222 protein-coding genes, 1 tRNA gene, 1 pseudogene and 1 riboswitch (2 of these 225 only partly in view) are annotated in these 224,889 nt (G+C 63.3%); of the genes and pseudogenes, 137 read left to right on the top strand and 87 right to left on the bottom strand.

The genetic code is table 11. The annotated features are described in order from the left end of the window. From EHO51_RS13635 to dgcA, 5 genes are all read right to left on the bottom strand, one after another. Nucleotides 1-473 carry the 5' portion of a polyphosphate kinase 2 family protein gene (locus EHO51_RS13635; protein ID WP_124739340.1) on the bottom strand. Its footprint begins 382 nt before the window's first position, so the window shows 473 of its 855 coding nt (coding positions 1-473); it begins with the start codon at nt 471-473; the stop codon falls past the left edge of the window. A gap of 32 nt (nt 474-505) precedes the next feature. Beyond that, nucleotides 506-3,067 carry a plasma-membrane proton-efflux P-type ATPase gene (locus EHO51_RS13630; RefSeq protein WP_124739339.1) on the bottom strand — a complete coding sequence of 854 codons (2,562 nt, stop codon included), beginning with the start codon at nt 3,065-3,067 and terminating at the stop codon, nt 506-508. Nucleotides 3,068-3,185: 118 nt separating this feature from the next. Continuing rightward, nucleotides 3,186-4,376 (bottom strand): HlyD family efflux transporter periplasmic adaptor subunit, encoded by a 1,191-nt coding sequence (locus tag EHO51_RS13625; RefSeq protein WP_124739338.1) that lies wholly within the window; start codon nt 4,374-4,376, stop codon nt 3,186-3,188. Nucleotides 4,377-4,415: 39 nt separating this feature from the next. After that, a complete protein-coding gene (locus tag EHO51_RS13620; RefSeq protein ID WP_124739337.1) occupies nt 4,416-5,948 on the bottom strand; it encodes an efflux transporter outer membrane subunit in 1,533 nt (510 codons plus the stop codon). A 168-nt stretch (nt 5,949-6,116) separates the two neighbouring features. Continuing rightward, nucleotides 6,117-6,178, bottom strand: a riboswitch (Fluoride riboswitch). A 55-nt stretch (nt 6,179-6,233) separates the two neighbouring features. Next, nucleotides 6,234-7,217, bottom strand: a complete 984-nt coding sequence (gene dgcA / locus EHO51_RS13615) for an N-acetyl-D-Glu racemase DgcA (RefSeq protein WP_124739336.1) — start codon at nt 7,215-7,217, stop codon at nt 6,234-6,236. 229 nt (nt 7,218-7,446) lie between these two features. Between dgcA and EHO51_RS13610 the strand changes: the two genes are divergently transcribed. From EHO51_RS13610 to EHO51_RS13595, 4 genes are all read left to right on the top strand, one after another. Continuing rightward, on the top strand, nt 7,447-8,595 hold the full coding sequence (locus tag EHO51_RS13610; protein WP_245434603.1) for an ABC transporter permease: 1,149 nt from the start codon (nt 7,447-7,449) through the stop codon (nt 8,593-8,595). An 8-nt stretch (nt 8,596-8,603) separates the two neighbouring features. After that, nucleotides 8,604-9,452: an ABC transporter ATP-binding protein gene (locus EHO51_RS13605; protein ID WP_124739335.1), complete on the top strand. Its 849-nt coding sequence runs from the start codon at nt 8,604-8,606 to the stop codon at nt 9,450-9,452. Next, nucleotides 9,425-10,327: an MlaD family protein gene (locus tag EHO51_RS13600; protein WP_124739334.1), complete on the top strand. Its 903-nt coding sequence runs from the start codon at nt 9,425-9,427 to the stop codon at nt 10,325-10,327. Before EHO51_RS13605 ends, EHO51_RS13600 begins: the two co-directional genes overlap by 28 nt. Before the next feature lie 96 nt (nt 10,328-10,423). Next, nucleotides 10,424-11,020: an ABC-type transport auxiliary lipoprotein family protein gene (locus tag EHO51_RS13595; RefSeq protein WP_124739333.1), complete on the top strand. Its 597-nt coding sequence runs from the start codon at nt 10,424-10,426 to the stop codon at nt 11,018-11,020. Between the two features lie 23 nt (nt 11,021-11,043). Here the strand turns inward: EHO51_RS13595 and EHO51_RS13590 are convergent, their stop codons facing one another. Next, nucleotides 11,044-11,850, bottom strand: a complete 807-nt coding sequence (locus EHO51_RS13590) for a methyltransferase domain-containing protein (RefSeq protein ID WP_164479402.1) — start codon at nt 11,848-11,850, stop codon at nt 11,044-11,046. 236 nt (nt 11,851-12,086) lie between these two features. Here EHO51_RS13590 and EHO51_RS13585 point away from each other — a divergent pair, with 236 nt between their 5' ends. The 5 genes from EHO51_RS13585 (at nt 12,087) to EHO51_RS13565 (ending at nt 15,890) form a co-directional block, all read left to right on the top strand. Then, complete coding sequence (locus tag EHO51_RS13585; protein WP_210330768.1) at nt 12,087-12,476, top strand: 2Fe-2S iron-sulfur cluster-binding protein; 390 nt, start codon at nt 12,087-12,089, stop codon at nt 12,474-12,476. A 188-nt stretch (nt 12,477-12,664) separates the two neighbouring features. Continuing rightward, nucleotides 12,665-13,714, top strand: a complete 1,050-nt coding sequence (locus tag EHO51_RS13580; protein ID WP_124739332.1) for an NAD(P)/FAD-dependent oxidoreductase — start codon at nt 12,665-12,667, stop codon at nt 13,712-13,714. Between the two features lie 38 nt (nt 13,715-13,752). After that, nucleotides 13,753-14,442: a 4'-phosphopantetheinyl transferase family protein gene (locus tag EHO51_RS13575; RefSeq protein WP_124739331.1), complete on the top strand. Its 690-nt coding sequence runs from the start codon at nt 13,753-13,755 to the stop codon at nt 14,440-14,442. A gap of 53 nt (nt 14,443-14,495) precedes the next feature. After that, entirely contained in the window at nt 14,496-15,083 is a 588-nt protein-coding gene (locus tag EHO51_RS13570; protein ID WP_124739330.1) for an SRPBCC family protein, read from the top strand. A 102-nt stretch (nt 15,084-15,185) separates the two neighbouring features. Continuing rightward, nucleotides 15,186-15,890, top strand: coding sequence for a sulfate transporter family protein (locus EHO51_RS13565; protein WP_124739329.1), 705 nt, complete (start codon nt 15,186-15,188; stop codon nt 15,888-15,890). A 17-nt stretch (nt 15,891-15,907) separates the two neighbouring features. Here the strand turns inward: EHO51_RS13565 and EHO51_RS13560 are convergent, their stop codons facing one another. Further along, nucleotides 15,908-16,939, bottom strand: a complete 1,032-nt coding sequence (locus EHO51_RS13560) for a complex I NDUFA9 subunit family protein (RefSeq protein ID WP_124739328.1) — start codon at nt 16,937-16,939, stop codon at nt 15,908-15,910. Nucleotides 16,940-17,122: 183 nt separating this feature from the next. Between EHO51_RS13560 and EHO51_RS13555 the strand changes: the two genes are divergently transcribed. Continuing rightward, nucleotides 17,123-17,207 (top strand) — tRNA-Leu (locus tag EHO51_RS13555). A 154-nt stretch (nt 17,208-17,361) separates the two neighbouring features. Here EHO51_RS13555 and EHO51_RS13550 read toward each other — a convergent pair. The 5 genes from EHO51_RS13550 to kdpA are packed head-to-tail and all read right to left on the bottom strand — an operon-like array spanning nt 17,362 to nt 25,159. Next, nucleotides 17,362-18,054 (bottom strand): response regulator, encoded by a 693-nt coding sequence (locus tag EHO51_RS13550; RefSeq protein WP_124739327.1) that lies wholly within the window; start codon nt 18,052-18,054, stop codon nt 17,362-17,364. Further along, on the bottom strand, nt 18,051-20,750 hold the full coding sequence (locus EHO51_RS13545) for a sensor histidine kinase (RefSeq protein ID WP_124739326.1): 2,700 nt from the start codon (nt 20,748-20,750) through the stop codon (nt 18,051-18,053). Before EHO51_RS13545 ends, EHO51_RS13550 begins: the two co-directional genes overlap by 4 nt. Nucleotides 20,751-20,777: 27 nt before the next feature. Further along, a complete protein-coding gene (gene kdpC / locus EHO51_RS13540) occupies nt 20,778-21,377 on the bottom strand; it encodes a potassium-transporting ATPase subunit KdpC (protein ID WP_124739325.1) in 600 nt (199 codons plus the stop codon). Between the two features lie 11 nt (nt 21,378-21,388). Further along, nucleotides 21,389-23,437 carry a potassium-transporting ATPase subunit KdpB gene (gene kdpB, locus EHO51_RS13535; protein WP_124739324.1) on the bottom strand — a complete coding sequence of 683 codons (2,049 nt, stop codon included), beginning with the start codon at nt 23,435-23,437 and terminating at the stop codon, nt 21,389-21,391. A 12-nt stretch (nt 23,438-23,449) separates the two neighbouring features. Further along, nucleotides 23,450-25,159, bottom strand: a complete 1,710-nt coding sequence (gene kdpA / locus EHO51_RS13530; RefSeq protein WP_124739323.1) for a potassium-transporting ATPase subunit KdpA — start codon at nt 25,157-25,159, stop codon at nt 23,450-23,452. Between kdpA and EHO51_RS20895 the strand changes: the two genes are divergently transcribed. The 11 genes from EHO51_RS20895 (at nt 25,149) to EHO51_RS21255 (ending at nt 40,413) form a co-directional block, all read left to right on the top strand. Then, nucleotides 25,149-25,463, top strand: a complete 315-nt coding sequence (locus EHO51_RS20895) for a hypothetical protein (RefSeq protein ID WP_245434602.1) — start codon at nt 25,149-25,151, stop codon at nt 25,461-25,463. The two genes, kdpA and EHO51_RS20895, sit on opposite strands and share 11 nt — an antisense overlap. Nucleotides 25,464-26,524: 1,061 nt before the next feature. Then, on the top strand, nt 26,525-27,694 hold the full coding sequence (locus EHO51_RS13520; protein WP_348629940.1) for an alpha-amylase: 1,170 nt from the start codon (nt 26,525-26,527) through the stop codon (nt 27,692-27,694). 97 nt (nt 27,695-27,791) lie between these two features. Beyond that, entirely contained in the window at nt 27,792-28,364 is a 573-nt protein-coding gene (locus EHO51_RS13515) for an ANTAR domain-containing response regulator (protein ID WP_029651121.1), read from the top strand. Continuing rightward, nucleotides 28,361-29,509, top strand: a complete 1,149-nt coding sequence (locus tag EHO51_RS13510) for a CmpA/NrtA family ABC transporter substrate-binding protein (RefSeq protein WP_124739322.1) — start codon at nt 28,361-28,363, stop codon at nt 29,507-29,509. The genes EHO51_RS13515 and EHO51_RS13510 overlap by 4 nt, the downstream gene beginning before the upstream one ends. Nucleotides 29,510-29,836: 327 nt before the next feature. Then, a complete protein-coding gene (locus EHO51_RS13505; RefSeq protein WP_124739321.1) occupies nt 29,837-31,069 on the top strand; it encodes an NAD(P)/FAD-dependent oxidoreductase in 1,233 nt (410 codons plus the stop codon). A gap of 1 nt (nt 31,070) precedes the next feature. Then, nucleotides 31,071-32,825, top strand: coding sequence for a NirA family protein (locus EHO51_RS13500; RefSeq protein ID WP_124739320.1), 1,755 nt, complete (start codon nt 31,071-31,073; stop codon nt 32,823-32,825). Then, nucleotides 32,822-34,411: a sulfite reductase subunit alpha gene (locus tag EHO51_RS13495; protein ID WP_124739319.1), complete on the top strand. Its 1,590-nt coding sequence runs from the start codon at nt 32,822-32,824 to the stop codon at nt 34,409-34,411. Before EHO51_RS13500 ends, EHO51_RS13495 begins: the two co-directional genes overlap by 4 nt. A gap of 8 nt (nt 34,412-34,419) precedes the next feature. Then, nucleotides 34,420-37,200, top strand: coding sequence for a nitrate reductase (locus EHO51_RS13490; RefSeq protein WP_124739318.1), 2,781 nt, complete (start codon nt 34,420-34,422; stop codon nt 37,198-37,200). Further along, on the top strand, nt 37,181-38,443 hold the full coding sequence (locus EHO51_RS13485) for an MFS transporter (RefSeq protein ID WP_124739317.1): 1,263 nt from the start codon (nt 37,181-37,183) through the stop codon (nt 38,441-38,443). Before EHO51_RS13490 ends, EHO51_RS13485 begins: the two co-directional genes overlap by 20 nt. A 14-nt stretch (nt 38,444-38,457) precedes the next feature. Continuing rightward, nucleotides 38,458-40,164 carry a bifunctional protein-serine/threonine kinase/phosphatase gene (locus tag EHO51_RS13480; protein WP_124739316.1) on the top strand — a complete coding sequence of 569 codons (1,707 nt, stop codon included), beginning with the start codon at nt 38,458-38,460 and terminating at the stop codon, nt 40,162-40,164. Between the two features lie 120 nt (nt 40,165-40,284). Next, a complete protein-coding gene (locus EHO51_RS21255; RefSeq protein ID WP_281024484.1) occupies nt 40,285-40,413 on the top strand; it encodes a hypothetical protein in 129 nt (42 codons plus the stop codon). Nucleotides 40,414-40,468: 55 nt separating this feature from the next. Here EHO51_RS21255 and EHO51_RS13475 read toward each other — a convergent pair whose 3' ends face one another. The 5 genes from EHO51_RS13475 to EHO51_RS13455 all read right to left on the bottom strand — a co-directional run bounded on the left by EHO51_RS13475 (nt 40,469) and on the right by EHO51_RS13455 (nt 44,614). Next, entirely contained in the window at nt 40,469-41,317 is an 849-nt protein-coding gene (locus tag EHO51_RS13475) for a hypothetical protein (RefSeq protein ID WP_245434601.1), read from the bottom strand. A 166-nt stretch (nt 41,318-41,483) separates the two neighbouring features. Next, complete coding sequence (locus EHO51_RS13470; RefSeq protein WP_124739314.1) at nt 41,484-43,034, bottom strand: CHAD domain-containing protein; 1,551 nt, start codon at nt 43,032-43,034, stop codon at nt 41,484-41,486. 73 nt (nt 43,035-43,107) lie between these two features. Continuing rightward, on the bottom strand, nt 43,108-43,290 hold the full coding sequence (locus EHO51_RS13465) for a hypothetical protein (protein WP_124739313.1): 183 nt from the start codon (nt 43,288-43,290) through the stop codon (nt 43,108-43,110). 26 nt (nt 43,291-43,316) lie between these two features. Further along, entirely contained in the window at nt 43,317-43,553 is a 237-nt protein-coding gene (locus EHO51_RS13460) for a hypothetical protein (protein ID WP_018406186.1), read from the bottom strand. A gap of 446 nt (nt 43,554-43,999) precedes the next feature. Next, nucleotides 44,000-44,614, bottom strand: a complete 615-nt coding sequence (locus tag EHO51_RS13455) for a diguanylate cyclase (RefSeq protein ID WP_245434600.1) — start codon at nt 44,612-44,614, stop codon at nt 44,000-44,002. Between the two features lie 9 nt (nt 44,615-44,623). On the opposite strand from EHO51_RS13455, the gene EHO51_RS21400 reads away from it, so the two are divergent. Next, nucleotides 44,624-44,971 carry a hypothetical protein gene (locus tag EHO51_RS21400; protein ID WP_245434599.1) on the top strand — a complete coding sequence of 116 codons (348 nt, stop codon included), beginning with the start codon at nt 44,624-44,626 and terminating at the stop codon, nt 44,969-44,971. A gap of 128 nt (nt 44,972-45,099) precedes the next feature. Here the strand turns inward: EHO51_RS21400 and EHO51_RS13450 are convergent, their stop codons facing one another. Then, a complete protein-coding gene (locus EHO51_RS13450) occupies nt 45,100-47,262 on the bottom strand; it encodes a hypothetical protein (protein WP_164479401.1) in 2,163 nt (720 codons plus the stop codon). 113 nt (nt 47,263-47,375) lie between these two features. Here EHO51_RS13450 and rfbB point away from each other — a divergent pair, with 113 nt between their 5' ends. Genes rfbB through rfbA form a run of 4 tightly spaced genes read left to right on the top strand, consistent with a single transcriptional unit; the run spans nt 47,376 to nt 50,815 of the window. Further along, entirely contained in the window at nt 47,376-48,452 is a 1,077-nt protein-coding gene (rfbB, locus tag EHO51_RS13445; RefSeq protein ID WP_124739310.1) for a dTDP-glucose 4,6-dehydratase, read from the top strand. Nucleotides 48,453-48,472: 20 nt separating this feature from the next. Continuing rightward, entirely contained in the window at nt 48,473-49,024 is a 552-nt protein-coding gene (gene rfbC / locus EHO51_RS13440) for a dTDP-4-dehydrorhamnose 3,5-epimerase (RefSeq protein WP_124739309.1), read from the top strand. Between the two features lie 10 nt (nt 49,025-49,034). Continuing rightward, nucleotides 49,035-49,916 carry a dTDP-4-dehydrorhamnose reductase gene (gene rfbD / locus EHO51_RS13435; protein ID WP_124739308.1) on the top strand — a complete coding sequence of 294 codons (882 nt, stop codon included), beginning with the start codon at nt 49,035-49,037 and terminating at the stop codon, nt 49,914-49,916. 11 nt (nt 49,917-49,927) lie between these two features. Beyond that, nucleotides 49,928-50,815 carry a glucose-1-phosphate thymidylyltransferase RfbA gene (rfbA, locus tag EHO51_RS13430; RefSeq protein ID WP_124739307.1) on the top strand — a complete coding sequence of 296 codons (888 nt, stop codon included), beginning with the start codon at nt 49,928-49,930 and terminating at the stop codon, nt 50,813-50,815. Here rfbA and EHO51_RS13425 read toward each other — a convergent pair. Beyond that, the gene (locus EHO51_RS13425; protein ID WP_124739306.1) at nt 50,758-53,265 is read right to left on the bottom strand and encodes a rhamnan synthesis F family protein; all 2,508 of its coding nucleotides are present in this window, start codon (nt 53,263-53,265) and stop codon (nt 50,758-50,760) included. The two genes, rfbA and EHO51_RS13425, sit on opposite strands and share 58 nt — an antisense overlap. Nucleotides 53,266-53,460: 195 nt before the next feature. Here EHO51_RS13425 and EHO51_RS13420 point away from each other — a divergent pair, with 195 nt between their 5' ends. The 3 genes from EHO51_RS13420 (at nt 53,461) to EHO51_RS13410 (ending at nt 56,549) form a co-directional block, all read left to right on the top strand. Continuing rightward, the gene (locus EHO51_RS13420; RefSeq protein WP_018406178.1) at nt 53,461-54,114 is read left to right on the top strand and encodes an ABC transporter ATP-binding protein; all 654 of its coding nucleotides are present in this window, start codon (nt 53,461-53,463) and stop codon (nt 54,112-54,114) included. Further along, the gene (locus EHO51_RS13415) at nt 54,107-55,408 is read left to right on the top strand and encodes a hypothetical protein (protein ID WP_124739305.1); all 1,302 of its coding nucleotides are present in this window, start codon (nt 54,107-54,109) and stop codon (nt 55,406-55,408) included. Before EHO51_RS13420 ends, EHO51_RS13415 begins: the two co-directional genes overlap by 8 nt. Nucleotides 55,409-55,469: 61 nt before the next feature. Continuing rightward, nucleotides 55,470-56,549 (top strand): hypothetical protein, encoded by a 1,080-nt coding sequence (locus EHO51_RS13410; RefSeq protein ID WP_124739304.1) that lies wholly within the window; start codon nt 55,470-55,472, stop codon nt 56,547-56,549. Here the strand turns inward: EHO51_RS13410 and EHO51_RS13405 are convergent. Beyond that, the gene (locus EHO51_RS13405; protein WP_245434598.1) at nt 56,537-57,841 is read right to left on the bottom strand and encodes a hypothetical protein; all 1,305 of its coding nucleotides are present in this window, start codon (nt 57,839-57,841) and stop codon (nt 56,537-56,539) included. The two genes, EHO51_RS13410 and EHO51_RS13405, sit on opposite strands and share 13 nt — an antisense overlap. A gap of 171 nt (nt 57,842-58,012) precedes the next feature. Continuing rightward, nucleotides 58,013-59,944, bottom strand: coding sequence for a glycosyltransferase family 2 protein (locus EHO51_RS13400; protein WP_164479400.1), 1,932 nt, complete (start codon nt 59,942-59,944; stop codon nt 58,013-58,015). A gap of 625 nt (nt 59,945-60,569) precedes the next feature. On the opposite strand from EHO51_RS13400, the gene rimP reads away from it, so the two are divergent. The 7 genes from rimP to murI all read left to right on the top strand — a co-directional run bounded on the left by rimP (nt 60,570) and on the right by murI (nt 68,970). Then, a complete protein-coding gene (gene rimP, locus EHO51_RS13395) occupies nt 60,570-61,325 on the top strand; it encodes a ribosome maturation factor RimP (protein ID WP_124739302.1) in 756 nt (251 codons plus the stop codon). A 2-nt stretch (nt 61,326-61,327) separates the two neighbouring features. Then, nucleotides 61,328-62,923: a transcription termination factor NusA gene (gene nusA / locus EHO51_RS13390; protein ID WP_124739301.1), complete on the top strand. Its 1,596-nt coding sequence runs from the start codon at nt 61,328-61,330 to the stop codon at nt 62,921-62,923. A gap of 16 nt (nt 62,924-62,939) precedes the next feature. Then, nucleotides 62,940-63,593 (top strand): RNA-binding protein, encoded by a 654-nt coding sequence (locus tag EHO51_RS13385; protein WP_245434597.1) that lies wholly within the window; start codon nt 62,940-62,942, stop codon nt 63,591-63,593. Nucleotides 63,594-63,630: 37 nt separating this feature from the next. Further along, nucleotides 63,631-66,249 carry a translation initiation factor IF-2 gene (infB, locus tag EHO51_RS13380; RefSeq protein ID WP_124739299.1) on the top strand — a complete coding sequence of 873 codons (2,619 nt, stop codon included), beginning with the start codon at nt 63,631-63,633 and terminating at the stop codon, nt 66,247-66,249. 195 nt (nt 66,250-66,444) lie between these two features. Next, nucleotides 66,445-66,828, top strand: coding sequence for a 30S ribosome-binding factor RbfA (gene rbfA / locus EHO51_RS13375; protein WP_029651475.1), 384 nt, complete (start codon nt 66,445-66,447; stop codon nt 66,826-66,828). Next, nucleotides 66,825-67,727 (top strand): tRNA pseudouridine(55) synthase TruB, encoded by a 903-nt coding sequence (gene truB / locus EHO51_RS13370; RefSeq protein WP_124739298.1) that lies wholly within the window; start codon nt 66,825-66,827, stop codon nt 67,725-67,727. Before rbfA ends, truB begins: the two co-directional genes overlap by 4 nt. Before the next feature lie 421 nt (nt 67,728-68,148). Beyond that, nucleotides 68,149-68,970: a glutamate racemase gene (gene murI / locus EHO51_RS13365; protein ID WP_124739297.1), complete on the top strand. Its 822-nt coding sequence runs from the start codon at nt 68,149-68,151 to the stop codon at nt 68,968-68,970. Nucleotides 68,971-69,018: 48 nt separating this feature from the next. On the opposite strand, the gene EHO51_RS13360 is transcribed toward murI, so the two are convergent. Beyond that, nucleotides 69,019-70,347, bottom strand: a complete 1,329-nt coding sequence (locus tag EHO51_RS13360) for a cytochrome-c peroxidase (RefSeq protein WP_245434596.1) — start codon at nt 70,345-70,347, stop codon at nt 69,019-69,021. Nucleotides 70,348-70,590: 243 nt separating this feature from the next. Between EHO51_RS13360 and EHO51_RS13355 the strand changes: the two genes are divergently transcribed. Then, complete coding sequence (locus EHO51_RS13355; RefSeq protein WP_245434595.1) at nt 70,591-71,694, top strand: hypothetical protein; 1,104 nt, start codon at nt 70,591-70,593, stop codon at nt 71,692-71,694. Between the two features lie 157 nt (nt 71,695-71,851). Beyond that, a complete protein-coding gene (gene folE / locus EHO51_RS13350) occupies nt 71,852-72,424 on the top strand; it encodes a GTP cyclohydrolase I FolE (protein ID WP_029651417.1) in 573 nt (190 codons plus the stop codon). A 17-nt stretch (nt 72,425-72,441) separates the two neighbouring features. On the opposite strand, the gene leuB is transcribed toward folE, so the two are convergent. Continuing rightward, nucleotides 72,442-73,551: a 3-isopropylmalate dehydrogenase gene (leuB, locus tag EHO51_RS13345; protein WP_124739296.1), complete on the bottom strand. Its 1,110-nt coding sequence runs from the start codon at nt 73,549-73,551 to the stop codon at nt 72,442-72,444. A 246-nt stretch (nt 73,552-73,797) separates the two neighbouring features. Here leuB and EHO51_RS13340 point away from each other — a divergent pair, with 246 nt between their 5' ends. The 3 genes from EHO51_RS13340 to EHO51_RS13330 all read left to right on the top strand — a co-directional run bounded on the left by EHO51_RS13340 (nt 73,798) and on the right by EHO51_RS13330 (nt 77,186). Continuing rightward, nucleotides 73,798-74,274: a hypothetical protein gene (locus EHO51_RS13340; protein WP_124739295.1), complete on the top strand. Its 477-nt coding sequence runs from the start codon at nt 73,798-73,800 to the stop codon at nt 74,272-74,274. 164 nt (nt 74,275-74,438) lie between these two features. After that, entirely contained in the window at nt 74,439-75,452 is a 1,014-nt protein-coding gene (secG, locus tag EHO51_RS13335; RefSeq protein ID WP_124739294.1) for a preprotein translocase subunit SecG, read from the top strand. A gap of 105 nt (nt 75,453-75,557) precedes the next feature. Then, nucleotides 75,558-77,186 (top strand): CTP synthase, encoded by a 1,629-nt coding sequence (locus EHO51_RS13330; protein ID WP_124739293.1) that lies wholly within the window; start codon nt 75,558-75,560, stop codon nt 77,184-77,186. Between the two features lie 190 nt (nt 77,187-77,376). Here the strand turns inward: EHO51_RS13330 and EHO51_RS13325 are convergent, their stop codons facing one another. Continuing rightward, nucleotides 77,377-77,667 carry a GIY-YIG nuclease family protein gene (locus EHO51_RS13325; protein WP_124739292.1) on the bottom strand — a complete coding sequence of 97 codons (291 nt, stop codon included), beginning with the start codon at nt 77,665-77,667 and terminating at the stop codon, nt 77,377-77,379. A 212-nt stretch (nt 77,668-77,879) separates the two neighbouring features. Further along, entirely contained in the window at nt 77,880-78,278 is a 399-nt protein-coding gene (locus EHO51_RS13320) for a carboxymuconolactone decarboxylase family protein (RefSeq protein ID WP_124739291.1), read from the bottom strand. Nucleotides 78,279-78,775: 497 nt separating this feature from the next. On the opposite strand from EHO51_RS13320, the gene EHO51_RS13315 reads away from it, so the two are divergent. The 5 genes from EHO51_RS13315 (at nt 78,776) to EHO51_RS13295 (ending at nt 82,795) form a co-directional block, all read left to right on the top strand. Next, a complete protein-coding gene (locus tag EHO51_RS13315) occupies nt 78,776-79,078 on the top strand; it encodes a hypothetical protein (RefSeq protein ID WP_124739290.1) in 303 nt (100 codons plus the stop codon). A gap of 211 nt (nt 79,079-79,289) precedes the next feature. After that, nucleotides 79,290-79,739, top strand: coding sequence for a host attachment protein (locus EHO51_RS13310; protein ID WP_124739289.1), 450 nt, complete (start codon nt 79,290-79,292; stop codon nt 79,737-79,739). 242 nt (nt 79,740-79,981) lie between these two features. Next, nucleotides 79,982-81,202: an alpha/beta hydrolase gene (locus tag EHO51_RS13305; protein ID WP_124739288.1), complete on the top strand. Its 1,221-nt coding sequence runs from the start codon at nt 79,982-79,984 to the stop codon at nt 81,200-81,202. Between the two features lie 134 nt (nt 81,203-81,336). Beyond that, a complete protein-coding gene (locus tag EHO51_RS13300; protein ID WP_124739287.1) occupies nt 81,337-82,233 on the top strand; it encodes a hypothetical protein in 897 nt (298 codons plus the stop codon). Nucleotides 82,234-82,291: 58 nt separating this feature from the next. Further along, nucleotides 82,292-82,795, top strand: coding sequence for a TspO/MBR family protein (locus EHO51_RS13295; RefSeq protein ID WP_124739286.1), 504 nt, complete (start codon nt 82,292-82,294; stop codon nt 82,793-82,795). Here the strand turns inward: EHO51_RS13295 and EHO51_RS13290 are convergent. From EHO51_RS13290 to EHO51_RS13270, 4 genes are all read right to left on the bottom strand, one after another. Next, a complete protein-coding gene (locus tag EHO51_RS13290) occupies nt 82,792-83,994 on the bottom strand; it encodes an alpha/beta hydrolase domain-containing protein (protein WP_124739285.1) in 1,203 nt (400 codons plus the stop codon). The genes EHO51_RS13295 and EHO51_RS13290 overlap by 4 nt on opposite strands. A 242-nt stretch (nt 83,995-84,236) precedes the next feature. Next, on the bottom strand, nt 84,237-85,994 hold the full coding sequence (locus tag EHO51_RS13280) for a di-heme-cytochrome C peroxidase (RefSeq protein ID WP_124739284.1): 1,758 nt from the start codon (nt 85,992-85,994) through the stop codon (nt 84,237-84,239). A gap of 133 nt (nt 85,995-86,127) precedes the next feature. Then, nucleotides 86,128-86,676 carry an RBBP9/YdeN family alpha/beta hydrolase gene (locus tag EHO51_RS13275; RefSeq protein WP_124739283.1) on the bottom strand — a complete coding sequence of 183 codons (549 nt, stop codon included), beginning with the start codon at nt 86,674-86,676 and terminating at the stop codon, nt 86,128-86,130. Next, entirely contained in the window at nt 86,676-88,361 is a 1,686-nt protein-coding gene (locus tag EHO51_RS13270; protein WP_124739282.1) for a lysine--tRNA ligase, read from the bottom strand. The genes EHO51_RS13275 and EHO51_RS13270 overlap by 1 nt, the downstream gene beginning before the upstream one ends. Nucleotides 88,362-88,819: 458 nt before the next feature. On the opposite strand from EHO51_RS13270, the gene EHO51_RS13265 reads away from it, so the two are divergent. Next, nucleotides 88,820-90,067, top strand: coding sequence for a carbohydrate porin (locus tag EHO51_RS13265; protein ID WP_124739281.1), 1,248 nt, complete (start codon nt 88,820-88,822; stop codon nt 90,065-90,067). 103 nt (nt 90,068-90,170) lie between these two features. On the opposite strand, the gene EHO51_RS13260 is transcribed toward EHO51_RS13265, so the two are convergent. The 9 genes from EHO51_RS13260 to EHO51_RS13220 all read right to left on the bottom strand — a co-directional run bounded on the left by EHO51_RS13260 (nt 90,171) and on the right by EHO51_RS13220 (nt 99,027). Beyond that, nucleotides 90,171-90,488: a hypothetical protein gene (locus tag EHO51_RS13260; protein ID WP_124739280.1), complete on the bottom strand. Its 318-nt coding sequence runs from the start codon at nt 90,486-90,488 to the stop codon at nt 90,171-90,173. Nucleotides 90,489-90,645: 157 nt separating this feature from the next. Further along, the gene (locus EHO51_RS13255) at nt 90,646-91,521 is read right to left on the bottom strand and encodes an NAD(P)-dependent oxidoreductase (protein WP_124739279.1); all 876 of its coding nucleotides are present in this window, start codon (nt 91,519-91,521) and stop codon (nt 90,646-90,648) included. Nucleotides 91,522-91,524: 3 nt separating this feature from the next. Next, nucleotides 91,525-92,577, bottom strand: coding sequence for a GTP 3',8-cyclase MoaA (moaA, locus tag EHO51_RS13250; protein WP_124739278.1), 1,053 nt, complete (start codon nt 92,575-92,577; stop codon nt 91,525-91,527). 144 nt (nt 92,578-92,721) lie between these two features. Then, nucleotides 92,722-93,732 (bottom strand): sulfotransferase family protein, encoded by a 1,011-nt coding sequence (locus EHO51_RS13245; RefSeq protein WP_124739277.1) that lies wholly within the window; start codon nt 93,730-93,732, stop codon nt 92,722-92,724. A gap of 51 nt (nt 93,733-93,783) precedes the next feature. After that, the gene (gene mbnF, locus EHO51_RS13240) at nt 93,784-95,430 is read right to left on the bottom strand and encodes a methanobactin biosynthesis FAD monooxygenase MbnF (protein ID WP_124739276.1); all 1,647 of its coding nucleotides are present in this window, start codon (nt 95,428-95,430) and stop codon (nt 93,784-93,786) included. Then, nucleotides 95,427-96,728 (bottom strand): multi antimicrobial extrusion protein MatE, encoded by a 1,302-nt coding sequence (gene mbnM / locus EHO51_RS13235; RefSeq protein WP_124739275.1) that lies wholly within the window; start codon nt 96,726-96,728, stop codon nt 95,427-95,429. Before mbnM ends, mbnF begins: the two co-directional genes overlap by 4 nt. Beyond that, nucleotides 96,725-97,309 (bottom strand): methanobactin biosynthesis protein MbnC, encoded by a 585-nt coding sequence (mbnC, locus tag EHO51_RS13230; protein WP_124739274.1) that lies wholly within the window; start codon nt 97,307-97,309, stop codon nt 96,725-96,727. Before mbnC ends, mbnM begins: the two co-directional genes overlap by 4 nt. Next, complete coding sequence (gene mbnB, locus EHO51_RS13225) at nt 97,287-98,114, bottom strand: methanobactin biosynthesis protein MbnB (protein WP_124739273.1); 828 nt, start codon at nt 98,112-98,114, stop codon at nt 97,287-97,289. The genes mbnC and mbnB overlap by 23 nt, the downstream gene beginning before the upstream one ends. A 79-nt stretch (nt 98,115-98,193) precedes the next feature. Next, nucleotides 98,194-99,027, bottom strand: coding sequence for a methanobactin precursor domain-containing sigma factor (locus EHO51_RS13220; RefSeq protein ID WP_124739272.1), 834 nt, complete (start codon nt 99,025-99,027; stop codon nt 98,194-98,196). Between the two features lie 907 nt (nt 99,028-99,934). Here EHO51_RS13220 and EHO51_RS13210 point away from each other — a divergent pair. The 6 genes from EHO51_RS13210 to EHO51_RS13185 all read left to right on the top strand — a co-directional run bounded on the left by EHO51_RS13210 (nt 99,935) and on the right by EHO51_RS13185 (nt 107,659). After that, nucleotides 99,935-100,315, top strand: a complete 381-nt coding sequence (locus tag EHO51_RS13210; protein ID WP_245434594.1) for a DUF2946 family protein — start codon at nt 99,935-99,937, stop codon at nt 100,313-100,315. A 160-nt stretch (nt 100,316-100,475) separates the two neighbouring features. Further along, entirely contained in the window at nt 100,476-101,546 is a 1,071-nt protein-coding gene (locus EHO51_RS13205; protein WP_124739269.1) for an MbnP family copper-binding protein, read from the top strand. Then, on the top strand, nt 101,543-102,721 hold the full coding sequence (locus tag EHO51_RS13200) for a methanobactin export MATE transporter MbnM (RefSeq protein ID WP_124739268.1): 1,179 nt from the start codon (nt 101,543-101,545) through the stop codon (nt 102,719-102,721). Before EHO51_RS13205 ends, EHO51_RS13200 begins: the two co-directional genes overlap by 4 nt. A 28-nt stretch (nt 102,722-102,749) precedes the next feature. Beyond that, entirely contained in the window at nt 102,750-105,164 is a 2,415-nt protein-coding gene (locus EHO51_RS13195) for a TonB-dependent receptor family protein (RefSeq protein ID WP_164479399.1), read from the top strand. Between the two features lie 149 nt (nt 105,165-105,313). Then, nucleotides 105,314-107,179: an extracellular solute-binding protein gene (locus EHO51_RS13190; protein ID WP_124739267.1), complete on the top strand. Its 1,866-nt coding sequence runs from the start codon at nt 105,314-105,316 to the stop codon at nt 107,177-107,179. Between the two features lie 105 nt (nt 107,180-107,284). Beyond that, entirely contained in the window at nt 107,285-107,659 is a 375-nt protein-coding gene (locus tag EHO51_RS13185) for a gamma-butyrobetaine hydroxylase-like domain-containing protein (RefSeq protein WP_124739266.1), read from the top strand. Nucleotides 107,660-107,735: 76 nt separating this feature from the next. On the opposite strand, the gene EHO51_RS13180 is transcribed toward EHO51_RS13185, so the two are convergent. Both EHO51_RS13180 and serA read right to left on the bottom strand, forming a co-directional pair. Beyond that, a complete protein-coding gene (locus EHO51_RS13180; RefSeq protein ID WP_124739265.1) occupies nt 107,736-108,359 on the bottom strand; it encodes a L,D-transpeptidase in 624 nt (207 codons plus the stop codon). A gap of 178 nt (nt 108,360-108,537) precedes the next feature. After that, entirely contained in the window at nt 108,538-110,124 is a 1,587-nt protein-coding gene (serA, locus tag EHO51_RS13175; protein ID WP_124739264.1) for a phosphoglycerate dehydrogenase, read from the bottom strand. Between the two features lie 168 nt (nt 110,125-110,292). Between serA and EHO51_RS13170 the strand changes: the two genes are divergently transcribed. Further along, nucleotides 110,293-110,544, top strand: coding sequence for an antitoxin (locus EHO51_RS13170; protein ID WP_124739263.1), 252 nt, complete (start codon nt 110,293-110,295; stop codon nt 110,542-110,544). Nucleotides 110,545-110,552: 8 nt separating this feature from the next. Next, a complete protein-coding gene (locus tag EHO51_RS13165; RefSeq protein WP_124739262.1) occupies nt 110,553-110,963 on the top strand; it encodes a type II toxin-antitoxin system VapC family toxin in 411 nt (136 codons plus the stop codon). Between the two features lie 22 nt (nt 110,964-110,985). Here the strand turns inward: EHO51_RS13165 and EHO51_RS13160 are convergent, their stop codons facing one another. Then, nucleotides 110,986-112,167: a phosphoserine transaminase gene (locus tag EHO51_RS13160; RefSeq protein ID WP_124739261.1), complete on the bottom strand. Its 1,182-nt coding sequence runs from the start codon at nt 112,165-112,167 to the stop codon at nt 110,986-110,988. A 191-nt stretch (nt 112,168-112,358) separates the two neighbouring features. Here EHO51_RS13160 and EHO51_RS13155 point away from each other — a divergent pair, with 191 nt between their 5' ends. Further along, nucleotides 112,359-112,676, top strand: coding sequence for a DUF6156 family protein (locus EHO51_RS13155; RefSeq protein WP_018406120.1), 318 nt, complete (start codon nt 112,359-112,361; stop codon nt 112,674-112,676). Nucleotides 112,677-112,681: 5 nt separating this feature from the next. Here EHO51_RS13155 and EHO51_RS13150 read toward each other — a convergent pair whose 3' ends face one another. After that, nucleotides 112,682-112,978 (bottom strand): BolA family protein, encoded by a 297-nt coding sequence (locus EHO51_RS13150; protein WP_026222596.1) that lies wholly within the window; start codon nt 112,976-112,978, stop codon nt 112,682-112,684. 86 nt (nt 112,979-113,064) lie between these two features. Between EHO51_RS13150 and EHO51_RS13145 the strand changes: the two genes are divergently transcribed. The 7 genes from EHO51_RS13145 (at nt 113,065) to EHO51_RS13120 (ending at nt 119,030) form a co-directional block, all read left to right on the top strand. Next, complete coding sequence (locus tag EHO51_RS13145) at nt 113,065-113,664, top strand: J domain-containing protein (RefSeq protein ID WP_124739260.1); 600 nt, start codon at nt 113,065-113,067, stop codon at nt 113,662-113,664. A 142-nt stretch (nt 113,665-113,806) separates the two neighbouring features. Beyond that, nucleotides 113,807-114,757 carry a cobaltochelatase subunit CobS gene (gene cobS, locus EHO51_RS13140; RefSeq protein ID WP_192879556.1) on the top strand — a complete coding sequence of 317 codons (951 nt, stop codon included), beginning with the start codon at nt 113,807-113,809 and terminating at the stop codon, nt 114,755-114,757. Nucleotides 114,758-114,971: 214 nt separating this feature from the next. After that, the gene (locus EHO51_RS13135; protein ID WP_018406116.1) at nt 114,972-115,199 is read left to right on the top strand and encodes an FmdB family zinc ribbon protein; all 228 of its coding nucleotides are present in this window, start codon (nt 114,972-114,974) and stop codon (nt 115,197-115,199) included. 63 nt (nt 115,200-115,262) lie between these two features. Then, nucleotides 115,263-117,185 carry a cobaltochelatase subunit CobT gene (gene cobT / locus EHO51_RS13130; protein ID WP_124739259.1) on the top strand — a complete coding sequence of 641 codons (1,923 nt, stop codon included), beginning with the start codon at nt 115,263-115,265 and terminating at the stop codon, nt 117,183-117,185. Nucleotides 117,186-117,310: 125 nt separating this feature from the next. Continuing rightward, nucleotides 117,311-117,451, top strand: coding sequence for a hypothetical protein (locus EHO51_RS20550; RefSeq protein ID WP_164479398.1), 141 nt, complete (start codon nt 117,311-117,313; stop codon nt 117,449-117,451). A 39-nt stretch (nt 117,452-117,490) separates the two neighbouring features. Further along, nucleotides 117,491-118,711, top strand: coding sequence for a molybdopterin-dependent oxidoreductase (locus tag EHO51_RS13125; RefSeq protein ID WP_124739258.1), 1,221 nt, complete (start codon nt 117,491-117,493; stop codon nt 118,709-118,711). Between the two features lie 7 nt (nt 118,712-118,718). Then, complete coding sequence (locus EHO51_RS13120; protein WP_124739257.1) at nt 118,719-119,030, top strand: cytochrome c; 312 nt, start codon at nt 118,719-118,721, stop codon at nt 119,028-119,030. Between the two features lie 93 nt (nt 119,031-119,123). On the opposite strand, the gene EHO51_RS13115 is transcribed toward EHO51_RS13120, so the two are convergent. Then, nucleotides 119,124-119,918 carry a quinoprotein dehydrogenase-associated SoxYZ-like carrier gene (locus EHO51_RS13115; RefSeq protein ID WP_124739256.1) on the bottom strand — a complete coding sequence of 265 codons (795 nt, stop codon included), beginning with the start codon at nt 119,916-119,918 and terminating at the stop codon, nt 119,124-119,126. A 198-nt stretch (nt 119,919-120,116) separates the two neighbouring features. Then, on the bottom strand, nt 120,117-121,040 hold the full coding sequence (locus EHO51_RS13110; protein WP_124739255.1) for a quinoprotein relay system zinc metallohydrolase 2: 924 nt from the start codon (nt 121,038-121,040) through the stop codon (nt 120,117-120,119). Nucleotides 121,041-121,331: 291 nt separating this feature from the next. On the opposite strand from EHO51_RS13110, the gene xoxF5 reads away from it, so the two are divergent. The 4 genes from xoxF5 to EHO51_RS13090 all read left to right on the top strand — a co-directional run bounded on the left by xoxF5 (nt 121,332) and on the right by EHO51_RS13090 (nt 125,240). Continuing rightward, nucleotides 121,332-123,140 carry a lanthanide-dependent methanol dehydrogenase XoxF5 gene (gene xoxF5 / locus EHO51_RS13105; protein WP_124739254.1) on the top strand — a complete coding sequence of 603 codons (1,809 nt, stop codon included), beginning with the start codon at nt 121,332-121,334 and terminating at the stop codon, nt 123,138-123,140. 148 nt (nt 123,141-123,288) lie between these two features. After that, a complete protein-coding gene (locus tag EHO51_RS13100) occupies nt 123,289-123,756 on the top strand; it encodes a c-type cytochrome, methanol metabolism-related (protein ID WP_029652131.1) in 468 nt (155 codons plus the stop codon). 18 nt (nt 123,757-123,774) lie between these two features. Beyond that, nucleotides 123,775-124,674: a substrate-binding domain-containing protein gene (locus EHO51_RS13095; protein WP_124739253.1), complete on the top strand. Its 900-nt coding sequence runs from the start codon at nt 123,775-123,777 to the stop codon at nt 124,672-124,674. Continuing rightward, nucleotides 124,674-125,240, top strand: a complete 567-nt coding sequence (locus tag EHO51_RS13090; RefSeq protein ID WP_124739252.1) for a PQQ-dependent catabolism-associated CXXCW motif protein — start codon at nt 124,674-124,676, stop codon at nt 125,238-125,240. Before EHO51_RS13095 ends, EHO51_RS13090 begins: the two co-directional genes overlap by 1 nt. Before the next feature lie 167 nt (nt 125,241-125,407). On the opposite strand, the gene EHO51_RS13085 is transcribed toward EHO51_RS13090, so the two are convergent. Further along, nucleotides 125,408-126,028 (bottom strand): hypothetical protein, encoded by a 621-nt coding sequence (locus EHO51_RS13085; RefSeq protein ID WP_124739251.1) that lies wholly within the window; start codon nt 126,026-126,028, stop codon nt 125,408-125,410. 45 nt (nt 126,029-126,073) lie between these two features. Between EHO51_RS13085 and EHO51_RS13080 the strand changes: the two genes are divergently transcribed. Next, entirely contained in the window at nt 126,074-126,844 is a 771-nt protein-coding gene (locus EHO51_RS13080) for a HisA/HisF-related TIM barrel protein (protein ID WP_124739250.1), read from the top strand. Here the strand turns inward: EHO51_RS13080 and fae (EHO51_RS13075) are convergent. From fae (EHO51_RS13075) to mch, 5 genes are all read right to left on the bottom strand, one after another. Then, nucleotides 126,813-127,382, bottom strand: a complete 570-nt coding sequence (fae, locus tag EHO51_RS13075; RefSeq protein ID WP_124739249.1) for a formaldehyde-activating enzyme — start codon at nt 127,380-127,382, stop codon at nt 126,813-126,815. The two genes, EHO51_RS13080 and fae (EHO51_RS13075), sit on opposite strands and share 32 nt — an antisense overlap. A gap of 258 nt (nt 127,383-127,640) precedes the next feature. Then, the gene (gene fae / locus EHO51_RS13070; protein ID WP_018406101.1) at nt 127,641-128,150 is read right to left on the bottom strand and encodes a formaldehyde-activating enzyme; all 510 of its coding nucleotides are present in this window, start codon (nt 128,148-128,150) and stop codon (nt 127,641-127,643) included. Nucleotides 128,151-128,287: 137 nt separating this feature from the next. Continuing rightward, nucleotides 128,288-129,163 carry a triphosphoribosyl-dephospho-CoA synthase gene (locus EHO51_RS13065; RefSeq protein WP_124739248.1) on the bottom strand — a complete coding sequence of 292 codons (876 nt, stop codon included), beginning with the start codon at nt 129,161-129,163 and terminating at the stop codon, nt 128,288-128,290. Nucleotide 129,164: 1 nt separating this feature from the next. Further along, complete coding sequence (locus EHO51_RS13060) at nt 129,165-130,121, bottom strand: ATP-grasp domain-containing protein (protein ID WP_245434593.1); 957 nt, start codon at nt 130,119-130,121, stop codon at nt 129,165-129,167. Nucleotides 130,122-130,136: 15 nt separating this feature from the next. Beyond that, nucleotides 130,137-131,117: a methenyltetrahydromethanopterin cyclohydrolase gene (mch, locus tag EHO51_RS13055; RefSeq protein ID WP_124739247.1), complete on the bottom strand. Its 981-nt coding sequence runs from the start codon at nt 131,115-131,117 to the stop codon at nt 130,137-130,139. Nucleotides 131,118-131,447: 330 nt separating this feature from the next. On the opposite strand from mch, the gene EHO51_RS20545 reads away from it, so the two are divergent. Then, nucleotides 131,448-131,609 carry a hypothetical protein gene (locus EHO51_RS20545; RefSeq protein WP_164479397.1) on the top strand — a complete coding sequence of 54 codons (162 nt, stop codon included), beginning with the start codon at nt 131,448-131,450 and terminating at the stop codon, nt 131,607-131,609. Between the two features lie 122 nt (nt 131,610-131,731). On the opposite strand, the gene EHO51_RS13050 is transcribed toward EHO51_RS20545, so the two are convergent. After that, nucleotides 131,732-132,562 carry a YgfZ/GcvT domain-containing protein gene (locus EHO51_RS13050; protein ID WP_124739246.1) on the bottom strand — a complete coding sequence of 277 codons (831 nt, stop codon included), beginning with the start codon at nt 132,560-132,562 and terminating at the stop codon, nt 131,732-131,734. Nucleotides 132,563-132,666: 104 nt separating this feature from the next. Here EHO51_RS13050 and EHO51_RS13045 point away from each other — a divergent pair, with 104 nt between their 5' ends. The 4 genes from EHO51_RS13045 to EHO51_RS13030 all read left to right on the top strand — a co-directional run bounded on the left by EHO51_RS13045 (nt 132,667) and on the right by EHO51_RS13030 (nt 135,814). Beyond that, nucleotides 132,667-134,001, top strand: coding sequence for a dihydroorotase (locus EHO51_RS13045; protein ID WP_124739245.1), 1,335 nt, complete (start codon nt 132,667-132,669; stop codon nt 133,999-134,001). A 55-nt stretch (nt 134,002-134,056) separates the two neighbouring features. Continuing rightward, a complete protein-coding gene (locus EHO51_RS13040) occupies nt 134,057-134,971 on the top strand; it encodes a hypothetical protein (RefSeq protein ID WP_124739244.1) in 915 nt (304 codons plus the stop codon). 267 nt (nt 134,972-135,238) lie between these two features. Next, on the top strand, nt 135,239-135,550 hold the full coding sequence (locus EHO51_RS13035; protein WP_124739243.1) for a plasmid stabilization protein: 312 nt from the start codon (nt 135,239-135,241) through the stop codon (nt 135,548-135,550). 36 nt (nt 135,551-135,586) lie between these two features. Then, on the top strand, nt 135,587-135,814 hold the full coding sequence (locus EHO51_RS13030; protein WP_124739242.1) for a hypothetical protein: 228 nt from the start codon (nt 135,587-135,589) through the stop codon (nt 135,812-135,814). A 105-nt stretch (nt 135,815-135,919) separates the two neighbouring features. Here EHO51_RS13030 and EHO51_RS13025 read toward each other — a convergent pair whose 3' ends face one another. Further along, complete coding sequence (locus EHO51_RS13025; RefSeq protein ID WP_124739241.1) at nt 135,920-136,432, bottom strand: hypothetical protein; 513 nt, start codon at nt 136,430-136,432, stop codon at nt 135,920-135,922. 123 nt (nt 136,433-136,555) lie between these two features. On the opposite strand from EHO51_RS13025, the gene EHO51_RS13020 reads away from it, so the two are divergent. Together EHO51_RS13020 and EHO51_RS13015 are read left to right on the top strand one after the other, a co-directional pair. After that, a complete protein-coding gene (locus EHO51_RS13020) occupies nt 136,556-139,024 on the top strand; it encodes a TIGR02302 family protein (RefSeq protein WP_124739240.1) in 2,469 nt (822 codons plus the stop codon). Between the two features lie 60 nt (nt 139,025-139,084). After that, the gene (locus EHO51_RS13015; protein WP_124739239.1) at nt 139,085-139,285 is read left to right on the top strand and encodes a twin transmembrane helix small protein; all 201 of its coding nucleotides are present in this window, start codon (nt 139,085-139,087) and stop codon (nt 139,283-139,285) included. 9 nt (nt 139,286-139,294) lie between these two features. Here the strand turns inward: EHO51_RS13015 and EHO51_RS13010 are convergent, their stop codons facing one another. The 9 genes from EHO51_RS13010 to EHO51_RS12970 form a co-directional block, all read right to left on the bottom strand. Continuing rightward, nucleotides 139,295-139,918 (bottom strand): TlpA family protein disulfide reductase, encoded by a 624-nt coding sequence (locus tag EHO51_RS13010; protein ID WP_245434592.1) that lies wholly within the window; start codon nt 139,916-139,918, stop codon nt 139,295-139,297. 23 nt (nt 139,919-139,941) lie between these two features. Next, nucleotides 139,942-141,231, bottom strand: a complete 1,290-nt coding sequence (locus tag EHO51_RS13005) for a sialidase family protein (protein ID WP_124739238.1) — start codon at nt 141,229-141,231, stop codon at nt 139,942-139,944. Between the two features lie 34 nt (nt 141,232-141,265). Further along, nucleotides 141,266-141,643 carry a hypothetical protein gene (locus EHO51_RS13000; RefSeq protein WP_164479396.1) on the bottom strand — a complete coding sequence of 126 codons (378 nt, stop codon included), beginning with the start codon at nt 141,641-141,643 and terminating at the stop codon, nt 141,266-141,268. Nucleotides 141,644-141,710: 67 nt separating this feature from the next. Continuing rightward, entirely contained in the window at nt 141,711-142,232 is a 522-nt protein-coding gene (locus EHO51_RS12995; protein ID WP_124739236.1) for a hypothetical protein, read from the bottom strand. Nucleotides 142,233-142,320: 88 nt separating this feature from the next. Next, a complete protein-coding gene (locus EHO51_RS12990) occupies nt 142,321-142,782 on the bottom strand; it encodes an energy transducer TonB family protein (protein WP_124739235.1) in 462 nt (153 codons plus the stop codon). Nucleotides 142,783-142,843: 61 nt separating this feature from the next. Further along, nucleotides 142,844-143,560: an energy transducer TonB gene (locus EHO51_RS12985; RefSeq protein WP_124739234.1), complete on the bottom strand. Its 717-nt coding sequence runs from the start codon at nt 143,558-143,560 to the stop codon at nt 142,844-142,846. Then, nucleotides 143,557-144,087: an ExbD/TolR family protein gene (locus EHO51_RS12980; protein WP_124739233.1), complete on the bottom strand. Its 531-nt coding sequence runs from the start codon at nt 144,085-144,087 to the stop codon at nt 143,557-143,559. The genes EHO51_RS12985 and EHO51_RS12980 overlap by 4 nt, the downstream gene beginning before the upstream one ends. Next, nucleotides 144,087-144,731, bottom strand: a complete 645-nt coding sequence (locus EHO51_RS12975; protein ID WP_124739232.1) for a MotA/TolQ/ExbB proton channel family protein — start codon at nt 144,729-144,731, stop codon at nt 144,087-144,089. The genes EHO51_RS12980 and EHO51_RS12975 overlap by 1 nt, the downstream gene beginning before the upstream one ends. A 154-nt stretch (nt 144,732-144,885) precedes the next feature. Beyond that, nucleotides 144,886-145,314, bottom strand: coding sequence for a hypothetical protein (locus tag EHO51_RS12970; RefSeq protein WP_245434591.1), 429 nt, complete (start codon nt 145,312-145,314; stop codon nt 144,886-144,888). Nucleotides 145,315-145,437: 123 nt separating this feature from the next. Here EHO51_RS12970 and EHO51_RS12965 point away from each other — a divergent pair, with 123 nt between their 5' ends. Beyond that, nucleotides 145,438-145,812, top strand: a complete 375-nt coding sequence (locus EHO51_RS12965; protein ID WP_245434590.1) for a hypothetical protein — start codon at nt 145,438-145,440, stop codon at nt 145,810-145,812. 76 nt (nt 145,813-145,888) lie between these two features. Then, complete coding sequence (locus EHO51_RS12960; RefSeq protein WP_124739230.1) at nt 145,889-148,519, top strand: TonB-dependent receptor; 2,631 nt, start codon at nt 145,889-145,891, stop codon at nt 148,517-148,519. A gap of 121 nt (nt 148,520-148,640) precedes the next feature. Here EHO51_RS12960 and EHO51_RS12955 read toward each other — a convergent pair whose 3' ends face one another. The 4 genes from EHO51_RS12955 to EHO51_RS12940 all read right to left on the bottom strand — a co-directional run bounded on the left by EHO51_RS12955 (nt 148,641) and on the right by EHO51_RS12940 (nt 151,878). After that, nucleotides 148,641-150,038: an NAD(P)(+) transhydrogenase (Re/Si-specific) subunit beta gene (locus EHO51_RS12955; RefSeq protein ID WP_124739229.1), complete on the bottom strand. Its 1,398-nt coding sequence runs from the start codon at nt 150,036-150,038 to the stop codon at nt 148,641-148,643. A 4-nt stretch (nt 150,039-150,042) separates the two neighbouring features. After that, nucleotides 150,043-150,495: an NAD(P) transhydrogenase subunit alpha gene (locus EHO51_RS12950; RefSeq protein ID WP_018406076.1), complete on the bottom strand. Its 453-nt coding sequence runs from the start codon at nt 150,493-150,495 to the stop codon at nt 150,043-150,045. Between the two features lie 37 nt (nt 150,496-150,532). Beyond that, nucleotides 150,533-151,660, bottom strand: a complete 1,128-nt coding sequence (locus EHO51_RS12945; RefSeq protein ID WP_124739228.1) for a Re/Si-specific NAD(P)(+) transhydrogenase subunit alpha — start codon at nt 151,658-151,660, stop codon at nt 150,533-150,535. A 71-nt stretch (nt 151,661-151,731) separates the two neighbouring features. After that, nucleotides 151,732-151,878, bottom strand: coding sequence for an aa3-type cytochrome c oxidase subunit IV (locus EHO51_RS12940; RefSeq protein WP_124739227.1), 147 nt, complete (start codon nt 151,876-151,878; stop codon nt 151,732-151,734). A 266-nt stretch (nt 151,879-152,144) separates the two neighbouring features. Between EHO51_RS12940 and EHO51_RS12935 the strand changes: the two genes are divergently transcribed. Beyond that, nucleotides 152,145-152,648, top strand: coding sequence for a ferritin-like domain-containing protein (locus EHO51_RS12935; protein ID WP_124739226.1), 504 nt, complete (start codon nt 152,145-152,147; stop codon nt 152,646-152,648). 57 nt (nt 152,649-152,705) lie between these two features. Next, nucleotides 152,706-153,496, top strand: a pseudogene (locus EHO51_RS12930) (SDR family NAD(P)-dependent oxidoreductase). A 47-nt stretch (nt 153,497-153,543) separates the two neighbouring features. Here EHO51_RS12930 and EHO51_RS12925 read toward each other — a convergent pair. Further along, nucleotides 153,544-154,332 (bottom strand): haloacid dehalogenase type II, encoded by a 789-nt coding sequence (locus EHO51_RS12925; RefSeq protein WP_245434589.1) that lies wholly within the window; start codon nt 154,330-154,332, stop codon nt 153,544-153,546. A gap of 125 nt (nt 154,333-154,457) precedes the next feature. On the opposite strand from EHO51_RS12925, the gene EHO51_RS12920 reads away from it, so the two are divergent. Then, nucleotides 154,458-155,333, top strand: a complete 876-nt coding sequence (locus EHO51_RS12920; RefSeq protein WP_124739224.1) for a LysR family transcriptional regulator — start codon at nt 154,458-154,460, stop codon at nt 155,331-155,333. A 107-nt stretch (nt 155,334-155,440) separates the two neighbouring features. Here the strand turns inward: EHO51_RS12920 and groL are convergent, their stop codons facing one another. Beyond that, nucleotides 155,441-157,078, bottom strand: coding sequence for a chaperonin GroEL (gene groL, locus EHO51_RS12915; protein ID WP_124739223.1), 1,638 nt, complete (start codon nt 157,076-157,078; stop codon nt 155,441-155,443). 42 nt (nt 157,079-157,120) lie between these two features. Further along, nucleotides 157,121-157,408, bottom strand: a complete 288-nt coding sequence (gene groES / locus EHO51_RS12910; protein WP_014890807.1) for a co-chaperone GroES — start codon at nt 157,406-157,408, stop codon at nt 157,121-157,123. 436 nt (nt 157,409-157,844) lie between these two features. On the opposite strand from groES, the gene EHO51_RS12905 reads away from it, so the two are divergent. The 7 genes from EHO51_RS12905 to EHO51_RS12875 all read left to right on the top strand — a co-directional run bounded on the left by EHO51_RS12905 (nt 157,845) and on the right by EHO51_RS12875 (nt 167,371). Continuing rightward, nucleotides 157,845-159,602: an outer membrane protein gene (locus tag EHO51_RS12905; protein ID WP_164479395.1), complete on the top strand. Its 1,758-nt coding sequence runs from the start codon at nt 157,845-157,847 to the stop codon at nt 159,600-159,602. 85 nt (nt 159,603-159,687) lie between these two features. Next, the gene (gene lspA, locus EHO51_RS12900; protein ID WP_245434588.1) at nt 159,688-160,197 is read left to right on the top strand and encodes a signal peptidase II; all 510 of its coding nucleotides are present in this window, start codon (nt 159,688-159,690) and stop codon (nt 160,195-160,197) included. Nucleotides 160,198-160,297: 100 nt separating this feature from the next. Next, complete coding sequence (locus EHO51_RS12895) at nt 160,298-161,002, top strand: hypothetical protein (protein ID WP_124739220.1); 705 nt, start codon at nt 160,298-160,300, stop codon at nt 161,000-161,002. 63 nt (nt 161,003-161,065) lie between these two features. Next, complete coding sequence (locus EHO51_RS12890; protein WP_124739219.1) at nt 161,066-162,391, top strand: M16 family metallopeptidase; 1,326 nt, start codon at nt 161,066-161,068, stop codon at nt 162,389-162,391. Between the two features lie 86 nt (nt 162,392-162,477). Next, nucleotides 162,478-163,761 (top strand): M16 family metallopeptidase, encoded by a 1,284-nt coding sequence (locus tag EHO51_RS12885; RefSeq protein ID WP_124739218.1) that lies wholly within the window; start codon nt 162,478-162,480, stop codon nt 163,759-163,761. Between the two features lie 46 nt (nt 163,762-163,807). Further along, complete coding sequence (locus EHO51_RS12880; protein ID WP_124739217.1) at nt 163,808-165,853, top strand: M3 family metallopeptidase; 2,046 nt, start codon at nt 163,808-163,810, stop codon at nt 165,851-165,853. A gap of 861 nt (nt 165,854-166,714) precedes the next feature. Continuing rightward, nucleotides 166,715-167,371: a hypothetical protein gene (locus tag EHO51_RS12875; RefSeq protein ID WP_124739216.1), complete on the top strand. Its 657-nt coding sequence runs from the start codon at nt 166,715-166,717 to the stop codon at nt 167,369-167,371. Between the two features lie 265 nt (nt 167,372-167,636). Here the strand turns inward: EHO51_RS12875 and fabI are convergent, their stop codons facing one another. Beyond that, nucleotides 167,637-168,497: an enoyl-ACP reductase FabI gene (gene fabI / locus EHO51_RS12870; protein ID WP_018406062.1), complete on the bottom strand. Its 861-nt coding sequence runs from the start codon at nt 168,495-168,497 to the stop codon at nt 167,637-167,639. A 217-nt stretch (nt 168,498-168,714) separates the two neighbouring features. Between fabI and EHO51_RS12865 the strand changes: the two genes are divergently transcribed. Then, complete coding sequence (locus EHO51_RS12865; RefSeq protein ID WP_124739215.1) at nt 168,715-169,215, top strand: RNA polymerase subunit sigma-70; 501 nt, start codon at nt 168,715-168,717, stop codon at nt 169,213-169,215. A 5-nt stretch (nt 169,216-169,220) separates the two neighbouring features. Further along, on the top strand, nt 169,221-170,114 hold the full coding sequence (locus EHO51_RS12860) for an anti-sigma factor family protein (protein WP_124739214.1): 894 nt from the start codon (nt 169,221-169,223) through the stop codon (nt 170,112-170,114). A gap of 10 nt (nt 170,115-170,124) precedes the next feature. Here the strand turns inward: EHO51_RS12860 and EHO51_RS12855 are convergent, their stop codons facing one another. Together EHO51_RS12855 and EHO51_RS12850 are read right to left on the bottom strand one after the other, a co-directional pair. After that, the gene (locus EHO51_RS12855) at nt 170,125-171,123 is read right to left on the bottom strand and encodes a DnaJ C-terminal domain-containing protein (protein WP_124739213.1); all 999 of its coding nucleotides are present in this window, start codon (nt 171,121-171,123) and stop codon (nt 170,125-170,127) included. A gap of 120 nt (nt 171,124-171,243) precedes the next feature. Beyond that, the gene (locus tag EHO51_RS12850; protein ID WP_124739212.1) at nt 171,244-171,993 is read right to left on the bottom strand and encodes an enoyl-CoA hydratase-related protein; all 750 of its coding nucleotides are present in this window, start codon (nt 171,991-171,993) and stop codon (nt 171,244-171,246) included. A gap of 190 nt (nt 171,994-172,183) precedes the next feature. Here EHO51_RS12850 and EHO51_RS12845 point away from each other — a divergent pair, with 190 nt between their 5' ends. From EHO51_RS12845 to EHO51_RS12810, 8 genes are all read left to right on the top strand, one after another. Next, nucleotides 172,184-172,888: a hypothetical protein gene (locus EHO51_RS12845; RefSeq protein ID WP_124739211.1), complete on the top strand. Its 705-nt coding sequence runs from the start codon at nt 172,184-172,186 to the stop codon at nt 172,886-172,888. 49 nt (nt 172,889-172,937) lie between these two features. Beyond that, nucleotides 172,938-173,366: a hypothetical protein gene (locus tag EHO51_RS12840; protein ID WP_124739210.1), complete on the top strand. Its 429-nt coding sequence runs from the start codon at nt 172,938-172,940 to the stop codon at nt 173,364-173,366. A gap of 196 nt (nt 173,367-173,562) precedes the next feature. Then, complete coding sequence (locus tag EHO51_RS12835) at nt 173,563-174,744, top strand: polysaccharide biosynthesis/export family protein (RefSeq protein ID WP_245434587.1); 1,182 nt, start codon at nt 173,563-173,565, stop codon at nt 174,742-174,744. A gap of 205 nt (nt 174,745-174,949) precedes the next feature. Beyond that, nucleotides 174,950-175,699, top strand: coding sequence for a CDP-alcohol phosphatidyltransferase family protein (locus EHO51_RS12830; protein WP_124739209.1), 750 nt, complete (start codon nt 174,950-174,952; stop codon nt 175,697-175,699). A gap of 150 nt (nt 175,700-175,849) precedes the next feature. Further along, a complete protein-coding gene (gene hpnA / locus EHO51_RS12825; RefSeq protein WP_124739208.1) occupies nt 175,850-176,836 on the top strand; it encodes a hopanoid-associated sugar epimerase in 987 nt (328 codons plus the stop codon). 128 nt (nt 176,837-176,964) lie between these two features. Next, the gene (locus EHO51_RS12820) at nt 176,965-177,282 is read left to right on the top strand and encodes a hypothetical protein (RefSeq protein ID WP_245434586.1); all 318 of its coding nucleotides are present in this window, start codon (nt 176,965-176,967) and stop codon (nt 177,280-177,282) included. After that, nucleotides 177,249-178,589: a glycosyltransferase family 4 protein gene (locus tag EHO51_RS12815; RefSeq protein ID WP_245434585.1), complete on the top strand. Its 1,341-nt coding sequence runs from the start codon at nt 177,249-177,251 to the stop codon at nt 178,587-178,589. The genes EHO51_RS12820 and EHO51_RS12815 overlap by 34 nt, the downstream gene beginning before the upstream one ends. A gap of 207 nt (nt 178,590-178,796) precedes the next feature. After that, nucleotides 178,797-179,144, top strand: coding sequence for a MarR family winged helix-turn-helix transcriptional regulator (locus EHO51_RS12810; protein WP_245434584.1), 348 nt, complete (start codon nt 178,797-178,799; stop codon nt 179,142-179,144). Here the strand turns inward: EHO51_RS12810 and EHO51_RS12805 are convergent. From EHO51_RS12805 to EHO51_RS12780, 5 genes are all read right to left on the bottom strand, one after another. Beyond that, nucleotides 179,138-180,241, bottom strand: coding sequence for a lipocalin-like domain-containing protein (locus tag EHO51_RS12805; protein WP_124739206.1), 1,104 nt, complete (start codon nt 180,239-180,241; stop codon nt 179,138-179,140). The genes EHO51_RS12810 and EHO51_RS12805 overlap by 7 nt on opposite strands. Further along, on the bottom strand, nt 180,231-182,699 hold the full coding sequence (locus EHO51_RS12800) for an ABC transporter permease (RefSeq protein WP_124739205.1): 2,469 nt from the start codon (nt 182,697-182,699) through the stop codon (nt 180,231-180,233). Before EHO51_RS12800 ends, EHO51_RS12805 begins: the two co-directional genes overlap by 11 nt. A 169-nt stretch (nt 182,700-182,868) precedes the next feature. After that, nucleotides 182,869-183,528, bottom strand: coding sequence for an ABC transporter ATP-binding protein (locus tag EHO51_RS12795; RefSeq protein WP_124740148.1), 660 nt, complete (start codon nt 183,526-183,528; stop codon nt 182,869-182,871). Between the two features lie 142 nt (nt 183,529-183,670). Beyond that, nucleotides 183,671-186,028, bottom strand: coding sequence for a TonB-dependent receptor family protein (locus EHO51_RS12790; protein WP_124739204.1), 2,358 nt, complete (start codon nt 186,026-186,028; stop codon nt 183,671-183,673). A gap of 601 nt (nt 186,029-186,629) precedes the next feature. Further along, a complete protein-coding gene (locus EHO51_RS12780; RefSeq protein WP_124739202.1) occupies nt 186,630-187,079 on the bottom strand; it encodes a copper uptake system-associated protein in 450 nt (149 codons plus the stop codon). A gap of 140 nt (nt 187,080-187,219) precedes the next feature. Between EHO51_RS12780 and EHO51_RS12775 the strand changes: the two genes are divergently transcribed. Continuing rightward, on the top strand, nt 187,220-187,765 hold the full coding sequence (locus EHO51_RS12775; protein ID WP_164479394.1) for a TetR family transcriptional regulator: 546 nt from the start codon (nt 187,220-187,222) through the stop codon (nt 187,763-187,765). A gap of 31 nt (nt 187,766-187,796) precedes the next feature. Next, a complete protein-coding gene (locus EHO51_RS12770; RefSeq protein WP_124739200.1) occupies nt 187,797-190,076 on the top strand; it encodes a hypothetical protein in 2,280 nt (759 codons plus the stop codon). A 189-nt stretch (nt 190,077-190,265) separates the two neighbouring features. Here EHO51_RS12770 and hemH read toward each other — a convergent pair whose 3' ends face one another. Next, complete coding sequence (gene hemH / locus EHO51_RS12765; RefSeq protein ID WP_124739199.1) at nt 190,266-191,273, bottom strand: ferrochelatase; 1,008 nt, start codon at nt 191,271-191,273, stop codon at nt 190,266-190,268. Nucleotides 191,274-191,445: 172 nt separating this feature from the next. Between hemH and EHO51_RS12760 the strand changes: the two genes are divergently transcribed. Then, nucleotides 191,446-192,801, top strand: a complete 1,356-nt coding sequence (locus tag EHO51_RS12760) for a UDP-N-acetylglucosamine-peptide N-acetylglucosaminyltransferase (protein WP_124739198.1) — start codon at nt 191,446-191,448, stop codon at nt 192,799-192,801. On the opposite strand, the gene panB is transcribed toward EHO51_RS12760, so the two are convergent. Together panB and EHO51_RS20540 are read right to left on the bottom strand one after the other, a co-directional pair. Further along, nucleotides 192,798-193,592 carry a 3-methyl-2-oxobutanoate hydroxymethyltransferase gene (gene panB, locus EHO51_RS12755; protein ID WP_245434884.1) on the bottom strand — a complete coding sequence of 265 codons (795 nt, stop codon included), beginning with the start codon at nt 193,590-193,592 and terminating at the stop codon, nt 192,798-192,800. The genes EHO51_RS12760 and panB overlap by 4 nt on opposite strands. A gap of 98 nt (nt 193,593-193,690) precedes the next feature. Then, complete coding sequence (locus tag EHO51_RS20540; RefSeq protein WP_164479393.1) at nt 193,691-193,828, bottom strand: hypothetical protein; 138 nt, start codon at nt 193,826-193,828, stop codon at nt 193,691-193,693. Nucleotides 193,829-194,174: 346 nt separating this feature from the next. On the opposite strand from EHO51_RS20540, the gene rpsF reads away from it, so the two are divergent. The 5 genes from rpsF to EHO51_RS12735 all read left to right on the top strand — a co-directional run bounded on the left by rpsF (nt 194,175) and on the right by EHO51_RS12735 (nt 197,911). Next, nucleotides 194,175-194,630, top strand: coding sequence for a 30S ribosomal protein S6 (gene rpsF / locus EHO51_RS12750; RefSeq protein ID WP_124739196.1), 456 nt, complete (start codon nt 194,175-194,177; stop codon nt 194,628-194,630). After that, entirely contained in the window at nt 194,627-194,863 is a 237-nt protein-coding gene (rpsR, locus tag EHO51_RS12745) for a 30S ribosomal protein S18 (protein WP_014890780.1), read from the top strand. The genes rpsF and rpsR overlap by 4 nt, the downstream gene beginning before the upstream one ends. 230 nt (nt 194,864-195,093) lie before the next feature. After that, entirely contained in the window at nt 195,094-195,573 is a 480-nt protein-coding gene (locus EHO51_RS12740; protein WP_124739195.1) for a hypothetical protein, read from the top strand. Nucleotides 195,574-195,600: 27 nt separating this feature from the next. Continuing rightward, the gene (locus tag EHO51_RS21395) at nt 195,601-196,203 is read left to right on the top strand and encodes a hypothetical protein (RefSeq protein ID WP_164479392.1); all 603 of its coding nucleotides are present in this window, start codon (nt 195,601-195,603) and stop codon (nt 196,201-196,203) included. A 46-nt stretch (nt 196,204-196,249) separates the two neighbouring features. Next, a complete protein-coding gene (locus EHO51_RS12735; RefSeq protein WP_124739194.1) occupies nt 196,250-197,911 on the top strand; it encodes a MazG nucleotide pyrophosphohydrolase domain-containing protein in 1,662 nt (553 codons plus the stop codon). A 14-nt stretch (nt 197,912-197,925) separates the two neighbouring features. On the opposite strand, the gene EHO51_RS12730 is transcribed toward EHO51_RS12735, so the two are convergent. From EHO51_RS12730 to EHO51_RS12700, 7 genes are all read right to left on the bottom strand, one after another. Continuing rightward, entirely contained in the window at nt 197,926-198,942 is a 1,017-nt protein-coding gene (locus tag EHO51_RS12730; protein ID WP_124739193.1) for a nucleotide kinase domain-containing protein, read from the bottom strand. 160 nt (nt 198,943-199,102) lie between these two features. Further along, nucleotides 199,103-200,917: a glucan ABC transporter ATP-binding protein/ permease gene (locus EHO51_RS12725; protein ID WP_124739192.1), complete on the bottom strand. Its 1,815-nt coding sequence runs from the start codon at nt 200,915-200,917 to the stop codon at nt 199,103-199,105. 170 nt (nt 200,918-201,087) lie between these two features. Next, nucleotides 201,088-201,405, bottom strand: a complete 318-nt coding sequence (locus EHO51_RS12720; protein ID WP_124739191.1) for an HPr family phosphocarrier protein — start codon at nt 201,403-201,405, stop codon at nt 201,088-201,090. Next, nucleotides 201,402-201,803, bottom strand: coding sequence for a PTS sugar transporter subunit IIA (locus tag EHO51_RS12715; RefSeq protein WP_018406034.1), 402 nt, complete (start codon nt 201,801-201,803; stop codon nt 201,402-201,404). The genes EHO51_RS12720 and EHO51_RS12715 overlap by 4 nt, the downstream gene beginning before the upstream one ends. A 189-nt stretch (nt 201,804-201,992) precedes the next feature. Continuing rightward, on the bottom strand, nt 201,993-202,457 hold the full coding sequence (locus tag EHO51_RS12710; RefSeq protein WP_124739190.1) for an HPr kinase/phosphorylase: 465 nt from the start codon (nt 202,455-202,457) through the stop codon (nt 201,993-201,995). Then, on the bottom strand, nt 202,454-204,373 hold the full coding sequence (locus EHO51_RS12705; protein WP_124739189.1) for a sensor histidine kinase: 1,920 nt from the start codon (nt 204,371-204,373) through the stop codon (nt 202,454-202,456). Before EHO51_RS12705 ends, EHO51_RS12710 begins: the two co-directional genes overlap by 4 nt. 22 nt (nt 204,374-204,395) lie before the next feature. Next, nucleotides 204,396-205,094 carry a response regulator transcription factor gene (locus EHO51_RS12700; RefSeq protein WP_124739188.1) on the bottom strand — a complete coding sequence of 233 codons (699 nt, stop codon included), beginning with the start codon at nt 205,092-205,094 and terminating at the stop codon, nt 204,396-204,398. A gap of 488 nt (nt 205,095-205,582) precedes the next feature. Here EHO51_RS12700 and EHO51_RS12695 point away from each other — a divergent pair, with 488 nt between their 5' ends. Beyond that, the gene (locus tag EHO51_RS12695) at nt 205,583-206,008 is read left to right on the top strand and encodes a hypothetical protein (protein ID WP_124739187.1); all 426 of its coding nucleotides are present in this window, start codon (nt 205,583-205,585) and stop codon (nt 206,006-206,008) included. A gap of 57 nt (nt 206,009-206,065) precedes the next feature. Here the strand turns inward: EHO51_RS12695 and EHO51_RS12690 are convergent, their stop codons facing one another. Then, a complete protein-coding gene (locus EHO51_RS12690) occupies nt 206,066-206,305 on the bottom strand; it encodes a YdcH family protein (protein WP_124739186.1) in 240 nt (79 codons plus the stop codon). A 305-nt stretch (nt 206,306-206,610) separates the two neighbouring features. Here EHO51_RS12690 and EHO51_RS12685 point away from each other — a divergent pair, with 305 nt between their 5' ends. From EHO51_RS12685 to EHO51_RS12535, 31 genes are all read left to right on the top strand, one after another. Beyond that, on the top strand, nt 206,611-206,826 hold the full coding sequence (locus EHO51_RS12685; protein ID WP_124739185.1) for a hypothetical protein: 216 nt from the start codon (nt 206,611-206,613) through the stop codon (nt 206,824-206,826). Nucleotides 206,827-207,231: 405 nt separating this feature from the next. Next, the gene (gene rpsL, locus EHO51_RS12680) at nt 207,232-207,603 is read left to right on the top strand and encodes a 30S ribosomal protein S12 (protein WP_014890767.1); all 372 of its coding nucleotides are present in this window, start codon (nt 207,232-207,234) and stop codon (nt 207,601-207,603) included. A gap of 11 nt (nt 207,604-207,614) precedes the next feature. Further along, nucleotides 207,615-208,085, top strand: a complete 471-nt coding sequence (rpsG, locus tag EHO51_RS12675; RefSeq protein ID WP_018406024.1) for a 30S ribosomal protein S7 — start codon at nt 207,615-207,617, stop codon at nt 208,083-208,085. Nucleotides 208,086-208,096: 11 nt separating this feature from the next. Beyond that, nucleotides 208,097-210,172 carry an elongation factor G gene (fusA, locus tag EHO51_RS12670; RefSeq protein WP_124739184.1) on the top strand — a complete coding sequence of 692 codons (2,076 nt, stop codon included), beginning with the start codon at nt 208,097-208,099 and terminating at the stop codon, nt 210,170-210,172. Between the two features lie 46 nt (nt 210,173-210,218). Beyond that, complete coding sequence (tuf, locus tag EHO51_RS12665) at nt 210,219-211,409, top strand: elongation factor Tu (RefSeq protein ID WP_018406022.1); 1,191 nt, start codon at nt 210,219-210,221, stop codon at nt 211,407-211,409. A 112-nt stretch (nt 211,410-211,521) separates the two neighbouring features. Continuing rightward, a complete protein-coding gene (rpsJ, locus tag EHO51_RS12660) occupies nt 211,522-211,830 on the top strand; it encodes a 30S ribosomal protein S10 (RefSeq protein WP_014890764.1) in 309 nt (102 codons plus the stop codon). A 58-nt stretch (nt 211,831-211,888) separates the two neighbouring features. Then, nucleotides 211,889-212,626, top strand: coding sequence for a 50S ribosomal protein L3 (gene rplC / locus EHO51_RS12655; protein WP_029651573.1), 738 nt, complete (start codon nt 211,889-211,891; stop codon nt 212,624-212,626). A gap of 3 nt (nt 212,627-212,629) precedes the next feature. Continuing rightward, nucleotides 212,630-213,250: a 50S ribosomal protein L4 gene (gene rplD, locus EHO51_RS12650; RefSeq protein WP_018406020.1), complete on the top strand. Its 621-nt coding sequence runs from the start codon at nt 212,630-212,632 to the stop codon at nt 213,248-213,250. Continuing rightward, on the top strand, nt 213,247-213,543 hold the full coding sequence (locus EHO51_RS12645) for a 50S ribosomal protein L23 (RefSeq protein WP_124739183.1): 297 nt from the start codon (nt 213,247-213,249) through the stop codon (nt 213,541-213,543). The genes rplD and EHO51_RS12645 overlap by 4 nt, the downstream gene beginning before the upstream one ends. 21 nt (nt 213,544-213,564) lie before the next feature. Further along, nucleotides 213,565-214,404 carry a 50S ribosomal protein L2 gene (gene rplB / locus EHO51_RS12640; RefSeq protein WP_123176885.1) on the top strand — a complete coding sequence of 280 codons (840 nt, stop codon included), beginning with the start codon at nt 213,565-213,567 and terminating at the stop codon, nt 214,402-214,404. A 3-nt stretch (nt 214,405-214,407) separates the two neighbouring features. Beyond that, the gene (gene rpsS, locus EHO51_RS12635) at nt 214,408-214,686 is read left to right on the top strand and encodes a 30S ribosomal protein S19 (RefSeq protein WP_018406017.1); all 279 of its coding nucleotides are present in this window, start codon (nt 214,408-214,410) and stop codon (nt 214,684-214,686) included. Nucleotides 214,687-214,708: 22 nt separating this feature from the next. Continuing rightward, nucleotides 214,709-215,095 (top strand): 50S ribosomal protein L22, encoded by a 387-nt coding sequence (gene rplV / locus EHO51_RS12630; RefSeq protein WP_018406016.1) that lies wholly within the window; start codon nt 214,709-214,711, stop codon nt 215,093-215,095. A 13-nt stretch (nt 215,096-215,108) separates the two neighbouring features. Continuing rightward, nucleotides 215,109-215,858, top strand: coding sequence for a 30S ribosomal protein S3 (gene rpsC / locus EHO51_RS12625; protein WP_018406015.1), 750 nt, complete (start codon nt 215,109-215,111; stop codon nt 215,856-215,858). Nucleotides 215,859-215,882: 24 nt separating this feature from the next. After that, nucleotides 215,883-216,296: a 50S ribosomal protein L16 gene (gene rplP, locus EHO51_RS12620; RefSeq protein WP_029651571.1), complete on the top strand. Its 414-nt coding sequence runs from the start codon at nt 215,883-215,885 to the stop codon at nt 216,294-216,296. Nucleotides 216,297-216,306: 10 nt separating this feature from the next. Further along, entirely contained in the window at nt 216,307-216,519 is a 213-nt protein-coding gene (gene rpmC, locus EHO51_RS12615) for a 50S ribosomal protein L29 (protein WP_018406013.1), read from the top strand. A gap of 6 nt (nt 216,520-216,525) precedes the next feature. Further along, nucleotides 216,526-216,768: a 30S ribosomal protein S17 gene (gene rpsQ / locus EHO51_RS12610; RefSeq protein ID WP_018406012.1), complete on the top strand. Its 243-nt coding sequence runs from the start codon at nt 216,526-216,528 to the stop codon at nt 216,766-216,768. Nucleotides 216,769-216,840: 72 nt separating this feature from the next. Beyond that, nucleotides 216,841-217,209, top strand: a complete 369-nt coding sequence (rplN, locus tag EHO51_RS12605) for a 50S ribosomal protein L14 (RefSeq protein WP_018266630.1) — start codon at nt 216,841-216,843, stop codon at nt 217,207-217,209. Continuing rightward, nucleotides 217,209-217,526 (top strand): 50S ribosomal protein L24, encoded by a 318-nt coding sequence (rplX, locus tag EHO51_RS12600; protein WP_018406011.1) that lies wholly within the window; start codon nt 217,209-217,211, stop codon nt 217,524-217,526. The genes rplN and rplX overlap by 1 nt, the downstream gene beginning before the upstream one ends. Next, nucleotides 217,519-218,241: a 50S ribosomal protein L5 gene (gene rplE / locus EHO51_RS12595; protein ID WP_124739182.1), complete on the top strand. Its 723-nt coding sequence runs from the start codon at nt 217,519-217,521 to the stop codon at nt 218,239-218,241. Before rplX ends, rplE begins: the two co-directional genes overlap by 8 nt. 47 nt (nt 218,242-218,288) lie before the next feature. Then, nucleotides 218,289-218,594 (top strand): 30S ribosomal protein S14, encoded by a 306-nt coding sequence (gene rpsN, locus EHO51_RS12590; protein ID WP_014890750.1) that lies wholly within the window; start codon nt 218,289-218,291, stop codon nt 218,592-218,594. A 10-nt stretch (nt 218,595-218,604) separates the two neighbouring features. Next, nucleotides 218,605-219,003: a 30S ribosomal protein S8 gene (gene rpsH, locus EHO51_RS12585; RefSeq protein ID WP_014890749.1), complete on the top strand. Its 399-nt coding sequence runs from the start codon at nt 218,605-218,607 to the stop codon at nt 219,001-219,003. A gap of 32 nt (nt 219,004-219,035) precedes the next feature. Beyond that, nucleotides 219,036-219,569, top strand: coding sequence for a 50S ribosomal protein L6 (rplF, locus tag EHO51_RS12580; RefSeq protein ID WP_029651569.1), 534 nt, complete (start codon nt 219,036-219,038; stop codon nt 219,567-219,569). 9 nt (nt 219,570-219,578) lie between these two features. Continuing rightward, nucleotides 219,579-219,941 (top strand): 50S ribosomal protein L18, encoded by a 363-nt coding sequence (rplR, locus tag EHO51_RS12575; RefSeq protein ID WP_018406008.1) that lies wholly within the window; start codon nt 219,579-219,581, stop codon nt 219,939-219,941. Between the two features lie 138 nt (nt 219,942-220,079). Continuing rightward, on the top strand, nt 220,080-220,652 hold the full coding sequence (gene rpsE, locus EHO51_RS12570) for a 30S ribosomal protein S5 (protein ID WP_014890746.1): 573 nt from the start codon (nt 220,080-220,082) through the stop codon (nt 220,650-220,652). Nucleotides 220,653-220,663: 11 nt separating this feature from the next. Continuing rightward, a complete protein-coding gene (gene rpmD / locus EHO51_RS12565) occupies nt 220,664-220,873 on the top strand; it encodes a 50S ribosomal protein L30 (protein WP_014890745.1) in 210 nt (69 codons plus the stop codon). A 10-nt stretch (nt 220,874-220,883) separates the two neighbouring features. Beyond that, the gene (rplO, locus tag EHO51_RS12560) at nt 220,884-221,360 is read left to right on the top strand and encodes a 50S ribosomal protein L15 (RefSeq protein ID WP_124739181.1); all 477 of its coding nucleotides are present in this window, start codon (nt 220,884-220,886) and stop codon (nt 221,358-221,360) included. A gap of 154 nt (nt 221,361-221,514) precedes the next feature. After that, the gene (secY, locus tag EHO51_RS12555) at nt 221,515-222,855 is read left to right on the top strand and encodes a preprotein translocase subunit SecY (protein ID WP_124739180.1); all 1,341 of its coding nucleotides are present in this window, start codon (nt 221,515-221,517) and stop codon (nt 222,853-222,855) included. Beyond that, nucleotides 222,852-223,439 carry an adenylate kinase gene (locus tag EHO51_RS12550; RefSeq protein ID WP_124739179.1) on the top strand — a complete coding sequence of 196 codons (588 nt, stop codon included), beginning with the start codon at nt 222,852-222,854 and terminating at the stop codon, nt 223,437-223,439. Before secY ends, EHO51_RS12550 begins: the two co-directional genes overlap by 4 nt. Nucleotides 223,440-223,647: 208 nt before the next feature. Then, nucleotides 223,648-224,016, top strand: coding sequence for a 30S ribosomal protein S13 (gene rpsM, locus EHO51_RS12545; protein WP_018406003.1), 369 nt, complete (start codon nt 223,648-223,650; stop codon nt 224,014-224,016). 103 nt (nt 224,017-224,119) lie between these two features. Beyond that, nucleotides 224,120-224,509: a 30S ribosomal protein S11 gene (gene rpsK, locus EHO51_RS12540; protein WP_014890740.1), complete on the top strand. Its 390-nt coding sequence runs from the start codon at nt 224,120-224,122 to the stop codon at nt 224,507-224,509. 79 nt (nt 224,510-224,588) lie between these two features. Further along, nucleotides 224,589-224,889: the start of a DNA-directed RNA polymerase subunit alpha gene (locus EHO51_RS12535; RefSeq protein ID WP_124739178.1), read on the top strand. Its footprint extends 719 nt past the window's final position; 301 of the gene's 1,020 nt are visible here — the first part of the coding sequence; its start codon is at nt 224,589-224,591; the stop codon falls past the right edge of the window.

Genomic DNA, 224,889 nt, shown 5'->3' with positions numbered 1-224,889 from the left:
AGCAGCTTTTCCCATTCGTTGATGAAATCATAGCGCGGCTTCCACACCTCCTTTGGCGCGAGCTTGTGTACGCGCACGACGAGCACGTCTTCGTAATGCGAGCGATTGAAGATCGAAACGTAGCCGCGCTGCGGCGCATGCGGGTGAATGCGCCACAGGAAATCGTGCTCGTGTTCCTCGGGCGTGGGCTGCTTGAAGCCCGTCACCTGCACGCCCTGCGGGTCCATGGCGCTGATGACATGCCAGCAGGTGCCGTCCTTGCCGGCGCTGTCGATGCCCTGCAAGACGATCAGCAGAGAATGCGTGCGGTCGGCGTAGAGTTTGCGCTGCAGCTCGGTGATGCGCGTGAGATTGCGCTGCAACTCCTGCGCCGTCTGGGCGTCATTGGCAAAGTCGCCATGAAAACCCGGATCAATCGATCCGAGATCGACGTGCGAACCGGGCTCGACGCGGAACTTTTTGACGAATTTCATGTGCTCCGCCTCCTTCGACCTGTCGTTCTTGTTCAACTGGCGAGAGCGGCGCGGCGGGCGGTCAGGTGCTTGTCGCGCCGCCCCGCCAGACGCCAGTAGATAAACTTCACAATCTCAGCCACGACGACCCAGAGCAGGCAGTAAAGCCACACGCCGACGATCGCCGCGCCGGGAACGGCGTCGACGCCGACTCCATAAAGGCAGAGCAGCACGGCGACGACCTGCGTCGCCGCGATCGCCCAGAAGAGTCTGGCGCTGGGATAAGGCGGCGCAAAAATCGCTTTTTTGGTGCGCACGCTGAACAGCAGCAGATGGCCGCCGACGGCGAGCTGGAGAAACAGCAGAGTCTGGAGCTGGCCGGGATCAATCGGGATCATCGTCTGCAGCGACTCGTCGAGCGTCCAGCGCATGCCGATCAGCAAAAACCCGAAAGTCTCGGCGACCGCGATCAGTCCCATCAGCGAAGCGAAAATGAAGATGCGGTGCATGTCCCATCTCACCGGCTGCGGCGCGACGGGGACATTGTCGTAGGCGATCGTCATGATCGGGATGTCGTCGAGGAGCGCGAGCGCGACGATCATGATGGCGGTGAGCGGTTGAAAATCGAAAAACACGATCGACGCGACGACGACGATCATGATGTCGAGCGTCATGGCGATCCGATAGTAGATGTAGCTCTCGATGCGCTGGAAGATCTGACGCGACACGCGGATCGCGTTGATGATGGTCGAAAGCCCGGGCGCCGTGAGGATCAATGCGGCGGCGCTTCGCGCCGCATCGGTCGCGCCGCTGACGGCGATGCCGCAATCCGCCTGTTTGAGCGCAGGCGCGTCGTTCACGCCGTCGCCGGTCATGGCGACGATATGGCCGACCGACTGAAGCGCCTTGACGATCTCATATTTGTGTTCGGGGAACACTCTGCCGAATCCGTCGGCCCGCTCCACCGCGTCGACGACGCTGCGCGGCAGAGCGCTCGCCTTGACGTCGCCTTTGAAGACATCGCTCGCGACGAGAAGATGCGAACCCATGCCGAGCTGCGCGGCGATCTCATCGCCGATGGCGACGTCATCGCCGGTCACCATCTTGACTTCTAGGCCGAGCCCGCGCGCCTCCGCGATTGTCGCCTTGGCGTCGGCGCGCGGTGGGTCCATCAGCGAGATGAGTCCAACCAGTTGCCACCGTGCGCCATCTTCCGACATGGCGACGCCCAGCGCGCGCTGGCCTTTGACGGCGAGCGCCGCCACCTCGTTCTGATAGCGCTGCAGAGTCTGCGAGTCGGGCCGCACGAGCGCGGATATCGCCTGCGGCGCGCCCTTGGCGTAATGGCGAACGCCGCCAGAGCCGTCCGCGACTGTCGAGATAGTGCGTTTGCTGACGGGATCGAACGGCGTGAACGCCTTCTGCTTGAAACTGTCGAGCGCATCATGCGCCGGCAGCGCCGCCATTACGGCGAGGTCGATCGCGTCTTCGCTGCTTTTCTGGGTCGCCAGCGCAGCGAAGAGCAACACGTCGTCGCTCGTGAACGCGCCATAGGAAATGGCGCTTTGCACCGTGAGCTTGTTCATCGTCAGCGTGCCGGTTTTGTCGCTGCACAGCACGTCGACTCCGGCAAGCTCCTCGATCGCGTTCAGACGCGAAACAATGGCCTTTTGCAAGGAGAGCGTATAGGCGCCGATCGCCATCGTCACCGACATGACGGCCGGCAGCGCGACGGGGATCGATGCGATCAGCAGCACAAGCACATATTGGGCGATGGAGCCGACGCGATCCCAGCTCCAGTCGTCCGGCGCGATGACTTCCCGATAGAGCTGCGCGCCGACGAGGATCAGCGCCAGAAAAAATGCAAGCACGAGGAGAAAATCGCCGACCTCCGTCACCGCGCGTTGCGAATGCGAAACGGCGCCGGCGGCGCCGACCAGCTTCGCGGTGCGGCCGAAGAAGGTGCGGCCGCCCGTCGCCGTGACCACGCCAGTCATGGCGCCTTGTTTGGCGATTGCGCCCGCATAGGCGTCGTCGCCGATTTTCTTTGAGACGGGCAGCGATTCGCCGGTGAGCGCCGCCTGATCGCAACTCAAATAATCGCCTTCAATGAGCAGGAGATCTGCGGGGATGATCTGGCCCGCGGCGACGCTGACAATATCGCCCGGCGTCAGTTCGGCGGCGGGAATCGTCGTCCAGGCGTCGTCGCGCATCACGCGCGCGCGGGGCGCGAGGTTTTTCTTTAGGGCCGCGAGCGCGTTCGCCGCCTTGTTGTCCTGCCAGAATCCGACCACGGCGTTATAGAGGAGAAGACCGGCGACGACGCCGAAGTCCGGCCAATCCCGCCGCACGGCGGAGATGACGGCCGCGGCTTCGATGAGGAATGGCAGCGGCCCCCAGAAATAGTTCAGCAGACGGCGCCACTTGCTTTCCGTCTTGTCCTCTAGCGCGTTTGGGCCGTATTCCGCGAGCCGCCGCGCCGCTTCGGCGGCAGTGAGACCGCTCTCTGTCGTCTTCAGCGTCTCAAGTCGCTGCGAGATTTTGATCTGCGCCGGATCGAGGGAAAGCGCTGGCGAAGATTGGCCCGCCGGCGGTTTCGCGCTGACGTCCGGCATGCTTGCTCTCCCCATCACATAGAAAAAATATCCGAACCGAATCTTACGGCGTGATCCGAGTCGCGCCAATAGATTCGCTCAAAAAGGCAAGCGCGAGTCTAAATTAACCGTGCACAGCCTATTCGGCGGCTGTGCAGGCGGCGCCGTCGTTCGACGCGCCTATGGCGTTGTCTTTGACGATCTTGTCGGCGCGCGCCTTCGCATCTGCGAGATCCTTGTCATAGACGTCGGTCAGATATTCATTCGTCGTCGTCTTGACGATCGAGTGATTGGGCGATTGCAGCGGGCCGGACACATTAATCGAGGCGACCGTCGACAGGCCTGGACGCAAGGGCTGTTTCTCGAGTTCGTCCGCCCGTAGAGCGATGCGCACCGGCACGCGCTGGACGATTCGGATGAAGTTGCCGGTCGCGTTATCGGGGGGCAGAGCCGCAAAGACGGCGCCGGAGCCCGGAACAAGTCCCGCGACTTCGCCATGGTAGATCTGCTCCGATCCATAGAGATCGACCTTGATGATCGCCGCCTGCCCGGGACGAACCCGAGACATCCTGTTTTCCCACAAATTCGCTTCGACCCAGAGATGGTCGAGCGGCACGATATTGAGAATGGCGTCGCCGGGGCGCACCCGCTTGCCGACCTGAACGCTGCGCTTGGCGACATAGCCGGTCGCCGGCGCCCGGATGTTCTGGCGCACGAACTCGACGTAAGCGTCATTGTATCGCGCCTTGGCGGCCTCGATGTCGGGATGGTTCATCCGCGTCACGCCCACGACGCGCGCCTCGACCGACTGGTACTCCGCCTGTGCTTCTCGCAGATCGGCTTCCAGCGCGGCGAGCTGGTCCTCGGTATTCTGCAGCACCTGTCGCGAAGCGGCGCCGCTCAGCGTCGCCTCGCGGTATCTTGCGAGATCGTGGCGCGTTCTGTCGCGAAGCGCGGCGCGGGAAATGACCTTCTGGCAGACTTGGCGGCGCTGCGCGTAAAGCGCGCCGACGGCGCGAACCGCGCGGCCGAGTTCGGCCTCCGCCTGCGCGAGCGCCGCTCTTGCGCGTTGGCCGTCGAGGCGAACGAGCACGTCGCCTTTCTTGACGAGCTGGGTTTCTTCAGCGAGCACGGCGGCCACGACTCCCGTCGCGTCCGCCTGAACCGGGATGATGTTGCCGGTAATGAAGGCGTTGTCCGTGGTCACCCAGTCGCGGTCGTAAAAATACCATCGCGAGAAAGCGATCAGCGCGCCGACAAGTATCGCCGCAATGACGATCTTGAGCAGAAATTCTCTGCGGAAGCGGATGCTTTTGCGGGACAGCGCCATCGATGGGGTTCGCGTTCTTCTGATAAAGGCGTGGCGCGTTCAGCCGCCGCCAAGGGACTGGATCGTCTCGACGGCCGGCGTCAAAGGGTCGGTTTCGGGCGCCGGCTTCGGCGCGGCCAGCGGCGGACCATCGGCATAGCCGCCGCCCAGCGCCTGATACAAGTCGACGGCGGCGATCAGCCTGTCGCCTTCAAGCGCGCGCTGCGCGAAGCCGGACTCAAGAAGATCAACGCGCTCGGCGACGGTTTCGCGGCGATCCTTCATGCCGTCGCGCAGCCGCGATTGCGCAAGGTCATACTGGGCGCGCGCAGCGCGCAGGTAGCGGCTCTGCGCCTCATATTCGGCGCGCGCGCGCTTGAGATTGGCGATGGCGTCGGCGACCTGCTGCGCCGCTTGCAGCAGCGTCTCATTATATGAGTCGACCGCCTGATCATAATCGGCGCGCTGAAACTCCAGATTTCCGCTGAGGCGGCCGCCCTGAAAAAGCGGCAGGCGTAGTCCGGGCGAGACCGCGTAGCCGATCGCCGAGGGCGTGAAGAGATAGCCCGCGAGTTTGCTGATCTTCGTCGAGGTCACCGAGCCTTCGAAGCCGCCGGCGATCGCAAGATCGATCGAGGGAAGAAACATCGTTTTGGCGACGTGAACCCGGGCCGCCGCCGCCTCTGCGCGGCGCAGCGCGGCGGCGAGATCGGGGCGGTGCGCGAGCAGTTCAAGCGGCAGGCTTCGCGGCAGCGGCGGCGACGCCGGCGCTGGCGCGTTCCGGCCGGCGTAAAGGTCGCGCGCGGCGTCGGGTCCTTCGCCCATGAGCCGAGCGAGCGCATCCTTCTGCAGCGTCACCAGCGCCTGCGCCGCCGCTTCGCGCCGGACGGCGTTTTCGAATTCGGCGCGGGCGATCTGCACCCCGTCCAAGGAGTCGAGTCCGGTGCGATAGCGGGTTTCAGCAAGCGCAACCAAATCGCGGCGCAGACGCGTCAAAGCTCTCGCGACCTCGAGCTGGCGCGCCGCCGCGTAGCCGCGCAGATAGGCGCGCGCGACCGAGGCGGTCAGCAGCAGGCGCGCCTGCTCCAATTCGGCCTCCTGCGCCGCCGACTCGCCGATCGCCGAGTCGAGCAGAGCCCGGTTTTTCTGCCAGAAGTCCAGCTCCCAGGTCAGCGCAAGCGGATTAATGAAGGCCATGGTCTTCTGCAATCCGCCCTGCGCCGGATTGTAGGAGGCTACGACGCCATGCAGCGGATTGCGGGATTGCCGCATGCCGAAGGTCGCCTGGACTTCCGGCAGGAGCCTCGCGCCGACGACCTGTACGATGGCGTCCGCGCCGCGGAGAGTGTCTTCCGCTTTCTTGAGGCTTTGATTGTCGCGCAGCGCCTTGTCGATGACGCCGTCAAGCTCCGCGCTGCGGAAAGCGCGCCACCATTTCTCGCGTGGCCAGGCCGTTTCGCCCGCGGCGGCGTTCAGCCCGGATCTGGCCAGCGTGCGCTCCATGGCCGGCGCGCCGAGAAATTGGGCGCGCTCTACGGGCGTCGTGGGCGCGCAGCCGGCGAGAAAAAGCGCGATTGGGGCTCCGCAGCACATCCATCGCCGCCGTGTCCCGAGCCGAATCACGCCGATGCCCGAGGCGGCCGTGGCTGCGCTGCGGCCAGGGCGCAGGCGGCAACGGCGGCGAGGCGCACGACGGGGTGCGGGTTCTCTAAGCAACAGGACACTCCTACCCTGCGCCGACGATCTTAAGAACGCGGCGGCGAGTTCGCAGGAGTCATCAGCCTTTCGGCGGTTATCGGGGGAACCCCATCCCCATCCGTTAAAACTTAGTTTACGACTTAGCTACCGGTCAATAAGTCCAGAGGGCGACCTCGCGGGCTATCCCCAGAGCTCCCGCGCCGGCGGCATGAGAGTCGATCCTTCGTAGCACAGCCCAGGAATGCGGTCGCGGGCCAGAAGCAGAGGCCCGTCGAGGTCGACGAAGGAGGCGATCTGCCCCACCAGGACAGCCGGCGCCATCGCGAGCGACGTTCCCACCATGCAGCCCGCCATGATGGAAAAGCCCATCTCCTGCGCCGCGCGCGCCAGCGCCAGCGCTTCGGTGAGGCCGCCAGTTTTGTCGAGCTTGATGTTGACCGCGTCGTAGCGGCCCTTGAGCGGCGCGAGCGAGGCGCGGTCATGCACGCTTTCGTCGGCGCAGATCGGCACCGGTCGGGGCATGGTCGCGAGAATGTCGTCCCTGCCCGCCGGCAGAGGCTGCTCAACAAGCGAGACGCCGTAATCGGCGCAGGCGGCGAGCTGACGGGGAAGGGTTTCCGCCGCCCATGATTCATTGGCGTCGACGATGAGGGCTGAGTTGGGGGCGCCTGCGCGCACCGCGGCGAGGCGCGCTTCGTCGCCTTCGCCGGCGAGTTTGATTTTCAAGAGCGGCCGACCGGCCGCCCTTTCCGCCGCAGCGCGCATCTGATCGGGCGCGCCGACCGAGATCGTGAATGCCGTCACAAGCGGCGAGAGCGCCTCGAAACCTGCCGAGATATGGGCTGGAACGCCTGAAAGCTTGGCTTCAAGGTCCCAGAGGGCGCAATCGAGCGCGTTGCGCGCCGCCCCCGGCGGCAGCAGGCGCTGCAGGGCGGCGCGATCGGCGCCAGCTTCAAGAGCGTCGCGCGCGCCTTCAATTATGGCGACAACGCTTTCGGCGCTTTCGCCATAACGGGCGTAGGGCACGCATTCGCCCCGCCCGACGCCGCCGCCTTGAACCAAGGTTGCGGTCACGACGACGGCTTCGGTCTTGGCGCCCCTTGAAATCACGAAGCTGCCGGCGATCGGGTAACTCTGTATGGCTACAGATAGTTTTCGCTTCAAATCGCTCTCCGGCGCCCGCGTCGCGCGTCTGTGGTTGGCGTTTGCGATGTGCGCCGACGCGCTTGCTGACGTCAATTCACGAAGTTATGACGTTTTTGCAAGAGGCTGCTTTGGAAGAGGCGGCTACAAGCGGCGGCGCGCCGGCCCGCGTCAGCGGCGCGCCACAATCGTCGGATAGGATGACGCCATCAATGAGCCGATTACTGTCTCCAGCGCGGAGCGAAGCCCGATGACCGTCGCGGCGATGCAGCGTCCGCCCAAAGTCGCGCGCCAATCCGCGGCGGAGGGCGCGCGCCTTGCGCTTTCGGGCGACTGGACGCTCGTCGCCTCTCAGCGCCTGGAGGAGGAGGGGCGTCGAATCGTCGAGGAGGCCCGCCTCGACCGCATGGTCTCGATAGATCTTTCGCAAGTCTCGCAACTCGATACGGCCGGCGCCTGGCTGATCAATCGCGCGCGGCATGATCTCGCGCGCCGCGACGTCGCTGTCACGCTCGAACATGTGCGGCCTGAATATTCGACCCTGCTCGAAGAAACGCGTTACCGCGACTTCGCTGCGCCATCGCGGCCGCGATCCAATGTCATCTTCGTTCTGCTTGCAGATTTTGGCGAATCCGTCGTGGACGCGCTTCGCGAATTTTACCGCGGCGTCGGCTTTCTCGGCGAATTCGTCTCCTCGATGATGTATGTGGCCGCCAATCCGCGGCGGTTCAGGCTCACGTCGCTCGTCGCGCAAATCGAGCTGGTCGGCTTTCGCAGCGTCCCGATCATCGTGTTGATCAACATTCTGGTCGGCGGCATCGTCGCGCAACAGGGCATCTTTCAATTGCTCAAATTCGGCGCGTCCAGCTACACGGTCAGCCTGATCGGCATTCTTGTCTTGCGCGAACTCGGCGTGCTGCTCACCTCGATCATGATCGCCGGCCGTTCAGGCTCGGCGATCACCGCCGAACTCGGCTCGATGAAAATGCGCGAGGAGGTCGACGCGCTGCTGGTGATGGGACTTTCGCCCTTCGAGGTGCTGATCGCGCCGCGCGTGCTCGGTCTGGTGATTTCCCTGCCGATTTTGACCTTCGTCGCCGACATGGCGGCGCTCTTTGGCGGCATGCTCGTGGCCTGGTGGTATGGGGGGATCAGCCCCGCGGCGTTCGCGTCATTGCTCAAAGAGGCGATCGCGCTGCATACGTTTCTCGTCGGCATCATCAAGGCGCCCTTCATGGCGCTGGTGATTGGCCTCATCGCATCGATGGACGGGCTCGCGACGCAGGGCTCCGCTGAATCGCTCGGCCGGCAGGTCACGTCCTCGGTCGTGAAATCAATCTTCATGGTCATTGTGATGGATGGGGTGTTCGCCGTATTCTTTGCGGCGATCGACTATTGAGCGCGGCGATGACCAACGCCTCGGCTCACGCCGCTCAACCGCGCCCGAATCGCGACGTCATTATCAGCGTGCGCGATCTCGTGGTCGGCTTTGGCGACAAAACCATCATGAAAGGGCTCAGCCTCGACGTCTACCGCGGCGAGGTGCTCGGCTTCGTCGGAGGATCTGGGCAGGGAAAATCGGTGCTCACCCGCGCGATTCTCGGACTCACGCCGACGCGAGGCGGCTCCATTCGGGTTTTTGGGCAAGATCGCGACGCGCTCGCGCCGCTTGAGCGGCGTGCGCTGGAACAGCGTTGGGGCGTGCTGTTTCAGAACGGCGCGCTGTTTTCGGGCCTCACGGTGAAGCAGAATATTCAGATGCCGATGCGCGAAATGCGCGACCTCTCTCAGCGACTGATGGACGAGCTGGCCCTGCTGAAGCTCGAGCTTGTTGGCCTCAATCCCGACGCCGCGGACAAATTTCCGTCAGAATTGTCGGGCGGCATGGTGAAGCGCGCGGCCCTGGCGCGCGCCTTGGCGCTTGATCCCGAGCTTGTGTTCCTGGACGAACCGACATCGGGACTCGATCCGATCAGCGCCGCCGAATTCGACGCGCTGATCGGCACGCTGCAGCAGACCCTCGGGCTGACCGTGTTTATGGTGACGCACGATCTCGACAGCCTGTATTCTATTTGCGACAGGGTGGCGGCGCTCGCTGAAGGTCGGGTCATCGCCGCAGGGCCGCTGGAAACCTTGCTCGCATCCGACCACCCGTGGCTGAAGGCCTATTTCCACGGCGTGCGTGGCGGCAGACTGACTGCGGCGCGCGTTGAGCAGAAGGACGAACAATGGAAACCCGCGCCAACTACGCCCTGATCGGCGCTTTCACGCTGGCGGTCGCCTTCGCCGCCTTTCTTTTCGTCTACTGGTTTTCCGGTCCGAGCCAGCTTGGCCGGCAGGATACATTCCAGATTGTCTTCACCGAGGTTTCAGGGCTGAGCCGCGGGTCCTCGGTGCTGTTCAATGGCGTGAAGGTCGGCGAGGTCACGCATCTTGGCATTTCCGAACAGGATCCGAGCAAGGTCGATGTGCTCGTCAGGATCGACAGCAGAACGCCGGTCAAGACCGACACGCGCGCGCGTCTCGAGACGCGGGGCTTTACGGGCGTTTCCGACGTCCTACTGGTCGGCGGCACGCCCGGCGCCCCGCCTCTGACGGCGCAAGTCGGCCAGAAGTATCCCCAAATTCAGGCCGAGCGCTCCGAAATCCAAAATTTGCTCGTCAATGTTCAGAGCCTGTCGAAAAAAGCCGCCGAAGTCCTCACGAAACTCGACAAGCTCATAGACGATAATGGTCCGGCCATCACCGCGACGCTTAAAAACGCTGCAACGGTCAGCAAGACTTTCGCCGATAACTCCGCTTCGATCACGACTTTCATCCACGACGCGTCGGACGTCGCACGCTCGCTTAAACCGGCGGCGGCGCGGCTCGATCAGCTGCTTGCGGCCGGCGAAAGGACCATCAAGGCGATTGACCCCAAGCAGATCAAGGCGATCGCCGGCAATATCGCCGGGGCCTCGGAACGCATCAATCGTTTCGCCGCGACGGGGCTGCGCGAATATGGACAGCTCGCTGTGGACGGTCGCAAGGCCGTCGACACATTCGATCGCACGCTGCGTTCGGTTGAGAAGAACCCGTCACAATTCATCTTCGGGCCGTCCCAGTCCGTGCCGGAGTATCAAGGCCGTTAAATCAATCCAAAGCGTGGCTTTGAGCCAATGCGGGGATCGGATAGAAGAACGACGCGCTCGACGGGGCGCGCGGGCGAAATGGGGCGACGGGTCGGCATGAAACTGAAGGCGTCCGCTTCGACGCAACGCAAGGTCGCGCAGGCGACGGCGATCGTGTCGGTCGCATTTCTCGTTTCCGCCTGCGCCCAGGCGACGCGCGAGACGTTCGATCTGACGACCGAAACGGGCGCTTTGCGAAGCGTCGCTTTGCGCAGCGGCCCCGCGGTCTTCGTGCCTGAACCCGCCGCGCTCGCGCCGACCTCCTCGGATCGGATTGTGGTTCGCGCCGGCGATGACAGCGTGGCCATTCTTCCCGGCGTGCAGTGGTCGGATCCGATGCCGCGTCTTTTCCAGCGCCGCTTGATTGAAGCGCTGCAGCAGTGCGGTCTTTCAGCCTCTTCCAACTTTGGCGCGCAAACAAAATTGCAGACGGACGTGCGGCGCTTCGAGATCGACCTCGCCCGCAATCTCGCGGTCATTGAAGTTTCCGTCCAACTCGTCGACTCGGGCAGCGGCCGGGCGAAGGCGGCGCGGATCTTTGTCGAAGAGACGCCGGCCCCGGAACACACCGGCTCGCCAGCCGTGCGGGCGCTCAGCGACGCGGCGGCGCGTATCGCGCTGCGCATCGGCCAATGGGCCCGCGCCCGCCTATAGCAACGCTGGCGGGGCGCAATCGCTCAGTCCGGTATCGAACCGTCCCACAGCATGAGGTTCAGGCACGCGAGAAACGCGCCGCTTTGGGACGCCGCTTTAGACGCGCTCGACCAGTCTTCCGCCTCGTCTCGCGTCAAGACGCCCGCGGACACGCAATTCTCCGTCACCCGCGTGAGGTCGAAGATGATCTCCGCCGCGTCGAGACTTCTGACGACGAGAGCATGCCCCCTGCAGCCGATGTTTTCGACGCCGCACTTTTGGAGCAGAACGCCGATCTCTCGGCCGATGTATGGATTGGCGAAAGACTTCTCCCATAGTCGCGCCATCTTAGCCCCGGTTTCGAGTTTCCCGTTGTAGACGAAATATGTTCCCCAATCGGGCTCGGCGACGACGATTCTGCCGCCCTTGCGCGTCACCCGGACCATTTCGCGCAGCGCCTCGATGGGGGCGCTGATGTGCTGCAAGGAGCGATCGATTCGAACGCCATCGAACACGCGATCGCCGAAGGGGAGGTTGCGGGAGTCGCCGCCGACGAAAAGCGCATTGGAAAGCCCCCGCGCCCGCTCTCGCGCCAGGCCGAGAAAGCCATGCGCCGAATCGAGACCGAAGACGTCGGCGCGCGGGAAGCGCCGCGCGAGTCCGATGACGTCGAAGCCGACGCCGCAGGCCACATCCAATATCTTACTGTTTCCGGATATTTGCAGCGCGTCCCAAGTCTCCTGCTTGTAGCGCTTGAAAAAAGGCGTTTCGTTCATGAAATCGAGGCATCCGGTCAGCTGAGACCGTAGCGCGCCATCGGCGTTCCGGAAGCCTAAAGCGATGTCCGTCATCTGCGCGTCTCTTTCGGCGGTCGCCGCTGAATTGCATCGAATGTGGCCTACGGTCGCGCGCGTCGGGAGGGGCTAGCGCCGTAAACGGACGGGTGCTAACTGAACGGCGACAATTTGGGCAGCGCTGGCGGCGCAACCGCACGACGCGCGGAAGAATAGCGGCCCGTGGCTTTCTGCTTCAAGCACAGTCGGGAGCGCCGCGAAAGTCGCGCATGCATGAGGAAGAGACAGGCGTCATGGCGAAGATGAGCTTTGAGGATGCTGCGACCCGCTATGGCGCGGAGCCGGGGGGCGGCGCGCCGACAAAGGTCAAGATCACCTTCGTCGATTCTCAGGGTCAAGCCCGATCCGTCGAGGGCGAGGTTGGCTCCACCGTGATGGAGACAGCAAGGCGCAATGATATTCCGGAGATCGCCGCGGAATGCGGCGGCGCCTGCGCTTGCGCCACCTGCCACGTCTATGTCGATGAAAAATGGGCCGAAAAAACCGGCAAAGCGTCGCAGATGGAGGAGGATATGCTCGACTTCGCCTTTGACGTGAAGCCGAATTCGCGGCTGTGCTGCCAGATCACCGTAAGGCCGGAACTCGACGGGCTGGTCTTAACGACCCCCGCCCAGCAGGGCTGACGCGCAATTTTTCCAGACTACGCCCCAGCGGGTTTGAATCTCTCGACAAATGCGATAGACGAACCGGCAGGGCGAAATTTGAAGCCGGCCGCCGCGCAAGACGCGCCCGCAGCGCCGCCGGCGACGCACACGCGACGCGAACGGCGTCTTCGATCTTCCGCGTTTGAGGAATTAGTCGGGAATTGACGATGAACCAGCTTAAAGAAGCCGCGATCGAAACCGATGTGGTCATTGTCGGCGCCGGCCCAGCGGGTCTTTTTTCGGTGTTCGAACTTGGCCTGTTGGACATCAAGGCGCATGTCATCGACATTCTTCCGCGCGCCGGCGGCCAGTGCTCGGAACTCTATCCCGAAAAGCCGATTTATGACATTCCCGGCCTGCCGGTCTGCACCGGCCAGGAGCTGACGGACAATCTCCTGAAGCAGATCGAGCCGTTTCACCCGACCTTTCACTTCAACGAAATGGTCGAGACGCTCGTGTCGCTCGGAACGGCCGAAAAGCCGGAATTTCGCCTCAGCACCGACGCGGGAAAAATTTTCCACGCCAAGGTCGTCTTCATCGCCGCCGGCGGGGGATCGTTCCAGCCCAAGAAGCCGCCGATCCCGAAGATCGAGTCCTATGAGGGGAAGTCGGTGTTTTACGCCGTGCGCCGCATGGAGGACTTCCGCGACAAGAACGTCGTCATCGTTGGCGGCGGCGACTCGGCGCTCGACTGGACCCTCAATCTGCAGCCGGTGGCGAAAAGCATCACGCTCGTTCATCGTCGTGACCAGTTCCGCGCCGCGCCGCATTCCGTCTCGGCGATGCAGGAGCTCATGGCGGCGGGCAAGATCGACTTCAGGCTTGGCCAGATTACCGCGGTCGAAGGCGAGGATGGCGAACTCGCGGGCGCGATCCTCAAGGGAAATGACGGCGTCGAAGAGAAGCTCGCCTGCGAGCGCCTGATGCCGTTCTTCGGCCTCACCATGAAGCTTGGCCCCGTCGCCGATTGGGGGCTTCAGCTCAATGAAAACCTCATTCCCGTCGACACCGAGAAATTCGAAACGAGTCATCCCGGCATTTTTGCCGTCGGCGACATCAACTCTTATCCCGGCAAATTGAAGCTCATCCTTTCAGGCTTCCACGAGGTCGCGCTCGCCGCGCAGAAGGCCCATCGTTACGTCTATCCCGAAAAGAAGCTTCTGTTCCAGTACACGACGTCCTCGACCAATCTGCAAAAGAAGCTCGGGGTCTCCTGACGTCGGCCGACGCCGAGACGTCCGCGGCCGCCGTCGACGTGTTCTTCATCGACGTCGCGAAGATCGCCGACGACGAATGGCCGAAGCTCGCTGCGCTTCTCGACGAAGGTGAGACCGCGCGGGCGGCGCGTTTTGCGTTCGAATCGGATCGCCTCGCCTATGTCGCCGCGCATGCGCTGTTGCGCGCAAGCCTTTCCGGGCGCGCGAAAGGGATTGCGCCCGCCGCGTGGCGATTCGGCGTGACGCTGCACGGCAAGCCGTTCCTGGCGTCGCCGCGCACCGGCCTTGACGTGAGCCTGTCGCATACCCGGGGCATGGCCGCCGTGGCGATCGCGTCGGGACGCGACGTTGGCGTCGACGTCGAGTCGTTTCTCAGGCCGCGAGACGCCCTGAAGGTGGCGGAGCGTTTTTTTGCGCCCGAAGAGGCGGCGATCGTGCGCAGAGAGCTTGATCCGGAGTCGCAGAGCGACGTTTTCTTTGCGATCTGGACTCTCAAGGAGGCTGTCCTGAAGGCCGACGGGCGGGGGTTGGCGGGCGGGCTCGACAGCTTTGTCGTCAACCTGTCGCCGCTCGCCGTTAGCAGCGATTCCGGCGACAGTTACGGCGTTGAGCAATGGCGCCGCGCAGGTTTCTTCATCGCTGCGGCGGCGCGCGGCGAGGTCAAATTCCGCCTCATGGAAACGTATGCGGCCGCGCTGATCGAGGCTGCCGATTCATTTGAAGCCTGAGCCCGGCGCGCTAGTTGTGTCGCGGGTTCCTGGCGCACGCATTGGAGGGGTTTATGACTGGCTTGTTGCTCATCGTCTTGTTCTACGGCGCCGCTTTGCTCGCACTGGCCGTTTACCTGCAGCCGAATAGTTTCGTGGTGCGGCGCGAGGCGGTCATCAATGCGCCGCCGCGCCGGGTTTTTGCCGCGATCAATAATCTGCGCAATTGGGAGTCTTGGTCACCCTGGGCGAAACTCGATCCAAACGCCGAAATCCAATATGAGGGACCCGCGGCGGGCCCCGGCGCCGCCTTCGAATGGTCGGGCGACAAGAATGTCGGCGCAGGGCGCATGACCATCGTCGACAGTCGACCGACCGAGCGCGTCGACCTCAGGCTCGATATGCGCAAGCCCTTTGCTGCGGCCAATGACGTGACCTTCTTTCTCGCTCCCGACGGCGAACTGACGAAAGGACGCTGGCTCGCGCGCACGCTGGGTTTGGGCGGCGACTCCGCGGCGCATAAGACTCATGTCGTTTGGAGCATGTCCGGCGACGCCAGCCTCGCGAGCAGGGCGATGAACATCTTCGTCAGCCGCGACAAGATGATCGGCGATCAGTTCGAGAAAGGCCTTCAAAATCTTAGCGCGCATCTCAGCAAATAGCTTCAGGCCTTTGACCGCGCCCGGCACTTGCGTCGCGCGCTGCGAAACGCCATCTGGATGGCGGCCGCGATTCGCCGCCATTGATGCAGGTGATTGACTCGCATGACCGAAATGTTCGAGGCCGCTTTGGCGGCGCTGCGCCAGATCGTGACGCCGCCGTTCCGCGCGGTGCTGCTCAAGAGCCTCGGCATGACCTTCCTGTTGCTGGCGCTCGCCTGGGTGGGTCTCGATAAGCTCGCCATGTCCTTCATGATGGTCGAGCATCCTTGGCTGCGGACGGCGCTGACCTATGCGACGGGCGCCGGACTGTTCTTCCTGATGGCGTTTCTCATCGCCCCCGTCTCCGTGCTGGTGTCCGGATTATTCCTCGACGATCTCGCCGATCACGTCGAAGCGGATCTCTATCCGCCGGGACAGCACGGTCGCGCCATTCCGGCGACCCAGGCGATTCTCATGGGCCTGCGCTTCGCTGGAATTTCCGCGATCGTCAATTTCTTTGCGCTGCTGCTGCTCTTCGTGCCGGGAATAAACGCCGCGGCCTTCCTCCTCGCCAACGCTTATCTTTTCGGGCGCGAATATTTTCTCTTCGCCGCGACGCGTTTTCGTTCGCTGCAGGAATCGGAGGCGTTGCGCCGTCGCCATGCGCTATGGCTCTTCGTCGCCGGACTGTTCATCGCCGTCTTCGTCGCGACGCCGGGGCTGAACGTGCTGACGCCGCTCTTTGCCGTCGCCTTCATGACCCGCATCCATCGGATGCTGCCGCCACACCCGCGGGGGGAAACGACGCCGTCCGCCCGCGGGCCCTAGTTCAGAACGCGACGTCGTCAACGCGACGCGGATTCGCCCAGCCGCTGCGTCTGATATTGCCCGACCTTGCGGAAGCGATAGAGATAGGTCGGCACGATCGACTCGATCGATTGCGGATCGGCGATTCCGAGACCTTGCAGCGTGCGCGCTTCCGCCTTCGCCGGGTCGCTGACCACATTGTCGTGCTTGAGCAATTCGACCTGATCACGCGTCATGCGCAAAAGCTTCGGGAAAAGGCCCAGCGACAGCTTGGTCGCCATTTGCGTCACGCTGGCCATAAGCTTGCCGGTTCCGAAGGAGAGTTTCAGGACGCGGCGCTGGCGCTGCGTGACCTTCAGAACATAGTCGACGATCTCCGCGAAGCTTTTGACCTCCGGACCGCCGAGTTCATAAGCGACGCCCGGCTTGGCGCGGCCGGCGAGCGCGATCGCCACCGCGTCGGCGACATCGCCGACATAGACCGGCTGGAATTTTGTCTCGGCGCCGACGATGGGCACGAACGGAAAGTAGCGCGCCATGGTGGCGAAGCGGTTGAAGAAATCATCTTCCGGCCCGAAAATCACTGAAGGGCGCAGGATGACCGTGGCAGGAACCTCCGCAAGCATGGCGGCTTCGCCTTCCGCCTTGCTTCGGCCATAGGCGGCACGCGACTGCGGATCGGCGCCGATGGCGGAAATATGCACGACATTGTGGATGCCGGCCGTCTTTGCCGCTTCGGCGATCGTGCGCGCGCCGCCCGCCTGAACGGTCGAGAATTTCTGCGCGCCGGTTTCAGCAAGGATGCCGACAAGATTAACCGCCGCCGAGGCGCCGCGCAGGGCCGCCGCAATCGACTCCGGACTGCGCACATTGGCCTGCACCGCCATCACCTGGCCGACGCGGCCGAGCGGCTGAAGAAAGAAGGCAAGGTCGGGCCGCCGGCAAGCGACGCGCACGCGCCAGCCGTCGCGCGCCAGCGCTCGGACGACGTAGCGGCCGACAAAGCCGGAGCCGCCGAACACTGTCACCACCCGTCCTTCGCCAATGGTCTGGTTATTGTCGCCGATCATTGCGATTTGCTCCGCTTGCGCCGCGCCGGCTCTCGCCGGAAAAATGGTCGCTATGGCTCTAGCGAAATTTGACGACGAAGGAAATGCGCGAGCTGGCGCCGCCGCAACCTGGGCGGCCATGTGGTTTTGCATAAAGCGCGCATTGACACGAGGCGTCCGCTGCCCCTATGAGACGCGCTCTAAGCCCAGGTGGCGGAATTGGTAGACGCGCTGGTTTCAGGTACCAGTGGTGAAAGCCGTGGAGGTTCGAGTCCTCTCCTGGGCACCAAATCAAAGGCTATCGTCGTCGAAAATTATCGAAACCAACGATAAATCAAAGAGTTTTATTGAAATAGCGGCCCGACGCCTTCGCAGGTATCCTGCCGATTGTTGGTTTATTCATTGGTATTGCGCTGATGCCCGCCGGTCAGACAAAAATCATCCTATTCGATCTCGATAAATCGGTAGCCGACGCCGGGCTCGGTCACGATGATTGTGGGCGTTGCGGGGTTTTCCTCTATCTTCGCCCGTAGCTGGCCGATGAATACGCGCAGATATTGGCTGTCGTTCTGATGCGCCGGCCCCCAAACCGCTTTCAAGATTTCTCGGTGCATCAAAGGCCGGCCGGCGTGTCGCGCGAGAAAGGCGAGGAGCTCGAATTCCTTCGGCGTCAGTTTTACCGGCGCGCCGTTTTTTGCGACGTTTCGCTTATTCAGATTTACGACGAGCCCGTTGGCGATGACGCGTTCGGATTCGGAGGTCGCCGTATCCTGCGAGTGACGTAAGGCCGTGCGCATGCGCGCCAGCAGCTCTCCCATCGCAAACGGCTTCTCGACATAGTCGTCGGCGCCAAGGTCGAGCGCTGCAATCTTCTCCGATTCACGATCGCGCGCCGAGAGAACAATCACCGGCGTTCGCGTGATGATTCGCAACTTTCGCAGCACTTCTTTGCCGTCCATGTCGGGAAGACCAAGATCGAGGATGATGAGATCGGGCGAATTGGCCGATACGGCGGCCAGCGCCTCGCGGCCTGTCGCCGCTTCTATGACCTCGTAGCCGCTCGCCGTCAGCGACGGCCGCAACACGCGCTGTATTTGAGGTTCATCGTCAACGACAAGAACGCTCTCGCCGCTCATGCCGCAACACCCTGCTTCGACAGGCTTGCGGCAGGGAAGCGCATGATGATCCTTGTCCCGCGTCGCCGAACGGCAGGGCTCTGAGCGACGATGGTTCCGCCCATGGCTTTGACGAGTCCGCGACAGATCGAGAGTCCGAGCCCGGTTCCAGCCTTGCGGCCATCCACGCGCCCGCTCCGATAGAATTTTTCGAAGATGCGTTCGAGGTCCGCCGCCTTCACGCCAGGCCCTTCGTCCGTCACGGTGATGACCACGTCAGCGCCCTCCCGCCGCGCATGAATAATCACGCCGGTCGGACCGCCATATTTATGCGCATTGTCGATCAAGTTGAACAAGACCTGACCCAGGAGATTGGCGTCGCCTCGGATAGGCGGCAAGTCCGGCGCGATGCTGATGGACGTGTCTTTTCCGGAGAACGTTTTTCGAGATCTTTCCAAGACGTTGCGGATGACGTCGGCCACATTGACGAGATCGCTGCGCGGCGACAGACCGCCGGACTCGATACGCGACATGTCCAGCAGATTGGCGATGAAGCGCGATAGACGTCCGGCCTCTTCCTCGATCGAGAGGAGAAGGTCTTTGCGATCTTCGGGCGAGAGCTTCTCGCCAAGCTCGCGCAGGCTCGTCACGGCGCCGGTGATCGAAGTGAGCGGCGTGCGGAGATCATGCGAGAGGGCGGACAGCAGAATCGTCCGCAGCTTTTCATTCTCTTCGAGAGCCGCCGCCTTGACCGAGTCGCCGACGAGCATCGATCGGTCGATCGCAATCGCCGTCTGTTCAATCAGCGCCGCAATCGTGCTTTCCGTGGCAGCCGAGAACGGTTCCTGAGGCGTCTTAGGCTCGATCCCGCAAACGGCGACGACGCCGCGCGCCGTCGTGAGAGGCCGGAATTGGAAACGCACATTCGGCAGCGTATCCGTCCGCCAGCCGGCGGGCTCGGCTTTCTCCAGCGCCCATCGCGCGGCGGCGAGTTCGCCGGCGTCCATTTGATCAACCGGCGGCCAGGCGGCAGCCAGTCTCAAACCGGTCTCTTCCGGCATCAGCAGCACAACGCAGGATACGCCGCCGGCTTTCTGAATTTGAGAAGCCGACACCCAGAGAATGTCGTCGAGCGTCGTTATCGTCGAAAGCTTGCGAGAAAATTCAAACAGCGACTGCATCGCCTGAGACCGCTGGCGCATGTTCTTTGCGTAGTTGCGCATCTTGCTCGCGAGCATTGCCGTTATGACGGCGACGACCAGCGCGACAAGGAGCGAAAGAAATTCCTGCGGTTGGGAAATGGTGAGTTCGTAGCGCGGATTGAAAAAGAAAAAGTCGCAGGCGAGAAAGGAAAGAACCGCGGCCATGATCGCGGACCACATCCCCAAGCCGACGGCGCAAAGCACGACCGGAAGGAGGAAGATCACCGAGGGATTGGCAAGACCGAGCCAGCGGTCGAGCACATATCCAACCATCACCGTAATCGTGACCGACACTGCGGCGCCGCCGACCCCAAGCCACGTCTCTGACAGGGTCGGCAATTTCGGCGCGCGTCTCGCTTGAAGCGCGCCATCCTCCTGGACGACGACGTGAACCGCGATATCCGTCGATTGCCGAAGAATTTCGTCGGTCAGGGAACGTCGCATGATTCGGGCGAAGGGCCGAGCTGGCGAACGGCCGAGCACAATCTGCGTAATATTTTCGCGTCTTGCAAATCGCAGCACTTCGCCGGCGAGGTCGTCTCCCGAGATGCGCGCGATCTCCGCTCCAAGCCGCTCCGCCAGCTGCAACGACCGATCGACATTTCTTACCACCTCCGCGGATTGTTCGTCCTGTCCGGCGCGCTCAACATAAAGCGCGATCCATGTCGCGTTAAGGCCTGTCGCCAGTCGTGCGCCAGCGCGAACCACCTCCTCGGACTTTGCATCACGACCAACGCAAACCAGTAAGCGTTCCGCCGTCGCCCAGGGGCCTTCGATCGCTCCTTGGCGAAGGAAATCGACCATTTGGTCGTCGACGCGTTCTGCCGTTCGCCGCAGCGCAAGTTCGCGCAAGGCCGTGAGATTGCGCGGCGTGAAAAAATTCTGCGTCGCGCGCTTCGCGGTCTCGGGAACATAGACCTTGCCGTCCTTCAGTCTCTGGAGCAGTTCGTCTGGCGTGACGTCGACGAGAATAACGTCCGCAGCTTTCTGCAGGACTCGATCCGGAACGGTCTCTCGCACCGCGACGCCGGTCACGCGGGAAACGACGTCGGCGAGGCTTTCAAGATGCTGGACATTGAGCGTCGACCAGACGTCGATGCCGGCGTCGAGCAGCTCTTCGACATCCTGCCAGCGTTTGGGGTGCCGGCTATCTGGCGCATTGGTGTGCGCGAGTTCGTCGATAAGGATGAGCTGAGGCTTTCGCGCCACCGCCGCGTCTATGTCGAATTCCTCGATGATCCGACCGCGGTATTCGCATTTGCGACGAGGCAGCGTCTCAAGACCGTTGAGGAGCGCTTGCGTCTCAGAGCGCCCATGCGTCTCCGCTACGCCTACGACAACATCGACGCCCTCAGCCTTGGCCGTTTGCGCGCGCGCCAGCATCGCGTAGGTTTTGCCGACGCCGGGCGCGGCGCCGAGGAACACGCAAAGCTTCCCTTTGCTCTCCTTGTCGCTCAGGGCAAGGAGGGCATCGGGGTCGGGTCGGCGGTCGAAGTCTCCGTCGTCGCGGGCCAAAGACGTCTACCTTCTTGGGCGTCACCTCTAGTGTAAGCGATCAAGAGCCAAATTCAGCAAGAGCACATTTACACGCGGCTCGCCGATCACGCCAAGAACGCGCCCTTCGAGATTCGCTTCGACAACGGCGCGCACTTGCGACTCACTGAGATTGCGCGCCTTGGCGACGGCCCCCGCCTGCGCCAGCGCGAACTGCGGCGAAATATGCGGATCGAGGCCGGAGGCGGATGTCGTCGCGGCGTCGGCGGCGACGACGTCGACGCGGCCGGCGGCGAATTCCGCCTCGATCGTCGCATTGACGCGGTCGACAAGCTTCTTCGACGTCGGCCCGAGATTGGAGCCCATCGAGTTTGATGCGTTGTAGGGCGCATCGACGGTCTTCGAAGGATCAGCTGGGTCGGGGCCTGTCGTCGCCGAGGGTCGGCCATGAAAATAGCGATCGGAGGCAAAGTTTTGTCCGATCAGCGCCGAGCCGACCACTGTTCCGTCGCGTTCGATCACGCTTCCATTCGCCTGCGTCGGCAGGGCGAGTTGCGCAACGCCGGTGATCGCCAGCGGATAGACGATTCCGGTCAGCGCGGTGAAAAGAACGATCATGACGATCGCCGGACGAATTTGGGAGAGCATCTGAGGGCTCCTTACGCGAGATGAACGGCCGAGACGGCGAGATCGATAAGCTTGATGCCGATGAAGGGCGCGATCAGACCGCCGAGCCCATAGATCAGCAGATTTCGTCGCAACAAAGCGGCGGCGCCCACGGGCCGGTACGGGACGCCCTTCAGCGCGAGCGGGATGAGCGCGATAATGATGAGCGCGTTGAAGATCACCGCCGAGAGGATGGCCGACTGCGGCGAGGCGAGCTTCATAATGTTGATCGCCTCCAGTTCGGGATAGGCGACGACAAACAGCGCCGGAATGATCGCGAAATATTTGGCGACGTCATTGGCGATCGAGAAGGTCGTCAGCGACCCGCGCGTCATCAGCAGCTGTTTGCCGATCGCGACGATCTCGATGAGTTTCGTCGGATCGCTGTCGAGGTCGACCATATTGCCGGCTTCGCGCGCCGCCTGGGTGCCCGTCTGCATGGCGACGCCAACGTCGGCCTGAGCGAGCGCCGGCGCGTCATTGGTGCCGTCGCCGCACATGGCGATCAGGCGGCCGCCCTGCTGCTCCTTACGGATATAGGCGAGTTTATCCTCGGGCTTGGCTTGCGCGATGAAATCGTCGACTCCCGCTTCTCCGGCGATCGCCGCGGCGGTGATCGGATTGTCGCCGGTGACCATCACCGTCTTGACGCCCATCGCGCGCAAGGCTGCAAAGCGTGACTTGATGTCGGGCTTGATGATGTCTTTGAGCTGAATGACCCCCAGCAGCCTGCCGTTTTCCGAAACGGCCAGAGGCGTGCCGCCGGCGCGCGAAATCCGTTCGACGGCGCGTTCGAAATCGACAGGAACGGACTTGACTTGTGCGGCCACGGCGTCGACGGCGCCCTTGCGCAGCATCCGTCCGGGAAGATCGACTCCGGAAATGCGCGTGTGCGCGGAAAAGGGAACGATCTGAGCTTCCTGGCCGAGATCGGGCGTCGAAAAGCCAAGCGTGCTTTTCGCAAAAGCGACGATCGAGCGCCCCTCCGGCGTTTCATCCGCCAGCGAGGCAAGCAGAGCGGCTTCTCCAAACGCGCGCTCGGAGACGCCCTCGACAGGAATGAACTCATCCGCCATGCGATTGCCGAAAGTGATCGTTCCGGTCTTGTCGAGAAGCAGCGTGTCGACGTCGCCCGCCGCCTCCACGGCGCGTCCGGAGGTGGCGATGACGTTGAAGCGGATCAGCCGGTCCATGCCGGCGATGCCGATCGCCGACAAGAGTCCGCCGATCGTCGTCGGGATCAGACAGACGAGCAGCGCGATCAGCACGGTGACCGAAATCGCCGCGCCGGAGTAGATCGCGAGCGGCCAAAGCGTCACGCAGACGATCAAGAAAATGATCGTCAGCCCGGACAGAAGAATCGACAGCGCGAGTTCGTTCGGCGTTTTTTGCCGCTGCGCGCCCTCGACGAGCGCGATCATCCGATCGATGAAGGTTGAACCCGGCGCGGCGGTGATCTTCACCTTGATCCAGTCGGAGAGAACCGTCGTGCCGCCGGTCACGGCTGACCGGTCGCCTCCCGCCTCGCGGATGACCGGCGCGGACTCGCCTGTGATCGCGGACTCGTTGACCGAGGCGACGCCTTCAATCACTTCGCCATCGCCGGGGATGAGGTCACCCGCTTCGACCAGCACCACGTCGCCGAGCTTGAGATCGAGCGCCGAAACGCCTTCATAGACGTCCTTCATCCCGCTCTTGTCTTGCGGATCGATCAGCCGCTTGGCGCGTGAATCGCTACGCGTCTTACGCAAAGCGTCCGCTTGCGCCTTGCCGCGTCCCTCCGCCACCGCTTCGGCGAAATTGGCGAAGAGCACCGTGAACCACAGCCAGGCGGCGATCTGGCCAGAGAAAAAGGCGGCGCCATTCTGCGCGAGGAGATCGCGCACAAAGAACGCCGTGACCACCGCCGACACGGCTTCTGTGACGAAGATCACTGGATTGCGCGCAAGGCGTCTCGGATCGAGCTTCCTGAAGGCGTCGACGGCGGCGCGCTTTGTGATCGCGGCGTCGAACAGACCGGGAGCGGCCACTTTATGCGACATCTGACATGCTCCTTAGAAGGTTTTTCCTGCAAGCAGCGCGAAATGCTCGACGATTGGGCCGAGCGCGAGCGCTGGGAAATATTGCAGCAGATAGAGGATGACGATGACGCCGAGCAGCAGGCCGATGAAGAGAGGCCCATGCGTCGGGAAGGTTCCCACCGAGGCGGCGCCCTTCTTTTTCGCCGCGAACGCGCCGGCGATCGCCAACACGGGAATGACGAAGGCGAAGCGTCCGAGCAGCATTGCGACGCCGAGCGTCGTGTTGTACCAAGGCGTATTGCCCGTCAGCCCTGCGAAGGCCGATCCGTTGTTATCCGTCGCCGAAGCGAATGCGTAAAGGATTTCGGAAAGCCCGTGCGGGCCGGCATTGTTGAGACTGGCGAGCCCCGTCTGAAGCATGACCGAAACGCCCGTGAAGGCAAGAACGCTGAGCGGATAGATCAGCACCGCCAGCATCGCGAGCTTCATCTCGCGTGTCTCAATCTTCTTGCCGAGATATTCCGGCGTGCGGCCGACCATAAGACCCGCGATGAAAACCGCGATGATCGCCAAGACGAGAAACCCGTAGAGCCCCGCGCCGACGCCGCCCGGCGCGATGCTGCCCATGAGCATGTTGAACAAGGGAACGAGACCGCCGAGCGGCATGAACGAGTCATGCATGGCGTTGACGGCGCCGCAGCTCGTGCCCGTGGTCGACGCGGCAAATAGCGCGCTCATCGCAGGGCCGAAGCGCACCTCCTTGCCTTCCATATTGCCAGACGAAGGATCGACGCCGATCTCCGTCAGCAACGGATTGCCGCCTGCCTCGGCCCAGTAAGCGACTGATACGCCCGCGACGAGCACGATCATCATCGTGATGGCGATCGCGCGACCTTGTCGATAGTCGAAGACCGCACGCCCAAAGGCGAAGGCCGTGGCGAAGGGGATGACAAGCAGAGCCCAGATTTCCAGCATGTTGGAAAGGGCGTTCGGGCTCTCGAAAGGATGCGCGGAATTGGCGTTGAAGAAGCCGCCGCCATTGGTGCCGAGCTCCTTGATCGCCTCCTGGCTGGCGACCGGGCCTATGGCGAGCATCTGCCTGGCGCCCTCCAGCGTCGTCGCTTCGACCGAACCCTGAAGCGTCTGCGGCACGCCGAGAGCGACGAGGGCGAGCGCGACGACGATCGAAAGCGGCAGGAGCACGTAAAGCGTCGAACGGGTGAGGTCGACCCAGAAATTGCCGACGGTCGGCGATTCGGCGCGCGAGAAACCGCGCACCAACGCGAACGCCATCGCAAGGCCGGTGGCGGCGGATGCGAAATTATGCACGGTGAGGCCGAGCATCTGCGTCAGGTGGCTCATCGTCGACTCGCCGCCGTAGTTTTGCCAATTGGTGTTGGTGACGAAGCTCATCGACGTGTTGAAGGCGAGGTCGGCGGGAACCCCGCTAAAGCCCTGAGGATTGAGCGGCAGATAGGCCTGGAGCCGCTGCAGGGCGTAGAGCGACGCAAATCCAACGACGCTGAAGGCCAGCATCGCCATCGCGTAGGCAAGCCAGTTTTGCTCCCGCGCTGGATCAACGCCGGAGAGTCTGTAGAAGACGCGCTCAAGGGGCGAGAGCACGGGAGAGAGCAGGCTGCGCTCGCCCGCTAAGACGGTGGCTATGTAATTGCCGAGCGGAATAGCGGCGACAATAACGGCAAGCAGGACGATGGCGATTTGCGCCAGCCCAATGGAAGTCATGGCGAACGCCCGGCATATGCCGAGCCTCCCTTTAGAATTTTTCGGGATGGAGCAGCGTATAGGCGAGATAGGCGCCGAGAAGAACGGCGACGATCAGTCCGATGACAGGTTCAAACATGCGGTTCTCCTAAAGGCGCCCGCAGGCCCGCGCATAGGCGCCAACGATCGCAAACAGGAAAAGACCGAGGCCAACGTACAGAAGATCGAGCATGTGTTCCTCTCCGCGCTTACCGGCGACGTGAATCAATGCGCGCACGCCGCGCGCGCATCTCGTGAACCAGATTGTTCGCGATCACAAAGATAAAGGCCGCGACGCCTAGGCCTATGAGAGATAGAGGCATGAGCGCATCTCACTTTAATGTCGCGTTCTCGCCTTGATGCTTTGTCAAACGAGAACCACGAACCGCAATTTGCGCGCGAATGATGTAAAGGCGCTATTAGGATTTTTAGGTCGTCGTTGGATGCGCTCACATCCGTGTCGTCGGAACGGGCGCAACTGCATCAGCAAACAGCTAAATGGCGCATAGCAGGTGAATATCCCACCGGCGCGCCGCTGCCGGCATCGACCATCAACTCCACGCTCGCGGCATTGAAGGGCGCGGGAGTTGAGCGTTCGGCGGCGCTATGGGAGGCAGCTACTTCTAGGACGGCGTCTGCGGCTTGCCGGCGGACTTCTCGACTGCGAGCGCACGGCTCCTTCTCCGTCGGCGGAAATCCGCCGGCCTCTTCGTCGGTCCCCGAAGGGGCGACGGCAGGATCGGCGCCCGCGCTGATCGGTCGTCGGCGCTTTCTTCTTGGTCTCGTTCATCGCGAGCCTTCTGAGGCGGCGGCCGCGAGACAAGTTTCACATCCTCTCATTGCGTCCTCCCTGTCCAAACACGGACGTCGGACGGAAGACATGTAGAAGGCCGCGTCATCACGGCAAACGCCTGCTACAAGGACGGAGCGGCTGTCGCTGTTGGCGGCAGAATGCGAATTTTTTCAGCGTTCGTTGCCGCCTCGCAAGCAAGCGCGCCACGCGAATAATTCCTCGTGAATGTTTCGCAAGCGCGCGCGTGCAAGCGCGAACCCCTGCAAAAGCCTGGCTTCCAGAGCGGCTCAGCGACGCGCGCCATACAGCTTCGCTGTAGGTGGCGCCGCGATTGCATCCGATAGCGCGAGGGCGTCGCTTGCGACGTCACGCGGTCCACAGAAGGGCCCCCCAGCATCGCCGCTGTCCTGAACGTCTGCTTCGCAGGCGTTCAGGCAGCGGCTTTTTTCGTTTCTGGGGCGCGCGCAGGCGAGATGCAGATGAGGTTCGCGATGAAGAGAGCACAGTCCCAGCGATCGATGCGCCGACAGCCGCCATGGCGCGGCGCCGCAAAATTGATAGTCGCAGCGGCCGCGCTCGTGGCGACCGGCGCGAACGCCGCGCCCCGCAAGAACGCGCCGTCCGAGGCGCCTTCGGTACAACTTCAAGCGCCGCCGCCATCCCTGGCGCCGGCCGCGCCGCCTCCGCCGGCGCCCATGGGGGTGTTCGGCGCCGATATGCCGGCCGCCGGCAAACTCGTTCTCTCCATTACGCCCGTCTTCGCTAATCTGTCGGGCATCAAAATGGGAACGCGCACGGTCTCCAACGAATATATCGTCACGACGGTGCCGTTCTTTCTCAATCCCCGCCAAACCGTGCGCATCATCCCGCAAAATATCGCGGTCGCGACGCAAATTGTCGGCCTGAACTACGGCGTGACCAAAGATTTCGCCGTGGTTCTCACGGCCGGCATGATCGAGAAAAATCTCAACGCCCTAACCTTCAAGGGCGCGTCGGGCATTCTGCCGCTCGGCAGGAGTTTGCCGGGAACGACGAGCCTTGCCGACGTCACTTTGTCGGGCGTCTATCGTATCTATCAGGACGACGTCCACCGCATCCAGCTCTCTCTCGGCATCTCCTTGCCCGCCGGCAGCTACACCGCCACGTTCAAGGACTTTCTCCTGCCCGACGGAACCCGCCGCAACATCCGAGGATTCTATGGCATGCAGCCCGGCACGGGCACATTCGATTTTCTACCGGGCATCGTCTATGCAGGCTATCTGGGACCGTGGTCGTGGGGCCTCGGCTATCGCGGGCGCTTCCCTCTGGCCCCAAATTCACTGGGCTATTCCTGGGACTACCTGCTCGAATATCGCCTGCGCTTTCCGTTCGGTCCCAATCCTTCCGGGGGCTATCGCTGGGGCGATCTGCATGAATTCAACGCCTGGGGTGGCTACACTTGGACGCCCGGACTCACCACCACCTTCCGCGTGAGCGGTTCGACGCAGGGACCGATTCGCGGCTTCGATCCGGAAATCCGCGGCCCGGCCGTGCCGGCCAATCCGGCCTTCTATGGCGGCCAGCGAGTCGAAGTCTTCGGCGGCGCGACGATCAGCGGCAAATTTATCGGCTATGACAATGCGACTGTCGCGGTAGAGGCCGGCATGCCCGTCTATCAGAATCTCAACGGTCCGCAGATCATGAAGAACTGGCAGGCGGGCATGTCGTTGCGCTTCAAGATATAACGTGCGTTGGTCGCGGCCCGGCGGGCGGATCGCGGAGACTGACGGCGATGCGCCGCCGCTGGCGCGACCCCTACATGCGCTCACTGGACGCCGTGAATTGAAGATCGTCATTGTCGACGAAAGTCCCATTCGCTCGCTGATCCTCGAGGAGGGACTGCGTGACGCCGGCTTCACAGAGGTCGAGCGCATCAGCGAAATGCACAATCTGCTGAAGCACATCTACGCCAGCGACCCTGACGTGATCCTGATTGATCTCGAGAATCCTTCGCGCGATACGCTTGAACAGATGTTTCAGGTCAGTCGCGCCGTGCGTCGGCCGATCGCCATGTTTGTCGATCAGAGCGATACGGCGTCGATTCAGGCCTCAGTCGACGCTGGGGTCTCGGCCTATATCGTCGACGGGTTGAAAAAGGAACGCATTAAATCGATCCTCGATCTGTGCGTGTCGCGGTTCAATGCCTTCTCGAAGCTTCAGGATGAACTCGAACAGGCCAAATCCGATCTTGAGGAGCGCAAGACGATCGAACGCGCCAAAGGCATATTGATGAAGGCGAAGAAGCTTTCCGAAGAGGACGCTTACAAATTGATGCGCGGCGCCGCCATGCGCGAAAACAAAAAGATTATCGAAATTGCACGCTCGGTCATCACTGCGGCGGAGATGTTTAAATGACCAGCGAAGCGCATGTGAAAATCGGGTTCATTCCGCTCGTCGACGCCGCCGCGCTGTTGATTGCCGCGCATAAGGGCTTCGCCAAGGCGGAAGGTCTCGACGTCGAACTGATCCGCGAAGCGTCTTGGGCGAATATTAGAGACAAGCTCGCCATCGGCCGTTTCGATGCGGCGCATCTTCTGGCGCCGATGGCGGTCGCCTCCACGCTCGGACTGGGCCATGTGCGAGTCCCGCTTGTCGCGCCGATGAATCTCGCGATGAACGGCAATGCGATCGCGGTGTCCACGTCGCTTTATGCCGAACTCGCCGCGGAAGGCGAGGTCGCGCATCCGGCACAAACCGCGCGCGCGCTCGCCAAGCTCGTCGCGCGACGAAGGGCCGAGGGACGTGAGCCTCTGACCTTCGGCATGACCTTTCCTTTTTCCATGCACAATTATCAGCTGCGCTACTGGATGGCGGAAGGCGGCGTCGATCCCGACGAAGACCTGCGGTTGATCGCTCTGCCGCCGCCTTACATGGTCGAAAATCTGGCGCGCGGCCAGCTCGACGGCTTTTGCGTCGGCGCGCCCTGGAGTTCTGTCGCGGTCGACGCTGGCGTTGGGGTCATTCTGCATTTCGGCTGCGAGATTTTCGCATGCGCGCCCGAGAAAGTGCTCGCTCTGCGCGAGAGCTTCGCCAACGACAATCCCGATCTTGTAGCGGCGCTGATCCGCGCGCTCGACCGGGGGGCCGCCTTCGTCGACGACCCGCATAACCACGACGAGGTTTCGCAAATTCTCTCGCGCCCGGAATATGTCGGCGTCGACGCCGAGATCATCCGCCGCGTGCTCACGGGCCATTTGCGTGTTAAGGCGCGCGACGAACGAAGCGACGCCAATTACCTCATCATTGGACGAGACGGCGCCATGCGGCCGGATCCACGGCAAGCCGAATGGATCTATGCGCAGATGCTGCGCTGGGGGCAGACCCGCCATTCACCAGAGATGGCCGATCGCGCGAAGAGCGTCCTGCGCCCAGATCTTTTCGACGCCGCGATCGATGGGCCGCATGTTCAGCGCGAAATCGGGGCCTTTGCGGGACCGTCGTTCGACGACCGCAGCTATGAAGATTATCTCGCCGGCTTCGATATCGGACAGCGTCTGTGAGCGCTGAACTGATGCTCAAAAGGGACAGCCGTTAGGCGCCTCGCGCCTAAGCATTCGGCGCCGCAAAATGCCGCCTGCTGCCGTTGGTCAGCGCCAAACGCCCGCATTCCTCAGGAAAAGCCACGCCGGCGCCTCTGGCCCGAAATGTGCAATCACCTCATCGGTCAACGACGACCGCCGGTCCGCCGGAACGAGCCCAAAGCTGGGCTCCGTCACAGAAGCGATTTCGCAATTCGCGGCGCGCTTCGGTCGTCTTGCCCGTTCTCATCACCTGTAAGGCAAAGCGACCTGTGACCGGACCGTTCGGCCGTTCAGCAGAGTCGACACATGACTGGATTGCAGGATTGTAAAAGTCGCGAGAAGCTTGTCGTCGTCGGCGCGGGCATGGCGGCCACGCGTTTCGTCGAGGAGCTGACGAACCGGGCGCCGGGTCGATACGACATTCTCGTGATCGGAGACGAACCGCGGCTTGCCTATAATCGCGTGCTGCTGTCTTCGGTGCTGGCCGGGGAATTGTCGGTCGACGACATCGAGCTCAAGCCCCGGCAATGGTGGCGCGCTGCTGGCGTCGAGGTCCTGAGCGGCCGCAAGGTCATCAAGATCGACGCCGCGGCGCGGCGCCTCCTTCTCGATAATGGCGAGAGCGTCGACTATTCGAAAGTCGCGCTCGCCACCGGGTCGCGCGCGGCAAGGCTGCCCATTGAAGGCGCTGATTTTCCGGGCGTTCACGTGTTTCGCGACGTAAGGGATGTCGAGGCGCTGTCCCGGCTGGAAGGCAAAGGCGCGCGCGCGCTCGTCATCGGCGGCGGTCTTCTCGGACTGGAGGCGGCCTATGGCCTTGCGCGACGCGGCGTCGACGTGACGCTCGCCCATGTCATGGATCGGCTGATGGAGCGCCAACTCGATGCGGTCGGCGCCGACATCTTGCGCTGCCTCGTCGAAGAGAAGGGCGTGCGTGTGCTTCTCAACGCTAACGCGACGCGCATCAACGGTTCGGGCCAAGTCGAGAATGTAGAGTTCGCCGACGGACAAACGATTCCAGCCGACGCCGTGATTTTCGCCGTCGGCATTCAGCCCAACGCCGACCTCGCGCGACAGGCCGCTCTTGACGTCGGGCGAGGCGTGAAAGTCGACGATGGCTTGGGGACAAGCGAAGCCGGCGTTTACGCCATCGGCGAATGCGCCGAACATCGCGGCGTCTGTTACGGCCTCGTCGAGCCAGCCTATGAGCAGGGACGCGTTCTCGCCATGCGGCTTGCCGGACAAGACGCCTCCTATGGCGGCAGCGTCGTCTCCACCAATCTGAAAGTCTCCGGCGTGCGCGTTTTCTCGGCCGGCGATTATCTCGGCGAAGGCGATGTGCGCCGCATCGTCTGCAAGGACCCGCGCATGGGCCTCTATCGCAAGCTTGTCGAGCGCGACGACAGGCTGGTGGGCGCGATCCTGGTGGGAGACACGCGCGGCGCCGCCGACATTCTCGATCTCATCCGCTCCGGCGCGGACATTTTATCTCACTGCGACGAATTGATGTTCGGCGCGCCGATGCAAGAGGCCGCCTGAGATGTCCGTCGATTTCACGCTCGACCAGAAGCGCTATCTTGAAGGCTTTGCGGCCGGTTTCTCGGCGCGCAGCGGACAAAAGGCGACGCCCGCACAAGCGCAGCCGATGGGGCCGGACGCCGCGCATTTCTCCGCGCAGGACCGCGTCACCGCCGCAGGCGGCAAGCTGACCGATCAGGAAAAATGGAAGCGCGAAGAGCATCCATTCGACGCCTGGCCGCGGCTTGCCGCTCAGGCGAAAGAGAACGCGCCGCCAAAGCCCGCAGACAATTTCCGCTGGCGCTATTACGGGCTCTTCTACGTCGCGCCGGCGCAGGATTCCTATATGTGCCGGCTGCGCATCCCCAATGGCGCGCTGACTCATTGGCAATTCGCGGGGCTTGCGGATCTCGCAGAAAAATTTGGCGGCGGCTATCTGCATGTGACGACGCGCGCCAATATCCAGATCCGCGAAATCGCGCCGAAAAACGCCACGAATATTTTGGAGGCGGTTCAGGATCTGGGACTCTGGAGCAAGGGCTCCGGCGCGGACAATATCCGCAACATCACCGGCACGCCGACCGCCGGCGTCGATCCGCAGGAACTGATCGACACGCGCCCCTATGCGCGCGCCATGCATCATCACATCCTCAACGATCGCTCGCTATATGGCTTGCCGCGCAAGTTCAACATCGCCTTTGACGGCGCCGGACTGATCGGCGCGCTGGAAGACACCAACGACATCGGCTTTCAGGCCGTTGTCGTGCACGACGAGCATGGCGTCGCGCCGGGCGTTTATTTCCGTCTCGCGCTCGGCGGAATCACCGGGCACAAGGATTTCGCCCGCGACACGGGCGTGATCGTTTCGCCGGACGAGGCGGTGGAGGTCGCTGACAAGATACTGCGAGTCTTCATCGAACATGGCGACCGCACCAATCGCGCCAAGGCGCGGCTCAAATATGTGCTCGACGCCTGGGGCTTCGACAAATTTCTTGCCGCCGTCGAAGACAAGCTCGGCCGCAAGCTGCTTCGCATAGGCGCTGCGGCGATCGCCATTCGCCCGCGTCAGGATCGCGCCGCGCATATCGGCGTGCATCCGCAAAAGCAGGCGGGCTTCAATTGGATCGGCGTTGCTCTGCCGGTCGGACGTTTTACCCCCGAGCAGGCGCGCAGTCTCGCCGAGATCGCGCGCCAATTCGGCGATGGCGGACTGCGTCTCACCGTGTGGCAGAATGTGCTGATCACGGGCGTTAGCGACGCACAGATTGCCGAAGCTGTCGCGATGATCGAGGCGCTGGGTCTTTCGACGCAAGCCTCGCCGATTCGCGCGGGGCTCATCGCCTGCACAGGTAATTCCGGCTGCCGTTTCGCCGCCGCGGACACCAAGCGGCATGCGGAAGAAATCGCGGCCTATTGCGAGACGACGGCGCCGATCGACACGCCGATCAACATACATCTCACTGGCTGCCATCACTCATGCGCGCAGCATTACATCGGCGACATCGGACTGATCGGCGCGCGCGTGCCGGTGAATGACGAGGGCGACACGGCCGAGGGCTATCACATTCTCGTCGGCGGCGGCTTTGCGGAAGACGCGCGCATTGCCTCGGAACTCTTTCAAAATGTGAAGGCGGAAGAGGCGCCCCAAATGGTGGCGAAAATTCTGAGCGCCTATCGAAAAAGCCGGGCGAACGCGGACGAAACCTTTGTCGGCTTCGCGCGCCGTCACGACATCGACGGGCTGCGTCGTCTCATCAACGAGGAGAGCATGGCGTGACTCATCAGTCCTCTCCGCCGTTTCTCATTCCGCCGAATGCGCCTTTCACGCCGGAGCAGCGCGCTTGGCTCAGCGGTTTCTTTGCCGGCTTCGCCGCGCCCGATGACAGCTCGATCACGCCGCTCTCGCCGGAAGCCAACGCCGCCGTCATGGCCGGCGCCGATAGCGACGATGGCGCGGCGCCGTGGCATGATCAGACGCTGGCGCTCGAATCGCGCATGCAGCTTGCCCAAGGCCGTCCGCTGCGTCGCCGCCTGATGGCGGCCATGGCGCAGCAAGACTGCGGCCAGTGCGGCTACATTTGCGAGACTTATGCGGACGCGCTGGCTACTAAGAAGGAAGCGCGCCTCAATCTCTGCGCGCCCGGCGGCAAGGATACGGCGCGCATGGTGAAGGCGCTTGCGGCGGAGCTGGATCAGCCGTCGCCGTCGCCGACCGCTGTCGCCCAGATTGAACCCACGATCGCTTCGGCGCCCGGCTGCTCGCGCGACAATCCGGCGCGCGCGACGTTCGCTTCTCGCCGTCGGCTGAACAAGGAAGGCTCTGAGAAAGACACCTGGTATATCGAGTTCGATCTCGGCGCCAGCGAACTCAGCTACAAGGTCGGCGACAGTTTCGGCGTGTTTCCCGAAAATGATCTCGGCCTCGTCGATCAGATCATCGCCATGCTCGGCGCCTCGCATGTAACGCCGGTGTGCGACAAAACTCTTCGCGACGCCTTGCTCAGTGACGTTTCGCTGTCTCCGGCGCCTGATGCGCTTTTCGAGTTGATCTCCTTCATTACCGGCGGTGCGCAGCGCGAGAAGGCGCGTTTGCTGGCGCAAGGCAAAGATCCTGACGGCGACGCGGCAACGCTCGACGTGCTCTCCGTGCTGCAGAAATTTCCAGGCGCGCGGCCACATCCGGAAGCCTTTGTCGAAGCGTTGGAGCCGCTGCAGCCGCGCCTCTATTCCATCTCCTCCTCGCCCAAGGCGACGCCGGGACGCCTGTCGTTGACGGTCGATGCTGTTCGCTACGTCGTCGGCAAGCGCAAGCGTCTTGGCGTCGCCTCAACCTTTCTGGCCGAGCGCATCGCGCCAGGCGACAGCCTTCGGGTCTATGTGCAGCCTGCGCATGGCTTCGCGCTGCCAGACGATTTCGCGACGCCGATCATCATGATCGGACCTGGCACCGGCGTTGCGCCGTTTCGCGCCTTTCTGCAGGAGCGCGCGGCGACTCGCGCGCCCGGCAGGAACTGGCTCTTTTTTGGACACCAGCGCTCGGCCTGCGATTTCTTCTACGCCGACGAATTCGAAACGATGAAGGCGACCGGTCTGCTCACACGCCTGTCGCTCGCCTGGTCGCGCGATGGCGCGGAAAAATTCTATGTGCAGGACCGCATGCGCCAGTCAGGCCGTGAATTATGGGCGTGGCTGGCGGAAGGCGCGCATTTTTACGTCTGCGGCGATGCGCAGCGCATGGCCAAGGATGTCGAACGCGCGCTTGTCGACGTCGTCGCGGAATTCGGCGCCCGCAACGCGGATGAAGCGGTCGCCTTTGTCGCCCAACTCAAGAAGAGCGGGCGCTATCAACAGGACGTCTATTGAGGCCGCTCATGCTCGATGAAGTCCTGGCGCCCGCGCGGCTTGAAAATCCGCACAACAGCCTAGTGCCTGATCAAGCGACGACGACGCGCTCGACCTGCCCCTATTGCGGCGTCGGTTGCGGCGTGCTCGCGTCGGCAAATAGCGCCGACGTGATTGGCGATCCGGCTCATCCCGCAAATTTTGGTAGGCTCTGCTCAAAGGGCTCAGCGCTCGGCGAAACGCTGGGGCTCGAGGGGCGCCTTCTCCATCCGATGCGCCGACAGGCCGACGGCGCCTTCGCGCGCGTGAGCTGGGGTGCCGCGCTGGACCAAGCCGCGGACGGATTTCGTCGCATCATCGATGAGCACGGTCCCGACGCCGTCGCGGTCTATCTCTCCGGTCAGCTGCTGACCGAGGACTATTATGTCGCCAACAAGCTGATGAAGGGCTTCATCGGCTCGGCCAACGTCGACACTAATTCGCGCCTATGCATGGCCTCCACGGTCGCGGGCCACAAGCGCGCCTTCGGCGCCGATGTCGTTCCGGGCTGTTATGAAGATCTGGACGAAGCCGACCTCATTGTGCTTGCCGGCTCGAACGCCGCCTGGTGTCACCCTGTTCTTTTCCAGCGCATCATGCGCAACAAGGAAGAGCGCGGCGCCAAGCTCGTCGTCATCGACACGCGCCGCACCCCGACAGCGGAGAGCGCCGACCTTTTTCTGCAGATTGCGCCGGGCGCGGATCAGGCGCTGTTTTGCGGCCTGCTTGTCTATCTCGCGAAGCTCGGCGCCTTCGACGATGATTACGTCCGCCGTCATACGACGGGGCTGGAGTGCGCCCTAAAGGCGGCGCGGAACATCGCGTCGTCGATTGAAGCGACTGCAGCGTCCACCGGACTGCGCGAGGTCGACATTGCGTCCTTCTTCGAATTATTCGCGCAAACGCCGCGCACGGTCACCGCATTCTCGCAGGGCGTCAATCAGTCGGCGCAGGGAACCGACAAGGTCAACGCCATCATTAATTGTCACCTCGCGACGGGCCGAGTCGGCAAACCTGGCGCGTCGCCCTTCTCCCTGACCGGCCAGCCCAACGCCATGGGCGGACGCGAAGTCGGCGGACTCGCGAACAGCCTCGCCGCCCATATGGGCTTTGACGCGGACAGCATCGACCGCGTTCGTCGATTCTGGAATGCGCCGCGCATGGCGACGCGCCAGGGGCTGAAGGCGGTGCAGATGTTCGACGCCATCGCGCGCGGCGACATCAAGGCGCTGTGGGTTGTCGGCACCAATCCGGCGGCGTCGCTTCCAAACGCCAATGCCGCGCGCGCTGCTCTCAGCAAGCTCAAACTCTTCATCGTCTCCGACAATGTGGCGTCGAACGACACGATCAACAGCGGCGCGCATTTGCTTCTGCCGGCGCAGGCGTGGGGCGAAAAAAGCGGCACGGTGACAAATTCGGAGCGCCGCCTCTCGCGTCAGCGCGCTTTTCTACCCTCGCCGGGCGAAACGCGCGCCGATTGGGCGATTTTCGCCGATGTCGCGCGGCGCCTGGGTTTTGCAGGCTTCGACTACGGAGCGGTCGCGGAAGTCTTTCGCGAACACGCCGCGCTTTCGGCATTCGAGAATAACGGAACGCGCGCTTTCGACATTGGCGGTCTCGCGCGCTTTAGCGACGCCCAATATGACGCGCTCGAGCCGACGCAGTGGCCAGTCTGCGATGGTGACGGCAAGGGCTGCGCGCGCTTCTTCGCCGACGGCGGCTTCATCTCGCAGGGTGGACGAGCACAATTCGTTGCGCCGGCGAAGCCGACCTTGGCGACCACATTGACGCGGGACTTTCCGCTTCGGCTCAATACTGGCCGCATTCGCGATCAATGGCATACCATGACGCGCACTGGGGAGAGCCCACGCCTTGCGCGACATCTTCCCGAACCCTTCGTTGAAATCAATCCGTCGGACGCTGAACGCTTTGGATTAGAAGACGGCGGCTTCGCCCGCGTCGCGACGCCCTATGGAAGCTGCGTCTTGCGCGCGGTGGTGACGGAACGACAGCCCGCCGGGCATGCTTTCGCGCCGATTCACTGGACCGATGAAACCGCCGCGGATGCGCGCATTGGCGCGCTTGTCGCGCCTTGTGTCGACCCCTTCTCGGGACAGCCGGAATCGAAGGCGACGCCCGCCATCGTCACCCCTTTGCGCTTCGCGCGGAAGGGCTTTCTTCTCTCCCGCAGCTCGATCACGTTGCCCGAGGGCGTATGGTGGGCGCGCGTCGCCGTCGTCAATGGCTACGGCTATCGCGTCGCTGGCAATCTCACAGATGACGAGTGGACGGAGATCATCCACGCCGCTGCGGCGAGCGAAGACGTTATCCATTTGATCGATGAGACGAAGGACCAGTTTTCCGGCGCAACCTTCGTCGAGGACCGCGCAGCGCTCATCTGGGCTTTGTCTCCCGTTGCACAATCCTGGGACCTGGCGCTCGAACTCTTCGCCCGCGATCGTCTCGATCAGTCAGAGCGGCTGTCGCTGTTGTCCGGCCGCTCGGGCCGACAACGGACGGATGACGGTCCGCTCGTCTGTTCATGCTTTAGCGTCGGCCAAAAGCAAATCGAAGCCGCAATCCAGCAAGGCTGCCGCTCGGCGCTCGACGTCGGGAAGGCCACTCGCGCAGGCTCCAATTGCGGCTCCTGCCAACCGGAAATTCAACGTCTCATCAAGATTTCTCTCGCCGCCGAGTCTGCGATGGGTTTGGCGCGAGAGGACAAAACAAACATGAAAGAAGGAGCATCTGATGAAACTGTCGGATTTTAAAAAGGCCGGTCATTGGCCGACGTTGCTTGCAGCCTTCCTCTACTTTGATATCAGCTTCATGGCTTGGGTCTCACTCGGCCCGCTGATGATTTACATCACCAAAGGCATGCCGATTTCGGTCGAGGACAAACTCTCGCTCGTCGCGATTCCAGTTCTCGGCGGCGCCTTCTTTCGCGTTCCGCTCGGCCTCCTCGCCGACGCGATCGGCCCGAAGATGACGGGCATCCTCGCGCAGGCGATCGTGATGTTCGCGGTATCTCTGGTGTGCGTCTTTGGCCTGAGCAGTTCGATCGCCATCGCGCTTTTCGGTCTGTCTCTCGGGCTCGCCGGAGCCTCTTTCGCCGTCGCCTTGCCGCAGGCGGGCCGCTGGTATCCGCCGCAATATCAGGGCCTGGTGATGGGCATCGCCGGCGCCGGCAATATGGGGGTCGTGCTCGACACGCTCTTTGCGCCTTCGATCGCCGAGGCTTACGGTTGGCAGACCGTCTATGGCGTATTGCTCGCGCTGATGGTCCTGGTGCTGCTCATTTATTCGCTGGCCGCCAAGGACGCGCCCGGCGGAAAAACGACGATTGCTCTTGCCGACTACGGCAGCATGCTCGCAGACTCCGACAGCCGCTGGTTCATGTTTTTCTACTTCATTACGTTCGGCGGCTTCGTTGGTCTTGCTTCGGCGCTTCCGCTCTATTTCACGACGCAGTATCACGCCACGGGAGTCGCCGCGGGCCTCATGGTCGCGCTGATCGTCGCTTTCGGTTCGGGTTTCAGGCCCGTCGGCGGCTATATCGCGGACCGCATCGGCGGGGTGAAGACGTTGTGCTTCCTCTTCGTTCTCGTCTCCGCCTGCTATTTCGCCGTCGCCTTTCTGCCGGCGGGACCGGCCCCGGCGAAAGGCGTCGCGGGATGGGGTCTGATGCAGCTGCCGCCCGTCGCCTTTGCAGCGGTGGCGCTGTTCTCTGTCGGCGTGCTATCGCTCGGCATGGGCAATGGCGCGGTGTTTCAGTTGCTGCCGCAGCGGTTCCGCCGGGAGATCGGCGCGATGACGGGCCTCGTCGGCGCCGCGGGCGGGTTTGGCGGTTTTTTTCTCGCCAAGACGCTCGCCTACTCCAAAGGCGCGACGGGCGGCTTCACCGCCGGGTTCGTCTTCTTCGGTTTCCTTGCGCTGCTCGGCCTCGTCGGTCTGATCTTCGTGAAGACGCGCTGGCGGACCACCTGGGGCGCCGTTTCGGGCGCGCGAATCTGAGCTGAGGAACAGCCGTGTCGGTCCGCGTCGTTCATGATCTTCGAATCGAAGCGGGCTTTGCGACGCAAAAAGGCCGACGGCCCGACAATCAGGACTATGTCGCATTTTGCCTGGGTTCAGGCGGCGCCGGCGCCTTGCAGGGCGTCGTCGCCGCCGTCGCCGATGGCGTCGGCGGCCACAAGGGCGGACGCGCGGCGGCTGAGACCGCTGTGCGCGCCTTCATCGACGGCTACTATGCGCAGCCGGAGACTTTGGGCGTCAGTCGCGCCGCCGCCCGTTCACTTGAAGCGGCCAACAGTTGGATCGCGGCTCAGTCGAGAGTCGATCCTTCGTTGGAAGGCATGGCGACGACGTTCAGCGCGCTGATCCTGTCGCGCCGAAACGCCTTTATCCTTCACGTCGGCGATACGCGCGTCTACCGACTCGCCGGCGCCAGCCTCGAACGACTGACGAAAGATCACACTATCGGTCGCGGCGATTTCGCCCATGCGCTCCTTCGCGCTGTCGGCTTCGACGATGCGCTCTTGTTTGACCAAGGAATGCATAGTCTCAATGTCCATGATCGATTTCTGCTGTGTTCGGACGGCGTACATGGCGTGTTGCCAGACGAAAAGCTGCGTGCGCTGCTCGCCGAAAGGGGCGGGCCGCAGGAAACGTCGGAGAGGATCGTTCAGACGGCGCTCGAGGCGGGCAGCCACGACAATGTCACTGCGCTTGTCGTTGACGTCGTCGATGTGCCGCCGGCCGACGAACGCGCCTTGTCGCGCGCCTTTGCAGCTTTGCCGATTCGCGAGTTGCCGGCGATCGGAGATTTTGTCGACCAGTTTCGAATTGACAACCTTCTTTCTGAAGGGCGCTACAGTCGGCTGATGCGGGCGACGGATACGCAGAACGGAAAAGCGGTCGTTTTGAAATTTCCGCATCCGCGCGTCGCCGATGACGCCGCCTACCGTCTCGCCTTCGTCAATGAAGCCTGGGTTGCGGCGCGGGTGAGAAGTCCGTTCATCGGCGAAGTCGTCGAACTGCTCCTGGGCAGACAAAGCCGACTGTATTCGGTGATGCCATATTACGATGGCGAGACGCTGGAGGGGCGCCTGCGGCGCGAACCGCGCATCGATCTTGCCGAAGGCGTTTCGATCGCGACGCGTTTGTCGCGCGCGATCGCGACCCTCCACCGCTGCGGCGTCATCCACCGCGACATCAAACCGGACAACGTCATTTTGCTCAAGGATGGCGGGCTGCGGCTCGTCGATCTCGGCGTTTGCCGCGCGCCGAACCTCGAGAATTTGCCGGAAGCGCATGCGCCCGGCACGCCGAGCTATATGGCGCCCGAGCTTTTCGACGGCGCCGCCGGCGACGAAGCGTCGGATCTTTATGCTTTCGGGGTCACCGTCTACCGTATGTTCGGCCGTTGTTACCCCTACGGCGAGATCGAGCCGTTCAGCAGACCGCGATTCACAAAGCCGCTTCCGCTTTCCCTCAAGCGAGCCGACCTCCCGGCCTGGCTTGACGCCGCCATCGTCAAAGCGATCGCCGTCGCGCGCGAAGATCGTTTCGGCGATGTGCTGGAGTTCGCCTTCGAGCTTGAAAACGGCGCGGCGCGGGGGCAACCGTTGACGTTGCGCAAAAAGCCTCTCTACGAACGCAATCCCCTCATCTTCTGGCAAACGCTCTGTTTGCTGCTGGCGCTCTTCCTGGCGGTCGCGCTTTTCCATCGCTAGCAGCGGCGTAGGGAATTTCCTTGAGCCAAGCGATTTCCGGCGTTCAGGGCTTGTGCGTTTGCGCACAGCCCCATCGCGCGTCTCTCCTTAACTTCTGATCAACGCAGAAAGGAGAACGTCATGGGACCGATGATCACGACAGGAATTTTCGGAATCGTCGCCATCGCACTGGCCGCCGAAGCGCTCAACATCGCCATGGCGCTTGGCGAATTCAGCCACGTCGCCGCCTATAACGCGGGCCTCTTCTAACGCTTTGCAGACGCACCGCGGCGGCGTCTCTAAGCTGACGCTCGGAACGCAGTGGTCATCGATCGCGGCCGAGCGTGGGGAAGAAACCTTTGCCGACATGGCGGGCGGCGACGTCGCCTAGAATATCGCGCCACATGCGGTAGGGATCGTTGAAAACGCCTTCTCCGAGATCCCTATCGGCGAGAGCCGCCGCCAAACATGCCATGGCTTGAGGCAAATCATGCGCATTCTCCAGATAGAGCAGCCGCGTTCCGACCGACTCTTCGCCCATCAACGACATGGCGGCTGCGATTTCAATATTGTCGCGGCGTCCAAATGCCACGCCGCAAACGCAGACGAGACAGGTCTCCCAAACGGCAGGGTCGGTCTCGTCGATGAAGCCGTGCAAGCCTCTGACGATTGAGGCGTAGACCGCTTCTCCCACCGCGGTGATGATCTTTTCAAGTTCGACCTGAACCTTTTCGAGAGCTTCCGGGAGCTCCGCCGGCGTCGCCATCTGACCCGCGGCCCAGTTGACTGAGAGCTGAAGCAGCTGACCGAGAACGATTTGCGCGGGGGACACGAGTTCGGCGGGCAGTTCACGCGACAGACGCGACACGGCGTCCTCCAGCGCCTTATTCAGGCGAACAGCCGCAAGCCGTGCGGATTCGAGGTCCTTCCCGCGCACCAGGCGCGCCCAGGTTCCCTGGACGCCGATGACAGCATGCATCAGCGACTTGGTCTGCGAAAGCCACGGCGTTGGCGGATAGGATTTTACGACCGCTCCATGCTCGATGCGCCAGATTTCGCCGGTCCCGATCAATGTAATCGCGGAGACCGGCGTTGATGCGAACACCTCGTCGCGATTTGCGCCATAGAGCATTCGGAAGGTGGCGTTAATTTCGCTGAAAGGATCGCTCTGCATAGATTTCAGTCTCCCAATATCCGACATCGATCAACAAGACAGCGCTCATCGCATCGCGCGCCGCAATCTCAGCGTCCAACCACTTCGCGGGGCCATGTAACATGGCGCCAACGGCAGTCCAAAAATTATCGAGGAAACGCCCAATGGCGCGGCGATTGCGACGTCGTCATTTCCAGAACGGGCGGGTCTGCTCGAGATCTCTCCAGAGCGCCTTGGCGCCGGTCCAGCCCAATTCGGCGCGCGCCTGACTCGCCCCGATCATCCAGCCGATGGCGCGCTGTATCGAGGGAGCGTCGGCGCCGGGAACATCCGTTCCCGTGAACATGGCTTTCATCGTCGCGGCGTCGTTGAGATCGCCAAACACGGTCTGCAGCTTCTTAAGACGCTTCAAGAAAGGATCGATTCGTTTCGCCGGAAATAAGGAGCAAAAGAACTCGACGGCATAGCGCAGCTTTTTGAGCTCCTTGCGCAACTCGTGGCGCTGCTCCACTGTCAGCGTCTCAAGTCCCTGGGCATGCTTAGCGGTCTTCTTCCAGCGTTTGTTGAGAGACGCGCGCGCGAGCGTTGTAATCGGCGCCGCCAGCCGCTCGGTCTGGACAAAATCCTGAGGCACAAGCCAACCACGCGTCTCCACGAATCGCGCATGATCGATGAGGAACGCCTGCACGCGCGCGCCGACAAGAAGCTTGCGCAGCTGCTCACGCCGTTCTTTCGCCTGCCGCGAGACCACATCGGCGAGCGCCGAAAGTCCGGGCTCGTCGGGATGAGTTGCGGCTTCGCGCCGCGCCATGTCGTTCGCCACCACATCGAGATCCCTCAGGCTCCCGACTTCCTGTCCGAGCCAGCGCGCCTCGGCGTCAAGCCGCTTCATCTCGGGGCTTCGCAGCACGGGGGCATAGACCGAAAATGCGCTGCGCAACCGCCGCAGACCAACCCGCAGCTGGTGAGGCCCCTCGTCGTCGTCCAGCTGGCGAACGACGAGCACATTCGTGGCGATCTGATCGAGGCATTCGCGCAAGACGTCACGGGCCGCTTGCTCGGCGGTTTGCGCCGGGTCAAGCGCAAGGTTCTGCGCATTGCGGGGCGCAAGCGGCGAATCGATCCGTCCCTCCTGGGCTAACAAAAAACCGCGCGCGGCCTTGGAAAGACGGGAGAACTGCAACCCGCCATCGGGAACCAGGATGAGCGCAATGTCGAACAGTCCGCTCGCGTTGCCGGCGAGGAGTTCGATTTCCAACTCGGAGAGTTCAGCAGAGCGTTCGCCGGCCCGAACTTCGCCAATGTCGAGCGCGAGCTCCGCGCGCGTGCCGTCGGCAAGCATCAACTCGCTCGTCCTGCGCGTGATCACGGTCTCGCAAACGGGCTGAAGCGGAGCGCCGTTGACGCGGTCAAGGATCTCCTCACGAATCGATGAATCCGAAATTGCATCGAGACACAGCCGTCCGCCAGGCGCCGGGTTTTCTAGCTCGCCGACCTGCGATAGGCCGCCATGCAACGTCGCCCTGGTTTTTACGCCCTGAATCCACCGCCGCCCATCGCGCCTGAGCCTCAGCGCAATTCCCGCCTTGTTCAGTGCATGCTCGGGCGTATCGAGATAAATGCTTCTGAGCGTTCTCGTTACAGGGGCGCCGTGAGCCAGCTTCGACGCCTTCAGGCGCGCCCAAATCTCACTCGACATCTCCTTGTCCAGCAAGAGTTTTAGCTCGATCTCGCTCATGTGACGAATATATCATTTTGTAGCGCGCGTAGCGCTCGGTCGGCGCTGCCTCGGCGGGGTCGGTCCGGAGCGACTATGGCTGTGTTTGGTCGGACCCTTTTCTCTGCTTCTTTTTCTTCAGCACGATCGTCAGCTTATCGCCCCTTTTTGACACCTCTACAGATTTCAACTGGCTCTCTCCAAGAGAGATGCCGCCGCCGACAGCCTCAATCCACTGCTGCAAAATTTCCGCTTCGGTTTTCTCGGGATCTGTCATGCCATCCTCTTGAACCGGACGATTGATCACACACCCAACTTATTCGCCTTACGAAGCAGAATGGCAACGTCATAAATGGCGAGAACCGCAGCTTGGTCCTCTTGTTGTCGGGTGACCGCAATAAAAGCGCCTGCCGTCAAATCTCGTATTGTCGCCTCGGGACAATCTTCACATAGTTGAGCGACCAGCTTCTCGCCGCGAAACCCTTCGGTGGCGCGGCGAACAAACCGCGCCGCAATTGAACGGCGTTCAGCGCTAAACATTCGTCGCAGGACCAAGTTTGTCGAAATACCCTTCCCTTGTCACCGAAACATTGGTGACAACGTCGGGTTGAACGGAGTTCCTGGATAGCATGTAGGCTCCACCTATAAATACGCGAGCGTTCCGGCAAGCGTCGCCTGACGCCCAGGTTTTGAGCCGTTTGAGCAGGAGACGCCCTCCACGACCAAGAGGATTTTTCAGCTTTGGTTGGTAGCAACGCGCCTATTCGTAACGCTCTCTCAGCGCAGCAAATAACCCCGCCGACTCGGCGCCGGCGGGGACGAAAATGTCCGGGTTTTGAAAGCCGCATCCCTATGGCCTGTCGGTTACGCTCTCGTGACAGGCGAGTTCCACCGTTCGCCAACTGGCGCGCCGCGGGATCAATTGCCGCCGTGCGAGTCGGGCGCCGCCAGCGGCGCGCGCGAGGTCGTCCCTTTTTGAATTGGCCTTAGTTTGGCGCCTGCCAATTCGCGATCCGATCGCGACCTGCGGCTTTGGCGGCGTGCAACGCCTGGTCGGCGCGCTCGATCGATTGCTCGACGGGAACGGATGGGTCGAGGAGCGTAAGCCCGAAGGAAGCCGTTACCGTGAGCGGCAAATAGCCTTCGACGAAGAATTCCCTGTCCGACAAGCCCTTTCGCAACTGCTCTGCGATCGCGCGACCCTGATCCAGGTCCGCATCCGCGGCGCAGTAGAGGAACTTTTCGCCTCCAAAGCGAAAAAACTCATCATGGGGCCGCAAGTGGGACATCACGAATTCTGCGTATTGCACGAGAAATTCATCGCCGAGCGTGTGGCCGTATGTGTCGTTCACCTCCCTGAAGTGATCCAGGTCCATCATCGCGAGACATGTGGGTCTCGGCGCGAGAGCCTGCCGCTCGCTCAACGCCGTCAACATCGCGATATGGTTCCCCGCGCCTGTCAACGGATCACGATTACGAAGCGCATCCTCGAGTTCGTGCTTGATGGTCACTAATTGGGCGCGAACCTGCTTCAGGGCCGACAGGAATAATTCATAGTCGTCGAGAGGAATCGACCGGTGCTCCGACGCGGTTCGCAGCATGATTGCCGCGTGCCGGTGCATAAGCTCATGCGCGAGCAAAATCTGGGAAAAACTTGGGTGCGAACCCAGACGACCGGCGCCAGCGCCATGCAGCCATTGTCCGAGCGGCCACCTGTGGTTCGCATCTTCTCGGAAGTCCCGCTCGTCGGGAACCTGATCGCAAATGATCGTTCTGTTGAAATTCTCGTACCAGAGTTCGTGCTGAAACAGCGCCTGCCGGAGCTCATTCAGGGTCGTCCGCTTTTGTTCGCGGCTCAATTTCGAAAAGGGCATGGGGCACCGAAGTTTTCAGCGTTTCTTGCGCCATTTGTTCCGAGACAGAATATTGCATTTCAGTGTCACATTCTTGAGAAGTGACCTGTCGCTTTCGCGGCTTTGCAACGAGCGGGGAGGCGAATTGATTCGGCGGCTCTGACGAGAGAACGTAGACAGCGGTCTCCAGCGCCTGTTCAGGCGAACAGCCGCAGGCCGCGCGGGCGTGGCCATCAGCGTCCAAACAAGCCGCGCATCGCGGCAAACAATCCCTTCGACCGCTCCTGAGCCGGCGGCGCCTGCGCGAGGCTTTCGGCTTCGAGCCGGGCGGCGTCGAGTTCGACGCCGGCGCGCGCGACGAGCGCGGCGAGAGTCGGCGCTTCGTGCGGCGGCGCCCAGCCGCCAGCCCGCCGTAAGTCAAGATAGGCGTCGAGCATGTCGGCGGCGTCCATCGCGCCAGCTTCCGTGAAATGCGCGCGCGCCCGCTCGACCGCGGCGGCGTCGACGATGAGTCGCGCCGCCTTCGCCGCTTCACGCCGGACGCCGTCGTCGATCGCCAAAGCGACCCGCGCCTCGCGTAACGCGGCCACATCCGGCTCCTTCAAGAGCGCGCGCATCAGCCGCGCTTCTTGCGTGGCGTCAACCCCAGCCGGCGCCATGCCTTGGGCGCCGCAGGCGTCGAGATAGCGGGCAAGCAGAGAAGGCGCGCTGCGCGCTGGGGCGGCTTCGGCGGAAAGGCGGGCGGACTGCGCAAATTCGCCGCCCTCCGCAATCCCCGCCGAAAGCGCGGGATCGGCGCAAAAGGCGCCATAGCCGCCGAGTTGCTGCAAGCGCGCGCGGGCCGGCCCCGTCTCGCCGACGACGAGCGCTGCGAAGCTCGCTTGCGCCAAGGGCTCGAGCGCATCCCACAGGCCCGGCGGCTCAAAACGCGCAGCGACTTCCGCGCGCGCCAGAGCGCCGTTCAGCGAAGCGACAAACTTGTCGCGCCGGCCTTTCAGACCGGCGGCGCGTTCGGCCACGGCGCGGGCCGCCGCGCCGGTCCCGGCGCGCGCGGCGTCGGCGGCGCGGCGCATGAGATCGTCAAGAAGTCCCTCGTCGTCCGTCGCGCGGCGCGGCGCCAGTCCATCGCCTTCGACTCGAAAAAGCCGCGCGAAGGCGGGGCCGCCGGGATCGACCGGCGCGATGCCGAGATCGCCGGGCCCTGCCGCCGGGCAAACGAGGCCAACGTCATCGCCAAGGGCCGCGCCATAAAATTCAATGTCCGCGGTTTCGCCCATCCCGGGGGCGGCCTTCTCGCGACTGCGACGCAAGGCGATTCCGTCGACCTCCGCCTCTTCAGGATCGACAAGCAGCGCCAAAAGATTGCCGACGACGACCGGCTCCGCCGTTTCCGCCGCGTCGGGATGTTCATGCGGATCGCCCGTCGCCTGCCGCAGGTCGTCGAAGGTGAGCGGATCCACGGCGGGTTCTCCCGCCGATCGCTGCTCGAGCGTCCAGCCTTTCAGTCGCCGGCGCTGGTTCATCGCCAGCGCGACGCTGCATCGGCCGAGCAGCGTGGCACTCTCTTCGATCGAATCGGGAATTCGCAGGCGAAGAATAATGCGCGGGGCGCCGGGTTCGCGCAGCCAATGCTCCATGATGGCGAAGGGCGCCTCGCGCGCGTCGGCGGCCGCCGACGATTCGAACGGCGCCGCCTCCAGGACGAGTCGGCTCTGATAGGCCGGGAAGATGCGGCGCGCCGGGGCGAGGCGGATGACGACGGCGTTGTCGGCGCGTTCGACGACCCGGCGCTGGCCGATCGCCCATACCAATCGCGCGCCGGCCGCCGCGGTCTGCTCGCGCGACAGCCGTTCGACGTCGCCGCGCGCCGGAAACGCCGCCAGCCGAAAGGCGACGGGGTCGGCGCCGCCGGCGTCCGGCAGCAAGGTCAGGAGCAGACGCCAGTCGCCGCCCTGCGGCAGTTCGCGCTCCGTGGATAGCGCCAGGATGAGTTCGGCGCCGTCGGCGGCGGTCAGTCGGACGAATCGATGCTCAGGCGGCACATCAACGATAATGATGCGGGCGCGCCAGCGCGCGGCGCCGATGACGTCGACGAGCGTGGGCGCGTTCGTAAAGCGCTCGTCGCGCGCAGAGACGACCGTTAGTTCCGGCCGGACTGCGGCGCGTTCGGCGCCTTCGAACCAGCCGATGGCCAGCCGGCGCCGCCCATCCCAGTAATAGTCGAACTGCTCTCTCCACATTGACGGCCGCGCCCGAGCGTGAGGCATGGCGCCGTCGCCATGCGAAGCTGAAGTCGCCAGGAGCATATCCGCGCGCGCCGCAATCGCGCAATTCTGCGCCGTCGCGCTCGCCGCCGCGCCAAATTCTCGTGCAACACCATGACGTTGTTCCGCCACATAGTCCGCGTAAACGCCTTAAGCGCCGACCGCCGCCTTCGCAAATAAAGCTCACCTGCGCGGGCGTGAAGGCGCGATTTCAGGGCGGAGCGATAGATAAAAGCGGGGCTTTGATGAAATTATTGATCACCGGGGGCGCGGGGTTCATCGGCTCGGCCGTTGCGCGCGCCGTCATCGGCAAGAGCGTCGATCAGATTCTCGTTCTCGACAAGCTCACCTATGCGGGAAATCTCGCCTCGCTGCGGCCCATCGCCGACAGTCCGCGTTTCTCCTTCCTCCAAGCCGATATCTGCGACGCGGTGGCCGTCGCGCGCGCGTTCGAGGATTTTCAGCCCGACGTGGTCATGCATCTTGCCGCCGAAAGCCATGTCGATCGCTCGATCGACGGGCCGGCCGCCTTCGTTGAAACCAATGTCGTCGGCACTTTCGTGATGCTGCGGGCGGCGCTGGACTATTGGCGACGGCTCGATCGCGCCCGCGCGGGCGCCTTCCGCTTCCTGCATATCTCCACCGATGAGGTGTTCGGGGCCCTCGGCGCGGAAGGCCTCTTCTGCGAAGACACGCCCTATGCGCCGACGTCGCCCTATTCGGCGTCGAAGGCGGGGTCGGATCATCTTGTGCGCGCCTGGCGCCACACATATGGTCTTCCGACCATCGTCACCAATTGCTCCAATAATTACGGTCCCTATCATTTCCCGGAGAAGCTCATTCCGCTCACCATCATCAATGCGATCGAGGAGAAGCCGCTGCCGGTTTATGGCCGCGGCGAGAATGTGCGCGACTGGCTTTATGTCGAGGATCACGCCTCGGCGCTGATGCGCGTGGCGCGGGAAGGCGACGTCGGCGAGTCCTATAACGTCGGCGGCCGCAATGAATGGCGCAATATCGACGTGGTTGAAGCCATCTGCGAACTGATGGACGAATTTCGTCCGCGGCGCGCCGGATCGCATCGCGATCTCATCGCTTTTGTCGCCGACCGGCCGGGACATGATCTGCGCTACGCCATCGACGCCTCGAAGATCGAGCGCGATCTCGGATGGCGGCCGGCCGAGCGGTTTGAGACTGGTCTTCGCAAAACTGTTCGCTGGTATCTTGATAATTCGGAGTGGTGGCAAGCGATCCGTTCGGGCACATATCGCGGCGAGCGCCTCGGCGTGCTTACCGAGCAAGATGAAGAAGCCGTCGCCTGACGCGCGACAGGGGGGGCTGTTTGTTTGAAGATCTCGAGCTTTCGGGGCTGAAGCTCGTCACGCCTAGAAAATTTGGCGACGAGCGCGGCTTCTTTTGCGAAACGCATAATGAAAAGACCTGGGCGAACGCCGGATTGAATTTCGACTTCGTCCAGGACAATCACTCATTGTCCCGCGACGTCGGGACGGTGCGTGGTCTGCATTTCCAGACCGCGCCTTTCGCGCAGGACAAGCTCGTCCGCGTGATCAGCGGCCGCATACTCGACGTTGCGGTCGATCTTCGACAGTCTTCGCCGACGTTCGGGCGTCACGTCGTGGTCGAGCTTTCAAAAGAGAACTGGCGTCAGCTGTTCATTCCCATCGGTTTCGCGCATGGTTTCGTCACGCTCGAGCCCGATACGGAAGTCATCTACAAGGTGACGAATTTCTATTCGCCGCAGCATGATTGCGGCGTCGCCTGGGACGACCCTGACATTGGGATCCCGTGGCCGGCCGCCGCCGAAAGCGCCGTGCTGTCGGACAAGGATCGCAAATGGCCGCGGCTGCGGAATCTGACGGAAGTTTTCGCGTAGAGTGGGCAAGATGAAGCGCATCGCCGTCACGGGGCTCACCGGCCAGGTCGTCAGCTCGCTCATCGAGCGTGCGCCGAGAGGCGTCGAAATGCTGGCGCTCGGCCGCCCGCGCTTCGATCTCTCCTCCCGCGACATGGTTCTTGCGTCTTTGCGCAGCGTGCGCTGCGACGCCATCATCAACGCCGCCGCCTATACTCAGGTCGACAAGGCCGAGAGCGAGCCTGACGTGGCGATGCGCGTCAATGGCGCGGGCGCGGGCTTCGTCGCCGAAACCGCCGCTGAACTGAAGGTGCCGCTGCTGCATCTTTCGACCGACTATGTCTTCGACGGCGCGCTCGATCGTCCCTATCGCGAAGACGACGAACCCAGCCCGACCGGCGCCTACGGGCGCTCGAAGCTCGAAGGCGAAAGGCAGATCGCGGCGCGCTGCGAGAACTGCGTCATCTTGCGCACCGCCTGGGTTTACAGCCCTTTTGGAGCGAATTTCGTCAAGACGATGCTGCGTCTTGGCGAGACGCGCGACGAAATCGGCGTCGTCGCCGACCAGATCGGCAATCCGACAAGTGCGCTCGATATCGCCGACGCGCTGCTCGCCATCGCCGAAAGGCTGGTCGAGGATTCCGATCCGCGCCTGCGCGGCGTTTTCCACATGACCGGGCGGGGCGAAGCCAGCTGGGCGGACATGGCGGACGCGATCTTTTCCGCAGCGGAGACGAAAGGCCGTAAGCCCGTGCGCGTCAAGCGCATCGCCACCGCAGACTATCCGACGCCAGCCCGTCGCCCGGCGAATTCAAGGCTCGACAACGCCAAGCTTGAAGCCAGCTACGGCGTCGCGCTGCCGAAATGGCGCGACTCCGTCAACGCCTGCGTCGCCCGATTAATTCCAAACTGAATAGGATTCTCATGCGCGGCATCATTCTCGCCGGAGGAAGCGGCACAAGGCTGCATCCGATGACGCTCGTCACGTCGAAGCAATTGCTCCCCGTCTACGACAAGCCGATGATCTATTACCCGCTCAGCACGCTGATGCTCGCCGGCGTGCGTGAGATCCTGATCATCACCACGCCGGAGGATCTGCTTTCCTTCAAGCGGCTGCTCGGGAGCGGCGCGCAATGGGGCCTCTCGCTGTCTTATGCCGTGCAGCCGCGGCCGGAGGGGCTGGCGCAGGCCTATCTCATCGGCGGCGAATTCGTCGATGGCGAACCCTCGGTCCTCATCCTTGGCGACAATATCTTCTACGGCCATGGCCTACCGGAAGTGTTGAGCGAATCGTCGCGCAGCTCGGCGGCGGTGTTCGCCTATCATGTGCGCGATCCGGAGCGTTACGGCGTCGTCGAATTCGATTCCGCCGGCCGCGCGATCTCGATCGAGGAAAAGCCGACGCGCCCACGATCGAATTGGGCGGTGACCGGCCTTTATTTCTACGATGAACGCGCGCCGGAATTCGCGGCGCAACTGAAGCCTTCGCCGCGCGGCGAATTGGAGATCACCGATCTCAACCGCATCTATCTGGAGCTCGGCGAACTGCAGGTCGCCCGACTTGGCCGCGGATTCGCCTGGCTCGACACCGGCACGCCCGAGGCGCTGATCGAAGCCAGCGAATATGTGCGCGCCATCGAGCAGCGGCAGGGACAGCGCGTCGCCTGCCTCGAAGAGATCGCCTTCCGCTCCGGGTGGATCGACGCCGCGCAGGCGCGCGCCGCCTCCTCAAAACTCTCCAAAAGCGGTTATGGTCAATATATCTCGCAGGTGCTCGCGGAGATGGAGCGGGAGGTCTCGCCGGTCGCGTAGAGCGGCGAAGCCGCGGCGCGGCGCAGCTCAGCGGCAAGGGTTTTGGGATCGAATCGACGCGTCGCATCGGCCGGCGGCGCGGAGGGACGCTGACGAGGAACGATGGCGCCGACGAAAGGCTCCATTCTCGCGACAGTGTCCTCGATCAGATCCGCAAGCGATGCGGGATCGAGCCGCGCGGGCGAAACGATGTTGTCGAACCGGCGGCGCAAATCCTTCCCCGCGAAAGCGTTGGTGATTGTCGCGAGCCCGGCTTCCGCCATTTCGAGCGGCGGGTAGCTCGGGTGCGGAGAGATCATCAGCGAAACGCCGACAAGCGCGCGGCTGAGATGGTCGGCGTAGTCATCGAGCCGGGCCTTCCCGCCGACGGTGGCGTTCTGCACCGGATAGAGAAGCGAGTCAGGAAAATCCTCGCCGAGAAAAATGATGTTCCAGCGGCTCGCCCGGATCGGATCGCGCTGCTGCCAAATGACGAGCGCGGCGCAAATCAACTCAAAGGCGTTGCGCGCGACAGCTGGCCGCCCATACACCAGCATCGCCGGCTCTCGCGCGACATTCGTCAGCCGCTCGCCAATGCGTTCGTTGAGCTCGTAGGGAACATAATAGGCGTCACGGAACCGAAATTTCTGCGTCATGACCGAGAATAGCTCTTCGGAGTTGACGATCGCGATCGTCTGATCGCCGTGATGATAGGTCGCTTCGGCAAGACTGGACTTTGCGCCGCGGCCATAGAAGTTCGGCTCGTCGTCCTGAATGAGGTAAATGAACGGACGCTCGCCGCCGAAATAGCGGGCCCGCTCGCGCTCCATGGCCAGTGCGAATTCCGCGGTCCACCAAGCGGTCGCGAAAAAAAAGTCATTGGCGCGCAGGTTCAGCCTGCCGCCTTCCCGCTCGTTGGCGTCGACGAGCGCAGCCCTTTCGGCGTCGAGACTGGCCGCATAGGGAACCGGCGTATAGCCGGACAGCGTCGCATAGGCTTCGGGTTCGATATCCGCGTCGGTCACCACGATGCGCGCGTCGAAATCGTCGCCGAGCTCGGCGAGCAGCGCCGAGAAGAGTTTCATCGCGGTGGCGATACCGCCGAAGGTCTGCTTCGGATTGACCGTTGGGGTCAGAAGCGTCAGGCGCGGCCGATCATTGCGCGAGGGATAGGAGAGCAGAGGCCGCGTTTCGGCGATCGGGGTTGCATAGGGATGAAAATTGGAGTCGACGCATGCGAGCGCGGGTTGGAAGACCTTGAGCCGATGCTCCGCGAGGTCGTCGACGCTGTGCACGGGCAGCAGCGTATGGCCCATCGGATAGAGATCGCGCTGCGCGACCTTGAGCCATTCGAAACCGCGCGATTCAGCAATCATCAGCAGAGAACGTTCGATGGCGTGCGCAAGGGTGCCGTCAACCTGTCCGCTCTCTGGCGGGAAGTCAGCGAAGTCGATGTCGATGTCGAGCAGCGGGCGGATCGCAGCGGTCCTGCCCCAGAACATGGAGCCGGAGGGAAATTCGAGCGTGAGGTTCTTGTCGATCTCGATATTCATCCGCTTCAACAGATTGCGCGCGAGATCGTAGTCGTAGCCCCAATTCAAAATGCCGCGCAGTTCGAAAAGATGCTGCGGAAATACGACGCCGAGCCGAGGATCGTCGAAAAGCGAGAGAATCGAGCGCACGATACGCTCTGACCCGAGAAGATTGTCGATGAGATAGTCGCGCCAGCGCGCCAGCGCCTCGCCACCGTGGGGCGAGCGCTTGGTGTGAAGGTGAATGAACAGCTCGTAGTCCGCGTAGACGTCGCGAAATCCGAAGAATTTGGCCGCGATGTCGCGCCCGCGATTGGGGCATACGCGCGTCAAAACCTTGCCCTTGCGCCAGTCGGCGCAGACCTCGTCGACCGCTCGTTTCTTTTCCGCAGTGTCTGTCGAGACGCAAAGATCCAGCGCGCCGGGAACGTTATGCAGCTTTTCGAGGACAAGCGGCAGCACGTCCGGATAGAAGGCGTGGACGATGGCGACGATCGAATGCGCGCGCTTCGGGCCCTCGTCAAAGGCGAAAGGCGTCTCGAGCGCGAAGTCCATTTCATTGACCGGACGGCGGGAGGGAACGACCCCATCCGGCTTGGTCAATTCATAAGTGTAGTAATAGCTGATCGCCGCCTGACGCAGCGGGTCGTTGATCGGATTGCGTCGCCGGCCGAGCGGCGGATCATATTGCGCGGCGATCTGGCGCAATACGGCGCCGCAGGCGGCGCGCAACCCCTGTTCGCGCAGGAAGCGTGGACCGTCCCGCAAAAGATCGCGCGGCGCCAGAAACACGCCGACCGGCGAATCGATCAGCTTCGCCAGTTCGCGCATCGCCGCGCCGTAAAGCGCCACGGCGCCGCGTGTGCTCATGATAATGTAGCCGTTGCGCAGATGGCGGCGCGCCCATTGCAGCCTGGTTTCGGATTTCTTTTCCGTCATGCGGGCGCCTTCCAGTCGAGCTTGGGCAATTCGGGGCGGTGGAAATTTACGAAAATTCAACCGTCTCCGGCTTAAACGAAAAACGTTTGTCTCGCCATGACTTAGCCAAAAATTCGGCGTAACCAAGGCCCGCGGCGCGCTTGGGGCTGCGCCGGGGGAACGTGACGGAACACCACCGTCCGCCGCTCGGGAATCATGATCAAGCTTGACAATGTCTTTAAATATTATCGCTCGCACGGCCACAGGAAGGTCGTGCTCGATCATGTCAGCCTCGACTTCGCCGCTGGCCGCAGCTACGGCATTCTCGGCGTCAATGGGGCCGGAAAGTCGACTCTGATGCGCCTCCTGGCAGGCACCGAGCTGCCCAACGGCGGCCGGGTCGTGCGCTCCTCGCGCGTCTCCTGGCCGCTGGGGTTTTCCGGCGGGTTGCACCCGATGCTCAGCGGACGCGAAAACGTGAAGTTCGTCGCGCGCGTGTACGGACAGGACGCGCGCAAGGTTATCGACTTTGTCGAGGACTTTGCCGAGATTGGCGCCTATATCGACGCCCCGATTCGCACCTATTCGTCCGGCATGATGGCGCGTCTCGCCTTTGGCCTGTCGCTCTCGATCGAATTCGACTGCTATCTCATCGACGAGGTCACCGCCGTTGGCGACGCGCGCTTCGCTGCGCGGTGCCAAGAGGAGTTCTCCAAGCGCCGGCGAACGGCGGACGTTATCATGGTGTCGCACGCCATGACGACCATTCAGCAATATTGCGATCGCGGCATGGTGCTGGCGGGCGGGCGAATGCACGTCTTCAACAGTGTCGACGACGCGATCGAACTTTATAAGAAGCTCAATGCCTGAAGCCGTTCACGCCCAGCAACCGGAGATCACGGTCGCGCTCGCTGACCCCGAGCGGGGGCCGCTGAGCCCGCAAGACGCTAGCTTTAAGGCGAAGTCGATCTCGCGCGCGCTGCGCAGGGCCGCGAACAAATCCCGCGCGCCGACGAGCGTCATCGCCGGGGGCGGCGGCTTCCAGGCGCGACGCGGCGACCGCGCGTTCCGCCTCGGCGTCCTCGCCAGCTTCGGCGCCTTCGTCATTGCCCCGTTCCTCGTCGCCTCGATCTATTGGGGGCTGATCGCCAGCAAGCAATATGTGACCGAAACCAAATTCGCGCTGCGCGCCGGCGAAGCGTCGAGTCTCGATCTCTTGAGCGGAGGCGCCATGGGTTCGCAGGCCTCTCAGCAGATGCAGGACGCGCAGGTTCTCGTCAATTTCATCCGCAGCCGCTCGATGATCGAAGCGCTCGACCGGAAGGTCGGCTTGCGCGCCATGTTCTCGCGTTCCGGAGTCGACTATTTTTCGAGTTTCGATCCGGAAGATTCGGTTGAGGAGTTGGAAAAATACTGGAAGCGGCGGATCGACGCGAGCCTCGACATGATGTCTGGCATCATTTCCATCAATGTGCGCGCCTTCACGCCCCGCGATTCGCTCGCCATCGCGCAGAACGTCACTGAACTTTCGGAACGGCTGGTTAACGAACTGTCAACGCGCTCCAGGCGCGATGCGCTGGCGCAGGCGCGCACGGAACTGACGCGCGCCGAAGAACAGTTGAAGAATGCGACGGGCTCCATGCGCGACGCGCGCAATACCGAGGGCGTGCTCGATGCGCCCGCTGCGGCGGAGGCGATCAACAAGCTCATCACCACGCTTCGGCTTGAACTCTCAGCGACGCAGGAAGATCTGGCGCTGCACAGCGACTCGGCGACGTCGGACTCGCCTCAAGCGCGCCTGCTCACTGCGCGGGTTCAGAGCCTCAAGAGCCAGATTGACGAATATTCGACGCAAATCGCTGGCGGCGGCGAGAGGGGGGAGGGCTCTCTGGCGCAGCGTGCCGGCGTGCTTTCCATGCATCAGATCGAGCTTGATCTCGCCCGGCAAAGATACGCGCTCGCCGCATCGATGTTTGAAAACGCCCGAGTCGATCTCGAAACGCAGCGCGCCTATCTCGTCTCCTTCCTTCGCCCGACGCTTGCGGAAAAATCTCTCTATCCCCGGCGCTGGATCGAATGGGGCATTATTGTCGCGCCGGCGACGATCGGCTGGCTCGCGCTCGTCGCCGTGGCCTTCCTTGTCCGCGATCACATGGCCAAATAGCGGCGCGGCGGCGGGGCCGAAAGGCGGATCGGCGGCGCTTATCCGTTGAGATGGAGCGATCGTGTTTTTCAATATTGACGCCGACGACGGCGCCGCCATTCATGGCTGGCTCGCGCCGGATAATCCTTCCGCCGTTCCGAAGATCCTGGTCCGCCGACCGGGAGAAGAAGACATTGAAATCTCGGCGACCATTCAGCGTCCGGACGTGCGCGACCTCGGCGTTCACGCCACCGGTCTCGTTGGCTTTCTGATCGACGACAAGATGATCCAGGGGTTGCCGGGCGTTGAGGATATCGAACTGCTCGAAGCCGACACCGGAATTCTGATCTACCGGCGATTCAAGAAGGGACGGCACATCGAGCGCAAATTTTTTCTGTTCGACGGTTCGATTCGCCCCATCGAGAAATTGGGCGGACGGTCGAGAAATCTGTTCACGCTCACCTACCCGTCGACCGAGCGCTACGCATTCGAGACCATGCTCGTGCTCATTAACAACAGTTTCAACAAATCAATCTTCATGTCGGGGCGCTCGAGCTTCCCGCGTTACGCGCATTTCCTTTCCAATGCGAAATTCACTACAGCGGCGCTGTTGAGCGACCCCTTCGAGGAGCTGGCGCAGCGACTGGTGATCCTCAGCCTGATCCAGAAGTCGGATTCGACGCATATGCTGCCGCTGCTCTTCACCGGGCTGACGGCGTTGACCGATTTTGTTCGCGACCTGCCGCTCGAAGATCCGAAAGGCATCCTTGCGAAATTCCGGAATGTTACCGATGAGGAGCGTGAGGCGCTCATTAGCCCGATGACGCGAATGTTCGGCTGCATCCCTGGCGAGACGCCGGAGCGCCGTCACGTCCCGGCCGCGCTCGAGAACCTGGCGTCGATGGAGCTCGTGGGCGTGCGCAGCCGCTTTCGTGATTTCAGCGCGCTGCTTGCCGGCATCCTCGGTCACGATCTCACCGGCGATTATGAACCGGTGGTGCATCCTTCGATCAGCGCGCTGGCCGATCGGCTGTCGCGCATCAGCCTCGTCGCGGACCTTCTTGAAGCCGATTTGGCGCTCTATTCCTTCGCCGAGGAATCGGTCCTTTCCGCGCTCTCCGATGACGCCGACGTCGTCGCGCGGGACACTCAAACCATGTGATCGTCGATGCTCGCGATGATCAGCGAAATCGCCGCCCAGGCGACGACCAGCGCGCAAAACAGCAGGATGGTGTTCGCCGCGGCTTTCGGGTAACTCGCAGATTCCGGCAACGTCGGCTCGACGATCGTAAGGAGATAGAGCTGCTGTTTTGCAAGTTCCTGCCGCGCGTGATGGTAGGAGGTCTGCGCGATCGAGTAGAGCCTTTCAGCGAATTGCTCGTCGAGCTTCAGGCGCTCATAGGACGCGATCTGCGAGGAAACGGCGTCGGCGCCCTGCGGGTCCGTAAGCTTCTTCTTGAGCTCCGCGATCTGCTGGTCGATCGCGGCAAGACGCGTGCGTTGCAGCCGTTGGCTGGGCGCATCGCTGGAGAGCGACGAAGAAAATGTCGAAAGCGCGTTGACGATATCCATGCGCTCCATCGTGAGCTTGCCCAACAGTTCGCCAATACTGGTGGCGCGCGAACCCGGGTCGATGATGACGTTCTTGTTGCGGAACTGAAGCGTCTTCTCGCGCGCGTCGGCGAGCATCTGACGGGACAGCGTCACTTCGAGCTCGGCGCGGCTCAATGCGTCGGTGCGATTGCGCACGGTGATCTTGTTGACGAGTTCCTCGCTGAGCCTGACGATATCGCGCGCGACGTCGAGCGCGTCCTTGGGTTGGAATGCGTCGGTGCGCACGGTCAAAATGCCGGAAAGGGTGTCGACGCTGGCCGAAATATGACTCAGCCAATATTTCCAGACTTCTTCGGCGTTGGCGTTTCTGCCGAGCCGTGAAAAATAGTCGACGCCGGAGCCCGCAAACTTTTTCTCCATGTAGTCGCGGCCGCCGAGGTCAGCGACGATGGCGCGGCTTTTTACGTAATTGAGCACCATGAAGGCGTCCTGCGAGGACGTATTGGCGCCCCCGCCCGTCAGCTTGGTGATCATTGACGCCGCGTCGGTCCCCGACTTTTTTTCATGTTGAGCGCGCACGGTCAGCCGGGTCTCAGCGACGTAGCGCTCCGACTGCCAGAAGCAGGCGTAAAGCCAGAACAGAAAAGTAGGCAGAACAACGGCGAAGATAAAGCTGCGTCCGAGCAGCCCGCCGCCCGCGTCCGCCCTGGCGGTCGCCAGTTTTTCCGCCATGCCCTCGAAGCTTTCGCGAATCAGCGTCGGCAGGCGGCTCGCGGCGTCCTTCGTCGTCAGCGGCGCGAGAATTTCCACCGCCTTGGTCGACGAGAAACGCGCCACGTTCTGCGCGGTGGCGATCACTTCTGACAGTTTAGGCGGTCTCGGAGCCCTATGCGTGCTCATCTACCCTCAAGTCGCTGACCTGTTCATGCGCTACGCATGTTAACTGAGGCTGAATCGCCTAAGCGCGTTGACGCGGCGTCGGTCCCTGGCGGCCCTATCGTTCGGGCGGAGCAGACAGTCTTCCCGCGCCGCAAATTAAGCGGGTCGGGCCCCCGGCGCAAGCGACTAACGTCACGGTAAAGCTTCGCTATTGGCGTAAAGAGACAGCCCGGGATGGAAATGCGGATCGTCGCGAATGACGGCGCGCCAGCGTTCGTAAAACGCGCGGCGCTCGGTCTCGTAGACGCGCTGCAGACGAAGCGCGCCGCCGCCGCGGCTCGCCGACTGACGATGGATTAGAAGCGTCTGCGTGTGGCAGATCGTGCGCCAGCCGCGCGCCGCCAATCGCAGGCATAAGTCGACGTCGTTCAACTCGACGGGAAGATTGATTTCATCGAAGCCTCCGACGGCGTCGAATTTGTCTCGTTCGATCATCATGCAGGCGCCGGTCACCGCCGAGACGTCGTGCGGCAAGACATTTCGGCTCATCCACCCGCGATCGTCTTCGTTCACGCCGGCGCCGAAATGGCCTGCGACGCCGCCCATGCCGAGCACGACGCCGACGTGCTGAACGCGGCCGCCGGGATAAAGCAACTTCGCGCCCACGGCGCCGACATCCGGCGCCGACGCAAAAAAGAGCAGCCGTTCGATCCAGTCCGGCGTCACCACTTCTGTGTCGTTGTTGAGAAAAATCAGGTAGTCGCCGCGCCCGGCGACCGCGCCGGCGTTGCACAGGGCGGAGAAATTGAAGGCGCCTGACTTGCGCAGGACCTTGAGCCGGGGGTCCTGCGCTTGCAGCCCATGCAGCAGCGCCTGCGTGCGCGGCTCGACGCTGTCATTGTCGACCACAATGACGTCGAATTGAGGATAGAGACTCTTGCGCAGCAGGCTGTCGAGGCAGGGCGCGAGCAGATCGATGCGGTCGCGCGTCGGAATGACGACAGTCACCGCAGGCGGCGGACTGCGGAATACAGCGTCGATCGTCGTTCGCCGCCCGCTCGCCGCCCGCGCAAGGCGAAACAATGGCCGGCGCACCGCGCCGACGACGTCGTTTCCCGCGCGTGACAGCAGCCGGTCGATCAGTGCGTCGGCGCCGGCTTCGATCCAGCCGGATTCGCCCGCCAGGAGGCTTGCGCGAACGCAGGCGGCGCGGCCGACATAATTTTCAAAACGATGAAGCGTCGGGCTCCAGCCGGGTTTGTAGATCGGGCGCAAGGCGTCGCCTTCGCCGACGGTTTCATCCGCATAGGCGATGGCGTGCTGCGGATGGCGGGCGAAATGTTCGACAAAGCAGGCGCAGGCGTCGGGCGCCAGACGATCTCCGGCGATAAGCGGCAGCACGAGATCGCGCGCGTCGAGCTGCGCCCCGTCTGTCTTCGTAAAGACGGCGCAGTGCGGATAGGTTTGTGCCGCGACGCTCTCGCGCGTCGTTTCAATGTCGCGCGGCGACGCGCCGCGGGCGTCGACCAGCGCGACGACTTTCGGCGCCTTTGCCCATTCGCTCCGAGGCCGGTCGAAGTCGGGGTCGCTCTCGCGCGTTCGCGCGGCGCGCCAGGACGGGTAAGTGGACATCGGCGCGGCGCCGAGCGCCCAGCGCCAGTTGAGCTCCGCTTCCTCGGTGAGTCCGACCATATCGGCCGACAGCGCGAAGAACAGACGCTTGGGCGCCGCGGATGCTTTGCGCAGCGCCTCGATGCGGCCCAGCGGCCGCGCGCCCAATATGCGGAAGCTGAAGGCCCCGGAACGATTGGTCGGGCTGATCCAGACCGCGGTCGTCTCGCACGGAACGCGCCCGATCCAAAGCGCCACGCCTTCGCAAGGCGATGGCAGAATGTGCTCTTTGAATTCCTCGCCAATCCAAAATCGCAGGATCGGCCGCACCGGCGCGTCATAGACGCTCGCCGCATAGCGAAGTTCGACGAATCGGCCAGGCGGAAATCCCTTCAAGCCGCAAAAGCGCAGCCATGGCTCCTGCGACAGCGCAAGGAAGCCGTCTTGCTCGCGCCGAACGTCGCGCGCGGGCTCCATGGAAATGGGGTCGCTCGCGGCGTCTGACGGCGGCAATTCAGCGCCCCCCTGTGGCGCAAGCGCGCAAAGCATGAGAGTCGGCGACGATTCCAGCGTCGGAAAACGAACGCGCTTCGATAATAATCTCCACAATGTCGCATTTGGCGGCCGCGCCCGAACGACCGGAACAAAAGAATTACGTCAGACCCGGCGGGAAACTATGGGCGCATCGCCGCGAGGTCAACACGCGCGCTTTCGTGCGATTCTCGCAAAATTTGATGTGAATTCAGCGGCCGCAATGCGCGGGTCCTTATTACGCATCTCGTGCGGCGATTGGTCGAGCCGAGACGGAACGCGGCGCGACGCCAACCACTGGATGCGGCAGGGCAGGCTCTCGCGTTTACTGCATTTATATGCGGGCTCCCAGTCAAAATAGCAGTAAAGAACGAATTCATCGGCCGGAACGGGAATATTGACATCGGCTCGGACTCTAACCTCCCTCGGGGCGATGATCGGCTGAGCGGCTGGTTTCAAGATTTCTTGATTTTTTGCCCTTCCCCTGCCATATAGGGACGATCTTCATCTCATAACGATCATTCTCGGATGATCGCCGATTGAGAGTGGGGCCCTCCGGGGACCCGCTCTTTTTGCTTTGATCGTTCGAGAGCTTCAAGGACAGCGCTTGACGCAAAACGCCGCCGCCAGCACGACCTTTGACGAGCCGCGTCTCATCAGCGAGACCGGCGTCGCCGCGCGCGTCGCGCATCTTGTAGAGCCGGTGCTGGGGCAGTTGGGCTACCGACTCGTGCGCGTGCGGCTCTTGCAGCAGAACGGACCCATTCTGCAGATCATGGCGGAGCGTCCGGACGGAACGATGACCGTTAATGATTGCGAGGCGGCGAGCCAGGCGCTGTCGCCCGAACTCGACGTCGCCGATCTCATCGCCAGCGAATATCGCCTGGAGATTTCTTCTCCCGGCGTCGATCGTCCGCTGGTGCGTCTGTCGGATTTTCATCGCGCCATCGGTCATGAGGTGAAGATCGAACTAACCCATCCCGTGGCGAGCGGACGCAAGCGTTTTCGCGGAATCATTCGCGGCGTCGAAGGCGAGGGGCAAGGCGCGACGCTCGCGCTGGAGCGCACCGACGCGCGCTCGGATGAAGAAAAAGCCGTGTCGCTGCCGCTCGCCGATCTCGACGAAGGCCGGCTGGTGCTGACCGAGTCGCTCATTCGCGAGTCGCTGCGGGCCGGAAAGCTCCAACAGACTGAAGAGACGCAGGAGGAGGCGGACGCGGAGGAGCGTCCGCGCCGTGGACCGGGACGCTTTCGCGGTCCCGCGCAGCAGAAGCAAAAACCGCTGGCTCCGGCCGGCGTGCAAACCCAGTTCAAGAAGGCCGGCGGCAAACCAAAGCCCTCCGGCCGTTCGAGGGGAGACTAACAATGGCCGTCAGCGCCAACCGACTTGAGATTTTGCAGATCGCCGAAGCCGTCGCGCGCGAAAAGTCGATCGACCGTTCGATCGTCATCGCGTCGATGGAGGACGCGCTGCAGAAGGCGGCGCGCTCGCGCTACGGCCAGGAAACCGAGGTGCGCGCCGAGATCAACGCCAAGACAGGCGAAGTTCGCTTCTCACGGCTGCTGCTCGTCGTCGACGAGGTCGAAAACGACTCGACGCAGATTTCGCTCGCCGAAGCGCGCAAGCGCAATCCGGCGGCGCAGTCCGGCGACTGGATCTCGGAGACGCTGCCGCCTTTCGACTTCGGCCGCATCGCCGCGCAGTCCGCAAAGCAGATCATCGTGCAGAAAGTGCGCGAGGCCGAGCGCGACCGCCAGTATGAAGAATACAAGGATCGCATCGGCGAAATCGTCAACGGGGTGGTCAAGCGCGTCGAATACGGCAATGTCGTCATCGACCTTGGCCGCGGCGAAGCCATTATCCGCCGCGACGAGATGATCCCGCGCGAAATGTTTCGCCCGGGCGATCGAGCCCGCGCCTACGTCTACGATGTGCGCCGCGAGCAGCGGGGCCCGCAGATCTTCCTCTCGCGCACCCATCCGCAATTCATGGCGAAGCTGTTCAAGCAGGAAGTGCCGGAGATCTATGACGGCGTGATCGAGGTGAAGTCGGTGGCGCGTGATCCGGGTTCGCGCGCCAAGATCGCTGTGGTGTCGCGCGATTCCTCGATCGATCCGGTCGGCGCCTGCGTCGGCATGCGCGGCTCCCGCGTTCAGGCGGTCGTCGGCGAGCTGCAGGGCGAGCGCATCGACATCATTCCCTGGTCCGCGGACGCCGCGACCTTCATCGTCAATGCGCTGCAGCCCGCGGAAGTGGTCAAGGTCGTCCTCGACGAGGACAGTTCACGCATCGAGGTCGTGGTGCCGGATGATCAGCTTTCGCTCGCGATCGGGCGGCGCGGCCAGAATGTGCGTCTCGCCTCACAGCTGACCGGCTGGGACATCGATATTCTCACTGAGGCCGAAGAGTCGGAGCGCCGGCAGAAGGAATTCGTCGAGCGCACGAAGTCGTTCATGAACGCCATCGACGTTGACGAGGTCGTTGGGCGGCTGCTGGCGTCCGAGGGCTTCCGCTCGGTCGAGGAGCTCGCCTATGTCGAACTTCCCGAACTCGCGACGATCGAGGGCTTCGACGAGGATACCGCCGCCGAAATCCAGAACCGCGCCAAGAACTATCTGGAGCGCATCGAGGCGGAGAACGAAGAGCGCCGCAAGGCGCTGGGCGTCGCCGACGACCTGCGCGAGATCGAGGGCCTGACGACCGCGATGATGGTCAAGCTCGGCGAAAACGACGTGAAGACGATGGAGGATTTCGCCGGCTGCGTGCCGGACGACCTCGTCGGCTGGAGCGAGAAGAAGGATGGCGAGACGGTCAAGCACGAGGGCTATTTCGAGGGCATTGACCTGTCGCGCGAAGAGGCTGAAGCGATGATCATGTTCGCGCGGGTGCGCGTGGGCTGGATCGAGGAGCCGGTGGCGCCGGCCGAGGTCGAGGCTGAAGCTCAGGCGGAAGGCGAATAGCGGATTGATCGAGGGCATGACGCGCGAGCCGCATGTTTCGGAGAGGACCTGCATCGTGACGCGCCAGAGCGGCGCGCCCGAGGCGATGATCCGCTTTGTGCGCGGGCCGGACGGCGCGCTTGCGCCCGACATCAAGGCGCGGCTTCCGGGCCGCGGCGTCTGGGTGACGGCGCGCGCCGACGTCGTTGCGCAGGCGGCGCAAAAACGTCTGTTCGCGCGCGCGCTGAAGACGCAGATCGACGCCGCGCCGCAACTGGCCGAGGACGTCGACCGATTGCTCGAAGCTGATTGTCTGCAGATGCTGTCGCTGGCCAATAAGGCGGGCGCCGTTGCGGCAGGCTTCGGCAAGGTCGCCGACGCCCTCGCGCAAGGTTCTGTCCGCGCCCTGATCGAAGCGCGCGACGGCGGCGAAGACGGCAAGCGCAAGCTTGCCCAAGCGGCCCGGCGCGCCGGGTCGACGACCCCCGTCATCGGCTTATTTTCGTCGGTGCAATTGGATTTGGCGTTGGGCCGCACAAATGTGATACATGCTGCCCTCGCCGGGAGCGGTCCGACGACGGCTTTCATCGGGCGATGCCGTCGACTCGCAGCCTATCGGGGCGTATGCATCGACGGCGCGACGGCGACGGGCGACGAAAACGAGGCGAAGCCGAGCGGCTGCGCAGACTGAAGTTAACGGGTCGTAGCGACCCAGGATTGGGAACTGGATGAGCGAAGGCGAGAACAGCGGCGACAAAACTCTGACCGTCGCGCCGTCGAAGACGTTGCACTTAAAGCAGCGACCGGTCGAGCACGGCATGGTCCGTCAGAGCTTCTCCCATGGCCGCTCAAAAGTGGTCGTGGTCGAGAAGGTGAAGCGCCGCGCGCCCGGACATGTCGAACCGGCGAAGCCGGCCGGCGCGACGGCCCCGATTGCGGAGCCGCCGGCGCCGCCGCCGAAGGCCGCGCCGAAATCCGAGACCCAGCGTTCGGCGCCTGCGCCGCGCTCCGGCTCGGGCGTCGTGCTGCGCGCGTTGACCGATGAGGAGCGCGAGGCGCGCGCCCGGGCATTGGTCGACGCAAAATCGCGCGAAGAGGACGATCGCCGCCGCGCGGAAATCGACGCCAAGGCGCGCAACGAACGCGAGGAGCGCGAGCACGCCGAGCGCGCCGCCGCCGACGCGCGCAAGCGCGAGGAAGAAGAGCGTCTCGCGCGCGAAGCCGAATCGAAACGCAAATCCGAGGAAGAAGCGCGTCGCCGGCTGCCCGGCGACGCCGCCGGCGTTGCAGCGCCGCGCAATCCCGTCGGGGCCGCCGCGCCTGGTCCGGCCGGCGCCCGCGCGCCCATTCGCACAGAGGGCGAAGCCGCGGTGCGACGACCGCCCGTGCGCACCATCGGCGGCTTCACGCCGCCCGCGCCGCCGCGCCCGACCCCCTCTCGCGGCGGGGCCATGAAAGATCGCGGCCGGCTGACGGTCTCCACCGCCACGGCCGGAACCGACGAAGAGCGCACGCGCTCCGTCGCCTCCTTCAAGCGCCGCCAGCAGCGGTTGTTCCGCGGCCAGGTGGAGCAGAAGGAAAAAGTTCTGCGTGAGGTGATCCTTCCCGAGACGATCACCATTCAGGAACTCGCGAACCGCATGTCGGAGCGCGCGGTCGACGTCATCCGCCTGCTGATGAAGCAGGGCGAGATGCACAAGATCAACGACGTCGTCGACGCTGATACGGCGCAGCTCGTCGCGGAAGAGATGGGCCACACGGTCAAGCGCGTCGCCGAATCCGACGTCGAGGAAGGCCTGTTCGACACGCCCGACGTCGACGTCGATCTCACGGCGCGTCCGCCTGTCGTCACGATCATGGGCCACGTCGACCACGGCAAGACGTCGTTGCTCGACGCCATTCGCCAGGCCAATGTCGTCTCCGGCGAAGCCGGCGGCATTACCCAGCATATCGGCGCCTATCAGGTGACGGCCCCCAACGGTCACGCCATCACCTTCATCGACACGCCCGGCCATGCCGCCTTTACGGCGATGCGCGCCCGCGGCGCCAAGGTCACGGACATTGTGGTGCTGGTCGTCGCGGCTGACGACGGCGTCATGCCGCAGACGATCGAGGCGATCAATCACGCCCGCGCCGCTCATGTCCCGCTGATCGTCGCCATCAACAAGATCGACAAGCCGGACGCCAAGCCTGAGCGGGTGCGCACCGAACTGCTGCAGTATGAAGTGCAGGTCGAATCCATGGGCGGCGAAACGCTCGAAGTCGAAGTCTCGGCGAAACAGCATACCAATCTCGACAAGCTGCTCGAGCTGATCGCGCTTCAATCCGAGGTGCTTGACCTCAAGGCCAACGCCGATCGCGCCGCCGAAGGCACGGTCATCGAGGCGCGGCTCGACCGGGGCCGAGGGCCTGTGGCGACCATGCTGGTTCAGCGCGGCACGCTACACGTCGGCGACATTGTCGTCGCCGGAACCCAATGGGGCCGCGTGCGCGCGCTGCTCGATGACAAGGGCGCCGCGCGTCCCGAAGCCGGCCCGAGTTTCCCTGTCGAGATTCTGGGCTTCAGCGGCACGCCGGAAGCCGGCGACCGCGTGGCTGTCGTCGAGTCGGAAGCCCGCGCCAGGGAGATCGCCGAATATCGCGAGCGGATGAAGCGCGACAAGATCGCCGCGCGCGGCGGTTCGGCGCGCGGTTCGCTTTCCGACATGATGAGCCAGCTCAAGACGGCGGGCCGCAAGGAATTCCCCCTCGTCATCAAGGGCGACGTGCAGGGCTCGGTCGAAGCCATCGCCGCGGCGCTCGAAAAGCTCGGCACCGAAGAGGTCGGGGCGCGCATCGTGCATGCCGGCGTCGGCGGCATCTCGGAATCAGATATTTCGCTCGCCGAGGCCTCCAACGCCGCGGTCATCGGCTTCAACGTGCGCGCGCACAAAGAGGCACGCGACGCGGCCGAACGCGCCGGCATCGAGATTCGCTACTACAACATCATCTACAATCTCGTGGATGACGTGAAGGGCGCGATGTCCGGCCTGCTGGCGCCGACGCTGCGTGAAACCCTGCTCGGCAATGCGACGATCCTCGAGGTCTTCGATATTTCGAAGGTCGGCAAGGTCGCTGGCTGCCGCGTGACGGATGGCAATGTCGAGCGTGGCGCCAATGTGCGGCTCATCCGCGACAATGTCGTCGTGCATGAGGGCAAGCTCTCGACGCTCAAGCGCTTCAAGGACGAGGTCAAGGAAGTCGCCGCTGGACAGGAATGCGGCATGGCTTTCGAGAACTACCAGGACATGCGCGCCGGCGACGTCATCGAGTGCTATCGCGTCGAGGAAATCAAGCGAACGCTGTAAGCGGCGCTGCGCCGCCGCGAAACGTCATGGCCGGGCCTGTCCCGGCCATCCTCGTCGCGCTGAGCCGCGCTACCTTCATTCATTACGCGTCATGCGCGGTATGTCCGCCACAAGCACGGGCGTGAGACGACTGCAATTACCGGGTCCAAAATGTCCAGAGCTCATCACTCACAGGCCGGGGCGCCGTCGCAGCGTATGTTGCGCGTCGGCGAACTCGTTCGTCACGCCGCCGCCCGGCTGCTCACACGCGGCGAAATCACTGATCCGGTGCTCGAACAGCATGTCGTGACCGTTTCGCGGGTGAAGATGAGTCCAGATCTCAAGCTCGCGACGATTTACGTCGTTCCGCTTGGCGGCAAGGATGAGCCTGAGGTGCTCGCCGCGCTGGATCGCCACAAGCGATTTTTGCGCGGGGAGATCGTGCAAGAGGTGAATTTGAAGTTCGCGCCCGAAATCCGCTTTCGCATCGACGACACATTCGACAATGTGTCCCGCATCGACGCGCTGCTCAGTTCCGACCGTGTGAAGCGCGATCTCGCCGATGGCGACGACGCCAAAGAGGATGGCGTTGAGGAATGAGCAAAAAAAAATCGGACCGAGTCGTCGTGGACGGCTGGCTGGCGCTGGATAAGCCTGTCGGCCTGACGTCCACGCAGGCGGTGTCGCGCCTCAAGCGCATCTACAACGCCCAGAAGGCCGGCCATGCGGGCACGCTCGATCCGCTCGCGTCCGGCATTCTTCCCGTCGCCTTCGGGGAAGCGACCAAGACCGTGCCCTTCGTTCAGGACGGCGAGAAGGCCTATCGTTTCACCGTGCATTGGGGCGTCGAGACCGACACTGACGACGCCGACGGTCGGGGCGTGCGGGAGAGCGCTGTGCGGCCGGAGCGCGCCGCGATCGAAGTTCTGCTGCCGCAGTTCGTCGGCGAGATTTCGCAGACGCCGCCGCAATTCTCGGCGATTAAAATCGCCGGCGAGCGCGCCTATGACATCGCCCGCGAGGGCGAGCTGGTCGATTTGAAGCCGCGCGTGGTCAAGATCCGCTCGCTGACGCTAATCGACGCGTCTCGCGACGAGGCGACCTTCGTCATGGAATGCGGCAAGGGCGCCTATGTGCGCGCGATTGCGCGCGATCTCGGTCGGGTTTTGGGCTGTTTCGGCCATGTCACGGCGCTGAGACGCACCCGCGTCGGGCCTTTCGTCGAGGACGACGCTTATACGCTCGACGAGATCGAAAATCAGAACATGGCCGCAGAGGCGCTGCTGTCGGTCGAAGCCGGATTGGCCGAACTGCCTTGCGTCGTTGTCGATCGCGACATGGCGGCGCGGCTGCGGCGTGGCGGCTCGGTGATTTTGCGGGGCCGCGACGCGCCGCATGAGGGCATTGTGTACGCCGCTTGCGGCGGCGTGCCGGTCGCCTTCGGCGAAATCGTCCAGGGCGCGCTCGCGCCGGCGCGGGTGTTTAATCTCCCGTTCTGAGCCTATTCGACAAGCGCGACGCAGCCGGACGATGCGGCGGGCATTCGTCGGCAAGCCGATCCAGCGAGGACCGGCGCATTCGACGGCGAAGCCAGCCGCTATTTAGGGTTTTGATGGCGCGCGCCCAAGACCTCGGCCAGCGGCGCCTTTCGCGTGGTTTCGCGAAAGCGCATGAGATCATCGATCGCGCGATTGATCTCCGCCTGTTTGACGCCAGGTTCCGCCGCTCGGCCTGTGATGCGACGCGCCTGCCTCGTGATTTCTTCAGAAGTTCCGCCAGCGCGGGCCTGAGGGTGTTTTACATCTCGCATGATGCCTAACCTCGACGGGTAAGAACAACCCGTCAAATATTGTCCTCGACCGACCGGCAGTTGATCTTGTCACGGGAAGCTTGTCCAATTGGCTTCGAGATTCGCCGCACATGACCCGTCCGCCCAAACTCCTCGTCTTCGATTCCGGTCTCGGCGGCCTCACGGTCTTTGCCGAAATCATCAAGCTGCGGCCATCGGCGGACTATCTCTATTGCGCGGATGACGCCGGCTTTCCTTATGGGTCCTGGAAGGAGCCGGAGCTCGTCGAACGCGTGATGGAACTGATGGAGCGGCTGATCGCCGATCACGCGCCGGACATCGTGGTCATCGCCTGCAACACCGCGTCGACGATCGTTCTGCCTTACTTGCGCGTGCATTGGCCCGCCTTGCCTTTCGTCGGCACGGTGCCGGCGATCAAACCGGCGGCGGAGCGCACACGGTCAAGGATGATCTCGGTGCTCGGCACGCAGGGCACGGTGGCGCGCGACTATACGCAAAACCTGATCGCGCAATTCGCCGCGCATTGCTCGGTGACGCTCGTCGGCTCGAAACGTTTGGCGGGTCTCGCTGAGAGCTACATGCATGGGGAAGGCGTGAGAGACGCCGACATCGGCGCCGAGATCGCTCCCTGTTTCCGGGAAGAAGGCGGCAGGCGCACGGACGCCATCGTTCTCGCCTGCACGCATTATCCGCTGCTGATCGACGAGTTCAAACGTCTTGCGCCCTGGCCGGTCGAGTGGATCGACCCCGCGCCGGCGATCGCGCGGCGCGCGGATCAATTGCTTGGCGAGCGCTTCGGCGCGGATGCGCCGGGACGCCAGCCGGTCTCCCGTCGCATCATCTTCACGAGCGGCGCTCGTCCCCCGGCGCCGCTCGGCGCAGCGCTCGCGCGCTACGGCCTTGCGTGGACCGCTGTTGTCCCTACCGCCTAGTGCGGGGCGTGGTCGCGTTTCGCCAAAGCGCCAATGTTCCAGAAGGCGTTATGGCTTGTTCCGATCGGTCAAAGTTTCGAGAAACGCGACGATGGCGTCGATGTCCTTATCGGACAGCCGCGGCTTTTGCCCGGGCTTGCGATCGTAGGGAACCTCGTCGAGGTTGACGTTTTCATGCGCGGTGGCCGGCAGGTCGTCAAATTTTTCCGGCTTGCCGCTTCGGTCTTTCGGGTACCAGTGACCAGGATCGGTGTCGCGCGTCGCGTAAAAGGCGACGACGTCGCGAAGCTTGTCGAAGACGCCATTGTGCAGATAGGGGCCGGTGACGGCGATGTTGCGCAAGGTCGGCACTTTGAAAGCGCCGCAGACGCTCTCGACCTTGAAGTCCGCGGGAGCGACTTCAGCGAGTCCCGGTCGCGCGCACAGGCCGAGATCGGGAGCTGAATCAGCCTTCGCCGCGGTCGGAATCGCTTTGTTTCTTGGACCGCCGAGCGCGTCATAGGTGAAGTCGGTGAAGAGCCAGTCCTGCGGATTGCGCGAATCTTCCTTGCCGGCGTGGCAGGCGAGGCAATTGCCCTTCTTCGGGTCCTTGAAGAGTTCGAAGCCTTTCTTCTCCAGCGCCGTCAACTGCGTTTGCCCGCGCAGATAATCGTCGAATTTGGAGGCGAAGGGATGAAAGCGCGCGCTCGCCTCGAAAGCGACGACCGCTTGCGCGAGCTTCACGAAGGCGGCGTCCGGATCGGCGAAAACTTTGTCGCCATAGACCTGGCGGACAAGGTCGGCGTAGGCGCCGCCCTGCACCGTCTCGACGATAAAGCGTTTCGACGGCGCGTTCATCTCGAGCGGATCGAGCATCGGACCTTCGACCTGGGCGAGGAGATCGTGCGCGCGGCCATCGAAGAACTGTCCGCCAGCCGGAATTTTTTCGATCTTGCCGGTCTCTTCATCCTTATCGTCGATGAATTCGAAAGGCGGCGCGAAGGACGCATACATGATCGACGGCGTGTTGCGCTTGCCCAGAGACGTCGGCAGCGAGCCCCGCGCCACGGCAGGGACGCTCGAACCATTATTGCCTTGAAAGGCCGTCGCAGCGTCATGGCAGGAGGCGCAGGAGACGCCCGCCGGGCGGGACAGGCTCGCGTCTTCGAACACGCGCTTGCCGAGGAGTTCGAGCGCCGTCAGGCCGCGTTCGTCCGCCGCGCCGGCGCGAGGTGGCGCAGGCTGCGCGTCGAGCGGCGAGCCGAGCACTGCGAAGACGGCGCAAAGCGCGGCTTGGCGCGCCTTGCGTAGACAGGAAAGGGTCACTTTGAGCAGCCCGTTGGAGAAGAAAGCGCGTTTCTCCGCGCCTTCGGAAACTTTAGGAATCGCGCGGCGCAAAGGTCAATTTCGTTAATTTGGATATCTTCCAGCAAGGCCGCGAATTTACACTGCATGCCGCGCGCGCAGCAGCAAGCTGCGCCGTCAACTTACATCCAACACACTGAAATTAACCAGATTTAATCTCCTGAAAGCAACCTGGCGCAGTACAGCCACATTTTAACGTTTGTCTGGACGCGGATGGTGCGACCGCGCGCGACTCATCGCGGAGTCCTTGGCGCGCGCCAATGAAAGGGTTCAGGCATGATGGATATCGGCGACGATAAGGAGCTGATGGCTGAATTTGCCGAGTTTAAAGAGTTGCTGCGTCGCGACCTCGGCCACGCCCCCGAGCCAACTGCTGCGCCGGCTCAGGGCTTCGAACGCCCGCCAACGAATGCAGCGATCAATCCGGGTCCTTCTCCTCAAGCGCCGCGCGCAGAGGAAGCTTGGAGCGCCGTCCATGCGACGGAGGAAGAATTCTACGACGAGCCGGAGGAAGAGCGCGAAGGCGGCCGTCGGGCCTTGTTCTTCGCGGCGGCCGCGGTGGTTATCGCCGGACTGGCGGCCTTGACCTTTGTCTTGGGTCCGTGGGGCGCGGTCCAGCCAAGCGAGGATCCGGCGCTGGCCACGGCGCCGCCTTTGGCCGCTCCGGAAGCCGCTGAACCCGTTCTCGGCAGCGCCGCGCCGCAACCGCAGGACGCCGCGCCTACGGATGATGAGACCGCCAAAGCGCCCGCGCTTGAGGAAAGCGCCAGGGCGCCGGCTGAGCCTGCGCCGGCAGCCGAACCTGCGTCTGGCGCGGACCTCCAGTCGGAGCCAGCGCCGGTGGCAGGCGCGGCGATGACGCCGACCAATCCGGCGGCTGCGCCGCTTGGCGCAACCATTCCTGTTCCCACCGGCGCCGCCGCTGCGCCGCAACTCGCGCCATTGCCCACGGCGCCGCTGCCGATGACGGCGACGACGCCAACGCCCATGACGGCGACGGCGCCAGTGACGGCGACGACGCCGTCGGCCCCGGCGCCGACGTCGCCGCCGAAAGCCGTTCCGCCGAAAGCCGCGGCGCTGACGCCGCCGCAAGCGGCTGCGCCGGCCGCGCCAGTTTCAGCGCCGCCGGCCGCCGCTGAGCAAACGATCGAGACGCCAAAGCCCGCGCCGCGCGCAAAGGTGGTGAAGCAGAAGAAGCCGGCGAAGCCGGTGGCCAGCCGACCCAAGTCGGCCGCCGAGGCGCCGGTGGCCGTCGCGGCGCCTGAGCCGGCGCCGGTCGCGCCGCCTCCGCCTCCACCGCCCGCGAGCGACGGACCTTTCGGCTTCGTCAAGCGCTCGGTGAACTCGGTCGGATCGGCCATCGGCGGCCTCGTACGCTGACCTGAGAACGGCTCCATTCGAAACGCCGGCGCGCGCGCGCCGGCGTTTTTCTTTTGACGAATGGATCAGCACTGGCCTTTGCCAAACGCCATAGCCTGTGACTTTATCCAGGGCTGGGCGGGCGCGTCCGTCTCGACGATCCTGGAGGGCTGAAGGCATGGCCAAACCCACTCAAGCTGACGCAGAGGCGGCCGTGCGGGTTCTCATCGAATGGGCGGGAGACGATCCTAGTCGCGAGGGTCTGATCGACACGCCGGAGCGTGTGGCGCGCTCCTACCGCGAGCTTTTCGCGGGCTATGAAGTCGATCCGCGCGACTACCTCAAGCGCACCTTCGACGAGGTCGGCGGCTATGACGAGCTCGTGGTCCTCAAGGACATTCGCGTCGTCAGCTTCTGCGAGCACCACATGTTGCCGGTGACCGGGCGCGCGCATGTCGGCTATCTGCCGAGCAACCGCGTGGTCGGGATTTCAAAGCTCGCGCGCGTCGTGCATGGCTTCGCGCGCCGGCTGCAAATTCAGGAAAAGCTCACCGCCGAGATCGCCGAAGCGATCCAGGATATTTTGGAGCCGCAGGGGGTCGGCGTCGTCATCGAGGCGGAGCACAGCTGCATGACGCTGCGCGGCGTCAACACGACAGGCTCGCTGCTAACGACGAGCCGCCTGCTCGGCGTCATCCGCGACGATCCGCGCACCCGCGAGGAATTCCTCGGCATGGTGCACGGGAAGTAAATCGCGCGGAGCCTGTTCTAGGACAGCGCCGTCTTCAGCTCCGCCACGATCGCGTCGCCCATCTCTTTTGTTGAGACGGTCGACGGCGCGTCGCCCTTGATGTCGGCCGTGCGCAGGCCTTTGGCCAACACGCCCGCGATCGCCGCGTCGATCGCGTCTGCCGCCTTCGGCAGATCGAAGCTGTAACGCAGGGCCATGCCGAGCGAACCGATCATGGCGATCGGATTGGCGATGCCCTTGCCGGCGATGTCGGGCGCCGAGCCATGGCAGGGCTCATACATCGCATGGCGCTTGCCCTTTTCATCCGCGGCTCCGAGCGAAGCCGACGGCAACATGCCGAGCGAGCCGGTGAGCATCGCGGCTTCATCGGACAGCATGTCCCCGAAGAGATTGTCGGTGACGATCACGTCGAACTGTTTGGGCCAGCGCACGAGCTGCATGCCAAGCGCGTCGGCGAGCATATGTTCGAGCGTCACGTCGGCATATTCGCGCTTATGCAGCGCGGTGATGACTTCGCGCCACAGATAGCCCGACTTCATCACATTCGATTTTTCGGAGGAGGTCACCTTGTTGCCGCGCTTGCGCGCCAGCTCGAAAGCGACCCGGCCGATGCGCTCGATCTCATAGGTCTCGTAGACCTGAGTGTCGACCGCGCGCTTCTGGCCGTTGCCGAGATCGGTGATCTCCTTGGGCTCGCCAAAATAGACGCCGCCGGTCAGTTCGCGCACGATCATGATGTCGAGACCGTCGACGATCTCGCGTTTCAGGGAAGAGGCGTCGGCCAGCGCCGGATAGCAGATCGCCGGACGCAGATTGGCGAATAGCCCCAAGTCCTTGCGCAGGCGCAGAAGGCCGGCTTCGGGCCGCACGTCATAAGGCACGCCGTCCCATTTCGGCCCGCCGACGGCGGCGAGCAGCACGGCGTCGGCCTCATGCGCGCGCTTCATGTCGGCTTCGCTGATCGCTTGCTTATGCGCGTCATAGGCGGCGCCGCCGACGAGCCCCCGCTCGACCTCGAAGCTGGCGACGCCTGCTTCGTTCAGAACGGCGAGAACCTTTTCGGCCTCGGCGGAAATTTCCGGTCCGATGCCGTCGCCCGGCAGGAGCAGAAGCTTGTATATGGCCATGAATGCCTCGTCGTCGGCTTTGAAACTCGCGCTGTCAATAGAGCGCGCGACAAGGCGACGCAACCGCACGAAATTTCATTTTGTCGTGCGACAATTCGCCTGCCGCGCCGCCCTTGCCGCAGCGCGTTAAGCCGTGCAGCTTGAAAAATGTCAAACGCAAGGGGGCTTCGCGCGAGACGCGTCAATCAATGAGCGACGTCGGCGGGAAGCGATGCGCAGGCTCTGCGCAGTTGGGAGACGCTTGAGATGAAGAGCTACAAAACCATCGTGCATATCATGGCGCTTAGCCTGTTCGGCGCCCTCGCCGGCGCGGCGCCCGCCAAGGCTTTCTGCCTCGTCAATTGCGAGCCCAAGCCCGAGCACGCGAAGCAGGTCTTCGAAAATCTCATCAAGAAGAAATTCGACAAGGACGTCGTGATCGAGGACTTCAAGGTCACGCGCTTCTGGCCGCTCGATGTCGAAGGGGCCGGTCACGCCGGCTATGAGTTCTACTACACGGCGAAAGTGCGCTTCCCGAAGGGCGCCAATCTCGAGTGCAAGCCGGATGGCGGCGCGAAGCCGGGCTGCTCCGATAACACGAGCTATTATTCGACGACGATCCAGAACCAGATGATCAAGGACAAGCAATATATCGAGCCGGGCAGGGTCATCGACTTCAGTGACGAGACGCGATTCGACGAAGAAGGCTCGAAGTGGAAGGGCCAGGACGGCAATTTTTATTGAGCAGCGTCCACGACGCGGACGATCGCGAGCCGCCCGGCTCGCGATTCTTCGTTTAGGCGGCTGATCGCACGGTCTTATCCCCTTCCGCGCGCGCGGCGCTTGGTGTAAAAGGCGCCCAACGATTGCGCGTCGAGCTCGGCTCAGGCGCGGCTGGAAGGGTGCACATGCAGCAGGTCATTATCGCGATCCACCTGATGGTGGTGACGGCGCTCGTCATTCTGGTGCTTTATCAAAAGTCGGAGGGCGGCGCGCTCGGCATGGGCGGCGGCAGCGGCGTTTTCACCGGCCGCGGCCAGGCCAATGCGCTCACCCGCGCAACGGGCATCCTCGCGACGATCTTCTTTATCACCAGCATCGCGCTGACCGTGCTGCCGGCCTGGGAACGGCGCAGCGAAGGCGGCGACGACTGGACCAAGGCGCTTGATCCAGCATCGATCCAGATCAAGGAGCTTCCCAAGACCGAAGGCAAGGGCGGGCAGGCCGCGCCTGAAACGGCGCCCGAACCCGGCAAGGACAGCATCTTCGAGCAGCTCCAGCGCGCCCAGCAGAAGCGCCAGCAGAGCGCGCCCGTAGAGGCGCCGCCGGCCGCGGCGCCGCCGCCGGCCGCAACCCCGCCAGCGGCGACTCCGCCCGCCGCCGAAGCGCCGGCGCTGCGCCCGTCGCAGGAGCCCGCTCCGCAGGCTCCTGCCGCTGAAGCGCCGAAGCCTGTCGCGCCGCCTGCCGAAGCTCCCAAGCCTGAAGCGATTGCGCCCGCAGCGCCGCCGGCCGCCGAAGCGCCCAAGCCTGAAGCCGCGAAGCCTGACGCCCCGAAGACTGACGGCTTGAAGACTGACGGCTTGAAGTGGGAAGCGCCGAAGACGGAGGCCCCGGCGACGACGGCTCCGCAGGCCCCGGCCGCGGAAGCCCCCAAGCCCGTCGCGCCGCCTGTCGAAGCCCCGAAGACGGAAGCCCCCAAGGCGGAAGCTCCGAAGCCTGCAGCGGTTGCTCCCGCAGCTCCGCCCGCCGCCGAAGCGCCGAAGCCCGACGCGTCGAAGAGTGACGGCTTGAAGTGGGAAGCGCCGAAGACGGAGGCTCCAGCCGCGCCGGCTCCGCAGGCCCCGGCCGCGGAAGCCCCGAAGCCCGCCGCGCCGGAAACCAAGCCCGCGCCTTCGACGATCTGGAAAGCCCCGACCCAGTAACCGGCGTCAAATCCGCCATCCGATGATCTTGGCTGGGGGCAACCGCCCCCGGCCCGATAGAATCCGCTATTAGAATCGCTGGAAAGGCGTTAGGCGTTAGGTCCCATGGCGCGGTACATCTTCATCACCGGCGGCGTGGTCTCCTCACTTGGCAAGGGTTTGGCGTCGGCGGTGCTCGGCGCGCTGTTGCAGGCGCGCGGCTATACGGTCCGGTTGCGCAAGCTCGACCCCTATCTCAACGTCGATCCGGGCACGATGTCGCCCTATCAGCACGGCGAGGTCTTCGTCACCGACGACGGCGCGGAAACCGATCTCGACCTTGGACATTATGAGCGCTTCACCGGCCGCCCGGCCTCGAAGCAGGATAATGTCACCACCGGCCGCATCTACCAGGACATCATCAGCAAGGAGCGGCGCGGCGATTATCTCGGCGCGACGATCCAGGTCATTCCGCATGTGACCAACGCCATCAAGGAGTTCGTCGTTGATGGCAATGAGAACGTCGATTTCGCGCTCATCGAGATTGGCGGCACGGTCGGCGACATCGAAGGCCTGCCGTTCTTCGAGGCGATCCGCCAGCTCAAGAACGATCTGCCGCCGCATCACTGCATCTATATCCATTTGACGCTGCTGCCGTACATCCCGAGCGCCGGCGAGTTGAAGACGAAGCCGACGCAGCATTCGGTGAAGGAGCTGCGCTCGATCGGCATTCAGCCCGACATTCTGCTCTGCCGCACCGACCGCGAGATTCCGCGCGAGGAGCGCCGCAAGCTCGGACTCTTCTGCAATGTGCGCGAACAGGCTGTGATCGAGGCGCGCGACGCCGCCAACATCTATGACGTGCCGCGCGCCTATCACTCGGCGGGGCTCGACGCGCAGGTGCTCGCCGCCTTCGGCATCGAGCCGGCGCCAAAGCCCGACATGAGCCGTTGGAACGCGGTGACGCAGCGCATCAACAATCCCGAGGGCGAAGTCACCATCGCGGTGGTGGGCAAATACACCGAGATGAAGGACGCCTATAAGAGCCTCATCGAGGCGCTGGCGCATGGCGGGCTGGCCAACCGCGTGAAGGTCAATCTCGATTGGATCGAATCGGAGATTTTCGAAAGCGCCGATCCGGCCGCGCATCTTGAACATGTGCACGGCATTCTCGTGCCGGGGGGCTTTGGCCAGCGCGGCGCCGAGGGCAAGATTCTGGCGGCGCGTTTCGCGCGCGAGCGCGGCGTGCCTTACTTCGGCATCTGCTTTGGCATGCAGATGGCGGTGATCGAGGCCGCCCGCGCGCTCGCCGGAATCGACAAGGCGAATTCGACCGAGTTCGGCCCCTGCGCTGAGCCGGTCGTCGGCCTGATGACCGAATGGCTCAAGGGCAATGAATTGGAGAAGCGCGGCGTCGGCGAGGGTCTCGGCGGCACCATGCGTCTTGGCGCTTTTCCGGCGCTGTTGAAGCCGGATTCGCGCATCGCGGGCATTTACGGCGCGACGGAGATCTCCGAGCGCCACCGCCATCGCTATGAGGTGAACTTCGCCTATCGCGAGCGGCTGGAGAATTGCGGGCTGTTGTTCGCGGGCGCGTCGCCCGACGGCCTATTGCCCGAGACGGTGGAAATCCCGGGCCACCCCTGGTTCATCGGCGTGCAATATCACCCCGAATTGAAGTCGCGGCCGTTTGAGCCGCATCCGCTGTTCGCGAGCTTTATTGCGGCGGCGAAGGCGCAGAGCCGGTTGGTGTGAAGTGTGCGCCGCGCTGCGGCGCGCTACGTCGAGGTTTGCGCTATCTTTCAGCCGTCATGGCCGGGCTTGTCCCGGCCATCCACGTCGGGACGATTCGCAGATGCTGCGAGGTTCGCGCAGCGGCGCCACGTGGATGCCCGCGACAAGCGCGGGCATGACGCGGAGAGGATGCGCCTCAACGTTTTCCTGATCAGTTCGCTAAGTCCTCGTACAAGTCGCGCCAATCCGGGTTCATCTCGAGAATGAGCCGGACCTTCCACGTGCGCGGCCAATGCTTCATTGTCTTCTCGCGCTGAATCGCTGTGCGGATGTCGTCGTGCGTTTCGTACCAGACGAGGCGCCTCAGGCCATAGATTTGTGTGAAGCCGCGACTGCGGCCCTCGCGGTGCTCGAAGGCGCGGCGCGCGAGATCGTTGGTGACGCCGAGATAGAGCGTCCCGTTTGGCCGATTGGTCATGATGTAAACCCAGCCGCCGCGCATCGGCGCATGGTGATGGCATCGCGTTAGAGAGACAACCCACCGTCATGGCCGGGCTTGTCCCGGCCATCCACGCCAGGAAGATGCGCAAATGCTGCGAGGCTCGCGCGCGGCGCCGCGTGGATGCCCGCGACAAGCGCGGGCATGACGCGGAGAGGATGCGACTAGGCGAGCACCAAAGAGGGCCTTTCCAACAGCGCTCACCTTACCCCAACTCACCCCACCTCATAATCCTCATCAATCGGCACGCCGAGCGCCGTCACAAGCCGGTTCGTCTCCGACGCCATGCCGACGATCGCCAGCACTTCGCGATATTCCTCTTCGCTCATGCCCTTCGCGCGGGCGTTCGCCGTGTGCGAATGGATGCAATAGGGACAGGCATGGGCGATGGAGACGGCGATATAGATCATCTCCTTGACCTTCGGCTCCAAGACGCCCGGACCCATCACCTGCTTGACGCTCTCCCAGGTGCGCTTCAGCGTCGCCGGATCATGCGCCAGCGCGCGCCAGAAATTATTGACAAAGTCGCTTTTGCGCGTCGCGCGAATGTCGGCGAAGACGGCGCGCGCTTCGGGCGAGAGGTCTTCGTCACTGAGCAGTCGAACCGTGGCCATGATTTTTTCCGTTTGATGCAGACAGCGCGCGTCATTTGTTGGGAGGGTTGGCGGCGGCTGGCCATGTGCGGGGGCCCGGATTGACATGATAGTTCACGCCGCAGCCTGCGAGCGCCACGGCGATCACGGTAAGCAATATCAATTTGACAAGCGTTGTTCGCATCTTTCCTCTCCTGCGGCGTTTAAGTTCCCTTTTGTCAGAAAAACCCCACGAGCGCCCTTCAATCGCTGTGCTTTCGGCTTGTAACAATGGCGCGTGTTTTGCTTCTCGCGGCGAGCGACACGCGCGTATGACAGGGAGAGAAACGCAGGACGCCAGCTGGTCCCGCTGCCGGAGTTTTCTGCCTCATTTCAAGGCGGTGCGCCAATTTGACCGGGCCGCGCCCAATTGACGCGCGATATGCTGCAGCGCACAATGTTCGCCACATGCCTGCGCTATACGATTCGACCGGCGGGGCGCGCGCCCGTCGAATTGTCCGCGCGGCGAGGAGGTCACCATGGAAGCGGTCAAACAATGGTTTCAGGACTGGTCGGACGCCTGCGAATACGCAAAGGAATGCGCCCCCGACTTTTCCTTCCTCAAGTCTTTCGCCATTGGCGAACCCTATACGGCGCTCATCAGCATCGCCGGCGTCTGCTGGCTGGTCTGGGCGCTCAATGAGCGCGCGATCAAGCGCAAAGCCGCACGCCTGCGGGCGAAGGCCGTAAAGGCGGAAAGCCGCGCGGAGTCGCGCGACGCCGCGCCGCGGGATATGCCGGCGCCCGTCGAGGACGGCAAGAAAGAAAAACTCGCGGCGTGAGCCCGCCAAGCGCGGATTGAACGCGCCCAGCCGCGCGCTATCCTTGCGTTAGAGCGCTCCTTCGCAAAAGGGGGCGCAACGGCTGTCGGGCTTGTGACCGAACTCCCGCGAGGATACGACGCCCGCATGACGCGGCTGCGCGCGCCGCAGCCGAGCGGCCTCGCCTGACGTCCAGATTGATGAGAACGACGTTGGGAGGCGAGGGAGCATCATGAGCGAATTTTCCGTCGGCAATGGCGCCTGGGTCCTGGTCGGTGACGGCCGCCGGGCGCTTTTTTTTCAAAATCACGGCGACGCCGAGCTCCTCGACCTTCGCGTCGTCGAGACGCGCGTCGACGACAATCCGCCGACGCATGAGCAGGGAACGGATCGTCCCGGCCGCAGCTTCACGTCCTTCTCGCCCGGTCGAAGCGCCATGCAAAATACCGACTGGCATGAGCTGGAGGAGGAGCGCTTCGCCCGCGCCATGGCGGACCGCATCAATCAGGCGGCGGAGTCGGGCGAGTTGGACGCCATCGCCATCATCGCGCCGCCAAAGGCGCTCGGCGAAATCCGCAAGGAGCTGTCCGCCAAAGCGCAAAGCAAGGTTGTTGGCGAACTCGCCAAGGACCTGACCCGCCATCCGCTCAAGGATATCGAAAAGGCGCTGACCCGCGGCTGAAAGGCAGGGGAAAGTTTTGAGGCTTTCCCCTGCGCAGTCGGAGGCGATTCGTCCCAGCCCCGCCTCCGACGCTCGCCTCTTCAGCGAGCGTGGCCATAATGGCGCATTCCTCTCAAGAAATCAGTGCGGCTGCGCACAGCGCGCGAAACCGTCGCATTTGAGCCGCAATGATGAGGGACGGAGCGTGTTTGGCTTCGCCTGAGCGGCGACGCCGCGGATGAACACTTGAGTACAGGCGGCGTATGGGGCGCGGGCGGATTATCTTGGCGGCGCTTCTGGCGCTCGCGTTCAGCGCTTGTTCAAGCCGGCCGCACGGCACGCTTGTCGCGACGCATCAGGTTGCGCCCGGCGCCAGCGTCGTCGATCTTCTGGTCGTCACCACGCGGCAGCCGAATGACTCCGAGCCCGGCGTCATGTTTTCGGGCGAACGCGGACACGGCGTTCATTTCGCCGATATCGCCGTCTCGATCCCGCCAGACGCCTCGCGCGCGGTCGGGGAAGTGCAGTGGCCGGATGGGCCGACTCCCAACCCGGCCATCCAATTCGCGACCGTGCGCGCCGAGGTGCTGAGCAGGGAGGCGGCGCTCGCGGACTTCAACGCCCGCATCCGCAAGACGCCCAAGCGGCAGGTGCTGCTCTTCGTCCACGGCTTCAACACGCGTTTCGAGGAGGCCGTCTACCGCTTCGCGCAGATCGTCCACGACTCGCGCGCGGAAGTCACGCCGGTGCTGTTCACCTGGCCGTCGCGCGGCCGGCTGCTGCAATATGGCTATGATCATGAGAGCGCCAGCTATTCGCGCGACGCCCTGGAACTGGTGTTGCAGGCGCTGCAGCGTGACCGGGACGTCGGCGAGATCTCGATTCTGGCGCACTCGATGGGCAATTGGGTGACGCTGGAAGCGCTACGCCAGATGGCGATCCGCAACGGCCAGATCGGATCGAAAATCCAGAACGTCATGCTCGCCTCGCCGGACGTCGATTTCGACGTCTTCCGGCGTCAGATCGCCGAGATCGGCGGCGTTCGACCTTCGATCTTTACGCTGTTCGCCTCGCGCGACGACGACGCGCTCGCGGCATCCCGCCGCTTCTGGGGCAATACGCGTCTGGGCGCCGTCGATCCGAAGGCGTCCCCCTATCAGGAGGTCCTCGACCGGGATCGGGTGAAGGTCGTCGATCTGACGGGCATCGCCACCAGCGATCCTTTGGAGCATAGCAAGTTCGCGTCCTCTCCCCAGGTCGTGCGCTCCATCGGCGCCAGGCTGGCGCAGGGTCAGCCGCTGAGGGACGGCCAGCCGGGCATCGGCGATCACCTTGGAATCGCGACCGCGGGGGCGGTTTCGGCGGTCGGCGGCGTGGCCGGGGCGGCGGTCGCTGCGCCCTTCGCCATTGTCGATCCGGCGACGCGCGAGAATTTGAGCGAACATCTAAGCGCCGCTGGTCAAAAGATTGATACGCAATATTAATTTAACACAGCTGTGAATTCGATGCGTCTGGTGGTCCTATTTTGGGGGGCTGTTGCCGCAATGTCACAGCCAGCGAGGCTGAAGCCCTTTAGGGTCGACAGCTCGCGACGATCACCCACGGGACTTCAATAGCAATGTCATACAAGCGTCAGCTTCTCGCCGTTCTGGCGGTCGCCCTCGCTGCGTCTTCAGCGCGCGCCGAGGGTCCGACCTGGTGGAAGGCTCCGCTCTCGGAAAACCCCGGACCCAAGCGCGCCGTCGACGGCGTCAACGGCAAGCTCGAAGGTTTCGGCGGCGGCTCTGACTGGGTGGGCTTCGCGCGTCTGAACAACGCCTCGGCCGGCGGGATGGGGTCGATCATAGCCCCCGTCGGCGACCGTTTCGGCCTTCAGGTCGACGCGATCGCGGCGGCGCATCGCGGCTTCTTCGTGAGCGGCGGCGCCGGACACGCCTTCTGGCGCGATCCGAGCGTGGGTCTCATCGGCGGCTATGGCGCGATCGCTCACGACAAGCGTCTCGACGACACGCGTTTCCGCGTCGGCGCTGAAAGCGCCTATTACTATGGACCGTTCTCGCTCACCAGCATCGCCGGCTATGAGGAGAGTTCGGGCCATTTCTTCACGCCGCTGGGCTATGGACCGGGATATCTCGCCTATCAGTGGCAGCCGCGGCGCGGGCGCTTCTTCGACATGTTCGATATCAGCGTCTATCCGACCTACAACGTCAAAATCTCGGTCGGCCATCGTTACGTCGGCGGGCGGCATGCGGCCGCGCTTAGCGGCGAGGCGCTCATCTGGAATCTCGGCCATTCCGCGATCACCGGCTTCATCGAAAGCCGCGTGGGCGAGAATGATTACAAAGCTGTCTGGGGCGGCATTCGCATTTATCTCGGCGAAAGCGACAAGACTCTCATCAGCCGCCACCGCGAAGACGACCTGCCCAATTGGCTGAAGGACGACATGTTCGCGTCGCAGAACAGCGTTCGCGTCGGCGCGACGCCCGTCTTTTTCCCGACCCTGCAGCAGCCTTGAAGCCGCCGCGCTGCGCCCGATATGCGGGACGCAGCGTGAGCAGGCGCGAGGAGGCGCTATGAGCAGCTCGACGTCTTTTTCGGATCGGCGGCCGTCGCGGCTCGTCTTAGGAGTCGCCGCCGCGGCGCCTGTGCTCGCCGCCGCGGTGCTCGGCAGTTTCGCGACGTCGCCGAACATCCCTTGGTACGATACGCTCGCCAAGCCGCCGCTGAATCCGCCAAATTGGGTGTTTGGCCCCGCGTGGACCACCCTCTATGTTTTGATGGCCTACGCCTTTTACCGCATTCTACGGCTCGAGCCGGCGACGCCGGGCAGGCGCGCCGCGATCATCGTGTTTTTTGCGCAGCTCGTTCTGAACGCGGCCTGGTCCTTCGCTTTTTTCTATGCGCGAAGCCCACAGCTCGGACTCGTCGTCATTTTGCCGATGGCGGCGCTCCTCGTCGCCACGATCGTCCTGTTCTGGCGGCTTGATCGCGTCGCGGGATATTTTCTGGCGCCAACCGCCTTCTGGGTGGCCTTCGCGACCTATCTCAACGCCGGGATTTTTATCCTCAATCGCTAGAATGGCGCCGATCGCGCGGCGGCGACATAGGCGTCGGCGTCCTGCTGCAGCAGCAGCCGCTCCTTGACGAGCTTGTCGGCGATCACGCGCATGGTCGCGACGAAATAGGCGCGCGATCCGTAGCGCTCGACGAGCGCGGAACGAGAGTCGGCGTTCTTCTCGCGATCAACCTTCGTCGCCGCGAAGGGAATCGCCGCGCCCGCGACGCAGAGCGGTCCTTTCTTGTCCTTTTGCGCGTTGAAGCCTGTGTAGGTGGCGATCGGCAGCGCCAGATCGGGCAGCCGCAGGCCCGGAACCTCATTGCCATCCGCGTCGATTTTCGGGACGCGGCGCGCCCCCTCGGGCGGCGCCGGCAGGGCGGGAATTTTCGGCCATTTTAGATCCTGCGCGGACGCTAAATCGGCGTCGAGCGGCGCGCGTGAAGCAGGCGGCGCGACGCCCTTGGCCGTCCACTCATCGAGCGCGGCGAACAGCGCGCGCAGCGCGGGGGCCGAGGGGCGCGCGTTCACGGGCGCGGCGCAATTCGTCGCCGTCGTCGAAGCGGCGATTCCGGCAAGATAGAAGCGACGGCCGTTCGCCGGCGCGGCGTTGGTGAAGTCTACGCGCGGCTTCTCGCGCCAATAGGCGTCGGCGCCCCAACTCGCGATAAAGCGCGTTGGCGCGGCGGGCTCTCGACTCGCGTCGCGCAGCAAAAGCCCATCGAATGCCGGGGCTTCGTCCGACATCGCATCGGCGTCCGAGCCCTGCGCGCGGCCGAGCACGCGCTTTATCTTGAGCGCGCCGCGAAGATGGCCGAGGACATCGCGCAAGGCCGGCGCTCGAGCTTTGTCTGGGAGTTTCGCAAAATCGAGCGTCAACACGGCGAGCCCGCGTTCGAGCGCCAGCGGTTTCACGTCCTCGCTCGGTTGCGTCTCGAGCAGAAGCGCCTTTGCGCCGCTTGGCGGCTTCGCCGGCTTCGCGAGCGTTCCCGCGATTTCGTAAGAAGTTCCGTCGAGCTTCACCGTCGCGTGAACCGCCTCGTTCGCGCCTTCGGGATGCGTTTCGAATTTCAGCAGTTCGGCGTGGGCGCCGTAGGCAAACGCCAGCGAGCCTACGAATGCAGCGCCTCTAATTCGCGCGCGCGTCCTTTTCGATCCAGCGAGCGATCTTGCGTAGGTCGGCGAGGAAGCCCCGCCACGCTTGGCGCTTATCCGATTCATCCTTCAAGCGTAGCAGAGAGGAGGGGTGAAAGGTGGCCAGGAATTGCACGCCGTTCCCAAGGTCGATGATCTCGCCGCGCCGACGTGACACCGTCTCCGAGCGGCCGAGCGCGCCGCGGATCGCGGCGAGCGACGCCAAGAAGGTCGATATAGGCGACCCTGCCTCGCGGAAAAGCAGACTAGGAAAAAGGCGTCACTTCGCTAGGAAGCGTCTCGGGACATTGCGTCCCGAGACGCCCCGATCACAGCGTCTTCAGATATTCGAGCAGCGCGCGCTTGTCCGTCTCGCTTAACGCCGTTCCGAAGTCGTGGCCGCAATGGCTGACGCCTGAGCCTCTGTTGCAATCCGTTTTCATCAGGAAGGTCGACTTCGGCTGCTCCGTGGCCAAGCCGACAGCGGAAATGTCATAGGCCGGCCCGACCTTGAAGTCCGTGGCGCGATCCTGTGGCGGCTTCAACAGCTCGGCGAGCGACGGAACCGAAGCGTTGTGCAGATAGGGCGCCGCCGCCCATATGCCTTCGAGGACGCGCGCTTCAAATTTGAGTTTGCCCGGCGTCTCGGGCGCGCGGCGGCAAGCCCATCGTCCTGCGCCCGGCGTGCCCGGAATCTTGTAGACGCCCTTTAGTTCTTCGACCAAGGGCCGCAGAAGCGCGAGCGCCACGTCGGCCCTTTGTCGCTCGACCGAATTCACCGTGACAGGAATGAAGTGCTGCAGGATTGCGCCGCGCGCCGCGGTCGCCAGCACCGAGACGGGCGCGTCGGTTCTGCCAAGCGGCTCCGACACGAAAGGAATGAAGGCGCCCGTCAGCGCGCCGGTGTCGACCTTCCACTCCGGCGCGAAATATTGATATTCGCGCGCGTCGGTGCCGACGTCCTGAACGGGCGTGCACCAGGTGTCGGGATTGAGCAGACGCGGCTGTCCTTTGTCGATCCCGTGGCAATCGGCGCATCCGCCCTCTTCATAGGGACGCTGGTAGATGAGCTTGCCCTGCGCGGCGAGCGTCGTGTCGGTCGGCCACGGCCATTTCGGCGGACCGATCCGCTCGACGAGCCGCTCCAGTTCGATCAGCCCTTTGAAGTCGACCGAATTGGCTTTGACGTAATTGAAGCCCAGAAGATGGCTGGCGTCTTTCTCCGGGAAAAATTCGCCGAAGACGCCATAGACCTGTCCGACATTTCTGGCCATGGCCAGAATGCGGTCGCCATTGTCCGCGAAGCCCGGCCACTGCGTATGGTCCTGCCGCGGCGCGTTCCACAGGAACGGCGGGCGCACCGGCGCGTCCGCCTTCCGCATATTTCCTAAAATGACATGCGTCGGGCCGGGTCCGATATCGAGGCCGGTGACGCGGTTGAGGATCATGCCGACGGCGTCGATGCGTCCGGCGCCCCAGGGCCTGTCTTTGGGCAAGCCCGCCTCGGTGATGGCGTGGTGGCGCGCATACCAGAGATCGACTTCGGCGCGCAGCTTGGTCTCTTTTTGCGGATCGTAGCCGCTTCCGAGAACGGCCTTGGCGAATTCAGAGAAGGACGCCGCATCCGCGAGAACCTTCCCGACGGCGGTATCGAGATCGGCCCAAAGCGCGCCCATGTCGGCGAGCGCCGGGCCGCCGTCGATGCGATAGGCCTTGCCCTCGACGTCGATCTGCCGCGTATGGCAGGCGGCGCACGAAGGCCCCAAAACGCCATCGGCGACGACGAAGCCGACCGGCAGCCCCGGGGTCGGACTCGCGGGGTTGGCCAGATAGCCGTAGCGGGCCAGTCCATCCGCAAGAAAGAGTTGGCCGTCAGCCTGCTTGAGCGCTCTGATCCAGTCCCAGGGGATGAGGCGGGAGCCTTGGCTCGTACGGTAAAAGTCGTTCCAGGCCTTTTCATCCCAAGGGCCGGCGCCCGGAATGGAAGAGGGCTGTTCGACGCGTTCCAACGCCATGGAAGCGGGCGCGCTTGCGAACAGAATGGCGACAGTAAGCGCAGCGGAGCGGAATGCCTTGGTGATGCTCATCTTGCAAACTTCTCAATGACGGCCGTTACAAAATCGCGTCAACGCCGATGCAAAAACGCATGGGAACAGCGCATTGCATTAGGGTCGACGATCGCCAGTAGCGTGTCAATACTCCGAATTGATGACGCGCGCGTTAGAGTTTCGCCATGAAATTGGCGAAGGCGAGCGACCCCTCCGGCCACGGCCCGTGGCCGCTGTCGACATTGATATGTCCGGCGGCGCCGGCGTCGATGAAGCGCGCGCCGATATCCTGCGCGAGTTGGCGCGCAAAGAGCAGATCAGCGTAAGGATCGTCGCTACTGCCGACCAGCGCCGCCGGGAAAGGGAGCTTCGCGCGGGGTATCGGCAGAAAGGCGGAATCGACCGACGGCAGCTCGCGGATCACCGCTTCCGAAGGCGGCGCGACAAGAAAGGCGCCGGCGATCTTATCGCCGACGCGTTGCGCGGCATGCAGAGCGGCGATGACGCCGAGCGAATGCGCGACGATCACGACAGGCCGCGCGCTGGCGAGAACCTCTTGCGCGATCGTCTCTTCCCATTCGGCGCGGATCGGCTTCTCGAAGTCGCGCTGAGTGACGCGTCGCGCTGTCGACAGTTTCGCCTGCCAGCGCGTCTGCCAATGTTCGGGGCCGGAATCGCTCCACCCCGGCACGATGAGAATGTCGGCGTCGGCGGCGCGCATCAGGCGGTTTCGCGCGCCACAAAGGCGCCGTTGAGCGCATCTTCAATCAGCTTGCGCGTCTCGGCGACGCCGTAGAGCGCGATGAAGGAGCCAAAGCGCGGGCCCTTCTTCTCGCCGAGCAGCACTTCATAGAGCATGTTGAAGAAATCGTTGGAGACGCCGGGACGCTCGGGCGTCGCGCCCTTGGCGGCAAAATCCTGGTAGCGCGGCGCAGCGCGGCCGACATCGTAAAGCGCCGACTGAATCTCTTCGGCGCTGGCCTTGTCCATGGACTGCAACGCTGCATCGATCTTTTGCAGCACGTCGCGTTCGACCTCGTCAGCGGCGCGATAGGTTTTCGCCGGCTTCACGAAATCGCGGAAATAAGCGACGGCGTAGCCGACGAGCTTGTCGAGCCGGGGATGATTTTCGGGCGTCGCGGATCGCGCATAGCGGCGCAGAAAACCCCAAAGCACGGCCGGATCTTCGGCGTTGGCGACGGCGGCGAGATTGAGCAGCATCGAGAAGGAGACGCTCACGCCCTTGGCGTCGCCCTCATGCGCCAGCGTCTCGGCCTGCGGCGGGTCGCCGGCGTGGATGTGCCAGACGGGATTGCCGAGGCGGTTCTTCCAGTCCTGGCGCGGATAGGCGTCGAGGAAATTCAGATAGTCGTCGACCGCGCGCGGGATCACGTCAAAATAGAGCCGCTTCGCCGCCGTGGGCTTTTGAAACATGAATTGCGCCAGGCTCTCGGGGCTGGCGTAGGTCAGCCATTCCTCGATCGTCAGGCCATTGCCCTTCGACTTGGAGATTTTCTGGCCCTTTTCGTCCAGAAACAGTTCGTAGTTGAAGCCTTCCGGCGGGCGCCCGCCGAGCGCGCGCACGATGGCGCCCGAGAGCTTCACCGAATCGATGAGGTCCTTGCCGGCCATCTCGTAATCGACGTCGAGCGCATACCAGCGCATCGCCCAGTCGGGCTTCCATTGCAGCTTGCAATGGCCGCCGGTGACGGGCGTCGTGAAGGCCTCGCCCGTATCGGGATCGGTCCAGGAGATCGTGCCCGCTTCTGCGTCATAGCCTGTCAGCGCGACCTGCATGACGATGCCGGTCGTGGGATGGATCGGCAGGAAGGGCGAATAGGTCGCCGCGCGCTCCTCGCGAAAGCTCGGGAGCATGATCTTCATCACCGAATCGTAGCGCGCGAGCATATGCTTCAGTGCGGCGTCGAAGCGGCCGCTCTGATAATATTCCGTCGACGACGCGAATTCATATTCGAAGCCGAAGGCGTCGAGGAAGGCGCGCAGCCGCGCATTGTTATGCGCGCCGAAACTCGAATGCGTGCCGAAAGGGTCGGGCACCTGCGTCAGGGGCTTGCCGAGATTGGCGGCGACGAGTTCTTTATTTGGGATGTTGTCGGGGACCTTGCGCAGCCCGTCGAGGTCGTCGGAGAAGGCGAGGAGGCGCGTCGCGATCTTGCCCTCGGTCATGACTTCGAAGGCGCGGCGCACCATGCTGGTGCGGGCGACCTCGCCGAAGGTGCCGATATGCGGCAGGCCGGAAGGACCGTAGCCGGTCTCGAACAGCACGCTCTTCTGACCGCTCGCTTCCACGCGTTTGACCAGCTTTCGCGCCTCTTCGAACGGCCAGGCGGGCGAGACGCGCGCGGCTTCGACGAGTTCGGGCGACAATAGGAGCGATGCGGACATGGGATGCGAACTGGCCAATCTGAGCGGGAAGCGCGGCACAGTAGGGAGAGGGGCTCGGGGCGTCAACGAAGAAGGAGCAGTGTCAAAACAATCCGATTAAAAGCAAGAAGAGGCGCGACTCCCTCCCCTTGACGAGGAGGGTGGTTCGCGAAGCGAACCGGGTGGGGTGATTTCTCGAAGCGCGCAGCAGCTCCCCCACCCGCTCGCCTTCGGCGAGCGACCTCCCCGCAAGGGGGGAGGTATTTGCGCCCTTCTTCCGAAGGGTCTTTGGCTTGGATGGACAAGCGCGGTCATGGCGTTAAGCTCGACAGAGCGTGATTCACCGATCTGGCTGGCGGGAAGGCCGAAGAGAGATGTGGCGGCGGAGGGAATGGAGCGGGCCGGCCTCCCCGAAAAGGCGACGCGCGGGGATCTTAATCGCCGCGGCCGGCGCCAGCGTCGCAGCCCTTGTCGCGACGATGGGCGCGCCGGCTTCGGCCGAAGACAGTCTCGTCTCGCTCGCCAAGCAGAAATCGCTGACCGATACGCCGGGCGGGCCCAAGGACGAGCTGCGCCGCTTGGGCATCGACGTCAACGTTTGGGTCACTCAGTTCTTTCAGGGCATTCCCGCGGGCGCGATCGACCGGACGGCGCGCTACGGCGGCAAGATGGACATGTTTCTGCGGGTCGACGGCGAAAAGCTTGGCTTCTGGAAGGGACTCAAGTTCAACGCGCAATATGAGCATTACTTCGGCCGTAACGTGAACCGCCAGGATCTCGCGCTGCTGCCGGTCAACGTCGCCCAGGCTTTTATTGAGCGCGACGGTTATCACTCGGCGCTGTCGATGACGCTGACGCAGGAGCTCAGCGAAGAACTTTCGGTGACGATCGGCAAGTTCAACATGCTGACGCTTGCCGCGCAGACGCCGCTCGTCGGCGGCGGCGGCATCGACACCTTCATGAACCGCGCCTTCGCGCTGCCCTCGACCGGCATCGGCGTCAGCTCGCCGGAAAGCGTCGCCGACCGTCTGATTATCGCGCCGCCTTATCTCTTGGGCGGCGTCGCCGCGCTTAAGACCAAATATTTCGACCTCAGGGTCATGGTCGCCGATCCGCGCAACGCGCAGCAGGCGCGGGTCATCACGCGGCCGTTCGAGCGCGGCGTCGGCGCCGGTCTGATGGCGACCGTCCCCGTCGAGATCGGCGGCCTCAACGGATTCCATACGCTGCGCTTCGCCTACAGCAATGCGCGCGGTTTCGACCTCGACGACATCGGCGAAACCCGACAGTCGATCGCGCGCCTTCGCGGCTTGACCAAAAAGGGCTTTTGGTTCGTCTCCTACGCCGTCCAGCAATATTTCGTGCAGAGCGCCACGGACCCCAAACTCGGCTGGGGTCTGTTCACGCTCGCGACTCTGTCGGACGGCAATCCCAATCCGGTCAGATGGAGCATGCTCGTCGGTCTCGCCGGCTACAATCTCATGACGGGTCGTGAGGACGATCGCTGGGGCGTCGGCTATTACCATTACGGGCTGACCCAGCCGCTCCTCTCCGGCCTGGCGGCGCGGCGGATCAATCGTCGCAGCGAAGGCGGCGTCGAGGCCTTCTACAATTTCGCAGTGACCCGATGGCTGCGGCTTTCGGGGGACGTGCAGATCATCGATCCGTGGAATCCGCTGCGGGCGCGGGCGAGCTATCTCGGCCTGCGTCTCCAGACGATATTTTAAGGAAAACGGCGGCTCAAAAAGAAAAAGGCGAAGACGTCCGTTTCCGAACGGTCCTCGCCTCAGGCCAGCCCCTTGGCCTAATCCGGGTGCGCGACTCTCGGCGTCAATTGGCGCAGGAGACGCTACGCATGTAACGGACGCGACCCCGCTCGTCAGCCTTCGGCGTGATGACGAGCGTGCAATCTTCATCCTCGGCGCCGTAAGCGCGCCCCACTCGGATTGCCGGTCCGTGCGCAAGCGGACGCATGCCGACGTCACTAAGGCTCACGGCGGCTTGGACGCCAGTGGCGGCGGACTGAGTCTTCGGATCAGACGCGGAGGGCGCGGCTGCGACAGCAGCAACCGCGCAGATGGCGACTGTGAATCCGAGGACGATCCGGGACGTGCGGCTTGCGAAAGGGCTTTCGCGCGAAACGGCCATTAATAGGGCTCCCACAGGGTGATCGGGAATTTTTCCCCGGCTCGCTACTCGAACGATGCGAACCTGGACGCTTCCTCTTTTGCGGGGGAGAAACGCAGCGGCCCCGCTAATGGTTCCGCCGCAGTCATAAAATTTTAAGACTTGCCTTAAATCCGCCCTATCGCTCGAGCCGGGCGATGAGGCTCGAGGTGTCCCAGCGCCGCCCGCCCATCTTCTCCACCTCGGCGTAGAACTGGTCGACGAGCGCCGCGATCGGCAGCCGCGCGCCGTTGCGCCGCGCCTCGCCAAGGCAGATCGCGAGGTCCTTGCGCATCCATTCGACGGCGAAGCCGAAGTCGAATTCATTCGCCGCCATTGTTTTCGTGCGATTTTCCATCTGCCACGATTGCGCCGCGCCGTTCTTGAGCAGATCGACGACGCTCTCCGGCTCGAGGCCCGCCGCCTTGGCGAAATGCAGCGCCTCCGCCAGACTCTGGATCAGGCCGGCGATGGCGATCTGGTTGACCATCTTGGTGAGCTGCCCGGCGCCGGGCGGCCCCATCAGCCGGCAGGCGCGCGCGTAGCAGGCGATCACCGCCTCCGCCTTGGCGAAAGCGGACGGATCGCCGCCGCACATGACGGTCAGCGCGCCTTTTTGCGCCCCGGCCTGGCCGCCGGAAATGGGCGCATCGATGAAGCCGAACCCGCGCTCGGCCGCCGCGGCGTGAAGCTCCCGTGCGACCTCCGCCGAGGCCGTCGTATGGTCGACGAAGATTGCGCCCGCCGACATGCCCGCGAAGGCGCCGCCGTCGCCGATCGTCACGGCGCGCAGATCGTCGTCATTGCCGACGCAGGAAAAGATGAATTCTGCGCCGTTCGCCGTTTCGGCGGGAGTCGAGAATCCTTCGGCGCCGGGGAATTCGGCCACGAATTTCTCCGCCTTGGCGGGTGTGCGATTATAGACGCGCACCTTGTGGCCGGCGCGATGAAGATGGCCGGCCATGGGATAGCCCATGACCCCAAGGCCGATGAAAGCGACGGATGTGGGCTCCATCACTCAGCCGCCCGTCATGCTCATGTGGCGCGAGACGGCGGGCGCCGGCGCGGTTCGATCGATCACAAAATCGTGGCCCTTGGGCTTGCGCAAAATCGCGGCCTCGATCGCCTGATGCAGCAGCGCGTCGTCGGCGCTTTCGCGCAGCGGCGCGCGAAGGTCGGCCGCGTCCTCCTGGCCGAGGCACATATACAGCGTCCCGGTGCAGGTGACGCGCACGCGATTGCAGCTTTCGCAGAAATTATGGGTGAGCGGCGTGATGAAGCCGATGCGTCCGCCGGTTTCGCGCGCACGCATGTAACGCGCGGGGCCGCCGGTGCGATAGTCGATTTCATCGAGCGTGAAGGATTCGCTCAATCGATCGCGCACCTCCTGCATCGGCAGATATTGATCGGCGCGTTCCGGCCCATCGAGTTCGCCGAGCGGCATCACTTCGATGAAGGTCATGTCCATCCCGCTGTCGTGGGCGAAGCGCACGAGCGTCGTGAACTCGTCTTCATTGACGCCTTTCAGCGCGACGGCGTTGAGCTTCACCTTCAGGCCGGCGGCGCGGGCGGCGGCGATGCCCGCCAGAACCTGCGCATGCGCGCCGGTGCGGGTCAGCGCCCTGAAACGATCGGGGTCGAGCGTATCGAGCGAGACATTGACCCGCCGCACGCCGCAATCGGCGAGTTCGGCGGCGAAGCGCGCAAGCTGCGAGCCGTTGGTGGTCAGCGTCAGCTCCTCCAGCGCGCCCGAGACAAGGTGGCGCGACAGCGCGCGAAACAGCTTCATCACGTCGTGACGCACCAGCGGCTCGCCGCCGGTGATGCGTAGTCTCTTGGTTCCGCGCGCGACAAAGGCGGAGCACAGCCTGTCGAGCTCTTCGAGCGTCAGCAGATCGCGTCGCGGCAGGAATTGCATATGTTCCGACATGCAGTAGACGCAGCGGAAATCGCAACGATCGGTGACGGAGACGCGCAGATAGGAGATCGTCCGGCCGTATGGGTCGACAAGCGGCGCCTGCGCGGCGACCGCGGGCGTCGCAATTGCAGGCCCTCTGGCGTGGGCGTTCATCCGTACCTCGAACCGGCGGAAATTCGGCGTCCTCCATATATTGCCGGAACGCGGTCGCGTGAAGCCCACCCGTCGGGTCGCCGAGGGCCGGGACGCCGAGGCCGGGCCAGGAGCAAGGCGACGTTCGCTGCGGGATGCCGCCTCTTATCGGCTGGCGCCCCAGCCGAAATCCCTCCCCAGCAGAGCGTAGAGTTCTTCATTGTAGGGCCGGAAGAACTCGGCCAAATTCTCCCGAAGGTCGTCCTCGAGCGTTCCGGGGGGACCCGGATTTTGCTCCTCGATCACCAGCGGCTCGACTTGGGGCAGGCCGAGAAACCCGTAAATCTCCTTCGCCGTCGATCGCGGGTCGCGAAAAAACTCCGCCGCATCGACGATGAAAACGCGGTCTCTGCCGAATTTCTCGAACAGCAGGCGCAGAAAGGGCGCGTAGATGCTGTGGCGCAAATAGCCGGCGCGCGCGCCGGAAAATGCGTGCGGCTCCATCCCGCCGCCGCGTATCATCGCCTTTTCGGCTTCGATCAAGGTTTGAAGGTCCGGAAAGCCCTTCCAATGCGGGTCCTGCGACTTGCGGCTGATGAACCGCTTCTGATCCCATCGCCAGTGCGAAAAGGTGCGCGCCACCGGATCGCGCAGAACGCAGATGATCCGCATGTCTGGAAACATCGACTGCGCCAGAAATATCCAAAGGGGATTGGGCATCACCGGCGTGCAGTAGCCGGTGATCGCGCCGCCGTTGCGCCGCTCCGCCGCCCTTTGCGTCGCGAGCGTCGGGAAATGCGCCATGAGTTCGCGCATCGTCTCCGTGAAGGAGATTTCCTTCGACAGCGGCAGCACGACATGCGGATGCTGAAAAATGTAAGAGGAGAGGAATGACGTGCCGGAGCGCACCGCGCCAATCGATGCGAAGGACGGCGCCATGCGTTCGCTGGAGCCGAGCGAACGCGCCCAGACCCGCCATTTTGGCGGATTGAAAAAATAATAGGAGCGGAATTGACGCTTGGCCCGAAGGGGCAAGGTCTCCAAGGCGCCGCTAGCCCGCGACAGCCGGTTGAAGTCCTGGTAGGGGGCCTGGATCGTTTCGAGCCGCTTCGGATCAACCGCCAGGATCGGTTCTGACCGGAAGGGCGCGTGGAGTTCCGGCGAAAGCATGGACATTCGACCACTCTCCTTTGCGAAGACTTTTGGAGCAGGATGAGGCGGTTGCGCCTAGCTTGCGTCGGCGAGCGTCGCCGCGTGACGGCCCCTGGATTGGCGCGTGTCGAAACCGCGCACGCGCGCAAAACTCGCTTCGAGCGTCGCGAGCGGATCGGGGTTTCCGCCGCGCGAACGCCAGGCGATGCAGCCGTCGGGACGCACGAGGAGCGCGCCTTCAGGCGAAACGCGCAGGCGCGGCAGAAACAGCCCTTCGGGATCGTCAACGTCGAAGCCGAGGCGGCAGACGCCGAGCGGCGCTTTCGAGCGCAGGGCGATGCGCCGCGCCGCTTCAATCCAGTCGCCGCCATCGGGGCCGGTAAAGAGCATGAAATCGCGGCCGATCAGATCGTGAGAGGAGATCGTCTCATCGCCGCGCCGCAACCAGACATGCGCCAGACGCGTTCCCGGCGCGCCGCTCGGGCGAAGAGGATCTTCGACGCATGCGCCGTCGTCGAATTCATCAGCGATGATTGCGTCAGAGCGATAGCGATAGCCCATAGATGTTTCGAGAAGGCCGTATTCGTCTTCCCGAATGCGGATGTCCTGACGATCGGGCAGGAGGCGCTCGACATAATTGGCGATGGACCGCGCGATCGCGATCCGCGCGACGGGCCTACGCTCGATCGCATAGCTGTCGAGCAGCGTGGGCGCAGCTTCGCCCTTGACGACGAGCGCAAGTTTCCACGCCAGGTCGGCGGCGTCCTGAATCGCCGTCTGTCCGCCGAGCCCGCCGACGGGCGGCGTGATATGGGCGCAGTCGCCCGCAAGGAATACGCGGCCAAAAGACATGCGATCGGCGAGGAGAGCGGCCATCTGCCAGGGTCGAATGTCGAGAATCTTTACTGCAAGATCGGGGACGCCAAGAGATTGGCGAACGAGCTCTTCGCATCGCTCTTCATCGAAATCGGCCGCCTGATCGCGGGAGGAATCATATTCGATGTTGATCTGGCCGTGATTGGGCTCGTCGCAGGTGACGAAGGCGCCGCTGAACGCCGGATTGCGCAGATAATAGAGCGCAAATCCCCCGCCTGGCAGGATGGCGTCGAGATCGGCCTCGAACAGCACCGAAATCGTATCGGCGAGAACGCCGGGGCCTTCCATCTTGACGCCGCCGACATCGCGGATCGTGCCGCCGGCGCCGTCCGCCGCGATTATGTAGTCGGCAAAAACCGTCGTCTCTTGTCCCGACGCTTCATCGCGCAGGATCGCTTCGACGCCGTCATCCCGCTGCGAGAAGCGCTCTAGCGTCGTCGAGAATCGAACGTCGGCGCCGTTCTCGCGGGCGAAGCGCAGCAGCACGGGTTCGACGCGATCCTGGCCGGCGGTGCATATTCTGCTGGGAGACACGGGCGTTGCGTCGAGCGAGGTCTTGGTGACGAGCGTTTCGATCGGCGGGCTCGTGACCGACTCCGCGATGATGAGCGTGGATTCGTTGGCGCCAGTGCGGCTTGCCGCAAACAGCGCATCCTCCAAGCCAGGGACGACGCGCAGAACCTCCATGCTGCGGCGGTTGATCCCATGCGCTTTCGGCAGTCGCGACGTTGACGCGCGTCGCTCGACGAGACGGCAGGGGACGCCGCGCCATGCGAGCAGCGTCGCCGCAGACAGACCGGCATAGCCGGCGCCGACGATCAGAACCGGGACTCGCTCCACGCTCATTGCACATGTCCTTCAGAGGGCAACGAAACGGCCATCGGCTCCTCTGGCGCGGATCGAAGCCCGCGCCAGAGCAAGAAAACAGCGACGATTTCAGGCCAGATCAGCGATTGATAGGCGATCTCCGGACGGTTAACGGAGAGGCCGAACAGAATGAACAGCGGCGCGATGAGCCACTGCGCAAGCACATCGACGGAGGTCAGCTCTGCGAAGGCGCTCCGAGCGAGCGTTAGTCCTCGGACGATGCTTCCGATGAATCGGATGGGTATGGAAAGCGCCAAGCAGGCGATGAAAACGGACCACCAGGCTCCGTGTTGGCGGTACAGAGCGTCCCCGATCCAATCGCGCCCCAATAGCAGCAAGACGGCGGCCGTCAGCGCGATTGGCGCGCCGACGCGCATCACCGGCGCAAGGGCTGACGTCCAATCCCCGGTAGATTGCTTGGGAAGGTAAATGGCGAGATAGCGCATCAGCGTAATGAGCGGACCAAGAATGAACAGCATGAAGGTCTGCGCGGCCGCGTAGGAGTCGAGGCGTTGACCGTTCGCGGCGTAATGCCAGGGCAGTGAGAAGAGCGTCAGCGAGAAGAGCATCGCCGCCTGCGGCGACAGCACCCGCAGCGCTTCCCAGAAGGTTCCGCTCATAAAGGAGCGCGCAAAGGCGAGTTCGGGAAGACGCAATTTGCGCGCGCCATGCGTTTGCAGCCGACTCCATAACCAAAAAGACGAGGCGACGGCGACGACGCAGCCCGCGAGAAAGCAGCCGGCGAAACCCAATCCGAACGTCTGCATGAACAGGACGTTGGCCCCGGCTTTCGCTGGAATTTCGGCGAGCTTCCACGTGAGAACCGAGCCGCCGCGTCCAAGCGCGTGCAACAGGAATCCTTGCGTGTTTGAAAGAACGCGGAACGGCGCGCCGGCGACGAGCCAAAGAATCGGGGCGCCGATATAGGGAGCGGCGGCGGCGTCGCCCATCAGGGCGTCAAGGAAAATCGGATAGGCGAAGAAGCCGAAAATCGCTGTCGCGACGCCAAGCGCGAGGGAGAGCGCGCAGGTCTTTTCGATCGCATCAGCCGTCTCGCCATTCTTTTGCGCATGGCCGAGCGCAATGGCGGCGACGGCCGCGGAAGCGATGGTGACCGCGACATCGAGCAGCGTGATGCGCATCAGAATCGCGTAGGCGCCCGACGCGCGGCCGCCCAATCGCGCAACCATGGCGAGGTCGATCTGCATGATGAAGGCGGCTGCGGACGTGCTGGCCAACAGGAACCAGTATCCGCGCCACAACGGCGCGCTCGTCATCGCGCGAGGCTCTGCCACCCCGGAAATATGTCGAGCTCAAAGCCCGGCAAAGTAAAGTAGCCGAACAGCTCAGGAGGCGCCGGCAACGGCTCCTCGGGTTCGACAAGCTCGATCTCTCGTCCGAGGCGAACGCTACGGCATTTCCAGCCGATGACGAGATCCGTCGTGTCGGCGCATCCGATAACAATCCCGCGGCTTCGACCGCGATCGAGGATCGCCCACCGCGCGGCGGACGCCGCCATGATCGAGCGGAGATATTTGTCGTCCGCCAACAGCCGGTCTTTAAATGGAGATTCCTCGCGCAGCCAAACATAGACCCAAAGATAATAGGACCAGTCGAAAGCGAGTTTCTTCTCTCCAGCCCAGGCCATGAACGGCCGGAAAATCGACATGCCGTCCGGACCGGAAAGTTCCAAGAGCTCCGGGCAAATGTCGAAGAGCGTGTGCCAAAAGATGCGCAGGCTCACGTCGATCCGAACGAACGCCTTATGATCGGGAGGATATTTTGCGTTCAGCTCCGGCGACATCAGCGCGGGGTAAAGGTCGCGATCAGTCCGACTAGGCAGTGAGAGCAAGGTCATGACGCCTTTCTTCCGGTTGGCCGAACAGGTCCCGCAACACCTTTAGATCGGCGACGATAGCGTCAAATTCGATCTCGTCGTCGCGCTCATAGGTCATCGTTGCGCCCGGCTTGTCGAAGACCGATCGATAATTCTGAAGGAAGGCCAGCGTGTCCGGCGCCAGCGCTTCGGCATGGGTGTCGAGCGAAATGAAGGGCTCGATCAATGACTGCCGGTAGCCGGCGACGTGGAAGTGCTGGGCCGCGGCGATGACGTTGCGCCAGGCTTCGAACGGCGTCCCGCAGTTGCGATTGGCGCAAACGGCGTTGGAGGCGTCGAACAGCACGCCCGCCCCTGTTTCCTTCATAAGGCGTTCGAAGAAAGCGGGCGCTTCCACCCCGCCGTCCATGATGGACGGGTAATTCTCAAAATGAATGCGCTGTCCGACGATCTCCTGCCATTGCACGACCTTGTCGCGCACGGATTCATATTCGGCGGAATAATCGATTTCGCCTAAGTGAAAGAAAGCGCGCCCCTCGTGAGAAAAGCGCAGAATATGGTCGGAGACGTAAATCGGGTTCAGCGCGTCGATGTAATCTCGAAGCCGAGCGGCGAAATCGACGAGCGTCGGCCGATCGGCTTCGAGAAACTTCGAATACATAATGTGCAACCCGACTGGACAATCGAACGCCTTGGCCAATTCGTCTGGATCGACGCAGAAAAAATTGTCGATAAGAAATTCGCAATAATCGATGTGCCCTTCGCCGATCAGCCTCTGAGCCATGTCATAGGTGTCGCCGAGCGTGAAATTGAAGCCAAGTCGCATCTCTTTGCCGCCTTCGTCTTGATGCGCCGAACGTCGCTTGCGCCGCTGGCCGGGGGCCAACGGCGCAAACAAACCGTCCTTAGCCGTTGGTGGCGGCGCAGGTCGACGCGCAGCGGGCGCTGGCGCGGCCAATGACATTGAGGGTGATGCGCTTGGCGATACGGATGGTCATGAAGGCCTCCTGTTTTGATTTCGTCTGGAGAGACCAGACGGGCTCCGCAGAACGCGGGACCCGAATGGTATGACGAGCGAGGCCGCAAAAATCGGACAGCTTGGGACGAGAATTTTTTCGAGCCGTCGAGATTTTGAGGTTTGGCGCATTTCGAAGGCGCGGCGCGCCAGCTTCGATCAAGGCATCGCTTGGCGCGGCCTTCGGCTTAACGCTCTGCGTCTCCATCGGCACGCTCGAAGGCGCGACCTCGAAGGCGCGATCGAAATGTTCGAGCGCCCGACCCAGGCTGCGATTGACCGTTCTCAAGGAAACGCCGATTTCCTGCGCGATTTCAGCATGGCTGAAGCCCAGGATCCGGCTCATGAAGAATATCTGACGACAACATCGCGGCAATTGCCTCAGAGCCGCTTGAACGTCCCGCGCCAGGCCGAATGCGTCGAGGGCCGACGTGATTTGCGTGTCTCGAGCGGGCGACTGGAACCATGCGCCGTCTTCGGCCAGCGCTCTGGCATGCGTTCTTTGCCTCCGAAGATTGTCGATCGCGAGCGTGCACGTCATCTTCGACACATAGCCGCGCGCATTCGAAATCAGTTCGCCACGGTCGCTTTCCAGCATTTTGAGATAGGCTTCCTGGACCAGGTCTTCGGCGTCTCCCGAGCCGATCACGCGGCGCGCCCGCGTTATCAGATCGCGATGGTGGCTTCTAAACAGTCGGTCGATCGTCTCATGGGACTTCTGCATCAGCGCCTCCCCGCTTGTCTCCAAGCGCGCCGATTATCCAAAACGCATCAACCCCAAGCGCCCTCATGGCCTTCAGGGATGCGTGGTTTCGATCCGCGGACGGATTTGCTTCCGAACGCGCGGATGTATGGCCGAGTCTTTAGACGGGGGAGGCGCGCGCTGGCGGAGTCGCCGACCGCGATCGGGAAACGGGAAGGATTGGAAAAGCGAGAACGCTGAGTCGCGCCGTTGGAAAGGACAGGCGCGCAACCTGATCATAGACGCATAGGATCTGCGGCTGAGCGTCGCAGCACGCGATACAGTCCGAGCAAGAGCCGTCGTGGTCGCCCGGCGCGTGAGGCGCCGCGGGAACAGCATCGCTTTTGCAGACGACGGGCCGGAACGACAAAGAATGAGATTGAGCGCGCGCGGCGACAGTCGAAACGCCAGCGACTTGCAGCAAGATCGCAACGAAAAGAATGAGCCGAACGAGCATGGATTGCCGCCAACCATTGCCTACGGGGCGTAGATCATAGGCGCGAAACAATTTTGCGGCAATATGAAACTCCTTATACGACGTGCGCATGGCGGAACGACGAGGGACCGATAGGCGAAGACGCGTTGACAAACGGCAACGGTCGGCGAGCCTGCTTCATTGTTTCAAGCCGACACTGGATATTCATTACGGACTAAAGACTCCGCGCGCTCAGCGCCGGCCGTTGCGCGCGCCATTTGGAGTGATGTCGGGGCGAACGGCTTCTTCGCGCCCGTCAATTGAATGACAGAGCGAAATTGCAAAGACCAAGTGTGGCTGCAGCGCAACAGTTTAAATTATTGCAAAATTTGGGCGCTAACCGTCGTTGACAAGTTAATCCTCGTGCACTCAGAATTCGCTATGCGGCAAGACAAGAAAAAAATGCGGCGGTTCATGCGTCCGATTGTGGCGGCCGCTGTCGCTTGTCTGCTGTTTCAGCAAGCTTTGGGTCTTATTGTTTCTCACGGACGCCTTGGCGGCGATTTCGGCGCGTTCCTAAGCTCTCCCGTCGCGATGGCGAACGAGCTTTGCGCCGATCAAGCCAATGGCGACGGCAAGGGCCCGCATGTTCAGCACATGCACTGCATGGCTTGCTTTCTAAGCGACCGAAGCGACGACCTCGGAGCAAAGGTTCTCCTGTCCGCCGTCGTCCTCGTGCTGGCGCCCTCGTCTGAGGCTCCTCCTCTTTGGCCGGAAGAGCGCGATCTCGCGCCGCCGACCACCCAGTGGCCCAGAAACAGGCTTTCTCGCGCACCCCCGTCGCTTCTCTCCTAAGAGAGCGCGTTAGCGGTCGGCTGCCGGGTCTTCGACCCCTCATCGCCATTTCCCTCGCGTTGGATTTTCGCGCGCGCCTCTGACGCGCCGCCGCCGACACGCGTCGCGAACGCGTGCAGCCAAGAAGCATCTCAAAAATCGTGCTGACAGGAGAGGAATCATGCGCGCATTCACTCGTTTTACGGCCGTTATCGCCGGTCTCGCAGCCGTTGGCGGCGCGCAGGCGGCGGGTAAGGTCGATGGCGGCGAAAGGCAGCAGATCGCGATACGCTTTGCGCTTGCGGCGGGCGATCAGCCGGTCGAATGCGGCCGCGACATCGCAGGGCTCGGAACCGGGGGGCAGCCGGCGCAGCTCCACGACGCCAGGTTCTACATCGCCGCGCCGGCGCTGATCGACGCCGCCGGCCACGAAGTCCCCATCGAACTGGAACAGAACGACTGGCAATACGCCAACCTCGCTCTGCTCGATTTTGAAAACAAGACGGGCAAATGCGTCGGCAGCGCCGACATCAACGACACGATCAAGGGATCGGCGCCGCGCGGCCGCTACAAAGGGTTCAGCTTCGTCATCGGCGTCCCGAGCGTCGTCCAGGATAAGGACGGCAAGGACGTCATTCTCAACCACTCGAATTTCGCCACCGCGCCCGCGCCGCTCGATCTTCAGTCGATGACGTGGAATTGGCAGGCCGGCCGCAAATTCATAAAGATCGAAGTTGATCCCGAGGGCGGCGTGACCCGTCCGCCGCCCAAGCCGAAAAGCCCGGCGGACGCAGCGAATGGCGCCGGCGCGCCCGCGGGCGACAAGTCCGACGGCGGCCCGCCGCCGATGGCGGACGCGCCGAAGACGGCGCCGCTGCGCGTCAACTCGGACGGGACGATCACCGTCTCCACCTGGATGCTGCATCTGGGTTCGACGGGCTGTCGCGGCGACGCGACGAAAGGCGAAATCACCTCCTGCGCCAATCCAAATCGCGTTCCCGTGAAACTGGCCTCCTTCGATTCTGCCAAGCAGCGCGTCGTGCTGGATCTGAAGCCGCTCTTCGCCGGCATCGATCTTGGCAAAGACCAGGGGTTCTCGACCGGCTGCATGAGCGGGCCGGCCGATCCGGAATGCACGCCGATGTTCGAAAATCTTGGGCTTCGACTCAAGGAGACCGCGCCCGACGCCAATGACGCCGGCCAGTCCTCCGGCGCGTCGACGAAGATTTTCCGCGCGGAGGTCACGAAATGAAGCGCGAAGCTCTCATCCTCCTCCTCGCCGCCACTCTGATCGCGGGCGGGGCGCAAGGCGACCCCGCCCCAAGCGCGGAGTCCTGGCGCTGGACTTTGCCCGACTTCATGCCGCCGCCACGGGTTCCAGCTGACAATGCAATGTCGGAGGCGCGTTTTCAGCTTGGGCGCAAACTCTTCTACGACCCGCGTCTGTCCGGAAACGGCAAGGAGAGCTGCGCCTCCTGCCATGAGCAGCGCCTGGCGTTTACCGATGGCCGTGCGGTCGCCGTCGGAGCGACAGGCCAGCATACGCCGCGCAATTCGCCCAGCATCGCCAACGCCGCCTGGCGCGCCACGCTCACATGGGCGAATCCGGCGATGGTCACTCTGGAAAGGCAGATGGAAGGTCCGCTCTTTGGCGAAGAGCCGATCGAGATGGGCGTCAATGACAAGAACCGCAAAGAGATCCTCGCGCGTTTCGACAGTGACGCAGAGTATCGCCGCGACTTCGCGGCCGCCTTTCCCGGCGAGGCGGACTCGATCAGCTTCGGCAACGTCATCAAGGCGATCTCGGCCTTCGAGCGCGGCGTCGTCTCGGCGTCCTCGAAATATGATCTCTATCTTGAAGGCAAGGCGACGCTCTCTCCAGAAGAGACGCGCGGCAAGGATCTCTTCTTTGGCGAGAAGGCCGAGTGCCATCACTGCCACGGCAGCGTGAATTTCGACGATCAGTTCTATCACGCCAAAACGCGCGAGATCGAGACGCCGTTTCACAACACCGGCCTCTATGATCTCGATGGCAAAGGCGCCTATCCCGAGCCCAATCGCGGCGTTTTCGAGAACACGCATAATCCCGCCGAGATGGGCGCGTTTCGCGCGCCGAGCCTGCGCAATATCGCTGTCACCGCGCCTTACATGCATGACGGCAGCGTCGCGACGCTGGATGACGTGATCGACATTTACGCGGCCGGCGGCCGCAATGTCACGAGCGGTCCACTCAAGGGCGACGGCCGATACAACGCAAACAAAAGCGCATTGATCGTTCCCATCGATCTGTCGCCTCAGGAAAAGAGCGATCTGATCGCCTTTCTGAAAACGCTGACCGACGAGTCGTTGCTGACATCTCCACGTTTCGCCGACCCCTGGAAACCGGCGTCGACGGCAAGCGGGCCATCGCGTGCGTCCTCCCATTGAGTTTCACCCCATCAGGAAAGCAAAGAAAATGAGCTCCCGGTCGAAATTGATGCACGGAGTCGCGCTCGGCGCCCTCGCGCTTTTGTCCTCTGCCTCGGTCGCGCACGCGCAGCAGGCGCTTCCGCAGATCACGATCGGCGCCGCACGGCGGCCACCGCCGGTCGCGACTCCGGCTGTGAGAGAGTCGACGGCGGGCGAAGCGGGAATCGCGCCCGGCTTTAATCCCGTTCGCGCGAAACTGCCGATCTACCGGGACCCGCCGGGGCAGACGGTGACGATCGTCAACACGAAATTCCTCAAGCCGACGCCCCTGGCGGATGTCCGTAGGGTGTTGGAATACAGCCCCGGCGTCTCTGTGCAGCAAGGCAACAATCCGCGTGATCTGTTGATTTCGATTCGCGGCTCCGGAAACCGTCTCGGCCCCGGGTTCCCGACCGGCATCCGCAACATCATGCTGTACGAAGACGGGTTCCCGATCACGACAGCCGACGGCAATGGCCGCACCGACCTGCTCGATCCGCACTCTTATGCCGCCATCGACGTCTATCGCGGACCTTCGTCGGCGCTCTTCGGCAATTACGCCTATGGCGGCGCGCTCAATTTCCGCACCTTTTCCGGCGCCGAAATCGACGGCGTCCACACCGGTTCGGAATTTGGCAGCTTCGGCTATGTCAACAATTACGTTCGTGTCGGAAAGGCGGTGGTCGACAGCACGCTCGGCGGCTTCGATCTGTCGTTTTTCGCCTCCGACGCCAACAGCAGCGGCTATGCCCGCAATTCTTTCTCAGGCAAACAAGCCAAGCTCCTCGGCAGATGGGACGTGACCCCTACCGATCGTGTGATCGTGAAATATATCGCCAACAATTTGAGATCGGAGTTCATCAACCGAGAAAATATCAATGTCTTCAATCTCAATCCCTTTCAACAAAACTATGGCTGCTCCATCGCGGTCCCCCTGAATCTCAACCTGTGCAACAATCTGAACGTGCCGGCCAATGGCATCTCCGGCGCGCTCACGCGCCAAAGCGTTTGGCAGCTTGGCACTCATCAAAACTCTCTCAGACAGATCGCCGGCGTTCAGTTCGAGCATGACTTCGACAACGCCACCACTTGGCGATCGCAATTTACGTACGACTATCTCGATAACATCAGTGGAACCTGGCCGCCGCCGATCGTCGGCCCGGGCGGCCAAGGCGGCCCGGTCGCCTTAAGGGGCCCGACGGTGGGCATCACCGCACAGACCGACGTGACCAGCCACACCGATCTGTTTGGCTTCCCGGCAACGCATTTTCTCCAGTTCTTCTATAGCAACGCCAAAACCACCAATCCGCTCTTCAATCAGATCGCCAATACCTGGTACAGCGGCGCAATCGGCGCGCAGGTCGGCAAGTTGGATTACTATACGTCAAACATCGGTCTGCGCGCGCGTGAAGAGATTGCGCTCGCGCCGGGCCTGACGGGCGTCATCGGGTTCAGCTCCAACTGGAATCGCGTTTGGGGCGTCAGCACCGCCTATAACTACCCCGCCAATCTGGCGCCCAGATTTCCGACTCAGGTCGCCGTCGACAATGATTATTGGAACACGGCGCCGGAAGCGTCGCTCACCTATCGCTATAACCCTGAGTGGCAGGTGCGGGCGCGCTATGCGACGGGCTACAGCAGCCCGACATTCGTGTTCCTCACCAGCACGCGAAATGGAATCGGACAAAATCCTTTGAAGGCTCAGACCAATATGGGCGTCGATCTCGGCATTGATTGGACCCCGAGCCCTGAGCTCAATTTCAGCGTGACCGGTTTCAACGAATGGCATCGCAATGAAATTCTGACATTGAACAACGCGCTCGTCAGCTATTCGCAAAATATTCCTTCCTCTCTTCACCGCGGCGTCGAACTCAACGCCGATTGGCGGCCCTTCGACGGATGGCGGCTGATCGCGGCCTATACGTTCAACAATCAGTTCTTCACCAATTACTGGGACGATCTCGGGACCGTCGCGGGGCGAGCCGTCTTATATAATCGCGCCGGCAACCGAATTCCCAACGTGGCGCCGCATACTGTGACGATGCGTCTTGGATATGATCAGCCCTTCGGCGACCTTTCGGGTCTCGGCGCTTACGCCGAATATATTTTCAAAAGCGATTATACGATCGACAACGCCAATTTCACCACTCTGCCGAGCTACAGTCTGATCAATCTTAACGCGCACTATAACCACGACATAGACAACTTCTATGTCAAGAATATCGAGCTCTTTTTCGAGGTCTCGAACGTCTTCAATCGAACCTATGTCGCCGGCGCATTCGTCGTGGCCAACACGCTCCTTGCCGGCCCGATACAAACGCCGCTGGTCTGGCCGACAGGCGGCCTGGTGACGGCGCAAGGCGCTGGCATCCTCGCCGGCCAGCCGCGCGCCTTCGCCGGAGGCATCAAACTCAAGTTCTAAGATGATCAGGCGTCGCCCCGTTCATTCGGGGCGACGCCCGCCAGGCGCGGCGCGCGCCTATCGGCGAAGCGCGATCAGCAATTTTTTCGAATTGGAGATTGCCCGGGCCGAATAGTTTCAGTCCGCCGATCTGGCGAAGGAGGCGATCAATGCTTCGCGCTGGCCACGCAGTCGGACGCATGATCGGCGCCGCGCGGCTCGCGGCGTTGATCCATGTCATCGCGGTCCTGCCGCCGGTTTCGGCGCTTGCCGAAAATCCTTTGCAAGGTCCCGTCACGCATGGCCTCGCGCTTTATGGCGACCCGGCGCTGCGCAAGGATTTCGATCATCTTCCCTATGCCAATCCCGAGGCGCCGAAAGGCGGGAGGCTGCGGCTCGGCCAGCGCGGCGGATTTGCGAGTCTCAATCCATTCAACGCGAGATTTGGGGACGCGCCGCAACTCATCATCGGCAATGTGCTGCAAAGTCTAATGGTGCGTTCGCAGGACGAACCCTATTCCTTCTATCCGCTGATCGCCGAATCCGTCGAAATCGACGAGGCGCGCGAACACGTCACATTTCACATCGACCCTCGGGCGCGCTTTTCCGACAAGACGCCCATCCTCGCGTCGGATGTTCTATTTTCCTTTGAATTGCTGAAGTCAAAAGGTCGGCCGAACCATCGCGCGATTTTTGCGTTGGTGAAGTCCGCCGTCGCGCTCGACGACCATACCGTGCGCTTCGATCTGACTGGCGTGAAGGATCGCGAAGCGCCGCTCATTCTCGCGGCGATGCCGGTTCTTTCGAAGAGAACCACGAAAGTTGAGCGCTTCGACGATCTCGATATGACGATTCCTCTCGGCTCAGGCCCTTATGTGATCTCGGAAGCGAAAGCTGGCGCGCGTCTGGTTCTCCGCCGCGACCCTGACTATTGGGCCCGCGACATACCCAGCCAACGGGGACTCTATAATTTCGACGAGATCGACATTGATTATTATCGCGACGGCGCGGCGCTGTTTGAGGCGCTGAAGGCGGGCCTCCTCGACTATCGCGAGGAGACGAGCGCCGCACGTTGGTCGACGGGCTATGATTTTCCCGCCGTTCGCAACGGCGCCATTGTGAAAGAAACCCTGCGGCCCGGACGCCCAACGGGAATGGAAGGCTTCGTCTTCAATCTGCGCAAGGGCATCTTCCGTGACGTGCGGCTGCGCGAAGCGATCGCCATGATGTATGACTTCGATTGGATCAACGCCAATTTCTACAGCGGACTATACGTCCGCACGGAAAGCTACTTCGGCGAATCGGATTATTCTTCGATTGGGCGTCCCGCAAGCGCGGCCGAGCGCGCTTTGCTTTCGAAGTTTCCCGGCGCCGTTCGCGACGATGTTCTTGAAGGCCGCTGGCGACCTGTTCAGCATGACGGTTCGGGCCGAGATCGCACGGTCGCGAAGCGCGCGCAAGCGCTTCTCGCCGAAGCGGGCTATGGCGTCGTCGATGGGCGTCTAGAGAAGAATGGCGTTCCTCTCGTCTTCGAGATCATGATCCGCGACCGCGACGAAGAGCGGCTTGCGCTCAATTTCGCCGCGGCGCTGAAGCGCATCGGGATCGAAGCCAATCCGCGCGTCTACGACGAAGTCCAATACCAGCGCCGGCGTCAGCGCTTCGAATATGACATGATGATCGGGCAATGGCTGGCGTACGCCGTTCCCGGCCAAGAGCAGATGCACCGGTGGAGCGCCGCGAGTCTCGACAAGGAAGACTCGCTCAATCTCGCAGGGGCGGCCTCGCCCGCGCTCGACGCCGCGATCGACGCTCTGCTCGCGTCCCGGATGAAGGCGGACAGCATTTCGGCGGCGCGTGCGCTCGATCGCGTATTGCTCTCCGGATTCTATTTCGTGCCTCTGCAGCACGTGAACGCCATCTGGTGCGCACACAGCGCCGCGATCCGCCATCCCGCCCACACGCCGCTTTTTCCGATGTTTCCTTATGGCTTCACCCTGGAGAACTGGTGGAGCGAGAAAGCTCGCCCTCGGTGAGGATCGTGTTGGCGCTCTTGGCGCGAAGGCGATAGAAATCTTTGGCGACGGCCGGAGTTCCACCGGCAAATCGCCTCGCACCAACAAAAAGTCCTGGAGACGCACATGGGGCAGGAGCCCTGGCCGACCGAACTGCGCCTCTCGGAAGGCGGACGGATGCTGAACGTCTCCTTCGACGACGGCGCGCAATTCGCGCTCAGCGCCGAGCTGTTGCGCACGCAGAGTCCGAGCGCGGAAGTGCAAGGCCATTCTGCGAAGGAGCGCAAGACCGTCGGCGGCAAGCGCAATGTCGCGATCATCGCGGTCGCGCCGGTCGGCAATTATGCCGTGCGGCTCGACTTCGACGACATGCATCGCACCGGGATCTACACGTGGCGATACCTGCGCGAGCTTGGCGAGAAGGCGCCGGCGCGGTTCTCGTCCTATCTCGAAGAGCTTGCAGCGAAGGGGCTGGATCGCGACCGGCCTGGAGAAAAATAAGTCTTCAAAAAATAGCCCTGCAAAATAAAACGGCCGACGCGCGCGCCGGCCGATTCAAAATGTCGCCGTAAGATTTTTATCGGGTCACGACCACGCGGGTGCCGACCTTGACGCGGTTGTAGAGGTCGACCACGTCGTCATTGGTCATCCGGATGCAGCCCGACGACACGGCCTGGCCGATGGTCCAGGGCTCGTTGGAGCCGTGGATGCGGTACAGCGTGCCGGAGAGATACATGGCGCGCGCGCCGAGCGGATTGTTAACGCCGCCCTCCATGTGCCGCGGCAGGTCGGGGCGGCGGCGCAGCATTTGCGCCGGCGGCGTCCAATCGGGCCACTCGCGCTTATGAGCGACGAAGCGGGTGCCGGCCCATTCGAAGCCGGGGCGGCCGACGCCGACGCCGTAGCGGATCGCCTGGCCGTTGCCGAGCACATAATAGAGTCGACGTTCATTGGTGGCGATGATCACGGTGCCGGGCGCATATCTGGCGTCGAAGGCGACGACCTCGCGCGGAACGGCGACCGCCTGCGGACGGCCGTCGCTGGTTTGCGGTGCGAAGGAGCCGCCGCCGAATAGCGCGGTGAAAGGGTCGACGACGGGCGCCGGCGCTGGTTGCGGCGCAGGGCCGCGCGCGGATGCCGGAGACGAAAGGGCGCCGAGCGCGCCGAATGCGCAAATCAGTGCAAAAGCAAGACGCCGCATGGTTTTCCCTTGTCCAAGTGTGGGCTGACGTCGCGCCGCCGCGAAATTGCGACGCAGACGCCCTGATGATTAGTCCCGCAGGCCGCATGCGCAAGCAAGCGCGCCGACGCGCGAAACGCAGGACAAGCCGCGTTTCTTCCCGGATAGTTGCAGACTTGCAACACTGCCGTCGCAGCCATCAGAATCTGAGCGTCGTTGCCTGCTTGACGCCCGGCAGGCTTTTCAGGGCGGTGAGCGCCTGCTGCGGCAGTTCGCCGTCGATGGCGACGAGCGCGACCGCGCCGCCGCCAGGCCTGTCGCGGCCTAGCGCGAACGTGGCGATATTAACCTCGGCCTCGCCGAGCACGCCGGCGAATCTGCCAATGAATCCAGGCCTGTCTTCATTCGTCAGATAGATCATCGACGGCGCGAATTCGGCGTCGACGCCGATGTCGCCGATGCCGACAATGCGCGGCTTGCCGTCGTGGAAAACCGTGCCCGAAACGCAAATTTCGCCCTGCGCGGTATGTGCGCTGAGCGTGACAAGGGATTCATAGTCGCCTTGCGCCTCGCGGGTGATTTCCTCAATGGCCAGGCCGCGCTCCTTGGCGAGAATCGGCGCCGATACCGGATTGACGTCTTCGAGAATGGGTCGAAGCAACCCGGAGATCGCAGCCGCCGAGATTGGCCGCGTCTTCTGCAACGCGACGGCGCCTTCGTAGACGATCGACAATGTGTCGACGCCGGCGACGGCGACCTGACCCACGAAGAGACCGAGCTTCTCGGCGAGCTCGACGAAGGGTTTCAGCCGCGGGGCCTCTTCGGCGCTGATCGAGGGAAAATTCACCGCGTTGGCGATTGCGCCTCTGGTGAGATAATCCGCCATCTGCTCGGCGATCTGCAGCGCGACTTTCTCCTGCGCCTCGCTCGTCGAGGCGCCGAGGTGCGGCGTGCAGACGACGTGCGGATGCCCGAACAATGGGTTTTCGGTCGCGGGCTCCTGCGCGAACACGTCGAAGGCGGCGCCGGCGACATGGCCGTCGTCGAGAGCCTTGCGCAGCGCCTCTTCGTCGACCAGCCCGCCGCGCGCGCAATTGATGATGCGCACGCCCTTGCATGTCTTGGCGAGGTTTTCCGCCGAGAGGATATTCTTCGTCTGCGGCGTGAGCGGCGTATGCAACGTGATGAAGTCGGCTCTCGCCAAGAGCTCGTCGAGGTCTACTTTTTCCACGCCAAGCTCGCTGGCGCGCTCTTGGGTGAGGTAAGGATCGAAGGCGATCACGCGCATCTTCAGGCCGAGCGCGCGTTCGGCGACATTCGCGCCGACATTGCCGCATCCGACGACGCCAAGCGTCTTGCCGGTGATCTCGACGCCCATGAAGCGGTTCTTTTCCCATTTGCCGGCCTGGGTCGAGGCGTCGGCGGCGGGAATTTCGCGCGCCAAGGCGAACATCAGCGCGATCGCGTGTTCGGCGGTGGTGATGGAATTGCCGAAGGGCGTGTTCATGACGATGACGCCGCGCGCGGTGGCGGCGGCGACATCGACATTGTCGACGCCGATGCCGGCGCGGCCGACGACCTTGAGCCGCGGCGCCCGCGCAAAGATGTCGGCGGTCACCTTCGTCGCCGAACGGATCGCGAGTCCGTCATAGTCGGCGATCGCGGCGGCAAGCTTGTCCTTGTCCTTTCCCAGCGTCGGTTCGAAATCGACGTCGAGGCCGCGCAGGCGGAAAATCTGTGCGGCGGCCGGCGAAAGAGAATCTGAGATGAGAACGCGCGGCGGCATGGGATCATCCTGCAAAGAAAAAAGGAGGGAATGAGCGGCGTTGGGCGTCTCAATGTGAAAGCGCGCTTGCGCTGAACGCAATCCAGATTTTCGGCGACGACCGAAGAAGCGCTGGAAAACGATCCATAAATTTGGTATCTATCATATGTAGATATCACAAGAGGCCGCATGACCGCCACCGCGAAATTATTCAAGCATGGCCGCAGCCAAGCCGTTCGGCTTCCCAAGGAATTTCGGATGCCGGGCTCCGAGGTGCGCGTCAGCAAAGTCGGCGACAAGATCATTTTGGAGCCGTTGGAAAAGCCGCCCTTCGACGTCGAGGCGTGGCGTGCAAAGCTCGACACCTATCTCGACGTGGACTTTCCGGAGGTCCCGGCCGAACCTCCGCTCGAACCCGATGACGAAGTCACTTTCGATTGAGGCGGCGCATGTTTTGTCTCGATACGAATGTGATCATAGGCGTAATGACTCGGCGCGCGCCTCACCTCGACGAGCGGCTGAGAGCTGAGCTGCTTTACGGATCGCGCTTGCTCGTCCCCGCGCCGGTCCTTTCCGAGCTTCGCTACGGCGCAGCGAAAAGCGTGGCGCCCGAGAGGAATCATGCGCGACTCGACGACTTCCTCTCGGCCATATCCGAAATCGCGACTTTCGACGCTGATGACGCGCGCGCCGCAGGCGACATTCGCGCTTATCTTGAAGGTCATGGAAAACCGATCGGCCCTTATGACGTTTTGATCGCCGCACAGGCGCGCCGGCGCGGCGCCGTTCTCGTCACCGCTAACCGCCGCGAGTTCGACCGCGTGCCGGGCCTGATGGTGACGGACTGGAACGATCGATGAGGCGGCTGCTCGCGACTGTGCGTTACCCCGCTTGCGCGGCGTCGGCGCAAGCTTGCGCATAGGCCCAGTCGAGCCATTTGGTCAGCAGCGCCACGTCGGCGGTTTCCACCGTCGCGCCGCACCAGATGCGAAAGCCCGGCGGCGCGTCGCGATACGCGCCGAAATCATAGCCGGCGCCCTCGCTTTCAATCATCGCCGCCATCTTCTTGGCGAGCGCCGCCTGCACGTCTGCGTCTGGCGCGGCGCTCGCGGCGGAGAAGATGAGGCAGACGCTGGTGTTTGAGCGGGTCGCGGGGTCCTTGGCGAGGAAATCGATCCAGGGCGTCCTTTCAACCCAGTCGCCAACCGCCTGCGCATTGGCGTTCGAGCGCGCGAACAGCGCCTCAAGCCCGCCGACCGATTGCGCCCAGGACAATGCGTCGAGATAATCTTCGACCGCGAGAAGCGAGGGCGTGTTGATCGTCTCGCCCTGGAAAATTCCCTCGTTCAGCTTGCCTTTTTTGGTCAGCCGGAAAATTTTGGGCATCGGCCAGGGCGGCGCATAGCTCTCGAGGCGCTCGACCGCGCGCGGCGAGAGAATCAGCATGCCATGCGCGGCCTCGCCGCCGAGAACCTTTTGCCAGCTGTAGGTCGTCACATCGAGCTTGGCGAAGTCGAGCGGTTGCGCGAAGGCCGCCGACGTCGCGTCGCAAATCGTCAGGCCCTTGCGATCCGCCGGAATGAAATCGGCGTTCGGCGCGCGCACGCCCGACGTCGTCCCGTTCCAGGCGAAAACCACGTCATTGTCGAAGTCGATCTGCGTGAGATCGGGCAATTCGCCATAGGGCGCGGCGAGGCTTCGCGCCTTTTCGATCTTCAACTGGTTCAGGACATCATTGACCCAGTCTTTCGAGAAGCTCTCCCAAGCGACGACATCGACGCCCCTGGGGCCGAGAAGCGACCAGAGCGCGATCTCCACGGCGCCGGTGTCGGAGGCTGGCACGATGCCGATGCGGTAATCGGCGGGAACACGCAGGATCTCCCGCGTCAGCGCGATGGCCTGCGCCAGCTTCTCCTTGCCGGCCTTCGAGCGATGGGAACGGCCGAGCGCCGCCCCCGCGAGATTTGCCAGCGCCCATCCCGGGCGCTTGGCGCAGGGGCCGGAAGAAAAGCAGGGATTGGCCGGTTTGGCGGCGGGTTTCGCCATTTTGTCGGCGGCGGCCATGATGCAGCCCTCTCCATTGCGGCGCGGCGCCGCCGCCGTCCGCGCTACGCGCTGCCCAGCCGACCGTCAAGAGCCGCTGGCTTCAGTCGCGCGCGGCGGGAGCCATGAGGGGGAGCCATGAGGTTGGCGCGATTTTCTCGTACCAGCTTGCGCGGCGTCGCTTAAAGAAACGCCGGGGACCGGGGAGAGCGATGATGTCGGAGATTAATGAAGCGCCTAATGAAGAAGAATGCCGGTATTTTCTTTCCTATTCCGGGGTTCGGTTGCCATTGAAGCTCCTGGGACCGCTCGAGGCGAGCGAGCTTAAGAACCGCAACACGTATTTTCGCGCGACTTATGACGCCGAGGGCAGGATCGTCAGTTGCGAGAAGCTCGTTTATGGCGAAGTGGAGCTGCGCCACGATTACGCCTATGACGCCGGCGGCGCGCTGGCGCGCGCCCGCATCGCCATGGGCGAGGACGTTTCCGAGATTGACTGCGGCGCTGACGGCGTCCCGCTGCGCAGTTGACGGCCTTAAACGGGCGCGGCTTCGTGCGGCGTTTTGGCGCTGATCGCCAGAGCGTGAACGCGGTCGGCCAACTCGTCGGATAGAAGCGCATTGACGAGACGATGCCGCTCGATCAAGCTCTTGCCCTCGAAAGCCGCGCTCACCACCTCCACTCTGAAGTGGGTTTCGCCGTCAGGATGGTGATGCCCATGCCCCGCGTGGCTGTGCGATTCGTCGATCACGTTAAGCGCCGCTGGCGCAAGGGCTTGGGTGAGTTTCTGTGCGATGCGCGTCTTGACGACGCCTTTACCCTGATCCGTCATGTTTATCTCCGGTTCGATCGCCGATTTAGCACATTGGCGCTTGGTTGCGCTTGCGGCGCGCTGCGGCGCCATCATAATGGAATGAAATGGACCTGAATTCGCCCCTCTTCGACCGCATCCGAACCAAGCGCGAGCCGCGCGAAACTCGGCGCGAGACCGTGACGCGGTGCGATTCTCCCGGCTGTGAGGCGGAGGGCGTCCACCGCGCGCCGATGGGCCGGCTGCGTGAAGGGCAGTATCTCTGCTTCTGCCTCGAACATGTCCGGGAATACAACGCCACATACAATTATTTCAACGGCATGGATGACGCTTCAGTCGCCCGCTACATGAAGGATGCGACGGTCGGTCATCGGCCGACTTGGTCCATGGGGACGAAGCGCGGACAGACGGGCTTTCGCGAGGACACGATGACGGCGGCCGATCCGCTTGGCGTCTATCGCCAGCGCTTCCGCCGTCCGCACCCCGCCGCCGCCCGCCGCGCGCCGCAACATTCGCCCGTCACGATCAGGGCGTTCGTCGCCATGGGGCTTGAGGAGACGGCGGACGCCGTGACGATCCGCGCGCGCTACAAGGAGCTCGTCAAGCGCCATCATCCCGACGCGAATGGCGGCGACCGCTCCCGCGAGGAAAAATTGCGGGAAATCATCCATGCCTATAAGACGCTGAGGGCCGCTCGCCTGGTCTGAGCGCTCGTCGCGCGCGCAAAGCTTTCCGCGGCGGCGCAGACATATTCGGCGCAATCATGCGGGGACGAAACGGTCCGCGCAAGGAGGACGCATTTTGGTCGCTGCAGAATACGCCGCAACGGGCCTTGACGGCACGCCGGACATGAAGATCTCCGTGCGCCAGGTGTTCGGAATCGACTCCGATATGGAGGTTCCCGCCTTTTCCGAGCGCAACGAACATGTGCCGGACCTTGACCCGGACTACCTCTTCGATCGGCAGACGACGCTCGCCATTCTCGCCGGCTTCGCAAGGAATCGGCGGGTGATGGTGACCGGTTATCACGGCACCGGAAAGTCGACGCATATCGAGCAGGTGGCGGCGCGGCTCAATTGGCCTTTCGTGCGCGTCAATCTCGACAGCCACATCTCGCGCATCGATCTTGTCGGCAAGGACGCCATCGTCCTGAAGGACGGCAAGCAGGTCACCGAGTTTCGCGACGGCATCCTGCCTTGGGCGGTGCAGCACTGCGTGGCTTTGTGTTTCGACGAATATGACGCCGGGCGGCCCGACGTGATGTTCGTGATCCAGCGCGTGCTTGAAGTCTCCGGCCGCCTGACGCTGCTCGATCAGAACCGCGTCATCCGGCCGCATCCGGCGTTCCGTCTTTTCGCGACCGCCAATACCGTCGGGCTCGGCGACACGTCTGGCCTCTACCACGGCACGCAGCAGATCAACCAGGCGCAGATGGACCGCTGGTCGATCGTCGCGACGCTGAATTATCTGCCGCATGACGCCGAGACCAATATCGTGCTCGCCAAGGCGAAATCCTATGGCGCCACGAAGGAAGGCCGCGACATCGCCAATAAAATGGTGCGGGTCGCCGACCTCACCCGCAACGCCTTCATGGCCGGAGACCTTTCGACGGTGATGAGTCCGCGCACGGTGATCACCTGGGCGGAGAACGCCGAGATTTTCGGCGACATCGGCTTCGCCTTCCGGATGACCTTTTTGAACAAATGCGACGAACTCGAGCGTCCGCTCGTCGCCGAATTCTATCAGCGCTGCTTCGGCAAGGAGCTGCCGGAAAGCGCCGTGAATGTGGTGATGACATAAAGACGCGTTGGTTGGCCCCCCGCCTCCCCCGCTGAAGCGGGAGAGGGGCCCGGGGTGGGGGCATGCGGCGCTCAACCGAGTAGCCGCTTGATTGGAAATGCCGACGCCAAGCTCGCAAGGCTCCCCGACACGTCGCGGACGGGCAAGCATGAGCCCCGCATGCGGAACGAAAATTGCTCGCGTCAGGGACGAATCTATGTGACGCGAGGGGTTCATGCCGCTTTACGCCTATGTCTGCGACGCCTGCGCGGCGGAATTCGAACTGCTGGTGCGCGGATCTGACGTGCCAGCCTGTCCCGCCTGTGGAAGCGAGAAATTGCAACAGCAGGTTTCCCGCATCTCCAAGGAAATCAAATATCCCGCGATCGCGAAATCCTGGCGCCGGCGCGCCGCGGCGGAGGGCGATCTGTCGAACTTCAGCAAGGCCGAACGCAAATTGTAAGCTTTCGGCCAATCGGGCCTTTCGGCTTGCGGCCTTGCGCGCCCGCGCGCATATAGTTCCGTCATGTCAGCCCCGACAAACCGACGGCCCGCCTCGCCCAAGGAGGCGCCGCAGGAGCCGTTCAAGCGCGCCGTCGCCGGCGCCATGCGCGCCATGGCGCGCTCGCCAGCGCTCGAAGTGAATTTTGCCCCGGAGCGGCCTTCGCTCATCGCCGGCGCCGACGGGGCGAAGGCGCGGCTGACCGAGCCGCCGCGTAAGCTGAACGTAAAGGACGCCGCGATTCTGCGCGGCCAAGCTGATTCCCTGGCGCTGCGCCTCGCCTGTCACGACGACGCGCTGCATCGGCGCTATGCGCCGGAACCGATGGCCGCGCGCGCCGCCTTTGACGCGTTGGAGCAGGCGCGCTGCGAGTCGATCGGCGCAATGCGAATGCCCGGCGTCGCCGCGAATATCGGCGCAATGCTCGACGACCGCTATCAGCGCAGCCACGCCGATCAGATCGAAGGCCGCGACGATGCGCCGCTCGAAGACGCGCTGGCGCTGCTCGCGCGCCAACGCCTGACGGGACTCAATCCCCCGCAGCACGCGCAGAAAATCGTCGAGCTGTGGCGCGACACTCTCGAAGAGCGCGCCGGCGCAGATCTCGACCGACTGTCCGGGGCGGTGGAGGACCAGAAGCTTTTCGCCCAGATCGTGCGCGAGCTGCTTTCGCATCTCGATATGGCGAGCGGCGAAGCGCCGGACGAGACGAACGCCGACGAGGAAAGCGAGGACGCGCCGCAAAATCCCGACCAGAGCGAGAGCGACGATCGGGACGACGAAGAGTCGAAAAGCGCCGCCGAAATGGATACCGCGCTCGCGGCGGAAGACGCCGAGCAGGAAGGCGAAAGCGACTCCGCGGAAGCGCCCTATGGCGAGACCGAGCGAGAAGCCGACGCCGGAGACGCCGAAGAGGCTGCCGAAGCGCGTCACCCGGCGACGAACGCCGCCGAGCGCGCCGGCGCCGATTATCATGCCTACACCACCCGCTTCGACGAGATCATTCGCGCCGAGGAGCTCTGCGACGTCGAGGAGCTGGACCGGCTGCGGGCCTATCTCGACAAGCAGCTGCTGCATCTCTCCTCGGTGGTGGGACGGCTGGCCAATCGGCTGCAGCGCCGGCTGATGGCGCAGCAGAGCCGTTCCTGGGAGTTCGACCTCGAGGAAGGCATGCTCGATCCCGCGCGACTGCCGCGGATCATCATCGATCCCCAGCAGCCGCTCTCGTTCAAGCGCGAAAAGGACATGGACTTTCGCGACACGGTGGTGACGCTGCTTCTGGACAATTCCGGCTCGATGCGCGGGCGCCCGATCACGGTCGCGGCCACCTGCGCCGACATTCTGGCGCGCACGCTGGAGCGCTGCGGCGTCAAGGTCGAGATCCTCGGCTTCACCACCCGCGCCTGGAAGGGCGGCCAGTCTCGCGAGGCCTGGATCGCCGAAGGGAAGTCTGCCAATCCCGGACGCCTCAACGACATCCGCCACATCATCTATAAGGCCGCCGACGCGCCCTGGCGCCGCGCCAGACGCAACCTCGGCCTGATGATGCGGGAAGGGCTGTTGAAAGAGAATATCGACGGCGAAGCTCTCGATTGGGCACATCGTCGGCTGCTCGCGCGCACCGAGCAGCGGCGCATCCTGATGATGATCTCGGACGGCGCGCCGGTCGACGATTCAACGCTTTCGGTTAACGCGGGAAACTATCTCGAACGGCACCTGCGCCAAATCATCCACGAGATCGAGAGCAAGTCGCCGGTCGAACTCATCGCCATCGGCATCGGCCATGACGTCACCCGCTATTACCGGCGCGCGGTGACGATCGTCGACGCCGAGGAGTTGGGCGGCGCCATGACTGAAAAACTCGCCGAACTGTTCAGCGAAAGCGCCGCGCCCGCGCCCCCGCCGACCCAGCGCCGCCGGGCGCCGGTCGCTGCCGCGCGTCGGTGACAGAGCCGGCGTTTCAGCTTTTTTAACGATGCTGCAACGATTCGCCGCCTCGCGCGTTTCTATGCGGGCGCGTCTTCTGCTGAGCCAAAGACAGCGGCCCCGGGTGGAATTGTAAGGGGATCGTGATGGCGTTCATCAACTGGCAGGACAAGGCGGCTCCGAGAGAGGCGAGCGAAACGGCGCGGTTTTTGTGCGTTACGAGCGTTCTCGCGCTTGCGACGCTGCCCTTCGCGCTATGCGCGGCGCTGACGATTTGGGGCTCCTGACGGTCTAGCCACGCAATCGCTGCAAGGCGCCGGACGCGTATGATGCCCCGAGCCACGAGCAGGCGATCGTTTCTGCGAGGCGCAAGCCTCGGCCTCGCAGCGCTCTCCTCGTTTAATGGACGGGGAGCGTTCTCGGCGGAAGGCGCGCGGCTGGGGTTCGCCAATGGCGACCGGCCCCTCGTGCGCTACCCCGGGAAGCGGGCGCTGATCGAGCAGACCGTCAGGCCGCCTCAACTCGAAACCCCTTTCTCCGTTTACGACGAAGGCGTGCTGACGCCCAACGACGCCTTTTTCGTCCGCTATCACCTCGCCGGCGTCCCGCTCAGCATTGATCCGGAAGCCTTTCGCCTCGAGGTGCGGGGCCATGTCGAGACGCCGCTGTCGCTCTCGCTCGCAGCGCTCAAGCGCGACTTCGAGCCCGTCGAGATCGTCGCCGTCAATCAATGTTCGGGCAACAGCCGCGGCTTCGTCGAGCCGCGCGTCGGCGGCGGACAATTTGGCCATGGCGCAATGGGCAACGCCCGCTGGCGCGGCGTCGCGCTCAAAACGCTGCTCGAAAAGGCCGGCCCGAAGCCGGGCGCTCAGTCCGTCGCCTTCAACGGACTCGACGCGCCAGTGGCGCCGGAGACGCCGGATTTCGTCAAGGCGCTCGACCTCGGCCATGCCGGCGACGGCGAAGTGATGCTCGCTTACGCCATGAATGGCGAAGACCTGCCCTGGCTCAACGGCTTCCCGTTGCGGCTGGTGGTTCCCGGCTGCTACGGGACCTATTGGGTGAAGCACCTCAACGACATCGAGGTGCTCGACAGCGATTTTAGCGGCTTCTGGATGTCGAGCGCCTATCGCATCCCCGACAATGACTGCGTCTGCGCCACGCCCGGCGCGCCAAAGGGGGCGACGCGGCCGATCAAGCGGCTCAATGTCCGTAGTTTTATAACGCGGCCGGCCGAAGACGCGAAGGTCGCGGCGCATGTCGCCTTCGAAGTCAGGGGCATCGCCTTCGACGGCGGCCATGGGATCGAAGCCGTGCTGCTCTCAGCCGACGACGGCGCGAACTGGACCGCGGCTCGGCTCGGGGAGGATCTTGGCCGCTATTCCTTCCGAGAATGGCGGACCGAATTGTCGCTGCGGCCCGGCGTCCATCATTTGAAATCCCGCGCCGTCAATCGCGCCGGCCAGTCGCAGCCCTTGGCGCCCTTATGGAACCACGCCGGTTATATGCGGCACGTGGTGGAGACGGTTCGGATAGAGGCGGTCTAACGAAAACATGCCGCGCTTTCGCAAAACGATCATCCTGATGGCGACGGCGGCGTCTCTCGCCCCAGCGCTCGGCGCCGCCGAGACGCTGACCTATGCGCTGCCGGAAGAGACGGCGACGTTGCGCGCCGGACCGGGACAGGAAACCGCGCAGAACAATTGCGCCGCCTGCCACTCGGTCGACTATATCGAGCGCCAGCCGCCGAAGATGGGCCGGGCGTTCTGGGAAGGCGTCGTCAAGAAGATGATCGCGTCCTACCATGCGCAGATCGACGAGCCCGACGCAGCCGCGATCGTCGATTATCTCGCCACGACCTATTGAGCGCGGCCTTGAGCAGGTTTTCGATGACAACCTGCTCCAATGATTTTGACCGATTCCTATCGATCACATTGTTCAATGTGATCGGGAAGCGCTCTATGACGCTTCGCCGATCGGCCATTCGCCCTTGTAGACGCCGCCCTTGTTGTCATGCGCTTCGACGCGGATCGTCTTCGCGCCGTTCGGCGCATAGGTGAAGCGGAAGGTCGGGTCTTCCGAGAGCGAGATGCCGCCTTCCATCTTGAAGATCGGCGTCTCGCCCTGAAAGACTTCGACAGAGTCGATGAAATGCGCCGGCAGATAGGCGCGCGAGACCGGGTCCATCTGCATGCCGGAGGCGTTGGGGTGGCGGATCATGATCTGCGCTTCGCGCTTCGCCGGATCGGCGCTCTTGAACTCGCGATATTTCATCTTGCCGATATTGGCGACCGCCTCGTCCTGATCCTTGACGGCGGGCGCCGAACAGCCGCCCGAGGCTTTGACGAATTTGGCGTCGGCGCGCAGTTTGCCGTCGCTCGTCTCCGCCACCGCATGGACGTTGGAATAGGAATTGACCCGCACGCGGGTTTCAATGAAGCCGACGCCGGATGTGTCGCCGAGCGTGAAGGCCGCCGCCATCGGCATCGGGTTCTGGTCGATGACCAGCGTCGCGACTTTGATCTGCGTCGGGTGGGAAAAGCGCATGGTCATCGGCACGATCGCCGCGTCTTCCGCCCGCGCTGGCGCCTCGAGCGTTACGACGCCGTCGGCGGCCGCGATCGGGCGGCTGTGGAAAATGTCGACGACGAGTTCCGGCCAGGGGTCGGGGGCGGTTTGGGCGAGGGCCGCGGTCGAAAGAAGCGCGAAGAGGGCGCCGGCGGCGGAACGGGCTGCTGTGTTCATATCCGGCATTCTCCTAACAACTTCGTCATTGCGAGCGTCGCGAAGCAATCCATCGAAAGGCGCCCCGGCTCTGGATTGCTGCGTCGGTTTCTTGCGAAGTCGGGTATACCCGACTTCGAATAAAGCTCCTCGCAATGACGGCAAGAGCGCTGATCTACTGGCAAGATAAGCGTGAACCCCGCTCGCCGTCACGTGACAAAGTCATGCTCACGGCCCTTCCCATTCCAGCTCGGCGAATCCCGCCGTGGCGTTGCGGGCGTTGTAATCGTCGAAGAGCCGCCATTTCTCGCGCTCCTCTGAGCCGGCGTCCTTGGCCGCCGCCGCGACGCCCTCGCCCTTCTTGATCGCGGCGCGAAGATCGGCGGTGAGCCGCATCAGATAGGCGCGCTGGTCTTCCAGCGCCTTCGGCCAGGGCGCGGGGACGGGTCCGTGGCCGGCGACGACCTGAGTCGCCTCGATGGCCGCGAGCCTGTCGGCGACGTCGAGAAAGCCCAGCAGGCTCCCGTCGACGACCGGCACATGTTGGAGAAAGAGCAGATCGCCGGAAAAGAGCACGCCGCTCTTTGGATCGAGAAGGGTCAGATCGCATTCGCTGTGCGCCGTGCGCCACGCCTGCAGCACGATCTCGCGATGGCCGAGATCGAGCGTCAGCGTCTCGCCAACGGTCACCGTCGGCGCCACGATCGTGACGCCGTCGAGCGCGTCGCCCATCTGCGCGCGGAACGCAGAAAGATAATGCGGCCCACGCGCCGCCAGCGCGCGCGGCAGATTTTTGTGTCCGACGAAGGTCGCGCCGGTCTCGACGAAGGCGCCATTGCCGAACGTATGGTCGGGATGGGCGTGGGTGTTGATGACGTAGCGAATGGGCTTTTGCGTCTTTTCGCGCAGCGCCGCGAGGAAGGCGCGGCCTTCGATCAGGCTGCCGCCGGTGTCGATCACCGCGACTGCTTCGTCCCCGACGATGGCGCCGAGATTGGCGATGTCGCCCGCATTTTCCCGGGTCATGAGGGAAGTTTCGCCCTGATGCGCGTAAACCCCGGGGGCGATTTCGCTTAAGGAAAAGGCGCGGGCGGGGTTCCCGGCGACAAGCGGCGCGAGCGCCGCGACAAGCGCCAGCATGCGACGCAACATGTTGTTCGCCTTGACTGTTTCATGGGCAGGCCGATGCGCCGCATCGCACGGCCGCGCCATTGTTTTTTGCGATTGCGATTCAAGAGCTAGCGACATATTATCCCGCCGTTTCCGAGTTAAAAGATGTCTTCCGGACGGGAACCGGGAGCTTCTCGCCGCTGGCGGACGTTTTGTCCCGCCGGCATGAGACATAAACGGAAATCGCCTTCCCAATGTCGAGGCGCCTAGGAGGCACGACGTCGGCGGCGGCGCATAAAAATGCGCCCCGGGCGTCGTCAGGAGGAAAAGCTCATGCATAAACTGTTGTTGTCGACTTCGGTGGCCGTACTCGCGCTCGCCGGCGCGGCGAAGGCCGACGATTTGCAGACCCTGCAGAAAGACCCCAAGCAGTGGGTGATGCCGACGGGTGATTACGCCAACCTGCGCCATTCCGCTCTTAAGCAGATCACGACCGAGAACGTCGGCAAGCTCGCGCCGGCGTGGCAGTTTTCGACCGGCGTTCTGCGCGGCCATGAAGGCGCGCCGCTCGTCATCGGCGACGTCATGTATCTGCATACGCCGTTCCCCAACAACGTCTATGCGCTCGACCTGAAGGATCCGGACCACAAGATCCTCTGGAAATACGAGCCCAAGCAAGATCCGTCGGTCGTGCCGGTGATGTGCTGCGACACGGTCAACCGCGGTCTCGCCTATGGCGACGGCAAGATTTTCTTGGCGCAGGCCGACACCACGCTCGTCGCGCTCGACGCCAAATCCGGCAAGCTCCTCTGGTCGGTCAAGAACGGCGACCCCTCCAAGGGCCAGACCTCGACCGCGGCGCCGCATGTCTTCAAGGACAAGGTGTTCGTGGGCATCGCCGGCGGCGAATTCGGCGTGCGCGGCCACATCACGGCCTATGACGTGAAGACCGGCCAGCAGGTGTGGCGCGGCTATTCGATGGGCCCCGACGCGGACACGCTCATCGAGCCGGGCAAGACCACCCATCTCGGCAAGCCGGTCGAGAAGGACTCAGGGATCACGACTTGGGAAGGCGATCAGTGGAAGATCGGCGGCGGCACCACCTGGGGCTGGTACAGCTACGATCCGGACCTCAATCTCGTCTACTACGGCTCGGGCAATCCCTCGACCTGGAACCCCAAGCAGCGTCCGGGCGACAATCGCTGGTCGATGACCATCTGGGCGCGCGACCTCGACACCGGCAAGGCGAAGTGGGTTTACCAGATGACGCCCCACGACGAGTGGGACTATGACGGCATCAACGAGATGATTCTCGCTGACCAGGACATGGGCGGCCAGAAGCGCAAGACTCTCGTCCACTTCGACCGCAACGGCTTCGCCTATACGCTTGACCGCGTCACCGGCGAGCTGCTCGTCGCCGAGAAATTTGATCCGGCGGTGAACTGGGCGAGCAAGGTCGATATGGACAAGAACTCCAAGACCTATGGCCGTCCGCTCGGCGTGGCGAAATATTCGACCGAGCAGAACGGCGAAGACGTCAATACGCAATATGTCTGCCCGGCGGCGCTTGGCTCCAAGGACCAGCAGCCGGCGAGCTACGACGCGACGACGGGACTGTTCCTGGTGCCGACCAACCATGTCTGCATGGACTATGAGCCGTTCCGCGTGAGCTATACGGCGGGCCAGCCCTACGTCGGCGCGACGCTGGAAATGTTCCCGGCGGGCAAGGACAAGGGCGAGACCCACACCGGCAACTTCATCGCCTGGGACGCCAAGGTCGGCAAGATCGTCTGGTCCAATAAGGAGCAGTTCTCGGTCTGGGGCGGCGCCACGTCGACGGACGGCGGCGTCACCTTCTACGGCACGCTCGAGGGCTATCTGAAGGCCGTCGACACCAAGACCGGCAAGGAGCTCTATAAGTACAAGACTCCGTCGGGAATCATCGGCAACGTCACCACCTATGAGTCCGGCGGCAAGCAGTATGTCGCGGTGCTCTCGGGCGTTGGCGGCTGGGCCGGCATCGGCTTGGCGGCTGGCCTCTCCAAGAGCAACGAGGGACTCGGCGCCGTGGGCAACTACGCGTCGCTGGCCAATTATACGGCTCTTGGCGGCGTCTTGACTGTCTTCGCTCTGCCAAACTAAGCAAGACGCGAAGCAATAAAAAGCCGGCGCTCGGCGCACCGTCAAGGTGCCGCCGAGCGTCGGCGTTTACACTGTGTGGGAAGAGAAGAGACCAAGGAGAGAGGTAATGAGATCGTCGCTTGCCGGAGCGTTGGCTCTGGGCGTCATCATGTGCGTGGGGACCTCCGCAATGGCCGAGGCGCCGGGAGACCCCAAGGCCGTCAAATCGACCGACGGCAAATATTTCGACGCCAAAGGCGACCCCACCTTCAACGTCGGCCCCGACGGCAAGGTGGACTGGTACACCTTCTCCGGCTATCGCCGTTATCACGCGGAATGCCACGTCTGCCACGGCCCCAATGGCGGCGGCTCGACCTATGCGCCGGCGCTCAAGGATTCGGTGAAGCGGTTCGACTATGCCGAGTTCGCCGGCATCGTCATCGGCGGCCGCCAGAACGGCAACAGCGTTATGCCGGCCTTCGCCGACAACAAGAACGCCTCCTGCTACATCGACGATCTCTATGTCTATCTGCGCGCCCTCTCGACCGGCGCCATCGAGCCCGGCCGTCCGGGGAAAAAGGAAGACCGCCCGGAGGCCTTCGCCAAGGCCGAGACCGAGTGCATGAATCAGAAGTAGGAGCGTCGAAACGATCGCATGATCCGCTTCACGCATCGGCGCGGTTTTTCCGCGCTGCTCTCGACGGGCTGGGCCGCCGCAATCCTCTTTGTGGCGGCCCCCGCCTCGGCGCAGCATATGGGGCCCGACGCCGGCGCCAAGGGCGACGACAATCAGGGTTCGATCGAACTCGTCGATCCCAAGACGCTGCGCGTGTGCGCCGATCCGAACAATCTTCCCTTTTCAAACGACAAGGGCGAAGGCTTCGAGAACAAGATCGCCGAATTCCTCGCCAAGAAGCTCGGCAAGGATCTCGCCTATACTTATTATCCGGGCGCTACGGGCTTTGTGCGCAACACGCTCAACGCGCATCTTTGCGACGTCATCCTCGGCATGCCGCAGGGCAATGACCTCGTGCAGACCACCAATCCCTATTACCGGACGACCTACGCCATCGTGACCCGGGCGGGCTCGGAGCTTGACGGCGTCAAGACGCTCGACGATCCCCGTCTGAAGGAAAAGCCGCATCGCATCGGCCTTGTCGCCAACACGCCGCCCGGCAATGTGCTGGCGATGAATGGTCTGATGGCGTCGGTGAAGCCCTATGCGCTGATGGTCGACACGCGCGTCGAATCCTCCGGCGCGGCGATGATGCATGATCTCGAAAAGGGCGAGATCGACGTCGCGCTGCTGTGGGGACCGATCGCCGGCTACTACGCCAAACAATCGAGCGTGAAGCTCAATGTCAGCCCTCTGCCGGAGACGCCCGGCGCCCGCATGGCCTTCCGCATCGGCTTCGGGGTTCGCCATTCCGATCAGAACTGGAAGCGCGAACTCAATACGCTGATCGCCCAAAACAAGATCGAGCTGGAGCGCATCCTTCGCGATTTTGAAGTCCCGTTGCTCGATGAGTCGGGACATGCGATCACCGTTCCGTGATGAGTCTGGCGAAACATTTGGCGAGCGGCCTTCTCGCGCTGTGCGCGGCGGTCGCGCTTTGCGCCGCGCCGGCTAGCGCCCAAGCGCCGCCGGAGCCGGAAGGCTACCGCCTCGACAATTATCACGCGCCGACGCCGGCGACGCTCAAGGGCGCGACCGTCCTCGACACCCCGCAGGCGTTTGAACTGTGGAGCGGCAAGAAAGCGGTTTTCATCGACGCGCTTTCGCGGCCGCCAAAGCCGGAAGGCCTGCCGAAGAACGCGGTATGGCGCGATCCGAAGCGCTTCGACATCCCTGGCAGCATCTGGCTTCCCGACACCGGGTTTGGCGAACTCTCCGAACCGATGGCGCGCTATTTCGAGCAAGGCGTGGCGCGCGCCAGCGGCGGCGACAAATCGAAGCCGCTCGTCTTCTATTGCCGCACCAATTGCTGGGCGTCCTGGAACGCCGCGAAACGCGCGCTCACCCTCGGCTATACGCATGTGCTGTGGTATCCGCCCGGCGCCGACGCCTGGGAGCAGGCCGGCCATCCGCTCGAGGAGCGCCAGCCCGAGCCGCGCGAGTAGGGCGCGATTTCAATTGAGGCTGGGGTGTCATTCCCGACGCTTCGCCTGAGCGAAGCGATCGGGAATCCAGAGCAAGGCCAGCGCTCACTCACACTTCTGGATTCCCGGTCAGGCCGTGGGCCTGCCGGGAATGACACGCAAACCAGCAGATCAATGGGGTCCGCCGCTCACTCCATCGCCTGCTGGATGGCGCGCGCGAGCGTTCCAAAACGTTGCTCGATCAGCGCCGGGCTTTCGCACACATAGCCGACCATGCGCCGCTGCTCCTCGAAGAGGCGCAGCCGCCACTGCACGGCTTCGCTCGCCTTTTTCATCGCTTCGGGGTCCGGGGGCTTTTGATCCTGCAGTTCGCGCAGCGTCTGCGTCTCCTGGCGCGCCGTCTCCGCCATGGCTTTCAGCCGCCGGCCTAAACGATCGAGCCCGTTGACCAGGTCGCGCCGCTCGTCATTCATGCGCTCATAGACGCCGGCGAACAGCGTCGTCAGGCGCTCCTTGCGCTTGTCGCCCGCCGATTTGGCGAACTGCGCGATAAGCGTCTCTGCTTCGTCCATCTGCGTGCGTCGCTGCGCGAGGCGCGTGACGAGATCGGCGATCGTCGCATCATCGCGCCAATGTTTCATAGCGGCGTCGAGCGGCGGACCGGCCCAGACGCCCCCGACCGCGACCTCGGGCACGCGCACCTGTCGGCACGGCCAATCGGGCTGGCTCTGTAGGGGCGGCGCCTGCGCCGCAGCGGCGTCGGCGAAAACGAGCAAGAAAAGCGCAAGACGCAGGCTAAGATGAATCATGAGGCTCGCCGGACGTCGCAGGATCGCGACGCGCTATAATGCCCCATGCAGATCATCCCCGTCATCGATATTCGCAACGGCGCGGTCATGCGCGCCCGCGCCGGCGCCCGCGACATCTACAAGCCAATCTCTACGCCGCTTGCGTCGACAAGTGCGCCGGCCGATGTCGTCGCCGGTTTCCTGACGCTTCATCCATTCGAGAAAATCTATATCGCCGATCTCGATGCGATCGAGGGACGCGGCGACAACCGCCGCGAGATCGGCGCGTTGTCCGAATGCTTCCCAGCGCTGCGCTTCATGGTCGACGCCGGCGCCGCGTCCTGCGACTGGCGCGGCGCAGCGCGCATCAACTGTGTGATCGGCAGCGAATCCTTGCGCGACAGCGACTCCCTGCATGCCGCGACGCATGATCCCAATGTCGTTCTCTCGCTCGATTTTCGCGACGAGTTTTTTTTGGGTCCCGATGCGCTGGACCAATCCCCCAAGCTGTGGCCGCGTCGGATCATCGTCATGACGCTCACGCGCGTCGGCGTCAGCGCGGGTCCCGACTTTGCGCGCGTCTCGCAAATCATCGCGCGCGCCGGCGATCGGCGCGTCTTTGCCGCAGGCGGCGTTCGCGACGCGGACGATCTTGAACGGCTTGAAGCGATTGGCGCCGCTGGCGCGCTGGTCGCGACGGCGCTGCACGATGGCGCTCTGACGCGCGCCGACCTCGACCGCTTCGCGTCGGCGCACAAAAAAAAAGGGAGCCCTGAGGCTCCCTTGTCAAGCGAACCGCCAAAGCTCAGTTGGCGGCGAAAGGATGTTTCGCGGTGACGCGGGCCGACAACACGCTGCGCGCGCTCGGATCGCCTTTCATCGCGCGGGCGATGGCTTCCTTCGTCGCCGTGTAGTTGAAGTCCTGAATCTTCTGATCGTCATTGGCGTCCCAATGGATGAACACGCCGACGCAAATGAAGAGATCGTCCGCCTGGCTCATCGGAATGACGCCCTCGGCGAGGCTGTCGGCGACCGCTTTGGCCACGCCATATTGCGCCGGGCCGAACATCTGAACGGCCTGTTTGGCGTTCTTGATGGTCACCTTGTTGAACATCATCGTATAGGGCTTCACCAACAGGTTCGGCGCGACGACCGCGAGCAGCGTCGTGAAGCCGTCCTTGTTGTTGACGAGGCCGTTGGCGAAGGCCTTCTCGGCGGCGGAGCCGCGTGGACCCATGATCAGGTCGATGTGCGCGACCTCATTGCCGTCGCCGACGAGCGATTCGCCGACGCTGGTCTTGCCGCTGCTGGACGTGAAGCCGGATGACGGCTTCGGAAAAAGCGCGCCCAGTATTTTCTCAAAGAACGAAGCCATAATCCATCCCTTCCGGTGCGTTCGCGTCCCTGCGGCGTCTTCGACTTTGCGCGCGCGGAATGCCCCTATTGCTGGTTGCGCCTTCCCTCAGAGAAGACGAAATTTCTGCTGGCGGCCGCCCCCGCGCGCCAGACTTTAGAACGCTGCGGCGTCATCGTTTTGCAGCCTGATGCTTGGCCGCTTAAGCGGCGGCGTCGGTCGGCTGCGAGCGCGGCGGCGGGGAGCGTTGGGCTCCCCGCTGCGCATGTTCTACGCGGTTCAGTTCGGCGCGAAGGGGTGCTTGGCTTCGTTGCGCTTGGCGACGACTTCCGAAGCCTTCGGCTCGCCCTTGACGGCGCGCGCGATCGCTTCCTTCGTCGCGGTATAATTATAGTCCTGGATCTTCTTGTCGTCCGAAGCGTCCCAGTGAATGAACACGCCGACCGCAATGAAGATGTCGTCGGCTTCGTCGACCGGGATCACGCCCTCGGCGACCGAATCCGCAACCGCCTTGGCGACGCCATGCTGCGCCGGACCGAACATCTGCACGGCCTGCTTGGCGCCCTTGATCGTCACCTTGTTGAAGAGGATCGTGTTGGGCTTGCACAGCAGGTTCGGGGCGACGACGGCGAGCAGCGTCGTGAAGCCGTCCTTGTTGTTGACGAGCGCATTGGCGAAGGCGAGCTCGGCCGCCGAACCGCGCGGACCCATGATCAGGTCGATATGCGCAACTTCATTGCCGTCGCCGACCAGCGACTCGCCGACCAGCATTTTGTTGATTAAAGCCATGTGTTCCTCCCAGAATTCCTCATGATCGCGCGCGCCATTCGGCCCCGAGCGACTCTATCCCCTCTTCGGCGCCGAGCGAAAAAGCCCGATCCGACCGGTGGTCAGATAGCCGCGAGTCCATCCCGCGCGCGGCGGACTCAACCATTTTTGCGCGGCCTTGCCAAGATGGCCCCAAGATAATCGGCGAAAAGAACCGCGACGGTCAGATCGGCGCTTGTGCCGGGATTCAACCCACGCTGTTTGAGCGCGCGATCGAAGTCCAACGCCAGTTCGAACGCCGCCGCGCGGCCTTTCGCGCTCTTGAAACTCTCTTCAAAACGCGCCGCCTCGCCGCGGACCGCCTCGGCGGCGGCGGCTCCATGTTTGCGCGCAATATGGCTATCCGGAAAAGCGGCGAGAAAGGCCGCATACACGCTCAGCGTTCCGAGCGCCGCATCGGCGCTTCGCGCGCGCGCCTCCGCGAGGGTCGTAAGGCCAAGGCCGAAGATATCACCAAAGCCGTTGGCGTATTGCCAGGCGATGCGGTCGCGGTCGGCGGCCGCCCGCATCGCTTCGAGGAGAGTCGTTTGCGCCGGCGCATGGACGTCGTGCTGCGGCGCATCTCCAAGTCCCGCCGGCCGCGCCTGGGCGATAGCGCGAAAGGCGTCGGCGGCGTCGTTGATGTCGAGCGCCTGCAGGACGCGCCCGGTCTCCCGGCGTAGATCGGCGCTTTGCGCGGTCGCGGCGGCCTGGGCCAGCGGCGCGCAGAGCAAGATAATGCCGAGATTGGTGTTCTGCCCGACTCGCGCCCGCGTCGCCTCGACCGCGCCGGCGATGCGCGCGCCAACGGTCGATTGCGCCGCTGCGATGAAGGGCGCGGCGGCCTTGGCGCTGGCGAGGAAATCCGCCGTGGTCATGCCATGGCCGTCGGCGAAGACATGGACGTTGCCGGGCTTGGGCGCCTGCAGCTCCGCCTCGCAGGCGGCGAGAAAGCCCGTCGCGATCTCCTGCGGGTCGGCCGCGAAATTCGCCACGTCAGCCGCGAAGGCGCATGCGCGTCATCTGCGCAAGCGCGTCGGCCGTGACTCTGTCGGCGATCGAGAAGGGCGTCACCCGCTGCAGTCCGCTCCAGCCCGCCATGCTGTTGACTTCAAGAACAAGCGGCGCGCCCCGCTCATCATTGATGATGTCGACGCCGGCGAAATCGACGCCCAGCGCCGCGGCGGCGGCGAGCGCGATCTCCGCCTCCCGCTCTGACGGCTCGACGGCGAGCGGCTTCGCCCCCTGCCGCACATTGGTGATCCAATGGCTCGAGCGCCTGCGCATGGCCGCGATGATGTCGCCGCCCGAAACGAGAATACGCATGTCTTCGAACGGCGGCCGCGCCGGGCCGACGAAGCGCTGCAGGTAGAACACGCCGCGCGCGTCCTGTAGCGACGGCAGATCGCTGTCGTTTTCGATCAACCGCAGACCCCAGCCCTGCGCCCCGAAAAGCGGCTTCATCACGAGGGGGCCCTGGGCGCATTCGCGCCGCGCGATGGCGCGCGCCTGCGCGAGAGTCTGCGCCGCGAAAGTCTGCGGCGTCGGCAGTCCGGCCTGCGCCAAAAGAAAGCTCGCCATGGATTTATCGGTGCAGCGTTCGATCGCGCGCGCGCTGTTGAGCACCGGAACGCCGAGCGCCTCCAGGGCGTGCAGGACGCCGAGCCGCATGGTGATCGCTTCCAGCGACCCATCGCCGATGGCGCGAACGATGGCGAGATCGGGCAGGTCGCGAAATCCGGGGATGATGAGCCCGTGGGCGCGGCCCGTCTCGATCTTGCAGGCGGAGAGCCTTACGGCGACGGCCGTTGCGCCTTGCCTGCGCAAGGCGCGGAGCGTGCGGATCACATGCCAATCGAGCTTGTCGGTGAAGACCGCCACGCGCGGCGGCGGCCCTCTATCCTCGCTCGGAGCGGTGGGGTCGGATCTATCGAGCAGGTCGAACGCAGTCACAAAACGCCCCGGCGATCACCCGCCAAACGATTTATCGAGCAGCGCCAGATTGACCTCGCCGGCGCGGAAGGTTTCGCCGGTCTCGACCGCCGTCACCAGCGCTTCGGCCGGCGAAAACAGGCTGCCGTCGATCTTATAGAAGTCGCCCTTATAAGCCTTGAAGATTTCGGCGAATGGCCGGCCGTAGTCGCGCGAGGTGTCGCTCGGCAGCTTCTCGGCGAGCTCCTTGGCGGCGGCCGCCGAGCCCTTCACGAAAAGATGCGCGCGCCCCGCATAAATGATCGCGTCATTGGTGCGGCCCATCGCCTGCACGAAGTCGGGGTGGGGCGGCGAGAGCGGCGCCGTCGCGACGCCGTCGATAATGTCGTCGAGCGGAAAATGCAGCTCATGCGCCTTGTGCAACGCGACTTCGAGCACCCGGCCGACCACCTGAACGCCGCCGGCGAGCGACTGCGTCGGGGCATAAATGAAGGCGACTTTGTCTGGCGTCACGCCTGAGCGCGCGGCGACCTTTTCGACGACTTCCTTGGGCGGCGGCGAAGCGCTTTCGAGGACGATGGTGACGCGGTCGGCGAGATCGCGATACGACAGCTCATCGAAGAGCTTTTCGGCCCGCGCCTGGGCGCGGCCTGGGCCCGACCCGAGAGCGAAGAATTTCTCGTGGCTCAGGCTCCAGCCGGCGTATTGGCTGGCAAGGCAGGCGACGACGGGATCGGCGCTGGTCACGGTCAGCCAAAACGGCCATTTGGGCGCAGCCGGCGCGTGGGAGAGGGTGACGCGCCCAAGTCCGCCCATGCAGATCTCGGTCAGCAGCAGGCCGGCCTCAATGCCGCCCGGGACCTTGGCGCCGGCGTCGATCAGCAATTCGCCGAGACTGCCGCGCTCGACGGCGATCCGATATTTCGCCGCGCCGGCGACGAGACGGTCGACCATCGCGCCCGCGAGAGCGTTGACGCTTTCGGTCGTACGGCCGCTGATGTTCAGGCTTCCGCTCACTTGTGGCCCTTCCCTTCTTTCGCTCTGTGGCGCTGTCCACCCTTGCCCGGCCGTTCTAAGCATGAGCCTGCAGCCGGTTCGAGCCTGAACTTATAGAGCTTTCCGCCGAAACGAAAGCCGGGCCGCGTCGCAGCGTGTCGCGGACGCGAACCGCTTGGCCAGGAAGTTTGAGGTCAATGTCACAAAATTTCAATCTTTGTGGGTTTATTAAGGCAACCAATCGGCTGCTGAAGCGTTGAGCATCGCTTGTGTGTTTCCGCACATCAAGCAGGCGGGTTTTGTGCGAAAAGCGACCAGTACGATACATTTTTACGCTGGAAGGAAGATCAGATGGATGTGCAGCCGACTGAACGGGACGTCGCCGAGCGTGCGGCTGGACATCTTGCATTAACCGACGTGTTTTACGTCGCGCTCGCGATTGCGGTCATTCTCTTCGGCAATGTGGCGCTCGTCCGCGCCATGGATGTCGCGCTGGATTCCTGGGTGCGGTAAATCCGCTGCTCGGAGAAGATAGTATCGAGAGATAGTAGATGAAGGCCCGCCGCGCGTGGGCCTTTTGCCGTTCTATCGGATTTCGCGGCTGACGCCGCGCTCAGTCGTCTTCCTCACTCGGCCTAAAGCGCGTCTTTTTCCGTATCAAAATCGAGGGCGACTCCCCCGGCTACTGGCGACTGGCCTTTCTCCCTCGCCTCGGCGAGACGGTCGAGTCGCACCATCGCCAAGCCTTCATCGGCGAGCCGCGACCCCGTGACCCCGATTTCGACGCCGCCGATGTGGATCGCTTCGCCCGGCGCCGGCGCTTCGCCTTGCGCGCGGTAGGGCGCGACCCGCCGGCGCACCAAGCCGCGATGCTTCATCCGCGACACGACCTCCTGGCCGACAAAACAGCCTTTCTTGAAATCGATCCCGGCGAGGAGATCCATATTGGCTTCGTGCGGAAAGGTTGCGCCATAGTCGAAATCGACGCCGCCGAGCGGCACGCCGGCATGAATGCGCCGGGCCTCGTAGGCGCTCCGCCCGTCCTGCGTCGGTATCTTGCCTTTTGCCGCGATGGCGCGGAATCCAAGCGGACCGCGCGGATCGGCGGCGATGACGACGGCCTCGACCTTCGGCGCTTCGGTCGAGTCGGGAAAGGCGATCGCTTCGAGGTCGCCGCTGCGGTTCGTCACCGTCACTTTCGAACGCAGCTTGTAAATGTTCAGACGTTTTTCGAGATCGGCGGCAAGGGCGAGCGGACAGTCAAGCAGATAGCCTCCTTCGCCCGCGGCAAAGACCAGAAAATCGAACAAAATCTTGCCCTGCGGCGTCAGCAACGCGGCGTAGCGCGCCTCTCCGGGCTTGAGCGCAGCTACGTCGTTGGTCACCAGATTATGCAGGAACTTGCCTGCGTCTTCGCCCGCAACCTCGATGATTGCGCGGTCATCGAGCAGAATCGCCGTCGTCATGTCTCTCTTCCGCCTCCGCCGCCAGCTGCTTGAGTCTCGCGCGCCTTTGGCGCATTAGCAACAAAACTCCACCCCGCGACGACATCGCAAGCGAGGCGCCACTCATGCCGCAGGTTTTCGACGTCATCCTCTCCGGCGGCGCGCTCGTCAATCAGGACGGGGAGGGCGCCCGCGACGTCGGCCTTCGCGACGGCAAGATCGCCGAGATCGGCGATCTGTCTCGCGCCTCGGCCGGTGAGACGATCGACTGTCGCGGCCTGCATATTCTGCCCGGCGTCATCGACAGCCAAGTGCATTTCCGCGAGCCCGGCGCCTCGCATAAGGAAGACCTTGAATCGGGGTCGCGCGGCGCGGTTCTGGGCGGCGTCGTCGGCGTTTTCGACATGCCCAACACCAATCCGCTGACGACAGGCGAAGCGGAGCTGGCCGACAAGGTGGCGCGCGCCACCGGTCGCATGCATTGCGATTTCGCCTTCTGGGTCGGCGGCACGCATGAGAACGCCCGTGACCTCAGCGAATTGGAGCGGCTTCCTGGCGCGGCCGGCGTCAAAGTGTTCATGGGCTCCTCGACCGGCTCGCTGCTCATCGCCGACGACGCCGGCATCGCGGAAGTGCTGTCGCATACGCGCCGGCGCGCCGCCTTTCACAGCGAAGACGAAGACCGGCTGAATCTGCGCAAGTCGTTGCGCATCTCCGGCGATCCGTCGTCGCATCCGGTCTGGCGCGACGTCGAGACGGCGGTGCGCTCGACGCGTCGGCTCATGAACATCGCGCGCGAGAAGGGCGCCCTCGTGCATGTGCTGCACGTGACGACCGAAGAAGAGATCGCGCTGCTCGCCGAGCATAAGGACATCGCCAGCGTCGAAGTGACTCCGCATCATTTGACGATGGACGCGAGCGACTATGCGCGGATCGGCACGCTGGCGCAGATGAATCCGCCGGTGCGCGAGGCGCGCCACCGCGAAGCCCTCTGGCGCGGCGTCGCGCAAGGCGTCGTCGATGTGCTCGGCTCCGATCATGCGCCGCATACGCTTGAAGAGAAGGCCAAGCCTTATCCCAATAGCCCCTCAGGCATGACGGGCGTGCAGACGCTCGTTCCGCTGCTGCTCGATCACGTCAACGCCGGTCGATTGACCTTGCAGCGCTTCGTCGACCTGACCAGCGCCGGTCCGGCGCGGCTCTTCGGCATCGCCGGCAAGGGGCGCGTCGCGGTGGGCTACGACGCCGATCTCACCGTCGTCGACATGCAGCGGCGCGAGACGATCCGCAATTCCTGGATCGCTTCGCGCGTCGGCTGGACGCCCTATGACGGCAAGGAAGTCGTTGGCTGGCCTGTCGGGACGTTCGTGCGCGGCGCCAAGGTCATGTGGGAAGGCGAACTCGTAACGCCTTCGCATGGCGCGCCGATGCGTTTTCACGCGGCGCTCGGCATTAAATGATCCGCTCTCGCCTCAGGTTCGCATATTCGCGAGCGCGCGGCGCCCGGTTCAGGAGATGAATCCGCGGCGTGACATTTCCATTCATCGGTTTGCGGCGTGGCTTGTTGGCCCTCTCGCGATCGTCGCCGCGCTTATTTGGGCGGCGAACCATATCGGCGGCAATGTCTTGGCGGTGAAAGCCGAGAAGACTGACTGCATCCCTAACGAACGCTTCGTCAATGATCCGGACGGGCGTCGCTTTCTCGAACTGCGCTGGCTGGCGGACCCGCCAGGCTGGCGCGTCCGTCTGCGCGTGCCGGCCGACTATGTGACATGGGCCGATGTCGGGTGCGAGTCGGCGACAATGCCGGGCTATCCGGACCCGAATTACACAAAACCATTTGCACAGGGGTTTGCGGTTGGCTTGTCGCTGCCGGACTTTAAGCCGCTGCCGCCGGCTGATCGCAACATTGATAGAAACGGTGTGAATTGGTCAAAGATGGTGGTTCACATTGACACAATGGCATTGCTCAAGTCTGAGAGCAAAAAAAATCGTTTCATAGAAGATCTATTTTTTTCGGTCCGGCAATATAGCGTGAATCCTAAACATGGATATTTAAAAGAAGCTGGCCTATCTGCCGGACAAAAACCAGATAAGTTTAAACTAAAGCGCTTTGGCGTAATCGGAGATCTAGACCAGTTTAAGTATAAATATGGACGCGGAGAAACGCCAGATCTATATTTCGTTGATAGAAATCCTATTGATCTATGGTTTGATTGTGATGCGGACGAGATAAGAGATCACACTGAAGATGCTGCGTGGAGCGGAAGACCTGAGTGCTATATGTACCTCAGGTATGCGCGCCTGGATGCGCAGATCAAAGTTCTATTTCCGCGTATATACATGCCGATATGGCCGCAGATTAAGGAGCGGACGGAGCGGCTTTTGGATTCATTTGAGATCGGTGAGCTGAAGGAAGGCCGGTTGTGATCGACGACGACGCCTTTGACACGCCTCCCAAATTGGAATTTCACCGCCGGCGGCGCCTTCATCGGAGCGCCTGATTATAAGGATCGAAACGCGCGTCGTTGGCTACGACGCCGATCTCACCCTCGTCGCTTGAAGCGCCGCGAGACACACCGCAATCTGGAACGCTCGCTAATCTCCTTTTGCAAAGTTTGCGCGCACGCGCGGAACATTGAGAACTCGCGCGCGGTTAGTCGCTCATTCCCGATTGCGCGCGAGAGGAGATGAGCCATGCCGCAGGGAGACAAGTCGGCCTATACCGACAAGCAGAAACGCAAAGCCGAGCACATCGAAGAAGGCTACGAGAAGCGCGGCGTGCCCGATAAGGAAGCCGAGCGCCGCGCCTGGGCGACTGTCAACAAGGATGATGGCGGCGGCAAGAAATCGGGGTCCGGCCGCGGCGCAAGTACAGGCAATCCGGCGGCGCACAAGGGCGGCAAGATCGGCGGTGAAGCTTCCGCGTCGCGTCCCGCTTCGGAACGCTCGGCTTCCGCCAAAAAGGCCGCCCCAACGCGCAAACGCAACGAACAGCGCGCCAGCTAGCGCGAAGCCATTGCTCTAGACCACAAGGAGATCGCGATGACCGCGCAGAACGACGAGCAGCCGACGAACGAAGGCGAAGGCAGTCGCACCGCCGCCAAACAGTATAATGACGCGACACGGAAATTCGTCGAAAGCGGCAAGGTCGACAAAGCGGCGAAAGACGCTGAGCAGGCGATCGAAGGCGACGAAGCGGAAGAGTTGAAGCGCGCCGAAGACGAGGGTCGCTCGCACGCCGCGCCGCATGAGCAGGAGCGCGAAATCTAACTCGATGCTTTGCAGCTGGCGGTCGCGTTCAACCTGCTGAACGGCCTTCTCCAATCCCGACGCGGCGATCGCCGCCGCGTCGTCTCCCAACGCTTCGGCGAACTTCTAGTCTTCGCTCCAGAAGTAGTGCCAAACGCCGTCCGACCCGATGCCGATGCGCGTCGCGCGCGGCTTTCCTTCGGCATTAGAGCGTATAAGATCGGCGAAACGCACGCAGCGCCACCTTGCGCGCGCTTCGTCCTCATTGGCCGCGGCCTGCGGATGGCGCGCGAAGGCCGGCCATTCATAGAGCGTCGTCGGTCCGCGGACGATCTTGACGAAGGGCTGCGCAAGAATCGAGCGGATGAGCGAAATCGTTTCTTGCCCCTTGCGATCGAAGGAAAGCGTCTTCAAAATCTCGATGGGATCGGTTCCGGCCATGAAGGCGCCGCTCTTGGCGAACAGCGGGCGCGTCTCGTTCCAGTCGATCGGAATGCGGAGCGCTTCGACGTCGCCAGTCTCGGTCGCGGCAAGAATCTTGTCGCGGATCCTGGCGACGGGCGCGGGCAGCAGCGCGAGATCGCCGATCGGGGGCGAAATGACGTCTCCAGTGACGTCAGCCTTGGGTTTGCGGCTCATGCAGCATGTTAGCGCGCTCCGCCCTTGATGCGCCAATGCGCTGAATTTGACCATTTTCCTACGGCCAAGATTGTCTGCCCGTAACGAAACCGCCATTGTCATGGGCGCGCTCTCGGAGAATAAATGGACGAGCCTCAGCACCAGAATACGCCCACGGGGAACACGACCTCGCCGCGTCTTGAGGGGATGCTGCGCCGGTCGGCGCTTGCGCTCATCGCCGAGCGCGTCTGGCGGGCCGGCTTGGCGCTCGCCACGATTCTCCTGTTTTTTCTGGCGCTGTCCTGGCTTGGCCTTTGGCAGGCTGCGCCGCTTGAGGCGCGCGTCGGCGGCGTGGCGCTCTTTGGGTTCGCCGCGCTCTATGTCGTCGCGCGGGAGTCTGCGCGCGGCTTGCCGCATCGCGCAGCCGCGCTCGAACGGCTGGACCGCGGCGCCGACGCCGCGCTGCGCCCTGCTTCTTCACTCGAGGATCGGCTCGCCAGTCCGAACCCCGACGCGGCGGTCGAGGCGCTCTGGGCGCTGCATCGCCAGCGCTTGGAGGCGGCGCTGGCGCAAACCCCCATCGAGGCGCCGCATCCGCGCGTGCCCCAGCGCGACCCCTATGCGCTGCGCGCGCTGGCGCTCGTCGCGGCGGTTGCGGCCGGATTCATGGCAGGCGATGAAAAGCGCGCGCGAATCGCCGCCGCATTTGACTGGCGCACGTCCGCGAGCTTCGGGACCGCCGCGCGCGTCGACGCCTGGCTCGAACCGCCCGCCTATACGGGGCGTCCGCCGATCGTGCTGGCAAAGGAGAGCGACGCGCCCATCGAGGCGCCGGTCAATTCGATGCTGCGCATCCGCCCCCCAGACTCTGGCGTATCCGTCTCCGGCGGACTGGTCGCCGCGCAGACCGCCGTCGAAGAGTCGCAAAAGGGCGCGTCGAAAGAGCAGGCGTTCAAACTCTCTCGCGCGGCGCGCGTGTCGCTCTCCGACGGTCGGCGTTTCGATCTCGCGGCGATCCCAGACAAGCCGCCGACCATCGCGCTGACGGAAAAGCCGCGCAACAATGTTCGGGGCTCGATGACGCTTGCGTTCCGCGCCACGGACGATTACGGCGTCGTCGGCGCCGAAGCGGTCTTTAGCGGCCCGCCCAGCGCGCGACGCGCGCTCTATGAGCCGCCCCGTCTTGCGCTCGCTTTGCCGCCCGGCGGCGGCGGTCAGGGCGAGGCCAAGGCGACAATCGATCTCGCCGACAGTCCTTTCGGCGGCGCGAAGCTCGCGATGCGCCTCGTCGCCAAGGACGCCGCGGACAATGAAGGCGCTTCTGAATCGATCGACGTGACCCTGCCGCAGCGTCGCTTCGTCAAGCCGCTCGCGCGCGCGCTCGCCGAACAGAGGCGCATCCTCGCGCTCGATCCGGATTCGCGCTCAAGCGTTCGCGCGGCGCTCGAGGCGCTGTCGATCGCGCCCGAAGCCTTCGATACGCCCGCCGCCGTCCATCTCGGACTCCGCGAGGCGCGCCGCGGTCTTGAGGGTCCGCGTAGCGACGACGAGTTGCGCGGCGTCTGTGACATGCTGTGGGCGATGGCGCTCGGCCTGGAAGAGGGCGACACCTCCCAAGCGGAGCGCGAACTGCGCGCGGCGGAGCGCGAATTGAAGGATGCGATCGCGCGCGGCGACAGCGAGCAGGACATCGCCAGCCGCGCCGAGGAGCTACGCGCCGCGCTTGATAAATTCCTCCAGCAGCTTGGCAGCCGATTGCCGCCGGAAGGTGCGCCGCGCCAGGAGTCGGAGGGCGGCGCCGACACCGTCACGCCGGACGATTTGCAGGCGATGCTCGACGAGATGGACCGAGCCATGAAATCGGGCGACATGGCGCAGGCGCAACGGCTCCTGGAGGAACTCCAGGACATTCTCGAAAATGCGCAGACGGCGCAGGGGGCGGGCCAGAGTCGCGGGCGCGGGCGCGAAATGGCGCGCGCGCTCAACGAGCTTGACCAGTTGTCGCGCGAAGAACAGCAATTGCGCGACGACACGTTCCAGGGGATGAACGCGCCGAGCGATATGGAGGCGCGCGGCGCGCGCGGCCATCGGCAGAAGGGACAGCCGCAGCACGAGGAGCTCAGCGCCGAGCGCCAGCGCCAGCAGGCGCTTCGCGAGCGGCTTGAGCGCCAGCAGGACGCGCTGCGCGAGGGCGGCGTCGAAGCCGCCGAAGAACTCGATGACGCGCGACGCGCGATGAAGGAGGCGGAAGACGCGCTCGGAAAGGCTGGCGAAGGCGGCGCCAGGGCGGTCGACGCGCAAGGGCGCGCGGTGCAGGCGTTGCGTAAGGGCGCCGACAGGCTGGCGCAGCAGATGCGCGGCGAGGGCGACCAAAGCGCTGAAGAAGAGGGCGGAAGCCCGGGCAGGCGCGGCCGCCGCGGCAAGGGACGCGATCCGCTCGGGCGGGCGTCTGGCGACGGCAATCGCCCCGACGCCTATGGGAAATATGATCCGCTCGGCCTGCCGCCGGCGCAGCGCGCCCATCGCGTGCAGGAAGAGCTGCGCCGCAGGCTTGGCCAGCCTGAACGCCCGCAGGAAGAGCTCGATTATCTGCAGCGCCTGCTGCGGCGATAAACGCCTTGCCCGCGGGCGCGCGCTTCTCTACAGCGCACCGGGTAGGGAGAAGCGCCGCTCATGCCAAGTTCTTCAAATCTGTTGGTCATTGTCGCCGTCGCGGCGGTGATTCTTGTCGTCGTCGCCGGCTTCATCAATATGTTTCGCGGCGGCGAGGGCGCGCCGGCCCGCTCGCAGAAGCTCATGCGCTGGCGCGTCGGTCTGCAATTGCTGGCGCTTCTCATCGTGCTCGGCGTGCTTTACGCGCGAGGCCGCTGGTAAGCGGCCGCTTCACTTGGCTACGTGCTTCTTCAACCAGTCGACGATCAGCGGATCGTCGACCGCGCCCGTCACCGTCACGACGCCGCCGTCAGGCGCGACAAGCGCCGTGAACGGCAATTCTCCGCGCCAGGCGCTGTCCGCTTCGAAATAGAGCTTTTCGACAAAGTCGTCGGCGAATCCGTAATGATCCGCGCCCGAGAGCCCGGCCTTCTCGATGCGCGCCTCAGCGCGGGCGCGGTCATCGTCGCTGTCGGTGTTGACGAAGACGATGTCGGATCCCTTTTTCTCGGCGGCGATCTTCGCCCATTGCGGCAATTCCACGAGGCAGGGCGGACAGGTCACCGACCAGAAATGCACGATGAGCGGCCTGCCGGCGTGAGCCTTGGTCAATTGCCCGAATGCGCCGCGGCCGTAGGGCTTGAAGTCCATGGCGAAGGCGCCTCCACCTGCAAGAAGCGCAATGACGACGGCGAAAGACATGAGGCGCATGCGACGAAGACCCACTAAACTTCTATAGTTCTTGTCATTCCCTGTAGGCCGCAGGCCCGACCGGGAATCGAGAGTGATAAAGCCGGCGCCGTTGATCGCTTCTGGATTGCCGATCACGCGCGGCGCGCGCGTCGCCAATGACAAAGCAGCGCCCATCCGAATTGGCGTCACTGCGGCGCCGCTGCGCTTTTTTCGTCTCGCGGCAGCGGCATCAGGCGATAGCCTTCCTTATGGGTCAACCACGACAAATACGCCGCGCCATTATGGGCGATGAGCTCGGGATGGTCGGAGGCGTCCAAGGTTTGCGCCACGACGCGCGGGGCGCTCCAGCTCTTGCCGTTGTCGCGCGACATTTGCATGGCGATCGTCGTCGTCGCGCCGTCGAATTCCTTCCAGACGCGATACAGGCGGCCCTTGGCCGCGACCAGCGTCGGATGTCCGGCGGCGCGCGCGTCGTCGCCGAATTTCTCCGGCTCCGAGAAGCTTTTGCCGGCGTCGAGGCTGCGCGCGTAATAGAGCCCTTGGCGCTTCTTGCCCTTGGTGAACCAGACCACATGCCAATCGCCGGCGGCGTCGATCGCGATCGATGGTCCGTGATGCGGGCAGCTATTGATCGCCCAATCGTCGTCGGAAACGCGCGTCGCCGTCGCTTGCGCGGCGTCCGCGGAAAGCTTGGCGACCATATGGTCGCGAACATTGCCGTCCAGAACCTGTCGCCACGCGAAGACCGGCGTTCCGTCCTTGTCGAGCGCGCCTGACATGCGGCAGCATTCGCAGGCGTGATCGATGAGGATCGACTTGCCTTTGAACGTCTTGCCGCCGTCGTCCGAATAGGCGAAGGCGACGCCGCTGCCGAGAAACTCCCTGCCTTCGGCCTTGGCTTTGAGCGCATGAGTCTTGTCGAGCCAGCCGGCGTAGATGCGGCCCTTGCGGTTGACGAGGATGCTGTCGAAGCGCTGGCCGCCTTCGGCTAAAAGCGCCTGCGGCGCTGAAAAGGTCTTGCCGCCGTCGGTCGAGCGAGCGGTGAAGATCGTGCCGATCATCTGCTTGTCGGGCCGTGTCGTATAGCTCGCGAGCAGCGTTCCGTCTTTGAGCGCGACGATTTTCGGACGCGCGTCACCATGCGCGTCGATCACGCCGTCGCCGATCGTAGCGATCGCGGTCGGCGCGGAGAACGTCGCGCCATTATCCGAAGAGGCGGCTGCGTAAAGGCTCTTGCCAACGGAGAAGGCGACCCACAGTCGTCCGTCCTTCGCAAAGGCGGGAACGGCGGTCGCCGCGCAGTCGACCTTCGCCTCGGCGCAGGCGGCGGCGGGATGGTGACTCATCGCGGCCGGCGGCGCTGATTGAGTCGGCGTCGACGCGTCCTTAGGAGCGTCTGCGGAGGGCGCGCCTTGTTCCGCGCTTACGGCGCTAGAGGCCGCGAACGCCAGTAGGGCAAGAGCTAGACGCTTCATTGGTCCTCCCGATCTCATCTGTGTAGCGGCGCCGTCATCTAAAGTTGAATGATTGTGCGGCCGCAAAGCCGCCCTCAGGCGGCGGCGGCAGGCGCAAGCCGGACAAGATCGCTTCCGCCTTCCGCGCGTGCGCATCGCTGGTTGCGTCGACCACTCTAACGTTCGTCACATGTCCAGACGAATCAATCTTGAACCAGACGCGCGCATAGCCCGGGCCCATGCGTGGCGACTCCATCCGGAAAAAACGCGACGAGATCTCTAAATAGGCGCGATCGCGCAACATTTCCGAAACGCGCGTCGCATAGGCGGCGCGGAGCATATTGTTGCGCGCCGACGCTGCGCCGATTGACGCGACTTCAATTCCGACGACGAGCAAGGCGAGAATCCATGGCCAGGAAAGAGGCCGACGCATTCTTCTTGCCTTGCGCATCATCTCTCTCCCATCTTGATCGCCTCAGCCGCGAAGAGACGCCGCACCGCTAGTGAAATCTGAAACTCTGCACGCCGTCATATGAGCCGCCGGGCGGCGGCGGCGCCCGCAGGCCGGAGACGATGGAGCGCGCCAATTGCCCGTGGCGGGGCGTCGAAGCGGAAACGAGTGTGACGCTGTCAGTCGCGCCTGAGGCGCCAAGATGAAAGCGAACGACGGCGCTTCCTTCGCCAAGACTCGTCGCGCCCGGCGAGCGCGCCCGGATAATTAGACCGAGCTTGCGCAGATAGGCGCTGTTGTCGGCGTGTTTCTTTTTATCGGCTGCCTTCTCAGTCTTCTCGTCCCGCGCGGCCTTGGGTTTCTGTTCGCGCCCGGCGTCGGTCTTCTCCTCGCGCTTTTCGGTCTTCTCCTCGGATTTCGTATCCTTGCTCTCTTCGCGCTTCGGTTCGGCGCTGTCTTCGGCCTTGGGCTTTTGCGCCTCATCGATGGCGCGCGCCGGTCCGCTCGCGCCAAGCGCACAGGCGAACGCCAATGCCGAAAGACTCAGTGTCAGTCGAGAAATGTGCCGCATTTCCTTCTCCTTCGATAAACATGCGCGGGCCTCTTGCGCATGGATTCAATTCAGCCACGGACCGAAAGTTTTGAACGGCGCGACCGACTCATTTCGGCGTTGCGCGGAACTTGAAGGTTTGTCCCACATCCATCGATCCGCCCGGCGGCGGCGGCGCTTCGACGCTCGACAGGATCTTCTTCACCGTTTCTGAAAGCGCTGGACTTGTCGTCTTGTCGATCGTCACTTTGTCGATCTTGCCTTGCGCGTTGACGTGAAAGCTGGCCGTCACCTCGCCGTCGCCGGCAGGACTTTCCGTGGGCGTTCGCTTGGCGATCGCCGTGTAGAGCGCGCCGAGGAACTTGCTCTCCGACATCGCCGGAGCGGCGGAAGGCGCGGCTGCGCCGCCCGTCGTCGCCGGCGCAGCGGCGTTTGGCGCTGCAGTTCGCGGTGGCGCGGGCGCTGTGGAAGCGGGCTTAGGCGCCGGCGTGGTCGCGGGCTTCGCGTCCTCGGCGTGCGCCGCGCACGCGGCGAGCGCCGCGGCGAGGGTAAGCAGTCGCGCGAGCTTCATCAGGCCCTCAATATTCGGAACGATCTTAGGCGGCGGGCGCGAGCGTCCGCCGCCGTTCGCGTCAATGGAAGGCGAAAGCCTGGCTCACGAAGGCCGAGCTGCACATGCCTGGGCCGCGCGCGGAAGACACGATCCGCCGCGCGAGCGCCGCATGCGCCGGAGTCGATCCTGAAGCCGAAATGCCAGACAGACCGCCGCCCGGATTGACGTGGAACGTCACGCTCGCATGGCCGGGACCAAGGCTGGTGTTGCCTGGCGTATGCCGGCGAAGCGCTGCGGCGATATGGGCAAGACATGTCGCCTGCGACGCGCCCGAACTCGCGGCGTGTCCCTCAGGCGCGCCGTAGCGCCGACGCGCCTGCGCCTCCTGACGTTGCTGCGCGCGCTGGACCTGTTGCTGCTCGACCTTCTTCTTGACCTCGTCGACGTCTTCCTTCTTGGCCGGCAGAGGCACGGCGTCGGGCGACATCACCATTGGCGGCGGAAGCGCGATGTCGGGCTCCTCGACCGCTTCGGGCGGCGGCGTGTCGTCGGCCTCGGCGACTTCCTCCTGCTCGAAGAAGTCGCCTTCCGGCACGAGGTCCATGCTGACAGAGTCGAGCGATACCGCCGTCGGCTTCGCCGAATAGGCGAGTATGCCGAAGACCATGACATGCGCCGCGACGACGAGGACGGTCGTCACCGAGCGCAGCCAACCCGGCTTAACCGGCTCCGGACCAGAAGGCGGATGATCGCCCTCCCGCGCCATGTCGTGGGGACTTAGCGCGAGATCCGTCATTTTGCCGCCCCTGTGGCCGCGGCGGGCGCCTGCGCCGGCGGAGCGCCGACCGCTGCGGGCGCAGCGCGTCCGGGCGCGGCTTTCATGCCTGCGCCGGTCTTGCTGCGCGAGTTGGTCATGATCGCGATATGGGTGATGCCGTTGGTCGCAAGCTTATCCATCACCGCGACGACCTCGCCATAAACCGCCTCCGTGTCGCCGCGGATATGAACGACGCGCGACTGGTCGTCGCCCATCATCACCTTGATGCCGTCGACGAGCGCCTCGGCTGAGAGCTCGTCCGCGCCAAGCGCGATCTTGCCGTCCTTGCCCACTGTCACGACGATCGGGTCTTTTTGGTTGATCGGCATCGCGGCGCTCGCCTGCGGCAAGTTCACCTTGACGCCCTTGGCGAGCAATGGCGCCGTGATCATGAAAATGATCAGCAACACGAGCATGACGTCGACGAGCGGCGTCACATTGATATCGGCGAGCGGCTGATAAAGGCCTTCGGTTGCGCTCTGGCGCTGGCGTGAGGGCATGCCCATTATGCAGCCTCCCGATCGCGACGCGGACGCGACTGATGGCCGCTGCACATCAGGAGAGACTCGTCTTCGATGTAATGCGCGACCTGCTGGCCAACGCGCGCGAAGGCGGCGCCGATGCGGTTGTATCCGACTGACGCGGGGATGGCGGCGGCAAGTCCATACGCCGTCGCCGCAAGCGCTTCGGCGATGCCGGGCGCGACGACCGCGAGGCTCGTGTCCTGCGACTGGGCGATGCCGGCGAAGCTCGTCATGATTCCCCACACCGTGCCGAACAGGCCGACGAAGGGCGCGACCGACGAGATGACGGCGAGATTAGGCAGGCCGCCCTCCGCCTTGGTCAGGAACTCGCGCGCCGCGCGGCTCATATGGTCGGCGATGCGGGCGCGCTTGTCGCCGATCGTTTCGTCGGGAAGGTCGAGGGCAAAACCTTCGCGGCCTGCTTCGGCGACGGGCGCGAGAACGCCGACGTCTCCCCCCGCACGGGCGGAGCGGGCCGACTTGGCGATGCGGGTGACGGCCACCACGCCTTCGACGATGAGCACCCACGTCCAGATCGACGCGAGCAGCAGCAGCGCCATGACGGCCTTTCCGACAGGACCGGCGTTGAGGAACATGGCGAGAGGAGAAAGCGTATTGTAATCCATTTTCACTCACTCGTTTCATTAGGACGCGCCTGCGGCGATCGCGCGGGCGAAGCGTCAGTTTTTGTTTTGTTATGTCTTCGCGAGACGAGAGGCCGCAAAGCGGAGAAAGCCCGCAGTTAGACTCCTGCGCGGCGCACTGGAGTCTAACGTAAATTCAGGAAATATGAATTGAGGGTGGGGCGCGCGCGCCATTCGCGCCGTTCGCTGCGAAACTCTCGGGCGGCGGCGTGGCGACGGCGCAATGCCGAATTTCAGAAGGGCGCTCCGCGGCGGTCCGCATCGCCGAAGCGACGCGCTCTGGAAGAACGGCGTGGCCTGCATGGGCGGTCAGGCAGCAGTCCGGACATCTATGCGCAGAATGCGTTGGCGAGCCGTCGCGCTGCGTCGCCGCCCCCTTCTGCGCGGCGGTTGCGTGCAGACCTGCAACATAAGCGGCATGATCGCAGGCGATTCCGCCTTGGTCCGCGAATGCGTGCGCCGGCCGCGTCGCGCCCGATAAAAGAAGCGAGAACATCAGCGCGCAAGCGGCCGCGACGGCAAATGCCGCGCGGAATTCCCGACGCATGGCGCGCAACTGTGACATAAATGTCTCTTAGTTGATTTTTTAACCTTTGACAACGCGCGCAGGCTTGGAAAGTCTCGGTTTACCGGTTCATGTGCGATTACGGCGTCGCTAAAGTTAATGACGTCGACTTCGCAAGAGCCTATGCGCATTCGCCAACTCCTCGCTCTCCTCGCTCTCCTTGCGCTCGTCGCGAGGCTCGTATCGCCTTGCGAGGCGATGGCGTCGAGATCCGTTGACGCGCCGAACGCGCCGATCGCCAAGTGCCATTTGCTGGCGAATACATCGCCTGTGGCGCAGGGCGAGTCGGATCAAGCGCCTTCGGATCAGCTTGATCACGATGGATGCGCCTGCGCGCTCTGCCAGATCGGCTGGAGCGCACCGCCGCCGGCGGACGCCGTTTTTGCGATCCGTGGCGTCGAACACAATCTCGCGCCGCGGGCGCCGCCGACGCTGGCCTTTGTCCCTTCGCGGCCGAACCGCAGCGCCCCGACGCGCGGGCCCCCTTCCTTCGTCTGATCTGCCGAACGTTACGACGGCGAAAGCCGTTCAGGTCAGTCGCGCCGCCTTGACCGGCGCTAGAAGGAAGCATTTCATGTCTCGCCACTCGCTTCTGCGCGGCGTCTCCGCCGGCGCTCTCGCCATCTTTGCGCTTTCCGAACTTTACGCGACGCGCGCCGCTGCGCAGCAGTCGCTGCCTACGATCGACGTCGGCGGTCAACGCCGCGGCGTCGTCAGGCGGCCGACGACTGGGGTTCCAGGCGCCGCGACAAATGTCGCGCCGGCTCCGGCTCCGGGCCCCGCGCCTGTCTCAATCTGGTCGGCGACGCTTCCTGACGGCAAGCCGGCTTTCGTTCAGCGCTGGCAATTGCCCAACACGGTCGCGAGCGTCACGCGCCGCGACATCAAAGAGAAGATCAACATCGTCGATAGCCAGGATGCGCTCAAATATGTGCCGAGCTTGTTCGTGCGCAAATTGCGCGGCGGCAATGAAGGCATGATTCAGACGCGCACCTGGGGCCTCTCGTCGGCGCGCGCTCTGGTCTATGTCGACGATCTCTTGATCAGCCAGCTCATCTCCAACGGCCACACTGACGGCCAGCCGCGCTGGGGGCTTATCTCGCCGGAAGAGATCGAGCGCGTCGACTATCTCTATGGGCCCTATGCGGCGCAGTATCCGGGCAATTCGATCGGCGGCGTCATCAAATTCACCACGCGCATGCCGGAGCATCTCGAAGTCACCGCCAAGCAGACCGTTGCGGTGCAGGATTTTGCGTGGTGGGGCGCTCAGCTCGGCCTGCCGACGACGACGACGGCGCTGACCATCGGCGATAAAATCGGCGATCTGTCCTATTTCGTCGCGCTCAATTACGCCTGGAACAACAACCAGCCGATTTCGTTCATCAACGCTAACCGCTTCTATCCTTATCCGGGCGCGATCTTCTCGCAAAATGTCTATGGCGTGCCGCAGTCGATCGTCGGCTCGGGATCGATATCGGAGGAGAATTTCATCAACGGCAAGGTGAAGGTCGCTTATGACTTCACGCCGACGATCCGCGGCGTCTATACGCTCGGCGTGTTCAACAGCGATCGCGTGTCCTGGCCGCTGAACTATCTGTCGGGGGGACGCAACGAAGTCTTTGGCCCGCCCTCGGGGCCTGCTGCGCTGCCTCTGACCACGTTGCAAGGCTTCGGCGCGGCCAATCTGCGCTATCAGGAGACCATCCTGGTCAACTCCTTGGCGCTCAAGTCGAATACGCAGGGCGTTTTCGACTTCGAGCTTTCCGCCTCGCATTTCACCTACCCCTACAGCTCTTCGCGCTCGGCCTGGAGCGGGGTGCCGTCGACCGGCATCAACCCCTTCGGCGGCTATACGCAGACGGGGCGGGACACAATCTTCACCGGCACCTACTGGACGCTTCTCGACCTGAAGGGCATTTATCGGCCGGACGGCCCCGAGGGCATGCACGACATCAGCTTCGGCATACACGGCGACCAATACCACTCGAACAATCCGATCTGGGTCACGACGAATTGGACAGCGGGCATGCAGTCGTCGCTTGGCGTCGTGCAATCGGTCGGCAGCGGCACGACGCGCACGCAGGCGCTCTGGGCGCAGGATGCGATTCTCCTGCGTCCCGACCTGAAACTGACGCTCGGCGTTCGCGGCGAGCATTGGCAAGCCTCCGACGGATACAATCAGCTGCTCGGAGGATTGAACGCCGCCGCCACCGGCGCTTCGGCGACGCTTGGGACCATGTTGCCGATCTTCCAGCCCAATCTGTATTCCACGCGCGTTTCGCCGAAGGCGTCGCTGCGCTGGGAGGCGGATCCCTATTGGACAATCACCGGCAATATCGGCATGGCCAATCGCTTTCCGACCGTGCGCGAACTCTACAATCTCACCGCGACGCCGGGCGCGACGGGATTCGTCTCCAATCCCAACCCCAATCTGCGTCCAGAGACCGCTCTGACCAAGGAGATCGTCTTTCAACGCAGCCTTGGTCCCGACAGCTGGGCGCGGCTGTCGCTCTTCGACGAAGAAGCGCGCGACGCGATTATCAGCAACGCCACGATCGTTCCCGGCTCGGCCTTTCAGGCCAACGCCAATATCAACGTCGACCGCCTTCGCAATACCGGCGCGGAGTTCGCGTGGCAGAAGGACAATGTCTACTACAAGGGACTCCAACTGTTCGGCAGCGTGACATTCGTCAATTCACGGGTCATCTCGTTCAGCAGATGGCAGCCTTCGGCGCCATCTGCGACATCGCCGTTCGGAACGAGCTTCGAGTTTCCATGGGCGACATCGGTCGCCGGCAAGAATGCGCCGGGCGTGCCGAAATGGCGCTGGAATTTCGGAGTCACCTATCGCCCGGATGACAGTTGGGCGTTCACGGTGGCGATGCGCTGGCAGGATCGCATCTGGCGCACGCTCGCCAACAACGATCTCGTGCATGGCATCTTCGGCTCGTCGGATCGCTTCTTCATGGTCGATCTGCACGCGCATTACAAATACAGCGACCGCTGGTCGTTCGACGCCGGCATCGACAATGTGAACAATTACAAATTCGCGCTGTTCCACCCCTATCCACAGCGGACCTTCATCTTCTCAGCGAAGTACGAATATGGCACGGGCAAGAATTTGCCGGGCATTTTCTACACCGGCAACGAAGGCTGGCCGCAATTTGGCGGCTGGCTCCAGCCGGTCGCCTGGAACTGGGAGTAGTCCCGAACGCGAAGCGGGATCATTCCCCCTTCGCGGAGACTCCGCTTCGGGGCGGTATGGACGCAAAAGAAAAGCCCGGGAGAAACTCCCGGGCGTTTTGTTTTGGCGGCGTTGAAGAGACTTAATGCGCCAGCGACTTGACGATCGACTCGACGGTCTTCTTGGCGTCGCCGAACAGCATCATCGTGTTTGGTCTGAAGAACAGCTCGTTCTCGACGCCGGCGTATCCAGAGCCCATGCCGCGTTTCAGGAACAGAACCGTCTTCGCCTTTTCGACGTCGAGAATCGGCATGCCATAGATCGCCGAGGTCTTATCGGTCTTGGCGGCGGGGTTGGTCACGTCGTTGGCGCCGATGACGAAGGCGACGTCCGCCTGTCCGAATTCGGAGTTGATGTCCTCGAGCTCGAACACTTCATCATAGGGCACATTGGCCTCGGCGAGCAGCACATTCATATGGCCCGGCATGCGGCCCGCGACCGGATGGATGGCGTATTTGATGTCGACGCCTTCCTCCTTGAGCATGTCGGCCATTTCGCGCAGCGCGTGTTGCGCCTGCGCGACCGCCATGCCGTAGCCCGGCACGATGATGATCTTGCCGGCGTTCTGCATGATATAGGCGGCGTCTTCCGCCGAACCCTGCTTGACGTTGCGCGTCTCCTTGCCGCCAGCAGGCCCCGCCACCTCGCCGCCGAAGCCGCCGAGAATGACGGAGATGAAACTGCGGTTCATCCCCTTGCACATGATGTAGGAGAGGATTGCGCCCGACGAGCCGACAAGCGCGCCGGTGATGATCAGCGCGAGATTGCCCAGCGTGAAGCCGATGCCGGCCGCCGCCCAACCCGAATAGGAGTTGAGCATGGAGACGACCACCGGCATGTCGGCGCCGCCGATCGGAATGATCAGCGTCACGCCCAAGGCGAAGGAGGCGAGAATCAGCAGGAACAGCCAGACGCCGCTCTGCGTGCCGACGAAGAGCGCCGTCAGCGCCAGCAGGGAGACGCCGAGCATGATGTTGATGGTATGGCGTTCCGGCAGCAGGATCGGCTTGCCGGTCATGCGTTCGGAAAGCTTTAGAAAGGCGATGATCGATCCGGTGAAGGTGATCGCGCCGATCGCCGCGCCGAGCGACATTTCGACGAGGCTGCCGGCGTGAATCTCATTGGCGTCGCCGATGCCGAAGGCGCGCGGCGCGAAAAAGGCGCCGGCCGCGACAAGCACCGCCGCCAGGCCGACCAGCGCGTGGAAGCCAGCGACAAGTTCAGGCATCTTCGTCATCGGAACGCGCTGGGCGATGAAAGCGCCCGCGCCGCCGCCGATGGCGACGCCGATCACGATCATCAGCAGGCCGCCGAAGGAGGGGAAATGCGTCAGCAGCGTCGTCGCCACGGCGATCGCCATGCCGATCATGCCGTAGCGATTGCCCTCGCGAGAGGTGGCGGGCGAAGAGAGGCCGCGCAGCGCGAAGATGAACAGCACGCCGGCGACGAGATAGAGAAGGGCTGCGATATTGGCGCTCATGGCCTCAGCCCTTCTTCTTGTACATGGAGAGCATGCGTTCGGTGACGAGGAAGCCGCCGAAGATGTTCACGCTGGCGAGAATGACCGCGATGAAACCGAAGGCGTTCGCCCACCAGGAGCCCGACGCCTCGGCGGCGGTCATGCCTTCGACGCCCGCCGCGAGCAGCGCGCCGACGATGATGACGGAGGAAATCGCGTTCGTGACCGACATCAGCGGCGTATGCAGCGCCGGCGTCACCGACCAGACGACGTAATAGCCGACGAACACCGCCATGGCGAAGATCGCCACGCGGAAGACGAAAGGATCAATGGCGCCGCCGGCGAGCCCGTGCGCCGCCGCCGCGGCGGCCGTATGTGCGAGTTCGTCCGAATAGTGTTGCGCCTGTTCGGCCAGATGGCGGGCGGCCTCGGCCGCCGCCTGCGCCTTCTCGAGCAATTGTTGCGTAGAGTCGGTCATCGCTTAACGCCCCTTAGTTTGATATGCGCGCAGGCGGCTATTTAAAACGCTCGTCGACCACGGCGCCGTCGCGGGTCAGCGCGGTCGCCTTCACCAGTTCGTCGTCCCAATTGATGGCGAGCTGCTTGGTGTCCTTCGAGACGAGCGTCTCGACGAAGGCCAGCAGATTCTTGGCGTAGAGGCTCGACGCCGTCGACGCCATGCGGCCGGCGAGGTTCAGCGCGCCAAGGATCTTCACGCCGTCGACGACCACCGTTTCGCCGGGCTTGGTCAATTCGCAGTTGCCGCCGCGCTCGGCCGCAAGATCGACGATGACTGAGCCAGGCCGCATGGAGCGCACCATCTCCGCCGAGATGAGCTTGGGCGCCGGCCGGCCGGGGATCAGCGCCGTGGTGATGACGATGTCCTGCTTGGCGATGTGCGCAGCGACGAGTTCGGCCTGCGCCTTTTGATATTCAGGCGACATCTCCTTGGCGTAGCCGCCGGAGGTCTCGGCCTGTTTGAACTCTTCGTTCTCGACGGCGATGAATTTCGCGCCGAGCGATTCGACCTGCTCCTTCGTCGCCGGCCGCACGTCGGTGGCGGTGACGATCGCGCCCATGCGCCGCGCCGTGGCGATCGCCTGCAGACCGGCGACGCCGACGCCCATTATAAAGACTTTCGCCGCCGGGACGGTGCCGGCGGCGGTCATCATCATCGGAAAGGAGCGGCCATATTCGGCCATCGCGTCAATAACGGCGCGATAGCCGGCGAGATTGGCTTGGGACGACAGCACGTCCATGGTTTGCGCGCGCGTAATGCGCGGCATGAGCTCCATGGCGAAGGCGATCGCGCCGCTCTTGGCGAGATCGGCAAGCTGAGCCCCGGCGCCAAAGGGATCCATGATCGCGATCACCGCGAGATTGGATTTTGCGCCCGCAAGCTCCGCAGCCGAAGGACGGCGCACGCGCAGCGCGACGTCGGCGCCCGTCAGCGCGGCCGCCGCGCTATCGGCGATCGTCGCGCCGGCGGCGGCGTAGTCGCTGTCGGCGAAGCCGGCGTCGGCGCCCGCGCCGGCCGCGACCACGACGTCGGCGCCCAGCCCGATGAATTTCTTGACGGTCTCGGGTGTGGCCGCGACGCGCGGCTCGGATTTATCCGTTTCAGCCAATACGGCGATGCGCATAACGAACTCCGGTTGTGGAAAAACCGTCGCCGCCAGCGTCGCCGACAGCGGTAAAAGCGGAGGCTCTGAACCTAGCGCGCGACGAAGAAATACAGCAGGAGCAGCAGGACCGCCGTGCTTGCCGCGCCGATCTTCAGCAGCAACAAGAATGAGTTGTAGGTCCTTAGATGCTCGGCCCAGTCGCCGTTCGACTCCGCCGGCGTGCGCAAGCTCGCCATTTCGCTCTCCCGATTCTTGCTGACGCGCGCGTGACTCCGCGTGCGAAGCTGATGCTAAACGAGCGGAAGCCATAGGGCAACGGCCTGAAGCTTCGGAAAGCTGCGGCGCCCCGACGCGCGGGGCAAGCGAGGAAATCCGGGCGCGGCCCTTTCGGGAGCTTTGCCGCGCCTCTCCGCTCCATGGGGAACATTCGCTCGTCGGCGGCGTTCCACTGCACGCCTGCGGCCGGCGGGCTTTCCCCAACATCGCAAACCGGAGCGGCACGATGGGTCTCTTTTCCAAAGACATCAAGACGATCGACGATCTGTTCGTGCACACGCTGCGCGACATCTACTATGCCGAAAATCAGATCCTGAAAGCGCTGCCCGATATGGTCGAGAAGGCCTCCGATCCGCAGCTGAGGGAAGCATTCGAGCAGCACCTCGGCGAGACGGAAAATCAGGTGCGCCGGCTCGAGAAAGTCTTTCAGCTGCATGGTGTGGCTCCCAAGGGCGTCAACTGCCCGGCGATCGACGGCATCCTCGAAGAGGCCGAAGAAATCTCCGGCGAAACCGCTGACGATGAAGTGCTGGACGCGGCGTTGATCGCGAGCGCGCAGGCGGTCGAGCATTATGAGATCACGCGCTATGGCACGCTGATCGCCTGGGCGAAGGAGCTTGGCCGCGAGGACTGCGCGCAGCTTCTGTCGGAGACGCTTGCCGAAGAAAAGAACGCTGACAAGAAACTCTCGTCGCTCGCCGAAGGGCGGATCAACCGTAAGGCCGCCTAACGGAAAATCGCTAATAGGAGCAGCGGCGTCGCTCTCGGGCGGCGCCGTTGACGTGAAATGAATCAGACTTCAAAGAAGCCGCTCGCCGTGGTGACGGGGGCCTCCTCGGGTATCGGCTACGAACTCGCTTTGATCTGCGCTGAGCGCGGCTTCGATCTGGCGGTCGCGGCCGATCGCCCGGAAATTCATGGCGCAGCCGCTCGATTTCGGGAGCTCGGCGCGCATGTGGCCGAGGTTGAAACCGACCTCTCCACAACGGACGGCGTCGACCGGTTATGCGCCGCGGCTGATGGGCGCCAGATCGACGCGCTTCTCGCCAACGCCGGGCATGGATTGGGTCGCGGCTTTCTCGATCAAGACTTCTCGGCCGAGCGGCATGTACTCGACACGAATGTCACCTGCACGATTTATCTGCTTCACAAGGTTGCGCGCGACATGCGGGCGCGCGGCGCCGGCCGCATTCTCGTAACCGGCTCCATCGCCGGCTTTATTCCGGGGTCGTATCAGGCCGTCTACAACGCAACGAAGTCCTTTCTCAACAGCTTCTGCTTCGCGCTGCGCGAGGAACTCGAAGATTCAGGCGTCACCGTCACTTGCCTGATGCCGGGAGTGACCGCGACCGATTTCTTCGAGCGCGCGGATCTGATGGACACGAAGGTCGGACGGTCTGAAAAGGCGTCCGCGCAAGAAGTGGCATGGATGGTTTCGAGGCGATGATGCGCGGCGACGCAGAGATCATCAGCGGCTGGCGCAACAAATTGCAGGTTGCGACGGCGAACATCACCCCGGCGCAGATACTCGCGAAGAAACATGCGCAGATCACTGCGCCGGGCACGGCGGGTCAGTAGCCGGTCGGCGGCGCAGAACAGCGCCCCGACGCTGGTTGGGAGCTTTCTTATTGGCGCGCGCGGCGCCGGCGCTGGAAGCGACGATCTGGGTGCGCGCGCCGGTCCGTACAAGCGCAATCGAGCACATATGCCGTCAGTTCGGCGAGCGATTTACCCTCTGCATCAGCTTTGCTCCCCAACTCCTCGGGAGGCAGACCGAGCCTATTGACCCAAAACGTCGGATAGCCAAACGCCTTTGCGCCTGCCGCGTCCCATCCGGCAAAGGCGACGAACAAGATTTGGTTTTCCGCCAGTCCGAACGCATCGACCCCTAGCCGATACGCGTCTGGACTTGGTTTGTACGTCTTCGCCCTATCCGTGCTCAGGACATGCTCGAAAAAGCCTTCAAGCCCGGATCTTGCGATCGATCCGTTGAGCATATCTGGCGTAAGATTGGAAAGTAGCGCGAGACGAACGCCCGCGGACCGCAGTCCCTGCAGAGCCGGCTTGGCGTCAGGCCATGCGCCGAGCGTCAGATATGCGCGAAGGAGTTGATCGCGCGTTTCTCCGCTCAATTGCAGCCTGAGCGCGTGGCCGGCAAAGACCAGCGCTTCCTCCGATACTTTCATGAAGTCCACATATTGGCCCGACGCAGTTCGCAGCCATGAGTATTCGAACTGACGATTTCGCCACAACTCGACAAGTCGCGTTCCGTTTCCTGGAAAAAGCGCCTCGGCGCGTGCGTCAATTGGCCGGGGATCGAAGATCGGGAATGCGTCGAAGGCCAAAGCCTTGAAGCGCGCGGCCGCAGTTGTGAAGGAACGTCGGGAAGGTTCCGGCGATCGCGAGCTGGTCATCGACGCCAGACCTCCCTGGATAAGCAGACGACGATCAATGTGCATGGCCCGGCTCCGTCTTCAGAGGTCGACGGGAGAAACCTAGTTGATGCAAAAACGCCTCGGCAGCAGTAGTTTTGCCGCCCATGTCAGCAAACTTGCCGCCACTAAACTGGAACGATCTGCGCTACGTGCTGGCGGTGGCGCGCGCAAACGCCATCGCGCCGGCGGCAAAGGCTTTGCGGGTGGACGAGACCACGGTGGCGCGGCGGGTTCGGCGCATCGAACAAGGCCTCGGATTGACGCTGTTCGAGCCCCGCTGGCGCCTGACCGAGATCGGCTCGTATATCATTGAACGCGCGGAGCGAATGGAAGAAGAGGCCATCGCGATCGCCGAATCGTCGACTGGCGTCGACGCCGAGCCGACCGGCAGCGTCCGCATCACCGCAATCCCGCTCATCGCGAGCCGTCTTCTGCTGCCCGCGATCAAGCAGCTGACTCAAGTTTATCCGGGACTATCGCTCGAGGTTGTCGCCGAGCCGCGCAATCTAAGCGTCATGCGTCGCGATGCCGACCTCGCGCTTCGCCACGCGAGACCGCGAGAGGATCAGCGCGCGATCACCCGCCGCATCGCAGACCTCGACTATGCCGTTTACGCGCCAAGCGAAGGGGACGCGCGGCGGCTTTCATGGATTACTTACGAGGCGGAGATGGCCGGGCTTCCACACGTCGCCTGGATCAATCGGGCGGTCAGTCGGCAGGGACATCCGGCTGGCCTTGCCGTCAATGACTCCGAGCTGGCCCTGAACGCCGTAAAGTTCGGCATCGGAAAGTCGCTGCTTCCCTGTTTGATCGCCGATCGCGAGTCTGGGTTGCGCCGGCTCGGCGACAAAGCGCCCGTGCTCAAACGCGAAGTGTGGCTGCTCGTCAATCCCGGCGACAGAAACGTCCCAAGGATCAGGGCGGTGACGGCGTGGATCGAAGGCATATTCGGCGCGACCCAAAACCCGCAAGCACTGTAACGCGCAAATCCGGCGTCTGACCGTCTTCGGACCTTAATCGGCCCGTCCCAGCAAAAAAGCCCCGGATTTTCGCCCGGGGCTTTGTTTTGTTCGCAATGAGCGCAGACTTAGAAGTCCATGCCGCCCATGCCGCCGCCGCCCGGCATGGCCGGGGGGCCGTCCTTCTTCGGCGCTTCGGTGATCGTCGCCTCGGTGGTGATGATCAGACCGGCGATCGAAGCGGCGTCCTGCAGTGCGGTGCGCACGACCTTGGTCGGGTCGATGATGCCGAGCTTCATCAGATCGCCGTACTCGCCCTTCTGGGCGTCGAAGCCGTAGCCGTATTCGGTGGCTTCGAGCAGCTTGCCGACCACCACGGCACCGTCGCCGCCGGCGTTGTCGACGATCTGGCGCGCCGGCGCCTGAATCGCCTTGCGGACGATGTCGACGCCGGTCTGCTGATCAGGATTGCCGACCTTGACGCCGTCGAGCGCCTTGATGGCGCGCAGCAACGCCACGCCGCCGCCGGGCGACACGCCTTCCTCGACCGCCGCGCGAGTGGCGTTGAGGGCGTCGTCGACGCGATCCTTCTTTTCCTTCACTTCGACCTCGGTCGCGCCGCCGACGCGGATCACCGCGACGCCGCCCGCGAGCTTCGCGAGACGCTCCTGCAGCTTTTCGCGGTCGTAGTCCGAGGTGGTCTCCTCGATCTGTCCTTTGATCTGGGCGATGCGCGCCTCGATGTCCTTCTTCTCGCCGGCGCCGTCGATGATCGTCGTGTTCTCCTTCTCGATGCGCACGCGCTTGGCGCGGCCGAGCATGGCGAGCGTGACGTTCTCGAGCTTGATGCCGAGGTCCTCGGCGATCAACTCGCCGCCGGTGAGGATGGCGATGTCTTCGAGCATCGCCTTGCGGCGATCGCCAAAGCCAGGCGCCTTGACGGCGGCGATCTTCAGGCCGCCGCGCAGCTTGTTGACGACGAGGGTCGCCAGCGCTTCGCCTTCAATGTCCTCAGCGACGATGAGCAGCGGCTTGCCGGTCTGCACCACAGCTTCGAGGATCGGCAGCAGCGGCTGCAGCGTCGAAAGCTTCTTCTCGTGGATGAGAATGTAGGGATCGTCGAGTTCGGCGATCATCTTCTCGGCGTTGGTGATGAAGTAGGGCGAGAGATAGCCGCGATCGAACTGCATGCCCTCGACGATGTCGGTCTCGGTCTCGAGGCTCTTGGCCTCTTCCACCGTGATGACGCCTTCATTGCCGACCTTCTGCATCGCCTTGGCGATTTCCTGGCCGATGAAGTCGTCGCCATTGGCCGAAATCTTGCCGACCTGGGCGATCTCGTCGTTCGAAGTGACCTTCTTCGAATGCGCTTTGAGATCGGCGACGATTGCGTCGACGGCGAGGTCGACGCCACGCTTCAGATCCATGGGATTGAGGCCGGCGGCGACCGCCTTCGCGCCTTCACGGGCGATCGAGGCGGCAAGAACGGTTGCGGTGGTGGTGCCGTCGCCAGCGAGGTCGTTCTGCTTGGAGGCGACTTCGCGGACGAGCTGGGCGCCGAGATTTTCGAACTTGTCGGCAAGCTCGATTTCCTTGGCGACGGTGACGCCGTCCTTGGTGATGCGCGGCGCGCCAAAGGACTTCTCGATCACGACGTTGCGGCCCTTGGGACCAAGTGTGACCTTAACGGCGTTGTTGAGGATTTCGACGCCGCGCAGAATGCGGTCTCGGGCGTCAGTGGAGAAACGGACGTCTTTTGCAGCCATTTACAATTCTCCTGGGGGTTGGAAGCGAACGGCGGCGTCGAGTCAGTCGACGATGCCGAGGATGTCGCTTTCCTTCATGATGAGCAGGTCGTCGCCGTCGATCTTGACTTCGGTGCCGGACCATTTGCCGAAAAGCACGCGGTCGCCGGACTTAACGTCCAGCGGGTTCAGCTTGCCGTTTTCGTCGCGAGCGCCGGGGCCGACGGAAATGACCTTGCCCTCTTGCGGCTTCTCTTTCGCGGTGTCCGGAATGATGATGCCGCCTTTGGTTTTTTCCTCGCCTTCGAGTCGCTTGACCACGACGCGGTCGTGGAGGGGACGGAACGTCATTGTTAATCTTTCCTTTTCTGACCTGACGGGTTCGGCCCGCCAAAAAGGGATATGCGAAGGCTTGTTGGCACTCACGTGAGATGAGTGCCAGCAGGCGCCACACAGATATGGGCGAGGCCAATCGCTGTCAAGTTGGGGACAGGCGCAGAATTTTCAGTTTTGGCGCCGCGCAGCCACAGCGCAGCCTAAAGGTTGATCTTAGCCATTAGACGGGTCGGGCGCGGCGCCTGGCACGGCGGCTATGCTGTTGCGCGGACCGCTATAGCGTTGACGGCGCTTAATAAAATAGAAACCATAAGCATCCATCTAAATTGTAGCGTCGTCGTCAGCGTCGTGCGTCTTTGCGGTCGGCTCAATCGCCGTCCATCGTCCGCCGAGCCCGGGGCGCCGCATGCACAGAACGCGTTCCGCATTTATTTCAGTGACGGCTATTTTAGTGACGGCCCTCCTGGCCGCCGGCGCCGCCAAGGCCGACGATCCGGCGCCGCTCGGCTTGAAAGCGCCGCCGGCACTATTGGCGGCTTCGCCTTGGCGCGTGGAATTTGGGACCCGCTACTGGTTCAGTTCGGGCAACCATAAATACGATTACTACGACGCCCAGGTCCCCGGACTGTTGATTTCACGTCTCACCTTCGGCGATTTGACCGGGCATTCAGCCGAGACCTTCTTTCGCGTCGACCACGAGAGCGGCGTCTTCCTTAAAGGTTTTCTCGGCGGCGGGACTCTCGCGAGCGGCAAGCTCAATGACGAGGATACTGTCGCCGCGACCAAGGGCCCCTACAGCAATACTGTCCATGTCCAGAGCGGCGGCTCGCTCAAATATGTCACCGTCGATCTGGGCTATAATGTCGTAGAGAACAGATTGCCGACCGGCCAGCCGGTCAGAATTAGTCCTTTCGTTGGATATAATAATTTCCATGAGCGGATGAATTCATTCGGCTGCGCGCAGATTCTCGCCGGCACGGAGTTTTGCTCGACCGATCCGCCGAACAGGGTTCCTTACCCGACGAGTCTGGACGGGCTCGATTTCGACGTCGCCTGGAACTCGCTGCGGGTCGGCGTCGGCGGCGAGATCGAACTCGTGCCGGGCTTGCGCGCATCGCTCGAAGCGGCCTGGATACATAGCTGGTTGTGGAACACCGACTATCACAATTTTCGCCCCGAAATCCGAGGCGCGCAGCAGTCGGGCAAGGGGGACGGTTTTCAGCTCGAAGGCCTCATCGCCTATGATCTGACGTCGCGTTTCAGCGTGGGCGTCGGCGGCCGCTATTGGCAGTTCAGCGCGCCAGGCAAGGACCATGGCGAGCGCCTGGTCAACAACGTGACCAGGCCGATCTACTCATTTTCGCAGCGCTATGGCTTTTTCCTGCAGGCGGGCTACCGCTTTGGCGGGCCTGACGATCCGACCGGCGCTGGAAATTTCGGGCCGTTCTTCGGCAGGGCGGACGCCGAGCCGCATGAATGGCGCGGCGTCTATCTCGGCGGCCATGTCGGCTATGGTTTCGGCGCGGCGAAAGATACGACGCTCGCGGCGCGCTCGCCGGAAGCGGCGATCCTCCAGACGGACTTCAAGGCGCCCTTCGCGCAGCGTTCGGACATCGCGGGCTTCGTCGGCGGCGGGCAGATCGGCTATAACTGGCGCTTGCATCCGTTCCTCGTCGCGGGTCTCGAGACCGATTTCGCCTACGCCAATATCGGCGGCTCGTTCGGCGCTTCCGTCGACTTCGGCGACCGTCGGAATTTCGCCGCTAGCACCAAGCGGCTGCTCGAGTCGCTCGGGACTGTGCGCGGGCGCTTCGGGATTCTGCCGCGCGAGGACTTCATGCTCTACGTCACCGGCGGCTTCGCCTATGGACAGGTCTCGGCGCTTGGCGCGCTCGGCGACGGCAACAAGTTCTGCGCGCTCGACTTCTATTGCTCGGCCGGCGCCTATTCCGGCTTGGCGACGGGCTGGACCGCCGGCGCGGGGCTCGAATACGCCGTCGCCCGAAATTGGAGCCTCAAGGCCGAATGGCTCTACGTCGATCTGGGCCGGCAGAGCTATCCGATCAACGCCTTCGGCGGCTCCGTTCTGGACGGATTTCCCGCACATTTCGTCGCCTCGAGCGCCAGCGCGACTCATCTTATCCGCACCGGCCTCAATTACCGGATCGACTGGCCCGAGCCGGAAGGACCGATCATCCTCGCCCAGTGATCGCCTGATCGACGCATGAGCGGGGCGCGCTTTCTTTTTCGCATTGATCCGGCTTAATGCTGCGTTGGCGTCACGGAGATCACGCTTGTCCGGCAGACTTTCCCCTCGCGCGCTCGGCCTCGCCGCGGCGCTCGCCGCTCTGGCCTTCGACCAGGCGCATAAATTCTGGATGCTGAATATATTTGACGTCGCCGCCCGGCCGCCGATGAGCCTTGCGCCGTTCCTCGACATCGTATTGTCCTGGAACTACGGCGTCTCCTATTCGCTGTTTCCCGCCCATGAGGCCTTAACCCGCCTCGCGCTCTTGACCATGCAGGGCGCGATCATCGCCGGGCTGGCGATCTGGATGGTGCGCACGCAGAGTCGCGCGACGGCTGTGGCGCTCGGGCTGATCATTGGCGGCGCGCTCGGCAACGCCGCCGACCGCATCACACGGGGGGCTGTCGCCGATTTCTTCTACCTGCACACCAGTCTGCCCGTCGGACCTTTGGCTAACTACGTGTTTAACCTTGCCGATGTCTTCATTACGGCGGGCGTGGCGCTGCTGGTCATTGAAGGGTTTTTCCTGCCCCAGGAGCGGCGCGCCGAGACCTGAACGCGCTCTGGTCGAGCGTGGCCCAGCCTTCGCCACTAAATCGCCAATAAGTCGCGTCCATGTAGCCGAATATAACCGGAGCCCGAATGGAGTCCGACAGATGAAGCTTGCTCAGTCGCAGCGCTGCGCCCTTTGCGCTCTCGCCGGTCTCGCGGCGGTCCAGGCCGCGCCAGCCTTAGCCGGCGACGATAAATCCACATGGTCGGCGATGATGGAGATGGTCGGCGCGTCTTCGGACGAGGGCGTCGGCAAAATCGATTATAGCGAACGGCCCAAGCTCGTTTTGCCGCCGAGCGCCGGCAACCTCCCGGCGCCGCGCGAGCGGGGCGCCCGGTCGGGCGAATGGCCAACCGAACTTTCGTCGGAGCGACGCCGTAACGCCGATCGCTATGCGCGCGTTCCGGACGCGCCGCCCGAAGAAAAAAAGAAAGGCCTTCTCGAACGCATTCGAGGTCCGCGTCCGACGGCGGCCCCTGGAACCGACGATGAGCCGGGCTTCCTGCAACGCGTGCTCACGTCGCGCACCCGTAACGCTGCGGCCGAGCCAGACGTGGCGCCGCGCCGGATGCTCGTCGAACCCCCGGATGGGTATCGCCAACCCACGAAGGACTTGAGCAGTTATAACAACGAGAAGTCGGGCAAGAGCTGGTGGAATCCGTTAAGTTGGGGCGGTGGCGGCGGCACCGACAGCGATCCCGTCGCCCAGACCGGCAATCCGAACGCGCCAAGTACAGTCGCCCGTTCAAGCGGCGGCGGCCTGTCGAGCATGATGCCGAGCTTCCTGAGAGGTTCTGACAAGAATTAAATTCCGGCCTATATAGGAGAACCACTCTCCGAGACGCGGCCGCCGCCGCGGGAAAGGCCGTTCATGTCATTTGAGACGAAGGCGTCAGCCGTTTCGCTTGCGCCCGGGGCAGCCGCGCCGGGGCCTGCGCGCGCGAGCATTACGAGCTTCACGCTCGGCAACGGCATGGAGGTCGTCGTCATCCCGGACGCGCGAACGCCTGTCGTCACACATATGGTCTGGTACAAAAACGGCGCCGCCGACGATCCGCTCGGCCAGTCGGGCATCGCGCATTTTCTCGAACATCTGATGTTCAAGGGCACGGCGGATCATCCGCAGGGCGAGTTCTCGAATCTTGTCGCCGAACTCGGCGGCCAGGAGAACGCCTTCACCAGCTACGATTACACGGCCTATTTCCAGCGCATCGGCAAGGAGCATCTCGCCACGCTGATGGCGTTCGAGGCCGATCGCATGCGCAATCTGGTTCTGACCGACGAGGTCGTCGATCCGGAGCGCGACGTCGTGCTTGAAGAACGTCGCATGCGCACCGACAGCGACCCTTCCGCCCAGCTCGACGAGGCCGTACAGGCGGCGCTCTTCGCCCATCATCCCTACGGCATCCCGATCATCGGCTGGAATCACGAGATCGAGGGGCTCGGTCGCGCACACGCGCTCGCCTATTACCAACGCTTCTATACGCCGGAAAACGCCATCCTGATCGTCGCCGGCGACGTCGAGGCCGACGAGGTCGAGCGTCTCGCCAAGGACACCTACGGCAAGGTTCCCGCGCAGGCCGCGCCGCCGCGGCGCGCCCGCGCCCAGGAGCCCCCGCACCGCGCCCACCGTCTGGTGACGCTGCGCGATGAGAAGGTCGAGCAGCCGGCGCATGAGCAGGTCTATCTCGTGCCGTCCTACAGCACGGCGAAGCCCGGCGAAGCCGAGGCGCTGGAGACGCTCGCTTATATGCTCGGCGGCGGACCAACGAGCGCGCTCTATGACACGCTGGTCGTCGAAGAGCAGGTCGCGGTCGGCGCCGGCGCATATTACATGGGCTCCGCCGTCGACGACACGCGGCTCTGGGTCTATGCGACGCCCGCGCCGGATGTTTCGCTCCAGGACCTCGACGTCGCGATCGATCGCGTGCTGCGGCGTTTCGCGGAGGAGCCGATCGACGCGGAGCATTTGCAGCGCGCCAAGACCCGGCTGATCGCCGACGCCATCTACGCGCAGGATAGCCAGGCCTCGCTTGCCCGCTGGTATGGCGAGGCGCTGGCCACCGGCCTCACCATCGACGACGTCGTCGCCTGGCCCGAGCGCATGGAGAAGGTGACGGCCGAGGACGTGCAAAACGCCGCGCGCAAATGGCTCGACAAGCGCAGGGCCGTCACGGGCTTTCTGCTTCCAGCCTAGACGGCGATCGCGTCAGGTTGTCGGCATAAAGCCGACGCCTGACTCGACTGCCCAAGACCTACCGCCGACCTCCGTTAGGAACTGAAATGACCGCTCACGCGCCCATCGTCACCATCGCCTCCCGCGCCGAACATGTGCAGCGGATCACGACGCCGGCCGGGCTTGAGGCCTGGCTCGTGGAAAGCCACGCCGTGCCGCTCGTCGCGCTCGAATTCGCGATCCTCGGCGGCGCGTCGCAGGATCCTCGCGAGAAGCCCGGATTGGCGACGCTGCTCGCGGCGACGCTCGACGAAGGCGCCGGCCCCTATGACGCGCGCGGCTTCCATCGCGCCATCGACGATCTCGCTATTCATCTTGGCTTCGGCGCCGATCGCGACGCGATCTCTGGCCATTTGCAGACTCTCTCGCGCAATGTCGACAAGGCGTTCGGTCTCTTAAAGCTCGCGCTCAACGATGCGCGGCTCGAAGCCGGCGACGTCGCGCGCGTGCGCAGCCAACTCGCCGCCGAATTGAAGCGCGACGCCAATGACCCCGACTCGATGGCGTCGAAAGCCTTCCGCGAAGCGGCCTTCCCGAACCATCCCTATGGGCGCCCGGTGCGCGGCGACCTTGCGTCGATCGACACGCTCTCGCGCGAAGACCTCATCGCCCTGCGCGAACGGCTCTTCGCGAGACGCGATCTCAAGATCGGCGTCGTCGGCGCGATCGACGCGACGCGGCTTTCGGAACTCCTTGACGCGACCTTCGGCGGCCTCGCGCTGCAAAACGATCTCGCGCCCGTCCCGGAGATCGAAGTCGCCAATGTCGGCATGCGCCAAATCGTCGATCTTGACGTGCCGCAATCGACGATCCGCTTCGGACGCCCGTCGATCACCAAGCACGATCCAGACTATTTCGCCGTCGTCGTCGCCAATCACATTCTGGGCGGCGGCACCTTCACGTCGCGACTGTTCCGCGAGGTGCGCGAAAAGCGCGGCATGGCCTATTCGGTCTATTCGCATCTCAACGAATATGACCATTGCCCGATGCTGATCGGCGCCGCCGCGACCAAGAACGAGCGTGCCGGCGAAGCGATCGGCGTGATCCAGGAAGAGTTCAGAAACTTCGTCGCCAACGGTCCGACCGAAGACGAATTGGACAAGGCGAAGAAATTCCTCATCGGCTCCTATGCGCTGCGCTTCGACACGTCGACGAAGATCGCGAGCCAGCTCGTCAATCTGCAGCTCGATGGTTTCGAGCCGAGCTTCCTTGACGAACGCAATGGCCGGATCGCCGCGGTGACGATGGAGGATTGTCAGCGCGGCGCGAAGCGGCTCCTCGGCGACGGCGATCTGCTGGTGACGGTGGTGGGCAAGCCCGCAGGGGTGTAGCGGCCGGCCACGCCGCCGCTGGTCGGCATCTTGCTAAGAGACTGTCATGGATAACCCTCTCCTTATGGCCTGGAGCGGCCCGTTCCGCCTGCCGCCTTTCAACGCGGTCGCGCCCGGGCATTTCCGCGAGGCGTTCGAAACGGCCTTCGCCCAGCACAAGGGCGAGATCGACGGCATCGCCAACGACACGTCGCCGCCGACCTTCGACAATGTCATCGGCGCGCTGGAGCGGGCGGGGCGACTTCTCACCGACGTCGGCGCGGTTTTCTGGAATCTCGCCGCCACCGACACGACGCCCGAATTGCAGGGGATCGAGCGCGATATGGCCGGCGCCTTTTCGCGTCACTCCAGCGACATCTCGATGAATCCCGCGCTGTTTCGCCGGATCGAGGCGCTTTACGAGACGCGCGAGGCCATCGATTTGACGCCGGAGCAGCGCCGCGTTCTCGAACTGACCTATAAGAACTTCGTGCGCGCCGGCGCGAAGCTGAACGGCGCCGACAAGGCGCGTCTCAAAGCGATTCTCGAGCGGCTGGCGGGCCTCTCGACGCAGTTTTCGCAGAATGTGCTGGCCGATGAATCATCATGGTTGCTGCTGCTCGGCGAAAGCGATCTCGACGGCCTCTCGCCGGACTTTCGCGCCGGCGCCGCGCGCATTGCGGCGGAGCGTGGATCGCCCGGCAAATATGGCGTGACGCTGTCGCGCTCCAGCGCCGAAGTCTTTCTGCAAAGCTCGACGCGGCGTGATCTGCGCGAGACGGTGTTTCGCGCCTGGGCGAGCCGCGGCGAGAATGCGGGCGCGACCGACAACCGCCCGCTCATCCGCGAAATTCTGCAATTGCGCGAAGAGCGCGCGAAGCTGCTCGGCTTTGACAGTTTCGCCGCTTTCAAACTCGACGACTCCATGGCGAAGACGCCGGCCGCCGTGCGCGAATTGATCGGTCGCGTCTGGGCGCCGGCGCTGACGCGCGCCGCCGAGGAGCGCGCGCAGATCCAGGCGATGGTCGAAGAAGAGGGCGCGAATTTCACTGTCGCGGCGCATGACAGGCGCTATTACGCTGAGCGCGTGCGCGCGAAGCGCTACGATCTCGATCAGGCCGCGCTGCGTCCTTACTTCCAGCTCGACAACATGATCGCCGCGGCGTTCGACGTCGCGCAGAAACTCTTCGGCCTCCGCTTCGTCGAGCAGAAGGGCCTGCCGCTCTACCATCCGGATGTGCGCGCCTTCGATGTGCTGGACAGCAACGGCAAGCATGTCGCGCTGTTCCTCGCCGATTATTTTGCGCGGCCGTCGAAGAGGGGCGGCGCCTGGATGTCGGAATTCCGCGCGCAGCACAATCTCGTTGGCGAAACCAGGCCGATCATCGTCAATGTGATGAATTTCACCAAAGGCGCCGATGGCGCGCCGACGCTGCTCAGCCTCGACGACGCCCGCACGCTGTTTCACGAATTCGGCCATGGCTTGCATGGCATGCTGTCGGACGTGACCTATCCTTCGGTCGCGGGCACCAATGTCGCGCGCGATTTCGTCGAACTGCCTTCGCAGCTTTACGAGCACTGGCTGCTGGAGCCGGCGGTGCTGAAGAAATTCGCGCTTCATGCCGAGACGGGCGCGCCCATTCCCGATGACCTCGTCGCGCGCATCACCGCCGCGCGCCATTTCAATCAGGGCTTCGCGACGGTCGAGTTCTGCGCCTCGGCCCATGTCGATCTCGACATTCACGCGCAAAGCGTCGCGCCGGATTTCGACGCTGGCGCCTTCGAGGCGGACAGCCTCGCGTCGATTTCCATGCCGCCGGAAATCATCATGCGGCACCGCCTGCCGCATTTTTCGCATATCTTCTCCGGCGACGGTTATTCGGCGGGCTATTACAGCTATCTCTGGGCCGAAACGCTCGACGCCGACGCTTTCGAGGCCTTCAAGGAGACGGGCGACCCCTTCGCGCCCGAGGTCGCGCAGCGCCTGCGCGATCATATCTACGCGGCCGGCGGCAAGCAGGACGCGGCGGACGCCTATGTGGCCTTTCGCGGGCGGATGCCGACGGTGGAGCCGCTGCTACGGCAACGCGGATTTGCGGAGCCGGCGGGGTAGAGGAGCCGTCCAGAGAACTGTTTTCCTCACCCTCATCCTGAGGAGCCGCCCGCAAGTCGGGTTTACCCGACTTGCGAATTTAATGTCGATCTCGGGCAAGCCCGAGATCGATGGCGGCGTCTCGAAGGACGCGGGTGAGGAAAAATACGCGAGAACGGGCTTCCTCGTCCTTCTAGACGCGTGCTTCGCACGCTCCTCAGGATGAGGAAGCCCTTCTCCGATTCCACGGCAGCGACCGCCCTTTTCGGACCTCAGAGACGATAGGAGGACCAACAGTTACTTAACGGCTCCTATGCGCTGCGCTTCGACACGTCGACGAAGATCGCGAGCCAGCTCGTCAATCTGCAGCTCGATAGTTTAGAGCCGAGCTTCCTCAACGAGCGCAATGGCCGACGCGGAGCGGCTCTTGCGCGACGCGATCTGCTGGTGACTGTGGCGGGGAAGCCGGCTGGGGTGCGTTAGGGCTCATACCGTCGGCAAAGTTGTCAACACGATCTCGCTCGGTAATGGATCTAGCAACCGTAAAGACACAGTCTATTGACTCTCGGCAAGAAGCGTATTCTACTTAATTTTAACGAGTGGGCGCTTTTGATTGGGTTTAACTGTTTTCCAGTAAGAGCCAAGACGCCAACGGGCTGCCCGAGAGTCTTAGTTTTGAAGTTAACCTTAACTGGCAAGCAAAAGCTTGTTAGCTCTTGGCTATGGTGAAGGTTGATACAACTATATTAAATAAACTTGTCGCGATAAGCGGTGGGGCCACGAGAATAGAAAGAACTGAACTGAAAGAAGTAGCCTTTATTCAAAGACCAATCTCCTTTCCGTGTAAATTGGATTGTTTTTTATATTGCTTTGGAGGTAGTTATGGAAAGAATTCAGAAAGTCGACTCAGCCTCTTTTGAAATCCTCAAGAGTAAGCCAGTTACGTTGGCGCTATTTGCTATTGGAACTGTTTCTTCCAGTGGTTGGACAAAGGGCGCGCTATCCGCTTGGTTCTACATTGAACCTCCGGAAGATGGTATTCAAGATTTTGATTTTAATGCAGAGCCGCCGACGGGTATTGTTTTGCCTGTCCAGACCCCAATCGTTTCCGATCCAATAATACTGCTTGACCCGAGGAACTATTGGGGAGAGGGAAAGCCAATTCTTGGAGCACGAATTCACGCCCGTCAGAATACAATTGAAATCGCTTTTGATGATCAAGGTTGGATCGCGGCCGTGTCCGACTTAAAGGGGCCAATACTTCCTTGGCCATGGCTTCGGCGTTGGCGGAAAATTGGCAACTCGGGCGGCGCCGATCCTTTCCCTCTCGAAAGCCATTCCCATGCTGCCATCGCGGGCAAGAGATTTACAGGCCTTTCGCAAACGGGGCAGTTTAAGGAAGCTCTTGATGATGCAATCGCATCTGCCAAGGGTGCGCTTCATACCGACTACATCGATTGGAGATTATTTGGCGTCTCCGGAAGGAACGGCGGATTTATTCTGCAAGATGAACTGAGTGTCACTATCGAAGTCTTATGAGACTAAAGCTATTGATAGAGTCCAACGATTTTTGGCGGAGTGTAGGGGGTTCTTTCTTGTTATCTCCGCCAAAAATATTCGCGACTCTTATCGATAGATTTGGCGCGGAATCATATGACGGTCATCCGGGTTGTCGGCGTCCGGCCGTCCCGGCGCTCCTCCTTCTCCTGCGGCGTTCATAACGTGAAAGAGTTCGGCAGCTTTGGGAGAGCGGGCCATCCCAACGAGGATGCGCGACAAGCGCGGGCATGACGCGGCAAGCCGCCTACTTCTGCTGCGGCAGCAGCGCCAGGAGATCCGCCATTTTCGGCGCCGCGCTCGGGTTCATCATGCCCACGACATGATAGCCCGCGTCGACATGCAGCACTTCGCCCGAAACGCCGCGCGCCATCGGCGACAGCAGATAGACCGCCGTCTCGCCCACTTCCTCGATCGTCACGACGCGGCGCAGCGGCGAATTATATTCGTTCCAGCGCAGAATGTAGCGGAAGTCGCCGATGCCCGAGGCCGCCATCGTCTTGATCGGCCCGGCCGAGATCGCGTTGACGCGAATGTTTTTGACGCCGAGATCGGCGGCGAGATAGCGCACCGACGCTTCGAGCGCCGCTTTCGCCACGCCCATCACATTGTAATGCGGCATCCATTTTTCGGCGCCGTAATATGTCAGCGTGAGGAGCGAGCCGCCGTCCGTCATCAGCTTCTCGGCGCGCTGCGCGATCGCCGTGAAGGAATAGCAGGAGATGTTCAGCGACATCTGGAAGTTTTCCAGCGTCGTCTCGACATAGCGCCCGTCGAGCTGGTCCTTGTCGGAATAGGCGAGGCAATGCACGACGAAATCGAGCCGGCCCCAAAGCTTCTCGATCTCGGCGAAGACCGCGTCCATCGTCTCTGGCTCGGCGACGTCGCAGCGCCCAATGACGGTCGCGCCGATGTCCGCCGCCAGCGGCCGCACGCGCTTTTCCAGCGCTTCGATCTGATAGGTGAGCGCCAGATCGGCGCCGGCGTCGGCGCAGGCCTTGGCGATGCCCCAGGCGATCGAGCGATTATTGGCGACGCCCAGGATGAGCCCCTTCTTGCCCTTGAGCAATCCGGCGAAAAGGGCGGCAGGCGCGGCTTGCTGTGTCATGCGTGTCTATATCCTGGGCAAAGAAGGGCTCGGCGGCTCGCGCCGTTTAGCGTGGTTTGGGCGCAAAGGAAACCCTCGCGCCACAGGCGGCGGCGGATGTGAAATCGCACGCGCCAGAGCGGCCAAGCATAGCCAATTGCGCGGCGATGCCCTATCATTCGATAGGAAACGTCATTGGCTTCGCAGACTGGCGAGAAGACCGAGCGGAGCGGGCCGCATGGGCAGAAGAGCCGACATCATAACGGATCTGGGCGGAGCGACTCCGGCCCTGAGACGCTATGCGCGCGCGCTCTGCGCCGGCGCAGGGCCGGCCATCGCCGACGATCTCGTGCAAAGCGCGCTGCAGTCGGTCGGCGCGCGGATCCGGGCGCGCGAGCTGCGCCCCGCCGATCTCGCCGAAGCGCGAATCGAAGCCTATGCGGCGCTCGTCGCGCTGTCTCAGAAAAAGCTCGCAGATGCGCCAGGTCCAGCGTCGCGCCACCCGCCGGTCGTGCACGGGCTTGCAAGTCTTTGCTTCGACGAGCGCGCCATGCTGCTGCTCGTTTCGCTCGAGGGCTTCGGCTATGACGCCTCCGCGCGCATCGTCGGCGCGAGCCGGGAAACGGCGCTGGCGCGTCTGATGCGCGCCCGCGCGACGCTCGGCGCCGAGGGTTTGCGGCCCGTCGCGTCGTCGGAGGGCGCCCGCCGCGCCGCTTCGCATCTGCGGGTCGTGAAGTAGCGCCGATGACGCCCTCGGCCCTGATCGAAGAAGCCGATTTACACGCCCTCGTCGACGGCGAACTCGACCCCGAGCGGCGGCGCAAGGTCGAAGACCATCTCCTGCAGCATCCCGAGGACGCCGCTCTCGTTGAGGGCTGGCGGCGACAGAACGCGGCGCTGCGCGCCGCTTTTGAGCCGGTGGCGCTTGAGACGCCGCCGCTGTCGCTGCGGGAGGCGGCGGCGCGCCCGCCGGCCCCGCCCGCCGGTCAGGGGCCGATAGAAACCGGCGCCATCCATTGGGGGCGACCCGGCGCCGCGCCGCGTCCGACGCGCAAGCTCGACGAAATCCGCGCGAGCCGGCGGCGCCAGGCGCTCGCGTCGACGCTGCTGACGCTCATCGCCGGCGCGGCCGTCGCCGCGGCCGCGTTGCTCTTTCTGGCAAGCCGTCCCCCGGCGCAGAGCCCGACGACGCGCGCCATCGCCGCCACGAGCTATGCCGCACGGGCGGGCTTGACCTACGCGACCTACATCCTTGACCCGCGACCCGTGGAGGTCGAGGCCAGCCGGCGTGGCGAGCTTCTCGCGTGGCTGCAAGAGCGCGTCGGGTTTTCACGCGCGCCGGATTTGAGCGGCGTTGGATTGCGGCTGCTTGGCGGACGCGTCGCGCCCGGCGTCGCGGCGCCGGCGGCGTTTCTCGTCTATGAGCGCGACGACGGTGGGCGGGTTGGTCTTTATTTCGAGCGGGCGGAGGCCCTCGCCGCGCCGGCTGGCCAGCGCGGTCAGGGCGTTTCGGTCATCGAATGGCGGGCTGGCGGCTTCGCCTTCGTGCTCGTTGGCGCCTTGGCGCCCGAAGCGATGCAGGCCGCGGCGGAAGCGGCCGCCGCCGCGGTCGCGGCGACGCCAGCCGAAGTTAAATAATCCGAGGACCTCAAGACATTTTGGCGCGCGGATCGTAGGGCTGCGCGTCGCGCCATTCCCGCATCCGCGCGTCGAGATCGCTGGACGCCGTTTCCGGCAGCATGATCTTCAGCGAGACATAAAGGTCGCCGGCTATTTTGCCTTCGCTCGCCGGAAGTCCTTTGCCGCGCAGCCGCAGCACGCGCCCGCTGTTGGAGTGCGGCGGGATGCTTAGCTCCACCTTGCCGTTCAGCGTCGGGGTCTCGACCCGTCCGCCGAGCGCGGCTTCATAAACCGTGACCGGCAGCTCCAGCCGCAAATCGCGGCCATCCAGCTTGAAATGGGGATGGGGCGCGACCTTCACGGTGATCAGCGCGTCGCCGGGTTCGCCCCCCATGGAGCCGGGCTGGCCCTGGCCGCGCAGACGAATCTGCTTGCCGTCTTCGATTCCCGCAGGAATTTTGACTTCCAGCGTGCGGCCGCTGGGCAGGATGACGCGGGCCGAGCCGCCGTGAGCGACCGTTTCGAGCGGCACGGTGGCGGTGGCGACGACATCGTCGCCTCGAGTCGGCTGCGGGCCGGCGCGACGGCGTCCGCCCGCGCCGAAGAGATCCGCGAAGAGGTCGGAAGGGTCGAAGCCCGCGCGCCCGCCGCCGCCGGGCGCCTCATTGCCGAAGTGAAACTCGAAATGCTGATCGCCGCCGGGCGCGCCGCCGCCAGGCGCGCCGCCCGTTCGCCAGCCGCGGGTGAAGCCGCCGGGGCCGGCGCCCGCGCCCGCGCCGAAGCCCTCGAAGCCGGTGTAGCGGGGTTTCCCGTCGGGACCGATCTCGCCCTTGTCGAACTGCGCCTTCTTCGTCTCGTCGCCGACGATTTCATAGGCGGAGTTGATTTCCGTGAATCGCTCCTTGGCTTTCGTGTCGTCCTTGTTGCGGTCAGGGTGGAATTTCTTGGCGAGCTGGCGATAGGCCTTCTTGATTTCGGCGTGACTCGCCGATTTGGACACGCCGAGAACGTCGTAAGGATCGCGCATAATTTTCCCATCAGCCCATGTGAGCGCCCGCCCTTGGCGGCGCGGGCGCGTATGTCCGCCCTATTATTTGGGAGAAGCGCGTCGGCAACGCAAGCGGCGCAGGTCGCGCCGCGCTGAAGGCTAACGCGACTTCGAAGCGAAAAAGGCGGCGAAGCGCTCGCGCGCTTCGGGCGACGTCAGCGCCTTGGCGAAAAGCGCGGCTTCCGCGTCGATGCGCGATCGTATGTCGTTCGGCTCGCCGCGCATCAGCCGCCGCGCCGCGAGTAGCGCCTCACGGGGTTTCGCCGCCAGGCGGCGTGCGGCCTCCATCGCAAGGTCGAGGACGACTTCCGGGGAGGCGACAGCGTTGACGAGGCCGAGACGGAAGGCTTCCGCGCCGTCGAAACTCTCGCCGAGCAGCAGATATTGGGACGCCTTGGCCATCCCGAACCGCTGCGGGACCAGCAGGCTGGCGCCACCCTCCGGCGGCAGCGCCAGATCAATGAACGGCATTTTGAAACGCGCCTCTGGGCTGGCGTAGACGAGGTCGCAGTGGAAGAGCAGGGTGGTTCCGACGCCGACGGCGTCCCCGGTCACGGCGGCGACGAGCGGCTTCTCGAAGGCCGCCGCCGCGCGAACGAAGGCCAGCGCCGGAAATGTTTCTGCGCCAGGCGCAAAATCGCGAAAGTCGGCGAGATCATTGCCCGCCGTGAAATTGCCGCCCGCGCCGGCGAAGACGACGGCACGCACCGTCTCGTCACGGGCCGCGCCATCAAGAGCGGCGATCAATGCGCGATACATGTCGCGGTTCAGCGCGTTCTTTTTTTCGGGGCGGTTCAGCAGCAGGCGCAGCACCCCGGCATCCCTCGAAACGACGATCTTTTCCGACATAAAGGTCTCCGGATCAGCTCGCTGCGGGCTTCGCCAAAGTTTTGAAGGAATTCCCTGAGATAGGTTAAATGCGGCGCCAGGGCCCGAAGATCATCGGCGACTTGCAGCAGCGCCGCAAGCGCGTAGATTTCAACGCTTGAGATTGTCTACGGCTGGGGCGCCGTTTTTCCGACCCCATAGCAGCAGGGGCATGCGCGTCATGAATTTCGGCGAGGTGGCCAATCGGCTATTTGGCGGTTCGCCCGGACGCGGGCAGAGCTTCCTCTATGCCGCGGAACAACGCCTGGTCCAAAGCATGGCGCGGGCCGCGCCGCGCTGGATCGCGCCCGCGCATCTGTCGATGATCGGCGCGGGCGGCGCAGCGCTCGCGGCGGCGGCGCTGGTCGGCTGCCGCTCATGGCCTGAGTTGGTCTGGCTCGTGCCGCCGGCGATGTTCGTCAACTGGTTCGGCCTGACGACGGATCTTCCGCTGGCGCGGCTGCGCGGCGGCGAACTGCCGGGCGCCGGCATGTCGCATCACGTCTCTGAACTCTTCTCGCACATACTGCTTATCATCGCCTACGGATTTTCGCCGTTTCTGACGCTGCGCGCTGCTGCGGCGGTGCTCGTCTGCTACCTGCTATTCTCTTCCTATGGCTATATTCGCGCCGCGACGCGCCATGTTCAGCAGATGGCTTACATCGGTCTGGGCGTGACGGAGTTCCGCATACTTCTGGCCTTCTGGCCTTTCGCCGCGATCGCGCTCGGCGTTCCCGCAAGTCAGCACGATCCCCTGCCGGCGATCGACGTCGCGGTGATCGGGCTCGCGCTGGTGGCGGTCCTCGGGCTGTTCGCCAAGCTGTTCAAGGACGGACGCCGGATCGCGGCCGCCTCCGCGCAAAGCAGCGACGAGTAGTCGCTGGAAGGAAGCGCGGAACTTTCGTCACGCGGGCGCATTTACCTTCATGCGCGCCGCTTACGTGACGATAACAGTCATTGGAGTTCTGCTGGGAGCCGTTGGGGCAAGCGCCAGCGCACGCTCGGCCTCCCCTTCTCTTTCAGCGCTTGAAGCGAGAGACGCGCCCGCAGCCTATACGAGTTGGCGTCTGAAAGTCGAAGCGGCGCGGCAACGCTATGAAGCCTTCGCGGCGCGTGCGGAATCCGAGCTGCGCGTGGGGCGGCCAACGCGCGCTGGCGCGCCGACCTCGTTGGACCCGCTCTTGGCGGCGCTCGACGATCCCACCCTTCGTTATAACGATCTGATCGTGACGCGAGGCGGCGTTTTCGTATTTCATGGCGCGGAAGGCCAGCGTCACAGCGCGACCGATTTCGAGCGTCTCCCGGATGCCCGCGTTCGCGCGCTCTCGCTGAGAACGTTCGACAAAGCTGATTGAAAAACGGCGATTCTGGCGGTCCGATTAACCATCCAAACGTTTTGGTAAAATTTTTACGATCCTTCACAAAACTGGTGGCATTTCCGCCATATAGCCGGCATATTGGGTTGGCCCGCACAAGCTCCCGGCGTCTCTGGGAGGGCTCTTCCTCTGTGTTCAATAATTCGCGCCGGCGGGCGCATATATTGGAGCGACTTTGACGATTGTCATTCCCCCGCTGCGGCTCTGCCTCGCGCTCGCTCTCGGATTGCAGCTGGCGGGGTGCTCGATTTTTCCTGCGGCAGGTCCATCCCGTAAGGACATTGTAGAGAGCATGGCGCCGACGCTGGCCACGCCGGAGCCGAGCTTCGCGCTTGTCGAGATCGACGAAAACTCGCTCATCGTGCTCGCCCGCCGTGCGCCGCCGACATTGCGGGGCTACTTTGGCGATTACCGGCCTGCCGCCGCCCAGGCGATCGGAATCGGCGACTCGGTTCAAATCACTGTTTGGGAGGCCGCTTCCGGCGGATTGTTCTCGGCGCCCGTCGCCGATCGGATGAGCCCTGGATCTCGATCCGCCGCGATTCCGGACCAGATGGTCGGGCGCGACGGTTCGGTCACCGTGCCCTACGCCGGCCGCATCCAGGTCGCCGGCCGCAATCAGCAGGAAGTCGAGTCGGCGATCATCGAGCGGCTTCGCGGCAAGGCGATTGAACCGCAGGTCGTGGTCAATGTGACTCGCAACATCACCAACGCCGTCACGGTCACCGGCGAAGTCTCCAATGGTTCGCGCGTTCCGCTGACGCTCGGCGGCGATCGCATCATGGACGTCATCGCCGCGGCCGGCGGCTATCGTTCGCCAGTCCACGAAACTTTCGTGACCTTGACGCGCGGCAACCGCACGGCGCGGGCGCCCATTCAGGCGCTGCTCGTCAATCCTCGCGAAGACATCTATTTGCGGGCGGGCGACATTTTGACCGTCGAGCGCACGCCGCAGACGTTTACCGTCATGGGGGCGACCGGGGCCAACGCAGTCGTTCCATTCGATGCACGCGGAATCACGCTCGAAGAGGCGATCGGCAGGGCCGGCGGCCTGACCGATTCACGCGCCGACCCCGATGGGGTTTTCATTCTCCGCTACGAGCCGGCAAGTCTCGCGCGCGAATATCCGCAGGTCTCGCCGCGACTGCTTGCGCTTGGGCTGGTGCCGGTCGCCTATCACCTCAATCTTCGGGAACCCGCGGCGTTGTTTGCGGCGCGCCGCTTCCCCATTCGCGACAAAGACATTCTTTACGTCAGCAACGCCCCGTTCTCCGACATCAGCAAACTTATGCAACTTGTCGGTACGGTTGGGCAGCCGGCGATTCAGGGCGTCGCCGTCAGTCGATATTTGTACTGACGGGCATAAAGCTTGCTTCGCGTCAACGCGGAAAATGCCGGCGCATTACAGCTTTCGAATTTGGGTTAATGCCGGTTAAGTTCTCAATATGTCATCGTTTTGCCTGTTTCATCCGTAATATGTCTGGGATATGATCGGTTGTTCGCTTGAGCGTCATCGGAAATTGCGCAGACGCTAACTTGTTGAACGCTTTTGAGGGGTTCTCGTGGCCAATCAGCGCATCAACCAAAGTTTTCTCGCGCTCAAGGAGCGCGCTGTGCTATTGGCGTTGGTGCGGCGTTTGCCGGACTGGGCGACCCCGGATCATCTGACAGCGATCGGATTGTGCGGCGCGGGCCTGACGCTCATCGGCTTCATCGGCTGTCACTGGTCCAGTGGATTTCTCGTCCTGGTCGTTGGAGGCCTGTTCCTTAACTGGTTCGGCGATTCTCTCGATGGCACGCTTGCGCGGCATCGTTCGATCGAACGGCCGCATTATGGCTATTTCATCGACCATTCGTCCGATCTCATCGCTCAGACTCTGATCGTTGTCGGTCTGGGCGTGTCGCCATATTTCACGCTCGGCTCATCGCTCCTGGTGCTCTCGCTCTATCTTCTGATGAGTTCCTACACCTATCTGAGGGTCGTCACGGAGCGGGTGCATCGGTTGTCTTACGGCGGCATGGGCGCGACGGAGTTTCGACTTCTCGTCGCGTCCTGGGCGCTTTTTGCAGCTTGGCTCGGTTCCAGCGCGACGACGGCGCAGGCTTATGGCTTCGCAGTCCTGGATCTCGTGATCGGCGGCCTGTCCGGGTTGACCTTCCTTGGCTTCGTCGTCGTCATACAGAAGGATCTTGCGCGGATGCAGCGCGAGGAGCGCGAGATTATGGAATCGCTCCCACCGGCCTTGGCGGCGCACGAGCCATCCATATTGGAAGTAGATGATCAAAGTCTGATTGAGACTGCCGCGAACTGACGGCCGCTGACGAGCGCATGGCCCGATCTAGACCTCACGGGGTCGCCGCCCATTTTCCGTGAAGCGGCATTTTCTGTCGATTCCATCAGCAAAGAGAGGCGAAGGAGTCTGGGCTCTTTAAGGGCGCTGGCGCTGGGGCAGGGAAGGAGCATGGTTTCTCGCGGAACGGTACTTGTCACGGGCGCAAGCGGTTTCATCGGCGGCGCTGTCGCGAGAGGTTTGCTGGCGGAAGGATTCTGCGTACGCGCGCTTCTGCGCGGATCGAGTTCGCGCGGCAATGTGCCGCCGGATTGCGAGATCGTCGAAGGCGACGTCACTGATCGCGAGAGCGTCCGGCGCGCCATGACCGGCGTCTCGGCTCTCTTTCACCTTGCAGCAAACTATCGACTTTGGGCTCCCGATCCAGAACCGGTGATGCGCGTCAATGTGAGCGGGACGGAGATCGTCATGCGCGAGGCGCTGCGGGCCGGCGTGCAGCGCGTCGTGCATACGAGCAGCGTCGCGACGCTTGATCCCGATTCGGCGCCCTGCACAGAATTCAACCGGTTGATTCCAGAACGGGCGATCGGCGCCTACAAGCTCAGCAAAGTCCTTTCTGAGCGTTTGGTCGAAGGCATGATCCGAGATGAAGGACTGCCTGCCGTCATCGTGTGCCCCTCTGCGCCGCTCGGCTCCGGCGACGTGCGGCCGACGCCAACCGGCAGGATCGTCTGCGAGGCGATGCGCGGCGGCATGCCGGCCTACGTCGATACCGGACTCAACATCGTTCATGTGGAGGATGTCGCCGCGGGCCACATCGCCGCGATGAAAGTCGGCGGTATAGGCGAGCGCTATATTCTCGGAGGCGAGAATCTGACCTTGCGCGACCTGCTCGTTGAAATATCGCGGATCACCGGGCGGCCGCCGCCTTGGGCGAAATTGCCGCGCTGGCCGCTCATGCCGCTCGCCTACGCCAATGAAATCGTCGCGCGCTTTGCCGGCTCGGAGCCGTTTCTCAATCGGGAGAGCTTGCGGCTTTCGGGGAAGCGCATGTTCTTCGACGATTCCAAGGCGCGCCGCACGCTCGGCTACAAGACGCGGCCGCCAGCCGATGCAGTCGCCGATGCGGTGCGTTGGTTCGCCAGTCGCGGCGCTTAGAGCAGGTTCCGAAAAAGTTCACAGACTTTTTCGTTAGGACGTGCTCCAGCATTTTGATTTTGAGCGTTTCCTTCCCGATCACATGTCCCGATGTGATCGGGAAGCGCTCGACAACCGGAGTGGGTTCGATGCGGTTCTCCGGGATGAGCATGTGCAGCGCCGCGCTCGCGACCGCGGCTGCTTTCCTGACGCATGCGCAGCCGCTTGCCGCGCAAGCGCTTCGAGGCTTCACCTACTGCGCTCCGCCGGCGCGCCCAAGCTGCATTGAGACGTCCGCCGCCGCACTCGCGATGGCCGCTTGTGATGAGGAAATGCAGCTCTTTACGAAAATGGTTTTCCGCTATCGGGAGTGTCTCGAAAGAGAAACGGAACGCGCTGTTCGCGAAGCCAATGACGCGATCGAGATTTGGCGATGTCGTATGGACGAGACGAAGTGCCGCAACTGACGTCGACGGCGACTGACGCGGCGCGCAGCATCGTCATCTATGACGTCACGAGAATCGTGACACGCGCGCTGAATGCGGCGCCAAACGGCATCGATCGCGTCGATTTCGCTCTCGCGAGGCATTTTCTTGCACGCAGCGCAGGCGAGCGTGGCGCGCTCATTTGCACGGCGATTGGCCCGCGCCTCGCCGATCCCGACAGCGCGCTCGAGACGATCGAAGGCGTCGAAAGTCTCTGGCGCGAAGATGGCGACGCTGGAGAGGATGAGGTCTATCGCGCCGTCGTCGCGGCGCTTCTATCCAACGGCTCCACTCGGGCCTCGATGACTCGCGTCAAAAGATCGCCGAATCTCTCTTTCCTCGAGCGAAACTGGCAGGCGATGCGGCGCTGGGCGCCTTATCTTGGAAGGCCAACGGGCGAGGCGCCGCGTGGCGCGATCTATTTCAACGTCACGCAATTTCTCATTGATCGAAGCTGGTATCTGCGCTGGCTTACGGCGCGGCCGGATGTGAAGCCTGTTTTCTTCGTCCATGATCTCCTTCCCATCGAGGCGCCGGAGTTCTTTCGTGCGAGAGAAGCGATGCTGCATCCCAGACGCATGAGCAATGTCTGCCGCTATGGCGCAGGCGTTGTCGTCGGATCGCAAGCCGTCGCCGAGCGCCTTCGTCAATTCGCCGCCGAATGCGGAAGGCCGGAACTGCCGATCTGCGTCGCCCGCCTGCCCGTATCGCCGGTCTTCTCGTCGCGCGCCGAGCCGCCGGCGGCGCTTGACGGCGTCAACTATTTTGTTGTTTGCGGCACGATCGAACCGCGCAAGAATCTTATGACGCTGCTGAACGTATGGCGCGCGTTGGCGCGAGATACGGCTCCGCCGAAGCTCGTCATTGTCGGCAAGCGCGGCTGGCTCAGCGCCGCCGTGATCGAAATGCTGGAACGAAGCGCCGCATTGCGTCCTCACGTCATTGAGGCTGGCGGACTTTCCACGCCGGGACTGCGCAGCCTGCTTGCCGGCGCGCGTGCGCTGCTCATGCCTTCCTTTGCGGAAGGCTTTGGTCTGCCCGTCGCAGAAGCGCTTGCGGCGGGAACGCCGGTCATCGCCTCTGACATCGAGGCCTTCCGCGAAGTTGGCGGCGACGCGATCGATTATGTCGATCCGCTCGACGGACTTGGATGGCTGCAAGCGGTTCGCGACTATTCGACGCCGCAGTCGCCGCGTCGTCACGCGGCGCTTGCGCGCATCAGCAGAGGAGGCGCCGACGATCCCAATGTTTTTTTTGCAAAGATTGATGAATTCATCGCGCAATTATAACGCTTTGACGCCGACAAGAATTGACCCGCCGGCGCTGCGCGCGCATTGTTTCTTTACTCCAAATGAGTCGCGCAGCGCGAGAACGACTCGGGAAGTAAGAGGTTTCATTTGAATCTCTGCGAACATACACAAGGGACTCCGCGCAAGTCGCCAAGTGAAGACGACCTGGTCGCGCTCGCGCAATTTCGCTCCGACTTGCGAAGGTTTGTGGCCTTCAGCGAACAGGTCGCCGCCGACCATGGCGTGACCGTGCAATGGTATCAGGCGCTTCTGGTCGTGCGCACCTTTCGGGGCGCAAAACACATCAGCGTCGGCGAACTCGCCGAGCAGTTGATGATCCGCGATCACAGCGCGGCGGAGCTGGTGTCGCGCCTGGCGCAGGCCAAGCTTGTCAGGCGAAAGACCGATCCGACTGACCGTCGTAGATCGCTGGTGGTCATCACGCGGGCGGGCGACCGGCGGCTGTCGGAGCTCGCCGCCGTGCATTTGAAAAAGCTTCGGGATACGCGAGGCGCTCTTTTGAACTTTTTTCGCACGGCCACGGGGTCTCAATAGCCCGTCATTTCGAGATAGCCCTCGCCGCTGTGCGAACCCGTAAAGCGGATCGGACCTTCCCAATAGGCGAAATCGGTTCCCATCCAGCTTCTTGGATTGAGCGGCCGCGTCTCAATGTCAACGTCGCGGTTTTTAATCTTCACGCGCCAGCGGATCGGCACGTCGCGATCGACGATACGCGTCCTCTCCAAAGGCTCGAGGAAGATGTCTTCGCGCGCGAGTATGGATGTTGCGCCATCGGCGTCGATCCAATTCCCCAAGAGAAACGGCGCCGCCTCGACGCTGCGCATACGATACAGCATCAGTCTGGCGCCGCCCTCAAGATGCAGCGAAAACCAGTCCCAGCCTTTTTGATCAGCGCCGAGCGGCTGACTCGACCATTCGCGATCCATCCAGGCGCGGCCGGAGACCTGGATTTTGCGTCCGTTCATCGATAACGAGCCTTCCGCCCGAAAGAACGGCTGGCTGTAATAATAGGAGGCCTGTCCAGCCTCGGACTTGCGGCTGTAGCCGCCCTCACCCTGCAATACGACCGGCCCCGTCGCTGTAAGGTCAAGCGCATAGGCGAAACTTTTGTCGCTCGCGGCAACGCGCAGCCGCTCGATTCCGGCTTCCGTGGAATCGTCGCGCGTTTCCAAAACCCAGTCGTCGATGAAAGCGCGAAAGGGCGAAGCCTCGACGCCCGCCTGGCCAATTCCGCCGCGCGCGAATTTTTGCGCGAAGAGATGTTCGCTGGCGCTTGTCGCCGCCGCATGGCCCATCCACACGTTGCGGTCGTCCCAGCCGGCCCGCGCCGCGTTCGGCTGCAGTGCAAAGCGAAAGAGCGTCCATTGCACGCCATAGGCGGCGCCGTCATCGCCTTTTAGATTTGCCGTGACGTACCACCATTCGGTGCGAAAATCGGGATGCGCGCCGTGGTCTCTTGGAAAAGCGAGCGGCGTTCCGGCTCGGGGAATCGCGAAGCCGGGCGCCGTCGCGCCAAGTCCGCCGAAGCCTTGCGCCAACGCGCCGCTCGACGACAGCGCGAGAAGAAGCGCCGATCGCCTCGAAATTGCCGAGCGCCGTTCCGGGAAACTGTTCGGGGATCTAGCGTTCATTCGAGAAGACCCTGAGCAGTTCGGACGGCGAGACGCGTGCGAGCCGAACGACGGGGATGAGCGCCGCAAAGAACGCGGCGCAGAGCGCGATGCAGGAAACCACAAGCCATTGCGCCGGAAACATATGGAATGGCAGCCGCCATCCGAAGGCGGCGACATTGACGATCGCGACAAGGCACCACGTCATGAACAGCCCAAGCGGGATCGCGAAAGCCGCGGCGCCGGCGGCGAAAGCCATGACCCGCGCCATTTCCAGCGCCGCCAGCTTTCGCCGCGTCGCGCCCAACGCCCAGACTGGCGCGATGCGGGCGCGCCGCATGTCGCTAAGCGTCAGCAGGCTGGCGAAAAGCGCGACGCCGGACACGATCAGCGTGAGCGTGTTCAACGCCGTCGTGACGGCGAATGTGCGCTCGAAGATGTCCGTCGAGAGAGTCTTGACTTCGGCCTGATCGACGATGCGCGTGATTTTTCCGCCAAAGCGCTGCTTGATGTCTTCGATGACGCGCTTTGTGGCGGCGGGATCGACACGCAGACTGTATTGCACGCCGGAGGCGTCGTCGAAATAGCGCTTCAGCCTTTCGTGATCGATGCGCAGCTGGCCTTTCGGATTGCCGTAATCGGGAAAGACGCCGACGATGCGCGCGGGCAAGTCTCGCCCCGACGTCGGAATGTCGAGCGTCTCGCCGATAGCGAGACTGAGGCGGCGCGCCAATTGCTCGCTGACGAGAACGGCGTCCTGCGCGTGCAGCGCCGTCCACACATCCGTCGGGGCGTCGATCAAGGGAAAATGCGTCGTATAGGTTTCGTGAGGCGTCATGCCGACGACGTCGACGGGCCATCCGCCGATGCGCGTCTTCGCGCGCCAGACAGGAAGGATCGCGGCAATGTCGGGCTGCGTGCGCGACCACGCCTCGATGTCGCGCGCATCGGCGGGCGTCGCCGCTTCGAAATAGATCTCGGCGACGAGCCGCGCGTCGAGCCATCGATCGAACGTCTGGCGAAAGCCCTCGACCATGCCGCCGACGCCGATATTGGTCGCAAGCGCAATCAGCAGCGCCATCAGCGCAAGCGAAAGACCGGAAATTTCCTGGCGTCCGTCGGCGAAGAACCAGCGGGCGAGCGGGCGGCGCGCGAAACGCTCGCCGAGCGCCAGGACTCCGGCGAGCCCGACCGGCAGAATGAGAGCGGCGGCAAGAAGCGCCAAGCCGATGATCGCGAAGCCTGACGCAAGTCCTTGGCCAAAGCCGTATGCGCCGGCCGCTGCGACAAGAGCAAGCGCCGCGAGCGCGGCCTGCCGCAGCAAATAGCGGTGATGCGCGCCGCGCCAGGCCATGGGACGCGCGAATGACAGCGCCGGCAGCCGCAATGCTTTCGTCAAGCCGCTCGCCGCCGCAAGCGCCGCGCCGGCGCCCGCCATCGCGAGGCCGGAGAGCCACCAGCGCGCATCGAGCGCAAGGCGATCGGAGATTTGCGCGCCGTAGAGGCTCTCGAGACTTTTTGCGACGTCCGGCAGAAGCGCCTGCGCGATGGCGTGACCGCCGAGGACGCCCGCGCCTCCCGCGATGAGCGTCAGGGCGCCGATTTCGAATGCCATCGCCGCGATGAGATGAGGGGGACCAACGCCGAGCGCGCGTAAAGTGCGCAGGGTCGGCAGCCGTTGTTCGAAGGCGAGGCCGTAAGCGGCGTGCACGATGAACAGTCCGACAAGGAACGCAAGAAAGCCGAAGGCGGTGAGATTGAGGTGAAAACTGTCGGTCAGGCGGGCGAGATCGCTATCATCATCCGGCGCGACCAGCCGTAGCGCATCGCCGGCGATCGGCTTAAGCCGCGCCTCGTCGAATGTCTCCTCATCGAGGATAACGAGTCGCGAGAGCTTTCCGGGTCGATCGAGCAGGCGTTGCGCGACGCCGATGTCGACGATGATTGCGCCGGGCGGCGCTTCGGCGAGCGCCGCAAGCGGCGGGAGCTGCTGAGCGCGTTCAGTGTGCGGCTGTGCGCCCTCGGCGAGATCGAGTGGGCGCAACGTCTGCGGCGCGACAAAGCTACGGCCTGGACCGGAAAAGAAATCTTCGATCACATCCGATCGCATCCGCCTGTCGGCGATCGGCGAACGGCGCGGCAGCGACAGCGGTTCGACGCCGATGATCCGAATATTCTTTTCGCCAATTCGGACTGCGCCTTCCAGCACCGGCGAGACTTCGACGCCGGCGCGACGCAGTCTCACGAAGAGCTCCTGGTCAAACAGGCCGCCGCGCGCGGCGACAAGCGTTCTCGCGCCGCCGCCCGAAATCGCGTTCGCCGCGGCGTCATAACTGTTGCGCGCTTGAGCGTTGAGCGCCTGCACGCCGCTCCACAGCGCCGTGGCGATGGCGAGACCCAGCACGAGCGTCGCGAGGTTCCCGGGCCGTCGGCGCCAGTGGCTGATCAGTGCGGCGAGCGTCCAGAGCGTCTCTCTCATACGACATCCGTTCGAACGGCTCGGATGTCATTCCCGACGCGCGCGCAAAGCGCGCGACCGGGAATCCAGAGAACGACCCGTGTTCTTGGATTGGCTCTGGATTCCCGGTCAGGCCTTCGGCCTGCCGGGAATGACGCGGTCCAAGCGCACGGATCGGTCGGGATTCGTTTCATTGCGCCGCCAGAAGACCGGATTCGAGCCGCACGCGGCGTTGCAGCCGCGCCGCAAGGCGTTCGCTGTGCGTCGCCATCAGAAAGGCGCAGCCGGTCGCGGCGACGAGGTCGAGCGCCAGCGCCATGACGGCGTCTCCGGTCGCTTCGTCGAGATTGCCGGTCGGTTCGTCCGCGAGCAGAAGCCTGGGGCGCACGGCGAGGGCGCGGCCGATGGCGACGCGCTGCTGCTGTCCGCCCGATAGCTCCTCAGGATAGCGGGCGGCGAGCGTCGCAAGGCCGAGACGCGCGGTAAGCTCTTCCTGCCACGCCGGATCGTAGCGCCCAGCGAGTCGCGCCTGGAAGCCCAGATTTTCGCCAACGGTCAGGCTCGGGATCAGATTGAATTGCTGAAAGACGACGCCAATCCTTTCGCGCCGGATGGCGGCCCGCGCGTTTTCCGAAAGCCGCGTCAGCGCGACGCCATCGAGAATGACGTTGCCCGAGTCGGCGTCGTCGAGCGCGCCGACAAGATGCAGGAGCGTGCTCTTGCCGCTGCCGGATTCGCCGGTCAGCGCCAGGCTGGCGCCCGCGGCGAGCGTGAAGTCCACGCCGCGCAGCACGGGAATGCGGCCCTGCGGCGTCGGATAGGATTTTCGCAGGCCCTCAACGCGCAGCATCGGCGCGCCTGTCCGCGTTGCGGCGAGATTTTCCGGCGTCGCGTCAATCGACAAGCAGTGCGCCCTGATCGGACCGGCGAAGGCGGCCGGCGCGCCAGCCCTATATATGGCTCGCCTCGCCGATCGCCCAAACGTCGCCGAGCTAGAACGCGAGGCGCAAGCCTCCGTAGATCACCCGCCCCGTGCCGGGATAGAAGACTCGCGGATCGAGACCGCGGGCGTCGACGATCGTGGTCACGTCGCTGATGTAGTGGCGATTGGTCAGATTGCGCGCCTCGACAAAGAACGAGAGACCGTAGGGCAGCTTCATGCCCGCCTGGACGCCCAGCAAGACATAGCCCGGCGCCTGCAGCGTATTGGCGTAGTCGACGAAAGCGCCTGCCGGAACCCAATCCATCTGCGGCGCGAGATAGAGGCCGTCGGGCCGCCAATAGGACAGCGTGGTGCGCAAGACGTGGCGCGGAATGCCGGCCAGCGTATTGTCGCCGAAGTCGCGATCGCCGACGAAGCGGAAATCGTTCCAGGTCCAAACCTGCGACAGCTTCAGCGCGTCGCCCGCATCCGGCGCGAAAATATCGCGCAAGAGTTCGGCGCTCGCCGCGAATTCGACGCCCTGGTGCATGGTGCGTTTCGCGTTGAAGGTCGTCGCCGGAATGCCGAGGCCGGGATTGGTGGTGAATTTCAGCAGTTCGTCCTGCAGTTCCGAATGGTAGAAGGTCACGTCCCAGGTGTAGCGATCCCATCTGCCGCGCGCGCCAAGTTCCCCAGTCCAGGCTTTTTGCGCGGCGAGCGGCGTGAATTTCGTGCCGTCACGCGGCGGCGGAAACACGCCTTGCGTCAGGTCGATGAAGTCCGGCACGTCGCGGCTTCCGGTCATGTCGGCGAAGAACTGAATGTCCGGCGTCGCTTCGTACATCAGACCGACCTTGGGCACGATGCCGCGGTAGACTTGGTCCGACACGCCGGGAACGGGCTCGAAGGGAATGCCGCCGAGAACCGCGTAGCGCCGCGTATCGGCGAAAAGCTTGGCGCCGAACATGAAGATGAGCTGCGGCGTGATGTGCAGGCGATCCTCGAAATAGGCTTCGAGATTGAGCGCCGTCGCGCGATTGTTGCGCAGACGCGGATCCAATCCGGGATTGATGAACAGGCCGCAGAAGCCGAAGCATGAATTCGCCGCGCCAAATTGTGCGAGTCCGTTGAACGAATAGGGCGGAAAGGAGAACTGCGCATTGGCGAAGTTCGCGGGGATCCCGCCATAGGGATTAAGCCGCATCCCATTGTAATTGTCGGCCCAATTATCGCTCGACGATCCGCCCCAGACGCGGCCGCCGAGGATGAGCTCGTTGGGGTGGCCGTCAACGAGGAAATTCGAGGTGAGGCGCGGCGTGAATCCCCAGGTCCCGCCGTCCTGTTCGATGACCACGAAAATCGGATGATAGAGATAATTGTGCGTGTACCAGCTGTTGAGGTCGATGCGGCCGAACTCGCTCAGGATCGTGGTCTTGTTCGAAATGCGCCAGTTCTTGACGTTGCGCGCCTGATTGGCGCCAAAGCCGTCCGGTCCGAAACCCGGCGGATACGGCGGCAGCGACAGTCGCGGATTGTTGCGCGCGTCGAACTGATTGAGTTGTCCCGGCAGCAACTGCCACGTGTCATAGACGCCGAAATAGAATCGCGTCTCGAGATCATTGGAGAAGCGATAGCCGAGATTGCCGTTGAGCTGCGTGTAGTCCGTCGTCGAATGTTTTCTGTAATTGTCGGCATGGGTGAACGTGCCGTTGATGAGAAAATCGAAATTGCCGATGATGCGGGACATCTGCGCTTGCCCGCGCACGGTCCCGTAACTGCCGCCCTCGATCGACGCCATGTTCGGCGCGAGCGCCGTATATGCGGTCGGCGAGATGAAATTGATCGCGCCGCCGAGCGTCGAGGAGCCATAGGCGAGGGCGTTGCCGCCTTTCATAACTTCGATCGCGCGAAAATATTTGGGATCGATCTGATACATATCGCCGCCGCCATCGGCGTAATTCATCGGAATGCCGTCCTGCAGCAGCTCCAGTCCACGCAGATGGAAGTCGCGCGTCAGATTCGAGCCGCGGATCGAAAGACGCAGTTCCTGTCCATAGCGGCTTTCGACATAGACGCCCGGGACGTCCTTGAGCGCGTCGCGCAGGTCGTGAACGTAGCGGGTTTGAATCTCGGGCGTATTGGCGTCGACGAAGGCGACCGAGCCGACGCTGCGCTCGAGTTCGCGGCGTTGCTGGGCGACTGATGGCACTGTTAGCGAGCCGCCGCCGCCGGTTTGCGTCCATGTGGCGGGGGCGGCTGGCGCTGTCGCCGTAGACGGCGTGCGACCGCCGCCGCGTCCGACGACGCGCGGCTTGGCGCCGCCAATGTCGATGGTCGGCAGACTCTGTTGCGCAAAGGCGCTCGAATCCGCGAGAGAAAGAACGAGGGCGACGGCGGACGCGCCGCGCAGCAAGCCGGTCCGGAACATGGAATCTCTCCTGAGCGGCGTCTCGCCGCGCGATCGTTAAGGGAAGACTGAGCGTTCAGGAGAAGCAGGGCGGCGCGCGCGGGGCGGCGCGCGAATGTGCGCGGACGGTTTTTCTGGCCGGCGCCTGAATGGCGCAGAATGCGCGCCTTGCGGCGCGGGGCGGCGCATAGGCGATGGCGCCGGATGCGGACGCGAAAAAGGGAAAAACCAGCTCTTTCTGGCTGTGACCGCATAGCGAGCAGCATTGCTCGCCGCCACACGGATGCTTCGTCGGCGCAGGTTGGGAAGTGTCCGGACAGTGCACGGTCGTCCCGGCACGCGCGGCATGCGCCGGCGCGGAGGATGAAACCGCCGCGAGCACGACAAGCAGCGCGATGCAAAGGGCCCCGAGGCGCCGCAAAATCATCGAGCGAGGCATTCTCGCAAGGGCCGCCATTTGTCTCGGATCCTTGTGGCTGCGTCTCGCCGAAGGCGTGAAGGAGGGCGTCCAGAGCCCGAACCAGAATGTTGGTAATATACCAAATTACGTGGGGCAACGCTTCGGCTGGCCTGACGGGCGCATTTTCGGTTGCTGTTGCTCCGGCGCAACAGTGCGCGACAATCAAGGAATGGGCTTGTGATGGGGATCGAGCGGCGAATGGCTCCCATCCGCCTCGACGGCGGCCATGCCGTCAAATCGGGAGAAACGCTCGACGATTTCGGGTGAGAGCCGCGTCTCTTCGGCCGCCAGCCGTTTTGAAAGCGCCTGCGCATTTGCTTTCGAAACGCCGAGCTTTTCCAGCGTGGCGCTGTCTTTCAAGGCGTCGCCGGCGCAGAGCGAGATGCTCCACGCATCGCCCTTGCGCGTAAGAAACGCCCGGCCGCCGAGTTCGCCCTGGCGCCAGTCGGCGACGGCGACGTCGCCTTCGACGACGATTGCGTCGACCAACAGGCGCGTTTCGGGCTTGTCGAATGTTTCGAAGAGCAGGCGGCGCGCCGCCTCGGATCCTTCGTCGGCCCGCGCGCTCAGGCACGCCGCTGCGCTGATCATCCCAATAATAAATAGTCTCATCAATTCTCTCCAACGTTAGCGTGGTGCGCTATGTTGGTATATTACCAATAGAATGTGGCGCAAGCGTCAGAGCCGTTTCCGCGGCGCGTTTTTTTTGATACGACGCTGGCGCGGCGAAGGTTGAATGAACGGGAATGGCGATGGTGGAAAAAAGCGCGCGTCAGCGCATTCTGGACGCTGCGCTCAAAATCCTCAGGAAGGAAGGCGTCTCGGCGCTGACCCAAACCCGCGTCGCCGCTGCGGCCGGACTGCGGCAGTCGCATTTGACCTATTATTTTCCGCGTAAGACGGATTTGCTCGCCGCGACGCTCGAAGCGTCGCATGCGCAGGCGCATAAGCCCAAGCGCGGTTCGATCGGAAGCGACGTCGATCCCCTCGAAGCGGTGCGCGCGCTCATGTTCGAGCGCAACAGGATGCGCTTCTTCTTGAGCGTCGTGGCTCAGGCGAGCGACCAATCGGAAGTTCGCGCAACGCTCGCCGCGCACGCCCGAGGCGTGGCCGAGCAGCTCGCGCCGCTCTTCGGCCGGACGGCCGACGACCCCGATATCATCGCCTTTGTCGACATGCTGCGCGGCATGGGGTTGCGCCTCCTGCTGGAATCGGATGACAAGCGCCGTCCGACTGTTGATATCGACGCGCTCGCTGCGCGCTTCGGCCTCAGGCGGGCGCCTGAAGCGCGGCTTTGAGCCATGGCCTGGAGCCGCTAGAACTGTGGCCATGCAACGAATCGGTAGAAGCGCCGGCCGCCCGGAAGGTCAGCCCTACGCCCTCGCGGCGGCGTTTTTCCTCGTTTGCGCGCTGGCGCTCGCCTTTCCCTGGCTTTCCGGGCGCGTCACCATTCCCTGGGACGCGAAAGCGCATTTTTTCCCGCAATTCGCCTTTCTCGCCCATGCCCTGCACAGCGGCCAGTCGCCGTTCTGGACGCCGCACGTCTTTGCGGGGATGCCGCAGATCGCCGATCCGCAATCGCTGATTTTCTCGCCATTTTTCCTGCTGGCGGCGGCGCTCGTTCCCGAGCCGTCCTTCGTGCTGGCCGACGCGATCGTCTTCGCGATGCTGGCCATGGGCGGCCTTGCGCTCATCGCCTATTTTCGCGATCGCGGCTGGAGCGCCGCAGGAGGATTGCTCGCTGCGCTCGCGTTCGCTTTCGGCGGCTCGGCGGCGTGGCGAATTCAGCATGTCGGGCAGATCATGAGTCTCGCCTGGCTCCCGTTCACGCTGTGGCTGCTGGCGCGGGGGCTCGATCGGCGCTCGGCGCTCTACGGCGCCGCTGCGGGCGCCGCCGCCGCACTGCTGGTGCTGGGACGGGACCAGGTCGCGTTCCTCGGCGTGCTGATGCTGTCCGCCTATGCCGCCTATCGCGTCGCTACCGATGACTCGCCCAAACTCGGCGCGGTCACGCCGCTCGCCGCGGGCGCGCTCGTTGGTTTGACAATCATCGCCGTGCCGCTTGCGTTCACCCTGGAGCTCGCCGCGCATTCGAACCGACCCGAGATCGATCTCGACGGCGCATTCAAGGGCTCGCTGCCGCCGGGCTCCTTCTGGACGCTGATCTCGGCCAATATGTTCGGAACGGACGGCCCGCTCAAAAACTTCTGGGGGCCCCCGGTCGGCGAGCGCGACCTATACCTCGCGCGCAACATGTCCAATGTCTACATGGGCGAACTGACGCTCGTTTCGTTGCTCGCGGCGCTGGGCAGGCGCTTCTTTTCGGATAAGGAAATCCGCTTCTTCGCCGTCGCCGCGCTGTTTTTCGCCCTCTATGCCTTCGGCCGCTACACGCCGGCCTTCGCCTTCTTCTATCATCTTCCCGGCGTCGACCTCTGGCGCCGGCCGGCCGACGCCACCTTCCTGTTTTGCACGACTCTCGCGGTTCTCGCAGGCTATGCCTTCAATCTCATTGAGCGGGGCGACGTCACGCCGCGTACGGCTTGGCTTGTCGGCGCCGTCGCCGCGCTGTTCGCGGTCGCGCTGCTTGTCGCGGGCGTGAAGGGCCATCTCAACCAAGCCTCCTGGCCGCTCGCGACAAGCGCGATTTTTGCCGCGCTCGCTATCGCGCTAATCCTCGCGACTCGCGACAGGCTGCTGCGCGGCCCCTATCTGCTCGCGGCGGTCGCCACGCTGATGAGCGTCGATCTTACGATCGGCAATGGACCAAATGAATCGACGGCCTTGCCGCCTGAACAGTTCGACGCCTTGCGGGTCGACGGCAAGGATCCGGTGATCGCCTATCTGCGCGGCAAGCTCAAGGAGACGGCGGGGCCGGATCGTCGCGACCGCGTCGAGCTTGCGGCGATTGATTTTCATTGGCCGAACGCGTCGCTCGTTCATGGCTTCGATCATGATCTTGGTTACAATCCTATCCGGCTGCGGCTCTTCGAAGACGTAACCGGCGCCGGAGACCATCTCGCGCTTCCCGAGCAGCGCCAGTTTTCCAAGCTCTATCCTTCCTATCGCTCAGTCCTGTCGGACATGCTCGGCCTGCGATTTATCGCGACCGGCGTGCCCATCGAAAAGATCGACGGGAATTACAAGCATGGCGACTTCGTCGAGCTCACGCGCATCGGCGACGTTCACATTTACGAAAATCCCGGCGCCATGCCGCGCGTCATACTCGCAACCTGCGCCATCCACGTCGACTTCGCGGCGATGATGAAGAGCGGCGAGTGGCCGGAGGCGGACTATCGCGAGACGGTGCTCCTGGAGACGCCGCCGATCTGCCATACGCGCAAAGATGCGCCGCCGGCGACGGCGAAAATCCTCTCCTACGAGAACGATCGCATCGTCGCCGAGGCCAGCGCGCCTCCAGGCGGAGGCTGGCTCGTTTTGCACGACGTCTGGCATCCGTGGTGGTTCGCGAACCTCGACGGCGTGGAAGCGCCGATTCTGCGCGCGAATGTCATGTTCCGGGCCGTCGCGATTCCGGAAGGGCGCCATGAGGTGCGGTTCCACTTCCAGCCGCTGCGCGGATTGCTGACCGAATTGTCGCGAAGATAGCGAACGCATGTCGGCAATTGGCGCGTGACACGAATTCTCTTTGCACGGCTCCGAAGTCATTCCCGACGCGCGCAATCGTGAATCTAGAGCATAACCAACATTGTTGGATCGGCTCTGGATTCCGGGTCAGGCCTTCGACCCGCCGGGAACGACAGGGGTCCGAGCGAAGTGGATCAGCCTGAATCCGTGTTACATCCATCCCGCGATCTCGCGCTTCGCCAGGGTCTCGATCAGCGCCATGCTTTCGTCGCTGTCGTTGAGACATGGCAGTCGGGCGAATTTCTCGCCGCCTTTCTCGAGAAAGAGATCGCGAATTTCGACGCCAAGCTCTTCGATCGTCTCAAGGCAATCGGCGGAAAATCCCGGCGCGACGACGGCGATGCGCTTGACGCCGGCGCCGGCAAGCTCGATCACCACGTCCGACGTATAGGGCTCGATCCACCGCGCGCGCCCAAAGCGGGACTGAAAAGCAAGACGCAGGCTTTGGGCGTTCATACCGAGCCGTTCGCAAAGCAGTCGCCACGTCGCTTCGCAGTGCGCGCGATAAGGATCGCCGCGATCGATCTGCGCCTGCGGAAGGCCATGAAATGAAGCGATGATGACCTCTGGTTCGAAATCGAGCGCGGCGCGCGCGCGGGTAATATTCGTCGCGAGCGCGTCGATATAGGCAGGGTCGTCGTAATAGGGCGCGCCGATGCGGAGCGCCGGCTGCTTGCGCATCTCGCGCAGCGCGTCGAAAGCGGCGTCGGCGGCGGAGCCCGTGGTCGATGACGCATATTGCGGGTAAAGCGGCAGCACCGCGATCCGCTCGCAGCCTTTTACCATCAGCGATTCGATCTGCGTCGCGATCGACGGCGCGCCGTAGCGTAGCGCGTAGTCGATGATGAGGTTCGAAGCGCCAATCCGCGCCTGCAGCTTCTCGGCTTGCAGGCGGGTGAAGGTTTTCAGCGGACCCTCGCCGGTGTCGGCGTTCCAGATCGACTCATAGAGCTTCGCCGAGCGCGCGGGGCGGGTGTTGAGCACGACGCCGTAGAGGATCGGCAGCCATAGCGTGCGTGGGAGGTCGACGACTCTGCGGTCGGACAGAAATTCCGCCAGGTAACGCCGCACGGCCGCGACATCGGGCGCATCAGGCGTGCCGAGATTGACGAGAAGGAGTCCGACCGGCGCTTCTCTCGAGATCGTGGCTGACGTCATGATGAGCCTTGTTGCGGACCGCCCGCCCAGATGGCGGCGCGGCAAAAGAATATCTTCTAGCGGCGGCGGCGGTCCTGGCAACTCGTCAGATGACGATCGTCACGCGGCATGGAAATCGCTTCGCGCACGAAGGCCGGCTGATGTGCGGATTGGCCCCTCGCGAAAGGGCGCCATGAAATCCATATCTCGCAGCCGCGCCATGTGCGAATGGGACGATTTCGACACCGCCGCGCCGCAAATTCGGGCGGCGCTGGCCATGTCGGACGGGCCGGCGACGCCCCCCTTCCTCCTGCTGTCGGAGCCCGGCATCACCGCCGGCGAACAGCGCGCCTGTTCCGAGAGCTGGACCGCCGCACGGCTATTGGCGGCCGGGCCGCTGCGCGCCAGCCTCGCGATGCGCTTCGACCTCTCCGCCCGCAGCAGGATCCGCGTCGGCTATCTGTCAAACGACTTCCACGAGCATGCGACCGCGCATCTTCTCGTCGAGACGCTCGAGGCGCATGATCGCGCCCGCTTCGAGATTCGCGCTTACAGCTATTGCGGCGTCGAGGGGGCGATGCGGACTCGGCTGCGGGCCGCCTTCGACGCTTTCGCCGACATTTCGCAGCTGACCGACGCCGAGGCCGCGCGCCTCATCAATGCGGACGGCGTCGATATTCTGGTCGACCTCAAGGGCTTCACCCATGGCGCGCGCACCAGCGTGATGATGCTGCGGCCGGCGCCCGTTCAGGTCAATTATCTCGGCTATCCCGGCACGCTCGGAACGGGCGTGTGCGATTACATCGTGACCGATCGCTATGTCACGCCGCCGTCGTCGGCGTCGGCCTATTCGGAAGCCTTCGCCTATCTGCCGCACGCCTATCAGCCGCACGGGCGCGGGACGCCGCTGCGCGCGCCGCCGTCGCGGGCCGCCGCCGGTCTGCCGGCGGAAGGCTTCGTTTATTGCTGCTTCAATCAGGCCTATAAGCTCACGCCCTTTATCTTCGATCTTTGGGCGCGACTGCTCGAGGCGACGCCGGGCGCGGTGCTATGGCTCTCGGCGGCGATGCTGGCGGAAGGCAATCTCCGCAATGAAATGCGCAGACGCGGAATTGACGCCGCGCGGATGATCTTCGCGCCGCATTTGCCGCAGGCCGAACATCTGGCGCGCCTGCAACTCGCCGATCTCGCGCTCGACACGGCGCCCTTCGGATCACATACGACGGCGAGCGACGCGCTGTGGGCGGGCGTGCCGATCGTGACCTGCGCCGGCGAGACCTTTCCCTCGCGCGTGGCCGGAAGCCTGTTGCATGCAATCGGTTTGCCGGAGTTGATCGCGGCGGATTTTGACGAATATTTGGAGATCGCGCTGGTCTTGGCGGGCGACCCCGTCCGTTGCGCCGAACTGCGGGCCAAGCTCGCCGCCAATCGCCTGACGACGGCGCTCTTCGACGTCTATGCCTACACGCGCGCGCTGGAATCGCTGTTCGAAGACATGTGGCGGCGGCGTCTCGCCGGCGCGCCGCCCATGGTCATCGGAGCGGATTAAGACCCGCCGCGCGCCGCGCGCTCGAAGGCGGAGCGTTCGTCGTCAGCCATGTGAAAGGCGTGCTCCTGCGCCGGAAAGCGCCCGGCGCGAACGTCGCGCGCATAGGCCCCGACGGCCTCGCGCAGCGCCGCGCCAACGGCGCCGTAGCGGCGGTTGTGCTTGAATTCACGCGCGGTGATCCCGGCAAGATCGTTGACGACGAGCACCTGTCCATCCGTCGCGGCGCCGGCGCCGATGCCGATCGTCGGCGCGCCGATCGCTTGCGTGATCCGCGCCGCGAGTTCCTGCGGCACAAGCTCCAGCACCACAAATTTCTGTCCGGCGGCGTCGAGCGCCAGCGCGTCCTGATAAAGTTTCGCGGCGGCCTCCGCCGTCTTGCCCTGGCGCCGCTTCACGTCGTGATGCTGCGATTCAAGGCCGATATGAGCGCACACGTCGAAGCCCGCCGCCGTCAAGGCGCGCATGATTTCGAGCTGCGCGCCTTCGAATTTCACGCAATCGGCGCCAGCTTCGCGCAGCAGGCGCGAACTTTCGATCGCCTGCTGGGGCGTGTCATAGGTCGCATAGGGCAAATCGCCGATGATGTAGATTTCGGGCGCGCCGCGCCGCACCGCCGCGATATGATGCGCCATATCGGCGAGCGTCACCTCGCGCTCATGCGCATAGCCCAGAACATTCACCCCGACGCTGTCGCCGACGAGGATAATGTCGACGCCGGCTTCCGCCTCGATGCGCGCGGTCGGCGCGTCATAGGCGGTGACGACCACGATTTTCTCGCCTCGGCGCTTCATGTCGAGGAAGGTGCTGGCGTTCGACAAATGGGGCTCCGGCGCGCCTAATCGTCAGGACGACACTCTATATCAAACGGCTTGCGCTGGCTGGGAAGGCGTCAGTGCGCCACGCCGTCCCTGCAGGCGTGCGGCTGGCCGGGAACGCGGATTTCCTGGAAGCCGCCGCATTTGTCGCAGGCGGACAGCAGCGCGGAGAGGGCCGCCAGCAGCGCGAACACTCGGATTTTCCGCGTCATCTCGTCTCTCCTGGCGGCGGCTTGACGGCGCGACCATACTGGCGGAGCCGCCCTGCGGCAAGCCGCGAGGCCGTGCGCTCTTGCATCCTGCTTAAAGCTGCGTATAAACCGCCGATCGCGACGTTCCCGGCCGGGGGCTGAACGGAAGCGCTCGAGCGCATATTCCCGAAACGCACAAAGCGCTTTCGGACGAGAATATGGGCAGAGAGCGAGGGTTTAAATGCCCGTCTTCCCGTGCCTCCGCCTTCGAACTTTCCTTCTCGAGCCTTTCCGGGGGCAGGTCCCCAAGAAGCGCTCGAAGGGCTTGGCGCCGGAGCGGCTCGCGGCAACGGAAAGGCGAAAATCCATGCCTCTTTACGAGCATGTCTATCTCGCGCGTCAGGATGTTTCTCCCCAGCAGGTGGAGGCTCTGACCGCGCAGTTCAAAAACGTCATCGCGTCGCTCGGCGGCACGGTCGGCAAGACCGAATATTGGGGCGTCAAGTCGCTCGCCTATCGGATCAACAAGAACCGCAAGGCGCATTTCACCCTGATGAACATCGACGCGCCGCCGGCGGCGCTCGCCGAGATGCAGCGCCAGCAGAGCATCAACGAAGATATTTTGCGCGTGCTGACGCTGCGCGTCGACGAGCTGGAGGAGGGTCCCTCCGCGCAGCTTCGCAAACGTGAAGACGACGACCGCGGCGAGCGCCGCGGCCCGCGCGGCGACAGAGGCGATCGCGGGGATCGAGGCGACCGGGGAGATCGTCCCGAGCGTCGCCCGCGTCGTGAAGAAGGCAAGGTTGAAGGAGAGGTCGAATGAGCACCGCCCCGCGCCGTCCCTTCTTCCGCCGCCGCAAGTCCTGCCCGTTCACCGGCGCCAACGCGCCGAAGATCGACTATAAGGACACGCGTCTGCTGTCCCGCTACATCAGCGAGCGCGGCAAGATCGTGCCCTCGCGCATCACCGCCGTTTCGGCCAAGAAGCAGCGCGAACTCGCGCAGGCGATCAAGCGCGCCCGCTTCTTGGGCCTGCTGCCTTACGTGATCCGCTAAGAAGATCGCGTTTTGAAGCCTGCGGCCGCGCCCTGAAAGGGGCGCGGCTTTTTTTTGAAATTTCACGTTTAGCGCGTCCTTAGCAGTTACGCACACCTCACCCAGCGCCCGATTGACCGGAAGGCCAATTGGGCCGAAATTTCTGGGTAAGGCGGGTCCGATTCGTTCGGCTGTCTTGTCCGACGAGCAGTCGACCAAAAGTTGAATTTCATTTGCCGCTGAGGATCGTTATGGAGCAAGTCGAATTGTCCGAAGAAAAGAGAGCGTGCCTCGTGTACGTCACTGCTACCGAGGCTGGTCGCCACAAAGTGAGGGCTGGCCTTGAGGGAAGTGGCTATACCGTCTGCGAGGTAAAAGTGGAGAATGATGCCGCCATCGCGGCGCAAGCTGGTGAAACAGAGCTACCTGCTGCCCTCGTTGCTTGCATTTCAGGATCAAGTTTATGTGTTTTCTTGCTGCCTGAAATGGAAAATGAAGACTGCATTTTGGGTGATGCGGCGGGTCTTTCTAACCAGCTTGGAAAGAGAACCATTGGCATTGTCGCGGGCGCTCGAATGAAATACCCGCCCACCTTTGAAGATCAGGCCGAGTCAATGTTGCGGCTCGGTAGCGAGCGTCTTGCTGACGCTATCAGCGGCGCTGAGATATGGGAGAAACCGGACCGGTCAATAGTCTCTGACCGCGCGACTGTCCATATTCGTTGCCAATAAGACTCCCGGCTAACTATGTGAACAGCTATGCGGGTATTCTCATACAAGATTGCACGCGATTATGGATTCGCTCCTAACCCATTTCACGGCGTTTGTACGCTTGCAACATGCAAACCGAGGATACGTTCGTCCGCGCAGCTCGGTGACATTGTTGTCGGTTGTGGTTGTAAGAAAAACGGGCTTTTGGGACGCATAATTTGCGTCCTGCGCGTAACCGGAAAATGTAGCTTTCAAGACTACTGGGATAATCCGCGCTTTACGATTAAGCGTCCGTTCTTCAAGGGCAACCAAAGCCGCGCTTATGGCGACAACATCTATCATCACGACGAAAGGGGTGGATGGCTTCAAGAGCGATCTCATCATAGCTTTCCCGACGGAAGCTTGAATGCCGATAATCTCGCGCGTGATACTGGTTGCGAGCATGTTCTATGGAGCGACGATTTCACGTACTTTGGCAGAGCTGCTATTGCGATACCATCTCACTTGCGCGACTTTGAGGGAGACGATCTTTACCCGAACGTCCGAGATGCTCGTTCCAGGTATTCAAGCGCATTTGTGGCGGCTGTAAACGAGTGGTTTGAGACCTTGCCGGAGCGGGGTTGTCGCGGGCGACCGGGAGCTTGGTCATAGAAAAAATTTGTCCGTTTTTTCTTTATTAATTCGAAACGAGCGTCTGATGCTTGTATCCGCTTACGACACATTTGTGCGATCAACTGATCAATCAGTGGGTAAACCCGAAAAGGTAAGACTCGATATTGCCACCTACGGCCTTGCATCCGAAATAGGTTCAGTTGTCTCAGCAATTAAGAAGCGCCTTCTTGCCGAGGGTGGAGATGAACAGTGGGATGCTGCAAACGAAGAGATCATTGAGGAGTTGGGTGACGTCATCTGGTACTGCTTTTCCCTCGCAGGTATCGCTAACCCACAGAAGCCGATTAATATTTTTGCGCATGACATCGCCAACATAAAGCGAGAGATTGAAGGGGACGACGCTCGCGCGAACCGCATTCGCTGCGTCCTTGATCCACTTAAGCGAGATGAGTTCCTTCGGGCGGCAAAGAATTTCCCGAAACGTACAAAGCGTATGAAGTTCGAGGACTATCAGTCGATAGCTTATTTAACGGCCCGCACCGAGCCTAAGACCTTGGTTGTAGTGTGCTTGGCGTTACTGTGGCAGCTCAGCGCGCAGCTTTTGCGACGACAGCTTCCAGCGATCGAACTAGAACTCAACACAGGTCTTTCCGACCGGTCGATAAACGACTTGCTTGGTGAGATCGCTTGGAACGTATCCGCCTTGGCAAGTATCTACAAACTGAATTTAAGCGATATCGCGCAGAAAAATATAAAGAAGGTTTCTTTCAGACGAGACAGATCGCACCCAACACCATTACACGATGAAGGATGCCTGCCGCTTCAGCAGTTTCCTCGCCAATTCGAGGTCGCATTCGTGACGATCGCAAAGGGCCGGTCACGCATGTACTTCGACGGCAGGCGCCTAGGCGATGATCTCACCGACAACGCTTATGATGACGACGGATATCGCTTTCACGACGTCATGCACATTGCAAACGCGGCAAAGCTTGGTTGGTCCCCAGTCTTGCGCGATCTAATGAAGCGGAAAAGAAAGGCCAATCCTTCAATTGACGAGGTCGAGGATGGCGCCCGCGCGAGGATCGTAGAGGAAGCGATCATTAAGGCCATTCATTCCGAAGGCGAGCGCCTTGCCGAGCAGCGAGGTGGACGAGAGCCCGATATCGCCGTGCGTCTCTTTCCAGATCGAACGGAAATCACGTTTCGCTTTTTAAAGTTCATCCACAGCCTCGTAGCGGGCCTAGAAGTCGCGAATAACCGATACTGGGAGTGGGAGGACGCCATCGTAAATGGCCATGATTTGTTCCATCGTTTACGGTGTGAGGAACAGGGAACTGTAGTTGTGGATCTGAACAAGCGCTTGATCAGTTTTAAGCCAGAGGTTTCCGTGCGGCTGACCGGCAAGGTGGCGGGCATTGGATCGGCCCGCGTCGCCGCAGACGAGCTTAAACAGGAGTTCCCCTCCCAAGTGCAAGACAGCAACGATAGCAGTCGGGCAATAGATGATGCGACACGCGTTGAAGTCATAAAACGCGCCGTCCTCGGTGCCGTGGGTCTCGAGCCCAGTGAGCCCAATCTTTCGGCACTGCAAATTAGAGAACTCGAAGGCAATGAAATTAGCGTGAAGACAGCCGGCCTTGTTCGAAAAGCTTTTTGGGATCGAAATATAATTTCTTTTCGCACCACGACATTGCGAGGAGCCACAGGCGAATTCTATTGCACAGCGATTGCCCTGGCAGACGACTGATATTTTTCTGCTCCCTAAAAGAGAAATAATTGAGCGGGCTCGCTTCGTATCGGAGATATAACTTTCAGTGGATAAGGCTCCAGTCTCCACTTAGGCGGAAAGTAGGGAGGAATATTTTCTGAGCGAACTGTCGACCGATAGCGCTGCTTGATACGGGTTCGACCAGATAGACCCGCCGCATCGGGATGAGCAATGCGAGCGTACTTCGAAATCTCGCAGAAGAGGTTTTGGCAATCGATGGGATGAAGTCGTCGACCGAAGAGTCCCCCAAAATTAAGACCGCGGCGCGCGAATTCCTCCTCCTGACAATCAACCATAGCATATATAATAGCTTCGGGGCTGGCTAAGCCGTTCTGCTTAAAACATTTGGCGATGCCGTCGAGAGCTCCAGGACCGGCTACGACGAAATCTCCTTCGTCGAATTCAAGAAGCGTGGAGTAATTCAAGTCAATTGTGTATTGAAATGCTAAAAATGGTCCCAACCCCGGATAATCCAAAATCATCTCATAAGCTGAGCACAAGCTTTTAGCGCGAGTGAGTCTACCTGGCAGTCCATCGTGCATCATTCTCGTTAGCAGCGCTAGATGGTTGGTGTGCTTACGCGGATAACCGAACGCCGGCGAGGGCATGATATAAGCGGCCGAATATAGGCGATGGCCCCTTTCCGCCATTCGGTCGAGGACGCCTGCTATCGAATCCATTTGAGCGCTTTGCCAGTTCAAGGGACCTAATTCCCTCTCGAGCCGCTCCCACGTTTCAATGCGGTTAAATAGTTTGAAAAGCATTGTTCGAAAAAAGACGTCGACGGGTGTCTGAGAGCGATCGTTACGATATTGAACCTCTCTGATAAGATATTGGCTGACACGATCCGCTGCACGAAACGTGTTCGTGAAGCGATACTCGCGTAAAATCCGATCCTCAGTCCACGGACCAACCGAGTTTTCGAGGCGGCAATAATACATCGCCAATCGCTCGGCTGCAAAACGCCAATACGTATCAAAGACCTTGGTTGTGGAAGGGAGGAGCGACATCAGCTAAACCCTAGCAAAATCGGTGCAGGCGGGCGAGGTACGATTTCTCGTTGAAACGTGATATCAACCGGAAATGGCATAGCGTGCGTGTCTTTCAAAAAGACTAGACTCAAAAAAGTCCAAACGGTGGTGGACAAAAAGGTGCGCGCCATTGCGTGGCCTACCCCGCCGGCTGCTGCGCGCCGGCTTCGTAAACCCCGTCGAGCGGCGTCGTCGAAACGGTGGGCTCGGTCATGAACTGCGCCGCCGCGAGCATCGCGAAGCGACCGCCTTTCGCGACCAATTCGTCGAAGCCGCCGCTCTCGACGATCTCGCCCTGATCGAAGACGAGGATGCGGTCGGCGTTGCGCACCGTCGCCAGCCGATGGGCGATGACGAAGGTCGTGCGGCCCTTCATCGCCGCCTCCAGCGCCTTTTGGATCATCCGCTCGGTCGTCGCGTCGAGCGCCGAGGTCGCCTCGTCAAAGACCATGATCGGCGGGTTTTTCAACAGCGCCCGGGCGATCGAGAGCCGCTGGCGCTCGCCGCCCGAGAGCGAGCGGCCGCGTTCGCCGACGCGCGTCGCCCGCCCGTCGCTCTGATGCGCGACGAATTCCGTCGCCTGCGCCAGTTCGAGCGCATGGGCGATCTCCTCGTCTGTCGCGTCCGGATTGCCGATTCGCAGATTTTCTTCGATCGATCGCGCAAACAGCATCGGCTCTTGAAAGACGACGCCGATGTTGCGGCGAAGCGAGCTTAGAGTGAATTCGCGGATGTCGACGCCGTCGATTTTCACAGAGCCGCTGTCTGGATCGAAGGCCCGATGCAAAAGCCCGAGCGTCGTTGATTTTCCAGAGCCCGTCGAGCCGACGAGCGCGATCGTCTCGCCAGGTTTCGCTGTAAACGACACGTCGCGGACCGCGGGCCGTCGTCCGTCGTAGGCAAAGGTGACGTTGTCGAATTCGACCGCGCCCACAAGCCGCTCCGCGTCGCGGGCATGCGGGCGATCGGCGACGCTCGCCGGCGTGTCGATGACGCCGAAGAATTCCGCGATCTTCGCGGACTGCTGGAATAGGACATTGACGAAGCCGACCGCCTGTTCGAGGCGGGCGATCAGCATGGTTGCAAAGCTCATGAAGGCGACGATCTCGCCGATCGTGGCGAGGCCGCGCAAATGCAGCCAGATTCCCAAAAGGAAAATCGCCAAAATCGTCAGCGTCGCCGAGGCGCGGCTGGCGACGGCGACGAAGGCCCACCAGGAGAGAACAGGCATTTGTGCCGCGATGACGTCATCGATGATGCGGTTCAGCGCATGCGACTCGCTTTCGATGCGCGTAAAGCTCTGCACCACCGGGATATTGCCAAGCGCATCCGACGCATGTTCGGCGAGCGTCGAATTGTAGCGCTCGACCTGACCCTGCAGATCTTCCGTGCGTCGCAGGACGAAGCTCGTCACGAAATAGAAGATCACGACAAGCGCCATGAGCAGCGAGCCGAGCCGCCAATTGACGAATAGCGTCGCCGGCAACAGCACGAAAAGCGCAACGAAGGACGCGCAGTTCTCGCGAAAGAACGACAGCCACAGCCCCGACATGGCGTTCGCCCCGTCGAGCATGATCTTTAACAGACGTCCGGAGTGGACGTTGGTGTGAAAACTCAGCGGCAGGCTGAGAACGTGGTCGAAATAATCCGACATGATCGCAAGCCGCCGGCGATGCGCGAGACGATCGGCGTTGAGCCCGACGAGGATGGCGCCGCCGATCGAAAACAGGCCGAAGGCGGCCCAGGCGGACACGAGCGGCAGCAGATCGCTCCACGTCAAAGTTGCGCCGGGCGCTTGCGCGCGCGTCATGCGGTCGATGATGCGCCCAAAGAGAATCGGCTCGGCGAAGGCCGAGATCGCGAGCGCCAGATTGGCCGCGACCAGTATGAGCGCAAGCCGCGCCTGAGGCCGCAACAGCCCCAGCACGCGCACATAAACTTTAAAGACGGACATTGACGACGCCTGCCAGCAGGGAAGGGTTCAGCAAACGTGCGACGAATCGCAACTCGCGTTTGCTTCGAATAACATGGCGAGTGTGGCGAACGCGCTCTACAGGGCTGGCCGCTTGCGCGCAAGTTTTGCAAGTGAGAACTTGCGATCGCTTCCGGCGGCGTCTCGCCGAGCTATTCGTCCTCGCCGAAGCGATTGGCGACGAGCGTCTCCAGCGCATCGAGCGCCGCCTTCGCCTGTGGTCCGGTCGCCGTGACGGCGATGGTCGTGCCCTGGCTGGCGCCCAGCGTCAGAATGCCCATGATCGAGCTGCCGCCAACGGTTTCGTCGCCTCTCGAAACAGTGATGACGGCGTCGAATTTTTCGCAGCACTGCACGAATTTTGCGGTTGCGCGGGCGTGCAGCCCCTTCTTGTTGACGATCGCGAGCTCCCGCGACATGGCGTCTTCGGCCGCAGTCTGATGCAATTTATCGGTCACGAGATCATTCATTTAGCGTTGAGCACTTTGCTGGCGATGTAAACATATTTGCGGCCGGCGTCCTGCGCCTGCAGCACCGCCTGCTCCAAAGGTTGCGTATCGCGGACCGAAGCGAGTTTGATCAGCATTGGCAGGTTGACCCCCGCGAGAACCTCCACCTTTCCGCCATCCATTACGGATATTGCAAGATTGGAGGGCGTGCCGCCGAACATATCGGTGAGCAGCACCACGCCTTCGCCGCTGTCGGCCTCGCGGATCGCCTCAATGATATCCCCGCGCCGGCGCTCCATATCGTCCTCGGGCCCAATCGAGATCGCCGCAATCTGCTTTTGAGGTCCGACGACGTGTTCGAGCGCCGCGCGAAACTCAGTGGCAAGGTGGCCATGGGTCACCAAGACCATTCCGATCATACGACCCTACCACTCATGAAGACGTCTCTTGCGCGCCGATGTCTCGTAAAATGCGTCGGCCCGCAAGGGCGAACGGAGCCAAATTGCATCCCAGGAGGAGCCGTTGCGCCCGCCGTGATCGCCCCGCTCAACAGGGGCGACATTTTGTGCAACGCGGCGAAATAGGCAAGCGAAAACAGCAGGACCCCGTCAATTTGTCGCAACGTTCTGAATGTAAGCTGCAATCCGCGCCACCGCCCCGACCTCTGCGGCGTTTTCGAACATACGCGGCAGCGTCACGCCGCTCAACCGAGTCGTTGCTTCCTCTTCATCGGGATATCGTTTCGGCGACTCTCCGCACGCGAGGAGGTCGATGACGGCCCGTAAGACGCAGGCCGGCTCATAGGCGACGCGTAACAGCCCGAGACCGCGCGCCTCGATGATCCCGCGGATCGACGGGTGCGGCCTTGCGATCAGGCGGCCGTGGCGCGCTTCGAGCGCGACTCGGTCGTCGCCGATGAGCGCCGCGAAAGCGCCGCGCGCCCGCCAGTCGGCGACAAGCTGTAAGCTGAGGGCGCTCTTGCCGGCGCCGGACGGTCCGCGCAGCAGCAGGCCGAACGCGCCGAGAACCAGCGCATTGGCGTGAACATACTCTGACGCTTGCGGCGGCGTCATCGCGCCGAAGGCAACCAGACGACAAAGCGCGCCCCGAGCACGGCGTCGCCGGGCAGGGGCTCGTCAGTGCCCTGCGGATGCGCGCGGGTGCGGTTGAGGGCGCGCACGCGTCCGCCATGCGCCTCGATGATTTGGCGGGAGATCGAGAGCCCGAGCCCGGAGTTCTGGCCAAACCCCTGTTCCGGCCGATCGGTGTAGAAACGTTCGAAAATGCGTTCGAACGCGCCGTCGGGAATTCCGGGGCCGTCGTCGTCGACGATGATCTCGAAGCCTTCGATCTGCTGGCCTCCCGGCCCCTTGGCCCGCTCCGGCCACAGCAGCACCCGCACGACGCCGCCGGGCTTTGAAAAAGACCGGCCGTTGTCGATCAGATTGTTGAACACCTGACCGAGGCGCGAGTCATTGCCGAGAACGCGCCAGCGGCTGCGCGTCGCGTCGTATGGAGAGGAGCGGACGGTCAGCTGAATGTTGACGCCGTCGCCGCGCTCCACCGCGCGCGCCAAGTCGACGACGGTCGACAGCGCCGCCGAGAGATCGACGACGTCCATGTCGGCGCGCGCGAGTTCGGCGTCGAGACGAGACGCGTCGGAAATATCGCTGATCAAACGGTCGAGCCGGCCGACGTCATGCTTGATGATGGCGAGCAGCCTGTCCCGCGACTCCTCGGTCTTGGCGATCGGCAGCGTCTCGACGGCGCTGCGCAGAGACGTCAACGGATTCTTGAGTTCATGCGCGACATCCGCGGCGAAATGCTCGATCGCGTCGATGCGGTTGTAGAGCGCCTTCGTCATGTCGCGCAGCGCGCCCGAAAGATGGCCGATCTCGTCCGGCCGGTCCGAGAAGTCCGGGATCTCCTGGCGGGATTTGACGCCGCGCCGCACGCGCTCGGCCGCCTCGGCGAGGCGGCGCATCGGTTCGGTGATCGTGTTGGTGAAGAACAGCGAAATCAGCAGCATCACGCCGGCCGAGACCAGAAAGATGCGGATGATGCCCCAGCGTTCCGTGACGATGACGGCGTCGATGTCGCCGCCCATGGTCGAGAGGAGCAGCGCGCCGCGCACCGACCGGTAACGTTGAACCGGGACGGCGACGGAAATGATGGTTTCGCCCCTGGCGTTGGCGCGCACCACCGAATGAATATGGCCGCCGAGCGCGCTGCCGACTTCAGGATAGGCTTTGCCATTGCCCATGCCGATGTCTTCGTAGAGCGGCAGCTCCGGCCGATGCGACAGGCGCTGGACAAACTCCAGCGACCGTTCGAGGAAAGACGATGCGTCGAGGGTGGTGGGCTGGCCGCCTGCGGGCGGCAGCTCGAAACGCAGAATGTTCGAACGACCGGAGACGGAGCGCGAGTCGAGCAGCAGAAAGCCGTCGCGGTCGTAGATGCGCGCCCGCAGCCGCGTCGGGGACACCAGTCGCCGCAGCAGCGGCCCGACGCGTTCGGGGTTGAGCGAAAACTCCAGCGGGGAGCCGTCGGCGTCGCTCGCGCTTTCTCCCGGCGCAAGCTTCAACAGCTTCTCGGGATCGATGGAAATGGCGTCGGTGTCGACTGTCGCTGACGCCGCCACCGCCGCGGCGATGATCTCGCCCTGCGTTTGCAGGCTTTGCACGCGGGCGTCGATCAGACCTTCGCGAAACTGGTTGAGGTAGAGGAACCCAGCCAGCAGCGCGACCAGCCCGCCAAGATTGAGAACGACGATGCGGCGCGTGAGCGAGGACGAAAGATGCGACTGGACAGTTCGCCGCACAGTGCGCTGCGCCCGCGCCAAACGGACGGAGACCGTCCGCCACAGGCGGGCCCGCGCCGCCGCGGCGTCGCGCGCTGAAGCGGTCGCCGGGACCGCCGGACGCGGCGCTTCCGCGACCTGGTCGCCGACGGCGGTCACGTCGCCGTCACCCTCGACGCTTGCGTCCATCTCGCGTCCCCTCCGCGAGAACTCAGGCTTCCTTGAATCGATAGCCCACGCCATAGAGCGTCTCGATCATTTCGAAGTCGTTGTCCGCGACCTTGAATTTCTTGCGTAAACGCTTGATGTGGCTGTCGATCGTTCGATCGTCGACATAGACCTGGTCGTCATAGGCCGCGTCCATGAGCGCGTTGCGGCTCTTCACGACGCCGGGACGCTGCGCCAGCGACTGCAAAATCAGGAATTCCGTGACCGTCAGCACCACCGGATCGCCGCGCCAGGTGCAGGTGTGGCGCTCAGGGTCCATCAGCAGCGCGCCGCGCTCCAAGACCTTGGCCTCCGATTCCTTCTGAGCCGCGGCCTCCTTTGGATTGGAGCGCCGCAGAATCGCCTTGACCCGCTCGACGAGCAGCCGTTGCGAGAAAGGCTTATGAATGAAGTCGTCCGCCCCCATCTTCAGGCCGAACAGCTCGTCGATTTCCTCGTCTTTGGAGGTGAGAAAAATCACCGGGAGGTCCGACTTCTGCCGCAGTCGACGCAGAAGCTCCATGCCGTCCATCCGCGGCATCTTAATGTCGAAGATCGCCAGATCGGGCGGGTTGGCGCGCAGCCCGTCGAGCGCCTGCGCGCCGTCGGTATAGGTCTGGACGCGATACCCCTCGCCCTCCAGAGCGATGGAGACAGAGGTGAGAATGTTTCGATCGTCGTCGACGAGAGCGATGGTCGGCATCTTCACCCTTTGCTATTTGCGGCCGCAATTTAACGTCCGGGCCGGCGCGACGTGACTGCGCGTTCCGCGCGAAACGGCCGCCCCCGACTCCTCGAAGGGCGCGACGTCGATGCTCAACAGCCGATACTCTTATCGGCTCGACCGCGGGACTTTCGAAAGGCGCGCCGTCGACCCGACAAAGTCGGAGGCCAAGGCGGCTGAAATGTGGCCGAGGTCCGTTCCCAGAGGGCGGCGCCGCCTGGATGCCGCTGGACCGCTTATACACAATATTGCTAAAAAAATCACCTTGTGCCTGGGTATGCGCAATTAAACATAATGACGACAATGGGATAGCTGAGCAGGAGCGACACTCGGCGGCGTCCCCGGGGTCTTGGAAAATCTCGGGTTTTCGCCAATTTGCTAAGGTTCTTTTAGCCCCGACGCCGGTCGGCTCATAAGCCTAGTGAAAAGAGGCGCAGCGCGCGGCGTCAGCCCCAGGGAGTGGATCGATGAGCGAAGAGTGGGCATATCAGGTTCGGGTCAATCTCGTCGATGCGGCGGCCAAGCTCGCTCGCAAGGATCCGGAAAATCCGGCGCTCAAGCCTCTCAGCGACATTCTCGCCAAACATCACGCGAAGCTTCGGAACCAGCTCGACGCTTTTGCCGACTATGTCGCCGCAGCCGAACAACGCGGGGAGGAGAATTTCCCGCTCTACAAATGGACCAAGGCGGTGATTGAAGACCCGGCGAAAATCGAGAAGCACAGCAAAGCCTTCTCGATCCATGTCGCCGGTGAGGAAATCTATGGGAAGGACGTCGCCGACGCGCTGGAGGCGGAACTTCAGCCGCTCGTCGGCGGGCCGTTGGTCGCCCGCCTGACCAAGCACGACAGCAATCCCGCGAACAATCCGCAGCCGCCTGCGCAATATCGTTAGAACCGAAAACGCCCCGGCGCAGGCCGGGGCGTTTTCACGCTATTTGAGAGAAGCAGCTTACGCCGTTTCGAGGAAGCCGGCGATCTCATCCTTGAGGACGAGCCGCTTCTTCTTGAGATCCTCGATCGTGCCGTCATCGGCCGGCTCGACATTGGTCTCCATGCGGTGAATGGCGCGATTGAGCGTGTGATATTCCTCGGTGAGGCGCGCGAAGTGCGCGTTCTTGGCCTTCAAGGCGTGAATGGCCTCGGCGTGCTGGGGAAATTCTTCGTGCAACTCATGCGCAACATGGCTCATTCGAGCTTCCTTCCTTGATCAACTTTGGCGGCGTCGCCGTCGCAGTGGGGGATGATGTTACCGGCTCGCGCCAGGCGCAATGCCGTCGGCATGCGACCAAACTGCGCAGATGAGACGCTTCCGCGGATTTGGCGGCTGCGCCCCGTCCCCGAGCCAACGGCGCGCCGGCGCCACACGGTTGCGATCGGTAGAATCTCGGGGCCGGTCTCGATCCACCTGTAGCATGCAGCGTTCAGAATGGCGAAGGCGCACGCCAATCCGGGGCGCCTACTCGAACGCCATATGCCCTTGCGCTTTCAGTAGGCTTGGCCGCCAGGCAGACCTTTCCAGCGCCTCAGCTAGAGCTAGGCGTTCTGGCGTCTGGGCCAGACCGGATCGAAGCGCTGGAGTCGGAAAAGGGCAAGACATGGAGTTCGCCATTAAAGGCTGGCATTAAAGGCTGGGATGAGGTTGCAAAGCAGCTCGGCGAGCATGTCGAGCCGGTGATTGAGTTTTTGAAGAATTTCACTCCCGGCGAATGAGGGCCGTCGCACCGATAGACAAACCTAATAAAATCCTGGCGGCAAGCAGGTGCGAATTTCTTCAATCATGACAGATTCTTTGCTTGACGCCGCCCAGCGTCGCCATTAGGTTCCGCCCACTTTCGACAGGCCGTAAGTTCATGCCGTCGGCGAGCGCCTCGCTCTCGATCCTTCGAACTTAAACGCTGTCGCCTTGCCTGTGACCGCCAAATGTAATTGGTAATCAGCACGTCGCGAAAGCGACTGACAGGAAGGCACGATCCCGGCGACGGGATCCTCTGCGTTAGAAGCGCCTTGGCCCTTACGGCCATCGGCGCTTCGCTCGTTTGCGCGTGCCTTTAAGGGCCATGCGCGGCGGGATCCCTTGACATCCGCCATTCGCAATCACGCGAAGGACCCTATTGAATGCCGACGATCAGCCAGTTGATCCGCAAGCCGCGCCAAGCGCCGACCTATCGCGAGAAGGCGCGCCATCTGCAGTCCTGCCCGCAGAAGCGCGGCGTGTGCACTCGCGTCTATACGACGACGCCGAAGAAGCCGAACTCCGCGCTTCGTAAGGTCGCCAAGGTGCGCCTGACCAACGGATTCGAGGTCATCGGCTACATCCCGGGCGAGGGCCATAATCTTCAGGAGCACTCGGTCGTGATGATCCGCGGCGGCCGCGTGAAGGATCTTCCCGGCGTCCGCTATCACATTCTGCGCGGCGTGCTGGACACCCAGGGCGTCAAGGACCGCAAGCAGCGCCGTTCGAAATACGGCGCGAAGCGTCCGAAGTAAGGAGCCGTTCGATGTCTCGTCGCCACCGGGCCGAAAAGCGTGAAGTGATCGAGGACGCCAAATTTGGCGACATCGTTCTCACGAAATTCATGAACTCGATCATGTACGACGGCAAGAAGTCGGTCGCCGAGCAGATCGTCTATGGCGCGCTCGACCAGGTCGAGTCGAAGGCCAAGAGCGATCCGCTCGCCGTCTTCAAGCAGGCGCTCGAGAATGTCGCGCCGGCGATCGAGGTTCGGTCCCGCCGCGTCGGCGGCGCCACCTATCAGGTGCCGGTCGAAGTGCGCAACGAGCGTCGTCAGGCGCTCGCCATCCGCTGGATCATCACCGCGGCCCGCGCCCGCAACGACAAGACCATGGTCGACCGTCTGTCGGCCGAACTGCTCGACGCGTCCAACAACCGCGGCGCCGCGGTGAAGAAGCGCGAAGACACGCATCGCATGGCGGAGGCCAACCGCGCCTTCTCGCACTACCGCTGGTAAGGACAACCGTCATGGCCCGCTCTCATCCGATCGAGGACTACCGTAACTTCGGCATCATGGCCCACATCGATGCGGGCAAGACGACGACGACGGAGCGCATCCTCTATTACTCCGGCAAGAGCCATAAAATCGGCGAGGTGCATGAAGGCGCCGCGACGATGGACTGGATGGAGCAGGAGCAGGAGCGCGGCATCACCATCACGTCCGCCGCAACGACGACGTTCTGGAACGGCAAGCGCCTCAACATCATCGACACGCCCGGCCACGTCGACTTCACCATTGAAGTCGAGCGCAGCCTGCGCGTGCTCGACGGCGCCGTATGCGTGCTCGACGGCAACCAGGGCGTCGAGCCGCAGACCGAGACGGTCTGGCGTCAGGCCGACAAATACAATGTGCCGCGCATCGTCTTCGTCAACAAAATGGACAAGATCGGCGCCGACTTCGACCGCTGCGTCGAGGAAATCAAGACCCGCGTCGGCGGTCGCCCGATCTGCGTGCAATTGCCGATCGGCTCCGAGTCGAATTTCAAGGGCATTATCGATCTCGTGCGCATGAAGGCCGTGGTCTGGGAAGACGAAGGCCTCGGCGCGAAATATCACGACGAAGAGATTCCGGCCGACCTGCTCGACAAGGCCAAGGAATATCGTTTGGCGCTGATCGAAGCCGCGGTCGAAATGGACGACGAGGCCATGGCGGCCTATCTCGACGGCCAGGAGCCGGACGAGGAGACGCTGCACAGGCTCATCCGCGCCGCCGTGCGCAAGATCGCCTTCATCCCGGTGTTCTGCGGCTCGGCCTTCAAGAACAAGGGCGTGCAGCCGCTTCTCGACGCGGTCGTGCATTATCTGCCGTCGCCGGTCGATCGCGAGGCGATCAAGGGCGTCGACGTGGACACGGGCGAGGAGCTGGATCGCAAGCCGCTCGATTCCGAGCCCTTCTCTATGCTCGCGTTCAAGATCATGGACGATCCCTTCGTCGGCACGATCACCTTCGCCCGCGTCTATTCGGGCAAGATCGACTCCGGCACGACAGTGCTCAATTCGACGAAAGAGAAGAAAGAGCGCATCGGCCGCATGCTGCTGATGCACGCCAATAATCGCGAAGACATCAAGGAAGCTTTTGCGGGCGACATCGTCGCGCTCGCGGGCCTCAAGGACACGCGCACCGGCGACACGCTCTGCGACATGCAGAAGCCCGTCATTCTGGAGCGCATGGAGTTCCCCGACCCCGTCATCGAGATCGCCATCGAGCCGAAGTCGAAGGCCGATCAGGAGAAGCTCGGCATCGCGCTGCAGAAGCTCGCCGCCGAGGATCCCTCCTTCCGCGTCTCGACCGATCAGGAGAGCGGCCAGACCATCCTTAAGGGCATGGGCGAACTGCATCTCGACATCAAGGTCGACATCTTGAAGCGCACCTATAAGGTCGACGCCAATATCGGCGCGCCGCAGGTCGCCTATCGCGAGCGTCTCGGCCGCAAGCTTGAAATCGACTATACGCATAAGAAACAGACCGGCGGCACCGGCCAGTTCGCGCGCGTGAAGATCATTTTCGAACCCAATGAAGCCGGCAAGGGCAATGAGTTCGAGAGCAAGATCGTCGGCGGCGCGGTGCCGAAGGAATATATCCCCGGCGTCGACAAGGGTATTGCGTCGGTGACGACGTCCGGCATTCTCGCCGGCTTCCCGGTCGTCGATCTGAAAGCGACGCTCATCGACGGCGCCTTCCATGACGTCGACTCGTCGGTGCTGGCCTTCGAGATCGCCTCGCGCGCCGCGACGCGCGAAGCGCTGCAGAAGGGCGGCTCGGTGCTGCTCGAGCCGATCATGAAGGTCGAGGTGGTGACGCCGGAGGAATATACCGGTTCTGTCATCGGCGATCTGAATTCCCGTCGCGGACAGATTCAAGGTCAGGACATGCGCGCCAACGCCGTGGTGATCAACGCCATGGTGCCGCTCGCCAACATGTTCGGCTACGTCAATCAGCTGCGCTCCTTCACGCAAGGACGCGCAAGCTACACGATGCAATTCGATCACTACGAACAAGTCCCCGAAGCGGAGTCGAAGAAGGTCCAGGCGAAATACGCCTGATCTCGAACGCGACGGGGCGACAGGTACTCTTCAAAGGAGCACGGCGATGGCCAAGGAAAAGTTTTCACGCACGAAGCCGCACTGCAACATTGGGACGATTGGGCACGTCGACCATGGCAAGACGTCTTTGACGGCGGCGATCACCAAGGTTCTGGCGGAGACGGGCGGCGCGACCTTTACGGCCTATGATCAGATCGACAAGGCGCCGGAAGAGAAGGCGCGCGGCATCACGATTTCGACGGCGCATGTCGAATATGAGACGAAGAACCGCCATTACGCCCATGTCGATTGCCCCGGCCACGCCGACTATGTGAAGAACATGATCACCGGCGCGGCGCAGATGGACGGCGCGATCCTGGTGGTCTCGGCCGCCGACGGCCCGATGCCGCAGACCCGCGAGCATATCCTCTTGGCCCGCCAGGTCGGCGTGCCGGCGCTCGTCGTATTCCTCAACAAGGTCGACATGGTCGACGATCCGGAGCTTCTGGAGCTCGTCGAGCTCGAAGTGCGCGAGCTGCTCAGCAAATATGAATTCCCTGGCGACGACATTCCGATCACCAAGGGTTCGGCGCTGTGCGCGCTCGAGGGCAAGAACCCCGAGATCGGCCATGACGCGATCCTGAAGCTGATGGAGACGGTCGACGCCTACATCCCGCAGCCGGAGCGTCCGAAGGATCAGCCGTTCCTGATGCCGGTCGAGGACGTGTTCTCGATTTCGGGCCGCGGCACGGTGGTGACGGGGCGCATCGAGCGCGGCGTGATCAAGGTGGGCGAGGAAGTCGAGATCGTCGGCATCCGTCCGACGACGAAGTCGACGGTGACGGGCGTCGAGATGTTCCGCAAGCTGCTCGACCAGGGCGAGGCGGGCGACAATGTCGGCTGCCTGCTGCGCGGCACGAAGCGCGAGGACGTCGAGCGCGGCCAGGTGCTGTGCAAGCCGGGTTCGGTGAAGCCGCATACGAAGTTCAAGGCTGAGGCGTATATCCTCACCAAGGAAGAGGGCGGCCGTCATACGCCGTTCTTCACCAACTATCGTCCGCAGTTCTACTTCCGCACGACGGACGTGACCGGCATCGTCACCTTGCCCGAGGGCGTGGAGATGGTGATGCCGGGCGACAATGTGACGATGGAAGTCGCGCTGATCGTGCCGATCGCCATGGAGGAGAAGCTGCGCTTCGCCATCCGCGAAGGCGGCCGAACGGTTGGAGCTGGCGTCGTCGCCAGCATCATCGAGTAAAGCGAATCCCGGGCCGCGGGCCAAGCGCTCGCTCTTGTGAAAGAAGTCGCGCGCAACGGCGCGCGGCGCATGAAGGCGAGCAGAATCGCTCGCGGTCCTAAAGGACGGAAAAATGAACGGTCAAAATATCCGGATTCGCCTTAAGGCGTTCGATCACCGGATTCTCGACACGTCGACGAAGGAAATCGTCTCGACGGCCAAGCGCACGGGCGCTCAGGTCCGCGGTCCGATTCCGCTTCCGACGCGCATCGAAAAATTCACGGTGAACCGTTCGCCGCATATCGACAAGAAGTCGCGCGAACAGTTCGAGATCAGAACGCATAAACGCGTTCTCGATATCGTCGATCCCACCCCGCAAACGGTGGACGCGCTCATGAAGCTTGATCTCGCCGCCGGCGTGGATGTCGAGATCAAGCTCTAAACGGAATTCAGGCGGCGCTCGCTAAAGGATGCGAGCGCGCTTTGCGAAGGATTGGATCATGCGGTCGGGCGTCATCGCGCAAAAGGTCGGAATGACCCGCATCTTCACGGAGGCGGGCGAGCATGTGCCGGTCACGGTCCTGAAGCTCGACGGCTGCCAGGTCGTCGCGCAGCGGACTCAAGAGAAGAACGGCTACACCGCCGTTCAACTCGGCATCGGCCGCGCCAAGGTCAAGAATGTCTCGAAAGCCGAACGCACGCGGTTCGCCGCGGCCTCGGTGGAGCCGAAGATGAAGCTCGCTGAGTTTCGGGTGAAAGAGGAAGAGTTGCTGCCGATCGGCGCCGAGATCACGGCGGATCATTTCGTCGTCGGCCAGTTCGTCGACGTGACGGGAACCTCCACCGGCAAGGGCTTTGCCGGCCCGATGAAGCGCTGGGGCTTCGGGGGTCTGCGCGCGACCCACGGCGTCTCCGTTTCGCACCGTTCGCACGGTTCGACCGGCGGCCGTCAGGACCCGGGCAAGACCTTCAAGAACAAGAAAATGGCCGGCCATATGGGCGTCGACCGCGTCACCACGCAAAATCTGCGGGTGGTGCAGACTGACCCCGCGCGGGGACTGCTGCTGGTCGAGGGCGCGGTGCCGGGAACGGCCGGCGGTTGGATTTTCGTGCGCGACGCGGTGAAGCGCGCGCTGCCGAAGGATGCGCCGCAGCCGGGCAAATTCCGCCTCGGCAACGGACAGGGTGAAGCCGCGAATTTAGACGCCGCTCCGCAAGAAGCGCAGAAGGAGGACTGAGCCGTGAAGATCGACGTCACGTCGTTCGACGGCCAGGCGGCCGGTTCGATCGAGCTTTCCGATGAGGTCTTCGGCCTTGAGCCGCGCAAGGACCTGATCTTCCGTATGATCCGCTGGCAGCTCGCCAAGCGGCGCGCCGGCACCCATGCGGTGAAGAACCGCGCCGAGATCGCGCGCTCGGGCAAGAAGCTGCACAAGCAGAAGGGCACCGGCGGCGCCCGTCACGGCTCGGCGCGCGCGCCGCAGTTCCGCGGCGGCGGACGCGCCTTCGGCCCGGTGGTGCGCAGCCATGCGCATGATCTGACCAAGAAGGTGCGCCAGCTCGCGCTGAAACATGCTCTGTCGGCGAAAGCCAAGGATGGCGGCATCATCGTCTGGGAGACGGCGGAGCTCGCCGAGCCCAAGACGAAGCTGCTCGTATCGAGTTTCGCCAAGACCGGCCTCGAGAACGCGATCATCATCGTTGGCGGCGCGCCGCAGAACAATTTCGTGCTCGCCGCACGCAATATCCCGAAGATCGACATTCTGCCCGTCGAAGGCGTCAATGTTTACGACATCCTCCGCCGCGAGAAGCTGGTGTTGACCCGCGCCGCGGTGGACGCGCTGGAGGCGCGACTGAAATGAGCAAGGACGTTCGCCATTATGACGTGATCGTCGCCCCGGTCATCACCGAGAAGGCGACGCTCGCCTCGGAGAGCAATAAGGTGGTCTTCAAGGTCTCGAAGACCGCCACGAAGCCGCAGATCAAGGCGGCGGTCGAAGGTCTCTTCGACGTCAAGGTCGAAGCGGTCAATACGCTGGTGCGCAAGGGCAAGGTCAAGACCTTCCGCGGCAAGCGCGGCCAGCAGAGCGACGTCAAGAAAGCGGTCGTGACCCTCGCCGAGGGCCACAAGATCGACGTGACGACCGGACTGTAAGGAAGGCGTGAGGATAGAACGATGGCGCTGAAGACATTCAAGCCGGTCACGCCGAGCCTTCGCCAGCTCGTCATTGTCGACCGCAGCGAGCTCTATAAGGGCAAGCCGGTCAAGACGCTGACCGAAGGCAAGAGCTCAAAGGGCGGGCGCAACAACGCCGGGCGGATCACCGTGCGTTTTCGCGGCGGCGGCCATAAGCAGGCCTATCGCGTCGTCGACTTCAAGCGGCGCAAGCTCGATGTCGCCGGCAAGGTCGAGCGGCTCGAATATGATCCGAACCGCACGGCGTTCATCGCGCTCATTCGCTACACGGACAATGAGCTTGCCTATATTCTCGCGCCGCAGCGGCTCTCCGTCGGCGACGAAGTGATCGCCGGCAATCAGGTCGACGTGAAGCCCGGCAACGCCATGCCGATCGCCAACATCCCTGTCGGCGCCATCGTGCACAATGTCGAGATGAAGATCGGCAAGGGCGGCGCCATTGCGCGATCGGCCGGCACCTATGCGCAGATCGTCGGCCGCGACCAGGGCTATGTGATCATCAGGCTGAATTCCGGCGAGCAGCGCCTGGTGCATGGCCAGTGCTTTGCGACGCTCGGCGCCGTGTCCAATCCCGATCATATGAACACTTCGATCGGCAAGGCCGGCCGCTCACGCTGGCTCGGCCGCCGCCCGCACAATCGCGGCGTCACGATGAATCCGATCGACCATCCGCATGGCGGCGGCGAAGGCCGCACCTCTGGCGGTCGTCATCCGGTCACGCCCTGGGGCAAGCCGACCAAGGGCAAGAAGACCCGCACCAATAAATCCACCGACCGTTTCATTGTGTCCTCGCGACACAATCGCAAGAAGAAGGGCTAACCCATGGCGCGCTCGATTTGGAAGGGCCCGTTCGTCGACGGCTATCTTCTTAAGAAGGCCGAGACCTCGCGCGGTTCAGGCCGCTCCGAGGTGATCAAGATCTGGAGCCGCCGCTCCACGATCATCCCGCAATTCGTGGGACTGACCTTCGGCGTGCACAACGGCCAGAAACATATTCCCGTGGCAGTGTCGGAAGACATGATCGGGCACAAATTCGGCGAATTCGCTCCGACCCGCACCTTCCACGGCCATGCGGCCGACAAGAAGGCCAAGAGGGGCTAAGAGAGGCTAAGAGAGGCTCACGATGTCGAAGGAAGCCAATCCGCGCCGGCTTGCGGACAATGAAGCGAAGGCCGTCGCGCGCATGCTGCGCGTCTCGCCGCAGAAGCTCAATCTGCTCGCGCAGTTGATCCGCGGCAAGAAGGTGGATCGCGCGCTCGCCGATCTGGAGTTCTCCAGAAAGCGGATCGCGCATGAGGTGAAGAAGGCGCTGGAAAGCGCCATCGCCAACGCCGAGAACAATCACGGTCTCGACGTCGACGATCTCGTCGTCGCCCAGGCCTTTGTCGGCAAGGCGCTGGTGATGAAGCGTTTCCACGCCCGCGCCCGCGGCCGTGCGAGCCGCGTCGAGAAGCCATTCGCCAATCTGACGATCATCGTGCGCGAAGTCGAAGCGCAGGCCAACGCCTAAAGGATTTAAAACCATGGGTCAGAAGGTTAATCCGATCGGGCTGCGACTGGGCGTCAACCGCACCTGGGATTCGCGCTGGTTCGCCAATAAGGGCGAATACGCCAAGCTCCTGCATGAGGACATGGCGATCCGCGAAACCGTGTCGAAAACGCTGAAGCAGGCGGCGGTGTCGAAGATCGTCATCGAGCGCCCGCACAAGAAGTGCCGCGTCACGATCTATTCGGCGCGTCCCGGCGTCGTCATCGGCAAGAAGGGCGCGGACATCGACAAGATTCGCAAGCTCGTGGGCAAGCTCACCGGCAGCGAAGTCGTCATCAACATCGTCGAAGTGCGCAAGCCCGAAACCGAGGCCGCGCTCGTCGCCGAGTCGATCGCGCAGCAACTCGAGCGTCGCGTCGCCTTCCGCCGCGCGATGAAGCGCGCCGTGCAATCAGCCATCCGGCTGGGCGCGCAGGGCATTCGCATCAATTGCTCGGGCCGTCTTGGCGGCGCCGAGATCGCCCGTCTCGAATGGTATCGCGAAGGGCGCGTGCCACTGCACACGCTGCGCGCCGACGTCGATTACGGCACCGCCACCGCGCATACCGCCTATGGCGCTTGCGGCATCAAGGTTTGGATCTTCAAGGGCGAAATCCTTGAGCATGATCCGATGGCGCAGGATAAGAAGGCGGCTGAACAGGCGTCCGGCGGCGATCATGGCGATCGCGACCGCGGCGGCGAACGCCGCCGTCGCGAGCACCGCGAACCGCGCGACGCGGCGTAACGAACAAGATTAAAGAGCGCAATCATGCTGCAACCCAAACGCACCAAGTTCCGCAAGGCCTTCAAGGGCCGCATCCGTGGCGCCTCCAAGGCGGGCTTTTCGCTGAACTTCGGTCAGTTCGGCCTTAAGGCGCTGGAGCCGGATCGCATCACCGCGCGCCAGATCGAAGCCGCGCGCCGCGCCCTGACGCGTCATATGAAGCGCGCCGGCCGAGTCTGGATTCGCATCTTCCCCGACGTGCCGGTCTCCAAGAAGCCGACCGAAGTGCGTATGGGCAAGGGCAAGGGCGCGCCGGAATTCTGGGCCGTGCGCGTTGCGCCCGGCCGCATCATGTTCGAGATCGACGGCGTGCCGGCGCCTATCGCGCGGGAGGCCTTGACGCTTGCCGCCGCGAAGCTGCCGATTAAGACGCGCTTCATCGAACGCATCGCCGAATAAGGGGAACGTGATGAAATCCAAACAGCGCCTCTCCGACATCAAGGCGATGACCGAAGATCAGCTCAATGACGAAGTGCTGAAGCTCAAGAAAGAGCAGTTCAATCTGCGCTTCCAGCGGGCGACCGGCCAGCTCGAGAACACCTCACGCGTGCGCGTCGTTCGTCGCGACATTGCCCGCACGAAAACCATCGCCGCGCATAAGCGCGCCGAAAAGCAGGGTTAAAGCGCCATGCCGAAGCGAATTCTCCAGGGCGTCGTCGTCAGCGACAAACAGAACAAGACCGTGGTGGTGAAGGTCGAACGTCGCTTCACCCACCCGCTGTTCCAGAAGACGGTGCGCCGCACGAAGAACTATCACGCCCATGACGAGAACGGCGCGTTCAAGGTGGGCGACTCGGTGACGATCGAAGAGACCGCGCCGATCTCGAAATTGAAGCGCTGGCGGGTCGTCGAAGTGACGGCCGAGGCGTAGTCGTTAGAACGAATTGTCCGGACGAAGTCGGCGCGAAACCGAAACCAGACCGGAACGAAAGGCGGGTAAGCCATGATTCAGATGCAAACCAATCTCGACGTCGCCGACAACTCCGGCGCGCGCCGCGTGATGTGCATCAAGGTGCTGGGCGGCTCCAAGCGCAAATACGCCGGCGTCGGCGACATTATTGTCGTGTCGATCAAGGAGGCGATTCCGCGCGGCCGCGTCAAGAAGGGCGATGTGCTGAAGGCCGTCGTCGTTCGCACCGCGAAAGACATCAAGCGCGCCGACGGCTCCGTGATCCGTTTCGATTCGAACGCCGCGGTGCTGATCAACAATCAGAAAGAGCCGATCGGCACCCGCATATTCGGACCGGTGCCGCGCGAGCTGCGCGCCAAGAACCACATGAAGATCATCTCGCTCGCCCCGGAGGTTTTGTAATGGCCGCCAAGATCAAGAAGGGCGACAAAGTCGTCGTTCTCGCCGGCCGCGACAAGGGCCGCAGCGGCGAGGTGCTGCGCGTGATTCCCGACGAGGGCCGCGCCGTCGTCGACGGCGTCAACATCGTCAAGCGCCATCAGCGTCAGACCAAGGATCGCGAAGCCGGCATCATCAACAAGGCCGCGCCGATCAATTTGTCGAATCTGGCGGTCGCCGATCCCAAGGACGGCAAGGCGACGCGGGTTGGATTCAAGATTCTCGACGACGGCCGCAAGGTCCGCGTCGCCAAGCGTTCCGGAGAATTGATCGATGGCTGAGGAAAAGAAGCCCAAGGCCGAAAAGCCCGCCAAGGCTCAAAAGCCCGCCGCCGAAGGCGCGGAGGCGAAGGAGCCCAAGAAGGCCGCCGCCAAATCCGGCGAAAAGCCTGCGGCTAAGGAAAAGCCGGCGACATCCGGCGACGACGCGGCGGCGTTTGGCGCCGACGGCTCGTATGTGCCGCGCATGCGCAAGCATTACGAAGAGGTCGTGCGCGAAGCGTTGCAGAAGCAGTTCGGCTATAAGAACGCGCTCGAAGTGCCGACGATCGAGAAGATCGTGCTCAACATGGGCGTCGGCGAATCTGTCAACGACAGCAAGAAGGCGACGTCAGCGGCGGCCGACCTTGGTCTCATCGCCGGCCAGCGCCCGGTCGTGACCCGCGCGCGCAAGGCGATCTCGACCTTCAAGCTGCGCGAGAACATGCCGATCGGCGCGAAGGTGACGCTGCGCAAGACGCGGATGTATGAGTTTCTGGATCGCCTGATCACCGTGGCGCTGCCGCGCGTGCGCGACTTCCGCGGATTGAATCCGAAGTCCTTCGACGGTCGCGGGAACTATGCGCTCGGCATCAAGGAGCACATCGTGTTCCCCGAAATCGACTACGACAAGGCCGAGTCGATCCTGGGCATGGACGTGATCGTCTGCACGACGGCCAAGACCGACGAAGAGGCGCGCGCCTTGCTGAAGGCGTTCAATTTCCCGTTCCGGCAGTGAGGGCGTAACAGCTCCTCAAACGCGGATACTGAAAGGCGAAACTGGTAATGGCGAAGAAAAGCGCGATTGAGAACAACAAGCGGAAGCGAAGGCTCGTGAAGTCCTACGCCGGGCGGCGCGCGCGGCTGAAGGCGGTCGCGAATGACAAGACGCTGAGCGTCGAAGAGCAGTTCGAGGCGCGTCTCAAGCTTGCTGAGCTCCCGCGCAATTCCGCGCCCGTTCGCGTGCGTAACCGCTGCGAAGTGTCGGGCCGTCCGCGCGGCTTTTATCGCAAGCTGAAAATGTCGCGCATTGCGCTACGCGAATTGGGGTCCCGCGGCCTGGTGCCCGGCCTCGTGAAGTCAAGCTGGTAAGGAGACGCAGATGGCGATCAACGATCCATTGGGCGATCTTCTCACCCGCATCCGCAACGCGCAGATGCGCCGCAAGGACAAGGTGTCCTCTCCGGGCTCGAAGCTGCGCGCGCATGTGCTCGACGTGCTGAAGGAAGAGGGCTATATCCGCGGCTATAGCAGCACCGACTTCGGCAATGGCCGGACCGAGTTCGAGATCGAACTGAAGTATTTCGACGGCGAGCCGGTCATCAAGCAGATCGAGCGCGTGTCGCGTCCGGGCCGCCGAGTCTATGCGGCGGTTGACGCAGTGCCGCGCGTGGCGAATGGCCTCGGCGTCACCATCGTGTCGACTCCGAAGGGCGTCATGGCCGATCACGCGGCGCGCGAGAATAATGTCGGTGGCGAGGTGCTGTGCAAGGTCTTCTAGACCTTGCGCCTCATCAAACAGGATTTGCAACCATGTCTCGTATCGGCAAGAAGCCTGTCGTCATTCCCGCCGGCGTCACCGCCAAGGTGGACGGTCAGCTCGTGCAGGTGAAGGGCGCGAAGGGCCAGCTGGAGTTCCTGGCGCCCGACGACGTCTCCGTCGTCCAGCAGGACAACGCCATCTCGGTCGACCCGCGCAATGAAACCAAGCGCGCCCGCGCGCTGTGGGGCACGGCGCGCGCCCAGATCAACAATATCGTCGTCGGCGTGACCACGGGCTTTGAAAAGAAGCTTGAAATCACCGGCGTCGGCTATCGCGCGGCGGTGCAGGGAAAAACGCTGCAACTCGCGCTCGGCTATTCGCATGACGTGAACTATCCGATTCCGGCCGGCATCGCGATCGTGACGCCGAAGCCGACGGAAATCAGCATCAGCGGCATGGATCGGCGCCAGGTCGGTCAAGTCGCCGCCGAGATCCGCGCCTTGCGCCCGCCCGAGCCCTACAAGGGCAAGGGCGTCAAATACGCCAATGAATTCATCTTCCGCAAGGAAGGCAAGAAGAAGTAAGGACCCGCCATGGCCAGGGATGTCAAAGTCGAACAGCGTCGAAAGGCGCGGGTGCGCCGGGCGATCCGTGAACGCGCCAAGGGGCGGTTGCGCCTTTCGGTGTTTCGCTCGTCCAAGCAGATCTACGCGCAGATCATCGACGACGAGAAGGGCGCGACGGTCGCCGCCGCCTCTTCGCTCGAGAAGGCGAACCGCGAGGGTCTGAAGACCGGCGCGGACGTCGAGGCGGCGAAGGTCGTCGGCAAGCTCCTCGCGGAGCGCGCCGTCGCCAAGGGCGTCAAAGAGGTCGTTTTCGATCGTGGCGCTTACATGTATCACGGGCGCGTCAAGGCGCTGGCCGACGGCGCCCGCGAGGGCGGTCTGGAGTTCTAACTGGGGGCGCGCGCCGTTGAGGGCGTGCGCTTCTCGCGCGGAATGCGTGCCGGCGCTCATGCGCCGGGCGTCGATCCGATGGGTCGGCAGTGAAGGAAGCGAGCGGCGCATCACGCCGCGTAAGTGACGGAAGAGACAATGGCGCGTGAAGGAGAAGGCGGTCGCGGCCGCGATCGGGATCGTGACGATCGCGACGGCGAATTTGTGGATCGTCTGGTCCACATCAATCGCGTCGCGAAGGTGGTGAAGGGCGGCCGGCGTTTCGGCTTCGCCGCGCTCGTCGTCGTCGGCGATCAGAAGGGCCGCGTGGGCTATGGACACGGCAAGGCGCGCGAAGTGCCTGAGGCGATCCGCAAGGCCACGGAAGCGGCCAAGCGCGCGTTGATCCGCGTGCCGCTGCGCGAAGGCCGCACGCTGCATCATGACGTTCATGGCCGCCATGGCGCGGGCCGCGTCATTCTGCGCGCTGCGCCGGCCGGCACCGGAATCATCGCCGGCGGCCCAATGCGCGCGATTTTCGAAACGCTGGGCATGCACGACGTCGTGGCGAAGAGCCAGGGGTCGTCGAATCCCTACAACATGATCCGCGCGACCTTCGATGCGCTCGGCCGCGAAGACTCGCCGCGCTCCGTCGCGGCGCGCCGCTCGCTTAAAGTTTCGGTGCTGCAGTCGCGCCGTCAAGGCGTCGACGCCGACGCCGTCGACGCGTAAGGAGACGACCCATGACGAAGAGCACGCAGCAGATCGTCGTCGAACAGATCGGCAGCCCGATCGGCCGTCCCGAACGGCAGCGCCGTACGCTTCTTGGCCTCGGCCTGACGCGCATCGGCCGCCGCCGCGCGCTGGAAGACACGCCGGCCGTGCGCGGGATGATCGCTAAGGTGGCGCATCTCGTGAAAATCGTCGACGCCAAAACCGTCGACGGGAAGTGAGGACGCGGCCATGAAACTTAATGAAATCACCGACAATCCAGGCGCGAGCAAGAACCGCATGCGCGTCGGCCGCGGCATCGGCTCCGGCAAGGGCAAGACCGGCGGGCGCGGCGTCAAGGGCCAGAAGGCGCGCACCGGCGTGGCGATCAAAGGCTTCGAGGGCGGTCAGATGCCGTTGCATCGGCGTCTGCCGAAGCGCGGATTCTACAATCCGTTCTCGACCCACTACAACGAAGTCAATCTCGGGCGCATTCAACAGGCGCTCGACGCCGGCAAGCTCGACGCCGCCGCGCCGGTGACGATCGAGGCGCTGCTTGCGGCCGGCGTCGTCACCAGGCCGCGCGACGGCGTCAAGATCCTCGGCCAGGGCGAGTTGAAGACGAAGCTCGCCTTCGAGGTCTCGGCGGCCTCCAAGTCGGCGGTCGCGGCCATCGAGGGCGCCGGCGGCACCGTGAAACTTCTCGCCGGCGAGACGCCAGCGCAGTAACTCAAAAAGGCGCGCCGCTCTCGCATGAGCGGCTGCGCTGTTTTATACCAAACGCTCCGAACGGAGCGGGCGAGCCTCGCGCGCTGCTAGCTCCGAGCGCTGAGCCCAACAAAATGGCGTCGCGTCGACAGCGGCGCGAAAGGGGAGTTCCTTCATGGCATCGGCAGCCGAGCAGCTCGCGGCCAACGTCAATCTCTCCGCCTTCGGCAAATCCGAGGAATTGAAAAAGCGCATCCTGTTCACGCTGGGCGCGCTGATCGTCTATCGCCTCGGCACTTACGTGCCGCTGCCGGGCATCGACCCCGAGGCTTTCGCGAAAAGCTTTTTCGGCCAGTCGAAGGGCATGCTGGAGCTCTTCAACATGTTCGCGGGCGGCGCCGTGCAGCGCCGCGCGATCTTCGCGCTCAACATCATGCCGTATATCTCGGCGTCGATTATCATTCAGCTGCTGACGTCGGTGATTCCGACGCTCGAGACGTTGAAGAAAGAGGGCGAGCAGGGCCGCAAGGTCCTCAACCAATATACCCGCTACCTCACCGTCGCGCTCGCGACGTTCCAGGCCTACGCCATGGCGATCGGGCTCGAGGGCCAGCAGGGCGTCGTCACCGATCCGGGCATGTTCTTCCGCATCACCACGGTCGTGACGCTGGTCGGCGGCACGATGTTCCTGATGTGGCTTGGCGAGCAGATCACCTCGCGCGGAATCGGCAACGGATCTTCGCTCATTATCTTCGCAGGCATCGTCGCAGCGTTTCCGTCGGCGATCGTGTCGACCTTGGAGCTCGGCCGGCAGGGCGCAATTTCGACGGCGCTGATCATCGGCGTCATCATCATGTCCTTCGCCGTCGTCGCCTTCATCGTATTCATGGAGCGCGCGCAGCGGCGTCTGCTGATCACCTATCCCAAGCGTCAGCACGGCAACCGGGTCTATGAGGGACAGACGTCCTTCCTGCCGCTGAAGCTGAACACGTCCGGCGTCATCCCGCCGATCTTCGCATCGTCGCTGCTGCTCTTGCCGACGACCGTGGCGAATTTCTACCAATCGACCGGCAGCGAAAGCATCTTCGCGACGATCTCCGCCTATTTCGGCCACGGGCGGCCGCTCTATATGCTCGCCTATGTCGGATTGATCGTGTTCTTCGCCTTCTTCTACACCGCGATCGTCTTCAATCCGGTCGAGACGGCGGACAATCTCAAGAAGCACGGCGGTTTCGTGCCGGGCATTCGCCCCGGCGAACGCACGGCGAAATTCATCGACGAAGTGCTGATGCGGATTACGGTGCTCGGCGCGGCCTATCTGGCGGTCATCTGCATCATTCCGGAAGGGCTCATCGCCTACGCCAATCTGCCGTTCTATTTCGGCGGCACGTCGCTGCTGATCGTCGTCAGCGTCACCATGGATACTGTGGCGCAGATCCACGGTCATATGCAGGCGCAGCAATATGAGGGGCTGATTCGCAAGACAAAGCTTCGCGGCGGGAAACGCGCCCGATGAGGCTGGTGCTGCTCGGTCCGCCCGGGGCCGGCAAGGGAACGCAGGCGGCGCGGTTGGTCGAAAAGCACGGCGTGCCGCAGCTGTCGACAGGAGACATGCTGCGCGCCGCGGTCGCGGCGAAAACACCGATTGGCCTGAGGGCCAAGGAGATCATGGACGCTGGCGCGCTGGTGCCGGACGAGGTCGTGATCGGCCTGATCGACGAACGGCTCGGCGCGTCTGACTGCGCCAGCGGGTTCATTCTCGACGGCTTCCCGCGCACTGTGGCGCAGGCCGAGGCGCTGCAGGAGCTTCTCGTGCGCAGGGGTCTATCGCTCGACGCCGTGCTCGAGCTCGCCGTCGACGAAGGCGCGCTCGTCGACCGGATGCGCAAACGGGTGGATGAAACCCGCGCCGCGGGCGGCGCGGTGCGCGCAGACGACAATCCGGAAAGCTTCAAGACGCGGCTCGAAGCCTATCGGGCCCAGACGGCCCCGGTGTCGGCGCACTACGCCAAGCGTAGCGAACTGACCAAAATCGACGGGATGGCGCCGATCGAGGATGTCACGGCGGAGATCGATCGCGCCCTGTCGGGCGCCGGCTAGATTTTTTCGCGGAATCGCTTGACCATCAACCCGTTGGCCCCTAAATAGGCAGTCTTCACGTTGTTGGACAGTCGGCTCCGGCTCCCGGATTGGGGGGCGGGGCCTGTTTTCGTATGAAAACGGTTCACAACCGCGCGCATGGGCCGGGCTCCACCGGACGCGGGCGTCATCCCGGAGCTTAAGGCTCCTTCTCACATGGAGAGACAAAGTGGCCCGTATTGCAGGCGTCAATATCCCGACCAACAAGCGCGTCGTCATCGCGCTCCAGTATATTCACGGCATTGGCGCCAAGAAGGCAGAGGAAATCTGCGAGAAGGTGAGCATCCCGGCCGAGCGCCGCGTGGCGCAGCTCACTGACGCGGAAGTTCTGCAAATTCGCGAAACCATCGACCGCGACTATATGGTCGAAGGCGATCTGCGCCGCGAAGTCGCGATCAACATCAAGCGTTTGATGGATCTCGGCTGCTATCGCGGCCTGCGCCATCGCCGCCAGCTCCCCGTGCGCGGCCAGCGCACGCACACCAACGCCCGCACCCGCAAGGGCAAGGCGAAGCCGATCGCCGGCAAGAAGAAGTAATCGGCCGTCAGGACGATCATCGATGGCCGGGACACGCCCGGCCATGACAACCGAAATCCCTAGCGCCTGGAACTACGGGCGCGTTTGAAGGACGAAAGAAAAAATGGCTAAGGACACAACGCGCGTTCGCCGCCGCGAGCGCAAGAACATCGTTTCCGGCGTCGCGCATGTGAATTCGACGTTCAACAACACCATGATCACCATCACCGACGCGCAGGGCAACACTGTGTCGTGGTCGTCCGCGGGGTCGATGGGATTCAAAGGCTCGCGCAAATCCACGCCCTACGCCGCGCAGATGGCCGCCGAAGACGCCGCCCGCAAGGCTGGCGAACATGGCGTGCGCACGCTTGAAGTCGAAGTCTCCGGTCCGGGCTCCGGCCGTGAGTCGGCGCTGCGCGCGCTGCAAGCGGCGGGCTTCACCGTCACTTCGATCCGCGATGTGACGCCCATTCCCCACAACGGGTGCCGGCCGCGCAAGCGACGCCGCGTCTGAGTTTATTGTCTGATTTGATTTCGCGCGGCGCGGCGCATGCCCAGCGCCGCACTCAGGAGCTTCAAGGAAAGGCCTCCAAGTGAGCATCCAGAAGAACTGGCAGGAACTCATCAAGCCGAACAAGCTCGAAGTCGCCGCCGGAGACGATCCCAAGCGCGTCGCGACCGCGGTCGCCGAGCCGCTGGAGCGCGGCTTCGGCGTGACGCTTGGCAACGCGCTGCGCCGCATTCTGCTGTCTTCCCTGCAGGGCGCGGCGATCACGTCGATTCACATCGACGGCGTGCTGCACGAGTTCTCGTCGATCCCCGGCGTGCGCGAGGACGTGACCGACATCGTCCTCAACATCAAGGACATCGCCATCAAATATCAGGGCGATGGCA

Source organism: Methylocystis rosea (genome assembly GCF_003855495.1).
In the GTDB taxonomy this organism is placed as follows: Bacteria; Pseudomonadota; Alphaproteobacteria; order Rhizobiales; family Beijerinckiaceae; genus Methylocystis; species Methylocystis rosea_A.
Note: the sequence above shows the minus strand (reverse complement) of the source record. Positions and strands in the feature narration are given on the sequence as shown.

Bases quoted from the DNA above. Each gene is read 5' to 3' on its own strand.
- EHO51_RS13630 (WP_124739339.1), bottom strand. From the start codon at position 3,067: ATGCCGGACGTCAGCGCGAAACCGCCGGCGGGCCAATCTTCGCCAGCG.
- EHO51_RS13625 (WP_124739338.1), bottom strand. From the start codon at position 4,376: ATGGCGCTGTCCCGCAAAAGCATCCGCTTCCGCAGAGAATTTCTGCTC.
- EHO51_RS13620 (WP_124739337.1), bottom strand. From the start codon at position 5,948: ATGTGCTGCGGAGCCCCAATCGCGCTTTTTCTCGCCGGCTGCGCGCCC.
- EHO51_RS13610 (WP_245434603.1), top strand. From the start codon at position 7,447: ATGACCGTCGCGGCGATGCAGCGTCCGCCCAAAGTCGCGCGCCAATCC.
- EHO51_RS13605 (WP_124739335.1), top strand. From the start codon at position 8,604: ATGACCAACGCCTCGGCTCACGCCGCTCAACCGCGCCCGAATCGCGAC.
- EHO51_RS13600 (WP_124739334.1), top strand. From the start codon at position 9,425: ATGGAAACCCGCGCCAACTACGCCCTGATCGGCGCTTTCACGCTGGCG.
- EHO51_RS13595 (WP_124739333.1), top strand. From the start codon at position 10,424: ATGAAACTGAAGGCGTCCGCTTCGACGCAACGCAAGGTCGCGCAGGCG.
- EHO51_RS13590 (WP_164479402.1), bottom strand. From the start codon at position 11,850: ATGACGGACATCGCTTTAGGCTTCCGGAACGCCGATGGCGCGCTACGG.
- EHO51_RS13585 (WP_210330768.1), top strand. From the start codon at position 12,087: ATGGCGAAGATGAGCTTTGAGGATGCTGCGACCCGCTATGGCGCGGAG.
- EHO51_RS13580 (WP_124739332.1), top strand. From the start codon at position 12,665: ATGAACCAGCTTAAAGAAGCCGCGATCGAAACCGATGTGGTCATTGTC.
- EHO51_RS13570 (WP_124739330.1), top strand. From the start codon at position 14,496: ATGACTGGCTTGTTGCTCATCGTCTTGTTCTACGGCGCCGCTTTGCTC.
- EHO51_RS13565 (WP_124739329.1), top strand. From the start codon at position 15,186: ATGACCGAAATGTTCGAGGCCGCTTTGGCGGCGCTGCGCCAGATCGTG.
- EHO51_RS13560 (WP_124739328.1), bottom strand. From the start codon at position 16,939: ATGATCGGCGACAATAACCAGACCATTGGCGAAGGACGGGTGGTGACA.
- EHO51_RS13550 (WP_124739327.1), bottom strand. From the start codon at position 18,054: ATGAGCGGCGAGAGCGTTCTTGTCGTTGACGATGAACCTCAAATACAG.
- kdpC (WP_124739325.1), bottom strand. From the start codon at position 21,377: ATGCTCTCCCAAATTCGTCCGGCGATCGTCATGATCGTTCTTTTCACC.
- kdpB (WP_124739324.1), bottom strand. From the start codon at position 23,437: ATGTCGCATAAAGTGGCCGCTCCCGGTCTGTTCGACGCCGCGATCACA.
- EHO51_RS20895 (WP_245434602.1), top strand. From the start codon at position 25,149: ATGGAAGTCATGGCGAACGCCCGGCATATGCCGAGCCTCCCTTTAGAA.
- kdpA (WP_124739323.1), bottom strand. From the start codon at position 25,159: ATGACTTCCATTGGGCTGGCGCAAATCGCCATCGTCCTGCTTGCCGTT.
- EHO51_RS13510 (WP_124739322.1), top strand. From the start codon at position 28,361: ATGACCAGCGAAGCGCATGTGAAAATCGGGTTCATTCCGCTCGTCGAC.
- EHO51_RS13505 (WP_124739321.1), top strand. From the start codon at position 29,837: ATGACTGGATTGCAGGATTGTAAAAGTCGCGAGAAGCTTGTCGTCGTC.
- EHO51_RS13500 (WP_124739320.1), top strand. From the start codon at position 31,071: ATGTCCGTCGATTTCACGCTCGACCAGAAGCGCTATCTTGAAGGCTTT.
- EHO51_RS13490 (WP_124739318.1), top strand. From the start codon at position 34,420: ATGCTCGATGAAGTCCTGGCGCCCGCGCGGCTTGAAAATCCGCACAAC.
- EHO51_RS13485 (WP_124739317.1), top strand. From the start codon at position 37,181: ATGAAACTGTCGGATTTTAAAAAGGCCGGTCATTGGCCGACGTTGCTT.
- EHO51_RS21255 (WP_281024484.1), top strand. From the start codon at position 40,285: ATGGGACCGATGATCACGACAGGAATTTTCGGAATCGTCGCCATCGCA.
- EHO51_RS13475 (WP_245434601.1), bottom strand. From the start codon at position 41,317: ATGCAGAGCGATCCTTTCAGCGAAATTAACGCCACCTTCCGAATGCTC.
- EHO51_RS13470 (WP_124739314.1), bottom strand. From the start codon at position 43,034: ATGAGCGAGATCGAGCTAAAACTCTTGCTGGACAAGGAGATGTCGAGT.
- EHO51_RS13465 (WP_124739313.1), bottom strand. From the start codon at position 43,290: ATGACAGATCCCGAGAAAACCGAAGCGGAAATTTTGCAGCAGTGGATT.
- EHO51_RS13460 (WP_018406186.1), bottom strand. From the start codon at position 43,553: ATGTTTAGCGCTGAACGCCGTTCAATTGCGGCGCGGTTTGTTCGCCGC.
- EHO51_RS13455 (WP_245434600.1), bottom strand. From the start codon at position 44,614: ATGCTGCGAACCGCGTCGGAGCACCGGTCGATTCCTCTCGACGACTAT.
- rfbB (WP_124739310.1), top strand. From the start codon at position 47,376: ATGAAATTATTGATCACCGGGGGCGCGGGGTTCATCGGCTCGGCCGTT.
- rfbD (WP_124739308.1), top strand. From the start codon at position 49,035: ATGAAGCGCATCGCCGTCACGGGGCTCACCGGCCAGGTCGTCAGCTCG.
- rfbA (WP_124739307.1), top strand. From the start codon at position 49,928: ATGCGCGGCATCATTCTCGCCGGAGGAAGCGGCACAAGGCTGCATCCG.
- EHO51_RS13425 (WP_124739306.1), bottom strand. From the start codon at position 53,265: ATGACGGAAAAGAAATCCGAAACCAGGCTGCAATGGGCGCGCCGCCAT.
- EHO51_RS13420 (WP_018406178.1), top strand. From the start codon at position 53,461: ATGATCAAGCTTGACAATGTCTTTAAATATTATCGCTCGCACGGCCAC.
- EHO51_RS13415 (WP_124739305.1), top strand. From the start codon at position 54,107: ATGCCTGAAGCCGTTCACGCCCAGCAACCGGAGATCACGGTCGCGCTC.
- EHO51_RS13405 (WP_245434598.1), bottom strand. From the start codon at position 57,841: ATGAGCACGCATAGGGCTCCGAGACCGCCTAAACTGTCAGAAGTGATC.
- nusA (WP_124739301.1), top strand. From the start codon at position 61,328: ATGGCCGTCAGCGCCAACCGACTTGAGATTTTGCAGATCGCCGAAGCC.
- EHO51_RS13385 (WP_245434597.1), top strand. From the start codon at position 62,940: ATGACGCGCGAGCCGCATGTTTCGGAGAGGACCTGCATCGTGACGCGC.
- infB (WP_124739299.1), top strand. From the start codon at position 63,631: ATGAGCGAAGGCGAGAACAGCGGCGACAAAACTCTGACCGTCGCGCCG.
- rbfA (WP_029651475.1), top strand. From the start codon at position 66,445: ATGTTGCGCGTCGGCGAACTCGTTCGTCACGCCGCCGCCCGGCTGCTC.
- truB (WP_124739298.1), top strand. From the start codon at position 66,825: ATGAGCAAAAAAAAATCGGACCGAGTCGTCGTGGACGGCTGGCTGGCG.
- murI (WP_124739297.1), top strand. From the start codon at position 68,149: ATGACCCGTCCGCCCAAACTCCTCGTCTTCGATTCCGGTCTCGGCGGC.
- EHO51_RS13355 (WP_245434595.1), top strand. From the start codon at position 70,591: ATGATGGATATCGGCGACGATAAGGAGCTGATGGCTGAATTTGCCGAG.
- folE (WP_029651417.1), top strand. From the start codon at position 71,852: ATGGCCAAACCCACTCAAGCTGACGCAGAGGCGGCCGTGCGGGTTCTC.
- leuB (WP_124739296.1), bottom strand. From the start codon at position 73,551: ATGGCCATATACAAGCTTCTGCTCCTGCCGGGCGACGGCATCGGACCG.
- EHO51_RS13340 (WP_124739295.1), top strand. From the start codon at position 73,798: ATGAAGAGCTACAAAACCATCGTGCATATCATGGCGCTTAGCCTGTTC.
- secG (WP_124739294.1), top strand. From the start codon at position 74,439: ATGCAGCAGGTCATTATCGCGATCCACCTGATGGTGGTGACGGCGCTC.
- EHO51_RS13330 (WP_124739293.1), top strand. From the start codon at position 75,558: ATGGCGCGGTACATCTTCATCACCGGCGGCGTGGTCTCCTCACTTGGC.
- EHO51_RS13325 (WP_124739292.1), bottom strand. From the start codon at position 77,667: ATGCGCGGCGGCTGGGTTTACATCATGACCAATCGGCCAAACGGGACG.
- EHO51_RS13320 (WP_124739291.1), bottom strand. From the start codon at position 78,278: ATGGCCACGGTTCGACTGCTCAGTGACGAAGACCTCTCGCCCGAAGCG.
- EHO51_RS13315 (WP_124739290.1), top strand. From the start codon at position 78,776: ATGGAAGCGGTCAAACAATGGTTTCAGGACTGGTCGGACGCCTGCGAA.
- EHO51_RS13310 (WP_124739289.1), top strand. From the start codon at position 79,290: ATGAGCGAATTTTCCGTCGGCAATGGCGCCTGGGTCCTGGTCGGTGAC.
- EHO51_RS13305 (WP_124739288.1), top strand. From the start codon at position 79,982: ATGGGGCGCGGGCGGATTATCTTGGCGGCGCTTCTGGCGCTCGCGTTC.
- EHO51_RS13300 (WP_124739287.1), top strand. From the start codon at position 81,337: ATGTCATACAAGCGTCAGCTTCTCGCCGTTCTGGCGGTCGCCCTCGCT.
- EHO51_RS13295 (WP_124739286.1), top strand. From the start codon at position 82,292: ATGAGCAGCTCGACGTCTTTTTCGGATCGGCGGCCGTCGCGGCTCGTC.
- EHO51_RS13290 (WP_124739285.1), bottom strand. From the start codon at position 83,994: ATGAATCGGATAAGCGCCAAGCGTGGCGGGGCTTCCTCGCCGACCTAC.
- EHO51_RS13280 (WP_124739284.1), bottom strand. From the start codon at position 85,994: ATGAGCATCACCAAGGCATTCCGCTCCGCTGCGCTTACTGTCGCCATT.
- EHO51_RS13275 (WP_124739283.1), bottom strand. From the start codon at position 86,676: ATGCGCGCCGCCGACGCCGACATTCTCATCGTGCCGGGGTGGAGCGAT.
- EHO51_RS13270 (WP_124739282.1), bottom strand. From the start codon at position 88,361: ATGTCCGCATCGCTCCTATTGTCGCCCGAACTCGTCGAAGCCGCGCGC.
- EHO51_RS13265 (WP_124739281.1), top strand. From the start codon at position 88,820: ATGGGCGCGCCGGCTTCGGCCGAAGACAGTCTCGTCTCGCTCGCCAAG.
- EHO51_RS13260 (WP_124739280.1), bottom strand. From the start codon at position 90,488: ATGGCCGTTTCGCGCGAAAGCCCTTTCGCAAGCCGCACGTCCCGGATC.
- EHO51_RS13255 (WP_124739279.1), bottom strand. From the start codon at position 91,521: ATGGAGCCCACATCCGTCGCTTTCATCGGCCTTGGGGTCATGGGCTAT.
- moaA (WP_124739278.1), bottom strand. From the start codon at position 92,577: ATGAACGCCCACGCCAGAGGGCCTGCAATTGCGACGCCCGCGGTCGCC.
- EHO51_RS13245 (WP_124739277.1), bottom strand. From the start codon at position 93,732: ATGTCCATGCTTTCGCCGGAACTCCACGCGCCCTTCCGGTCAGAACCG.
- mbnF (WP_124739276.1), bottom strand. From the start codon at position 95,430: ATGAGCGTGGAGCGAGTCCCGGTTCTGATCGTCGGCGCCGGCTATGCC.
- mbnM (WP_124739275.1), bottom strand. From the start codon at position 96,728: ATGACGAGCGCGCCGTTGTGGCGCGGATACTGGTTCCTGTTGGCCAGC.
- mbnC (WP_124739274.1), bottom strand. From the start codon at position 97,309: ATGACCTTGCTCTCACTGCCTAGTCGGACTGATCGCGACCTTTACCCC.
- mbnB (WP_124739273.1), bottom strand. From the start codon at position 98,114: ATGCGACTTGGCTTCAATTTCACGCTCGGCGACACCTATGACATGGCT.
- EHO51_RS13220 (WP_124739272.1), bottom strand. From the start codon at position 99,027: ATGCAGAAGTCCCATGAGACGATCGACCGACTGTTTAGAAGCCACCAT.
- EHO51_RS13210 (WP_245434594.1), top strand. From the start codon at position 99,935: ATGCGTCCGATTGTGGCGGCCGCTGTCGCTTGTCTGCTGTTTCAGCAA.
- EHO51_RS13205 (WP_124739269.1), top strand. From the start codon at position 100,476: ATGCGCGCATTCACTCGTTTTACGGCCGTTATCGCCGGTCTCGCAGCC.
- EHO51_RS13200 (WP_124739268.1), top strand. From the start codon at position 101,543: ATGAAGCGCGAAGCTCTCATCCTCCTCCTCGCCGCCACTCTGATCGCG.
- EHO51_RS13195 (WP_164479399.1), top strand. From the start codon at position 102,750: ATGAGCTCCCGGTCGAAATTGATGCACGGAGTCGCGCTCGGCGCCCTC.
- EHO51_RS13190 (WP_124739267.1), top strand. From the start codon at position 105,314: ATGCTTCGCGCTGGCCACGCAGTCGGACGCATGATCGGCGCCGCGCGG.
- EHO51_RS13185 (WP_124739266.1), top strand. From the start codon at position 107,285: ATGGGGCAGGAGCCCTGGCCGACCGAACTGCGCCTCTCGGAAGGCGGA.
- EHO51_RS13180 (WP_124739265.1), bottom strand. From the start codon at position 108,359: ATGCGGCGTCTTGCTTTTGCACTGATTTGCGCATTCGGCGCGCTCGGC.
- serA (WP_124739264.1), bottom strand. From the start codon at position 110,124: ATGCCGCCGCGCGTTCTCATCTCAGATTCTCTTTCGCCGGCCGCCGCA.
- EHO51_RS13170 (WP_124739263.1), top strand. From the start codon at position 110,293: ATGACCGCCACCGCGAAATTATTCAAGCATGGCCGCAGCCAAGCCGTT.
- EHO51_RS13165 (WP_124739262.1), top strand. From the start codon at position 110,553: ATGTTTTGTCTCGATACGAATGTGATCATAGGCGTAATGACTCGGCGC.
- EHO51_RS13160 (WP_124739261.1), bottom strand. From the start codon at position 112,167: ATGGCCGCCGCCGACAAAATGGCGAAACCCGCCGCCAAACCGGCCAAT.
- EHO51_RS13155 (WP_018406120.1), top strand. From the start codon at position 112,359: ATGATGTCGGAGATTAATGAAGCGCCTAATGAAGAAGAATGCCGGTAT.
- EHO51_RS13150 (WP_026222596.1), bottom strand. From the start codon at position 112,978: ATGACGGATCAGGGTAAAGGCGTCGTCAAGACGCGCATCGCACAGAAA.
- EHO51_RS13145 (WP_124739260.1), top strand. From the start codon at position 113,065: ATGGACCTGAATTCGCCCCTCTTCGACCGCATCCGAACCAAGCGCGAG.
- cobS (WP_192879556.1), top strand. From the start codon at position 113,807: ATGAAGATCTCCGTGCGCCAGGTGTTCGGAATCGACTCCGATATGGAG.
- EHO51_RS13135 (WP_018406116.1), top strand. From the start codon at position 114,972: ATGCCGCTTTACGCCTATGTCTGCGACGCCTGCGCGGCGGAATTCGAA.
- cobT (WP_124739259.1), top strand. From the start codon at position 115,263: ATGTCAGCCCCGACAAACCGACGGCCCGCCTCGCCCAAGGAGGCGCCG.
- EHO51_RS20550 (WP_164479398.1), top strand. From the start codon at position 117,311: ATGGCGTTCATCAACTGGCAGGACAAGGCGGCTCCGAGAGAGGCGAGC.
- EHO51_RS13125 (WP_124739258.1), top strand. From the start codon at position 117,491: ATGATGCCCCGAGCCACGAGCAGGCGATCGTTTCTGCGAGGCGCAAGC.
- EHO51_RS13120 (WP_124739257.1), top strand. From the start codon at position 118,719: ATGCCGCGCTTTCGCAAAACGATCATCCTGATGGCGACGGCGGCGTCT.
- EHO51_RS13115 (WP_124739256.1), bottom strand. From the start codon at position 119,918: ATGCCGGATATGAACACAGCAGCCCGTTCCGCCGCCGGCGCCCTCTTC.
- EHO51_RS13110 (WP_124739255.1), bottom strand. From the start codon at position 121,040: ATGTTGCGTCGCATGCTGGCGCTTGTCGCGGCGCTCGCGCCGCTTGTC.
- xoxF5 (WP_124739254.1), top strand. From the start codon at position 121,332: ATGCATAAACTGTTGTTGTCGACTTCGGTGGCCGTACTCGCGCTCGCC.
- EHO51_RS13100 (WP_029652131.1), top strand. From the start codon at position 123,289: ATGTGCGTGGGGACCTCCGCAATGGCCGAGGCGCCGGGAGACCCCAAG.
- EHO51_RS13095 (WP_124739253.1), top strand. From the start codon at position 123,775: ATGATCCGCTTCACGCATCGGCGCGGTTTTTCCGCGCTGCTCTCGACG.
- EHO51_RS13090 (WP_124739252.1), top strand. From the start codon at position 124,674: ATGAGTCTGGCGAAACATTTGGCGAGCGGCCTTCTCGCGCTGTGCGCG.
- EHO51_RS13085 (WP_124739251.1), bottom strand. From the start codon at position 126,028: ATGATTCATCTTAGCCTGCGTCTTGCGCTTTTCTTGCTCGTTTTCGCC.
- EHO51_RS13080 (WP_124739250.1), top strand. From the start codon at position 126,074: ATGCAGATCATCCCCGTCATCGATATTCGCAACGGCGCGGTCATGCGC.
- fae (WP_124739249.1), bottom strand. From the start codon at position 127,382: ATGGCTTCGTTCTTTGAGAAAATACTGGGCGCGCTTTTTCCGAAGCCG.
- fae (WP_018406101.1), bottom strand. From the start codon at position 128,150: ATGGCTTTAATCAACAAAATGCTGGTCGGCGAGTCGCTGGTCGGCGAC.
- EHO51_RS20545 (WP_164479397.1), top strand. From the start codon at position 131,448: ATGGATGTGCAGCCGACTGAACGGGACGTCGCCGAGCGTGCGGCTGGA.
- EHO51_RS13050 (WP_124739246.1), bottom strand. From the start codon at position 132,562: ATGACGACGGCGATTCTGCTCGATGACCGCGCAATCATCGAGGTTGCG.
- EHO51_RS13045 (WP_124739245.1), top strand. From the start codon at position 132,667: ATGCCGCAGGTTTTCGACGTCATCCTCTCCGGCGGCGCGCTCGTCAAT.
- EHO51_RS13040 (WP_124739244.1), top strand. From the start codon at position 134,057: ATGAATCCGCGGCGTGACATTTCCATTCATCGGTTTGCGGCGTGGCTT.
- EHO51_RS13035 (WP_124739243.1), top strand. From the start codon at position 135,239: ATGCCGCAGGGAGACAAGTCGGCCTATACCGACAAGCAGAAACGCAAA.
- EHO51_RS13030 (WP_124739242.1), top strand. From the start codon at position 135,587: ATGACCGCGCAGAACGACGAGCAGCCGACGAACGAAGGCGAAGGCAGT.
- EHO51_RS13025 (WP_124739241.1), bottom strand. From the start codon at position 136,432: ATGAGCCGCAAACCCAAGGCTGACGTCACTGGAGACGTCATTTCGCCC.
- EHO51_RS13020 (WP_124739240.1), top strand. From the start codon at position 136,556: ATGGACGAGCCTCAGCACCAGAATACGCCCACGGGGAACACGACCTCG.
- EHO51_RS13015 (WP_124739239.1), top strand. From the start codon at position 139,085: ATGCCAAGTTCTTCAAATCTGTTGGTCATTGTCGCCGTCGCGGCGGTG.
- EHO51_RS13005 (WP_124739238.1), bottom strand. From the start codon at position 141,231: ATGAAGCGTCTAGCTCTTGCCCTACTGGCGTTCGCGGCCTCTAGCGCC.
- EHO51_RS13000 (WP_164479396.1), bottom strand. From the start codon at position 141,643: ATGCGTCGGCCTCTTTCCTGGCCATGGATTCTCGCCTTGCTCGTCGTC.
- EHO51_RS12995 (WP_124739236.1), bottom strand. From the start codon at position 142,232: ATGCGGCACATTTCTCGACTGACACTGAGTCTTTCGGCATTGGCGTTC.
- EHO51_RS12990 (WP_124739235.1), bottom strand. From the start codon at position 142,782: ATGAAGCTCGCGCGACTGCTTACCCTCGCCGCGGCGCTCGCCGCGTGC.
- EHO51_RS12985 (WP_124739234.1), bottom strand. From the start codon at position 143,560: ATGACGGATCTCGCGCTAAGTCCCCACGACATGGCGCGGGAGGGCGAT.
- EHO51_RS12980 (WP_124739233.1), bottom strand. From the start codon at position 144,087: ATGGGCATGCCCTCACGCCAGCGCCAGAGCGCAACCGAAGGCCTTTAT.
- EHO51_RS12975 (WP_124739232.1), bottom strand. From the start codon at position 144,731: ATGGATTACAATACGCTTTCTCCTCTCGCCATGTTCCTCAACGCCGGT.
- EHO51_RS12970 (WP_245434591.1), bottom strand. From the start codon at position 145,314: ATGTCACAGTTGCGCGCCATGCGTCGGGAATTCCGCGCGGCATTTGCC.
- EHO51_RS12965 (WP_245434590.1), top strand. From the start codon at position 145,438: ATGCGCATTCGCCAACTCCTCGCTCTCCTCGCTCTCCTTGCGCTCGTC.
- EHO51_RS12960 (WP_124739230.1), top strand. From the start codon at position 145,889: ATGTCTCGCCACTCGCTTCTGCGCGGCGTCTCCGCCGGCGCTCTCGCC.
- EHO51_RS12955 (WP_124739229.1), bottom strand. From the start codon at position 150,038: ATGAGCGCCAATATCGCAGCCCTTCTCTATCTCGTCGCCGGCGTGCTG.
- EHO51_RS12950 (WP_018406076.1), bottom strand. From the start codon at position 150,495: ATGACCGACTCTACGCAACAATTGCTCGAGAAGGCGCAGGCGGCGGCC.
- EHO51_RS12945 (WP_124739228.1), bottom strand. From the start codon at position 151,660: ATGCGCATCGCCGTATTGGCTGAAACGGATAAATCCGAGCCGCGCGTC.
- EHO51_RS12940 (WP_124739227.1), bottom strand. From the start codon at position 151,878: ATGGCGAGCTTGCGCACGCCGGCGGAGTCGAACGGCGACTGGGCCGAG.
- EHO51_RS12935 (WP_124739226.1), top strand. From the start codon at position 152,145: ATGGGTCTCTTTTCCAAAGACATCAAGACGATCGACGATCTGTTCGTG.
- EHO51_RS12925 (WP_245434589.1), bottom strand. From the start codon at position 154,332: ATGACCAGCTCGCGATCGCCGGAACCTTCCCGACGTTCCTTCACAACT.
- EHO51_RS12920 (WP_124739224.1), top strand. From the start codon at position 154,458: ATGTCAGCAAACTTGCCGCCACTAAACTGGAACGATCTGCGCTACGTG.
- groL (WP_124739223.1), bottom strand. From the start codon at position 157,078: ATGGCTGCAAAAGACGTCCGTTTCTCCACTGACGCCCGAGACCGCATT.
- groES (WP_014890807.1), bottom strand. From the start codon at position 157,408: ATGACGTTCCGTCCCCTCCACGACCGCGTCGTGGTCAAGCGACTCGAA.
- EHO51_RS12895 (WP_124739220.1), top strand. From the start codon at position 160,298: ATGAAGCTTGCTCAGTCGCAGCGCTGCGCCCTTTGCGCTCTCGCCGGT.
- EHO51_RS12890 (WP_124739219.1), top strand. From the start codon at position 161,066: ATGTCATTTGAGACGAAGGCGTCAGCCGTTTCGCTTGCGCCCGGGGCA.
- EHO51_RS12885 (WP_124739218.1), top strand. From the start codon at position 162,478: ATGACCGCTCACGCGCCCATCGTCACCATCGCCTCCCGCGCCGAACAT.
- EHO51_RS12880 (WP_124739217.1), top strand. From the start codon at position 163,808: ATGGATAACCCTCTCCTTATGGCCTGGAGCGGCCCGTTCCGCCTGCCG.
- EHO51_RS12875 (WP_124739216.1), top strand. From the start codon at position 166,715: ATGGAAAGAATTCAGAAAGTCGACTCAGCCTCTTTTGAAATCCTCAAG.
- fabI (WP_018406062.1), bottom strand. From the start codon at position 168,497: ATGACACAGCAAGCCGCGCCTGCCGCCCTTTTCGCCGGATTGCTCAAG.
- EHO51_RS12865 (WP_124739215.1), top strand. From the start codon at position 168,715: ATGGGCAGAAGAGCCGACATCATAACGGATCTGGGCGGAGCGACTCCG.
- EHO51_RS12860 (WP_124739214.1), top strand. From the start codon at position 169,221: ATGACGCCCTCGGCCCTGATCGAAGAAGCCGATTTACACGCCCTCGTC.
- EHO51_RS12855 (WP_124739213.1), bottom strand. From the start codon at position 171,123: ATGCGCGATCCTTACGACGTTCTCGGCGTGTCCAAATCGGCGAGTCAC.
- EHO51_RS12850 (WP_124739212.1), bottom strand. From the start codon at position 171,993: ATGTCGGAAAAGATCGTCGTTTCGAGGGATGCCGGGGTGCTGCGCCTG.
- EHO51_RS12845 (WP_124739211.1), top strand. From the start codon at position 172,184: ATGCGCGTCATGAATTTCGGCGAGGTGGCCAATCGGCTATTTGGCGGT.
- EHO51_RS12840 (WP_124739210.1), top strand. From the start codon at position 172,938: ATGCGCGCCGCTTACGTGACGATAACAGTCATTGGAGTTCTGCTGGGA.
- hpnA (WP_124739208.1), top strand. From the start codon at position 175,850: ATGGTTTCTCGCGGAACGGTACTTGTCACGGGCGCAAGCGGTTTCATC.
- EHO51_RS12820 (WP_245434586.1), top strand. From the start codon at position 176,965: ATGCGGTTCTCCGGGATGAGCATGTGCAGCGCCGCGCTCGCGACCGCG.
- EHO51_RS12815 (WP_245434585.1), top strand. From the start codon at position 177,249: ATGTCGTATGGACGAGACGAAGTGCCGCAACTGACGTCGACGGCGACT.
- EHO51_RS12805 (WP_124739206.1), bottom strand. From the start codon at position 180,241: ATGAACGCTAGATCCCCGAACAGTTTCCCGGAACGGCGCTCGGCAATT.
- EHO51_RS12800 (WP_124739205.1), bottom strand. From the start codon at position 182,699: ATGAGAGAGACGCTCTGGACGCTCGCCGCACTGATCAGCCACTGGCGC.
- EHO51_RS12795 (WP_124740148.1), bottom strand. From the start codon at position 183,528: ATGCTGCGCGTTGAGGGCCTGCGAAAATCCTATCCGACGCCGCAGGGC.
- EHO51_RS12790 (WP_124739204.1), bottom strand. From the start codon at position 186,028: ATGTTCCGGACCGGCTTGCTGCGCGGCGCGTCCGCCGTCGCCCTCGTT.
- EHO51_RS12780 (WP_124739202.1), bottom strand. From the start codon at position 187,079: ATGAGACTATTTATTATTGGGATGATCAGCGCAGCGGCGTGCCTGAGC.
- EHO51_RS12775 (WP_164479394.1), top strand. From the start codon at position 187,220: ATGGTGGAAAAAAGCGCGCGTCAGCGCATTCTGGACGCTGCGCTCAAA.
- EHO51_RS12770 (WP_124739200.1), top strand. From the start codon at position 187,797: ATGCAACGAATCGGTAGAAGCGCCGGCCGCCCGGAAGGTCAGCCCTAC.
- hemH (WP_124739199.1), bottom strand. From the start codon at position 191,273: ATGACGTCAGCCACGATCTCGAGAGAAGCGCCGGTCGGACTCCTTCTC.
- EHO51_RS12760 (WP_124739198.1), top strand. From the start codon at position 191,446: ATGAAATCCATATCTCGCAGCCGCGCCATGTGCGAATGGGACGATTTC.
- panB (WP_245434884.1), bottom strand. From the start codon at position 193,592: ATGAAGCGCCGAGGCGAGAAAATCGTGGTCGTCACCGCCTATGACGCG.
- EHO51_RS20540 (WP_164479393.1), bottom strand. From the start codon at position 193,828: ATGACGCGGAAAATCCGAGTGTTCGCGCTGCTGGCGGCCCTCTCCGCG.
- rpsF (WP_124739196.1), top strand. From the start codon at position 194,175: ATGCCTCTTTACGAGCATGTCTATCTCGCGCGTCAGGATGTTTCTCCC.
- rpsR (WP_014890780.1), top strand. From the start codon at position 194,627: ATGAGCACCGCCCCGCGCCGTCCCTTCTTCCGCCGCCGCAAGTCCTGC.
- EHO51_RS12740 (WP_124739195.1), top strand. From the start codon at position 195,094: ATGGAGCAAGTCGAATTGTCCGAAGAAAAGAGAGCGTGCCTCGTGTAC.
- EHO51_RS21395 (WP_164479392.1), top strand. From the start codon at position 195,601: ATGCGGGTATTCTCATACAAGATTGCACGCGATTATGGATTCGCTCCT.
- EHO51_RS12735 (WP_124739194.1), top strand. From the start codon at position 196,250: ATGCTTGTATCCGCTTACGACACATTTGTGCGATCAACTGATCAATCA.
- EHO51_RS12730 (WP_124739193.1), bottom strand. From the start codon at position 198,942: ATGTCGCTCCTCCCTTCCACAACCAAGGTCTTTGATACGTATTGGCGT.
- EHO51_RS12725 (WP_124739192.1), bottom strand. From the start codon at position 200,917: ATGTCCGTCTTTAAAGTTTATGTGCGCGTGCTGGGGCTGTTGCGGCCT.
- EHO51_RS12720 (WP_124739191.1), bottom strand. From the start codon at position 201,405: ATGAATGATCTCGTGACCGATAAATTGCATCAGACTGCGGCCGAAGAC.
- EHO51_RS12715 (WP_018406034.1), bottom strand. From the start codon at position 201,803: ATGATCGGAATGGTCTTGGTGACCCATGGCCACCTTGCCACTGAGTTT.
- EHO51_RS12710 (WP_124739190.1), bottom strand. From the start codon at position 202,457: ATGACGCCGCCGCAAGCGTCAGAGTATGTTCACGCCAATGCGCTGGTT.
- EHO51_RS12705 (WP_124739189.1), bottom strand. From the start codon at position 204,373: ATGGACGCAAGCGTCGAGGGTGACGGCGACGTGACCGCCGTCGGCGAC.
- EHO51_RS12700 (WP_124739188.1), bottom strand. From the start codon at position 205,094: ATGCCGACCATCGCTCTCGTCGACGACGATCGAAACATTCTCACCTCT.
- EHO51_RS12695 (WP_124739187.1), top strand. From the start codon at position 205,583: ATGAGCGAAGAGTGGGCATATCAGGTTCGGGTCAATCTCGTCGATGCG.
- EHO51_RS12690 (WP_124739186.1), bottom strand. From the start codon at position 206,305: ATGAGCCATGTTGCGCATGAGTTGCACGAAGAATTTCCCCAGCACGCC.
- rpsL (WP_014890767.1), top strand. From the start codon at position 207,232: ATGCCGACGATCAGCCAGTTGATCCGCAAGCCGCGCCAAGCGCCGACC.
- rpsG (WP_018406024.1), top strand. From the start codon at position 207,615: ATGTCTCGTCGCCACCGGGCCGAAAAGCGTGAAGTGATCGAGGACGCC.
- fusA (WP_124739184.1), top strand. From the start codon at position 208,097: ATGGCCCGCTCTCATCCGATCGAGGACTACCGTAACTTCGGCATCATG.
- tuf (WP_018406022.1), top strand. From the start codon at position 210,219: ATGGCCAAGGAAAAGTTTTCACGCACGAAGCCGCACTGCAACATTGGG.
- rpsJ (WP_014890764.1), top strand. From the start codon at position 211,522: ATGAACGGTCAAAATATCCGGATTCGCCTTAAGGCGTTCGATCACCGG.
- rplC (WP_029651573.1), top strand. From the start codon at position 211,889: ATGCGGTCGGGCGTCATCGCGCAAAAGGTCGGAATGACCCGCATCTTC.
- EHO51_RS12645 (WP_124739183.1), top strand. From the start codon at position 213,247: ATGAGCAAGGACGTTCGCCATTATGACGTGATCGTCGCCCCGGTCATC.
- rplB (WP_123176885.1), top strand. From the start codon at position 213,565: ATGGCGCTGAAGACATTCAAGCCGGTCACGCCGAGCCTTCGCCAGCTC.
- rpsS (WP_018406017.1), top strand. From the start codon at position 214,408: ATGGCGCGCTCGATTTGGAAGGGCCCGTTCGTCGACGGCTATCTTCTT.
- rplV (WP_018406016.1), top strand. From the start codon at position 214,709: ATGTCGAAGGAAGCCAATCCGCGCCGGCTTGCGGACAATGAAGCGAAG.
- rpsC (WP_018406015.1), top strand. From the start codon at position 215,109: ATGGGTCAGAAGGTTAATCCGATCGGGCTGCGACTGGGCGTCAACCGC.
- rplP (WP_029651571.1), top strand. From the start codon at position 215,883: ATGCTGCAACCCAAACGCACCAAGTTCCGCAAGGCCTTCAAGGGCCGC.
- rpmC (WP_018406013.1), top strand. From the start codon at position 216,307: ATGAAATCCAAACAGCGCCTCTCCGACATCAAGGCGATGACCGAAGAT.
- rpsQ (WP_018406012.1), top strand. From the start codon at position 216,526: ATGCCGAAGCGAATTCTCCAGGGCGTCGTCGTCAGCGACAAACAGAAC.
- rplN (WP_018266630.1), top strand. From the start codon at position 216,841: ATGATTCAGATGCAAACCAATCTCGACGTCGCCGACAACTCCGGCGCG.
- rplX (WP_018406011.1), top strand. From the start codon at position 217,209: ATGGCCGCCAAGATCAAGAAGGGCGACAAAGTCGTCGTTCTCGCCGGC.
- rplE (WP_124739182.1), top strand. From the start codon at position 217,519: ATGGCTGAGGAAAAGAAGCCCAAGGCCGAAAAGCCCGCCAAGGCTCAA.
- rpsN (WP_014890750.1), top strand. From the start codon at position 218,289: ATGGCGAAGAAAAGCGCGATTGAGAACAACAAGCGGAAGCGAAGGCTC.
- rpsH (WP_014890749.1), top strand. From the start codon at position 218,605: ATGGCGATCAACGATCCATTGGGCGATCTTCTCACCCGCATCCGCAAC.
- rplF (WP_029651569.1), top strand. From the start codon at position 219,036: ATGTCTCGTATCGGCAAGAAGCCTGTCGTCATTCCCGCCGGCGTCACC.
- rplR (WP_018406008.1), top strand. From the start codon at position 219,579: ATGGCCAGGGATGTCAAAGTCGAACAGCGTCGAAAGGCGCGGGTGCGC.
- rpsE (WP_014890746.1), top strand. From the start codon at position 220,080: ATGGCGCGTGAAGGAGAAGGCGGTCGCGGCCGCGATCGGGATCGTGAC.
- rpmD (WP_014890745.1), top strand. From the start codon at position 220,664: ATGACGAAGAGCACGCAGCAGATCGTCGTCGAACAGATCGGCAGCCCG.
- rplO (WP_124739181.1), top strand. From the start codon at position 220,884: ATGAAACTTAATGAAATCACCGACAATCCAGGCGCGAGCAAGAACCGC.
- secY (WP_124739180.1), top strand. From the start codon at position 221,515: ATGGCATCGGCAGCCGAGCAGCTCGCGGCCAACGTCAATCTCTCCGCC.
- EHO51_RS12550 (WP_124739179.1), top strand. From the start codon at position 222,852: ATGAGGCTGGTGCTGCTCGGTCCGCCCGGGGCCGGCAAGGGAACGCAG.
- rpsK (WP_014890740.1), top strand. From the start codon at position 224,120: ATGGCTAAGGACACAACGCGCGTTCGCCGCCGCGAGCGCAAGAACATC.